Raw genomic sequence first — 230686 nt, 5'->3', positions numbered from 1 at the left:
AAAGCGTATATTTTAGGCGGAACAGGTTATTTAGAAAACAAAAATGAAATAGGCTACAACTACCAAGATGACGGTGTTACCGTTACGATTCCGAAAAAAGAAAAAACACTGACCTGGCATTTTGTAGCACCCAATGTACTTGATTTTACCTGGGCTGCCGATAAAGAATATATTCACGACGTAGTGCCAACTAATTTTGGTACAACCCTTCATTTTTTATACAAAAACAATCCGAAAATAATTGACAACTGGAAAAAAGCCCAACCTAAAACGGTTCAGTTGATGGATTTTTATAATAAAACTATCGGCAAGTATCCATACGACCAATACTCCGTAATACAAGGTGGCGATGGCGGTATGGAATATGCGATGTGTACTTTAGTTTTAGGCGAAGGTACGTTTGATGGTTTAGTAAACGGTATTATTTCACATGAAATGGCGCATTCTTGGTTTCAACATGTACTGGCGTCCAACGAAAGTAAACACCCTTGGATGGATGAAGGCGGTGCCACATTTTTGGAAGATATGGGCGTAAATGAAATTACTGAAAAAAGAGTGGAAAACCCCTTTACAGATAGTTATAAAAGCTACATCAGCATGGCTAATTCGGGCAAAGAGCAACCTTTATCTACGCATGGCGACCACTTTGATTACAATCAGGTGTACAGCACATGCTCTTATTACAAAGGCGAGCTTTTTTGGACGCAATTGATTTATTTGATTGGGAAAGAAAACACTATGAAAACGTTAAAACGTTATTTTGCCGAATTTAAATTCAAACACCCAACACCTAATGACATCAAGCGCACGGCTGAACGGGTTTCGGGTGCCAATTTAGATTGGTATCTAAACCATTGGACAGAAACCACCAGTACCATTGATTATGGAATTAAAAGTGTAGAAAGCGCCACTGATGGTGTACAAAGAACGGGGGTTACTTTGGAAAGAATAGGCAGAATGCCAATGCCAATGGATGTTTTAGTAGAGTATACTGATGGCACCAAAGAGAGTTTTTACATACCGCTGCGGATGATGAGTTTTGAAAAAGAAAACCCAACACCGGCGACAAAAAGAACTACGTTGTCCGATTGGGCTTGGGCCTATCCAACCTATTTCTTTGAAATTCCGAGAGCAAAAGCCTCCATCAAAAAAATAACGCTAGATGCCAGCGGATTAATGGCTGATGTCAAACGAGAGAATAATGTTTTTGAGAAACAATAAATAAAAAAAGCGAACATTTATACGTTCGCTTTTTTTTATAACAGTTTGATACTGGTGATTTCGTTGTAAATCCGGTATTTGTTTTGTTTCGGGTCAAAAAAATCTTGTTGACGGTAGTGAATTTCTAGCTTGTCTCCTTTTACAATTTTGTTTTTAATAAACAGATTGTCTCCTTCAAAAGTAAAAAGCCAAACGAACTCCTGCTTTTCATTTTTTTCATCTAACAAAATAATGGTATTAAACTCCTGCGTCGCCATACTTTCGAAAGTGCCGGTATAGAATAAATCAAGTTCGTCCTCATCGGATATGGCAGTGTCTTCCGCTTTATTTTCGGCAATTTTAGCAAACACATCCGGGCAAATAATAGCCATTTCGATGCCAACACTTTCGGCAATATTTTGAATGGCTTTCATTTTATCATCCTGATTCACATCAATATTTCTGCGTTCTTTGTTACTCAACTGACCAAGGGCTTCAAAAATACAAACCCCTAAATTAACATCGGTGACTTCTTTTTTTCCACCAACACAGTCGCAGGTATAGGTGGCCAGTTTTTTATAAATGGCTTCCTTTTTTTGTGCCCAAAGCAACACCGGGAATAGGAACAATAGTATTGTTTTTCTCATGAAAAGGGTTTAGAGGAATGACGAAATTAGGAGAATCCTTTTGATAAAAAAAGTATTTCAGAATTATTCGTTTGTCAATCAAACCGGAGTTGTTACCCAACGCTGAAATTTGTGGAATAGAATTTGTAGTTTTGCTGCAAATCTTTTATACAATGAAACCTATAAAAATTCTATTTCTTTTGCTTGTTTTGGGCTTGGGTTTACAAAAAAGTTCTGCCCAACCCATCCGTTTCAAAACCAGCAGTGTTAGTTATACCGATAAAAAAAGTGACAATACCTGGAATGAATGGTCTGATTTTGTTGATGCCAATGTTTTAATAACGCTGGACGCCAAAAAAGATTTGATTACCATAAATTCAGCCGAAGTGCAATCCTTTAAAATCAAAGCCTACGGAGAAATTGAAGATACGGATGAAGTGAATATTGTTCCTTTTGAGTGTATGGACAACAAGTTTTCGAAGTGTAAAATATTTATTATTACCAAGAAAAAAGAGAACAACCGAATGCAGATTTATATCAATTATAATGAAGTAAAATTCGTTTACAACGTCTACAACGACAATTAATTCATGGATACTTCTTATCCGGCAGCAGAAAAGCTCAAAAGCAAAAAAATCATCGACTTGCTCTTTACCAAAGGCAAATCGGTAGGCAAATACCCTTTGCGTTTGGTTTACATTCAACACGATTTTGAAGAAAACGTACCGTTGAAGATAGCTGTTTCTGTTTCCAAAAAACATTTTAAACATGCTGTTGACCGTAACTATTTCAAACGGGTTTTACGGGAATGTTACCGACTCAACAAAGCGATTTTGATTGAGCATATCGATACCAAATATTGTCTGATGTTTTTTTACCAAACCAAAGACAAATTGACCTATACGGAAATCAACGAAAAGACGATTCAGCTTTTTGAAAAGTTTATTAAAACCATTAAGGAAGAAGAAAAAAACTAAAGTACGTTACACCCAAAAATTTGTTACATTAGTTGCCTTATTTGTACTAATCAGAAAACGGTTTAAACGAAAAAATAAACAAGATGTTCTCAAAAATTAAAAAAAGATATTTTATACCGATAACACTGAGCGTATTTCTGTTTATTGGTGTAAGTTTTAAAGATGATTTTTTCGAAATTTCGAAACAAATCGAAATCTTCACCACATTATTCAAAACCATCAATCAAAACTATGTGGATGAAACCAATGCCGCTGAATTGATGGACAAAGCCATTAAAAGCATGTTGGCTGATTTAGATCCGTATACCAACTATTTCAATGAGCAGGATGTGATTAAATTTAAAATCAACAACACCGGGGAATATACCGGAATTGGTGCGTTGATTACTCGCAAAGAAGATAAAATCATCATCAAAGAACCGTATAAAGGCTATCCTGCCGACAAAGCCGGACTCAAAGCCGGTGACGAAATCACACAAATTGGCGATGTGCTTTTGGCCGACTTTAAAGACGATGCTTCGCAATTGATGAAAGGAGCTAAGAATACTAAAATCGACATTAAATTTTTACGCCAAGGAAAACCCATGACAGCGCAATTGATTTTGGATGAAGTGGATGTCAAAGCGGTTCCTTTTTATGGAAAAATTGATGATAAAACCGGATACATTGTGTTGTCGCAGTTTAATGCCAAAGCTTTCTCCGATACCAAAGAAGCCCTTGAAAAACTGAAAGCAGATGGTGCTACTCAAATTGTTTTAGACTTGCGAGGGAACCCAGGAGGTTTGTTGAACGAAGCGGTGAATATTTGCGGTTTGTTTGTGCCAAAAGGAGAAACCATAGTAACTACTAAATCTAAAAACACCAAATACAATAACACCAACAAAACGACTCGCGAACCAATTGATACCGAAATTCCTTTAGCCATTATTGTGGACGGAAAAAGTGCTTCGGCTTCTGAAATTGTTTCGGGAGCACTGCAGGATTTAGATCGTGCCGTAATTATAGGCAGTCGTAGCTACGGAAAAGGGTTAGTACAACGCCCGTTTGATATGGTTTATAATACTCAAGTGAAAGTTACCATTGCTAAGTATTATACACCTTCCGGTCGCTGTATTCAGGCTTTAGATTATGCTCATAAAGACAAAAGTGGTAAAGCCATTCGTACCGATGCTAAAAATTACAACGCTTTCCAAACCAAAAAGGGGAGAACGGTTTATGACGGTGGCGGTATTTTGCCGGATATTGTTTTAGAAAGCACTAAGACCAGTGCCATTGCTGATGCGTTGCAAAAAAACGATGGTATCTTTAATTATGCTACATATTACTATTATAAAAATCCAAATCTTGGGGATAAGATTCCAACGATTACTGATGCTGAAATTGCTGATTTTAAAGCCTTCCTGAAACGTGAAAAAATAGCCTTTGATACGGAAACTGAAATAGCTTTGAAAAACACTTTGGAGAAAGCCAAAAAAGAAAATATAGATAATGCAATCACTGCCGAATATCAACAATTGTTAGCTTCGATTGAAAGAAGTGAAGAAACTTTGATTGACAAGAATAAGGCTGAAATCAAGAATTTACTTTTGGATGAGATTATCAAAAGATACCAATACAAAGAAGGATTATATCAATATTACATTAAAAACAATTTCGAAATCAAAAAAGCCGTAGAAGTATTAAATGACAAAGCGGAATACAACAAGATTTTAAAAATATAATATGAAGTTATTTAAATACCTGCCATTGCTGATTTTTGGCTTCCTGCATGCTCAGGAAGAAGTTGTTCACTCTGTTTATTTTGATTTTGACAAATTTGCATTAAATGATAAACAGGCCAATGAAGCTGTTGATTTTATCAAAAAAACCGATTCCACCCGTATTGAATCCATTCAGATTTTTGGGTATACTGATGACATCGGCAAAGAAGCTTATAATTATAAACTCTCTACCAAACGAGCGACTGCTATCCAGAATAAATTCATTCAAAGCGGCATTAAAAACAAAGTAATCATTACCATTGAAGGGAAAGGAAGAATTTTGATTGATGACGACATCGTGGAAAATCTTCCGGAAAAGCGTTCCAAAAACCGTCGTGTGGATGTGGTATTGAACCTAAAACCTTTACCAAAAATTGAAATTCCCGGCTATTACAATACCATCCAAAAGCATCATATTGTTGGCGACCACGTTTATCTTGATAATGTTTTATTTGACAGAGGCAGCAGCAAGTTGACCTTTAAAACTAAAACCGAATTGGATAAAATTGCCAAGTTATTGCTGAAATATAAAAATCTTCAGTTTGAAATTCAAGGGCATGTGTGTTGCACACCGCCTTACCAAAAGGAAGCTATTGATATGGACACCAAGAAACGTCAGCTTTCTATAAACCGTGCCCAAGCCGTCTATAAATATTTGATTTGGAAAAAGATTTCTAAAGACCGTATGACCTTTAAAGGCTATGGCAATACCGTGCCACTGGGCAAAGGCGCCGAATATGACCGAAGAGTGGAGTTAGTGATTTCGAAAGTTTAATTTCCTTTTTTCATTTCAATGTGGGGGATATCATCCTCTAAGTACATTTCGCTGGTTTGAATAAAACCGTGACTTTCGTAGAATTTCTTCAAATACAATTGAGCCGAAATGGTAATTTTAGTGGCATCGAAATGTTTTTTCATAACGATGATGGCTTCGCGCATTAGGACGTGTCCCAGTTTTTTATCGCGATAAGTTTGTTTCACCACAACTCTTCCAATAGAAGCTTGCTCGAAATAATCATTGGGTTTAAATAATCGGGCGTAACAGACCGTTTCACCGTCAACCTCTCCAATGAGGTGTAATGCTTTCCTGTCTTTGCCGTCAATGTCTTGATAAACGCAATCCTGCTCCACTACAAAGACTTCGCTGCGCAATTGTAGTAAATCATAAAGTTCACTTGCTGAAAGTGCCTCAAAACGCTTTATTTTCCATTCTAAATTCATCTGTATTTATTTTTTGATTTGAATAGACTTAATAATTGCTTCCAATTCAAACATCAAATCTCGTTTTTCTTTGGAAGGTGCATAACAAAATCCTTCTAAGACTAGTATCCTGCGGTGGGCTTTATCAAAAATCACATAGTTGATAAACGGTCCCGACATGAAGTCGTTTTTCATTTGCCATGTCCCCCTGGTTTCATAGGCTTTGTTATCAGCCAAAGTGGTTTTTGAAAAATAAGGAGAATAGGCTTCCTCGGTAACCATTTGTGTTTTATAGGCCGAGCCGTGAATGTATAGTTTTCCGATGGAGTCTCTGGTTTTGATAATGTCTTTCACCGCATTATTGCGGCCTATGCTTTGCCAAGGGATTGCATAAATGATAAGGCTGTTGTTGCCGCTGGTGATTTCTTTTTTGAGCCAAATGAAGTTTTTTCGGCGCATCACATATTCGTATTTCTTCGGAATCAACAAATTGATGTTGAACTTTTTCTGAATCTTTTTGGTATCTAACAAAGAATCTTTGAAGGTTTTTTGCTCTTGGGCGATTTCGGTTGCCCGCATTTTTTGAATGATGGCAGGTGTGTTTTTTTCTAATAACTCCAAGATTTCAAAAGCGGTTTTTCCCGAAATATGAATAGCGTTTTGTGGCGAAGCAAATTCGTTTTCTTTGATTTCGAATTTGTTTTCAATGTCCTTCTTAATGATGATGATGTTGCGGCTATCTGTAGAATAGCCTTCAAAAAGTTTTACCGGATATTGGTTGATGGAAAACAAAGGTTCTTCTTGCGGCAAACCCAAAACCGGAGAGGCAAATTTATTACGAATGCTGTCGCCAACCTCACCGTTCCATAGCTGATCGTCAATGATAACCGCAATAGTGTTTATGGCTGCAGCAGATTCGTCGGGCAACCTATCGTTTTTTTTGAACGAACAGGAACTCAGGCAAACTGAACCTAAAAACCATAAAAAAAGGGTTTTATTCATAACTGAAATAAAACCCAAATTTATAGAAGATTTTCGGATTAACCGTTGTTAATTTTTAACTTCATTCCCGGTTTTAAACTTTCGTTTTTAATACCGTTCCATTTTTTGATATCTGCAGTGGTTACGTTGTATCTTTTGGCAATACTGAATAATGAATCGCCTTTTTTAACGTAGTATAATTTTACTTCGTCAAGGTCGTTAGACGCAATATTTTCTTTTTTAGAAGATTTACCCTCGTTAACCGCTACTTCTTTTTTAGAAACAATAAGCGAAGTGCCCAATTTTATATTGTTGTCTTCCAACTCGTTCCATTCTTTGATATCAGCTACGGCCACATTGTATTTGCGGGCAATGCTTCCTAAATTATCGCCTTTTTTAACTTTGTATTCAACGATTTTGGTTTCAGTTTTTGGCTCTTCTTCTTTAGCTGCTTCTTCTGTGTTGGCTAAAGCTAATTTAGAACCTTGTTGTACATTCAAGTCATCCAAATTGTTCCATTTTTTTAGGTCTTCCAAACGAACATTAAATTTTTTGGCAATGCTGAATAAGTTATCGCCTCTTTGTACTTCGTAATAATCTTTAGGGTGTTGAGCGATATCATCATTGGTTTCGTTTGAAGCCACGGCTGTTTCAATTTTAGTCTCCAAAGGTTTGTTACTTTTAACCTCTTTTCTTACCGTAGTGACAACTCTTTCGTTTTTGATGATTTTTAAACTGGCTCCTAAAGAAATATTACTGCCTTTTAAATGGTTCCATTTTTTTACATCCGCAACGGAAACACCGTATTTATCTGAGATTTCACCCAAGTTGTCACCTTTTTTCACTTTGTGATATTTGACAACATCTTTGAACGAAACCACTTTCTCTTCTTTAAAAACTTTTGCTGTTGTTGAAGCTATAGCGGTAGATTCTTTTACCGAAATGGTATCCGGCTTTGCTGATTTCTTATCATTGGAAGCTACTGCCTCATTGGTATAAATCTTTAATTTTTTACCTTTTGGAGCTTTGCTGCTTCTAAGGTTGTTCCATTTTTTTAAATCTGACATGGCGATTCCATACCGATCTGAAATTTCACTTAGGCTTTCTCCGCGTCTTACTCTGTGGTATTTTACTCTTGATGCTGAAGAACTGATAGAGTCTCTGGAAGCCAACATGCTTTCGTATGGTCTTTCTCTTCTGCTTTCTTCGTATTGAACGTATGCGTAGATTTTATCTTCGTTAGAAGTGAACACGGCAATCTTATCTATTGGCAATCTCAAGTAATGATTCTCTCCGGTGATAAAAGGAATTACTTCTCTTTTGTAGGATGGATTTAAAAACTGTAGTTCTGCCACAGGAACATCAAGCAAAGCAGAGATTTGTTTAAAAGTCATTGCGTTTTTAATCATGATGGTATCAGTAGCAAAATGATTCGCAATAGCTTTGTCCGGTTTTATACCGTGTTCTTTGTGGTATTCAAAAATATACATGGTGGCCAAAAATGCCGGTAAGTACCCTTGAGTTTCTTTTGGTAAATTCTTTCTGATATTCCAATAATTTTGTTGTCCGCCTGAACGTCTTATGGCTTTGGCTACGTTACCCGGTCCTGAATTGTATGACGCTAACACTAAATCCCAATCACCAAAGATTTTGTACATATTGGTCATGTATTGGGTGGCGGCGTAGCTTGATTTTAAAGGATCATTTCTATCATCAACATAAGTATTGATGTTTAGATCGTATTGCTTTCCGGTTTGGTACATGAACTGCCATAAACCTGTAGCGCCAACTCTTGAAACGGCTCTTGGATTTAAAGCCGACTCCACAACAGCTAGATATTTAATTTCTAAAGGAATATTTTGGGAGGCTAAGGCTTCTTCAAACATTGGGAAATAAAACTGAGAGATACCCATCAACCGTTCGAAAGCTCTTTTTCTGTTCTTTAAGAACGATTTGATTACATTTTCCAACCCTTGATTGTACTCGATATTGAAGGGTGATTTCTCATCCATTTTCTTTAATCTTTCTTTCAAGAGAGCCGTTGGTAATTCGTAGTCTACTTTTTCATCAACGTTGATGTTTTTGATGTCAAGAGTTAGCTCATTGTACAAGTCTAAACTGGCTAATTCTTTCATCCACAAGCTATCGATGCACGAGGCTATTTTATCGTGAACAAAAGTGGCTTTGATTGAATCTAAGACTTGCTTGTTAGTTAAATCTTTTTTGAACGGTGCGATACTGAGGTCATCCTGAGCAAAGATTACCGTGGAAGCCAAGAGTAGGGCTAAGGTCGTTATTTTTTTTATAATCATAATACTGTGGTATATGTGGTATTTTCAAATTTATGGGTTGTAAATGGCTTGATTTACAACGTAAATAATTGTCTTTTATTGTGTTGCTCTTTTAAATTAATTTAAAATTGCTGCTATGCCCGGTAACGTTCTTCCTTCTAACATTTCTAACATGGCGCCACCGCCGGTTGAAACGTAACTCATTTTTTCTTCGAGACCGAATTGTTTTACTGCTGCCACAGAATCCCCGCCACCTACTAGTGAGAAGGCTCCGTTTGCTGTTGCTTCGGCTATGTAATTTCCTAATGTTATGGTTCCTTGGGCAAAGGTTTCCATTTCAAAGACACCAAGAGGCCCATTCCAAAGGATGGTTTTTGAATTCATGATTACTTCTTTGAAATTTTCTAATGATTGGGGACCGGCATCAAGGCCTTGCCATCCATCAGGGATTTCGCGTACATCAACTATCTGTGTATTGGCATCGTTTGCAAAGGCATCGGCGGCTATGACATCAACCGGGATGTGTATTTGCACGTTTTTTTGTTTGGCCAGCTTCAAAATTTCTAAGGCTAATTCCTGTTTGTCGTCTTCGCAAATGGAATTTCCGATTTTTCCGCCCAGTGCTTTAACAAAAGTAAACGTCATTCCGCCACCTATAATCATGTGGTCTACTTTGTCTAATATGTTTTCGATAACTGTGATTTTTGAGGATACTTTTGAACCTCCTAATACTGCAGTTACTGGTTTTACTGAATTATTAAGTACGCGATTCAAGCTTTCTATTTCTTTGGCCAACAGCATTCCAAAACATTTGTGGTTAGGAAAGAACTTGGCAATGATAGTTGTAGAAGCGTGTGCTCTGTGTGCTGTTCCGAAGGCGTCGTTTACATAAATATCGCCTAATGAAGCGAGTTCTTTTGCAAAGTTTTCATCTCCGGCTTCTTCTTCTGTGTAAAAACGAAGGTTTTCTAACAGTAATACTTCCCCCGGTTTTAAATTGTTGGCGGCATTTTGAGCGATTTCGCCACGACAATCGGAAGCGAACTGCACTTTTACGCCCAATACTTCGTTACATTTCGCCACGATGTGACGTAATGAAAACTGATCTTCTTTTCCTTTAGGTCTGCCTAAGTGTGACATTAGAATTACGCTTCCTCCATCGGCCAGAATCTTGTCGATGGTTGGCTTTGCGGCTTCAATTCGGGTGTCATCGGTTACGTTAAAATTTTCGTCTAAAGGGACGTTGAAATCTACACGAATGATGGCTTTTTTGGCATTGAAGTTAAAATCCTGAAGTGTTTTCATTTGGCTTTTTAAAGGGTTTGAATCCTTGCAAATATAGTAAAATTTAATTTCATCGTTCTTTTTTGTGTTTTAATCGATGATTTTTAAGGAAATTTTAAGGTTTATTATTTTAATTTTCAATTAATTACAAAAGTGACCGTCTTGTTTTGCGGTTTATTCTTTTTGATTATTGAGCTCATCGATGTAGTTATTGATCTGTTGGATTTGGTCGAAGGGGAGTTGTTTTATTTTTGTGTAATGGTTTGGTTTGCTGCTTTTTGTACCAGTTTTTGCAGCGGATGATTGGGTGATATAGTTTTAGTGTCTTCGGGAATCCAGAGGAAGAGGTCGTCAATGGTGCAGTGGAGGTGTAAGCAAATCTTTTCGAGGTACTTAAAGTTGATGCTCTCTACATTGTTGTTCAGCAATCGGCTTGCGGTGTGATAGGGGATTTGACATTGGTTTAAAAACTGATGAGTGTTTTCGATGCCTTTGCTTTTTAGCGCTTGACGGATGTTTAACTTTATCATTTTACTATTGCTTTTAGGATTAGTACTGTTTTGATTTTTGCAAAAACCGTTCCGTTTTTAGTTTAGCTGCTTTTGATTTGTGTTTATTTCATTTCGATTCGGGGTTGGCGGGTTTCGTTTTTGGCTTAGCTGATTGTCTTTTTGGTTTGGATTATTTCGATTTGGAACAATCATATTTCGTCTTTGGCTTAGCTGGTTTTAATTCGCGTTTAGAAGCTTTCGTTATGTGTTTAGAAGGTTTCGATTTGTGTTTAGCCTATTGCGGTTTGTGTAAGGGGATATATTTTCGGATAGCCAAATATTTCTGTTATATTTGCTTTATGCAGTTTTCAGCCATCCTTGGACAGGATTATATTAAGAATCATTTAATTACCAGCGCGTTGTCGGGGAGGATTCCGCATGCGCAATTGTTTGTTGGGCCCGAAGGCAGTGGTACTTTGGCCATGGCTATTGCTTATGCGCAGTTTGTTTTGTGTAATAATACCGGTATTGAAAACAGTGGTGGTAATGAAAGTTGCAATTTAAAATTTCAGTCGTTATCGCATCCTGATTTGCATTTTGTGTATCCGAATGTGGCTAATGAAGACGTGAAGTCGAAGCCCAAGAGTGCTGATTTCCTTATGGATTGGCGGGAGTTTGTGTCGGCTTCTCCTTACGGGAGTTTGTTTGACTGGTATAAACATTTGGGTGTTCAGAACAAGCAAGGGGAGATTCGGGTGGATGATGCTCAGGACATTTTAAAAGCTTTGGCACTGAAATCCTATGAAGGCGGTTATAAAATTATGATTGTTTGGATGGCCGATAAAATGAATATTGCCGCTTCGAATAAACTTTTGAAACTATTGGAAGAACCGCCTGAAAAGACGTTGTTTATTTTGATTTCGGAAAACGAAGAAGATATTATTCAGACGATACGTTCGCGTTGTCAGGTACTCCATTTTGGGCCCTTGCCCGAAGCTGTGATTGCTAAAGCCTTGCGTGAGCAGTATTTTTTGGATGAGCCTTCGGCTACTAAAGTGGCGCACCAGGCACAGGGTAATTATAACAAAGCCATTCATATTATTCATAACGATGCGGATGATTTGCCTTTTGAAAAATGGTTTGTGGATTGGGTTAGGGCGGCTTTCAGGGCTAAGGGTAACGCGGCTGCTATACAGGATTTGATTTTATGGAGTGAGGAGATTGCCGGTTTGGGTCGCGAGGGTCAAAAGCAGTTTTTGAATTATTGCATTACCATGTTTCGACAGGCTTTGTTGTTGAACTATCGGGCGGATAAACTGGTGTACTTGGAGCCTACGGTGGATAAGTTCAGTTTGGAAAAATTTGCTCCTTTTGTTACCGGGACTAATATAAATGCTATATTTAAAGAACTTTCAGATGCTATTTATCACATAGAAAGGAATGGGAATGCCAAAATAATTTTGACTGATTTATCAATAAAACTTACTCGTTTAATCCATAAAAATGACTAGTTATGAATAATACTGCTTCTATATTAGTGTTGCTTTTTTTGGCCGTAACCTTTATACAATCGGCCTATGACAAGGTTTTTGGTTGGCAAAGTAATGTGGATTGGCTCAAAGGCCATTTTGCTCAAACGATTTTAAAAAACTATGTGCCCTTGGCCTTGTTTTTACTTTTGATTTTGGAACTGGTTACCGGCGTTTTTACGTTGGTGGGTTGTGTAGAATTGCTGGTGAACGGCGGTAGGAATTTTGGTTTTTACGGTGCTGTTTTTTCGAGTATTACCTTGATATTAATGCTGTTTGGTCAGCGATTGGCTAAAGATTACGATGGTGCGCGGACTATAGCCATTTATTTTATCCCTTCTATATTGGCTGTTTTTTGGTTGAGTTAAACGGCTAAACTGGCTTTAAACATTTTTAGTTCTTCCCAAGTGAATTTTTCGCCTTGGGTTTCTTTCAATTCGGTCAAGGATTCGCCTTTAAAGTCTTCAAAAACAAGTTTTAATTCCTCAATTTTATCTTGGGGCAGCACTTCTGAAATGTGCATTTTTTTGGCTTCAATTAATTTTACAAAATGCCCGTTTATGGTGGCCGCGGTAACTTTGCGTATCAGGGCAATATCTTCTGTAGAGTTTGATTGCAGCCATAATTCGAGGGTTTTCTCGAGGGTAGATTTCTTGACTTCTTTAGACGATTTTTTCTTGTTAGCATAACGATCTACATCGGCTTCCTCTTCGATTAAAGAATGATTTGCCTTTTTAAACTCACTTTGGATGAGTGTTATTTTTTTGATTTTGTACTGTTTGATTTCATCAGAGGTTAGTTTTTCTTTTGAAAGGGTTTCGCCATTGGCTACTATTTTCATCAATAGTTTGGCTTTCATCAATCGCAAAATGGTTTTGGTTTGCCATTCTTCTAAAACCACTAATTCCTCATAAAAGGCTTTTACTTTTTTGATTCTTTTTACCTCTTCTATCTTCCATAAAACTTCGTAAACGATTGAATCCAAAGGGTTCCAAAAGTAATCATAGGCGGCTTGAATTCGTTCTGAAACGTGGTTTAGTTCTACCGTATCTTCTTTAAATAATTGATTTAATTGAGCTATAAATTTTCGGGCGGGCACCAGGAGATTGTCAATAGTTTCGGTTTGTTTTTTTGCCCACAGTGCGTGTTTTGCTTTTTCTGAAGCATTGGCTTTTTCATTATAACTCAATACATGTTGCTGCCATTCTACCGCCAGTTCGTTCCATTGGAATGTTTCCGTCAGGTAGTTATGAATGAATTCTTTAGTTTCTTGCTGCAGGGTGTTTTCTAAAACTGTCGGTGTTGCTTTATTCAGCGCGTAATTTACCACATCTTGATCGTTAGCAATGCCATTCATTTGTAGTGGTGAAAGCAAAATTAAGCCCTTTAATGACCGTAAACGCGAAAGTGCTACATAAGCCTGCCCGGGAAGGAAAACCTTTGATACATCGAGCGCTGCTTTGTCAAACGTCAAACCTTGACTCTTGTGAACCGTGATGGCCCAAGCCAATTTTATGGGATAGTGTACAAAGGTGCCTAAAACTTCCTCCTCAATTTCTTTGGTGTTTTCATTAACCGAATACCTGATGTGCTGCCATTCGTATTTTTCGACTTCGATGGTTTTGTTTTCTTCCGGAAAATGAACGATGATTTCATTATCAGAAAGCGACTTGATGATGCCCATTTTACCATTGAAATACTGCTTTTCTAAAGATAAATCGTTTTTGATGAACATGATTTGAGCTCCTTTTTTAAGTTCTAGTTGTTCCTCAAGCGGGTATATTTTTTCGGGAAAGTCGCCCGTGATTTCAGCTTTGAAAACGGTGGTTTTACCCTTTAAATCGAGTAGTGATTGTGTATTGATAGTATCCGCCTTGCTATTGTGTGTGGTAAGCACTATAAAGCCTTCATTTGCTTTTAAATCAAAATCGGGTTGTACAAATTGATTTAAAATTTCAATATCATTTGGTGTAATCAGATTGTTTCTCAGGTTATTTAAAATCCCAATAAACCGGTCATCAGTTTGACGAAAAATCTTTGATAATTCGATATATAATGGTGGGTTTTGTTGTATGCTATGGGCGTGGAAAAAGAACTTTCCTTTGTAATATTTTCGTAAAGTTTGCCATTCTTCTTCGCGAATCACCGGAGGAAGTTGTAATAAATCGCCAATAAAAAGCACTTGCACCCCTCCGAATGGGAGATTCTTTTTGCGAACTGATTGCAACATAAAATCGATGGCATCCATTAAATCAGCTCGCAACATACTTACTTCATCAATGATGAGGAGTTCCATGTTTTGGATAACCAATTTTTTCAAACCGCTCATTTTAAAATGTCTACGGAGAGTTGTTTTGGTTTCAAACTTGGTATTTTCAGAGAAGTCAGGGGCTACATTTTCGGGAATGAAACCCCAAAAAGGCAACTGAAACATGGAATGGATGGTGACCCCTCCGGCGTTTAAAGCGGCAATTCCTGTGGGTGCTACTACTACCGTATTTTTGTGTGTAGATTGGATAATTTCTTTAAGAAGTGTAGTTTTTCCGGTACCCGCTTTTCCGGTTAGAAAAATGGATTTATTAGTTTGATTAATAAATTGCAATACATACTGAGCTTCTTGTGATTGCATTTTCATGGGTAATTTTTTTACAAAAACAAATATAAAACATTGTAGGTCAACCGCAAAAAAAAAGACCTTCTATACTGAAGATCTTTTAATTTAACCGTTTTCGGGTTTATTTTTTATCGGCCGGTTTTTCTTCTTTTTTATCAGACGATTTATACTTGTCGTTTACCAATTTTATAACCTCTTTGGTGATATCATAGTTGTCTTTGGCATAAAGGATGGATTGTGCATCACCTGTTCCGTAGATGTAATCATACCCTTTTTCTTTACCAAAATCTTTGATGATTTTTTTATAGGTTTTAACCAAAGAGTCCATTTCTACGCCACTTTCTTGTTGTAATTGCTGTAACATGGCTTGTTGCGCATAATTTAACTGCTGTTCTCTTTGTTGTAATTCAGCTCCTTTTTGTTGGGCCCAAGCCTGACCGTTAGTAGCTGCATTTTGTTTGAAACTTGCCGCTTCTGATTTGAAACGATTAACTTCAGCTTCTAACTGACTTCCCATAACTTTGGATTTGTCTTTGTATTTGGCTTCGATATCTTTGGCTTCTGTTGATTCTTCCATCAATTTGGAGGTATCGATATAGGCGGTTTTGAATTCTTTTGTTTCTGTAGTTTTGTTGCAGGACATAATTGAGATGGCCATTGCAAAAAGGATAACTGTTTTCTTCATTCTATATTTTTTTTTCGGTTTTCAAAAGTATAAAAATAAAATTCAATAATCTAAAGTTAGAAATTGCTGTTTTTGGGTCATTTTTAAAGCGATAATTATTATTTATCTTAAATACTATAATAATTGGCTGAGATTATCGTTTTTGACTTTAAATAAAGCGATTTAAAAGACTTTTGAATTTCTGATAAGTATATTTACATTTTGGTAAATTTGATTTAAATCAATCGTTTTAATGGCTTTTTACTGGTTTTTCAGGATATAAATGTGCGAGGAATACTCTTTTGTTTTGTTTCCGGAGAGATTTGACTTTAGGCCGACAAAAAATGCTCGTATGAAATTCATTTTACCGGTTTTGTATTTTTCAGAAAGTAAGCTCACATAAAAACTGTCAAATTTCATTGGGAGTACTTCCATTAATTTCATTTCTTTTTCTGAAAACAATTTTGCAATGGCGTTTTTGGAGAAATGCCAAAGGTGTCTCGGCACATCAAAAGCAGCCCAATACTTTCCGTAAAAGTTGGCGTCAAACGATTTGAAATTTGGCACCGCGATTACAATGGTTCCTGATGGTTTCAATAATCTTTTTAATTCAGAAATGTATTCTTCGAGATTGGGAACATGTTCTAATACGTGCCACATGGTAATTACATCAAAAGAATTATCTTCCAGCATTGCCAGACTATCTGCAAATGTTACTCCTTTATTAATCGCTATTGTTTTTGCTTTTGGACTTGGTTCGATTCCGGTAATTTGCCAACCATCGTTTTTGGCTACTACTAAAAAGTCACCTGTTCCGGCACCAATATCTAATAATTTCCCTTTAGGAGATTTTGAGTTGATTAATTTCAGTTTGTTTTTGAGTGCTACATTTTTTATTAAATGATACATTCTTTCAAACAATGAGCGCTTTCCATCCGTATGCGAAATATAGTCATCGCTTTCATAATATCCGGGTAATTTTTCTAAACTGGGTTTAGGAAAGGTAAGCAACATATCATATTCCGGATTGTGATGCAATTCGAAAATTTCTTTGGAAACAGAATAATCTCTAACTTTTTGAAAAAAAATATTATTTTGAAAACTCATATAAAGGCTGTATTGGTAAGGCTTAACGAAGTTGGTTTCACGTGGAACGCTCTTTGAATTTGGATTAGGGTTTTAAATTTACTTTAAAGATTATCTTCCCATGTGGATTAATAATACCGAAATGTCGGCCGGGGAAACACCACTTATTCTGGAGGCTTGCGATATGGTTACCGGACGGATTTTGCTTAATTTCTGTTTGGCTTCTATCGACATGGATTTGATTTTTTCGTAATCGAAATTCTCCGGGATTTTAATATCTTCTAAACGAATTAGTTTTTCGGCATTGTTTCTTTCTTTCTCAATGTATCCGGAATACTTAACTTGGATTTCGGCTTGTTCGATTATTTCTTTGTCTAAATCATTTTCTTGGATATAATTTTGAACCTTTTCAAACTTCAAAATATCTTCTAATTCAATTTGAGGTCGGGAAAACACTTTGAACATTTTATCCGATTGAGACATAGGTGCACTTTCTTTTTCGACTAAAATTGGATTGGCTTCTTCGTGCGTAACGCTTGTTTCCTTAAAAAAGTTGACCATTTTTTCGCTTTCATTGAATTTATACTCCATTCTTTTTAAGCGTTTTTCAGAAGCTAATCCTATTTCATAAGACTTTGCTGTTAAACGGAAATCGGCATTGTCCTGACGCAATAGGGTTCTATATTCTGCGCGGGAAGTAAACATTCGATAAGGTTCCTCGGTTCCTTTTGTGATTAAATCGTCAATTAAAACCCCAATATAAGCTTCATCACGACGCAAAATCATTGGCTCTTGCTCTTTCACTTTAAGAGCAGCATTGATTCCTGCCATTAATCCCTGAGAGGCGGCTTCCTCGTATCCGGTAGTACCGTTTATTTGTCCGGCGAAATATAAACCTTCAACTAGTTTAGTTTCTAAGGTATGCTTTAACTGTGTTGGCGGGAAATAATCATATTCGATTGCATAACCCGGGCGGAAAAACTTAACTTTTTCAAATCCTTCCACAGAACGCAAAGCTTTAAACTGAATATCTTCGGGCAGCGAGGTGGAAAAACCATTTACATATACTTCAACCGTGTTCCATCCTTCCGGTTCAACAAAAAGTTGGTGTCTTTCTTTATCAGCAAAACGATTAATTTTATCTTCTATAGACGGACAATATCTTGGGCCAATACTTTTAATTCTACCATTGAACATTGGAGATCTGTCAAAGCCTTCGCGAAGTATGTTGTGCACTTCGTTGGAAGTATAAGTCATGTGACAAAGAATTTGATGTGTTAATGGTTTAGTTTCGTCGGAATAAGAAAACTTATCCGGAACTAAATCACCTGGTTCTTCACGCATTTTAGAATAATCCAAAGAGCGCCCATCCACTCTGGGTGGTGTTCCGGTTTTCATTCTCCCGGCTTCGAAACCCACTTTAATCAAATCTTCCGTTATTCCGTAGGCGGCACTTTCACCGGCTCTGCCTCCACCGAATTGTTTGTCTCCTATGTGGATTAATCCGTTAAGAAAAGTACCATTAGTCAGCACAACCGTTTTGGCTTTAATTTCAATTCCAAGAGAAGTAACAACACCTTCAATTTTATTATCTTTAATCAAAAGCCCTTTTACCATTTCCTGGTAGAAATCAAGATTAGGTGTGCGTTCAAGCATTAACCGCCACTCTTCAGAGAAACGCATACGGTCGCTTTGCACTCTTGGGGACCACATGGCCGGTCCTTTGGATTTGTTGAGCATCTTGAATTGTACGGCAGTTTTATCCGAAACAATTCCGGAATAACCTCCAAGCGCATCTATTTCACGAACAATTTGTCCTTTGGCGATTCCGCCCATAGCAGGATTGCATGACATTTGAGCAATGTTTTGCAAGCTCATTGTAATTAACAATGTTTTGCAACCCATATTGGCTGATGCTGCTGCTGCTTCACAACCAGCGTGCCCAGCCCCTACTACAATTGTATCGTATTTTTCTAAAAACATTTTTATTTAGGATTAAGGAATTGGGAGTTTAGGTATTGGGAAATGATTTATCGAATCCCAAAACTTAAATTCCTCAATCATTATTGTTTCACGTGGAACATTAGTATTTTTTCTTCTTCTTTATCACGCATTACTCGCTCATCTTTCTCAGACTTATCTTTGTATCCGCAATAATGAAGTACACCATGAGCCATGACTCTTTTCAATTCATCATCAAAAGAAACATTAAAATCATTAGCATTGTCACGAACTCTTTCAATAGAAATAAAAATATCGCCATGTAATTCGTTTCCGACAGAATAGTCAAAGCTAATGATGTCTGTTAATGTATCGTGATCGAGGTATTGTTGGTTTATTTCCAATAAATAATCATCGTCACAGAAGATATAATTAATCTCTCCTTCGTTCTTTATTTCGGAGCTTATGACTTTGGAAATCCATTCAGCATAAGCTACCTCATTATCTAAAGCAAAATCTAACTCGTAATTAAAACTAATCATTGGTTTTAAAATATTCTTGAACCTTTTGGTTAAAATTGGAGCGCAAAGGTAAGCTTTGTCTATTTAAAATTTCAATACTATTTAAATATTCTTGAAGTCTGGTAGGTAATGCATTGGCTTGATTGCTAAATTCTTTCTTGTTAGTTTCGGATTGTCGCTTCTTATCTTCGCCTTGTTGTTGCAATGCTTTTTCAAGTTTCAACAATTCATATTTAACGTTAAGTATCTTTTGAAGCGTTTCATTATTGAACCCTTTGTTCAACAACTGTTTTTCAATTTGCTTCATTTGATCTAGGGTGTTTTGACCATTACCTCCCATCCCTTGCTTCTTCAATTCTTTCTCCAAAGCCTCACGCAATTGTTGTTGTTCTTTATAAATCTCCATAATGGCTTTAGCATCACCTTCGCCGTCTTGCCCTTCTTCTCCTCCTTTTTCATTTCCTTTGCCCTGGCCGGAGTTGCCTCCATTTTGTCCCTTTCCTCCTTTATTTCCTTGTTGGCCACCAGGTTTTTCGCCTTGATTGCCTTCTTTGCCATCACCGGGTTTTTCACCGGGTTTTTGCCCTTTCTTCATTCCCTTTTGCATCATTTCCCCAAGACCATCTTGTTTTTTAATGATATCAGGGAGCTGCATTCCTTCTCCTTGCCCAGGCTTTGGTTTACCTTTTCCTTCTCCCGGCATTTGCATCTGCATTTGCATACTATTCAAAATATCACTTAACATGTCGGCTAATTTATTTGCTGAAGAAACAGCATATTGTTGGTGTGAATTCCCTTTAGGAATATTAGCCTCTACTAATGTTTCAATTGCTTTGTCGACATTGTACTGTACGTTTCCGATTTCTTTAGTAATATCTTCAGCGATTTTCGGATTACGCAATGACATGGCAAACAAACTATCATCCACATGTTTGAATTGTTGTTTTAGATCTTGCTGAATCTTTAAATTCTTATTAAATGAAGGTGCGCCTCTTTTTAAGTTCTTGAACTGTTTCAATACATCTTCCTGCGAAAAAGAATAAGCTAAAAGATTATCAAGAATTTGACGCAACATAGCAACATCTTCTTCCATTTGCTCCATTTCACCGGCATCCATTCCCTCCATCATCTGCATACTCATTTGCTTCATTTTTTTGGAAGCACTTTTTTGTTTTGGCTTTGCTTTGGCCTTTTGTTGCTTCTGCAATTGTTCTTTGGCGTCTTTTAAATCTTCGTCAATACTTTTCTCTTTCTCATCTGTTTTTGGAATATCCATTGGCGCTTTTAACTCCTTGTTTTCCTTTTCGAGATCTTTTAATTCTTCCTGTAGCTTGTCGAATTCTTTATTAATTTCGTCTTGCTTGTCGGCACTATTCTCTTCATTTTTTTCAGCAAGCTTGTCTTGTTTCTTAGCGAGCTTTTCCAGTTTATCTGCAATTTGTTCAGCCTTTTTCTCTACATAATAACGTTTAGTCAACTCAACCAATTGCTCCAAACTCTTGGTTTGATTTTTACTGGCTTGCTGGAATTTCTCCATTTTTTCGAACAACTCTTCTTTGCTTATTTTGTCATTCAGTTTTTTAAGTTCTTCAAGAAGTTTTTGATTCTTTTCTAATTCTTCTTTAGTCTTTTCTAAACGATCCTGAAGCAGTTCCTTTTTTTCGTCTTTCTTCTCAGTTTTGAATTGCTCTAAATTGTCTTTCATCTTCTCCGAGAACTCCTTCATTATCTCATCCTGTTGCTTTTGACGCTGAATAAAATCATCAATTTTTTGTTGCTCTTTATATTCTAAATTATCTTTCTCTTTGCCCATTTTTTGCAATTTATCCATTTCGGAAAGTTGCTTGTCTTGTGCTTTTAACGATTTGGCCAAAGAATTAATGTTGTCATTTTGCTGTTGTAGCATTTCATCCTGTTTCTCGGTTTCGGTTGCAATTCGGTTACTAAAAACGGAAGACTTGGTACTTTTATAATTGTGAATAGCATCATTGTCAAAAATCTCAAAATAGTATTCATAAGAAACTCCTTCTTCAACCGGAAGGTTGCTTGGGAAAGAAAACACAAACTGGTCGTAGACGTCTCTCTTAACGTTAATCGGAGCTTTTTTAGCGGCCGTTGGCCTGTCTTTTGGATAATAGATAATTTGAAGCTTAGATAATCCGTAATCGTCTGAAACCTGGCCCAGCACAAAATTCTTGTTTACTTTTAAACTATCCGGAGCATTATTGACTGTAATAGTTGGAAACTGATCTTTAATTACTGAAATCTGATAATTCAGTTTCTCGTAATTCTGAACTTTTGCATTAGAGGTCAAGATTTGATAATCTATATTTTGAAGTATGCTTTTGGACAATAAAAACTGGTTCTCATTTTTGGTAAAAGTAAAATGATTGCTCTCATTCACCCAGTCAACTTTTTGGGTAGCCAAAGTGTTCATACGCCAAGTAACTCTAGTTCCTTCAGGAATGATAGCATTGCCTGTGCCTTTTATTACTTCTGATTTTTTATTCAAATAACCCGGAAAATTTAATACCATTTCAAAATTAGCGATAGAAGGAACTGTCACCACTTTTAACTCATAATCGTGAGAAGAAACATCGTTGGCTTCGATATGAAATTCTAAATCTTCAGATGGCTTCGGAATGACAAATTCAAATTCACCCGCCTTGTTGGTTTCCATAAAATAACTTTCATCACCAATAAAAATTAAGGCATTCTCAGGAACCACATTCCCAACCGTTTTAACTTTCAGCAGAAAATCTTTATTCTGTTCTGTTTGTAAGTTGTTATTCAGCACCACAAATTCAAATGGTGCCGGTGGCAAAAACTGCTGTTTAAAATGCACTACTCGATTCAAACTTTGTGATAAAATTTCTCCTTTTCCCGAAATCAGGAAAAACAAAAAGAACAAAATTGGAATTACAGCAAGAGGCAGATATTTTTTATTTTTAGTCAGATTGATTGCATTACCAAAAGGTACCGGTTGCAATGTCCCGGCCTTTTGATCTATCGATGCCAACAATAATTCTGACTTGTTTTGATCTTGTGTTAATTGTAAAAAGTTAGTTAGCTTGTCGCCTACTTCATTGAAATGATTGCCGATAATGGTAGAAGCTTCTTTGTAATCAATCCCTTTTTGGAGTTTAAAAAGTTTGAAAAGAGGAAACAAAATAAACCGCAACAACAGAAAAAGCTCAACAATAATAAACAACGAAAAGAGAATGGTTCTGGCGGTTGGTTTTAACCAAAGAAAATATTCCACAAAAAGCGTGAAGATAAAATACAGCAATCCCAATCCGACGAAAAAAATAGTGCCTCTTAGTAATTCATTGGTATAAAACTTCTTGATGAAGTCTTCCAGCTTTTGATAAATAAGGTTTGATTTTTCCACTTTGTTGCAATTCTTTTTTATAACCGATAAATGTACAATTTTTACTGAATACCCAAGCGTTAAAAAATTGCCAATGAAAATTCGATTATAAGTGGCTAATTAAATTTTATCTTTGCACCACATTTGAGGAAGCTCAATGTTAATTTGAAAATTATAAAGTATAAAAATGTCAAGACCCGTTAGAGTTCGTTTTGCTCCCAGTCCTACCGGACCGTTACACATTGGTGGTGTTCGTACTGCCCTGTTTAATTATTTATTTGCCCGAAAACATAATGGCGTTTTCTATTTACGCATAGAAGATACCGACCAAAATCGTTTCGTTCCCGGAGCAGAAGCCTACATCTTTGAAGCTTTAGAATGGTTAGGTATATCGCCAAGCGAAACGGTTGGAAAGAACGAAAAATTTGGCCCTTACCGCCAATCGGAAAGAAAACCATTGTACAAACAATATGCGGATCAATTGGTAAATTCGGGTTGGGCTTATTATGCTTTTGACACGGCTGAAGCATTGGATGCGCATAGAAAACAACACGAAGCGGAAGGGAAAACTTTTATTTACAACTGGCACAATCGCGAAAAACTCGATACCTCTTTAGTTATTTCTAAAGAAGAAACCGAGAAAAGAATTGCTGCCGGAGAAGATTATGTCATTCGATTTAAAACACCGGTTAATGAAACATTGCATTTGCATGACATTATTCGTGGCGATATTAAGTTTGAAACCAATTTACTGGACGATAAAGTTTTATTCAAAAGTGATGGAATGCCAACCTATCATTTGGCTAATATAGTTGATGACCATTTGATGGAAACATCACACGTCATTCGTGGTGAAGAATGGTTGCCTTCGATGCCGTTGCATTGTTTGTTGTATAAAGCTTTTGGTTGGGAAGCACCTGCGTTTGCCCATTTACCATTGATATTAAAACCAATAGGCAACGGAAAATTATCGAAACGCGATGGCGATAAAATGGGCTTTCCGGTATTTCCATTGGAATGGAAAAGTGAAGAAGGGATTTCCTCAGGTTACAGAGAAAAAGGATTTTTCCCGGAAGCGGTGGTTAACTTTTTAGCACTATTAGGCTGGAATGACGGCACAGATCAAGAATTATTTTCATTAGAAGAATTGGTTGAAAAATTTGATTTAAACAGAGTTCACAAAGCCGGAGCTAAGTTTGATCCTGATAAAAACAAATGGTTCAATCACCAATATTTACAGAAACAAAGCGATGAAAGTTTGGCAAAAAGCTATGCTTATTATCTTCACGAAAAAGGAATTGAGGTAGATTATACGACCTTAGTAAAGATAGTTTCGTTAATAAAAGAGCGTGCAAATTTCGTTTCTGAGTTCTGGGAAATGAGTAATTTCTTTTTTGAAGCACCAACTACTTATGATGAAAAAGCCACTAAAAACTGGAATGAACATACACCACGTTTAATGCAGGAATTGATTTCGGTAATAGAAAACGTAAGTGATTTCACTTCGGTAAATATAGAAACCATTGTAAAAGACTGGATGACTCAAAATGAAATTGGGATGGGTAAAGTGATGCAGCCTTTCCGTTTGAGTTTGGTAGGTGCGTTAAAAGGCCCTCATCTTTTTGATATTGTAGAACTCATCGGCAAAGAAGAAACGATCAAACGTTTGGAAAAAGCCATTGAAAATTTATAAAAAATAAAAGCCCTGATTACTCGGGGCTTTTTTATTAAAAATAGAAAATCACATTGCCGTTAATCACAGAAGCGTGTCCCGAAAAATCACCTTCAACTTTTCCCAGCATATTAGTCAGTCCATATTGATAAGTTAGATTTAACCTGGCATTTCTAACTCCTGCTGTGATTCCTATAACCGGATAAACACCCACAGTGCCCATCTTAGTAAAATCTTTAGCGGTTACAGCTGTGCCTTTTACGATATTAGCTTCATCCGATTTTTCAATTTGAGCATTACCATTTATCTGCATCATGGGTCCAAATTCTACACTTAAATGATTTTCGATAAATTTATAACTCAACTGAAAAGTGACATTAGCACAAGGTAATTTGTAATTAACATCTCGATCACTTGATACTCCTTTTTTGGTTACTATTTTATAATTGTATTCACTAAACTGTAGGCCATAAATAGCATCCCAATCGTTATAAAAATTTCCTCTCATAGAAAGCCCGATATTCCAACCTGTTCCCGGTTTGGCTTCAATATCAGAAGTATTTAAAGTAAATTGATTTAATCCCAAAGTTATTCCAATCATATTGGAATCGCGATAGCCATATTGAGAAAAGGCAAAGGAAGTAATGGCTAGTAATAGAAGTGAAAATTTCTTTTTCATTGACAGTCTTATTAATTTGTAACAAACATACATATATTTCGTATAAACACTGTATTAACAATTTAATTTAAACATCATGCCATTTATTTTTATCTTTTTGTTTATTGGTCTTGTGCTGCTTTTCTCTTCCTTTTTTACGGTTAAACAACAAACAGCTGTTGTGATTGAGCGCTTTGGGAAATTCCTGAGCATTCGAAATTCGGGTTTACAACTTAAGCTTCCCATCATCGACAGAATTGCCGGTCGTGTGAATTTAAGAATTCAACAATTAGACGTTATCATTGAAACGCAGACCAAAGACAATGTGTTCATTAAAATGAAAGTTTCGGTTCAGTTTAAAGTAATTCAGGAACATGTTTATGAAGCTTTTTACAAACTGGAATATCCTCATGACCAAATTACCGCTTATGTTTTTGACGTAGTGCGTGCCGAAGTACCGAAGTTAATTTTGGATGATGTTTTTGTTCGAAAAGACGATATTGCTATTGCCGTGAAACGCGAATTAAACGAGGCTATGATGGCTTATGGATATGACATCATCAATACTTTGGTTACTGATATTGATCCGGATATTCAGGTGAAAAATGCCATGAACCGTATTAATGCTGCCGAAAGAGAAAAAACAGCCGCGATGTTTGAATCAGATGCTCAACGAATCCGAATTGTAGCCAAAGCTAAAGCAGAAGCGGAAAGTAAAAAATTACAAGGACAAGGTATTGCGGATCAACGTAGAGAAATTGCTAAAGGATTAGTTGAAAGCGTTGAAGTTTTAAACAATGTAGGTATCAATTCACAGGAAGCTTCAGCCCTGATTGTAATTACACAACATTATGATACCCTTCAGGCTATTGGTGCTGATACTAATTCAAACTTGATTTTATTACCTAATTCTCCACAAGCAGCCAGCGATATGTTGAACAATATGGTCACTAGTTTTACTGCTTCAAGTATTATGGGAGAACAAATGAAAAATCAACCCAAAAGAGTAAAAGACAGAGGAAACAAAACCTCAATGGATTATAATCCTTCCGATACTTCAAATCCTGAAGAACCAACTAAATAACAAATCGGAAATTCAAATAAAAAGAGGCTTAATCGCCTCTTTTTTTGTTTAAATACCAATTAATTAATATTGGAATTAATGTCTTTATAATTGTCCCAAGGGTTCCTGAAAATACATTTTCATAAATAGTACCAAGCAGAGAAATAGTTTTTGATGGTACTAAACTTTCTTTGGTTTTGTCAAAACTCAAACGTATTTTTTGGTAATGAATCTCTCTTTCAACTCTGAGGATTTCCAAATCATGTTCAATCTGAGCATAAGAAGAATATTTTTTAGTTTCCATACTTAGTCATTAAAAAATATTTCGGAGAATTTCTCTAAGATAGGACCTTCTACAATTTTGTCTTTTATTAAAAACAAAAGAAAAGCCAAGACCAAATAGATTCCTGCCACAATTAGAAATCCTAATACGTTGCTATTGACCAACTGACCTATAGCTAAAGCTCCTGCTACAGACAAAAACAACAGAACAATTGTTAAACAAATAGCAATCAGAGCAAATTTGAAGAGTAAAGTCGTTGACTTCATAGCCACTTTGAAACCCCAAAGCTTGTAATATGCTAAACTGGTTTCAATATAGGCCTGAGTGTTTTCCTGAATATCTTCCAGATTGTCTTTAATTTCTTCTAGTGCCATTATTTATGAAGTTTGGCATTCTGCTTTTTAAGCTCGGCTAATTTTTCTTCTAAGTAAGTTATAGCTTCTTCCGCTTTGTAACTTGATTTTGAAAGTAGCTCATCCATAGTTTCTTTTAACTCGTCTTTTGAATTAGTAAACTTTTCTTTTGCCCCTTCTTTCAAATCATCTAAACCGTCTTTTATTTTTTCTCTGGTTTTTGATCCTTTATCAGGAGCAAACAAAATTCCTAATCCAACTCCGACAGCTGCCCCCGCCAAAAGAGCTATGAGGCTATTATTTCTTGTTGACATGATTTAAAAAATTTAATTTTAATAAAGTTACAAAAAAAATAGCAGAACGGCACGTTAAATTCAGGTTAAACCATGAAAACTCATTTTAAAGCGAAATAAAAGCAGTTCACAAATCAAGTGATAATTTACCTGTCCTCTTTTTAAAAAATCGCATAAAAATCAATTATGAAAGTTGATTTTAATAGTTTTAAAAAATACATTTTTATATTTCAATAATAAAAATATATAATAGAAAAAGCCCGCTATTAAGCAGGCTTACTATTTATAAAATCTATTTTTTAAAATTTAGTCTTTAGCTTCTACTTTTGCCCAAGTATCTCTTAGACCAACTGTTTTGTTAAAAACCAATTTTTGGTCCGACGAATCTTTATCAACACAAAAATAACCTAATCGTTGGAATTGAAATTGGTCTAAATTTTTGGCGGATTGCAAACTTGGTTCCACATAACCGGTGATTACTTCCAAGGAATTCGGGTTGATAAATTCTTTGAAGTCGATTTCTTTATTGCCATCCGGACTTTCATGCGAGAACAGACGATCATAAATACGAACTTCAGCCGTAATGGCATGAGCAATGGAAACCCAATGAATCGTTCCTTTTACCTTTCTTTGTGAGGCTTCTGTACCGCTTCCACTTCGGGAATCCGTATCATAAGTACAATGTATTTCGATAATATTGCCATCAGCATCTTTTACAACGCTTTCTCCCTTAATAATGTAAGCATTTTTTAAACGTACTTCAGTGCCAAGAGTTAAACGGAAAAATTTCTTATTGGCTTCTTCCTGAAAATCTTCTCTTTCGATATACAATTCTTTGGAAAAAGGTACTTTACGGTAGGTCATCACCTCTTCTTCCGGATTGTTTTCAGCTTCTAACCACTCTTCATTTCCTTCCGGATAATTGGTAATTACCAACTTGACAGGGTTTAAAACAGCCATCACACGGTGGGTTGTTTTATTCAATTCTTCACGAACGCAAAATTCTAACAACGAAACATCAATCAAATTGGTACGTTTAGCAATTCCGATAGTCTTGGCAAAATTTCGAATCGCCATGGGTGGATAACCGCGTCTTCTCATTCCTGAAATAGTGCTCATACGAGGATCATCCCATCCGGTAACATGTTTTTCTTCAACTAATTGCAATAGTTTTCTTTTAGAAACTACGGTATGTGAAAGATTTCTTCGGGCAAATTCTCTTTGCTTTGGTCTAACTTTAGTTTCATCATAAACTTGGTCTAAAAACCAATCGTATAATTCGCGATGCGGTAAGAATTCAAGTGTACAGAATGAGTGAGATATTTGTTCTAAATAATCGCTTTCGCCATGAGCCCAGTCATACATAGGATAAATACACCATTTGTCTCCTGTTCTATGGTGATGTGAATGCAAAATTCGATACATAATCGGATCACGCATCAACATATTGGTGTGAGCCATATCAATTTTGGCACGAAGAATATGGGTTCCGTTAGGAAATTCACCATTTTTCATTCGCTTCAATAAGTCTAAATTCTCTTCAACAGAACGGTTTCTGAAAGGAGAATCGGTACCTACTTGTGTTGGTGTTCCCTTTTGTTTGGCCATATCTTCTGAAGATTGGCTGTCAACATAAGCTTTTCCTTTTTTTACAAACTCAACGGCCCAATCATATAATTGTTGGAAATAATCAGAAGCATAACATTCGCTAGCCCATTGATATCCTAACCATTCAATATCTTTTTTAATGGCATCAACATATTCTTGTTCTTCTTTGGCCGGATTGGTATCATCAAAACGCAAATTTACCGGTGCCTGATAATCAATACCTAAACCAAAATTTAAACAAATAGCACTGGCATGACCTACATGCAAATACCCATTAGGTTCCGGCGGAAAACGAAAACGTAATTTATCATTAGACAAACCGTTTTTCAAATCTTCTTCGATAATTTGTTCAATGAAATTAAGGGACTTCTCTTCTGTTGACATTATTTTTGTAATTTTAGCAAAGATATGTTTAATTAGTCAATTTGAAAATTTACTTCGTCAATTCGCGTTGCTCGGGTGAAGATTTAAAATTGGCAACGAAAGAAAAAAATGGGAACTATTAAATTGCAAAATATCAGAACTTTTTCATTTCACGGCTGCTTGGAAGAGGAAGCCAGAATTGGTTCTGACTATCGGGTTGACTTAGAAATTAAAACCGATTTAAGAAAATCTTCCGTTTCGGATGAGTTAAAAGATACCGTAGATTATGTGCTTTTAAACCAAATTGTAGAAGAAGAAATGGCTATTCGTTCTAAATTACTGGAGCATGTAGCACACAGAATCATTAGCAGAATATTCAGAGAAATACCATCTGTCTCCAGAATTTTATTGGGCGTTTCAAAATTGAATCCACCTATTGGCGGTGATGTTGAAGCGGTTACCATTGAAATGGAAGAATATCGTAATTAAAAAATAATTACAATTTAAAATTACGAATGACAAAAAGAAAACTTTTTGCCTTTTGCCTTTTGCCTTTTAACTTTTTTAGTATATTTGCCGTCCAACGGGCATCGTGGCCGAGCGGCTAGGCACCGGTCTGCAAAACCGACTACTCCGGTTCGAATCCGGACGATGCCTCAAAAACCTTCAAGGAAACTTGGAGGTTTTTTATTTTAAAATAAGACCTAAAAAAACCTCAATAAAATTGAGGCTTTCATACTATTTTTAGAATAATTTAGTTCTTTTCTTCTAGCTTTTCAAACGCTTTGTTAACCATTTTTTGTTCTTTAGGAAACCAAGCTTGAGACAATAAAACAACGCCGCAAATAATTAAAACGATACTTATAAATTTCTTGATTAAAAGGATATTCTTTGGATTGAGTTGGTTACGCAATTGTTTCGCTAACAATATTTTAAAAATGTCAGTAACAAAATAACTTAGGATTAATGTGGTAAAGAATGTCAGCATCCTTGTGGCATTCAACTGCAATTGCGGACCAATCGTAATTAGGATAGCCAACCAAAATCCCAATACTCCAATATTGATAAAGTTCAGGAAAAAACCTTTAATGAATAAAGAGAAGTAGTTGGTTTTAGCTAATTCTTTCGGGTCAATTTCGTCTATGCTTTTTTTGGATTCCTTCTTATTTTTAACAAAGGATATAATGCCATAAGTAAGCATTACCAACCCGCCGAAAATAAACAATGCCGGATCATTTTTGATGCTTTGTATTAAACGATAACTACTAAAAAAAGCTATTAGAATAAAAATAATATCGGCTAAAACAACACCTAAATCAAACATCACTGCTGCTCTGAATCCTTTGACAACACTGGTTTCCAGTAAAACAAAGAAAACAGGTCCAATCATAAAACTAAGAAAGAAACCGAGCGGAATGGCAGATAAAATATCGTTAAGTAAAATCATGCGTTGAATTTTGACACTGCAAGTTAGAATTAAATTTTAACACTTTAAAATATTTCTATTTTGCTTTTTCAACAAAGTTGAAAGTACCACCGGCTATCACTTCTTTAGTAAATTGTTTTGGTTTACTGTATATCGAGATGTTTCCACCGGCTCTGATTTTAGCATTGAGTAAATCAGTAGCGTAAATTAAAGCTACGCCACCGGCATTGGTAGTTATTTTAGTTTCTTTGGTTATGAAAGTTTCCGCTTCATAAATTCCTCCTGAATTCACTAAAACCTCCTGATTTTGAGCAGATCCTTCCAAATAAATTTTAGAACCGTTAGCCACTCTGACATTTAATTTTGAAACCGCTAAAATCAATTTTACTTCCGATCCTTCTTTGGCAATAATGTCAAAATTGTTGGTTTTTATTTTATCACCACAAGCAATTCTGGAACCTTCATTAACTTCTACAGCATTGATAGTTTTAAAATAAACGGTGACCGAAATATTATCGCCACCTAACATTTTGGTCAATGGCATTCTTATTTTTAATTCGCCTTTTTTGTTGATTAGCTCTACATCATCGGCATCACTTCCGTCTATAATTACTTTGTTTTCATTACCTGGAATTAATAAAACATCAATCTGGTCAAAAGAAGTGACTTTGGTAAAATCACCCACATTTTTCTCTACTTGCCCAAAAGCTATAGAACTGATTAATCCTAAACCAAAAACTAACTTTTTCATGCTATTCTTTTCTTCTTATAAAATGAAAATCCAGTTGTTTTTTAACCAAATCGGCATTTTTTACTTTCACATAAACTTCATCACCCAATTGTAATAATCCTTTGGTAACAGCACCTACCAAAGCATATTGCTTTTCGTCAAACGTATAATAATCTTCTTTGATTTCACGGATACGAACCATGCCTTCACATTTATTTTCAATGATTTCTACATAAATTCCCCATTCGGTTACACCTGAAATTACCCCTAAGAATTCCTGATCTTTATGATCTTGCATATATTTTACTTGCATGTATTTCACGGAATCTCTTTCGGCTTGAGCGGCCAAACCTTCCATATCGCTGGAGTGAGCACATTTTTCTTCGTATTCTTCCTGGTTTACACTTTTTCCGCCATCTAAATAATACTGCAACAATCGATGGGCCATGACATCCGGATAACGTCGAATGGGTGACGTAAAATGACTGTAAAAATCAAAAGCTAAACCATAATGGCCAATGTTTTCAGTCGAATATTTGGCTTTACTCATACTTCGAATCGTAAGAGTATCAACCAAATTTTGTTCTTTCTTACCATTGACTTCGTTTAATAAATTATTCAACGATTTTGAGATGTCTTGCTTCGATTTCATGTTAATCGAATACCCAAATTTAGAAATCACCGTTTGCAGGTTAATCAACTTATCTTCATTAGGCTCGTCGTGAATACGATAGACAAAAGTTTTCTTTTGTTTACCTATAAATTCGGCCACTTTGCGATTGGCCAACAACATGAATTCTTCAATTAAATGATTAGCATCTTTTGAAATTTTAAAGAATACACCCACCGGTTCCGATTCTTCATTTAAATTGAATTTTACTTCCACTTTATCAAACGAAATCGCTCCTGCTGCCATTCTTTTTCTGCGAAGAATTTTAGCCAATTCATCCATTTTAAGCGTAGCGTTTACAATTTCTGCCGGGGCTTTGTATGCTGCACCGGTTAACGAAATTTCGGCCGGAATTATATTCGATTTAGTTTCAATAATCTGCTGTGCTTCTTCATAAGCAAAACGTTGGTCTGAATAAATCACAGTTCTTCCAAACCAGGAATCTAAAACTTCCGCTTTTTGATTTAATTCAAAAACTGCAGAAAAAGTATATTTCTCCTCATGAGGTCTTAACGAACAAGCGAAATTAGATAACACTTCCGGTAACATAGGTACCACTCTGTCAACTAAATACACCGAAGTTGCTCTTTTATAAGCTTCATCATCCAGTATAGTTCCTTCTTTTAAATAATGGGAAACATCGGCAATATGCACACCGATTTCGTAATTACCATTCTCTAAAACTTGAAACGACAACGCATCATCAAAGTCTTTAGCATCTTTTGGGTCAATGGTAAAAGTCAATACTTTACGCATATCTCTACGTTTGGCGATTTCCTCCTGCGTTATAGTGGTATCTATTTTATTAGCGAAAGCATCCACTTCAATCGGAAAATCATAAGGCAAACCATATTCGGCAAGGATAGCGTGAATTTCAGTATTGTGTTCTCCCGGTTTTCCTAAAACTTTAATTACCGAACCAAAAGGCGAATCTGCTTTAGCCGGCCAATCTTCTAACTTAACTAAAACTACATCTCCGTGTTCGGCATCGCCTAATTTATTTTTTGGGATAAAAATATCGGTGTACATTTTGGCATTAGCAGTTGTGACGAAACCAAAATTCTTTTGGATATCAACCACACCAACAAATTCTTCTTTATGGCGTTCTAAAATTTCAAGAACTTCCGCTTCGGGTTTTCTGGAGCTTCTTCTATCATACACATAGGCTTTTACTTTATCACCATCGAGGGCATGATTCAAATTGACAAAAGGGACAAAAACATCATTTTCTAATTCGTCACAAACAAAATAAGCCGTCTTGCGCGAAGTCATGTCGATAGTTCCTTCATAATATTTTTGACTGCTGGCTTTAACCAAATACTTACCGGGTTCGGATTCTATAATCAGTTTTTGAGCGGCTAAAATTTTTAAATCTTTGATAATTTCGTTTCTGCTTTTGGTATCATCCAGTTCCAGGATAGCAGCTATTTGTTTGTAGTTGAATGGCTTATTGGCATTCTTGGATAATATTTTAAAAATCTTTTCGGAAAATGTTTTGGTATTCTTTCCGAACTTTTTGGGTTTCTTACTCATTGTATCTTTTCAATTAATGCTGAAAATTACGAAATAGTTATAAGTTATGAGTTATAAGTTATGAGTTTTAATATAAATCTAACATTCACTATCTTTATAAAAACTTCATTAATGACTGAGTTTATAACTGTAGCCACTTTTAATTTTCCTCATGAAATCATGGTTTTAAAAACTATTTTAGAAAGGGAAGGCATTCCTCATTTATTTCAAAACGAAAACTTAGTTTCAACTGATCCGTTGGCAAGTATAGCCTATGGCGGCATCCAATTAAAAATACATCCCAACGATATAGAAACTGTACAACAAATTTTAGATGACTTAAACAACAATTTAAAAATTGTTTAACTCTTCAAAGTTTTCAACACTAATTAAAAACAACAAAAAAGAATTTTAAAAAATTTAAATTTTATGATGGTTATTATAGCGTGTTAATTGTTACAATAACTTTTTCGAAATCATAGTACTTTAAAAGTTATCTAAACTTATACAGAGAAATTAACAATATTATCGCTTTCTAAAAGTCTTAAAATGAGCAAAAATTTAAGCTTTATCAACAGTTGTTAACATGTAAAAAAACAGTGGAATATTTGATAAGTTTAGCTGTTAATTATTGTTGAAAACCTGTTTTTTTATGCTGATAAAATTTCCAAAAAAAGAGCAAACTAAATTTGATTTTCTCATTCCGGTTTTTGATTAGAAAAAAAGACCATACAACCTCAAAAAACTTCTAATTTTCTATCCAAAGTTGTTAACAATTCATGTTAATTTAAAGTTAACTGATTATCAATGATTTGCAAAATGCTATTAACATTACATAATTTTAACATTTATATTGAATAAAAACCAATGATTTTCAACTACTTATAAATATATTCATTTAGGCTAAATCATTAGCTTTTAAAAATCAAGTAGTTACAACAAAGTAAAAATTCAACTGATACTTTCCGTAAATTTGTGCCTTAACTACAAATACAACCCTATGAAAATCTCTATTGGAAACGATCACGCCGGACCCGATTATAAAAAAGCTATAGTAACCTTTTTAGAACAAAAAGGCCATCAAGTATTGAATCACGGAACCGATACTTTTGACAGTGTTGATTATCCCGATTTTGGTCATCCGGTTGCGACTGATGTAGAAACCGGGAAAGCCGATTTTGGTATAGTGATTTGCGGTTCCGGAAACGGCATCAATATGACAGTTAATAAACATCAAGGAATTCGTTCGGCTTTATGCTGGACCAAAGAAATCGCTACTTTGGCACGCCAACACAATGATGCTAATATTATCAGTATCCCGGCACGATTTACTTCTATACAACAAGCCGTAGACATGGTTGATGCATTCCTAACCACTTCCTTCGAAGGCGGAAGACATGCTAACCGTGTCAATAAAATTGCCTGTCAATAAATTATGGGGCATAATCACGTTCACATTCACAAACATGAAGTACAAGGGAAGAATTTAATCTATTCCATTTTACTGAATTTGTTAATCACCATCGCCCAGGTGGTCGGTGGTATTGTCTCAGGCAGTTTAGCCTTGTTATCTGATGCCCTTCACAATTTTTCCGATGTCCTGTCCTTGGTTTTTAGTTTAATTGCCCATAAACTATCCCGAAGAAAAGCCTCTATAAACAATACGTTTGGTTTCAAAAGAGCCGAACTGATTGCCGCTTTTGTCAATGCTGCGACTTTAGTGATTGTAGCTTTTATTTTGATTTATGGCGCAATCGAAAGGTTTTTCAATCCGCATCCTATCCAATCCGGATTGGTGATTTGGTTGGCACTGTTGGGCATAGTGGTCAACGGACTATCGGTTTTGTTATTGCAAAATGATGCCAAACACAGCATCAATATGAAATCGGCTTACCTGCATTTGCTTACCGATATGTTGGCTTCGGTAGCGGTTTTAGTGGGTGGATTGTTAATGAAATTTTATGGCTGGTATTGGGTAGATAGCGTCATGACGATAGCCATAGCCATTTATTTAATAGTAGTAGGCGGTAAATTATTAGTAGAATCCACCAAAATGCTGATGTTGTTTACCCCCGATTTTATTGATATCAAAGAGCTGGTTCGCGAAGTACACAAAATTCCGGGCGTGGGAAAACTGCACCACATTCATGTGTGGCATCTCAATGACGAAGAACTGCATCTGGAAGCCCACCTCGATTGTTCGGAAGATATTAAAATGAGCGAGTTCAACGAATTGCTACATCAAGTAGAAACGGTGCTTTTCGAAAAATTCCATATCAACCACATCAATATTCAACCCGAATACAATAAGGAAGAAGACACTAAAGATTTCATCGTTCAAGATTAACATGATCAGCATCGATTTACATAGCATCCAAAATATTTTCAAAAAACGAGGGCCCGAATCCCATAAAGGCCATCATGGACACGCTTTGATTATAGCCGGAAGCAAATCTAAAATGGGTGCCGCGATTATTGCCGCAAAATCGGCGCTTCGCGCCGGAGCCGGTTTGGTGACTATCAACATCCCGAAAAAAGAACGAACCACAGTTTTCTCCTCAGTGCCGGAAGCAATGATTGAGTTCAGAGAAGAAAAAAACCATTGGGAAAAATACAATGCCATGGCTATCGGACCGGGTTTAGGAACAGATACTCAAGCGGAACGCAAACTGGAAATTTTAATCGATACGGTTAATAAACCGATAGTTTTTGATGCCGATGCCCTGACCATTTTGGCTAACAACTCCAAACTGATGGCTAAACTTTCGGCAAAGGCAATCCTGACACCGCACGCAAAAGAGTTTGACAGATTGTTCGGGAATCATGACTCGGAAGCAGCAAGACGACAAACGGCAATCAGCCAAGCCATCCAACACCAGTGCATTATCGTTTTAAAAGGACACAAAACATTTATTACCGACGGTACCGCTTCTTTTGAAAACACCACCGGCAACTCGGGTTTAGCCAAAGGAGGCTCCGGCGATGCATTGACCGGAATACTTACCGCATTTTTAGCCCAAGGCTATCAGCCAATAAACGCAGCAATACTCGGAGTTTATCTTCACGGCTTGGCCGCTGATATTACCCTTGAAACTCAAAGTCCCGAAAGCATGTTGATTACCGATGTGATTGAAAACCTCGGTAAAGCCTTCTACCAAATTCAAAAATAAATTCTTAAAATGACCAGCATACAATTTATCCAAAGTCAAGTTACGGCTTCGCCCAAAAGCATAGAAGCAACCCTGAAATTGCTTTCTGAAGATTGCACCATCCCTTTTATTTCGCGTTACCGAAAAGACCAAACCGGAAACCTGGATGAGGTGGTGATTGAAAACATTGCCAAACTCTCCAAGCAATACGACGACATTGTAAAGCGAAAAGACAGCGTGTTGAAATCGATAGAAGAGCAAGGGCAGTTGACGGCGGAACTGAAAAGCAAAATCGAAAACAGTTTCGACCTGCAGGAGATTGAGGATTTGTATTTGCCTTATAAAAAGAAGAAAAAAACCCGCGCCGATGTGGCTCGTGAAAACGGTTTAGAGCCCTTGGCCAAAATCATCATGGCACAAAACAGTGATGACATTGAGTTTATAGCTTCTAAATATTTGAATGCCAAAGTACCTAATGAAGATGATGCACTGCAAGGCGCCCGAGATATTATTGCCGAATGGATTAACGAAAATATCTACATCCGTAAAAATTTGAGACGTATGTTTCAGCGCAAAGCCGTAGTGGAAACCAAAGTGGTAAAAACCAAAAAAGACGACGAAGCCGCCCAAAAATTTGCCCAATATTTTGAATGGGCGGAACCCATTTCCAAAGCGCCTTCGCACCGATTGTTAGCCATGTTGCGCGCCGAAGCCGAAGGATTTGTCAAGTTAAATGTGGACATTGAAAACGAAGAAGCCCTCGAATTCATCGAAAACAACACGATTAAAAACAATAGAGAAACGGCCGACCAATTGCGTTTGGCCATTAAGGACAGTTACAAGCGTTTGCTAGAACCGGCCATTTCCAACGAAACCCTGCAAGAGGCTAAAGCCAAAGCCGACGCCAAAGCCATAGAGGTGTTTGCCGGCAATTTGGGACAACTTTTGTTAGCACCGCCGTTGGGAGAGAAAAGAATTTTGGCCATCGACCCGGGCTATCGTAGTGGTTGTAAAATTGTATGCTTGGATGAAAAAGGTGATTTGTTGTATAATGAAACCATCTATCCGCACCAGCCGCAAAACGAAACGGCCATGGCGATGAAGAAAATCAAATCGATGGTGAATGCCTATAACATTGAAGCGATTTCTATTGGTAACGGAACCGCCTCCAGGGAAACCGAATTTTTCATCAAAAAATCGCGTTTGACAAACCGGTACAGGTGTTTGTGGTTTCCGAAGCCGGAGCCTCGGTGTATTCCGCCAGTAAAATTGCCAGAGATGAATTCCCGAATTTTGACGTAACCGTTCGTGGTTCGGTATCCATCGGAAGACGCCTTTCTGACCCGTTGGCGGAGCTGGTAAAAATTGACGCTAAGTCGATAGGAGTGGGGCAATACCAACACGATGTAGACCAAACCAAACTGAAAGAAGAACTCGATACCGTGGTAGTGCGCTGCGTGAACTCGGTAGGCATCAACATCAACACAGCCAGTAAATCGTTGTTGAGTTATGTGTCGGGGATAGGCGAAAAAATGGCCGAAAACATCGTAGCTTTCCGTTCTGAAAATGGGCCTTTTGAAGATAGAAAGCAATTGAAAAAAGTACCGCGTTTGGGTGACAAAGCCTATCAACAAGCCGCGGCATTTATCCGTATTAAAGACGGAAAAAATCCGTTAGACAATTCGGCCGTGCACCCCGAAGCTTATCCGATAGTGGAAAAAATGGCTAAGGATTTGGGCTTAAAAACTGCCGAACTCATAGGTAAAAAAGAAAAAATCAGTTTAATCAAACCCGAGCTTTACATCACTTCTGATGTGGGGATATTAGGAATTAAAGACATCCTGAAAGAACTTGAAAAACCGGGACTCGACCCAAGAAAAGCTGCCAAAATATTTGAATTTGATGCCAATGTCAAATCGATTAAAGACGTGCGCAGCGGCATGATTTTGCCGGGAATTGTGAACAACATTACGGCCTTCGGTTGCTTTGTCGATATTGGTATTAAAGAAAGCGGATTGGTACACATTTCCCAACTCAAAGAAGGTTTTGTGTCCGATGTGAATGAAGTGGTCAAATTACACCAACACGTGCAGGTAAAAGTGGTGGAGGTAGATGAAGACCGCAAACGCATCCAGTTGACGATGGTTTTTTAGCCGAAAAAAGCGTCCATCTTACCATTTTACCCCTCGAAAAGCCCTCCGTTGAGGGTTTCTAGCCTTCCGTCGGTTCATCTTAACCGACCGTAGTTGCTATTGCATGCACAGAAGCTTCAGTTTAATGCTTAGTAAATTAATCTAAACCCTTAGTAGGTTAAACTAAACTCTCCGTAGCCGTAGCTAAGGCGTCAGTAGATTAAACCTAACGCACGGAAGCCTATTCCAAGGCTTTATTCACTTGACTAACAAGGTTTGGCACTTTATTTGAAGAGAATGGAGTAGTACTGTCATTTTAAAACTGTTAGCTATGATACGATTAAACATTACTCGAATTTTGAAGATGAAAGGAATCACCGAACCCAATCAGTTTTTTATTGAACGGGGACATTCGCCAAGTTATACTTATGATTTGTTGCGCAATAACCTGAATTCGCTGTCGATGAAAAAGCTGGAAATGCTTTGCCGGGATTTGAATTGTACGCCCAATGATTTGCTGACCTACATTCCTGAAAAAGGTAAAATGGTCCTTCCCGATCATGCGCTGCACAGCCTAACCAAAACGGAAACCGGTACGGAAGTGAACCAATTGCTCCATAATTTGCCTTTGGAAAAAATTGAAGAATTATACCGTGTACTCAAAGGCACTCCTGAGTCGGAATAACCCAAAAAAAAGCCCCGTATTTTAAGGAATACGGGGCAATTGTTGAATAAATAATATTATTATTTCTCTTCTTCTTTTTTAGTTTCAGGCGTTTTATCCTCTCCTTTGGCAGCTTCCTTGAATTCTCTAACTCCGGTACCAAGACCTTTCATTAATTCCGGAATTTTTTTACCACCAAATAATAATAAAACAACGACCAATATTACTAGCCATTCTGATATTCCCATACTTCCCATGATATATAATTTTGTGCTTTCGCGAATTAGTATTAATCGGCAACAAATGTATAAAGAAATTAGACATAGTTTTTATTTTCAGCACAATATTTATAGTTAAAGTTCGTTATCCTATTGAAAAATCAACCGAACATTATTTTCTATATTTGTGAACTAATCAGTACTCATGTCGGAAAAACGACTCAAGCGTAAAATTCTAAAGAAAAAACTATTCACAAAAAACCGCTTGGTTATTTTGAATGAGGATACTTTTGCCGAAGTTTTTTCATTGCGTTTGACCTTAATGAATGTCTTTGTGGTGGCCACTATTGGCGCCTTACTGATTATTTTTGTCACAACTTACATCATTGCTTTTACGCCTTTGCGCGAATATATTCCGGGCTATGCTTCCTCTAAATTAAAAAGAGACGCCACCGAATTGGCCTTGAAATCAGACTCCTTATCCAATGCCTTGAAGAAAAACGAAGCCTATATTGCTTCTATCAAAAAGATACTGACCGGCGATTTAGATTATGCGAAATTTAGTAAAGATTCGATAACAGCCGCCACGGTCGAACCGGTTTCCGAGGACGACATGAAGCCTTCCAAAGCCGATTTACAATTGCGCGAAGAAGTGGCGCGAGAAGACAAATACAATCTTTTTGAAAAGGCAAAACCAAAGGTAAGTGTAGTGCTTTTTCCACCGGTCAAAGGGATGGTCACCGATAAATTCAACCCGAGGGAAAAACATTATGCTGTTGATATAGCTTTAGCCAAAAATACTCCGATAAAATCTATTTTGAGTGGGACAGTAATTTTTGCCGATTGGACGCCTAACACCGGCAACGTGGTTATCATCAGACACAACAATGGTTTTATTTCGGTGTATAAACATGCGGCCTCGGTAACGGTGGCTCAAGGCGATACCGTCAGAACCGGAGAAGTGATTGCTTTGGCAGGGTCGACCGGGCAAGAATCTACCGGAGTGCATTTGCATTTTGAATTATGGAAAGACGGCTACCCGATTGACCCGAGTATTTTTATTGAATTTGAATAATTATGGAAACCTACGTCATTTATTTTATTGAAAACACACTGTTCATTTCCTTTTTAGTGGGCTTCATTTTTTTGATTACGGCAGCCATCACGTTGAAATTTCCACCCAAGAAAATCAATGATTTATACGGTTACCGAACGACTGCTTCAATGAAAAATCAAGAAGTTTGGGATTTTGCCCAACGATATTCGGGCATAAAGATGATTCAAGTAGCGGTGTTTTTGATGCTGGTTTCTTTTATCAATGTGTTCTTAAAACTGCAAGTAGATTTACAACTGGTCGTTGGGATTGCTTTTATAATAGCGGGTGTCATTTACTTATTTTTTTCGACTGAAAAAGCCATTAAAACCAATTTTCCAAACCAAGAATAATGTCACTAAAATCGATTGCCGCTAAATTATTTGCCCAAAGCATTCATAAAAAGACTCAAAAGTGGGCACAAAATCCTGTGGCAACCCAGCAAAAGGTTTTTAGGGATTTAATTCAGGCGGCAGCCACAACTCAGTTTGGGAAAGACCATCATTTTGCCGAAATCAAGACGTTCGAAGATTTTGCCAAGCAGGTTCCGATAAGAGATTATGAAGCCTTGCGTCCTTATGTTGACCGTGTAGTTAAAGGCGAAGCGGATATTCTTTGGAAAGGCAAACCGCTTTATTTTGCGAAAACCTCGGGGACTACTTCGGGAGCTAAATACATTCCGTTAACTAAGGAATCCATGCCCTTTCATATTGAAGCGGCTCGTAATGCTATTCTGGGCTATATACACGAAACCGGCAAAGCTGATTTTGTAGACGGAAAAATGATTTTTCTGCAAGGGAGTCCTGTTTTAGAAGAAAAAAACGGCATCAAACTGGGAAGACTTTCCGGAATTGTAGCGCATTTTGTTCCGAAATATTTGCAAAAAAATCGCATGCCGAGTTGGGAAACCAATTGCATTGAAGATTGGGAAACCAAAGTAGATGCCATTGTGGAAGAAACGTTCAACGAAAACATGAGCGTCATTTCGGGCATTCCGAGTTGGGTGCAAATGTATTTTGAGAAGTTGCAGCAAAAAGCCAATAAGCCCGTTGGCGATATATTCAAGAATTTTAATTTATTCATTTATGGCGGCGTGAATTATGAACCGTACCGTGCCAAATTTGAAAACCTTATCGGAAGAAAAGTAGATTCGATTGAGCTGTTTCCGGCTTCGGAAGGGTTTTTTGCTTACCAGGATTCTCAAAAAGAAAAGGGGATGTTGTTGCTGTTGAATTCGGGTATTTTTTATGAGTTTATCAAAGCTGACGAATTTTTTACGGAAAATCCGAAACGATATACTATAGGCGAGGTTGAATTGCATACCAATTACGTTTTAATTCTTTCTACCAATGCCGGACTTTGGGGATATAATATTGGCGACACCGTTCAGTTTACCAGCCTGAAACCCTATCGCGTAATCGTTTCAGGAAGGATTAAACATTACATTTCGGCTTTTGGCGAACACGTTATCGGCAAAGAAGTTGAAAGCGCTTTGCAACAAGCTATGGAAGGAACCGCTATCCGCGTAAACGAATTTACAGTGGCACCGCAAATCAATCCTGAAGAAGGCTTACCGTATCACGAATGGTGCATCGAATTTGAAAATGAACCGGACGATTTAGCCGCTTTTGCTTTGAAGATTGACCAAGCCATGCGCCAACAAAATACGTATTACGACGATTTGATTGTGGGCAATGTATTGCGAACGGTGGTGATTACCAAAGTAGTTAAAAACGGTTTCCAAGAGTATATGAAATCAATAGGGAAATTGGGCGGGCAAAACAAGTTACCCCGACTTTCCAATGACCGTAAAATAGCGGATGTATTAAAAAGAGAATAAAAGAAAAGATGAGAGATAAAAGAATGTTTTGGTTGTTGATGTTGCTGGGTTTTTCCTTGTCGGCTCAAATCAAAGGTGTGGTGAAAGACAGTCTTACCGGTAAACCCATTTCGTATGTAAACATTGCGGTTGAAAACGAAAAAACCGGCACCACTTCGGAAGAAAACGGGGAGTTTAGTATCAATACCAAAGAAAACCGCAATTTGATTTTTTCAGCCTTGGGCTATGAAAAACTAAAGAGTAAAGCCAATCATGTCAGTGAAGTGAGAATGGTTCCCAAAACGTTTCAATTGGAAGAAGTGGTTATCATGCCGCACTTTGGTACAAAAACCATAGAAATTGGCAGTACTAAAAACCAAATGGCACAGGCTTTTGACAATGGTCCACGGATAGATGTTAAATATTTTCCTTATTTACCCAAATACAAAAAAACAAAATTCCTCAAGCAGGTTACTATTTATACCGACAGCAGTATAGAGAATGCTACCATTCGACTGCATTTTTACAGTGTAGATGCCTATGGTTTTCCGGGGGAAGAATTACTGGAGAAAGATTACATAGTGACCCTTAAAAAAGGCGTCAAAAAATCGTATTTCAACATTACTGATTTCAATTTACGAATGCCTAAAAACGGCCTCTTTGTTGGGTTTGAAAAGCTAATCATTGAAAAGAATAAAGTGGAAAACACCATTACCGATTATAATTCAAATACAACCCGAGTAGAGAAAACCTACTATCCTTTAGTGCTCTATAATTTTGTGCCAAGTGATTACTATTACACTTTTTATGGCGGAAAATGGAACAGAGAAACCAAGTCGGCCGATGACTCCTCAACCCATAAAATGATGATTAATGAACCGGCCATAAACCTCATTCTAACTAACTAAACTTAAAAACCCTATATTTGCAGGTTAGAAAAAATAATTTAATGAAAGAAATTAAAAACATTTCGCGCTCAAGAGCGCAAGAATCGTCGGCAGCTATCGAACGATTGTACATTACGATGAGACATTTATTTAACAGAGGTTTTTACAAGCCTATGGGTGTTTCAGGAGAAACGTTAAGAGAAGCTTTGCTGTCTCTAAGACCGGAAATTTACGGCAGTATAGCCGAAGAAAAAGTAGAACTCAACGGGCTACTTTATGTAATTGAAAGACTTCCGGTAGGCATTGAAGAGTGTCGTTTTATCAATTTAACTTCAGACGAAGGGTATTCAAAATCGCATTTCCAAGCGATAGTTCCTCCCAAAAGAAGAAGAAACTGTTATCGCATAGATGATGAACAAATGAACGTGGAAATCACGCGCGGCCGTTCGGATATTTATGATATTTTGACCCACCTTACGTTTATTTTTATCGAATCACATAAAATAAAAGACAGAGTTTTATTAGACGATATTGAAGTTGAGGTAACTCGCGATTGGGAAAAGCTGGAAGAAGTAGTAATACAAAACAAAAAGCTTACGCAAATTGAAAAAGAAAGAGCCATTTCACATGCGGCCAACGTATTGGGAAGAAGTTTTTCGGAAGTGATTGACATTTATGATTCGTTTGCTACTAAAGAGAAACCGGATCGTTTTTTACACGTAATCTATTGGTTAGGAAAATTAGCCATCGAAGAAATTGTTGACAACAACAAAAGAACCATAACGTTCAGTCCGATACTAAGAGAAAGATTAGGACACCATATCCACGGAGAAATCTGGGCGAACAACATCAAAGAAACGTTGAAAGCTAATGATTTGTTGGAAAGACCGATTCACATCATTAGTGCCAACATGCACAGTGTAATGAATTCGATTTTTGCCACTACGGTTTTAAAACCAAAATTTAAAGACAAGACAGATTTCTTTATTTATGAAGAATTGAGCAAATCAGGAGCCGACCCGGTTAGAAATAAAGTAGTTGATTTTGCCTTAAAGCACGGTATGATTTCACTGCCTGACCAATCCGGAACCAATATTGATGTACAGGTTTTTGATACGGCCAAAATTGACTGGAACAAATCCAGTTTTCCTAAAGCTAAAGTTGGCAAAGAAAGTCCGGTACTTATCGTAATGGATTATGCTTTTGGCGAACAGGCTTTTGAAACCATTGATGAATTATTGAAACCTTACAAAGACGGAAAACAAAAAACATTGCTTAATGTTGAATCGGTTTCCATCATGGGGAAAGCCGGAATTCTGCAAGGAGGTAAAGGCGATATTATGATTCCTTCAGCACACATCAACGAAGGAACGGCTGATAACTATCCGTTTGAAAATGAATTAACGGCCAAGATGTTTGAAGGCAATGACATTCCTGTTTTTGCCGGACCAATGGTTACCGTATTGGGCACATCGCTTCAGAACAAAGACTTGTTGAAATTTTTCCACGAATCTACTTGGGAAGTTATTGGTTTGGAGATGGAAGGAGCTTATTACCAAAAAGCCATCCAATCCGCTTCAAAAATCAGAAAGAGTATTCACCCGAATGTAAAAGTACGCTATGCTTATTATGCTTCGGATAATCCTTTGGAAACCGGAAGCACCTTAGCTTCGGGAGGATTAGGAACCACAGGAGTGAAACCGACTTATTTGATTACCATTAAAATATTAGAACAAATTTTTAACGTTAAATAAATTTTTTTATGAGCGAAACATCTCAAAGCAATAAAGACAATCAGGAAATAGACTTGTCTGCAATTTCAAGAAAGATAGGTGATTTTTTTGAGGGTATATCCACCAAGATTTTCAAAGGGTTTTTGTTTTTAAAAAGAAATATCATCTGGGTTGGTATTTTGTTTGTCCTTGGAGCAGCGCTTGGGGTTTATGTAGATAAAACCAATAAAATTTATGATAATCAGCTAATTGTTTGTCCTAATTTCAATTCTACCGATTATCTGTATGCCAAAATAGAGCTAATCAATTCAAAAATTGCTGATAATGACACTGTTTTTTTGAAAGAGGTAGTGGGATTAAAAAAGCCTAAAAGTTTTTTAAAAATAGAGGTTGTTCCGATTACAGATGTCTATAAATTTATTGATAACAAAGCTCAAAACTTTGAATTGATTAAATTATTAGCCGAGGATGGTGATATTAAAAAAATTGTTACCGAAACGTTGACCAGTAAAAACTATCCGTATCATTTGATCACGTTCACCACCGAAGACAAGACATCAGATGAAAAAACGGTGCAACCGCTTTTAAATTATTTGAATAATTCAGATTATTACACAGTGATTCAAAAAGCCTATTTGGAAAATATTAAGATCAAAATGGTTCAAAACGATTCAATTATTTCTCAGATAAACGGATTTTTGAATGCTTTTTCAAACACCACAAATGGTTCACAAAAAAGTGATAAACTGGTATACTACAATGAAAACTCTCAATTAGGAGACGTTATCAAAACTAAAGACGCTCTGGTAACAGAACAAGGCGCACGTCGTTTGGAATTGGTTAATCTTGATAGAATTGTTAAAGACAACAGTGTGACGTTAAACATCAAGAATAATAAGTCAACCAACGGAAAAATGAAATTGGTACTGCCATTTTTATTTCTTTTTCTATTTCTCTTAGCCGGATTTTTCAAATCCTATTATAAACACCAGATGGCCAAAATGAATGCTTAATCTATGAAAGGAATTATACTTGCCGGAGGTTCAGGAACGCGTTTGCATCCGTTAACATTAGCGGTCAGTAAACAGTTGATGCCTATTTACGACAAACCCATGATTTACTATCCGCTATCCACGTTAATGTGGTCAGGGATTCGAGAGATATTAATCATTTCAACACCCCATGATTTGCCTTTATTCCGACAGCTGTTGGGCGATGGAAAATCATTAGGATGTCGTTTTGAGTACGCCGTACAAGAAAATCCAAACGGATTGGCAGAAGCCTTTATCATTGGAAAAGAATTTATCGGAGACGATAAAGTAGCCTTGGTTCTTGGAGATAATATTTTTTACGGAACCGGTCTATCTGATTTACTTTTGGCTAATAATAACCCCGACGGCGGTATCATTTATGCTTATCATGTTCATGATCCTGAACGTTATGGCGTAGTAGAATTTGACGAAAACGGGAAGGTACTTTCTATAGAAGAAAAACCTGAAAAACCCAAATCAAACTTTGCTGTTCCGGGTATTTATTTTTACGACAACGATGTGGTAGACATAGCGGCTAATATCAAACCAAGCCATCGTGGTGAATTGGAAATTACCGATATCAATAAAGAATATTTAAAAAGAGGCAAACTCAAAGTAAGCATACTCGACAGAGGAACTGCTTGGCTCGATACAGGAACGTTCAATTCTTTAATGCAGGCCAGTCAGTTTGTACAAGTTATTGAAGAAAGACAAGGATTGAAAATTGGTGCCATTGAAGAAGCTGCCTATAAAATGGGCTTTATCGATTCGGAGCAATTAAAAAAATTAGCCCAACCCTTATTAAAAAGCGGTTACGGTACACATTTAGTAAGCTTGATTTAAACTATGAATTTTATTCCGACAAAACTGGAGGGTTGTTATATTATTGAACCCAAAATCATCAGCGACGAAAGAGGTTATTTCATGGAAAGTTTTAATCAAAAAACATTTCAAAACGGCATCGGAACTGAAGTTCATTTTGTTCAAGACAACCAATCCTATTCTTCCAAAGGGGTTTTACGCGGATTGCACTACCAAACCGGTGAGCATGCGCAGGCCAAATTGGTTAGAGTTTTACAAGGCGAAGTGATAGATGTAGCGGTTGATATCAGACCTGATTCACCCACTTTCGGTCAATACGAATCGGTATTTTTGACCGGTGAAAATCAAAAACAGTTTTTTGTACCAAGAGGTTTTGCTCATGGATTTTTAGTCTTGAGCAACACGGCCACTTTCTTTTATAAATGTGATAATTTTTATAACAAAGAAAGCGAAGGCGGTATCATTTATAATGATAAAACCATCAATATTGATTGGAATTTTCCAGTTGAAAAATTGATTATTTCTGAAAAAGATAAAATGCTGCCTACGTTAGAAAATGCCAAAAAAGCATGGTAGTTTTAGTAACAGGTGCCAACGGACAATTAGGGCAAGCCCTTCAATTGGTTTCGGGGAATTACCCTGAGATTTCGTTTGTTTTTTGTGCTTCAGCCGATTTAGATATTACGGATAAAAATAATTGTGCAACGGTTTTTGCAAAATACCAACCTCACTATTGCATCAATTCAGCAGCGTATACAGCGGTTGACAAAGCCGAAAGTGAACCCGAAAAAGCATATTTAATTAATGTAGTGGGAGCCCAAAATTTGGCCGAAGTCTGCCAAAAACAACAAACGGTTTTACTTCATGTATCTACGGATTTCGTTTTTGACGGAAGTAAAACTATTCCTTATACGGAAGAAGACAGTACCAATCCGATGGGAGTTTACGGACAGACCAAACTCGATGGAGAGCACGCTATTCGGGAAATAATGACTGAATATTACATTATCAGAACTTCTTGGGTGTATTCACAATTTGGCAACAATTTCATGAAAACTATGTTGCGTTTGGCTTCAGAAAGAGACTCACTCTCAGTAGTAAATGATCAAATAGGAACGCCAACCCATGCCGTTGATTTGGCAGAGGCTTTGATAAAAATCATTCAAACCAACAACCAACAACCAACAACCAACAACTTTGGCATTTATAACTTTAGCAATGAAGGGCAATGCAGTTGGTATGATTTTGCAAAAAAAATATTTGAAGTAAACCATATAAACATAAATTTACTTCCAATACCTACTTCCAATTATCCTACTCCGGCTAAAAGACCGGCTTATAGTGTTTTGGATAAAGGGAAAATGAAAAGGGTTTTTGGAATAAGGATTGACAGCTGGGAAGACAGTTTAAAAAACACTAAAATAACAAATTAGTCAACCCTTTTATCTATAAAATAACGGGGTCTCTTTTTGACTTCGAGGTAAATTTTGCCAATATACTCGCCAAGGATTCCGAAACAAAATAATTGAACTCCACCTAAAAAATACATAGGTAAAACGGTAGACAACCATCCTGGAACAACATTATGCCGGTAAAGTGAAAATAAGGCATATCCAGACATTAGAAGGCAAAAGAAAAAAATGACAAAGCCAATAATGGTTACCAATCGCAAAGGATAATTGCTAAAAGAAGTAATACCATTCCAGGCAAATGTGAGCATTTTTCTCAAAGGGTATTTAGATTCTCCAGCAAAACGCTCTAAACGGTCATAATAAACATTTTCTTTAGTAAAGCCAATTGTAGGGATAATTCCTCTTAAGAATAGATTGACTTCGCCAAACTCTGACAAAGAGTTCAAAACCCTTTTGCTGCATAACCTGTAATCAGCGTGGTTGTAAACAATGTTTACTTTCATTATTTTCATTAGGTTGTAGAAAAGCAAAGCTGTGTTTTTCTTAAAAAAAGTATCTGTTGGTCTTTCTTTTCTGACACCATAAACTACATCAACGCCAAGCTTGAATTTAAGGATCATCTCTTCAATTACGCGAACATCATCCTGTAAATCGGCATCTATCGAAATTAAAGCATCGGCTTCATCTTTAAAAGCCATCAATCCGGCAAGAAGCGCATTCTGATGGCCTACGTTCCCGGCTAATTTTAATCCTTTTACATGTAGTAATCCAGCAGCTTTTTCTTCGATAAGCTCCCAGGTTTTATCTTTACTTCCGTCATCAACAAAGACCGCAAAGCTCTTTTCAGAAACAATGTTCCTTGAAATTAAATCAGAAATGATTGTATTGATTTGAACAGTAGTTTCATTTAATACCAATTCCTCGTTATAACAAGGGGAAATGATGCCTATAATGGGTTTTTGCATATTATTAATTATCAATATTGCCTGGTAAAGGAGCGCCTTTTTGAGCTCCTAATTTTACAACAATTACATTACTAATCATTTTTACAGATTCGGGATTAGGCCAAATAGGCATAGTTGCCATTGAATCTTTAATTTTGCTGTAGGTTTCTTTATTATCAATAAATTTATAATAAGCGATATCTGTAAATTTGAAAAAATTAACTATTCGATAATTATTTCCATTATCCCAAGAAAATAAAGATCCTCCAAAGACCTCAGAATTTGGTAATCTATATTTTTCATGGTGTTCATATGGCAGCCCCCCAAAGAAATACACATAATTTACATTAGCATCAAATGTTGGGTATTTTGTTTGAATTGTGTAATCTATCTTCTTGGCAATTTCTTTGTCGTGATTGTAAATTTTATAGTTTGAATAAAACAATTGGGTTATAAAATACAAATGGGTCAAAAAGATAAGTGAACAAGCTATTACAACAATCTTTTCAGCTTTCAATTCTTTCGAAAAATAAGCAAACAAAAAGGCAAAAACGATGCCGCTAGCTACATAAATTCTAGGAGGATTTGTGTTGTTGGTAATAAAAAAAGAAATGAAAAATGGAACTAAAAGAATAAAGAATAACGCAATAAACCTGTAAATGAAAAGTTTTTTCTGAATGCCAAATTTAATCAGTAATGCCATTCCTATAAGAGACGACAGTAAATAGGTTCTTTCGCCGTAATAAAATTTTCCTTTTAAGTTGTTTGTCCAAAGCTGGTAGAAATTTGAAAAACGGTTACTGGAATCTCCTGAGGTATAGGAAGATAAATAGCCTCCTTCAACCGGAGGACATAATAATTTTACAGATATGTAATAAAGCAGAGCCGATAAAATCAACAATGCACTAAACTGAATTCCTTTTAAGAATTCGTTTTTAAATTTGAAATCTTCCAAATCACAACTTTGGAGAAAAAGAATCAAGAAAAGGATAATTGGTAAAAAAATAAGTGCCTGATAGATGGAAATCACAAACATTAAAACCAATGCTGAAGCCAAAAAGAACCCCAATGACTTAACGGAAAAAAAATTATGTGTACTTTGCAAAAATAAATTAACCCCTACAACAGAAAGCAGAAAGCCCAATGGGACAACATCTGCCTGCATGGTAAATATCAATTGATAAGACATTTGAGGAAAAGATAAAAAAATCGCGCAGAAGAGATAGGAATAAATGTGATTTAACTTGAATAGCTTACTCAGCTCAACAGCAGTAACACTCAACAACAATAAACCAAGTAATAGCGTAAAATAAGGCGTGTGACCTTCAAAAAGACGGTAACGAACAAGATTTGTCCCCCATCTGCCTAAATCCATAGAAAAATCGCCATAAACGGGACTTTCACTATCAATACTCAAAGAATAGTTTGTTAGTCCAAACCCATAAGTCACAAATGAGATGGCAATGGAGAAAAACAGTAATTTAAAATTTTTATTGTGCGTCTTAAAGTTCATAATGTTTCGCTAAAAGTTAAAAAGTAAAAATCTTTATGAGCAAAAGTAAACTATATTTAAAAAAATATAAAAATAATTACAATTCAGTCTAAAAAGTCACCGATAACTTTTAATATAAAAAAAAAAATTAGTTTTGTAAACTAAAAAATAACAAACATGAGAACAAAGTTTTTTGCAGCAGTTATATTATTTTCAGTACTGCTTACAAGCTGTAAGGACGATAAGTCTGCTAACGCAACTGCTCAGGATCCTGTGAAAGAACAGGGATTTAAAGTAGTTGTAAATGCAACCGTTAAAAAAGATGATTCATTTAGTATCTTCTACACAGAAGATGGTACCGCTGATTTCACAAAAATTCAACCAATTTGGGTGGATGTGAAGGGCAGTAATACACCTCAAGATGTAGTCTTTAATCTTCCGGCTGATGTTTATCCTTCACAATTGCGTTTAGATTTTGGAGTAAATAAAACTCAGGAAGATATTGTTTTTAATTCGGCTACATTTTCATATTTTGACAAATCTGAAAAAATATCAGGTCCTGATTTAGGGATTTTCTTCAGACAAGATGACAGTAAATGTACTTATGATTACAAAACAGGAGTTATCAAAGCATTGGTTAAAGATAATGTAAGAACCTTCCCTTCTCTCTACCCTCATGAAGAGAATATGTCAAATTTATTAAAAAGATTGTCAACATCTAAGTAGATTGTAACAGTATATAGCTTAACGATTAAATAACCATAAGCAGATAATTACTGTTTATGGTTTTTCATTTTACAGAAGAAAGCCTTTTTATACTTATATTTGCCCGAAATTGAAAAGAGAAAGAAATTGATGGTCTAATTTTTATCGTTAAACCATAAAATTTCCCAAATACCGTAATTTAAATAATACGGTTTGTACAAACCTAAAAATGTTGTAATTAATTTAACGTTTAAGGGTTTTTTATTTTATATCAATATGGAAGATAACCAAAAACAAGCTTGGCTTGATTATTCAAAAGGCATAAGCATTGACCACATAAAACATTCTTTTACTAATCCGACAAATTTTCAAGTAGAATTAAATTCGTTACTCCAAAAAACAGTTAAAGAAAACCATTTTAAAAATGCTATTGAAATTGGCTGTGAAGCCGGAATAAGCCTGATGCTACTTAGCAAAAATTTGGAGCAAGCTACCTTTTTGGATTACGATCACACCATACTTGAAAAAGTGGAAAAAGTTTGTGCGGATTTAAACTTTAACGGAACAAATTGTATTTGTGAAGACATGTTTACCATGAACTCAATTGCAGATAACACCTATGATTTAGCTTATAACTCGGGAGTTATTGAACATTATACAAAAGAAGTAAGAACTAAGGCCATTATTTCGTATGCCCGCATAACTAAAAAAGGAGGATATGTTATTGTGGCATATCCCAATCACCATACACTCCCTTACAGATTATCGTATTTAATTGGAAGAATGCTTGGTAAAAAAGTTTGGCCATGGCCTAAAGAATACAAGTTTTACTCCCTAAAAGACGAAATGGAAGCGGCCGGTTTAGAGTATGTTGAAAGAATCACTATGGATCGCGATTCATTATTTGGACAATGGATAACGAAGTATAAAATTACCAGTAAATTCTTTTTATTTCTGGATAAATTCATGCATTTTGAAGGATATTTAACCGTTTGCATTGCCAAAAAACCTCTTTAAAATGAAAATAGGAAATTCAATAGTTTTTAGGAATTTCTTGTATTTATTTACCAATCAGTTTTTTAATCTAATAATACCTTTACTGGTATTTCCTTTTTTAGTAAAAACACTTGGGTTGGCATGTTTTGGTTTGTATAGCCTTGCTTATGCCAGTGTTATTTTTTGTTTCATGTTCAGTGATTATGGATTCAACTTTTCAGGGTCTAAATATATTGCCATAAACAGAGAGGATATAGAAAAACGGGATGAAGCATTTTCGACTATTTTATCACTAAAAATTGGCATTGCAGTCCTCACATCAATTGTTTGGATTGTTTATATCTTACTAAATCCAAAATTCAACGGATTTACCTCTTTTGGGCTGTTATTTATCGGAATGATATTTGGAAATGCCATAAACCTGCAATGGTTTTTTCAAGGACTCGAAAAGCTGGGGTGGTTTTCAACGGTGAATTCAAGCATAAAATTAGCTTCCAATATTTTAGTTCTTTTATTGGTCAAATCGCCAAAGGATATGTATATCATTCCGCTGGTTTATTCAATATCTTTTCTACTCAGTGGCATCATAACAATATTAATTGCGGTTTACTCGGTTAAAGTAAAAATCAGATTTTTTTCTTTTCAAAATTATACTGATTTCCTAAAAGAAGGATTAGACTATTTTATTACCATCAGTACTACCTCTTTAGTTTTTAACGGTACAATTATCATTTTGAGTTTCTTTGAAAAAGACATTTTGATTATTGGTGCTTTTTCGGCAATTGATAGGGTGCTTAAAATTTTGGTGTCGGTTTATGTCCCTTACTCTACAGCTATTTACCCAAGGAATATGGCTAACTTTCAAATTAGTGTAGAAAAAGGAAAGCAGTCTGTTTTGAAATATGGAGCAATAGCGCTTATTTTTTCTTTAGGATGTATTTTATTTCTTCAGTTGTTTTCGGTTACGGCTATGAACTTTTTGAACCCCAAGCTGGTATCATATGCTTTTTGGCTTCAAGTTTTTTCGGGCTGGTTCTTTTTTATCATTTTAAACAATCTGATAGGGTACCATTATTTGAACGGACTTAACCGTTCTGCCTTATTCAGAAACACCAATATCATCTACACTTTTATAACCTTAATTTTAATGGTAGTAGGATGTGCGTTTTATTCTTTTAAAGGTTGTATTTTAGCTGTACTTTCCGGAGAAATTATTTTAACATTGTTATTGGTTTTTAAAATCAAAAAGAATGAATTATAGAAATTGTATCAAATGAAAATCATTTTACAAAGTAACTTTTTTTATCAATTATTGCTGGCATTATGTTTAGCAGTTCCTTACATGGGGAGCTATGAAATAACATTTGTTTTGTGGGGCTTTACGGTGTTGGTGACTTTACAAAAAAGCTATTCTGTTGCTTTTGTAAAATATCTTTCTTGTTTTATCCTCATTTTACTAATTGCTTTTTTATCCACAAAATTTGAAGGACATAATCTCTTTTTTATAATTCGTGATATAACATATCTTCTGAAACCTATTCTTGGGCTGGTTTTAGGGTATCAAATTTGTAAATATAATTATCAAAAAGCATTTGGAACCATAGCCAATATTGGTTTTTGGATTTCCAGAATTCATCTTGTCTTTTTATTAAGCGCAGTAGTTTTTTTTAAGGCTTACACGGTAAATGATCTGCGTTTGCATGGCGGTTTTTTCAGTGATTTCGAAATCTATGCCTTGATATTGATTTTATTTCACAAAGAATTTAACATTGAACTTTCTCGTAAGAAATTTTATGTAATGGCTTTTACAGTGGGTATATCCAGCTTTTTATACTTGTCTAGAACAAATTTCATACAGTTTTTCATTCTGTTTTTTGCGCTCAAAGGGTATTTCATTTTAAACAAAAGAGCCATTATTGCCATCCTATCGGTAATTGGCATTACGATTATTGGTTATACCGCCATTTTATACATCAATCCAAGGAGAAATGGAGAAGGAATGGAGGCCTTTTTATATAAAATTAAAGTGGCACCAACGGAGCCGTTCAAAAGTAAAATAAATACCGAAGATTATATTGATTTCAATGACAACTATCGTTCAGTTGAAACCATCAATACACTCAAACAAATGAAGAATAAAGGGGCTGAGTCTATAGTATTTGGTGCAGGCTTGGGTTCTAAAGTTGATTTAAAACAAGAGGTATACTTGGGAGATATGAAAATCCGTTTTATTTCAGTTATGCACAATGCCCTTATGACTACTTACTTAAAATCTGGAATAATTGGGATTATAATTCTGCTGTTTTCTATCTATCTGGTCTATAATCAGCCCAAATCATCCATTCCGATTAATCAAAACATCAACTTAATGTTGGTGGGAACAGCTATTTTCCTAGTTGTTTCCAATTGGGTTTTAATGGGATACTATTTCACCGAAGATTCCAAATCTATTTTAGTAGGATTCTTTATGGCTTACAAAGAAATCACTCAAAAAGTAACTGATAGAGTCGTTTAGCAACGAGCAATAATCTCTTTTATCTTTTCGCTGGTAGTTCCGTCTCCGTAAGGATTAGATGCGGTAGCAATTTGAGCATAATAGGATTGGTCCTCTAATAATTTCTTGGTTTCCAAAACAATTTTAGCTTTATCTGAACCAACCAATATAGCGGTTCCGGCCTCAACGCCTTCCATTCTTTCGGTAACTTCTCTCAATACTAAAACAGGCTTGCCAAGGCTTGGCGCTTCTTCCTGAATACCCCTGAATCGGTCACAATAATATTGCTTTTGTTCATCATCCAAATCAATTCCGGATAATCCAACGGGGTAATGAGTTTAATGTTATTGGCAATCAATTTGCGTTGCGCTACTTCTTTCACATTGGGATTTAAATGAACCGGATACACAATTTCCACCGTCTCGTTATAAGTGGATGAAATTTCAAGCAATGCATCACAGATTTCTTCAAAAGGTTTTCCGAAATTCTCTCTTCGATGGCAAGTAACTAAAATCACTTTTTTCGAAAAATCTATAAAATCAAATTTGGAAAGTAATTCCGTTTCTTTGGCAGCATCAATTTTTTTCAACCCCATCAACAAGGCGTCAATCACGGTGTTTCCTACAACGTAAACATTATCTTTTAGATTTTCCCTAATCAAATTTTCCTGAGAAGCTTCGGTAGGGCAAAAATGAAACGAAGCTATTCGTGAGGTCAAAACACGATTCATTTCTTCCGGAAAAGGCGATAACATATCACCACTTCGTAAACCGGCCTCGATATGTACAATTTTAATTTTTTGATAAAAAGCAGCCAAAGCACCGGCCAAAACAGTAGTAGTATCACCTTGTACAAAAACCAAGTCAAAGTGCTCTTTCAGTAAAATATCCGAAGTTATTTTTGAAATCAAATTAGAAGTCAATTCATGCAAGGTCTGATTGGGTTTCATCACATTCAAGTCGTAATCTACGGGTATTTCAAAAAAGGATAAAACTTGATCAAGCATTTCGCGGTGCTGCGCAGTAACGCCCACTTTTACCTCAAAATTTTTATCAGAAGTAAAAGACGCGACAAGAGGTGCCATCTTGATCGCTTCGGGACGAGTTCCAAAAAGAAACAGAACTTTTTTCATTAAAAAGAGCCAATTTAGTAAGCCGTAAAACTAGTAATAAAATCTATATTTGCAATATGTAACCCTAGATAATGAAAGTTTTATTTCAAACCCGTACCAACTTATTTAATGCTCCCGGCGGCGACATGGTTCAAATGCTGAAAACTAAAGAATTCCTTGAAAAATCAGGAGTCACGGTTGACATATCCTTAGAATTGGAACCCGATTTAACCGGATACGATTTGGTTCATTTATTCAATTTAATGGAGCCTCAGGATATTTATATTCAAATGCTCAATGCCAAAAAGCAACACAAAAAGATTGTACTCTCTACCATTTATGGCTTGTATACCGAGTTTGAACGAAAAGCACGCGGGGGTCTTTTTCAAAAACTGGCCAACATACTATCGCCATACCAAATTGGCTACATCAAGATTTTGGTTAAGCATTATAAAGAAAAAAGGATGCATAAAGGCGTTTACAAAATGCTTTTCAAAGGCTACTACGGTCTGATGAAAGAGATTGTAGATAACACCAGTGTTTTTCTTCCGAACTCCGATTCTGAAATGAAAAGAGTGGCCGGTGAGTTTAAACTAAAAAACTATAAGTACGTTAGTGTGCCCAATGCCATTGACAAATCGGTTTTTACCTCGGAATCTGATGCTGAGGTTAATCCATATGAAAAATTCAGAGACTGTATTTTGTGCGCCGCTCGAATTGAAGGAAGGAAATCAACATTGAGTTTGGTCAGAGCCGTGAAAGACACTAAGTATAAATTGGTTTTGGTGGGCAAAGAATCTCAAAATCAAAAAGGATATGTAGAACAAGTGCATCAGGAAGCGGGCGAAAATGTTTTCTTTTTAGGAGCAGTTCCGCATGATGATTTGAAAAATCTGTACAAAGTGGCCAAAGTTCATGCCTTAGTAAGCTGGATGGAAACCCCCGGATTATCAACCTTAGAAGCCGCAGCGATGGATTGCAATGTAGTAGTTACCCGAAAAGGCGATACCTATGATTACTTTGAAGATTATGCTTATTACTGTGAACCCGATGATATTCAATCAATCAAAACAGCAATTGACAGTGCCTATAACAATCCTGTGAATCCGGGACTAAAACATAAAATATTAGACCATTATACTTGGGATAAAACAGCCGAAGCCACACTTAATGCTTATAAGCTTTCAGCTGACTAGTCGTTATATTGTTAAGCAGTTGTTTTTAATGAATGAGTATATCAAGTCAAATCTATTTATTATGTTTGCACTGAAAGAATAAACAGTAGCAAACCGTAATAAAATTTCATGAAAATAGCCATTTTAGGGACACGCGGAGTGCCCAATCATTACGGTGGTTTCGAGCAATTTGCAGAGTTTTTTTCTACCTACCTTGTCAGAAAGGGGCACGAAGTATATGTTTACAATTCCCATAATCATCCTTATAAAGGCATTATCTACGAAGGCGTCCATTTAATTCACCAATTTGATCCTGAGTACAAAATAGGTACTGTAGGTCAGTTTGTTTATGATTTGAATTGTATTTTAGATTCTAGAAAAAGAAATTTTGATATCATACTGCAATTAGGCTATACCAGTAATTCTATTTGGCATTTTCTGTTGCCTAAAACAGCAATTATTATTACCAATATGGATGGGATGGAATGGAAACGTACCAAATATTCCTCAAAGGTTCAGAAAATGTTGCTTTATGCCGAAAAATTAGCGGTTAAAAGCAGCGATGTTTTAATTGCAGATTCCTTAGGTATAAAAAAATACCTTGAAGAAAAGTACAATAAAGAAGCTCAATACATTGCTTATGGAGCTGACTTATTTTTAAATCCAAACGAAGCTATCCTTGCCGAATACAAAGTAGAGAAAGGAAACTACAATATGATTATGGCTCGATTTGAACCTGAAAATAACATTGAAATGGTTCTTGACGGAGTGGCCATGAGCGATGAAACCTCTCCGATTTTAGTTATTGGGAATCATAATAATAAATATGGAGAAGCATTGAAGAAAAAATTTGAAAATAAAGGCACTATTAGATTTTTAGGAGGGATTTACAATTTAGAACACCTAAACAATTTACGTTTTTTTTCAAACTTATATTTTCACGGACATACTGTAGGAGGAACAAATCCATCTTTGTTAGAAGCAATGGCTTCAAAAGCATTGATTATTGCTCATGACAATGAATTTAATAAGGGGGTTTTAAAGGAAAACGGTTATTATTTTTCTTCCTCTAATGATGTTAAAAATATTCTCAAAACAATCAAAAAAAATGATAACTTGCAGTTGGTACAAAACAATGTTGACGCTATTATCAATGAGTTTAATTGGGAAAAAATAAATGGAAAATATTTACGTCTTTTTGAAGAATGTTTTTCACGACATAAAACAAGAAACACAACAAAATAAAACTTTTCTACCACTACTCTTAGTGGTTTGGAGTATCCCCCTTCCTTTTGCTATTAACAATATTGCTCTGGGACTTTTGTTGTTAACCTCAATAATCACTTTCAGAAAAGAGAACATATCTTTCAAGAGATATTTAATCTATCCTATTACATTATACCTTTTAATGTGTATGTCTTTATTCTGGTCAATAGACTATGAAGACACAAAGGCGTCACTTTTAAAGGAAATTCCCTTATTGCTTTTACCTCTAGTGTTTTTAATTTCAAAAGAATTTACAAAAGCGCAACGAGATAAGGTTATAAAGTATTTCAGCTATTCGATGGTGTTGTATTCACTTTATTTCTTGATTCGAGCAGCTATTCGTTTTAGTATTACCGGAGACCAAAGAGTCTTTTTTTATCATGGAGAAGAAAACGACGATTACGGATTAGTACCCAAACTGCTTAATGCAATTCATGTATCGATTTATGTGGCGATTGCCTTTTTTTATTTTTTCAGAAAAACCGGGAAAAAGAGTTTGGATTATGCCATATTGATACTTCTGTTCTTGATGGTTTTTTTACTTTCCTCCAAAAATATTATTGTGGTTTTTACAGGATTATTAATTGTGCATTATTTGTTTTTGGCTAAAGTTTCCCGAAAAATGAGATTGCGGAATTTAATTCTTTTCCTACTGTTTATTTGTTCATTATCATTTATAGGAAAAATAAGAGAAAGATTTCTTATAGAATATGAAACCAATATGGCAGATAGTACAGTTAATGACGTGATTAGTAAAGGAAATGATAAGGTTTATAATGTTAGTATAAAACAAGCCTTGACCAATGAAACCTTCAAACCTAATGATTATTTCCCAGGTACTGCTTTCAGGGTCTATCAGTTCAGAATTTTTATAGAGTTGATAAAGGAAAACAATACTTTTTTTACAGGTTTCGGACAAGATGGATCCTATAAAAAAATAAAAGAAAAAGCAGTCCAATACAATTTATACATGGGTAATGCTTCGAATAATTTTGATGGGTATCAAAATAAAAATTTTCACAACCAATATGTGCAAATTTTTGCTGACTTAGGCGTTTTTGGCTTCTTGCTTTTGTTCATAATGCTTGTTCATAATGTTCGTAAAGCGTTAAAAAATAAAGATTTTGTGCATTTTGCTTTTGCAATTCTAATGATAAGCCTATTTTTGACAGAATCATTTTTATTAAGACAAAGAGGCGTTGTTTTTTTTACAACGATGTATTGCCTTTTTAATTCAGGATTTTTAATGCCAAATTCCCCAAAGGAATAAAAAAATATGAAAAGAATACTTATTACTGGTGCGGCAGGATTTTTAGGATCTCATCTTTGTGATCGTTTTATAGCAGAGGGCTATTTTGTTATTGGAATGGATAACTTAATCACAGGGGATTTAAAAAATATTGAACATCTTTTCAAAAATAAAAATTTTGAATTCTACCACCACGATGTAACAAAATTTGTTCATGTTCCCGGAAAGATAGATTATATACTTCATTTTGCTTCGCCGGCAAGTCCTATTGATTATTTAAAAATTCCAATACAAACATTGAAAGTAGGCTCTTTAGGAACTCACAATCTTTTAGGTTTGGCAAGGGTTAAAAAAGCCCGAATTCTCATTGCGTCTACATCAGAAGTTTACGGAGATCCATTAGTTCATCCACAAACAGAAGATTATTACGGAAATGTAAACACTATTGGGCCAAGAGGAGTGTATGATGAAGCTAAGCGTTTTCAGGAATCTATCACTATGGCATATCATACTTTTCATGGGGTTGAAACCAGAATTGTTAGAATATTCAATACGTATGGACCAAGGATGCGACTGAACGACGGTCGAGTAATTCCCGCTTTTATTGGACAAGCATTACGTGGGGAAGATTTAACCATATTTGGTGATGGAAGCCAAACAAGATCATTCTGTTATGTAACGGATCAAGTAGAGGGTATCTTCAGGTTATTACATTCTGATTATGTATACCCAGTAAATATTGGGAATCCGGATGAAATTACTATTAAAGATTTTGCAGATGAAATCATAAAATTAACCGGAACAAATCAAAAGGTAGTTTACCATCCGTTACCGGTAAACGACCCATTACAGCGCCAACCCGATATAACCAAAGCTAAACAGTTGTTAGGCTGGAGTGCTAAAGTTTCAAGAGAAGAGGGAATGAAATTAACCTATGATTATTTCAAATCACTGACTTCTGAGGAACTTTTAAAAGAAGAACACAAAGATTTTTCCAAATACATTTTTTAATGAGAAAAAAGACAGGAAGATATTCTGGCTACATTAGGCCTTTTTCATATTTATTAGACTTGACAGTAATTATTTTATTATCTGTTGAGCTAATACCTGAAAATTTGCAAATGTTGCCATTTTACCTCTTTTTGGTTGTATCTTGGGTTTCTATAGCCTATAACACGGGCTTTTACGAGATATATCGTTATACTAAAGTAATTGAGATTTTTGGGAAAATTATCAAACAATACTTCATATTTATCATCTTAAATTTTGCTTATGTAGGATACTTTTCGAAATTTTATGATACTAAAATAATTCTGCAGTTTGTATCCTACTCCATTTTGATTATTTCTTTTACTAAGCTTTTTATATACTATTTTTTAAGAAAGTTCAGGGTTGTTTTTGGTGGTAATTTTAGAAAAGTTGTCATCGTCGGAAATGGAAAAACAGTAGGGCAGTTAGCAGAGTTTTTTACTGAAAATCCGGATTACGGATATAAGTTGATTAACATATTTGATTTAGTTGAAAATAAAAAAACACAAATAGAGTCCTGTTTTGATTTTGTTTTAGAGCATAAAATTGATGAAATCTATTGTTCATTGTCAGATTTAACCAATACAGATATAAGCAAGTTTATCGATTTTACAGATAATAACCTCAAAATTTTAAAATTCTTACCAGACAATAAGGAGGTATTATCCAGAAATTTAATTTTCGACTACTATGATTATATACCCATAATTTCATTGCGCAATATTCCGCTTGATGAAACAACCAATAAAATAATAAAACGATTGTTTGATATAGTTTTTGCATTAGTAATAATCTTGGGAGTGTTATCTTGGTTAATACCAATTTTGGCTGTTTTAATTAAAATCGAATCTAGAGGACCGATTTTTTTCAGGCAAAAAAGAAACGGATTGAATTATCATGAGTTCGAATGTTTCAAGTTTCGATCAATGACACTTAATGATATTGCCGACTTATATCAAGTTTCCAAAAATGACCCAAGAATAACAAGGATTGGCAAATTTATCAGAAAAACAAGTATTGATGAATTACCACAGTTTTTTAATGTTTTATTAGGAGATATGTCAGTGGTAGGACCAAGACCGCACATGGTTAGTCATACCGAAATGTATGCTCGAAGAATTGATAAATTTATGGTAAGACATTTTATCAAACCGGGAATTACAGGACTGGCTCAAACAAAAGGGTTCAGAGGAGAAGTAGAAACGGATAAAGACATCATTTATAGGGTTAAATACGATATTTTCTATCTTGAAAATTGGTCACTTTTATTAGACTTAAAAATCATCTTTTTGACAGTCTATAACGCTGTCAAGGGTGAAGAAAAAGCCTATTAGAAAACGTCAAGGGCAATCAATTCTTTCATTTGATTATCCAAATCGAAACGCTGTTGTGCCTCTTTAAAAATGTGCTGTTTCATCAAGTCAACTTCAGCTTTTTTAAGCTTTGAAATCAACGTCAGTTTTTGATTTAAGTCATTGTAATTACCCACTTTTGCTACCCAGCCCAATTGGTGTTCGTTGACAATCGTTTCACCTTCCCCACCTCCGAAATAAAGGATAGGAAAACCTAATGAGCCATATTCAAAAATTTTAGAAGGAACCGAACCATAAATTCTGGTTTTCAACGGTACAATAGCGATATCAAATGTCTGAAGTTTTTCATGCAGTGCTTTGCGTTCCAGCATGCCATGAAAGACTATTTTTTGTTCTTTTTGTGTTGAAATAAAGCGCTCTATTTCGTTTTTTTCAGCACCATCGCCAAACAGATGCAATTCGATAGTAAGACCTTTTAATTCCAAGTTTTGACACAATTCAAAAACCCCTTGAGCAATGCCCAGCAACCCGGCATAAAATAGTTTTATCGGTTGATTTTCGGCAGTTTTCAAAGTCATTTCTTCTACTTTATGGTCAGGGAAATTGCGGTATAAAAAACACTTTTTATTCGGGAAAAGAGAGTGAATGTGTGTAATAATTTCATTGGATTGCCCCAAAATCACAGCGGCTCTTTTGTAAATAAAACGCTCTAGAAATAACGAAAATTTATGGGATAACGAACCCTTTTTCAAAGCTTCCAATTCAATAGCCGCCAAGGGCCATAAATCGGAAACATTTAAAATTATTTTTTTCTTTTTTAACGAAAGTACCAAAACCGAAATAAAAGAAAGCAACAGCGGTGGCGATTGGACCACTACTTTTTGTGGTGTCTTTTTGAATAACAAATAAAAAAACAAACTTGACGAAAAGGATAAAACAGAGAGAATCCGAACAATTAAATTTTTGCTTACACTCGGATAAATCCATATTCTTTTCACCGTAATGTTGTCCAGGTTTTCGGTAACTGAAAATTTGCCTTTATATTCCGGAAATAATACTCCTTTCGGGTAATTTCCGAGAGGACAAACCACAGAAACTCGATAGTTATTTTGATGTAGTTTTAATGCCAATTGCTCAATTCTATTGGCAGCAGCACCTTGTTCAGGCGGATAATAATTGGATATGATGAGAATGTCTTCCATTATTTTTGCAGCAGAATTTCAATAATACGTTCCGAAGCTTTGCCATCCCATAGTTCCGGAATTCCGGCTTTTCTGGGGCCATTTTTTAAGAATTCGCTAAATGTTTTCTCCAAATTATCAATCGAAGTTCCCACTAAAGTATTAGTTCCGATGGTTTGGGTTTCGGGTCTTTCGGTATTGTTTCGCATCGTAAAACAAGGGATTCCCAATACAGTGGTTTCTTCCGAAATACCGCCACTGTCAGTAATCACAGCAAAACTGTTTCTAATCAAAAACATAAAATGCAGATAGCCTTGCGGTTCTACAAAAAAGATGTTTTTGGTGTTTATTTGTTGTTCGCCCAAAATTGCTTTAGTTCGGGGATGTATGGGAAAAATTATTTTTTTCCCTTCGGCTAGTTGATCAATGCCTTCCAAGAGTTGAATTAATGATTTTTCTTCATCTACATTGGCAGGTCGATGTAGGGTTAATACAATATAATTGCCGGTTGCCAATTGAAAATCATCCCAAAAAGAAGGAGCTGAAATTCGATCTAAGTTTTGATATAGCGTATCAATCATGACATTGCCAACGAAATGAACGTTGGTGGGTTCAGCACCATAGCGCAACAAATTTTCCGAAGCTGTTGTTGAGGTAGTAAAAAAATAATCGGTAATACTATCCGTTACCATTCGGTTGATTTCCTCCGGCATGGTCATATCCCCGGAACGGATTCCGGCCTCTACATGAGTGACTTTCGTATTCAGTTTTTTAGCCACAATTGCACACGCCATGGTTGAATTCACATCGCCAACTACTAAAACTACATCACACGGATTTTGAATTAATTCTTGTTCAAAAGCAATCATAATCGCAGCCGTTTGTACCGATTGTGAGCCGCTTTTCACCTCTAAATTAGCGTCCGGTTGCGGAATATTTAGTTCTTTAAAGAATGTATCGCTGAGGTTTTTGTCATAGTGCTGCCCGGTATGCACCAAGCGATAAGAGATGTCGGCTCCTTCGCGTTGCTTTTTTTCAATCGCTTTGATGATGGGGGCAATTTTGATAAAATTTGGTCTTGCCCCTGCAACTATGGTAATTTTCATAGGGTTATTTTAATAGTGAAACAAACTGTTTCAATTTGCCGCTTTTGCTTCGGTCCAGTTTTTCTTTTCGGGTGAATGTTATGGTCAAACCGGTTTCCAAATAAGTGATAATGGCTTTTTCTATCTGTTGAATTTGGGTTGCCGTTAATTCATTTTGACTTACATATTCAATGTCAAAAGTATCAATTTTGGTTTGTTTTATCACAAATTCTTTTACGTTTCCACCATCTTCTATTATGCTTTTGGTGACATAATAAAAGGTTAGTCCCGGTGCTTTTTTCCCGCTGGGCAATTGGGCTACATCATTGGTTCTTCCGATCAGTTTTTTCAGTAACGGTTTTTTAGCGGTACTTTTTTCATCCAAAATACCAATATCTCCAATGTCATAACGAATAAACGGATGAGCTTTGTTGTACAAAGACGTAATTACAATGCGCCCTTCCTGCCCATTGGGGAGCACATTATTTTGATCGTCTAAAATTTCTACAAATAGGGTTTCAGAATTAACTTGCCAGTCACCGTCGGGATTTTGAAACGCAATTAAATCCAATTCGGAAGCGCCATATTCATTCACCACCGGAACGCCAAATTGTTTTTCGAGCAGTGCTTTATCCGCGTCAAAAAGGATTTCCGAAGTAACCACACAGCATTTTAAAGTTGGGCAAACGGTTTTTAGTACTACTTTTTTTTGTTCTAAAAATTTAGCAAATAAAACAATAGAACTGGTATAGCCGTTAATATAATCAAATCGTTTTTGTTTGAATTTCAGCAGCACTTTTTCCAAAAAAATATCCGATAAATCAAAGATGGGAAACCGATACCGATGACCCAAAAAATCTTTCAAACGTTCTTTGGCATTACCGACAAAATCTAACGGAATACCATAAAACCTAGCCTGAAAAGAAGTGTTAAAATTAATAGAAAACCATCCAAACCTATTGAATATGTTAGCCCAAGTAAGTGCATGACAGAATTTATCTTTGGCAAAAATGAACGGGTCACCACTGGAGCCAGATGTTTTATTGACATACACATTTTTTAAAGTATAGCCTGTAGAAAGTCTTTCGATTAATGGTTTTTGAAACTCTTTTTTGGTCATCACAGGAAGTTCATTCCAATGAGAAAAAGTGTCTTTGCCTACTAATTCGCAATAGGATTTGTTGTTTTTTAAATGAAAGGCAACAATTTGATTTTTCTTTTCTGTTATGTAATTTTCGTAGACAGTAGCTGAAACTGCTTGAATTTTTTCAAATTCAGCCACGGCTTCTTCCATCGGGTAACCATTTACCTTCAGCGATAAATCGAAAATATTAAACATACTGTATAAGCAATAAAAAAGGGCCAACATTTGTCAGCCCTTAAAAATACTATTTATTCAGCATTAATTTTTCATAATCTTAGTAGTTTCTGATTTGTTTCCGGATTTAATTTCAAAGAAATAAACGCCAGTCGCAAAACTAGAAATGTCTACCGTGTTTTCAACGCCACTGAAAGCTTTGTTAAGCATTACTTTTCCGGTCATGTCAGTAACTTTAACGTTATAAGAATCCAATTGAGCAGCGATATTTACCACTGAAGTTGCGGGATTTGGATATAATTTAATCGTATTAGCTGCAAATTGCTCAGTGCCTAAATTACCACTAAATTGAAAAATCCCGTCAGTGATTGAATCCGTGCTGAATCCACCGCACCAACCGGTAGTGCTATTAAAAAATGCCGGAGTTAATCGTTGTTCGATATTAGTGTCGATAGTTGTCCATGTTGTACCGTTATCTGTACTGTAAGCAGAACCAACACCACCTGAAGAAGTACCGGCACCACAAGCTACTAAGATAGATGTACCCGGAACATAGGTTAACAATCTGTAACCGGTATAAGTAATTGGCGCTGACCAAGTAGCACCACCATCTGTAGTTTTCCAAATTTTATAAGTTGGAGTAGTAGCAGAACCATTAGTTGTTCCCATTATAATACCATTATTGTTGTCGCTGAAAAGTAATCTACCGTTGATTGCTGTTGCTCCAAAGTCGGTAAAACCTGTAGGACCATTTAATTTTGTCCAATTTACCCCCATATTGGTAGTTCTGTACATTTTTCCTTTGTTGGTAGTAAACCAAAGTGTATTTCCTGCAACGGTTGGAATACTATTGTATCCATATTCGCCTGATATTGGATCCGGAAGACTGGCAGCAGGAACTTGAGTCCAGTTGTCACCACCATCGGTTGTTCTGTATATTTCAAATTCACCTCCCAATGGGTCACCGTAAGCAATACCATTATTGGCGTCAAAAAAGTGCACCCCGTTTAAAAAAGATTCACCAGCTGTTTGAAAACCGGAAGTATTTTGTGCCTCCCATGTCAAACCGGCATCAGAAGTTTTGCAAACCACACCAACACCAATATTAGGATCATCCGTAGTGTTATTAATAGCTGAAACCCATGCGGTTGTGCCACTTACAGGAGAAATATTGTTTAGTTCATAAGTGGTATCTCCAACATCAATAATACCAGGTGTCCAGCTGCTGCCCCCATCCGTCGTTAAAGTAAACTCTTGAATATTAAGAGCGGCAGGATGAGCGGTTGTTATTGGAGCTCCATCAAAAGCCATTGCCCAAACTGTATTGGCATCTACAACATGAATTTCGGATACTCCTCGAGATTCGGCGGTAAATCCTGTGGCTTGTGAAACCCAAGATTGGGAATGAGTTACTAATCCTACTGAAAATAAGGACAATGAAAGTAATAATTTTTTCATAGTATTTGTTTTTTAGATTTTTAGAACACTAAATTAGTGAAAAATACGCGATAAAAAAATAAACATACTATTTTTGCATGCTTAAACACACAACACAACAACAACATGACCATTTTACTACTGGGCTCAGGCGGCAGAGAACACGCTTTAGCTTATAAACTGCTTCAAAGTTCGAAATGCACCCAACTTTTTGTAGCACCCGGGAATGCCGGAACTGATGCTATAGCTACAAATATTTCTCTAAATCCCAATGATTTTAATGCCGTAAAAACTTTCGCGATAAAGGAAAAAGTGGATATGGTAGTGGTGGGCCCGGAAGACCCCTTGGTACTTGGAATTTATGATTTTTTCAAAAGCGACTCCGATATAAACCACATTCCGGTAATTGGCCCTTCTAAAGTGGGAGCACAGCTCGAGGGTAGTAAAGAATTTGCTAAAGAATTTCTAATCAAGCATAAAATTCCAACTGCAGCCTATGACAGTTTTACTGCTGAAACAGTTGAAAAGGGCTGTAACTTTCTGGAGACTTTGCAACCACCTTATGTTTTGAAAGCCGATGGCTTAGCCGCCGGGAAAGGTGTTTTGATTTTGAATGATTTAGAAGTGGCAAAAACTGAATTGCGAAATATGCTGGTGCATGCCAAATTCGGCACTGCCAGTTCTAAGGTTGTTATCGAAGAATTTCTGGACGGCATTGAATTGAGTTGTTTTGTTTTGACGGATGGCAAAAATTATAAAATGCTGCCAACAGCCAAAGATTACAAACGAATCGGAGAAGGCGATACCGGCCTGAATACCGGTGGCATGGGAGCCGTTTCCCCAGTGCCTTTTGCCGATGAAGTACTATTAGAAAAAATAGAAACCCGTATTGTAAAACCAACGATTGCCGGTTTACAAAAAGACGGTATAGAATACAAAGGGTTTGTTTTTATTGGTTTAATCAATGTAAAGGGTGAGCCTATGGTTATTGAGTATAATGTGAGAATGGGCGATCCGGAAACCGAAGTGGTGATGCCGAGAATCAAATCGGATTTAGTAGAATTGTTTCAAGCCGTGGCAGATCAAAAATTAGATGAAGTTACTTTAGAAATTGATGAAAGAAGTGCCACGACAATCATGGTCGTTTCGGGAGGGTATCCTGAGGATTATGAAAAAGGGTTTGAGATTTCAGGCTTCGAAAGTATAGAAGATTCTATTGTTTTTCACGCGGGAACTAAGTTAGAAAACGGAAAAGTAGTCACCAACGGAGGAAGGGTTTTAGCGGTTACCTCTTACGGCGATAACTTTCAGGAGGCCATAAAAAAATCTTACCAAAATATAGACAAGCTACATTTTGATAAGATGTATTTTAGAAAAGATATTGGGTTCGACTTACTTTAAGAAAGAGTGTGCCGTAGTATCTTGGTTTTCTTCGTTGTTATCTTGATGTTTTTTCAATTCTTTACACCAGTATATTACGTATTTGGCACAAATCAACATTAATGCCCAGCTAACAATATTAGCCAACCACCAGTTGCTTAATTCCAAGGTACGCATCCAATCTAAAGGTTTGAATAAAAAATCTACAAATAAGGTTTGAATGCCTTCAAAAAATGCTTTCATTTTATAAAATGTTATATTTACCGTCACAAATGTATAAAATATCCACATGATAACAAGCGTTTTTAAAAAATCTACCATCTTGAATTATTCGTTGATTGTAGTTTTATTGCTATGCTTCTTTTTTATATACCAAACGAGTGATTTATTTATCACGGCAGCTGCCAATGGGCTTTCCAAAAACAGTGTGTTGATTGTCTTGTTGTTAGCTTCTTTTTTTCTGGTAAATTTCATGGTGAAGAAGAACGGATTGACCAAAGACAGCAGTTACACTATTTTATTTTTTCTGTTATTTTTAGTGCTTTTCCCCGGCGTTTTTAATAATTCAAATTTGATGTTTGCCAACTTTTTTCTGCTGTTATCCATGCGGAGAATGATTTCATTGCAAAGTTTAAAGGCGCCAAAAGAGAAAATTTTCGATGCAGCCATGTGGATTTTTATCGCCAGCTTATTCCATTTCTGGTGTATTCTTTTTATTGTTTTGGTTTACATTTCTATTATTTTTCATGCTTCCAGAGATTACAGAAATTGGCTTTTACCTTTTGTAGCCTTTTTTGCCACAGCAACAATTTTTGTATTGGCCGCAATACTCTTTGATAAAACATGGATTGACCATATCTTAAATCAGGCACAGGTCAATTTTGAACTGAATTATTTCACCAACAACTACCAAAATGCAGCACTGTCATTTTATGTAGTAATTGCCGTTTACTTCCTGTTTTCAATGATTTTTTCAATGACCAACCGACCACTTATTTTGCAGGCATCTTACAAGAAAATGATTTTTGCTTTTTTGATTGGTTCCCTAATATTTGTAATGTCGCCCGAAAAAACAACGCTATGTTGCTTTTCACTTTTATGCCCTTATCGGTAATGTGTACCAATAATATAGAGTATTCCCAAAACAAAATGTATCAGGAAATCACATTATTACTACTGATTGTGGGAAGCTTTTTTGCCTTTTTTGCGCAACTATAATTTGTTGCCGTAAGCCAAATCACCGGCATCACCCAATCCGGGAATGATGTAATTTTTCTCGTTAAGCTTTTCGTCTAATGCCGCTACCCAAAGGTGGCAATTGTCGGGCAGGTTTTTTTCCAGGTAAGCAATGCCTTCGGGAGCTGCAATTACAACTGCTATGTGGATCTCTTTTGGTTTTTGTTCCAAATGCAATTTATGTAATACCGCCACTATCGATTGTCCGGTGGCTAACATAGGGTCAATTAAAATCAGATTTTTATTTTCAAAAGACGGCGCGGCTTGGTATTCTACTAAAATATCAAACTTATCATCGTTGTCATAATGATGGCGATAGGCTGATACGAATCCGTTTTCGGCATTGTCAAAAATATTCATGAAGCCCATGTGCAAGGCCAATCCGGCACGAAGAATTGAACACAATACCACCGGTTCGGCAACTGTTGTGGTGTGTTTTATGCCAAGCGGAGTTTGTATATCTACCGCTTTATAGTCTAAAGTTTTGCTCAGTTCATAGGCCATAATTTCCCCAATACGTTCAATATTTTTTCGAAAACGCATGCTGTCTTTTTGAATGGTAACATCGCGAATTTGGGCTAAAAAATGATTGAGAATACTGTTCTGCTCAGAAATATAATGAATATGCATGGACGACTAAAATTTGTATGTTTGGGTAAAAGTATAAAAAACTATCTTTGCACCCGAGACCTTTAGGTCGAATAGTATGAAATAAAATAAAAATCTACGATATGTTTTCACAATTTGCCTTTCCTATTTTTGAACAAAGCATCAAAGATTACCATGTTATTGACGATGTATACCAACCCACTTTAAACCCTTACACCAAAGGGACTATTGAGTATTTACTATATGCCAAAAACTGGGTAGACACGGTGCAATGGCATTATGAAGATATCATCCGTGATCCGAATATCGACCCGGTGGCAGCTTTAGTTTTGAAACGAAAAATCGATGCTTCCAATCAAGTTCGTACCGATATGGTAGAGTATATCGACAGCTATTTTTTACAAAAACACAAAGATGTTCAGGTAAAACCAAATGCCAAAATCAATACCGAAAGTCCGGCTTGGGCTATCGACCGTTTGTCAATTTTGGCGTTGAAAATTTATCACATGAATGAAGAAGCTAACCGTGCAGAAGCAACGGCTGAACATAGAGCCAAATGTCAAGAGAAATTGAATGTGTTGTTAGACCAAAAAAATGACATGTTCATTTCCATCAACGATTTGTTGACCGATATTGAAAACGGCGACAAATTCATGAAAGTGTATAAGCAAATGAAAATGTACAACGACGACGATTTGAATCCGGTGTTGTACCAAAACAAGAAATAATTACCGACAACCTTTTGTCAAACAAAATCCAACATATAGCCGTCATCCGATTGTCAGCCATGGGCGACGTTGCGATTACGGTTCCTGTTATAAGAGCGTTGGTGCAGCAAAATCCTAATGTGAAAATCACGATGGTTTCGCGTCCGTTTTTTCAGCCTTTTTTTGAAGGTATTCCCAATGTGAGTTTTTTTGCTGTAGATGTAAAAGGAAAACACAAAGGATTTCTTGGTTTACTGAAATTGTATTACGATTTAAAGCCATTGAAGATAGACGCCGTTGCCGATTTACACAATGTTTTACGATCCAAAGTGGTGCGTACCTTATTTGCTTTGAGTGGTAAAAAAGTAGCTTTTACTAACAAAGGCAGAGCCGAAAAAAAAGCGCTTACCTGTGCCGAAAACAAAATCTTTGAACCGGTAAAATCGATGACGGATAGGCATGTGGACACTTTCAATCAACTGGGCTTTTCAGTAGATTTATCGAATCCTAAGTTTCCTGAAAAGGCTATTTTATCCAACGAAATTATTTCAGTTTCAGGCGAAAAAGCGAAACAAAATTGGATTGGTATTGCCCCATTTGCTCAATACGACAGCAAAGTATATCCGATGGATTTGATGCAACAAGTCATTGATGAGCTGGCCTTGAATAGCAATACTAAACTTTTCCTTTTTGGTGGTGGCAACAAAGAAATTGAACAACTAAAGTTATTAGCCAAAGACAAAAGCAATTGCATCGTTGTGGCCGGCCAACTTAAATTACCACAAGAATTACACTTGATTTCCAATTTAGATGTAATGCTTTCTATGGATAGCGGGAATGCCCATATTGCTGCTATGCTCGGGGTAAAAGTGATAACACTTTGGGGAGCCACGCATCCTTTCGCCGGATTTAAGCCATTTAACCAACCCATGGAAAATTGTTTGGTATCCGACAGAGAAAAATTTCCATTATTACCAACGTCAGTTTATGGCAACAAAAAAGTAGTTGGTTATGAAGAGGTGATGCGCACCATAGCTCCGGAAACAGTTGTCGGGAAAATAGCTTCTTTGTTAAAATAAAAAAACTTCCGGTTAGGGAAGTTTTTACTATTCTAAAAGGTTATTCTTTATTTACACATCATCATAATCCACATAAATTTCTGCGGAAGTGGGATGAGCTTGACAGGTTAATATTAATCCTTCGGCAATTTCGCTATCGGTTAAAATCGAATTCTTTTTCATTTCGGCTGAACCGGTTGTGATTCGGGCCAAACAGGAACTACAAATCCCGCCTTGACAAGAATAAGGAGCATCAATACCTTGCTTTAAAGCAGCTTCCAAAACGGTTTGTTTTTGCGACATCTCGAAAGTGGTTTCTTCATCGTCAACCAAAACCGTAATTTTAGTATGGCCGGTATGGCTAGCAGCCGTTGTATTATCGGCAGCCGTTGAAGTAGAAAACAATTCAAATTTGATGTTTTTCTCAAGAATGCTGTGCTCTTTCAACACATCGGAAACCAAATTAATCATTTCCTCAGGACCACATAAATAGAACTTGTCGAACTCTTTTTCTTTGTGTTTGTTATTCAAAACAAAATTCACAATTGATTTATCAATACGACCAAAATGCTCTTGCTCTACTCGGGCCTGACTAAACACATAATGCACAAAAAAACGACCCACATATTTCAATTGCAGTTCGTGTAATTCGTTGTGAAAAATGGTTTCTTCCGGAGTTTTATTTCCGTAAACCAAAACAAAAGTGCTCTTAGGTTCGCTTTCCAAAACCGATTTCAAGATAGACATGACCGGTGTGATTCCGCTTCCTGCAGCAAAAGCAGCATAGTTTTTCAAGTTAGCAAAAGACGGTTCAAAAGTAAATCTTCCTTCAGGTTGACTGACTTCTAAAATATCCCCGGCTTTTAAATTTTCATTGGCAAACTTCGAGAAATGACCATTTTTCACTGATTTAATAGCGATACGTAATTCTCCACTATTGGGCGAAGAACAAACCGAATAAGCACGACGCACTTCCTGACCGTCAAGAGTTAATTTTAAATTTACATATTGACCAGCGGTGAATTGGTACACAGTTTTTAATTCGGTTGGAATGGTAAAAGTCACAGAAACGGCATGCGGTGTTTCGTGCTTTACTTCTTTGATATGTAGTTTATAAAAGGCTGACATGAAATTATTTTTTGCAAAGGTAACAAACGAATCACTTTTAAAGAAATATAAAATTTATTACCTAAGAATATTATGTATGTAAAAAACTTATGTATATTTGATTTTATAAAAAGAAAAATGCAATGAAAAATTCGCAATTATATAAAGGGAGTTTGACCACGATAGTGATGAAACTTTTGGAGGAAAATGGCAGGATGTATGGCTACGAAATCACTCAGAAAGTAAAAGAAATTACCAATGGCGAATTAAAAATCACCGAAGGAGCTTTATATCCTGCTTTGCATAAACTTGAAGCCGAAGGGGTGTTGGAAGTAGAAGTACAAAATGTAGACAACCGGTTAAGAAAATATTATAAACTAACTGAAAAGGGCACTACAGAAACCGTAAATCGCTTAGCAGAACTGGAAGATTTTATTCGAAATATGCAAACTTTAGTACAACCAAAACTGGATTATTAGCATGAAACTAACCGCTGACCAAGTAGCACAACTCTACTTATTTACCCGCCAACATTATGTTGAATATTACGATTTACAAACGGAATTGGTTGATCATTTGGCCAATGCCATAGAAGTCCAATGGGAAGAAAACCCAAAGTTGTCTTTTGAGCAAGCCTTGCAATTGGAATTCAAAAAATTCGGAGTCTTTGGTTTTATGGAAGTGGTTGACAAAAGGAAAGGCGTATTGCATAGTAAATACAATAAAATGGTTTTAAAGGAACTCCGGTCTTTTTTCAGTTTGCCCAAAATTATAGGCACTTTTTCAAGTATAGGGATTCTCTATTATTTGCTGATAATTTTTCAGGAAAGTTTAGAAATTATGCAGTGGTTGATAGGGTTTTTGATTGTTAGTTTTATTGTCGGAATGGCCTTTTTGACCAGAAAACAAAAAAAAGAAACCGCTAAAACCGGAAAAAGATGGTTGCTAAAAGACATTATTTTCGGCTACAGTTCAGTTGCCGGAGTGTTGAATATTTTGGTGCAATTAGCTTGCCGATTGACCGATACTAATTATCCGAATTGGTTTTTAGCCTTGTTTAGTTTGCTTTTGGTGGGTTTATTTTTGACCGAATATGTTGTGCTGTTTTTAATTCCTTCTAAAGCAGAATATTATTTACGACAAACCTATCCGGAATATGAAATGTGTCATAAGTTGTAACATTTTCCTATATTTAAAAACTAATTCGAAAACCTAAACCAACAACCATGTTCAAACATTTTATCCGGCTTGAATGGAAATCCTTTTTTCGTTCGGCCTCTTTCACAGCCAATTTGGTTATGAAAATAATAATGGGGCTGGCCGCCTTGTACTTCATTGCTTTATTCACTGTATTGGGTTCTGCTGTTTTTTTTATCCTGAAAGAAGAAGGGATGGAACCACTATCAACTGTAAATACTTATGTTATTTATTATTTGGTGGGCGATTTAGTGCTTCGTTATTTTTTTCAAAAAATGCCGGTGACCAATATAAAACCGTTGCTGACATTGCCCATAAAACGAAACACCATTGTTCATTATTCGTTGGGTAAAACAGGTATTTCTTTTTTTAACATCATCCATGCCTTTTTCTTTGTGCCGTTTACGGTGGTCTTACTGATGCATGGCTACGGATTCCAAGCTATACTCTGGCATTTGGGCATGATGGCACTCATCTATGCCAACAATTTCATCAATGTTTTAATCAATAATAAAAATGTTGTTTTTTATCCTTTATTGGTCATCGTAGCGAGTCTGGGATTAGCACAATATTACCAACTCTTTAATGTTACCGAATACACACAACCATTTTTTCAAGGATTTTACGACACTAATTATTGGTTTATAGTTCCGATACTTTTAGCGATTTTGGTTTATTATTTTTCGTTTGCTTATTTCAAAAATAATCTGAATCTCGACACGGGATTATCCAAAAAAAGCGATGAAGCCAAAACCGAAAATTATACTTGGCTGAACCAATTTGGAACCTTAGGAACGTTTCTTAAAAACGACATTAAACTGTTGAGAAGAAACAAGCGCTCCAGAACCACAGTTTTCATGAGTTTTTTATTCATTTTTTATGGGTTGTTGTTCTTTACCAAATCGATTGAAGCCTATCAAAACCCCATGATGCAGGTCTTTGCCGGAATATTTGTCTCGGGTGGATTTTTATTTACTTTCGGACAGTTTGTACCAAGTTGGGACAGCGCTTACTACCAATTAATGATGAGCCAAAACATCAGTTACCGACAATATTTAACTTCAAAATGGTGGCTAATGGTAATCGGAACATTAATCTCAACCACTATCGCTTCTTTTTATTTGTATTTCGGATGGGAAACGTACATGCTGATTGTTGTGGGAGCCATTTACAATATGGGTGTTAACTCACATTTGGTAATGTTGGGAGGCGCTTATGTAAAAACGCCAATTGATTTGACCATGGCCAATAAAGCTTTTGGCGATAAGCAGGCTTTTAATATAAAAACGATGCTTATTTCTTTGCCTAAATTATTAGTGCCGATGTTATTGTATACCCTTGGTTATTCTCTTTTTTCAGCCAACATCGGATTTCTTTTTGTGGCCTTAGCCGGAGTGTTGGGCTTTGCTTTCCGAGATAAAGTGTTCACCCAAATAGAGAAAATTTACAAAACCGAAAAATACGCTACCATAGCCGCTTACAAACAAAAAAATTAAATCAGAACCACCATGATACAAGTAACCAATTTAACCAAAAGATATAACGCCGGAACTTTAGTTTTAAACTTGCCCGACCTGGAAATTCCAAAAGGACAAAGTTTTGGGTTAGTAGGGAATAACGGTGCCGGGAAAACCACTTTTTTCAGTTTGTTGTTAGACCTGATTCAACCAAGTACCGGACACATAATTAACAATGGCGTACAAGTAAATACCAGCGAAAATTGGAAACCGTTTACCGCTGCTTTTATTGATGAAAGCTTTCTGATAGGCTATTTAACGGCGGAAGAATATTTTTATTTCATAGGGGATTTGCGCGGACAAAACAAAGCCGATGTAGATGCCTTATTGCAAAAACACGAAGAATTTTTCAATGGTGAAATTCTAAATAGCAAAAAATACCTGCGCGATTTATCCAAAGGGAATATGAAAAAAGTGGGCATCATCGCTACACTTATTGGTAATCCGGAAGTCATTATTTTAGATGAACCATTCGCCAATTTGGACCCAACTACGGTTAATCGTTTGAAAAAAATCATCAAAGAATTAGCCGATAATCCTAATGTAACCATCTTGGTTTCCAGTCATGATTTAGTGCACACCGTTGAGGTTTGTAACCGAATTGTAGCTTTACATTTAGGCGAAGTGGTGAAAGACATTCAAACCTCGCCGGAAACTTTAAAAGAGCTTGAGGCATTTTTTGCGGTGTAATTTTTTGCCATATCAAAAAGAAACGTATTTTTACCAGTTAGTTATACTATTCATAACTTTTTCACGTTATAATAAAAAACGTTTTTGCTTTGAAAACCACTACACTTAAATATTTTATCTGTTCCGGATTGCTTGTTTTTTTGATAGCCTGTTCTACCAAAAAAAACACCTTTCTTTCCAGAAATTCTCATGCGCTCAGCACAAAATATAACATACTGTATAATGGAGGAATCGCTTTAGATAAAGGGATTCAGGATGTAGTGTTGCAAAACAAAGACAATTTTTGGGAACGTTTGCCGGTAGAAAGAATGCAGGTTGCAGATGAAAAAATGATGCCCGGTGATACCAAGAATGCCAACTTTGAACGAGCGGAAACCAAAGCGACAAAAGCCATTCAGAAACATTCCATGAACATTCAGGGTTCTGAAAAAAACCCACAAATGGATGAAGCCCATTTAATGCTGGGCAAAGCGCGTTACTACGACCAACGTTTTGTTCCTGCGTTAGAGGCCTTCAATTATGTGTTGTACAAATACCCGAACAGTGATAAGATTTATGAAGTAAAAATTTGGAGAGAAAAAACCAACATGCGTCTGGAAAATGATGCTTTAGCGGTAAACAACCTTCGAAAATTATTGAAAGAAATCAAATTTAAAGATCAGATTTTTGCCGATGCCAATGCTACGTTAGCACAAGCGTTTTTAAACTTAGAAGAAAAAGACAGTGCTGTGGCCAAGATAAAAATCGCTACAGAGTTCACCAAATCCAACGAAGAAAAAGCCCGTTACCGTTTTATCCTAGCTCAGCTTTATGAAGAATTGGGTTATAAAGACAGCGCCTATGCCACTTACCAATCGGTTATAGACATGCACCGAAAAGCGGCCAAACAATATGTTATCCATGCTCATGTCAGACAGTCAAGTCAGTTTGATTTTGAAAAAGGAGATACTATTACTTTTCTAAAAAAATACAATGATTTATTGGAAGACCGAGAAAACAGACCTTATTTGGATGTATTAAATCACCAAATGGGATTGTTTTATGACAAAAAGAAGAACTACACCCAAGCCAAAAAGTATTACAACGTTTCCTTAAAAAAGAAATCACAAGACACTTATCTTATTGCTTCAAATTACAGAAACTTGGCTGATATTTATTTCAATTCGGCTAAATATGTTACCGCAGGGAAGTACTATGACAGTACTTTGGTACAACTAAAACCAAGAACCCGCGAGTTCAATTTGATTAAAAAGAAAAGAGAAAATCTGGAAGATGTAATCAAATATGAAGGCATTGCAGAACGCAACGACAGTATTATTTCGTTGTACCATATGTCAGATAATGACAAAAAAGCGTACTTCGAAAAATATATTGAAAAGCTAAAAGAGCAAGAAAAAGCCGCACAAAAATTAGCCGAAAAAGCCGCTATAATCAAAGAAAACCAAGAAAGAGGAGGAGCTGCAGGGATAGACACCAAAACAGATGACGGAAAAAAAGCGGAAGTGTCACCATCAAAAGGGACAGATTTTGCTTCCGGCGGAAGTAGTTTTTATTTCTATAACCCAACAACGGTTGCTTACGGGAAAAAAGAATTTACAAGAATTTGGGGCAAACGAACGTTGAAAGACAATTGGAGAGTGTCCGCTACGGCAGATAAAGACAACGACAAAGAGGAGGAAACCGATAAAGAAAGCGAAGACAAAACCATCGAAAAGAAAGATGATGTAGCAGGTGTTGAGGCTAAATTTACCTCAGATTTTTACATCAAGCAATTGCCAACTTCAGCCCAGGTTATTGACAGTTTGGCCAAAGAAAGAAATTTTGCTTACTATCAGTTAGGTGTTATTTACAAAGAAAAATTCAAAGAAAATCAATTGGCGGTAAACAAGTTCGAACAGTTGTTGAAAAACAAACCGGAAGAACGATTGGTATTGCCTTCCATGTATAATTTGTATAAGTTGTATCAACTTTTGGATATAACCAAAGCCGAAGCTATGAAGGCGCAAATCATAGCAGAATATCCGGATTCCAGATACGCGCAAATTTTGAATAATCCTTCCAGCGAAATTGAAGAGTCAAGTGATTCGCCAAATGGGGTTTATGAAAGTATATATAAACAATACCAAAACGGGGAATACAAAACGGTCCTAACAGCCACAGAAAAAGCTATTGATCGATTTACAGGTGAAGAAATTATTCCTAAATTCGAATTGTTAAAAGCACAAATAACAGGAAAATTGAGTGGTCTTGCAGAATACAGTAAAGCATTGAATTATGTGGCATTGAATTACCCGAACAGTGAAGAAGGCAAAAGAGCCGAAAAATTATTATCGGTTGATTTGCCAAAATTAGAAGCACTGCAATTGTCGAGTAGCGATTCTAAAAACTGGAAAATCCTTTACAGAACCAAAGATTTTGAGGATAAAAACACTAAAACCTTACTCGAAAAAATCAATAAATTCATAAAAGACAGAGATTTGAAAAAATTGTCTGTGTCGAAAGATATTTACACAATGATAGACAATTTTGTTGTGATTCACGGAGTGACCTCTAAAGATTTGGCCACCGGAATTACTTCGATACTTAAAGAATTTAAAGAATACAAAGTTCCGGACACCCCAATAATTATTTCGGCAGAAAACTATACCATTGTACAAATCAAAAAGAATTTGGACGATTATTTAGACGGGAAACTAGCCGATAATCCAGCGCAACCTAATTGGGACGGAACCCTTGAAAAAGCTCCGGAACCTAAACAGCCAAAACAAGAACCTAAGCAGGAAGTTATTAATGAGCAACCTGATGGTGAGGATAGAATAGAAGATCCAAAAAACAGTAAATCTCCACAATCAATAGAAAACAGAGCGCCAACCAAAGCCCAACAAAAATCTATGGGTTTACCGCCGACACCTCAAATGGAACCAAACAGAAAAGGATAAAATTATGTTTGAAAAAAGTCCAAAATCATACACCGACCTCTTGGGTAAAACCAATAGAATAGTAGAAGGAACAACCATCAATGGAGATATTTTTTCTCCGGCAGATTTCCGTTTAGATGGTCATTTGGTGGGTAACTTTCAGTCCAAAGGCAAAATTGTTATTGGCCCGGCAGCGAGTGTAAAAGGGGATATTGTTTGCAAAAATGCAGATATCGAAGGCACATTTGAAGGTAAAATACAAGTACAGGAAATCCTGAACATAAAGTCGAAATCACACATCAAAGGCGAAGTAATTTGTGGCAAATTAGCGGTAGAACCCGGCGCTGAATTTAGTGCTACTTGTGTCATGAAACCTCACGTAAAAAACTTGCCGGCTAATGGACAATCCTCAGAAAAAACCGCGTAACAAATGGCTGGTCTTGATAAACATTCCAATTCAAATGGGGATTATTATTTTTCTGTTTGCTTATTTTGGACGTTGGCTTGATCAAAAATTCACCAACTCACATGCTGTATATGTAAAGATTTCAACCATGGTTGGCGTTGCGATTGCTTTTTACAACATCAACCGCCAATTGAAAGAAATTAATAAATCTGACGAATAACATAATGTCGTTAAAAAAATACCGTTCCCTTTTCATCGTTTTTATGGCGGCCATTATTGGTTTTGTTATTCATAAAACGATTTTTCATTTTTTTGTTCCCCAAGTTTTTGAAAATGGGTTTTTGTATTCAATTGCGTGGTTATATACTTTTTTTGCTGTTTTTTCGGTTGTCATCATATTCATCCTGATGAAAATAAAGGAAAAAAATATCGATAATGTGGGTTATACGTTCCTACTACTGACAAGTTTTAAAATGGTTGTGGCCTATGTTTTTTTACATCCGATTTTGAGTGTAAATCTCCCGAAAACACCAACAGAAAAAATGAACTTTTTTATCATATTTATTTTCTTTTTGATAATAGAAACTACAGTAACCATCAGAATTTTAAACAATAAACAATAAAACGTCTGTAAATCGACAATTCTGTCAAAAAAATAAAACATATACTTTTTAATATTAATTTAAATTGTACTTTTGCACCAAATTTGAAAAAAGTTAATTTAAGTTAATTATCAGATATGGTGATTTCAAGAAAACCACTCCAATTTATATTAGCTGCTTTAGTAGCTTGTCTTCCTTTATTAAGTTCTGCAAATCCAACTGTTGACAGCACCGCTGTACCAACGGAAACTGCGCATAAAGCAGAAGCAAAATCGCATGACGAGCACGCTGCAACAGCCAACTTAACAGAAGAGGAAAAAGCAGAGTTAGAAAGAAAAGCTTATGTGAAGCACCACTTGTTGGATTCGCATGATTTTACGCTTTTTTCTTATGGTGAAGGCGGAGAAAAACATTTTGGTTTTCCACTACCGGTAATTTTATGGGATAATGGAATTCATTTCTTTTCATCATCTAAATTCCATCACGGAGAAGAAGTAGCTGAGTCAAACGGAAACTACTACAAAATAAACCACCACGACGGTAAAATATACAAGACCGATGCGGAAGGAACGTTTACCGAAGAAAAAGGTCATGTTACCAATGCAAAGCCAATTGACTTTTCAATCACTAAAAATGTATTGATGATTTTGATTGTGGGCTTAATCATGTTCTTATTGTTTGCCGGTTTAGGTAAATCATACAAAAAGAACGGTTCTATCGCTAAAGGCGCCGGAAGATTCTTTGAGCCAATCATTCTTTATGTAAGAGATGATATCGCCATTCCGAACATTGGTGAAAAACACTATAAAAAATACATGAGCTTTTTATTGACCATCTTTTTCTTTATTTGGTTCTTAAACATGTTCGGATTAACACCACTGGGCGTTAACATTACAGGTAACATTGCGGTTACTGCTTCATTAGCAATTTTAACGTATTTGATTACCACATTCACCGCTAAGAAAGATTATTGGAAACACATTTTCTGGATGCCGGGCGTTCCGGTTCCAATGAAATTTATTTTGGCTCCAATCGAATTATTAGGAACAATCATCAAACCGTTTTCGCTAACAATCCGTTTGTACGCAAACATGTTGGCCGGTCACGTTGTATTGATGACATTGATTTCATTGATGTACAAATTCAACAGCCCAATTGGAAGTCCATTGGCGTTCTTGCTTGCTTTTGTATTATCTATGCTTGAAGTTTTGGTAGCGTTGCTACAAGCTTATATTTTCACGATGTTAGCAGCTTTGTACTTTGGTTCGGCTGTAGAAGAACATCACCATGATGAGGCTCATCACTAAAATGCTTATAGCCTGGAGCTTGTTGCTTAAGGGTATGGCCAAAAATTGAATGTTTAATTAAATATATATACATTATGGAAATTCCTAGAATCGTTGGAGCTGGATTAGTAGTAATCGGAGCTGGTATTGGTATCGGAAAAATCGGTGGATCAGCAATGGATGCTATTGCTCGTCAACCAGAAGCAACTGGTAAAATCCAAACGGCTATGCTTATCGCTGCTGCTCTTGTAGAAGGTATTGGTTTTGCTGCAATTTTCGCAACATAATCAACAAAAAACAAACAAAAGCTATAACGGTTGGTTGTAGCTTTTGTTTCACTATTAAACATCATTAAAATTTAAGATATAAAATAATGGAAGAATTATTAGGACAGTTTTCATTAGGTTTGTTTATCATGCAAACCGTTTTGTTTCTTGCACTTGTTTTCCTTTTGAAAAAGTTTGCTTGGAAACCAATTCTTGACGCCGTAAACGAAAGAGAAGAAGGAATCAAAAACGCATTGCAATCAGCAGAAAGCGCTAAAAAAGAAATGCAAAACTTGAAATCAGACAATGAGAAATTGTTAGCTGATGCAAGATTAGAGCGTGACACTATGATGAAAGAAGCTCGTGAAATCAAAGAAAAAATGATTGCCGATGCTAAAACTGAAGCACAAGTGGCCGGTCAAAAAATGATTGAGCAAGCTAAAGCTTCTATCGAAAGTGAGAAAAATGCAGCCTTGGCTGAATTGAAAGCTCAGGTTTCTACTTTGTCATTAGACATTGCTGAAAAATTATTAAAAGACGAATTATCTAACAAAGAAGCTCAAACCAAATTGGTAGAGAAAATGTTAGGTGACGTAAAATTAAATTAATCGTTATGTCAAGAGCTGCGATTAGATACGCCAAAGCCATTTTAGAAACTGCGATTTCAAGCGGAAATACTGTTAAAGTAAACGACGACATGTTGTCGATAGTTGCTACTATGACAGGAAGCGCTGAACTAAGCGAATTTTTATCAAGCCCAATCATCTCTTCTGAAATGAAAATGAATGCGGCCTCAGAAGTATTTGCTTCAGCTCAGGGAGAAACCAAATCGCTTTTCAGATTGCTTCAAGAAAATAAAAGATTTGAAATTTTAGCCGATGTAGCCAAACAATTCAACGCTCAATTCGATGAAATGAACGGTGTTGAAGTGGCCAAAGTAACTACTGCTTTCCCAATCACAGCTGATTTAGAAAGTAAAGTATTAGCTAAGATTGCTACTATTTCGGATAAAAAGATAACTATCGAGAACATGGTGGATCCGTCAATCATTGGTGGATTTATCTTGAGAATCGGAGACAAACAATACAATGCTTCTGTAGCTAACAGATTGCAGGAGTTAAAAAGAGAATTTAGTAATTAATTACCATTAAAGATATATCAAGATGGCGGAAATTAAAGCTGCTGAAATTTCAGCAATATTAAAGAAACAAGTAGAAGGATTTCAATCAGGTGCTACGTTAGAAGAAGTAGGAACTGTTCTTCAGGTGGGTGATGGTATCGCTCGTGTTTACGGTTTGTCAAACGCACAATACGGTGAGTTAGTACAATTCGAAAACGGGTTAGAGGCTATCGTTTTGAACTTAGAAGAAGACAATGTGGGTGTGGTACTTTTAGGACCATCTACCGGAATCCGTGAAGGTTCAACAGTAAAAAGAACACAACGTATCGCTTCTCTAAAAGTTGGTGAGCAAATCGTAGGTCGTGTGGTAAACACACTAGGTGAGCCAATCGACGGTAAAGGACCAATCGGTGGTGATTTATACGAAATGCCATTGGAAAGAAAAGCTCCTGGAGTTATCTTCCGTCAGCCGGTAACTGAACCGCTTCAAACAGGTATCAAGTCAATCGACGCGATGATTCCGGTTGGAAGAGGACAACGTGAGTTGGTAATTGGTGACCGTCAAACAGGTAAAACAACAGTTTGTATCGATACCATTTTGAACCAAAAGGAGTTTTACGATGCTGGGCAACCGGTATACTGTATCTATGTTGCTATTGGACAAAAAGCTTCAACTGTAGCAGGTATTGCAAAAACATTAGAAGAAAAAGGCGCTATGGCTTATACAACAATCGTTGCAGCTAACGCTTCAGATCCTGCACCAATGCAGGTATATGCTCCAATGGCAGGTGCTGCTATCGGAGAGTATTTCAGAGATTCAGGTCGTCCTGCTTTGATTATCTATGATGATTTATCAAAACAAGCGGTGGCTTACCGTGAGGTGTCTTTGTTGTTAAGAAGACCACCAGGTCGTGAGGCTTATCCTGGAGACGTATTCTACTTACACTCTCGTTTATTAGAAAGAGCTTGTAAAGTAATTGCGGATGATGATATTGCGAAAAACATGAACGACTTACCGGATTCATTGAAACCAATCGTAAAAGGTGGCGGTTCATTAACAGCTTTACCAATTATCGAAACCCAAGCGGGTGACGTTTCTGCGTATATCCCAACCAACGTAATTTCGATTACTGACGGACAGATTTTCTTGGATGGTGATTTATTCAACTCTGGGGTTCGTCCGGCGATTAACGTAGGTATTTCGGTATCACGTGTTGGAGGTAACGCTCAAATTAAATCCATGAAAAAAGTATCAGGTACTTTGAAATTAGATCAAGCACAATTCCGTGAATTGGAAGCGTTTGCAAAATTTGGATCTGATTTGGATGCTGTAACCTTAAACGTAATTGAAAAAGGAAAACGAAACGTTGAAATCTTGAAACAAGCCGTAAACGATCCGTTTACTGTAGAAGATCAGGTGGCAATTATCTATGCAGGTTCTAAAAACTTGTTGAGAAACGTTCCTGTAAACAAAGTAAAAGAATTCGAAAAAGATTATATCGAATACTTGAACAACAAACACAGAGATACTTTAAATGCTCTTAAAGCCGGTAAGTTGGATGACAACATTACCGATGTTTTAGAAAAAACAGCTAAAGAAATTTCAGCAAAATATAACTAATCAAACAATTTGAAGATTTGAGAATTTGAGAATAAAAAACCATTTTCAAATTTTCAAATCCGATAATTTTCAAATTAACTATGGCAAACTTAAAGGAAATCCGTAACAGAATCAGTTCCGTTTCATCTACGATGCAAATCACCTCGGCGATGAAAATGGTATCTGCCGCAAAGTTGAAAAAAGCACAAGATGCTATTACAGCGATGCGACCTTATGCCGAAAAATTAACGGAATTACTGCAAAGCGTTAGTGCTACTTTAGATGGAGATGCCGGTGGACAATACACTAAGCAGCGCGAAATCAACAAAGTTTTAGTTGTAGCCATTACATCCAACCGTGGTTTGTGTGGGGCTTTCAACTCTAACGTAATCAAGCAAGCTATAGTGGTTGCTGAAGGGTACGCCGGAAAGCAAGTAGATTTTCTTGCTATTGGTAAAAAAGGAAATGACTTTTTCAGAAAATCAAATACCGTTATTGCAAACAAAAGCGAAGTGTTTGACAATCTTACTTTTGAGAATGTAGCCGAGATTGCCGATTTGTTAACCGAAAAATTTATTGCCGGTGACTACGATAAAATCGAAATTGTTTACAACCAATTCAAAAATGCAGCAACTCAAATCGTTCAAACAGAACAATTTTTGCCATTAGCGCCTATAGCTTCTGATAAGCCGGCTTCAAGTGGTGACTACATTTTTGAACCATCAAAAGAAGAAATTGTATTGACCTTGATTCCAAAATCATTGAAAACACAGTTATACAAATCCATCAGAGATTCTTTTGCTGCTGAGCACGGTGCCCGTATGACGGCTATGCACAAAGCTACAGACAACGCAACGGAGTTAAGAAACCAGTTGAAATTAACTTACAACAAAGCACGTCAAGCTGCTATTACTAACGAAATCCTTGAAATCGTTGGTGGAGCTGAGGCTTTGAAAGGATAATTACAAATTCAAATAATAAAGAATAAGGCGTTTAAGAAATTAAGCGCCTTATTTGTTTAAATGATATAGTAAAAAGTCATAAAACTCCGCCTTGTCTTCTTGATAGCTTTTGTAGTTGCTGATTTTCCCATAATGCCCTGATTCGTATATGGTTTTGAGAAATATGGGGTTTTTTTGTGCTGCTCTGTTTTGCAATCGAGCGGCAAACTTATAAGAGTGAAAGGGAGGTACACGATCATCGTTTTCTGAAGTTATGATTAACGTTGTCGGATAATTTACAGTTTCTTTGATATTGTGATATGGAGAATATGAATATAGGTTTTCAAAATCAGCTTTGGTTTCCGTGTTACCAAATTCATCCTTATGATAAGCCCCTACGGTATATTGGTCAAGCTTTAACATATCAAATACACCTACTTTTGGAATCACTACTTTAAATAAATCGGGACGTTGCGTCATGGCCACGCCTACCACCAAGCCGCCGTAGGAACCGCCACTTATGGCCAGTTTTTGTGAGGACGTATATTTCTCTTTTATTAAATATTCAGCAATATCGATGAAGTCATTAAACGAATTCATCTTCTTTAAACCGATTGCTTCTTTATGCCATTTTAATCCTTTTTCACCACCACCCCGAATTTCTGCAAAACAAAAGACACCTCCTTTTTCCAAAAAATACAGTAAAGCTGAATCATAATTGGGCTCACTGATTAAACCGAATCCACCATAAGCCTGAAGCAATGTTGGGTTGTTTCCGTTTAATTCAATCCCTTTTTTATAGATTATAGTAACCGGTATGTCTTTGTTATCATGACTTTTAACGGTAAGGATTTTGGTAATAAAATGATTTAACGGGAATAGAGTTCCTTTTGGAACAATGTAATCGTTATAAAAATTCCGAACCTCTCCTGTTCCAATGTTTAATTTGAAATTTTGAGGCGCAATGGTATAAGAGTAAACACTTATGTAAAGACTGTTACTTTTTGGATCATAAAACTTCATGTCAAAAGTTGTTCCTTCTGGCGTATCAAATTTTCGAATAAATTTGCCGGTTTCATCATAAGCTACCACATAGTATTTCTCTAGCGCTTTGTATTTGCAAAAAATATAACCCTCCGTAAAAAAAGTATTAACCAGGAGATGGTTATAGATTTGTGGTATGAAAACGGTTTCTTCATTTTGGTTAGAAAGGTCAAAAGCCCGAATTTCCCCCCAATCATACTCTTTTCCTGAGAAATAGACCTTATTGTTGTTATAATTCAGAAACTCAAACTTGGAATCATCCAGTTCTAAGAACTTTTGCAAATGATATTCTTCATCGTTTAAGTAAGTATAGTAATAGTTTTTATTGGGTTTCTTATCGTCAGATTCGATAAGGATAAGCCGATCTTTTTTAACAAAATAAGTAAACTTGTTGCCGGTTTTTGTAGCATCAAACACCAATTTATCATTTTCCTGTATCGTTCCTATTTTGTGGTAGTACAATTGATACGTCGAATCTTTTGCAAAGGTATTTTGATTGCGGTTGCGCATATAAAAATCCCTTCGTCCTTATTCCAAACCATTTTTGAAAACTTAACATCATGTATAATGTCATCTGCAATATTGGCTTTGTCAAAAGGAACAAATCGAATTTCGTGTTTATCACTCCCATTGGTGCTAACCTCACAGGCCACATACTTTGAATTTTTTGATGGGCGGTAATTCATCAAAGTAGCGCTGGTATTTCGGTAAATTTTAAACGGATTGAAAAGTTCAACGGCCTGATCATTCAACTCTTTTCTGTAAAACAACACACTCGGTTTACCCTTATCAACAATGTATTTGGTATAAAAGTATGCTTCTTTTTTATTGGGAAGACTATTGGAGGCATAAGTATCATACTCATTAATTTTTCTAACAATATCATATTCTTTTTTACTTCTTCCAAATGAGTATTGGTGGTTTCATTTTGAGCATTAGCCCAACTTTTAATTTCTTCTGAGTCCATATTTTCCAGCCAGGAATAGTCATCCTGATAAGAAATGTTAAACTTAGTATTCAAGTTTGGAACAATCTTGGTTACGGGATATTTTTGACTAAAAACAGAAGTGAAAACGAAGAGGAACAAAGGAGCAAAAAGGAAATTTTTCATAAAGAAGATATAATGTAGTAAATGTAGTAAAAAGCTTTTGTTTTTATTATTTCCAATGAAATTTTTAGCTAAAAACCACTAAGCATAAACCAAAGAAATGGTTACTTTTGTTTTTATTTCATAAAGCGTAATAATTACTTTGAGTCTATATAAAAACCTATTCAAACAAACTGCCATTTACGGATTAGCCACGGTTTTTCCGCGCATGCTGAGTTTTTTACTCAATCCGTTGTATGTAAAAGTGTTGCCCAAAGGAGAGTTTGGTGAAGTCTCCATTATCTTCGCTTACTTGGTGTTTTTGAATGTGGTTTTGTCTTATGGAATGGAAACGGCATTCTTCCGCTTTTACAATTTGGAAACCGATAAGAAGAAAGTAATTTCTACTGCTACCATTTCTATTTTTTGGTCGTCATTACTCTTTTTGGCTAGCGGTATTTTGTTCCGTAAAACCATCTCATTATATACCGGCATTGACCCGCAATATATAACTTATACAGTTTGGATATTAGTACTCGATGCCTTGGCGGTGATCCCATTTTCCAAACTCAGAGCCAATAAAAGGCCTATGGTGTACGCTGCGATTAAGATTGGCAACGTAATGCTGAATCTATGTCTGAATGTTTTTTTCTTATTGGCTTTACCCAAACTAGCCGAAGGAAACGCCAGTGGTTTTTGGCATACTATTTACTATGACCATTTCCAAATAGGCTATATTTTTATCTCCAATGTAATCGCCAGTCTGATTACATTCTTGGTGCTTTCTCCGGATTATTTTCAACTTAAAGGCAAGTTTGATTATGCGCTTTGGAAGAAAATGATGAACTACGCCTTCCCGATTTTAATTGCCGGAATTGCTTTTGCCATCAACGAACATTTCGATAAAATTCTGTTAGAAAAAATGCATGTCAGTAAAGCCGATATTGGAGCCTATTCGGCTTGTTACAAGTTAGGCTTGTTTATGGTGTTGTTTCGAACAGCGTACACTCTCGGAATCGAACCGTTTTTCTTCAGTCACGCCAGCAACGAAAATGCACAGCAAACCTATGCTACCATTACCAAATACTTTGTCATTTTCGGATCGTTCATTTGTTTGTTTGTCATCGTTTTTGCCGATTTATTGAAAAGAGTTCTAGTGCCTAATGATGAATATTGGGACGCCATGAAAGTAGTACCGCTGATCGTTTTGGCCAATTTCTTCCTCGGCATATATACCAACTTATCGGTTTGGTACAAGCTAATCGACAAAACCAGAGTAGGAGCTTATATTTCTTTGGTAGGGGCAGCAGTAACGTTGGCACTTAATTTCATTTTAATTCCAACCATGAGTTATTACGGTTCGGCCATTGCCACCATAGCTGCTTATGGAAGCATGATGATTATTTCCTATCAAATGGGAAAAAAACAATACCCGATTCCCTATGATTTCCCGAAAATATTTAGTTATTTAGGATTAATCGTAGTACTGTCGGCACTCTCGTTTTACATTCCTTATGTCAGAGAAAATTATCTTTTAAAAATAGTAATACTATCGCTGTTCTTGTATTTCATTTATCATAACGAAAAAGAAACCTTAGTTAGAATAGCCAAACGAAAATAAACCATGCAAATAAAAATCATCAACAAATCGCAACACGAATTGCCCAATTATGAAACCATCGCCTCAGCAGGAATGGATTTGCGCGCCAATTTAGTTGAACCAATCACCCTTAAACCTTTAGAAAGAGCTATTGTAAAAACAGGTTTGTTCATTGAGTTACCTATTGGATACGAAGCTCAAGTAAGACCAAGAAGCGGGTTAGCAGCCAAAAAAGGAATAACTGTACTAAATTCTCCCGGAACAGTTGATGCTGATTATCGTGGGGAAATCGGTGTGATTTTAGTAAATTTATCAAATGAAAATTTCGTGGTAGAAAACGGCGAAAGAATAGCACAATTAATCATTGCTAAACATGAACGCGCCGAATGGATTGCAGTAGAAGAACTGTCCGAAACTTCTAGAGGTGAAGGCGGTTTTGGAAGCACCGGCGTGAAATAAAAAATAAATCAAAGCATAAAAAATGAAAATAATAGTTCCTATGGCAGGACGTGGTTCGCGTCTTCGCCCACATACCTTAACGATTCCAAAACCACTAATTCCCATAGCAGGGAAACCAATTGTACACCGATTAGTAGAAGATATTGCCGGGGTCTTGAATCAAAAAATTGACGAAGTGGCTTTCATCATTCATGAAACTTTTGGCAAAAAAGTAGAAGAAGATTTAATAGCCATAGCCCAAAAATTAGGAGCCAAAGGAACCATTTACTATCAAAATGAAGCACTTGGAACGGGACACGCTATCATGTGTGCTAAAGATTCTTTAAGCGGTCCGGCTGTAATTGCTTATGCTGATACGTTAATTCGTGCCGATTTTGATTTAGATACAACCGCCGACAGCGTTATTTGGGTTAAGCAAGTTGAACATCCAGAAGCGTTTGGAGTAATCAACTTAAATGAAGCGAACGAAATAATTGAATTAGTTGAAAAACCAAAAGAGTTTGTTTCAGATCTTGCGGTCATCGGTATTTATTACTTTAAAGATGTTGCGGTCTTAAAAAATGAACTACAATCGGTTTTAGATAACAACATCATTCACGGCGGCGAATACCAAATTAATGATGGAATTAAACAAATGATGGCAAAAGGCATGAAATTTGTGCCGGGCAAGGTTGACGAATGGATGGACTGTGGTAACAAAGATGTAACCGTGGAGACTAATTCCAGAATGTTGGGCTTTTTGCACAATGATGGGGAGCATTTGATTGATTATGACGTAAAGCAAGAGAACTCAACCATCATCCCACCTTGTTATATTGGAAAAAATGTGATACTAATTAATGCCACTGTTGGTCCCAATGTTTCTTTGGGAGAGGGATGTCACATTCAAAATACAGTAATTAAAAATAGCTTGGTGCAAACCCATGCTCATATTAAAAATGCTCATTTAGACAATGCAATGATAGGAAATCATGCCAGTTTTGATGGTGATTTTACCAGTATCAGTATTGGCGATTATTCAGTTTTAGAATAAAACAAAAATGAAAAAACTTCAAGTTTATGGATTGCTGTTATTAGGAACAATTGCTGTTCCTAATCTGCTTTTGGCTCAAACCGAACCAAACGAAGTGGTGGTCTTAGATCATGGATTTGAAGATAATTTTTATGAAGCGTTAAAACAAAAAGGGATTGAAAACTATGATAAAGCCATAGAATCACTCCGAAAATGTGAAGAAGCCAATCCTGAAGATCCTATCGTTTACTTTGAACTGGGTAAAAATTATTTAGCGCAAAAGAAATACAAAGAGGCTTACGATAATTTCGAAAAAGTCACCAAAATGGATCCCAAAAACCGTTGGGCTTGGGTAGGAATGTACGACGTTTGCTATGAACAGCGCGACTACAACAAAGCCATTCCTATTGTTGAAAAATTAGTAGAATTTAAAGAAGAATACAAAGAAGATTTGACTTCATTGTATATGAATACGCAGCAATTTGACAAGGCTCTTGATCTCATCAATGAGTTGAATGATAAATACGGCAAAACCGACAAACGCGAATTGTATAAAGCCGATATTTTAAAAGACGCCAAATACCAATCCGCAGAAAAGAATAATCTTTTGGACCAAATCAAGAAAAACCCGAAAGATGAATCTAATTATATTGCTCTGATTTACATGTATTCGCAAAGCAATCAGGAAGAAAAGGCTATGGAAATTGCTAAGAAATTAGAAGCGGCCATTCCAACTTCCGATTGGGCTCAAGTGAGTTTGTTTAAATTTCATTTGAATAATAATGATGGTGATAATGCGGTTAAAGCCATGAATATTGTCTTGCCCAGCAAAAAAATTGACCAAAAAATCAAGCACCGAATGCTGAATGAGTTTCTGATTTTTGCCAAAAACAATCCGAAATACGAAACGGATTTAGACAAAGCCATTTCCTATTTTGACAACGATAAAGAAATAAAAGTAGCTAAAGAAATCGGTAAGTTCTATTTTTCAAAAGCCAACTGGGCCAAAGCCGCTAAGTATTTTGAAATGCACTTAAAAAGCAGTCAGGATGATGTTGAAACCCAGCAGTTGTTGCTTCAATCGTATACCGAAACCCAACAGTTTGAAACCGTAGCGAAAAAAGCCGAAGAGTTGATGCAGTTTTTCCCGACACAACCTCAGTTTTATTACTATGCCGGCTTGGCGAATAATCAACTGAAGAGTTTCAAGAAAGCGGCAAATCAATTAGAAACCGGTTTAGATTTTGTTATTGATGATACTGCTTTGGAGATTAATTTCAACATCCAATTAGGTGAAGCTTACAATGGTTTGGGCGACATGAAAAAGAAAGAAAAGTATTTTACCAAAGCCAACGAGCTTATTAATAAACAAAAGAAGTAATGAAAAAATTAGGTTGTGTGTTGTTAGTTCTTTTACTAGTTTCTTGTAAAACAAAAGCGGTTTTAAACGAAGGAAAAGCCAGTGATGTTTTAAGTTCGGAAAAAATAATTCAAAATCATTACAATAATAAAATCGATTTTTCGTCGTTATACATTAGAGCCAGCGCCAAGTACAAAGATGAAAAGCAATCACAGAATGTCTCAGCCGAAATCAAAATTAAGAAAGACGAGAAGATATTGGTAAGCATTCGTTTTTTAGGCATAACTATGGCCAAAGCTTTGATTACCCCCAATGAAGTAAAGTATTATGAAAAAATCAACGGTACTTTTTTTGAAGGCGATTATGCTTCACTAAGCAAATGGTTGGGCACCGATTTAGATTTTCAAAAAGTGCAAAACATGTTATTGGGAAAACCAATAGACGATTTAGCCAAAGGAAATTATACCAGTGCCATCGTTGAAAAGTTTTATAAATTAAATACATTTGAAAACCAGACAGAAAAGTCTTTTTGGTTTGAAGGAGAGCGTTATTTGCTTAAGAAACAAGAGATAAACCAACCGCTAAAAGAGAGAGAGTTTGAAGTGAATTATCCAAATTTTCAGGAAGTTTCATCAACCTATCTTCCGGCAAGTTTGTTGATTAATGCCTTTCAACAAGCAGCAAAAACAGAAATTTCAATTGATTATAATAACATAACATTCAACGAAGATCTTTCTTTCCCTTATAGTGTTCCGGAAGATTATGAAAGAATTTTTATTAAGTAAATTAGCCAAAATAACCAGCACCATGCCGAGATTCTTTTTACTTTTTTTATTTTTTTGTTTAGCTACACCTATGTGGAGTCAACCGCCAACACAAGAACAATTGGAGGAACGAAAAGCTAAAATTCAATTGGAAATCCAGGAAAAAGAGCAATTGCTGCAATCGATGAAGAGCAAAGAGAAATCGGTTGTGTCACAATTAATGATTCAAAAGGAAAAAATTGGTTTAAAAGAAAAACTGATTAAAACCACCGAAAAGCAAACCAAGTTGCTGAGCAATGATATTTATGTTAACCAACTTAAAATAAACCAACTCAACCGCGATTTAGAAGAACTCAGAAAAGATTATGCTGAGATGATTTTAAAGTCCTATAAGAGTCGTTCGGAACAAAGTAGAGCTATGTTCTTATTGTCTTCACAAAATTTTCTTCAAGCGTATAAAAGAGCTCAGTATATGAAGCAATATGCGAGTTACCGAAAAATGCAAGGCGAAGAAATAAAAGGGAAAACCCTTCAGTTAGAAAACTATAACGTGAAGATTGGCGCGCAAAAAACGGACAAAGAAAAACTAATTGCTGAAAATGAAAAGGAAAAACAAGACCTGGAAAAAGAAAAGCAAGAGCAAGAAAAAATAGCCAATCAAATCAAAAAAGACAAAGGAAAAATTGTTGCCGAAATCAAGAAAAAGCAACAGGAAACGAAAAAGATTGATGCTCAAATTCAAAAATTAATTCGAGAAACTATTGCAGCCGCCAATAAAAAAACAGCCGCAGCTAAAGCCAAAGCCAATCCTAAAACAACATCAGCTGCAGACACCAAAGCCGTAGAAAGTTCGGCCAAGATTGTATTAACATCAGAAGGACAGTTAGTGGCCAATAATTTCAGAGCCAACAAAGGAAAACTACCATGGCCGGTAGAAAAAGGGGTGGTGACATTGCCTTACGGAGACCAACCGCATCCGGTATATAAAACCTTGACGGTTCATAATAGTGGTGTTGAAATCACGACCGAAAACGGTGCTTCAGCCAGAGCGGTTTTTGGCGGAGAAGTGACTAAGGTAATTAAATTATCCCCGTTGAATATTGCGGTCTTTATTCAGCATGGAGACTTTTTTACGGTGTATCAAAATTTGAGTAGCGTAAATGTTAGTGTTGGTGATAAAGTGTCAACCAAAGAAACGTTGGGCAAAATCAGAACGAATGGTGATACCGGTAAAACCATTTTGAAATTCTTGATTCTTCAAAATACAACCTATAATAATCCGGCTTCGTGGTTATTTAATATGTAATAAAAAAGCCCTGAGTTATCAGGGCTTTTTTTATTATAAGAATAGTGCTTTTAGTTCAGTCGCGTCATGCGGATTCATTTTTCCGGCTAAAACCAAACTCAACTGTTTTCTTCTTAACGCCGCATCATAGCGTTCTTTTTCCAGTTCTGTTTCGGGAATAATAGGAGGAACACTTACCGGATTTCCGGTTTCATTAACGGCAACAAACGTGTAAATGGCTTCATTCGCTTTGGTTCTGATACCCGATTCTCTGTCTTCAATCCAAACATCTAAGAAAATCTCCATCGAAGAATTAAAGGCGCGTGATACTTTAGCTTCAACAGTAACAACACTTCCCAAAGGAATAGAACGATTAAAGGCTACGTGATTTACCGAAGCGGTAACCGTAATTCGGCGGGAATGTCTTCGGGCGGCAATACTGGCAGCTCTGTCCATTCGGGCCAACAATTCACCACCAAAAAGATTATTCAAAGGGTTGGTTTCACTTGGTAAAACTAAATCGGTTAAAATGGTTAGCGATTCAGAAGGATGTTTTGGAGTCATGTGAAGTTTTTTGCAAAGGTAATTACTGAAAACAAAAAATCCTGATTTCTCAGGATAATTTTATAATTCTTCAATCAGCAACCAGGCATCTTTATTGTCTAATCGTTGAATGCTTTTCATGGCTTCACGAGCTTCAGCATAGGAAGAATAACTTCCGTAAAGCACCGGGAATAAGCCGTGTTTGTTTACCGGTAATCGCTTGGCTTTAAAACCTAATTTCAATAATGATTCATAGGCATTAGCGGCATTTGACTCTAATCGGAAAGCGCCGGCCACTACATGATACGGCATTTTTTCACTAGGAACAGTTAGCGTAACTGCCGGCAGTGGATTTTCGATAAAGAAAGTGGCTTCCTGTATTTTTTGATTTATTTTTTTCTGAACATTGGACTGCACAACAAGGGTTTGTTGCTCAATTTGTGTTAGATAATTGTCATATAATTTATATCCTAAAGCACCTGTCAATCCTAAGGAAACGGTAATAATAGCCGCATATTTCAGTGCTTTATAACTTCTTCTCTTTTCCGGAGTGAAAGCGATAGGGGCTTTTTCTTCCAAAGTTTCTACCGCTTCTTTATATGCCTCACGTTTTACTGAAGGCGATACAAATGAACTCAACCCAAAAGATTCTTTCAAATAATTAATTTGGTCAGCCGGAACGAACACTATGTTTTTTTCAGCATTCAAGGTAAACTCCCCAATGTTTTTGACAGAGAAATGTCCAAATTCCTGAATTTTAGTTTTCCAACTTGACACTTCATTCTGAATGGCATTTACAGCCACTTCATAGGCTATTTTTTCGGCTTGCGCTAAATGATTGGCCAATAATCCGTCGTTGTTTTTAATGAAGGGATTGAAAGAAATCAATTTTTTTGGAGGATAAAATGAATGGGCATTTTCATCCAACTGTGCCGACTGGAATTCGGTCAAAAAAGCACCAAATCCGGGAACGGTAACACATTGATAACGATATAATAATTGGGAAATGTATGGTTCAATCTTCATGTTAACAAATTTAGAGAAACAATAGTAGTATCAAAAAATTATTCACAATTTTTATTAACAATCCTGAAGAAAGATAAATATTTTTGTAGTACTTTAGTGATATGAATAATACTGAACTTTTTCACATTTTAGCGCTGTTGCGAGTAGAAGGCGTTGGCGATATTGTGGCCAAAAAGCTCATAAACCATTGCGGTTCAGCTGAAAATGTATTTAAATCAAAAGCACAGCAACTAAAAGGAATAGATGGTGTTGGGGAAGTATTGCTGAGAAATTTAAAAAGCAAAACCATTTTTGAAAAAGCCGAAGCGGAATTACGTTTTCTGGAAAAGGAAAACATCACCGTGCAGTATTATCAAAATGAGAATTATCCCGATAGGTTAAAACATTGTGTGGATGGTCCGGTGTTGTTGTTTGCTTCGGGTGCTATGAATTTTGACAATCGCAAAATGATAAGCATCGTAGGAACAAGACAAATCACGACTTACGGTACCGAATTTTGTAAAAAATTAATTGAAGATTTGGCTGTTTTCAATCCGATTATCGTCAGCGGATTTGCTTATGGGGTTGACATCGTAGCACACCAAGCAGCTATGGAAAACAATTTGCAAACCATCGGCGTTTTGGCACATGGCTTAACCCAAATTTACCCCAAACCTCATAAAAGATATGTGGCTAAAATGGAGCGAAATGGGGGTTTTTTAACTGAATTTTGGAGTAATGCCAATCCTGATAAGGAAAATTTTGTGCGTCGTAACCGCATTGTTGCCGGCATGAGCGAAGCCACTGTAGTAATAGAAAGCGCTGAAAAAGGAGGTTCTTTAATTACCGCCAATGTGGCCAATGATTACAACAGAGACGTGTTCGCCGTACCGGGCAGAATATCGGATAAATACAGTCAAGGCTGTAATGATTTAATTAAAACGCAACGCGCCAATTTACTGACTTCAGCGGCGGATTTAATTTATGGTTTGAACTGGGAATTGAAAGAAGTGACAACCAAATCGGTTCAAAAACAATTGTTTGTTTCGTTAGATTATGATGAACAAAAAATATACGATTATCTTCAAAAAAGTGGCAAACAATTGCTTGATGTCATGGCGCTGGACTGTGATTTTCCGATTTTTAAAATGTCTTCCATCCTATTGAATATGGAGCTTAAGGGCTTGGTGCGACCTTTACCGGGAAAATTATTTGAGGCCGTTTAACTTTAAATGGATTTATATTTTACATTTGTTTTTATACTACTTTGAAGCATGAGTGATGATTTTTATCAAAATATAGCAGCCAATAAGTTTGATGACATTACTAAACTTATTGAAGCAGAACCCTTTCTCTCGGAAGCGCTACTTTCAGAATTGACTCAGGAAGGATTAAATAAATTGGAAAGTGCCCGAGTGGCCTTATCTCCGCCGTATAGTGATTTCTCCAAAATTTTATATGTTAAAGAAGGTACTTTTTATAAGTTTTTAAATCATATCAAAAACGAAGAAATCGAAGAAAAACTAAAAAGCGTTTTGAATCTTATCGTTAAGATGTATACTCAGGATTCAAGTTCTGAACTGGCCGGAAAAGCCTTCATTGCGGTTAACAATTTTAAAGCTGACGATGCTGAATTAGCCGAATTAATTAATAGAAACAAGTTTTCTTTAGAGATACAACCAACACCTTTTTTATCTAAAAGAAACCGGAATTATTTGATTTTTACTGTAGTGCTGGCTTTTGTGGCTATCAGAGCCGTCATTTTCTTTAATACGATGAAACCGTTTCAAAATAATGAAGCCGATTACAATTACGATATTCCAACAGAAGAATATAAATCAGAGCCTCGTAAAATTGACCGTTACTACACACAAATGAAATTTCGAATCGATAGTTTTTTTGTTTTTTTAGCGGATTATAATAAAGCCGAAATCAAACAGCTGACTAAGATTGATAATATTAAAACCGGAGAAAATCCATTCGAAACGTTTTATCAAAGCTCAGTGGAAGGGGAAAGCAGTAATTTTATTAAAGTTAGGAACAACACCAATTTTGATATGATTTTATTAGAAAATGCAACGCTGTATGATACCATAAAACTACCCAAAGCAGCTTACTACATCCAATCGGGAAAAACGGTAGAAGTAACCAAAAATGACTCGGATGCCAATGGTGTTTTTAATTTTTACTTAGGAAAAAAGCTGGCTACTTTTCAAACCAACAGCCAACATCTTTTTATCAGAAACCATTCGGTGATTGAATACCGTTTCAGTGAATTACTCCCGGAAACCAAAGAAATTTTGGAAACCGATTACAGCCTCAGAGATGATGCTTCCGTCTCTTTAAAAAACGGTATACTTCGAATTAACTAAAATAGAAAAGGCAAAAAACGAATGCGTCTTTTGCCTTTGTGAGTCTCTCAAAAAAGTTGAGATTATTGTTTTTTTGCAATTTTCAACAGGAAGGTTTCTTCGGTTCGGTCTTCGTTTAAGCCATAGGCAATTTTTATTTCATAACCTTCGGGAGCTTCAACTACTTCTAGTACTTCCAGATTTACTAAACTGTCCGTTTTATACAATTTGGTTGTTATTTCTTTGCCCAATTCGCTATCAGAAATATACAAAAACTGTTTGGCTCCTTCGGGTGAATCGTCTTTCGTATAGCCCAAATCATTGTTGACTACATAGGTTTTTACCAAATGATTTTTAAAACCAAACGAATTGATAGCATGCACTTTGGCCAACACTTTGCTTATTTCCGGACTCTTTTCTTCGGTGTATTTTAGGCCTTGGGCAAAAGTGCCAAAAGTGAAAAAAGACAGTATAACCAATAAAATAGAATTTTTCATAAGAAACAGATTTTTATCAAATGTATAAATTTTATTCAAACCCCAATTTTTCTCTAACTTTTTTTAAGACCGTGTTGGCAATATTTCCGGCTTTCACAGCGCCTTGTTTGAGTAAAGCATCTACTTCGGCTTGGTTATTCATGTAGTAATTGTATTTCTCTCTTTCTGTTTTGAACTTTTCAGTGATCAATTCAAATAAGGCTTGTTTGGCATGACCATAACCAAAATCACGGTTGGCATTAGCATATTTAACGCGCATTTCGGCAATTTGTGCTTCATTGGCAATTAATTTGAACAAACCAAATACTTTACATGTTTCTGGGTTTTTAGGCTCTTCAAGGGGTGTGCTGTCGGTTTCTATGCTCATGATTTGCTTGCGCAACGCTTTATCTTCGAGGAAAATATTAATGATATTGCCGCGGGATTTACTCATTTTTAAACCATCAGTTCCCGGAACATACATGGTTTCTTCTTGTACTTTTCCTTCGGGAATAACAAAGGTTTCTCCCATTTGATGATTAAATCGGGAAGCTACATCACGTGTGATTTCGATGTGTTGCATTTGGTCTTTTCCCACCGGAACAAATTGCGCATCATACAGCAATATATCAGCCGCCATCAGCATTGGATAAGAAAACAAACCGGCATTTACGTCTTCTAAACGATCCGCTTTGTCTTTGAAAGAATGCGCCAAGGTCAAGCGTTGAAACGGGAAAAAGCAACTTAAATACCAAGACAATTCAGCTGTTTGCGGTACATCGCTTTGGCGGTAAAAAATAACGTTATTGACATCCAAACCACAAGCCAGCCATACCGAAGCAGTGCTATAAGTGTTTTGACGAAGCTCATCTCCGTTTTTAATTTGGGTTATCGAATGCAAATCGGCGATAAAAAGAAACGATTCGTTAGCTGGATTTTTTGACAGTTCAATAGCAGGCAAAATCGCACCCAATAGATTTCCTAAATGAGGTGTGCCCGTACTCTGAATTCCGGTTAATATTTTTGACATTTTCAAATTTTTTCTAATCGCAAAGTTAAACCTTTGTATTAAAAATTGCATACCTTTCATTACATTTGACAACATGAGAGCACTGAAAATTGTTTTTTGGACACTTTATCGCATTTGGTTCTACATTTTAATGGCGATTCCGATAATCGTAATGTTCCCGTTTCTGTTTATTTCTATTCTTTCCGAAAAATGGTACCCTTACTTTTTTGTAATGGCTCGCATTTGGGCCAAAATCATTTTGTTTGGAATGGGGTTTCGAGTTGCACTAGAAACCGAAGAAGAAATAATAGAAGGCAAAAGTTATATGTTTGTGGCCAATCACACTTCGATGACTGATATTATGCTGATGCTTTCGGTGGTTAAAAATCCCTTTGTTTTTGTCGGAAAAAAAGAATTGGCTAAGATTCCGTTGTTTGGATTTTTTTATAAAAGAACCTGTATTTTGGTAGACCGAAAAAGTTCCAAAAGTCGAATGGCTGTTTTTGAAAGAGCCCAAAAACGATTAAATCAGGGACTGAGTATTTGTATTTTTCCCGAAGGTGGTGTCCCGGATGATGAATCAGTTTTATTAGATGAATTTAAGGACGGTGCTTTTCGCTTGGCGGTTGAACATCAAATTCCCATTGTGCCAATGACTTTTGCCGACAATAAAAAAAGGTTTTCGTATACTTTTTTCAGTGGAAGTCCAGGTTTAATGCGTGTAAAAATTCATCATTTTTTTGACACAAAAAATCAAAAACCCGAATACAAGAAAACCGTAAAAGAGGATGTTCGGCAAGTGATAGAGAAACAACTATTGAAGTATAACACATAAAAAAAGAGTCCCAAACTTCGGGACTCTTTTCTGTTATTACTCTAAAGCAATAACACCACTTAACTAATTTTAAACAATCATAAATTAAAATTTATAGCTGATGCCGCTGTAGATTCCAAAGACGTAAGGTTTGAAATTACCGGCGTTTTCGCTAAAAGTATTCAATTGGTATTTCAGCGTTGGCTCTACATTGAATTCAAACGATTTCAAAAAGCCATACTTTATCCCTAATCCCAAGTTGGTACTGAAGTGTACGTCATTAAGATTGTTGGCTTTTCCTAAGTCGGTGCTCATGTTTTCCGAAACCAAAGAGATTTTATTTTCATTCAAGAAAAAGGTACTGACGCCACCAATTATTTTAACGCCAAATCGCTTGTTTATCAAGGCATATGTCAGCTCTACCGGCACTTCGTAATACCCCATTTTTTGATTCATATACCCTTCGTTTTTTTGTACAAAATTATTTTCAAAGGGCAACAAGCTTTCACTGGGAGCACTGGCATCTTCCACATGAATGGCTTTTCCGCTCAAGGTGGGGCTAATATTCGTGACGCTTGGGTTGTCTATATCAACAAAAAAAGCAATACCATTAGTGTTGTAATCAACACTCATTTTGTTGATACCGGTTCGCACAGACAATTTGGTATTGACAGCATAACTGATACCAACTCCCATGCTAAAACTCGTGTTATACTCTTTTGGATTGTTTTCAAACTCTGAGCCAATTGGCGATCCATTACTAACAGAACCTAAGAAAACAGGGGCAACGTTTGAGGTGATTTGCCATCTGTTTTCTTTGGGTAGCTGTTTTTCTTTGCTTTCTTTTTCATTAAGCAATTCTTCCAACGCATTGGTAGCAACACTGGCCATTTGGGTCGTGTCGTTAACTTTCTTTTCAGTTGTTACAATTTTTGAGTTTGAATTAGGAGCCCCTTTTAGATCATCAAGATTGATAATTTTATTGTCAGTTATAGTATTATTGTTGGTGTTATTTTGAACTGTTTCAGTTTGAACCAATTTGTTTTCCGATAAAGATTTATTGGTATTTTCTTTATTAACAGCAACCTGATTTGTTGATTTTTCTACAACGATTTCAGGTGTTGGAGTTTTAGAATTTCGATTCTTTTTTAAAGAACGATGTCCTGCGGATTGACTTTCAGCAATAGCCTTTTGAGAAGAAGAGGTAATGGTTTTACGGTTGTTTTTTTCTTCGGAAATAGCATTAGCATTGCTGTTGTTGTTTTCAATTGCCGGAGATGTATTTACTATAGCTGTTGAAACCGGAGGAACAGTGGTTTGCTCTTTAGCTGAATTATTTCCGGAAGTTATAGGCGATGCAGATTTGTCTGTAGGTTTTGATTGGGCACCAATAACGATTCGGTTTTCGATTTTAGTACTTGGTGAATAAATCGACTTTGCCACAAAAAAACCAAGTAAGAACAATGCGGCTACTCCTGAAAGTTTCCACCAAAAAGGAATGACTCTTCTTTTTTTCTTTTCATTAAGCCTTGCTTCAATATTCGACCAAGTTTCTTCCGCCGGAAGGGCTTCGAAATCGTTGAATTTTTGCTGAAACAGCCTGTCTATGTTTTTTCTTTCACTCATTTTGCAGAAGGAAAAGTTTTGTTTATTTCGTTTTGTTGTAGTTCAATTTTATCTTTTAAAATCATTCGCGCCCGAGCCAAATTTGATTTTGACGTCCCTATGTTGATGGAAAGCATATCGGCAATTTCCTGATGTGTAAACCCATCCAAAACATAAAGATTAAAGACCAGTCGATACCTGTCGGGCAATTCCTGAATAATTTTTAGCAGGTAATCTAAGGATATGTTTTCGTCATCAAGATCAATTTCACAATCATCTTCCACATCTTCATTTACCAAGCTTAAAAAAGTCTGATTTCTATAGTGTTGTAAAACATTATTAATCATAATTCGTTTTAACCAACCATCAAACGAGCCTTTAAAAGAGAACTGTTCTATTTTATTAAAAATGATTAAAAATCCGTCTTGTAAATTGTCTTGTGCCTCACTATAATTGCGCGAATACTTGAGGCAAACAGCAAACAGTTTTGGAGAATATAATTGGTATAACTGTTCTTGTGCTTTCCTATTGTTGTTTTTGCAATCATTTATGAGTTGTTTTAAATCCAATTTGCAAAAATTGTTTGTTGTTAATTTACGGGCACTTCAATCTCTAAAAAAATATTATTGCCATCGGCGTCTTTACCCTGCCAAAACTTAAAAATATAAGGATTACTGCTGGTTACTTGAAAGTTGAAGGAATAGTCAACCTCGTTGTTGGTTAGCGTTTGACAATTGTTATTTTGTGCTACTGCATTTTCTATGGCTATCGTTCGTATGTTTTTAGAAGTTTCAGCGTCTATTTTTTTGTCATAATAAATACCGTTAAAAACATGGCATGAAGTAGGTCTGTTATAATGCATCGTAATCTGATATGTATCCCCTAAAGTAAATTCCGAAGGAATGTCTACACTGGTAACTGGGACTAATTCAAACAAAAAACTCTCTCCGTTATCTGTTGAACAAGAATTAAAGATGAAAAAAAGCGCAAAGAGGGAAATTATTTTTTTCATAATGGAAAATCAATTTGTTGTTAGATGTTTATTTAATTCAAAGGTTGCGTTAAGGTAATAAAAAAACCCGAAAATTTTCGGGTTTCTGGTATTAAGCATTATTCTCTTTTATAAGATCTTTTATTTTTTGTTCTAGCTCATCAGCCAGTTCCGGATTGTCTTTGATTAAGACTTTCACTGCATCTCGTCCTTGTCCTAGTTTGGTATCACCATAGCTAAACCATGAACCCGCCTTTTTGATGATTTCAAATTCAACGGCTAAGTCAAGAATTTCACCGGTTTTTGAAACACCTTCGCCATACATAATATCAAATTCAGCGGTTTTAAAAGGAGGAGCCACTTTGTTTTTTACCACTTTTACTTTGGTTCGGTTTCCAATCACATTTTCGCCGTCTTTAATTTGTGAGGAACGACGGATATCTAAACGAACTGAAGCATAGAATTTTAAAGCATTTCCCCCGGTAGTCGTTTCAGGATTTCCAAACATAACACCGATTTTTTCTCTCAACTGGTTGATGAAGAAAACCGTACAATTCGTTTTGCTGATGGTTCCCGTTAATTTTCTTAAAGCTTGTGACATCAAACGAGCGTGTAATCCCATTTTTGAATCTCCCATTTCGCCTTCGATTTCGCTTTTTGGCGTCAAGGCCGCAACCGAGTCAATAACCACAATATCAATAGCTCCTGAGCGGATTAGGTTTTCGGCGATTTCTAATGCTTGCTCTCCGTTGTCCGGTTGTGAGATGATAAGGTTTTCAATATCTACACCCAATTTCTCGGCATAGTTTCGGTCAAAAGCATGTTCTGCATCAATAAAAGCAGCTATACCACCGGCTTTTTGGGCTTCGGCAATAGCATGCAATGTTAAAGTGGTTTTACCCGATGATTCCGGACCGTATATTTCGATAACTCTTCCTTTAGGATATCCGTTTACTCCCAAAGCTAAATCTAAACCAAGCGAACCGGAAGGAATAACTTCTACCTCTTCTACCGCTTTGTCCCCCATTTTCATCACGGTTCCTTTGCCGTAAGCTTTGTCTAATTTATCTAGGGTTAATTGTAATGCTTTTAATTTTGCTTCTTTTTCTGAACTCATTTTTAAAAAATTTAGTGGCATAAAAATAATGCTTTTTTTGATGGAATAGGATACAAAACAGATGAGTTTTGAACAAATTATTTCCTCCCTTAGGACAGCAATTATTTTAACTTTAAAGGTAGAGGGATTTAGTGGTGAAGAAGTGTGCGAAAAGTGTATATTATGTTAATTTTTAATGTTTTTTTATCTTGGTTTTATATTTCATCCTTTGATTTTTACCTATTTTTGTCCTCAATTTTCACTTTATGGAAAAACTAATTTCATACCCCATATCAGTAGTTTATTACCTGTGTTTCGGATTATGTTTGGTGATTTTTCATCCCATTCAGTGGGTTTGTTTCAATGTTTTTGGCTATCAGGCACACAAAAAAAGTGTAGATTACCTGAATTTCTTTTTGACCAAATGCACCAATATTTTAGGAACTACTTATACTTTTGAAAACAAAGAACGTATTCCTGAAAACGCACCGATAATTTTTGTGGCCAATCATCAGAGTCTGTATGATATTGTTGGGATTATTTGGCATTTGCGAAGATTCCACGCTAAGTTTGTCAGCAAAAAAGAACTCGGAAAAGGCATCCCCAGTGTTTCCTATAATTTGCGTCACGGCGGTTCTGTGCTGATTGACAGAAAAGATCCTAAGCAAGCCATCCCGGTAATTAAAGGATTGTCGGAATACATTGAAAAATACAAACGCTCCGCTGTGATTTTCCCCGAAGGGACCCGAAGTAAAAACGGAGAACCAAAAGAATTTGCCCAAAGTGGTCTAAAAATCTTATGTAAATATGCACCATCTGCGTATGTTGTCCCAATTACCATTAATAATTCGTGGAAAATGGTTAAATTTGGGGCCTTTCCCATGGGATTAGGTAATCGTTTGCAGTTTATCATTTATGAACCAATGGCAGTGAAGGATTTTTCGTTTGAAGAATTAATGGAAAAAACAGAGCAAGCGGTCAAACAATCAATTAAAACGTAGCAAAAAATGCCTCAAAAGAATATCCGACTTGAAGTCATGCAATTTTTAGAAAAAGACATCGACACTTTTGTGGATGAATTTTTAATTCCGGTAGAAAAAATTTGGCAACCCAGTGATTTGTTGCCTAATTCCGAAGGAGACAATTTTTTCGAGGAAGTAAGAGAACTGCGCGAAATTGCTAAAGAGTTACCCTATGACTTTTGGGTAACATTAGTTGGTGATACCATCACAGAAGAAGCTTTGCCTACTTACGAAACCTGGCTGATGGATGTGGAAGGCGTTACCCAAAAAGGAGAAACCGGAGACAATGGCTGGGCAAAATGGCTGCGACAATGGACCGGAGAAGAGAACCGTCACGGAGATTTACTAAACAAATATTTGTACCTATCCGGTCGTGTGAACATGCGTGAAGTGGAAATCACTACCCAACATTTGATCAATGATGGTTTTGATCCGGGAACAGGTAGAGATCCTTATAAAAACTTTGTGTTCACTAGTTTTCAAGAATTAGCAACTTATGTTTCCCACAATAGAGTAGCCCAATTAGCAAAGAAATATGGTGATAATAAATTGTCTAAAATTTGCAAAATCATAGCCGGTGACGAGATGCGTCATCATTTGGCCTACAGTGAATTTGTAAACCGTATTTTCAGCATCGACCCTAGCGAAATGCTATTGGCGTTTGAGTACATGATGAAGAAAAAAATTACCATGCCGGCCAATTTAATCCGTGAATCAGGAGAAAGTATCGGAGCTGCTTTTGAGAAATTTTCGGAATCCGCACAACGCATAGGAGTTTATACCGCTTTAGATTATGTTGATATTTTGGATAAACTAAACAAAAAATGGGAAATCGATAAATTGGGGAACCTGACTGATGAAGCCGAAAAAGCGAGAGATTATTTATTGAAACTACCAGCCAGAATGACCAGAATTGCTGAGCGAATGGTGGTTCCGGGCGAAGAAAAAATGTTCTCTTGGGTACAACCTCCAATGTTCAAATAAAACAACTATAATCCTTTCCCAAAACGAAAGGATTTTTTATTCAAATTACGATATGTCAATAATTGATGCTACCATACGTTTTGTAAAACAACAACTCGAAAACGCCGAAGGCGGACACGATTGGTTTCACATAGAACGCGTTTATAAAAATGCGCTCTTAATTGCCGAAGGGGAAACTTGCGATATAACGGTTGTAAAATTGGGAGCTTTGCTTCATGATATTGCAGATAGTAAATTTCATAATGGCGACGAAATGGTTGGTCCAAAAACCGCTCGTGCCTTTCTGGAAGGTGAAAATGTTTCAGAAGAAATCATTCTTCACATCATCAACATCATTGAAAACATTTCGTTTAAAGGCGGGAATTTTGAAAAGCAATTCAGTTCAAAAGAACTTCAAATTGTGCAGGATGCCGACCGTCTAGATGCGATTGGTGCGATTGGCATTGCCCGTTGTTTCAATTATGGTGGATTTAAAAACAGAGCATTATACAATCCGAATATTCAGCCAAATCTTAATATGAGTAAGGAAGAATATAAAAAATCCGAATCGCCTACCATTAATCATTTTTATGAAAAGCTATTGCTCTTGAAAGATAAGATGAATACCCAAACAGGTAAAAATATAGCAGCAGAACGCCACCGTTACATGGAAAATTTCTTATCGCAATTTTATGCCGAATGGGATGGAGAAAAATAAAAAAGAAACCAATTGGTTCTCTTTTTTTGTTACAAGGTTATTTTCAGTAGTTGTTTGTTTTTTCCTTTTCTTCCCAAAAAGTAAACGGAATTATTAATGACAGCACCTCTTGAAACCATGAATGGCACTTCATTTTGCTCATCATCCAAAATTTCCTGATAATCAAAATCACCATTAGCATTTATGGTAATCTGATTAAGATTGGATTTGTTTTTACTGGTTTGACCAAACTCAATTCGGTCATTTCGAAGTTTTTTGATCTTGTCTTTGGTGTTGAGGAACAATTGGGTTTTGTCTTTGTTTTGTGCGGCCGTATAGGAAATGAATGAATTATCATCGTCAACGGTAGATTGTTTTTTATTAATATTTCTGGCCCAAAGCAGTTTCCCTTCGGGGTTTAATTTTGCAATTACAATATCGTCATAACAAAAATGAATTGTTCCGCCGCCACCCATTCCGCCACCCGGAGCCATAGCATTAGGTGAAACCATTATATAATTTTCTTCGGCATTGAAAATAATGTCGTTGTTCTCAGTAAAAAACACATTTTTAAAACTAATGTTTTTCAATGTAGAACTGCTCTTGTCTCCATATTTGTCAAAAAGGAATTGCTTTGTAAACGGATTATAATTCGTGTTTTTGAGTTGTAATGTAACCGGATCTAACTTGAAACAGCTAATTCCGGAATATTTAAAATCTTTTACATCCGAATAAAAACCAAGAATAATAAGTTCATTATTATGGTAAACCGTTTTCAGGTTGCCAATAAAATGTTCTTGAGTGTCAATAGTTGCTGAGGTATTTTTGGTATCCGTAATTTTGGTAAACTCAAAGAAGTATTTTCCTCCTTGTGTTTTTTTCTTGGCATCTGCGGTATATTCTTTAGATACAAGATAAACTGCTTCGCCGTGCTCTGCAAGTTGGATGTTTTCGAAGAAACACTTTCGGTCTGGGGCATTGCTGGTATAGAATAAATCCATTTTTTTATTAGAATCAGCATCAAAAACATATAGTTTCAAGCCGTCTTTTTCCTGTTGTACACCATCCAAAGCCAGTAAAAAAGCGTTTTTTTCTTCGTTTATTACCAGAGTAATATCTGAACCGCTGCCTTGGGAACCGCTGCCGTACAGACTGGAGTAATTGTAACGTCCGTCACCCGAAAAGAAAATGCGGTGGAAATCATTTAGTCTTCCTGATTCGTCTTCGGCATATAAATCTCCGTTGTTTTCATTGGTCCAAATTTGTTTGGATCGTTTGTAAAATTTGCTCTGCAAATCGAAATACCCTAGGCTCTTCATCTCTTCTCTTGAAAGGCGAAACAACTCTTTTTTGGAGGTCTTAAAATCTTCGCTCAACATGTTATCGACGCACACAAAATATTTTTCATTCAAGTCATAATAAAACTCTATAAAATGAAGGTTGTTTTTCATACTGAAAACACCCAAAATCAAGTTGTATTTTTGATAATTGGGATGCTTCATTTCATAATCAAATGCCTTTTTGAATTTTAAGTTGGCATCATAATTTTCAATGTAAAAACCTTCGCCCTGAGAAAGCATACTGCCTTTGTAAGAACGCACCATAGTTACATCTCCAACCGAATTTTTCTCAGCCAAAAGGATGACAGAATTTTTATACTCGTCCTGAAAAACATCACTTTTCATCAATGGGGAAGCGGCATTTTGTGCCAAAAGCCCACCAGAAAAGAACAATATTATCAGCGTTAGATGAAAAAATGACTTCATAATTTTATTTCCCGGTAAACTCCGCTTTTCTTTTCTCTAAAAAGGCAGTGGTTCCTTCTTTAAAATCTTCGGTACCAAAACATTTTCCAAAGTTTCTGATTTCAGTTTCGTAACCATTAACGCCTTCTTTAAAATTAGCATTAATCGCTTTGATGGCTTTACTAATGGCTGTCGGCGAATTTTTCATAATGCGTTGTGCCAATGATTTGGTGAAAGTTAAAAGTTCGGCTTGTGGTACAACATGGTTGACCAATCCGGCACGAAAAGCTTCTTCGGCCGAAATCATTCCTGCTGTCATAATCATTTCCATCGCACGTCCTTTTCCTATTAATTGCGGCAAACGTTGCGTTCCGCCATAACCCGGAATTACGCCTAAAGAAACTTCCGGTAATCCCATTTTAGCATTGTCTGAAGCAATTCGGAAATGACAGGCCATGGCCAATTCTAATCCGCCACCAAGCGCAAATCCGTTGACGGCAGCTATAGTTGGTGTTTTCAAATTTTCGACAAAATCGAATAATAACTCCTGTCCTTGAGCCGCCAATTGTGCACCTTCTTCTACCGAAAAATTAGCAAATTCCGAAATATCGGCACCAGCCACAAAAGCCTTTTCGCCTTCGCCAGTTATAATAATGGTTCTGACTTCTTCATTGCCGTCAAGGCTTTCCAAAGCGTTATGCAATTCCTGAATGGTCGCTATATTAAGGGCATTCAATTTTGTCGGACGGTTGATGGTAATTTGTCCAATGCCGTTTTCAACAGCAACGAGTATGTTTTCGAAGTTCATAGTTTGTAGTTTTATTTAACAATAGGAAGCGACACAATAAAAGTAGAGCCTTTTCCGAGTTCGGTTTCAAATGTAATAGTTCCTTTGTAATTTTCGATAATGTTTTTAATAATTCCCAATCCCAATCCCATGCCACTGGTTTTGGTGGTGAATTTGGGTTCAAAGACATGTTCAATATGTTCAGGCTCAATGCCGCTGCCGTTGTCTTTTACTGAAATGATAACGTTGTTTTCCACCTCATTTACCGAAACCAAAACCTGTTTTTCTTCTTGTTCATCAGGTATGGATTGAATAGCATTTTTAACCAAATTGGTAATGATTCGGATTAGTTGCGTTCGGTCAAGTTTAGTAACAATATAGCTGTTGTTGCTTTCAAAAGTGATAAACTCTTCATTGAAAATATCCAAAGCTAATTCAACCACTTGCACTACATTCAAGGTTTCGTTTTGCTGTGCCGGCATCGAAGCAAAGTTAGAAAAAGCCGAAGCCACCGCAGTCATCGTATCAATTTGCTGTATTAAGGTTTTCGAATAATCGTTCAGTTTTTGTTTTAATTCCGGATCATTCGGGTCAAATTTCCGTTGGAAACTCTGTACCGTCAAACGCATTGGGGTTAATGGATTTTTGATTTCGTGAGCCACTTGTTTAGCCATTTCACGCCAAGCCTGTTCTCGCTCGCTTTGCGCCAATTTAGCAGCACTTTCCTCGAGTTTGTCAACCATGCCGTTGTAGGCTTTGATCAGTAAGTTGATTTCTTTACTGTTGGCTTCAATGACGATTTTCTCATTTTTTTGATTCAGGCTCGTTTCGTTGATTTTATCGGAAATCGTTTTTAAAGATTTAGTGATATACGTCGAAAGGAAATAGGCCAAAGCAAAAGCAACAATCAACATAAAAGAATAGACCTGGCTCAAACGCAACAAGAATTGCTGCAACTCATTTTCATAAAAACCGTCATCTTCTACATAAGGAATGTTCAGAATTCCTAGCGGTTTGAACTTATCATCTTTAATCTGACTGTAAGAAGAACGGTTTTTAATACCATTAACATTTTTAATATCAACATACCTTTTTTCAACCGAAGATTCTACTAAATTGATAATGTATTTAGGAATAGGCGGTGCCACTTTATCTACAGAAAAGGTGGCTTTGGAAGACTTCAGCAGTTTCCCGTTCAAGGAATAAATGTTAATATCAAGATTATGAATATCGGCTAGCTCGTGAATTTTATCTTTAAAAATCAAAGGCAAATTTGCTTGGGTCAGCGGATAGGTGGTGGTTGAAAGCACGTAGTTGATGTGCTCTTTAATGGCATTTTCTTTTCGGTCTAAACGCTCTTGATGGTATTCTTTGGCTTCATTTTTAAACTGAATAATCGAAATAGAAGCCATCAAAACGGAAGCAATCACAATCAATATAATCATCGACAGGAATATCCTGATTCGGAGTGACAGCATTGACATTTTGAAGCCGTTGAGCATGGTTTAGGATTTGTTTTTCTCTCGAATTCGTTTGTAAAATTTAAAGCCCAGCATAATCAAAACCGAAAACAAAACGATTCCGACAACGCCATAAATCCAGTTGAAAGCATTTTTTAAAATTACTAAAAAAACAACAGCAAAAAGAATGATGGTTGCGCCTTCATTCCACAAGCGCATAAAGTTGGAGCTGTACTTGAATTCGTCATTTTGCAGTTGTTTATATATCTGATGGCATTTAAAATGATAAGCAAACAGTAAAACTACAAACCCCAACTTGACCTGCATCCACGGCATTTGCAACCAAGCCGGCATTAAATGCAACAAGAATAAGGCAAAAAGAGTAGCTAAAACAGCACTCGGCCAAGTGATGATATACCATAAACGATACGTCATGATTTTGTATTGCTTCAGCAGAATTTCTTTTTCCGGAGAAGGTTTGTCCTTGGCTTCAATTTGGTACACAAACAAACGAACAATGTAAAACAAGCCCGCAAACCAAGTGATGACAAAGATGAGGTGCAGTGATTTTATGTAATTGTAGTATTCCATTTAATTGCAAAGATTTTTATCCGAATCGATTTTTTTAACCGAATACAAAGTGTCCAACAATTGGTATTGCAGTTTTTGAAAATCCTGACTTTTGAATTGGGAAGTAGAAAGCCCAAAAATCTTATCATCCATAATCATGCTGGCAAACAATTGCGAGGTCACTTCTGCATTTTGGCCTTCGGGTAGCTTAAAATACCAAAATATACTGGTCATACTGCCTTTGATTTCAATTTTGAACATTTTTAATTCGAGTTCAGTTTTAAACTGGGTGTTCAAATACTCGTGTTCGCCTTCGACGTAAGCCTTCAGTATTTCGAAATGATCGTCTTTGTTTTCGGCATTAACAAATTTGCTTTTATCAACTAACAAACTTTGCAAAGGCAAATTATTCAACGCAATCAGGTTGACATTGTCCGTTTTTTTCACTTTTCCCAAGAGTTCAATGGCATAGGAATCCTTGTTGTTTTGGATAATCCAATACGATTTTTTCGCATTGCATTCCACAATGTTTTGACTGAAAACAAAGGAACTGCACAGAAGAATGAGTAATGCTAGTTTGGTTTTCATAGATGATTAATTAGCTTTTACTATTCCAATCTTTTACCCAGTTGGCTACCACTTGACACCATTCGTCTTCATCGTTCAAACAAGGAACGGCCAAGAATTCTTGACCACCATGTTCAATAAATTCTTCGTTGGCACGCATGGCAATTTCTTCTAAAGTTTCTAAACAATCAGAAACAAAAGCCGGTGTTACTACGGCCAATTTTTTAATTCCTTTTTCAGGCATATTATTAATTTCAACATCGGTGTAAGGCGTTAACCATTTGTCCCCCGCCAAGCGTGATTGGAAGGTTTGGCTGTATTTGCCTTCCGGAATTCCAAGCAATTCAACTACTTGTCTTGTGGTTTCGTAACATTGGTGGCGGTAACAAAACTCATGTGCAGGTGATGCTGTTACACAACATTTGCCATCAATAGTACAATGGGATTTAGTAACATCAGTCTTGCGAATATGACGTTTAGGGATGCCGTGATAAGAAAACAATAAGTGGTCGTATTCAAAGCCTTCCAAATGTTTTTTGATGGAATTGGCCAAGGTTTTAATAAAGTCGGGTTTGTTATAAAAAGCCGGAACTTTGGTAATGGTCATTTCCGGAAAATGTGTTTTTTGTAATTCGTCTGCCAAGGCCCAAATGGTAGTGGTTGACGCCATCGCATATTGCGGATACAAAGCCAATAACATGACTTCGGTTACACCTTTGTCTTTTAATTCCTGTAATCCTTTTTGAATGGTCATTGAGCCGTAACGCATAGCCAGAGCCACCGGAACATCAACCAGTTTTTCAACTTTTTGATGCATTTTTTTTGAAATTACTACTAAAGGAGAACCTTCCGAAGTCCATATTTTTTCATAGGCTTCTGCCGATTTTTTGGGTCGGGTTTGCAAAATGATACCGCGAACCAATAAGGCACGCAATAAAAATGGTACGTCAATCACGTATTTATCCATTAAAAATTCATCTAAATAAGGCTTTACATCTTTGGCTGTAGGGCTTTCGGGCGACCCGAGATTGACTAATAATACTCCTTTCATTTTGGCAATTTTAATTTTTTAAAAGTAATAAAACTTCTTTTTTAGCTTTGGTTGTACTTACATTTTTTATTGATACCAGCATATACGAAATGGATGCTAGGCTGTATTTTGATTTATGGACATTAGATATTTTTTGGGCGTCGTAGCAAACTTTTTCTTGAAAGCAGCTATAAAATGACTCCCGGTGCTGTACCCAATTTTGAGTCCCACTTCATTCACATTATATGATCCGGAATCTAATAATTGTCGGGCATAATCCATTTTGTAATCGAAAAGAAAACCATAAACGGTGTCGCCATAAATTTGCTTGAAACCCATTTTAAGTTTTTTCAAATTCAACCCAATTTCATCAGCTAGTTCTTGTAAACCGGGTGGTTCCGTCATGTTGGCAATAATAATTTCTTTCGCTTTTTTGATTTTCATTACATTGTCTTCATCGATAAGAAACGGACATTGCTCAGCATCAGGGTCTTCATTTCGGTTGAAATACAAGCTTAATAATTCGTAGCCTTTGCCTTTGTAATATAGGTTTTTGATGGAAGGATTCAAAGTGTAATGAAACATTTGACTCAATACAATAGCCATTGACGGACTGATATTTTCTTCTTTATAATATTTTTTATCGTTGTTTTCCGGACTCAAAAACGGGATATGATCCGATTGATTGGTAAACAAAGAATGAAACTTTTGAATAGAAACAATCACCGAAATCACCCAAGAGTTAGGCGCTAATTCTAAATCCAAAGGCAGTTCTTTTTGCGGATTGTAGAATAATAAGGACTTCTCTTCTTTCAAGTCCAAAGCGTAATTTCCTTGGTTGAAGACAAATTTAGCTTTGCCTTTGATACCAAAGTGAAATTGAATAAGCCCTTGCTGGATGTGCTTTTTCACATGAAAGTTTTCATTTCCGTCGTTTTGAAAACGAATGAGGGTGAAATCATTTTCAATTGTTATTATTTCCTGAGAACCCATAGCGATATTTTTTCGTATATGATTTTGAAGTCAACTAAAAATCTTATTTAGAATGAATCTATATAAAGAATTTGGGAGCACTTGATTTCATTGCAAATTTATGATAAATAACGCTAAAAAGGTATTTCACAAACAAAATATCTCACAGCGATACAAAAAGTCCCTATAGCGTTACTTTTATAAATTGTATAGTAATATTTTTGTTGAACTTTTTAAGGAAAGTAGTCTATGGAAAATTTTAATATGTCGAAACATACCTCTTTTTACGCCGTTGGATTAAGTTATAAAAAAGCTGATGCTGAAATCAGAGGAAAATTCAGTTTGGATGCTAAAGCCAAATCAACGCTATTGATGCAAGCCGAGGCCGAGGGGATTGAAGCGTTAATCGTTACGTCAACTTGTAACCGAACTGAAATTTACGGTTTCGCTAATCATCCATATGAGTTAATCAAATTACTTTGCGAAAACAGCCAAGGGTCGGTTCCTGAGTTTCAGGAAGTGGCTTATATTTATAAAAATCAAGAAGCAATCAACCATATGTTCCGTGTGGGAACAGGTTTAGATAGTCAAATTTTAGGCGATTTTGAAATCATCAGCCAAATTAAAATTGCTTTCAACGAAAGTAAATCCAATGGTTTGGTAAATGCTTTTTTAGAAAGATTGGTAAATTCGGTTATTCAAGCCAGCAAAAAAATCAAAACCGATACGGAGATTTCTACCGGAGCTACTTCGGTTTCTTTTGCTTCGGTGCAATACATCTTCAGAAATGTAGAGGACATTGCCAATAAGAACATCTTGCTTTTCGGAACAGGAAAAATAGGCAGAAATACTTGTGAAAACTTGGTGAAACACACCAAACACGAACAAATTACCTTAATCAATCGTACCAAAGATAAAGCCGAAAAATTAGCTCAAAAACTGGACTTGGTAGTAAAAGATTACGCCGACTTACAGTTAGAATTGCAAAAAGCCGATGTGGTGATTGTGGCTACCGGCGCACAGAATCCAACGATTGACAAAACAATCTTGAATCTTAAAAAACCATTGTTGATTTTAGATTTGTCGATTCCGAAAAACGTTCACGAAAATGTACAACAAATAGAAGGGGTAACTTTGATTCACTTAGATCACCTTTCTCAAATTACTGACGAAACTTTAGAAAATCGCAAACTACATATTCCGGCAGCGGAAGCAATTATCGAAGAAATCAAAGAAGAGTTTATGGCTTGGGCCAAAAACCGAAAATTTGCACCAACCATTCAGGCACTTAAAGAAAAACTAAATTCTATCAAAGAAGGCGAGTTAAATGTACAACGCAAAAAACTGTCAAACTTCGATGAAGAGCAAGCCGAATTAATCAGCAACCGCATCATCCAAAAAATCACCAACCATTTTGTAAATCACCTCAAAGATGGCGATGCAATGGATGAAGGCATTGAATGGATTGAAAAAGTATTTCAATTAGACCAAGAGAAATCATTTTTTTAATTGTCGCTTTTTAAGGCGACTTTCGCATAAATAAACCATCAACAAAGTGACTGAAAAAACCATACGTATAGGAACTCGCGACAGCGAACTCGCACTTTGGCAAGCCTACACCGTTCAAAAAAAACTCAACGATTTAGGGTATAAAACCGAAATAGTTGCCGTTAAATCACAAGGGATATCATTTTAGACAAACCTTTATACGAACTGGGAATCACCGGAATTTTTACCAAAACGTTAGACATTGCCATGATCAATGGTCAAGTGGATATTGCCGTGCATTCGATGAAAGATGTACCTACCGCTTTACCTATTGGAATTGTACAAGCTGCCGTTTTAGAACGCGCGAATGTGTTAGATATTTTGGTACACAAAGGAAGTTTGGATTTTTTAGAAAAAGAAGCAACTATCGCCACCGGAAGTCTTCGTCGTCAAGCGCAATGGCTCAATAAATACCCTAATCATAATGTAGTTGATTTACGCGGAAACGTAAATACGCGCATGCAAAAACTAAACGATAACGATTGGAGCGGAGCTGTTTTCGCGGCAGCAGGATTGGAAAGAATTAATTTAAAACCGGAAACGTTTATCAATTTAGATTGGATGATTCCGGCACCGGCACAAGGAGCTATGGTGATAGTGGCCATGGGGAATGACCCATTTACCATTGATGCCGTTTCGCAACTAAATGATATAGAAACCGAGATTTGTACTTATATCGAAAGACAATTTTTAAGAACCTTAGAAGGGGGTTGTACCGCACCAATCGGAGCTTTGGCAAAATACAATGAAACGAATGATACTATAGATTTTAAAGGAACTTTGCTCTCCTTAGACGGAAAACAAAAATTGGAAATAGATAAAATAGTTCCTATTGAAGAATGGAAAAAGTTAGGATTTCATTCTGCTCAGGAAATCCTTGAAAACGGAGGAAATCAAATCATGACAGAGCTTAGAAAACAACTCAAACCGAATGTAAACTAAGGATGGAAAATCAAATTCGCATAGTGTCAACTAAAAAGCTTTTGGAACCACAGAAGCAAACCTTGTTGAATGCGAATTTTTCAGTAGTTGAAAATGATTTTATTGCCATTCAAAACAAAGATTTTACGATTGAGAATAGCAATGAGTATTTGATTTTTACGAGCAAAAATGCAGTAGAAAGTGTTCTGAGAAATAAAAAAGTTGCCGAAATTAAAACCAAAAAATGTTTCTGTGTGGGAAGCAAAACCAAAGCAATGTTGGAACAAAATGGTTTTCAGATAGAAGCTCATTCCGATTACGCAGCTGAGTTGGCTTCTGTGATTTGCAACAGTTATGTGAAAAACAGTTTCACCTTTTTCAGTGGCAATTTGAGACGCGATATTTTGCCGGATGCCATGACTTTGGCCGAAATCAATTGGCAAGAAGTACAAGTATATGAAACACTTTTGACGCCGCATAAAATTGGTTTTGATGTGAATGGCATTCTTTTTTTCAGTCCGTCAGGAGCCGAAAGTTATATGCAGGAAAACCGAATTGAAGATGAAATTTGCTTTTGCATTGGCAACACCACCGCGGAAGCTTTAAAGTATGCGACACCCAATATTATCATCGCTAACCAACCCACCGTGGAAAGTACCATAATGAAATGTATAGAATATTATAAAAATTAAAATGATAAAAAACGACCTTTTCTTAAGAGCCTTAAATAACGAAACCGTTGAAAGACCACCCGTTTGGATGATGCGTCAAGCAGGAAGATACTTGCCTGAATTCAGAGCATTGCGAGACAAATACGATTTCTTCACCCGTTGTGAAACCCCGGAATTAGCAGCTGAAATCACGGTACAACCAATCCGAATTGTAAAACCGGATGCGGCTATTTTGTTTTCGGATATTTTGGTAGTACCACGCGCCATGGGAATTCATGTGGAATTGAAAGATAATTTGGGACCAATAATTCCAAACCCAATTCGTACCATGGAACAAGTTAACCAAGTGTTCGTTCCTAATATTGAGGAAACCTTGGGGTACGTTATGGATGCGGTTAAATTAACCAAAGAAATGCTGAACGATGAGGTTCCGTTAATTGGTTTCGCCGGTTCACCGTGGACGATTTTTTGCTATACTGTTGAAGGGAAAGGGTCTAAAAGCTTTGACACCGCCAAAGGATTTTGTTTTTCCAATCCGGTAGCGGCTCATACTTTGTTGCAAAAAATCACCGATACCACCATTTTATATTTAAAAGAAAAAGTAAAAGCCGGTTGTAACGCTATTCAGATTTTTGATTCGTGGGGTGGCATGCTTTCTCCTGAGGATTACAAAGAATTCTCTTGGCAATACATCAACCAAATCGTAGAAGCCTTATCCGAAGACACTAAAGTTATTGTGTTCGGAAAAGGATGTTGGTTTGCCCTTGGGGATATGGCCAAATCCAAAGCCTCAGCGCTTGGTGTAGATTGGACTTGTTCAGCAAGAAATGCCCGTTATTTATCCGGAGGGAACATCACATTACAAGGTAATTTTGACCCGTCAAGATTATTGTCGCCTATTCCAACCATCAAGAAAATGGTACACCAAATGATAGACGAATTCGGCAAAGACAATTACATCGTAAACCTTGGCCATGGCATTTTACCTAACATTCCGGTAGATCATGCTAAGGCGTTTATTGAAGCCGTGAAAGAATACAATCAATAATGAAAGACAAGTTCTATCAATACATACTCCAACTCCAAGACCAAATCTGCTCCGGATTAGAAGCCGTTGACGGTTTGGCAAAATTCCGTGAAGACCTTTGGGAACGTCCCGAAGGCGGTGGCGGAAGAACTAGAGTAATTGAAAATGGTGCTGTTTTCGAAAAAGGTGGCGTCAACATCTCGGCCGTGCATGGCAAATTGCCGGATACGATGCAAAAAATGTTCGGCGTAGGAGAAGCTGATTTTTTCGCCTGCGGATTGAGTTTGGTCATTCATCCGAAAAACCCAATGGTGCCTACGGTTCATGCCAACTGGCGCTATTTTGAAATGTATGACGATAACGGCAATGTTATCAATTCTTGGTTCGGAGGCGGGCAGGATTTAACGCCGTATTATTTGTTCGAAGAAGATGCAAGTCATTTTCACCAAACATGCAAAACCGCTTGCGATAAACACAATACCGACTTTTATCCGAAATACAAAAAACAATGTGACAGCTATTTCTGGAATGCCCACCGCAACGAAGCGCGTGGTATTGGTGGTTTGTTCTTTGATTATTGCAAAGCAACCGAACAAATGACTATGGAAGATTGGTACAACTTTGTAACCGAAGTCGGCAACAGTTTCTGTGAAGCCTATATTCCAATTGTCGAAAAGAGAAAAGAAGTATCGTATACAGCCGAACAAAAAAACTGGCAGGAAATCCGTCGCGGTCGTTACGTAGAATTCAATTTAGTACACGACAAAGGCACCTTATTCGGTTTAAAAACCAATGGCCGAATTGAATCCATCTTGATGAGTTTACCACCTCATGTACAATGGGTGTACGACCATCATCCGGAAGTAAATTCGGAAGAAGAAAAATTAATTAAGATACTAACAAATCCGATTGATTGGGTTTAAAAAATAACATTATGTTCCCATTACAAAGAGGCCGAAGATTACGCGTTAACGAAAGCATTCGTTCTTTAGTTCGCGAAACCACATTAAGTCCGGCCGATTTCATGTTCCCCATGTTTATCGCGGAGGGTGAAAATTATAAATTCGAAATCCCATCCATGCCGGGTATTTTCCGTCGTTCTATTGATTTAACAGTCGAAGAAGTAAAAGAATTATTCGCTTTAGGCATTCGCGCGGTAAACATTTATGTAAAAGTAGATGAAAGCCTAAAAGATAACACCGGTAAAGAAGCTTGGAATCCCAACGGACTAATGCAACGCGCCATTCGTGCTATCAAAACGGTCTGCCCGGAAATGATTGTCATGCCTGATGTAGCTTTAGACCCGTACTCCATTTACGGTCACGACGGCATTATTGAAAACGGGGATGTTGCTAACGATGCGACCAACGATGCTTTGGTAAAAATGGCGGTTTCTCACGCCCAAGCCGGAGCCGATTTTGTAGCGCCCAGCGACATGATGGACGGACGTGTTTTACGATTGCGTCAAGGGTTGGACGAAGCCGGATTTGAAAATGTGGGCATCATGAGCTATTCCGCAAAATATGCTTCCGCTTTTTATGGTCCGTTCCGCGATGCCTTAGACAGTGCCCCAAGAGAAGCCGATGTAGTCGTTCCCAAAGATAAAAAGACTTACCAAATGGATTATGCCAACCGCATCGAAGCCATCAAAGAAGCTTTAATGGATGTGGAAGAAGGGGCCGACATGGTCATGGTAAAACCCGGAATTGCGTATCTCGACATCGTTCGCGAAGTTAAAAATGCAGTTAACGTACCGGTGACGGTGTTCCATGTATCGGGCGAATACGCCATGATTAAAGCGGCTTCCGAAAGAGGTTGGCTCGACCACGACAAAATCATGATGGAACAATTGATGTGCATCAAACGCGCCGGCGCCAGCTTAATTTCAACCTATTTTGCCAAAGAAGCGGCCATTTTATTGAACAAATAAAACCCATAAAACTCAAAATCTGCGGTAAAATTTAGGAGCGAATGGCTCGGGCTTTATCAGTAATCCATTTTCCCGCTTTCCACTCTACAAGGTGCCGTTGCAATCGGGGCTAAAGAGTAGTGGTATTGAATTTTTGTAAACATGAAAAAAAATATTTAGCACTAATCCTACTCCTTTGCACACTAGTTTCTTGTAAAAAGGAAACCCAAGAAACCTCTGGAAAACCGGAGAATAAAACAACGGCAAAAGTGTCCGGGCAAGAACTCTTTGAAGGCGCAGGAAACTGCACCGCTTGTCACAAACCAGACCAAAAAATAATTGGCCCAAGCCTACAAGAAATCGCCAAAACCTATAAAGATAAAAAGGCTAGCATTGTAGCTTTTCTGCAGGAACAAAGCGACCCCATTGTTGACCCATCGCAATACGAAGTAATGAAAACCAATTTCGCCATCACCAAAAGCATGAGCGAAGAGGAATTAAAGGCGCTGGAAGATTATATTCTCGGCTTTTCAAATTAAATTCTTTTATGACTTTGTTTTTTCTTTGTGCCTTTTGTGGTTAAATGAACTAACTTTATCAGATGGAAACAGCATTCATCCAAACACCTTTAGGCGTTGCCAAAATTGTTGGCGATCGTAGTGGCATTTCGGTAATTTCAATTTTGGAAGAAGGCGAAATTACAACAGCTATTCCCAAAGTTTTACAAGAGGCGGTGCAACAACTTCAAGATTATTTTCAGGATAAACGAAGTAATTTCAACTTCAAACTCAATCCGCAGGGTACTGAATTTCAGCAAAAAGTTTGGCAAGAATTACTTAACATTCCATTCGGAAAAACTATGTCTTACTTGGATTTGTCTAAAAAATTAGGAGATGTCAAAGCCATTCGTGCCGTAGCTTCAGCCAATGGTAAAAACCCGTTGTGGATAGTAGTTCCCTGTCACCGCGTCATAGGAACAGACGGTTCATTGACCGGTTATGCCGGCGGATTGTGGCGCAAAAAATGGTTGTTAGAACACGAAAGCCCATCCGCACAACAATCACTTTTTTAAAATTTTTCTTTCATATTTAAAATCGATTGCTTACTTTTAAAGTCGGTTAATTCTTAAAATTAGGCAACATGATAGAAAAGATAAATCTCAATAATATCCTTTTTCTCGATATAGAAACTGTTCCGGAAGAAGAGAACTTCAATGCGCTGGATGATGATATGAAGGCGCTTTGGGAACAAAAAACCCAGTACCAAAGACGCGAAGAATATACTCCGGAAGATTTTTATGACCGTGCCGGTATTTGGGCCGAATTTGGAAAAATTGTTTGTATCTCGGTGGGCTATTTTGCCAATAAAGGAGATATTCGAAACTTTCGGGTTACTTCATTTTTCGGAGAAGAAAAAAAGATTCTAAAAGATTTTTCGGCTTTGCTTGACAATCATTTCAATCAAGCTCAGCATGTGTTGTGTGGGCATAATGCAAAGGAATTTGACATTCCATTTATGGCACGACGAATGATTATCAACCAAATTGCCATTCCGAACAAACTGAATTTATTTGGCAAAAAACCCTGGGAGATTCCGCATTTAGATACTCTGGAATTATGGAAATTTGGCGACTATAAACATTTTACTTCCTTAAAATTACTGACCAAAATCTTGGGTATACCCTCTCCAAAAGGCGATATTGACGGCAGCCAAGTAGCCCATGTTTTTTATATAGAAAAAGACATTGATAGGATTATAACCTATTGCGAAAAAGATGTGATTGCGGTAGCTCAAATTTTTCTCCGCCTCCGAAGAGAGGATTTATTGATTGACGATGAAATTAGTCATGTATAAAAAAGGCTACCGTTTTGGAAGCCTTTTTCTTTTTCATAGCAAAGAAATTTATTTGTTTAAAATTACTTTTTTGGTGGTTTTGTTGCCGCCATTTTCAATGGAAAGCAGGTAAACCCCTTCTTGTAAATTTTCGATATCAAAGACTTCGCTCGAAGCTGTTGTTTCTTTGGTAAAAATAGCTCTTCCTTGTATATCGTGTAACGTTAAAATTGTTTTACCGCTAATCTCGGGTAAATTCACATTTATAATGCCTTTCGTTGGATTCGGATATACTGAAACCGTAGCCAAAGTATTGGTTGGTGTTGCCAAATTAACCGACACTAAATTACAGATGTCGATAATAAATGAGTTTATGGTTCCGCCATCTCCATTGTAAGGGTCAACTACATTCAAGGTCCACACGCCATTTGCCGGCAAAGTATTTAACGAACTTAACGAATCATAAGGAGCAATACTACCCGAAATAGAAGGATTTCCGGAACAAGCTGGTGCACTTCCCGAGTCATCCAAAGTACAGTTAATATTATCGTTATCACCACAAGGTTCTTTAAATAGTATGATTGTTGGACTTCCTATAGCTGCCGGACCGACCAATGTTATGGTCATGTCTTCAACATAAGTATGGGTAATGTTAAGTCGAACATTTAAATCCCCAATGGTATAGCCACCGGTAACGGTTACCGGAACACTTGCCGATGAATCGGCTGTGGCTGCAATAGTAGCATTAGAAAAATTAGTGGCGGTAAATGATGCTGAACCACAGGCCAAAATTCCGGTATCAAAAGAAAAAATAGTAGCACTACTTGCCGTAGCGTTTCCACAGCGATTGCTTGGAATTACTCTCCAATAATATCGGGTCTGTTGGTTAAGACCGGTGGCTATATATTCGTTTGTGGTCACTGTTGTATTTACATCAAGTGTACTGAAATCATACAAAGAGGAAACCTGTACAGTATAATTTTCAGCATTAGTCTGACTGTCCCATTTTAAATTAACCGTAGTAGAAAGTCCGTTTTGACTGTTTGCAGGAGAGGTCAAAGCTATGTTTTGAAACGTTGAATTGAATATTCTCAAGGTTTTATATCTTGTTTCGGTTTCAGTGGCGCTGGTTCCTTTTATCCCTATGTAATAGTCGCCCGGAGCTACATTAGTTAAACCTGAAACGGTCATGGTGACAGTTCCGTTAGCACTTAGAGAAGTGGTGTTAAAATTTGCTACGGCACCGGCAGGTAATCCTTCGGCACTGAACGTTGTAGTTCCTGAACCGGTTTGTTTGTAATTAAAACTATAGGCGGCATTTTGATTGGCACAAATCGTTAAATCAGGCGTTGTTGAGGTTAATGAAAAAGTAGAACTGATTCCGGTAATTACCAAAGAATAGTTTTGACTGCCGCTTACCAGAGTTCCTTTGTGTGAAACGGTAATAGTATAAATTCCCGCGTTAGGATTATCAATTTTAACCAATTCTACATTGTCAACAAAATTATCGCCATCACGAAGTGCCGGACTGCTAGGGTCTACGTCTAATCGCCAAGGATAATAGGTGTCTCCGTCTTTAGTTATTCGGATATCTAAATCATTGACCAATCGTGGCGTTGAATCATTATCGGTTAAATCATCTATGATTGGATTTCCGGGAACGTCTGTCCACGTAGCAGAAGCTATTAAAGGTAAGATGCCGTCTGATTTTACCGTCATGCTGTAGGTTTGACCTTGTGCCAGATTTTCTTCCGAAATCCATGAGGTAAGACCGTTTCCGGTAATGGTCTCGGCTGCTTTTTTAGCATTTAATAATCCCCAGCCAAAAACAGGATCAGGACCCACTTCTCCGCTATCATCCGCGGTATGACAAGCTAAGCCCTTTAATGTGGCCGCTCTCATGAAATTATTTGTTAAGTTTTTATAATGTTGTTGCAATAACAGCAAGGTTCCGGCTACGTTGGGTGAAGCCATTGAAGTTCCTGTTAAGGAAGCCGTAGCCGTATTAGTTTGACTACTTGCTGATGTAACCCCGGTTCCGTTTCCGGTAATATCGGGTTTTATTCTCATATCATCTGTTGGCCCTTGACTGCTAGAAGAGTTGATAACAACACTGGTTAAATTACCATTAGTGGCTACGACAGCATCTTCGGCATTGGCAACCACCAAGTTGTTTTTGCAAACTTTATTGGTAGTCAATTTATCATAACCATATGCAATTGGGTTGGTATTGTTGTTGTCTTCTCCGTCATTTCCGGCTGAAGCTACCATCAAATAATAAGGCGAAAGATAAGCCGCTTCATCCCAATCTCTGGCATCAGGTGTATAAGCTCCAATAAACCAGGCCGGTAGAGGCGTAGTGCCATTGGTCACCGGGGTACCATAAGAATGATTGGAAATCAACATCCCCAATTGTACTTCATCCATCACTTCTGAAAGATCATTGGTCCATTCAAAAGTTCTTGCGGAGGCCTGATAAGCCATTCCTTTAGTGGGTGCAGCCGCATTAGAAGCCATTATAGTTCCGGTTACGTGAGTAGAATGCAACACATAAGAAGTGCTCGTTGGCTCATCAATTACACTAACTCTCCCTGAAAACAAATTATGGGAAGCTCTAACCGTTCCTCCGTCCCAAACACGGGCGGTCATTCCTTGTCCGTTTAAGTCTAAACCTAAGGAACCACCGGTATTTAAATGATTGGCTCTGGTAGATCTTGCAGCATTGGCATTATTCGTATTATCAGTAGCATAGTATATTGGAAATCCGTTAGGCGTAATTTTCATTAATTCGCTTATCGAACCGTCTTTGTTTATTTTTTTAACCGGGATATTATTGTTTCTGGCATAAACGATAGCCTTTTGTTTTTCGGCATCTTCTTTCTTTTTGAAAAAAGCTTGTCTTTCTTGAATCTTATTTAGATCATAAGAGGCAACAATCTGCTTAGCGTCTGCTGCGTTTTGAGCAATCAGGAATAAAGGGGTCGTTAAAAACAGGAATAATAGTAGGTGTGTTTTTTTCATCGAAGTTAGGTTAGTTTTAAAGCGCGTAAATATATAAATCATTATTTCTTTGGGTATAAATATTTGCTTAAGATTTGAATTTAGGTTAGTTATTGATTATAAACCGAATAAATAAAACATTTTTTAAGGAATATACCCTAAATATTGATAGTAAACCGAGAACCTTCATAGCGTAAAAAATATTTCATTACAAAAGTGAGAAATGTTACATTTACCAAAAAAAGGGATTATGGTATTAAGTAGATTTTGGTTAGCTATTTTCGTTTCTTCCATTGTTTTCGTTGTATTTAGTTTAGTTACGGCAAACAGTTACTCTGTGGATTTTATTTTGAACGGAAAAAAAGACGACCCGATACTGATTTCCGAAAAATACCTCAATCAAGTCCCCAAGTTTGTCCTGGACAGCATCGAAAAAGCACCTGAGCAGACCATGGTTATCGACCGAGATACCCTGAATGCGGACACCACTTATGTTTACAAAAGCAAAACCGTAAAAATCTACAGCGGGGTGCAAAAATCTGACGGTTTATTGCCAACCTGCAAAAACAGTTTGATGGATTTAATCCTGCCGTTAATTGCTTATTTGGCCTTTTTCTGCGGTTTGATGGAGTTGTTAATCGTTTCCGGCGCTTCCGAAAAATTAGCTAAACTGCTCAGCCCGGTCTTTGCCAAAGTATTCCCTACCATTCCCAAAAATCATGAATCTATATCGTATATGACCTTGAACTTTGCGGCTAACTTTCTGGGTCTTGACTCAGCTGCGACTCCGTTTGGACTAAAAGCCATGCAAAGTTTACAAGAACTCAATCCCGAGAAAGACAAAGCTAGTGATGCTCAAATCATGTTCATGTGCTTGCACGCTGCCGGACTGACATTAATTCCAACCTCAATCATTGGGTACCGTGCCGCCGAAAATGCTGCCAATCCTGCTGATGTAATGTTGCCGTGTATTATTACTTCGTTTATAGGAACTATTGCCGCTTTTTTAATTGTAGGCATCCGCCAAAAAATAAACTTCAAAAGTGCTTCTTTACTGGTGGCACTAATGGCCGTTATAGGCGCGATAGTCGGATTGTTGTTTTATATTAATCAATTGGATTTAATCGGAAAAAATGCCTTCACTTCCAATCTTTCCGGATTGATGCTGGTGGCCATTATTGGTTTTACACTAGTGTTTTCTTTTATTCATGAGAAAAAATTTGTGGCCCAAAACACTACTATTTTTGATTCTTTTGTTACCGGAGCTAACAATGGTTTGCAAACAGGAGTGAAGATTTTCCCCTATGTGTTGGGGATGTTGGTCGCCATTTCGTTCTTTAGAAACAGCGGTTTGTTTGAAATCATCAGTAACGGACTTTCCTTTGTCTTTTCTAACATCGGTGTAAGCAAGCAAATTACGGACTCGTTACCGGTAGCTATGTTGCGACCATTCAGTTCTGGCGGTTCGCGTGGGTTTATGATTGATTCAATGCGTAGTTTCGGTCCCGATTCTTTCACGGGTAGACTAAGTTGTATTTTCCAATGTAGTGCCGAAACCACGTTTTATGTAATTGCGGTTTACTTTGGTTCTATTAATGTAAAAAACACTCGTTATACATTAAGTACCATGCTTTTGGTGGATTTGGTTTGTGTGTTGGCCGCGATTTTTGTAGCTAGTTGGTTCTTTTAAAATGAAAAAACTATTTCTTCTGGCATTGATTCCGTTTCTTTTTTCCTGTAAAGAGGAAACAAAGGAGGTGATTCCTCCAACAAAAAGAAGGGAAATAGTAGCTACAGACCCCAGCTCATCGTATGAAATTAAGAAAACACTAGATTCGGTTCTTCCTTTTGAAAACCTTAAAACCCTTAGGATTCTTGATAAGGTTGTCATAACTACGGTGAAGAAAACAGTGGCAAAAGATAGTAGTGAAACCGCTTTACTTCGATTTGATTTCTATAATAAAATAGGTATTGTGCAAATAGTCTCTGCAAAACTATGGACAGAAGGCGAAGGGGGCGAATGGTATCTTTCAGAAAATGCTCTTGACACAGAGAAAAGCGGTAAAAAAGATAATCGTTTTTTTGAATTGTCTTATGGATTTCCAGCTTGTGGTTATATCCACACTCATTTCCTGTTCTTTATGGATAACAATAAACTTCAATTAGTTACCACTTATGAATCTATGGTGGATGGGGAATACGGTCATTGGACACAATTTGAACCTCAGTTTTCTGATGACAAATTAGTGTCTTTTACTTCGGTTGAAGTGACCGTTGGTGCCGATGATTCCAAACCTGAAAGTGATGAAAACTTAGTGCGAACCTTTTCCGATTCCATCGAATATACGTTCAATGCAGAGCGTTGGACCGCCAAACGTATTACGCCCAAAGGCAAAGAATACCGAACAGAAATTAAAACTTTTAAAGAGCTATATCCACAGGAATAAAGTAACTTTACACCACTTAAAATTTACTCAAAATGGACTTTATATACCATGACCCGTATCCGATTTTGAAAGACGATACGCAATACAAAAAAATCACTTCAGACTACGTAAGAATTGAATTATTAGGAGACCGCGAAATCCTAACCGTTGACCCAAAAGGTTTAGAATTGTTGGCGGAAGAGGCATTAAATGATGTGTCGTTTATGTTGCGTTCTGCCCACTTACAAAAACTAAAAAATATTATTGATGACCCCGAAGCTACGGATAATGACCGTTTCGTGGCCTATAATTTATTACAAAATGCTGCTGTCGCTGCAGAAGGACAATTGCCGTCTTGCCAAGATACCGGAACAGCGATTGTAATGGCCAAAAAAGGGGAAAATGTATACACCGGTGCCGATGATGGTGAATGGTTATCAAGAGGAATTTTCAACACTTACCAAAAGCGCAACTTACGCTATTCGCAAATTGTACCGATTTCGATGTTTGAAGAAAAGAACTCAGGATCTAATTTGCCGGCACAGATTGATATTTATGCCAAAAAAGGAAGTACTTACGAGTTCTTGTTTTTAGCTAAAGGAGGCGGTTCGGCGAATAAAACTTTTTTATATCAAAAGACAAAATCGTTGCTGAATGACAAATCGATGGATGAATTTATTCGGGATAAAATAAAAGATTTAGGAACTTCAGCTTGTCCTCCGTATCACTTGGCCTTAGTCATTGGCGGAACGTCTGCAGAAGCGAATTTAGCCGCCGTTAAAAAAGCATCTGCCGGTTATTTTGACAATTTACCTACGTCAGGTAACATGTCGGGTCAAGCCTTCCGCGATTTAGAATGGGAACAACGGGTATTGAAAATCTGTCAGGAAAGCGCTATTGGAGCTCAGTTTGGCGGAAAATATTTTGCCCATGATGTGCGTGTCATTCGTTTGCCGCGTCATGCTGCTTCTTGCCCGGTTGGACTGGGTGTTTCTTGTTCGGCAGATAGAAATATCAAAGGGAAAATCACCAAAGACGGTATTTTTGTAGAACAATTGGAAACCAATCCGAAACAGTATTTACCTTCAACGCCACCTCATTTAGAAGCTCCAGTTGAGGTTGATTTGAATCGTCCAATGAAAGAAATTCTGGCTGAATTGTCTAAATACCCAATCAAGACCCGCTTGAAATTAAACGGAACTTTAATAGTAGCCCGCGATATTGCTCATGCGAAAATCAAAGAACTACTAGATGCCGGAAAACCAATGCCGGAGTACTTCAAAAATCATCCGGTGTATTATGCCGGGCCAGCTAAAACCCCGGAAGGTATGCCTTCAGGAAGTTTCGGGCCCACTACGGCCGGACGCATGGATGTGTATGTAGAAGAATTTCAAAAACACGGTGGTAGTATGATTATGTTGGCCAAAGGCAACCGTACCAAAGAGGTGATGGAAGCTTGTAAAACTTACGGAGGATTTTATTTAGGTTCAGTAGGAGGTCCTGCAGCTATTTTGGCACAAGACAATATTTTGAAAGTTGAGGTTGTTGATTTTGAAGAATTGGGCATGGAAGCCGTGCGTAAGATTACCGTCAAAGATTTCCCGGCCTTTATTATTACCGATGATAAAGGGAACGATTTTTTTGCCAATTTATAAACTATGCTATTCACAAAAACGTTTACCGAGTTCTACGCCAAAGTCAAAGAAAGTTTAGCCGACGGAACCTTTGCCAAATTAACCTTTGCCAAAACCATTGGGAATACGCAATTGATGAATATTTATGTGCGTCCTGTATTGGAAGAAGGGGCCTTACAATTGGAACTTAAATTCAAATTTCAGCAAGAAGAAATAGTTGAATTTTATTCCGTTGAAGAAGCTTTTGACCGGTTGTTGCCTTTCATCAATAATCCGTTTTCGTCTGTAATTTTATTTACCACTCAATTTGATTTGGTATATAAATTAAACAAGAAAAAAGCCGTAAGTATTACTGACCAATTGCCCACTTTTGGGAATGCTTCACCGGTAATTTTGGAGTATTTAGCCACCAAAAAATAAAGACGCTTATCCATAAAAAAACCACAAAATTCAAATCGAGTTTTGTGGTTTTGTTTTTATATCAAAGGTTTTAAATTACCATTTCCGGAATGTCGCCTTCAATTATCAGTTCGGCTTCCGTAGAAGCAATGATGTGTTCTACTGATACACCCGGAGCGCGTTCCAGGAGTTTGAAGCCTTTCGGAGTGATTTCCATTACGGCCAATTCGGTTACTACTTTTTTTACACAACCTACGCCCGTTAACGGCAAGGTGCATCGTTTTAAAATTTTACTTTCACCGGCTTTGTTTACATGCATCATAGCTACGATGATGTTTTCGGCCGAGGCTACTAAATCCATAGCGCCACCCATACCTTTAACCATTTTACCCGGAATCTTCCAGTTGGCTATATCACCGTTTTCGGCTACTTCCATAGCGCCAAGAATGGTTAAATCTACCTTTTGACTGCGAATCATACCAAAGCTGAACGCCGAGTCAAAGAAACTCGCTCCCGGCAAGGTAGTGATGGTTTGTTTTCCGGCATTAATTAAATCGGCATCTTCTTCTCCTTCAAAAGGAAAAGGTCCCATGCCCAATACACCGTTTTCACTTTGGAATTCTACTGAAATATCGTGACGAACATAGTTGGCCACCAAGGTTGGAATTCCAATGCCGAGGTTTACAAAGTACTTGTCTTTTACTTCTTTCGCAATTCGTTTTGCAATGTCATTTTTATCTAAAGCCATGATTACTCTCTTTTACGGGTGGTACGTTGCTCAATTCGTTTCTCAAACTTTTCTCCTTGGAAGATGCGTTGTACCATAATACCCGGAATGTGAATTTGATTAGGGTCTAAAGTTCCCGCAGGAACAAGCTCTTCTACTTCCGCTATCGTAATTTTTCCGGCTCCTGCCATACAAGGGTTAAAGTTTCGGGCGGTTCCTTTGAAAATCAAGTTACCGGCTTCGTCGCCTTTCCAAGCTTTTACGATAGAGAAATCGGCTTTGTAGGCCAGTTCCATGATGTGCATTTTGCCATTAAATTCACGAACCTCTTTGCCTTCGGCTACTTCTGTGCCATAACCAGCAGGAGTGAAGAAAGCAGGAATTCCGGCTTGTGCAGCGCGGCATTTTTCAGCTAAGGTACCTTGTGGGGTGAGTTCTACTTCCAATTCGCCCGAAAGCATTTGACGTTCAAACTCGGCATTTTCGCCCACATAGGAAGAAATCATTTTTTTGATTTGTCTTTTTTGAAGCAACAAGCCCAATCCGAAATCATCGACACCGGCATTGTTGGAAATACAAGTCAGTCCCGTGGTGCCTTTTTTGACCAGCTCGGCAATGCTGTTTTCGGGAATACCACAAAGACCAAATCCGCCCAACATGATAGTCATATTGTCCTCAATGCCTTGCAGTGCTTCTTGTACAGAGTTTACTTTTTTATTAATCATAACGCGTGTTATCGTTAGTGTGTTTGTGGCGTAAATTTAGGAATTAAATGGTGAAATTGGGAGAGTTTCTTTTGAAGAAAAAAAGAAAATAGAGGCATAAAAAAACCCCACTAATAGCGGGGTTGTATTTTTAAAGTGAATCAAGATGTATTACAACCCAAACTCATCCGGGTTTTGTTCTTCTTCTTCGGTAGGTACGGCATTCGAGTCGACTTCTACTTTTTTACGTTCGTAGCAGTCTACTTTTATCGAAAGATTATCCGGTCGTTGGAACGGGTCTTTAGAAATTTGCAGGTCTTTGTCTTCGTAGCATTTTTTCATCATATAGCCCCAAATAGGTAAGGCTGCCGTAGCTCCTTGTCCGTAGGTAATGCCTTTGAAACGGGCGGAACGGTCTTCACACCCTACCCAAACTCCGGTTACCAAATTAGGTACCATACCAATGAACCAACCGTCTGATTGGTTTTGAGAGGTCCCGGTTTTACCCGCTATGGGGTTGGTAAACATGTATGGATAGCCGGTCCAACGGTTATCGCCGTTACCACCGCCTTGGGTACGCAAACGCACACCCGATCCGGTTTCGGTCACGCCTTCCAGTAATTTGATTACGGCATAAGCAATGTCTTTATTTAACACGTCATGCGTTTCCGGCACAGGTTCGTAAAGAACTACGCCGTTTTTATCTTCAATTCGGCTAATGAATTGCGGTTTGATGTAAACTCCTTGATTGGCAAAGGTACTGTAAGCGGCCACCATATCTTCAACGGTGATTTCAACAGCCCCCAAAGCAATAGAGGGTTGAGCCGGGATTTCGGATTTTACACCTAATTTTTTGGTCAAGGTTACTACGGCTTCCGGTCCGGTTTTGTCAATCAGTTTGGCCGAAACGGTATTGATAGAAAGAGCCAAAGCTTTTTTCAAGGTTACCATGCCACGGTATTGACGGTCAGAGTTTTTCGGCTCCCAATCTTCGGTTACATTGTGGCGTCCTTTGTGAATCATAAACGGACTGTCGATGATAGAATCACAAGGCGACATACCCAATTGTTCAATCGCGGTAGCATATACAAACGGTTTGAAAGTAGATCCCACTTGACGAGCTCCCTGACCTACGTGGTCATATTGGAAATATTTATAATCGATACCGCCCACCCATGCTTTGATGTGTCCGGTTTGGGGTTCCATCGACATTAATCCGGCCTGAAGGAAGTGTTTGTAATACCGAATAGAATCCATTGGCGTCATCGTTGTATCGATTTCACCTTTCCAGGAAAAGATTTTCATTTTGGCTTTTACACTAAAAGACGCAATGATTTCTTCATCGGTTTTGTCTAAATCTTTCATCACGCGCCAACGTTCCGAAGTTTTCATGGCTTTATCCATGATACGTTTAGTTTCGGCATCTGTAATATTGATGAATGGAGCGTTTTTGTTGTCTTTTTGTTGGGCAAAGAATTCTTGTTGTAGATTCTTCATGTGAGCGCCAACGGCTTCTTCGGCATGTTCCTGAATTTTGGAATCGATAGTGGTGTAAATTTTCAGACCACTGCTGTAAATATCCCAATCGCTGCCATCTGGTTTTTTGTTTTCTTTGGCCCAGTTTTTCATGTATTCACGAAGAAATTCTCTGAAATAAGTGGCTGTTCCTTCTTTATGACTTTCCGGGTGGAAGTGCAACACGATAGGTTGGGCAGCCAGTTTATTTTTGGTGGCTTCGTCTAAAATGCCGTTTCTTTCCATTTGGCCTAACACCGTATTTCTTCTCAAACGTACTTTTTCTAAACGACGCAACGGATTGTATAGCGAAGGGTTTTTAAGCATACCCACAAACATGGCACCTTCGTCAACGGTTAAGTCGCGAGGTTCTTTGCCAAAATAGACTTTGGATGCGGAACGAATTCCGACGGCTGTATTCACAAAATCGGCCTTGTTGAGGTACATGGCAATGATTTCGTTTTTGGTATATTGTCTTTCCAATTTAATGGCGATAATCCACTCTTTTACTTTTTGAATGATACGAAAAGGCTTGAAACTCGAACCTTCTCCGTGGAATAAAAGCTTAGCTAATTGTTGGGTCAAAGTACTGGCTCCTCCATTAGCTCCCAGTTTTAAGGCGGCACCAAAAGTTCTTCGGGCATCAATACCTGAATGTTCGTAAAAACGCTCATCTTCGGTAGCAACTAAGGCTTTTACCAAATGTGGAGGAAGATCTTCGTATTTAATCGGGGTTCGGTTTTCGTTGTAAAACTTACCTATAGTTACTCCATCAGAAGAAATGATTTCGGTGGCTAAATTGGATTCCGGATTCTCCAAATCTTCAAAGGACGGCATGCTGCCGAAAAACCCCCAAGAAGCTAAGGTGAAAAACAAGATCATTACTCCAAGTCCATAAAAAAACAACTTCCAAAATTTCTTTTTGTAGTAGTTGATGTCTTTGACTGTTGTATTATTTTTTTGTGCCATATGTTTACTCTGTAGATTCAATTCGGAAACCAACGTCGGTTATGCCGGGAAGAGAAGAAACGCCTTCAATTTTTCCGGTTTGTCTGACCGCTTGTTTGATGTGTATTTTATAATTTCCTTTTTGGGTAAAGCGTTCGTTGTCTTTGTAAAAGAGTTTGTTTTCTTTAATATCGGTAAAGCCGTCACCCAGTAACGAGCCGTCAGGGTTGGTCATTAGATATTCGAGGGTGTCTACTTTTACTTTGTGATTAGGTTGTTCTAACGAAACAATCAGGAACAAATTATTGAACGGATAGTCATCATTATCTCTGACATTCACATACATATTGTAGGCCTTTTTCGGGTCTAATTTGGGCAAGTCAAAAGTTACAATACTGTCTTTGTGCCAAGCCTTTCCCACGGATTTATAGTCGTCAAAAACTCTTTTTTTGTCGCAAGAAATGACTAAAAAAAGAAGTAAAACAAAAAGGATACTATTTTTTATCTTCATTCTTTTTAAGGATTATAGGTCTTTTTCCTTGTGGCTTTTGGTTTTGCCCTTTATTTTGTTCCCCGCCCTGATTTGGGGCTTTGGCCTTATTTTTATTTCTGTTTTTATTTTTGTTTTTTCTGGGTTGGTCAAAACGAGTTAAACTCTCTTGGCCCATAGCGTTATTGAAATCTTTTTCAGGTTCTGCTACCGTTTCAACAGCGTAATCTTCCAGAGAACTAACTTTTTTACCTTGTTTGTTTTGGGCTACTATTTCGCGTACTTGTTCAATATTCAGCACATGCCAATTGGCAAAATTGTCAAAATAAGCAAACCACATTAAGCCTTTGAAGATGTCTTGTTTTTGGCAAACGGCATCGCCTTTTTCGGTTTTCAGTTTGGTTTCAAATTCCGGAAAATCCTTCAATGCATCCATGTAGGTGTCTAACTCATAGTTCAAACAACATTTCAATTTTCCGCACTGACCGGCTAATTTTTGAGGATTAAGCGACAGTTGTTGGTAACGCGCTGCCGAGGTATTTACACTTCTGAAATCGGTTAGCCAAGTAGAGCAACATAATTCTCTACCACAAGAACCAATACCGCCCAAACGCGAAGCCTCCTGACGGAAACCTACTTGTTTCATTTCAATACGGGTGCTGAATTCGCGAGCGTAGTCTTTAATCAAAAGTCGGAAATCGACACGGTCATTAGCCGTATAGTAGAAAGTGACTTTAGAGCCATCACCTTGAAATTCGATATCGGATATTTTCATTTCCAATTTGTGGGCAATCGCCAATTCACGGGCTTTTACCTTCATGGGTTCTTCTTTATCGCGAGCATCACTCCAGATATCGATGTCTTTTTGAGATGCTTTTCTATATACTTTCGGTACATCAGGGCTAGTGTGATTTACCCCTTTTTTCTTCATTTGAATTTTTACCAATTCGCCTGTAAGGGTAACGATACCTACATCGTGGCCGGGTGACGCTTCGGTAGCTACCACATCACCAATGCTTAACGTTAGTTTTTCGGTATTGCGGTAAAATTCTTTTCGGCCGTTTTTGAATCTGACTTCTATGCAGTCAAATGGAGCTTGTCCGTTGGGCAGACTCATATTGGCGAGCCAATCGAAAACGGTTAATTTGTTGCAGCTATCGGTGCCGCAAGTCCCATTATTTTTGCATCCTTTAGGCGCACCGCCATCAGATGTTGAGCAACTTGTACAAGCCATAATTTGAGTATATATTGATCGTGACCACGTCACTACTAGTCATAAACGTTAAAAGTGTAAAGATAGTATTTTGTTGCATTAAATTTCAAAAGAATTTTACCGCCTTTAATTCAGCTCAACAGTGTAGTTTAGCATGTTTCGGTTGGGTTTTTCCAATTCTTTTTTGGAGATAAAAATGTTTTTAAACAACAAGGTGTTCCAACGGTTTCTTTTTTTCCATTGGGTAAAAGTTTCTTCTTTCCAGTTGAAGTCGTCTTTCCAGTAGTATTTTGGCGAAACATAGCAGTAAGTGTAAGGCAGCAGATACGAACTGTTGTTTTCTGTCTTCACGATATAGGATTCGTTCTCTTCTCGGGCAATGGTTTTTGGAAAAAGCAGGGTGATGCCTCTTTGGGCCGATTCATTTTTTAAGAAACCGGAAACTTCGGCATAGTCTTTTTCAATGGCTTTTAGACTGAAATTGTCATAAGTGGTTTCCCCAATTTTGTCAATCGGACGGAGTTGAATGATGTCGATGGCATATTCACCATATACGTTAAAAAAGTCTTTTAGTTGGTGAAAATTATCTTCGTTAAAAGTATAATTGATCCGTAATTTCAGGGTTGGATTTTGCTTCTTTTGCTCGGTAATATTTTTTAAAACCTCGTGAAATTTTTCATAAACCCCTTTGTCCATTAGGTCTTCGTAGGTTTCTTTGGTAACACCGTGCATTGAAATGATGAACTCGTTTAGCCCGGCTTGTGCAAAATCTGCGATGTCTTTTTGATCTAATAAATTCCCATTGGTTACCATACTGATGTAGGGAACTTTATGGTTTTTGGCAATTTCTATAAGTTTGGTGTTGTGCTTGAATAGGGTAGGTTCGGCCCCGCAGCCAATTTGCAATTTCAGCGCATTCTTGAAATTGACTTGAGCCAAAGCTTCCAAATCGGCTTCTTTAATAATGCCTTTCATGTTGGTGCGAACGTATTCGTCATCAGTGAAATAACACATTTTACATCGCAGATTACACGCTAAAACAGGGTCAAATTGTATTGACAAATATCGTTTGTCCAAAACACTCAACAGCCACAACCCGAAGAATTTAATTCGGTGACTTTTGATGTAGTTGTTGAATTTCAGAATTTTATAAATATCCATGCCGGCTTTGTCGTAAATAATTTTTAAAAGTACGGTTTTATAGAAAAAAACAGTAAAAATCAGGTTTCTTTAACACTGATGATTTTTACCGGACAAGCTTTTTCGGCCAGTTCACAGTTTTCAGCTATAGTATGGTCGGCTGATTTGAGCGTGTAAAATCCTTTGGCATTTACGGATTTCAACAACACTGATTTTCCGTCTTTTTTAGACATTTGAAATTGTCCCGGCGCCATTTCTACACAGTAATTGCAGCCAATGCATTTGTCTCGTTGCAGGGTTACAATAACCATTAGTTTTCAACGATTTTATACATTTTGTCGGAAAGGCGAATGCGAAACGGCACTTTCAAAGTACAGCTGTCACCTTTGGTAGCTTTTTCCAATTCTAAATCGTTAACCAGCATGTCTTTGACAACCATTTCTTGAGCGCCCGTGCTGGGTCCGGTGATTAATATCTTGTCGCCTTTTTTTATGTCGTAAGCTTCAATTTTGAATTCGGCTATATTGGATTTCGGGTAATAATGCATGCCTTTGCCAATGTAGACTTTCTTTTGGGTGGCACTTGAACCCGGATTGTCTGACCATTCGCCTAATTTTTGACCCAAATAATACCCACTCCAAAAACCACGATTGTAAACGGTAGAAAGGGCTTCCATCCAAACGGTAATGTTTTCTTTGGTGAAAGTTCCGGTATAATAAGCGTCGATGGCTTCGCGATAGGTTTTGATTACGGTGGCTACATAATCGGCAGCGCGTCCTCGGCCTTCAATTTTCAAGACTTTGATACCCGAATCAATCACTTGGTCCAGAAAATCTAACGTACATAAATCTTTGGGCGACATCATGTATTCGTTATCGATTTCAATTTCGAAACCACTTTCTTGGTCGATAACCGTATATTTTTTTCGGCAGTTTTGTTTGCAAGCGCCACGATTCGCAGACGAGTTATGAGAATGTAAACTCAAATAGCATTTGCCCGAAACCGCCATACAAAGCGCTCCGTGACCAAAGATTTCTATTTCCACTAAATTCCCGCTTGGCCCTTTGATTTGATCTTTTTCGATATCAGCAGTGATTTTCTTTACCTGACGCAGGCTCAATTCACGTGACAACACTATCGTATCGGCAAACATGGCGTAGAATTTTACCGTTTCAATATTGGTCACATTCAGCTGCGTAGAAATATGCACTTCAATGCCCATTGTTCTGGCCGTCATGATTACGGCTTGGTCAGAAGCAATAACGGCGGTTATTCCGGCTTCTTTGGCTTTGGTCAAGAGTGTTTTTACGACAGATAAATCGTGGTCATAAATAATCGTATTCAAAGTCAGATAGGTTCTGACGTTTTTTTCGTTGCAGCGGCGGGCAATTTCCGGTAAATCATCTAAGATGAAATTTACCGTGGCACGAGCACGCATGTTCAATTGTTCAACACCAAAATAAACCGAATCACAACCGTTGTCTAATGCTGCTTGCAGTGATTCGAAATTCCCGGCCGGAGCCATTAATTCAATCCTTCCTGAAGTAGTCATTAGTTGGTGATTTTAAATAATTTATCGGATAATCGGATTCGGAACGGCACTTCAAAAGTTACTTTATCGCCCGGTTTGGCTACCGAACTTTCATTTCCGTTTACCAACATTTTTTCAAGAACCAAGGTTTCGTTACCGGTGGTTGGTCCCGAGATTAGGATTTTATCACCAAGAGTCAGTTCGTGATTTTCAATGATAAAAAGACCTACTTGTGCTTTGACATAATAATGTTCGGCTTTGCCTAAAAGCACTTTTTTAATTTTTATCTTTTGGCGAATGTCTTTGGTTTCTTGGGCTTTCGCCAAAGCGATATCGGAGAGCTCCCCGGAATGTTTGAATTTCAGGTTTTCTGATTTTCCTTTGCGGAAGACTTTGTTACCGACTTGTTTCCCGCTTCTCAGTCTTACTTGTTCCGCCAAAGGTAAATGGGTAATTTCCAGACAGTCTGAAGAACAGCAATTTTCCATAGCGGCCTTACATTCGTCGCATTGAATGAACAACAAATGGCAACCGTCATTGGCACAATTGGTATGATTGTCACACGGTTTACCACACTGGTGGCATTGCGCAACTACATCTTCGGTGATTCTTTCGCCTAAACGATTATCGAACACAAAGTTTTTACCGATAAATTTGCTTTCCAAGCCTTCTTCTTGAATTTGTTTGGCGTAATTGATGATGCCGCCTTCCAATTGGAATACATTTTTAAAACCCTGGTGTTTGAAATAAGCCGAAGCTTTTTCACAACGAATGCCTCCGGTACAATACATGACCAAGTTTTTGTCTTCTTTGTGGTTTTTCAGTTGTTCGTTGATAATGGGTAAACTCTCTCTGAACGTTTCTACATCCGGAGTGATGGCGCCTTTGAAGTGACCGATTTCGCTTTCGTAGTGGTTTCTGAAATCGACTACAATGGTATTCGGATCTTCTAAAATTTGGTTGAATTCTTTGGCTTTTAAATGCACGCCAATGTTTGTAACGTCGAAGGTTTCATCGTTTAAGCCGTCAGCTACAATCTTGTCGCGCACTTTTACGGTCAGTTTCAAAAAGGAATGATCATCGTGTTCAACAGCCACATTCAGGCGGATGTTTTTCATGAAATCATAAGCTTCCAAAGTCTCCCGAAAGGCTTCCAGGTTTTCGGCCGGAACACTCATTTGAGCATTGATTCCTTCTTTGGCTACATAAGTACGGCCAAGGGCATCGAGCTTGTTCCATTCGATAAATAAATTGTCGCGAAATTGTTTCGGATCTTGAATTTTGGCATACGCATAAAAAGACAACGTCAGGCGTTGTTTGCCGGCTTGATCAATCAATTCGGCTCTTTCTTCTGCGCTTAAGGTGTTATACAGTTGCATGCTATAAACGTTTAAGTGAGAATGATGTTGTGAACTCTAAATGGAAGAATTCGGTGCAAATTTACATTTTTTATGGAAACGGCAATAGGTTATTTTCCGTTGAAGGAATTCATGGTGTTGGTTAAACCGGCCAAAGCGAAGGATTCGATAATTTCTTTGGCTACCACAAAACGTTCCATCAATTTTACTTTTTCCGCTTCGTGCCATTCACCTAAAACATAATCTACTTGTTGGCCTTTTTTGAATTCATCGCTGATACCGAAACGGAAGCGGGGATATTCAGTAGTGTTCAACAGTAATTGAATATTCTTTAATCCATTATGCCCACCGTCGCTGCCTTTGGCTTTGATGCGGATGGTTCCGAAGGGTAAATTTAAATCGTCAGTAATTACCAAGATGTTTTCTTTGGCAATGTTTTCTTTTTCCATCCAATATTTTACCGCTTTACCGCTGAGGTTCATGTACGTATTGGGTTTCAACAGGATGAGTTTTCTTCCTTTTACATTGTATTCGGCTACAGCACCTAGTTTGGCCGTTTCAAATGACAAGTTGGCTTCCCGAGCTACATAATCTAAAACCTTGAAACCGATGTTGTGTCGCGTGTTGACATATTCGGCACCGATATTACCAAGACCGACGATGAGGTATTTTTTCATAGGTTCCGTGTTTTCAGCTTTTGCAGTTGTTGTAAAAAGATTTTTAAACCAATTCATGCCGCAAAAGTAGCTAATTTGATTTCATAAAAAAAGCACCGGCGTAAACCGATGCTTTTGTATGTAAAGAATTGAAAATTATTTTTTCTTTCCTTTTGCAGGTGCTTTTGCTGCTTTTGCCGCTTCTTGAGCAGCTTTCATAGCAGCACGTGAAATCTTCACTTGACAAACCACAGTGTTGTCTGGGTGCATCAATTTGAAGTTTTTCGCTTCTAATTTGGTAACGTATAATTTGTTACCCATTTGCAATTCAGAAATGTTAGCTTCAACAAAATCCGGAAGATTTTTTGGTAAAGCTTTCACTTTTAATCTTCTTTGGTTCAAACGTAAATCACCTCCTAATAATACACCTGGTGAGGTACCTGTGATTTTCACCGGAACTTCCATAGTGATTTCTTTGCTTTCGTTTAATTGAAAGAAATCAATGTGTAAAATTTTGTCAGATACCGGGTGAAACTGAATGTCTTGAAGAATAACATTGGTAGTTTTTCCAGCCAAATCAACCACAACGGTGTGTGCGTTTGGAGTGTAAACCAAGCCTTTGAATGCTTTTTCTTCTGCTGCAAAATGCACTGGTGTAGTTCCTCCGTAAATAACGCAAGGGACCATTCCAGCATCGCGTAGGGCTTTAGTAGCTTTCTTTCCTACGGTTTCTCTTTCTTGTCCTTTAATCGTAATCGATTTCATTGTAAAAATATATAGTTAATAAATAAAAAATACTTACTTGAATTACATCAGGAATTTACCGCTGATGGAATTGTTGTGTTGCACCATGTGCATTACTTCGGCAAAAAGCGGAGCACAACTCACCACTTTTATTTTTTTCGATGCTCTCTTTAATGGAATAGAATCGGTTACTATTAATTCGCTTAACTGTGAATTTTCTATTTTGTCATACGCGTCTCCCGAAAGGATGGCGTGGGTACAAATGGCTCTCACACTTAAAGCACCTTTTTCAATCATTAAATCTGCCGCTTTGGCTAATGTGCCTCCGGTGTCGACCATGTCATCTACCAAAATCACGTTTCTGCCTTTCACTTCTCCAATCAACTCCATAGTGCCAATTACGTTGGCGGCTTTTCTTTGTTTGTAACAAATCACTACATCTGATTCTAAAAATTTAGAATAGGCGTAAGCTCTTTTAGAACCTCCCATGTCGGGCGAAGCAATTGTTAAGTTGTCTAATTGCAGACTTTTAACATAAGGCAAAAAGATAGTCGATGCAAACAAGTGGTCTACCGGTTTTTCGAAAAACCCTTGTATTTGATCGGCGTGTAAATCCATCGTCATGATTCTTGTGGCACCAGCTGTTTCCAATAATTTGGCTACTAGCTTGGCTCCAATCGGAACTCTGGGTTTGTCTTTTCGGTCTTGTCTTGCCCATCCAAAATAAGGAATTACGGGAGTAATGTGTCTGGCTGAGGCTCGTTTTGCGGCATCAATCATTAACAATAGCTCCATTAAATTGTCGGCACTGGGAAAAGTGGAGCAGACAATAAAAACGCGTAAACCTCTTATAGACTCTTCAAACGAAGGCTGAAATTCACCATCACTATATTTTGAGAACGTAACTTTACCCAGCGGAACACCATAATGACTGGCAATTTGTTCAGCTAGATAGACGCTTTGCGAACACGCAAAAATCTTTGCTTCTGGTTCTAAATGCGACATTGTAATTTGTTGTTTTTATTCCGTTGCGCTCTATACCATTCGGCTTTGTCATTTGTCAAAACTTGATGCATATAATTGCCTCGGATGTAGTTAGTTAGTTGTGTGTTGCTGTAACGCGGTGCAAATTTAGAAATTAAATCCGAGTGTGAAAGGATATTTTTAACTATTTTTTTGATGGTATGAAGAAAAATTATTTACATTTGCACCCACAAATTGATAAACATCAATGTCCGAATGACAGCTATTTGTCATTTACTCCTTAGCCCGGATGGCGGAATTGGTAGACGCGCACGACTCAAACTCGTGTACTTAGGTGTGTGGGTTCGATTCCCACTCCGGGTACTAAACCTCTCAGAAATGGGAGGTTTTTTTTATGATGTTATGCGGTAGATTCTCGCTCTATAATATTCGTTTCTAATTCAATAGTCTTGGGATGAAATAGTTGCACGTCTTTTTTTGAATTTATTTCTTCTAGCAATAACTTGAACGATTCTACACCCATTTCAAAGCTGGGTTGGTCAACAGTGCTGAGTTTAGGTGTTATTACTTGTGACATAAACCAATTACTGAATCCGATAACTTTTACTTGTTCGGGCACATTGATTCCAACTTCATTAAAATGAGCTAAAACCCCCACGGCTACTAAATCAGTAATCACAAAAACGCCATCAACATTGGGGTGTTCTTTTGCAATTTGTTTGGCAAACATTTTACCTTCTTCAAAGGTTACATTTTTACAAGTATAAACTAATTTTGGATCAAAAGGGATGTTGTTTTTTTCAAGCGCTTTTTTGTAACCCAGAAAGCGGTCAATAGCATTTTGAGGATTTACCGGACCTCGTATGTGAGCAATTTTTTTACAGCCTTTACTAATCAGGTGTTCTACTGCGTTGAAGGCCGCTTTTTGATCGTTTATAATTACTTTAGAGCATGGAATAAGTTTCGAAATTTTATCGAACATTACAAAAGGAATTTCTTTTCTGATGATGTCTTTTATATGTTCGTCATCGTTCGATTGGTTGGATAAAGACATAATAATGCCGTCAACTCTTTTATTCATCAAGAGCTCTACTTGTTTCTTTTCCATTTCCAAAGATTCATTGGATTGTAGAATAATTACCAAATACCCTTTTTTTTCTGCTTCATCAATAATACCATTGATAACATTTGAGAAAAAATGATGCACCACTTCAGGGATAATCAGTCCGATGGTTTTAGATTCTTTAGTTCTAAGATTTACGGCAAAACTGTTTGGAGTATAGCTTAACGAATTTGCTAAGTCTAAAACGGCCTTTCTAGTCTTCGGACTTACATCAGGATAGTTTTTCAAAGCTTTAGAAACAGTAGTAATAGATATTCCTAAGGTTTCTGCAATTTGTTTTAAAGTTATATCTCTCATTTAACAAATATGATAAAAAAATATCAATAAATTACCGAAAACGTTTTCGGTAATTTCGAAAACGTTTTCGATGCTGTTTTCATAAAATTTTGTTAACTAAAAATATAATTTCGGAAAATAAATCAACAATAATTACTAATCAAACAAATTACAAAAAATGAAAAAAAGTACTTTATTTATGAAAAGGTTGCTGTTTTTTATAGCCTTAATGCTATTTAATCTGTCCTTTTCACAAAACAGTAGCTTGTCAGGCAAAGTAGCTGATTCGAAAGGGAATGCTATTGTCGGAGCTAATGTAGTTGTAGAAAAAGCTTCAAAGTCTACGGTTACCGATGCCGATGGGAATTATTCTATTTCGGGTTTGAGCGATGGTTCTGCTTCAGTTAGCGTTTCGTTCATCGGTTTGGCAACTCAAAAAAAATCGGTCAACATCAGTGGTAAAACTACTTTAGACTTCCAAATGCAGGATGACGCCAATTCATTAGAAGAGGTGGTTGTTACCGGAGTTGTAAATCCAAAAGCTAAACTTAAATCAAGCGTTTCAATTACTACTTTAGACGTTAAACAAGTTGAGCAATCGGCTCCCAGATCAACGGCTGAAATTTTTAGAACCATTCCCGGTATTCGTTCAGAGTCTTCAGGAGGTGAAGGGAATGCTAATATTGCAGTTCGTGGAGTGCCTATTTCTTCCGGAGGTTCAAAGTATTTACAAATACAAGAAGACGGGTTACCGGTACTTTTATATGGTGATATTGCTTTCGCTACAGCTGATATTTTTACAAGATTCGACAGAAATATAGCCAAAATCGAAGCAATTAGAGGAGGTTCAGCTTCTACATTATCTTCAAATTCTCCCGGGGAATTATCAATTTTATCAGCAAAACGGGTAAAACGGAAGGCGGAAGTATGGCGACTAGTTTTGGTTTAGATTACAATGATTTCAGAACCGACTTAGAATACGGAGCCAGAATTGGAGATGGGTTATACTTTCATGCCGGTGGTTTTTACAGAACCGGTGAAGGAGTAAGAAGCCCTGGTTTTGTAGCCAATAATGGTGGACAAGTTAAATTTAATGTTACCAAAGAATTCGAAAAAGGTTCAGTAACTGTTTATGCAAAATTTTTGAATGACAGAGCAGCAGCCTTTATGCCTATGCCGATGCAAGTTAGTGGTACAAATGCTAGTCCAAATTGGGGAAGCATCAGCGGATATGATGCAACATCTGGAGCCATGCAATCTGTTTATTTAGATTATAATGTTGGTTTAGGTCCTAATGGTGAATTGAGAAGAGATAAAGTTTCTGATGGAATGCATCCGGTTTCAAAGTCAATTGGAGCCAGTGCTACCTTTGAATTGGCTGACGGTTGGAAAGTAACCGATAATGGTCGTTTTTCATCAAACAGTGGAGCATTTGTTGCCCCATTCCCGGCTGAAGTTGCTACAGCAGGAACTATTGCCAATTCATTTGGTGCCGGTTCAACTTTAGCCTATGCTAATGACGGAACTCCTTTCAACAATCCAAACGGATTGGTTGCCCGAATTCACATGTTTGATACACAATTGAACAACATGGACAACTTTATGAACGACTTAAGAATTACAAAGAAATTCGATAAAGTAGGCGTAACAGCCGGATATTTCAAATCGATTCAAAACATTTCGATGTCATGGTTGTGGAATTCGTATCTTCAAGAAGTGTCAGATAACAATCCAAGATTAATCAATGTTTTTGACGCCGGTGGAAATCCACTTTCAGTAAATGGTTTGTATGCTTATGGTGTTCCGGCTTGGGGCAACTGTTGTACTCGTAACTATGATACACAATACAATGTTTCAGCTCCTTATGCTAACGTTTCTTTTGATGCTACAGATAAACTTTCGTTAGAAGCAGGTGTTCGTTATGACAAAGGACAAGTAAATGGTTCGTTTGCCGGTTCTTCACAAACAGCTTATGATATCAACAATGATGGTGTAATTTCAGCTCCGGAATCTAGTGTATCTGCTATAAACACAGCAAATACTACCGCAGTTGATTATCAATATCACTATGTTTCATATTCTTTTGGTGCCAATTATTTAATTGACGCACAACAATCAGTTTTTGCCAGATACAGTAGAGGTGCTTCAGCAAAAGCAGACAGAATTTTATTCTCAGGGTTAAATTATCTTGACGGTGACAAAATGAATACTTTGGATTATCTAAACCAAGCTGAGATTGGTTATAAAAGAAAATTCACAAAAGGGTATGTATATGCTACTCTATTTAGTTCAAAAACAAATGAGCAAGGCGGATATGAGGCGACTTCTAACAGCATTATTGATAATGACTACAAATCAATGGGATTGGAGTTAGAAACGTCATACAATGCAACAGCTAATTTGAATTTACGTGGAGGATTTACGTATACTAAAGCTGAAATTACTTCAGGTGCTAACGACGGTAACGACCCAAGAAGACAACCTAAAATGATGTACAACTTTATTCCAACGTACAAATTTTCACAAAACAAAAATGCTGTTGGTTTAAGTTTCATTGGTCAAACAAAAGCTTACACACAAGACAGTAACCAATTGGTTATGGACGGTTTCATGATTGTAAACGGATTTGTTGAAGTTACAGTAACCAAAGGATTGTCTTTAAACTTAGCAGGAAACAACCTTTTCAACACTTTAGCCATTACAGAAGCTGAAGAAGGAAACATTACAGAGAATACAGTTAACTACGTTAGAGCAAGACCTCTGCCGGGAAGATCAGTTTCTATGGCATTGTCTTATAAGTTTTAAAATAATTTCATGTTTAATTTGAATAATTCCTATACCAATGAATAATTGGTATGGGAATTATTTTTAAAAAAGAAATAGTCTATTTTTAAGCTATTTTACCAAACTGTTGAAACCATGAAAAAATCAGCCCTACTCATTTTCTTTTTTGCTCTAGTTTTTAATTGTAGTCTGTATGCTCAGGAAAAGAAACAGACAAAATCGGTTATGATAGTCTATGGTAGTGAAGATTGTCATTATTGTATTGACACTAAAAAATATTTAAAAGATAATAATATTGAATTCGTTTTTTTTGACATCGATAAGAATCAAGAAGCTTTACACGAAATGTTATTTAAGTTAAAAAATGCCGGAATAAGCACCTCAAACCTTGGGATACCAGTTATTGATAAGCAAGGAATTATTTTTACTAATAATGGTGTTTTTGAGGAATTTCTCAAAAAGTTAAAATAGCTTATCATGAATAGAAAAATCCACTTGAGTTTTTGGCAAATCATCAATATGAATGTTGGTTTTTTTGGTATTCAATATAGTTTCGGATTGCAACAAAGTGCTGTAAATCCGATATATGATTTTTTAGGAGCTCACCCCGATCAAATACCGTTACTTAATTTGGCCGGACCATTAACAGGACTGTTGATTCAGCCCATAATCGGAGCCTTGAGCGATAAAACTTGGTTGCCAAGATTAGGCGGTAGAAGAAAACCATTTTTCTTAATAGGAGCATTAATTTGCAGCGTGGCATTATTTCTTTTTCCATTTAGTAGCTCATTATGGATGGCTGCCGGTTTGCTTTGGATTTTAGATGCAGGAAATAACACCGCAATGGAACCTTATCGTGCTTTTATTGCAGATAAACTGGATGAATCCCAACAACCAATGGGGTTTCAGGCACAAAGTTTTTTTACCGGTTTTGGGCAAACCTTGGCTAACCTCTCGCTTTTTATTTTTCCATTAATTTTTATAGGCACTACGGGTAAACTTCCCACATGGGTTTTTGCTTCGTTTTTTTTAGGGGCACTTTGTTCCATCGGCTCTGTTTGGTGGAGTTCTTATACCACAAAAGAAATTCCGCCTACTGAAGAAGAATTGCAAAAAATACAATCTGAAAGACTGAGTCTTATAACTCCATTTGCTGATATTATAAAGGCAGTAATCGAAATGCCTAAGGTTATGTGGCAATTAGCTTTGGTTTATTTATTTCAATGGTATGCTTTGTTTTGTTATTGGCAAAATTCATCCAAAAGTATAGCCCTTTCCGTGTGGAATACTACTCCGGAAAAGGATATTAAATTGTATGGAGAAGCAGTCAGTTGGACAGGATTAGTAAATGGATGGTACAATATTGTTACTTTTTTGTGTGCGTTTTCATTGGTGTATTTTGCTAAAAAGTATTCGCCAAAACATGTGCATTTCGGATGTTTGGTTTTGGCAGCTACCGGATTTTTATTATTTCCTCACATTCACAATAAATATTTATTATTTCCTGCTATTACTGGATTTGGCATAGGATGGGCAAGTATGATGGGGATTCCGTATTTGATGATTGTTTCTAATATTCCAAAGGAACGTTACGGTGTTTATATGGGAATCATAAATATGATGATTGTAATACCCATGTTTATCCAAACGATAACCTTCGGATTTATTATGAAGCATTTTTTACATAATGATGCAAGACTAGCCATCACTTTTGCCGGAGTATTGCTGATTATTAGTGCTATTATAACCCTTTTTATTTCAACCAAAAAACAAGCCATCAGTGAATAGTTTAGCCTACGACAAGTCGATTGAGTTATTGCGAAAGGTTGCCACACCCCAAGGTTTTTTGGCTAGTGCCGAAAACACCTCCAATTATAAAAGAGTTTGGGCCCGTGATGGCGTTATTTGCGGGTTGGCTGCATTGGCATCAGGCGATGAAGAGTTAATAAATGCCTTTAAAGAAACTTTGGAAACTTTGGCTAAAAACCAACATCCTGTAGGTACTATTCCCTCAAATGTTTTGATTAATGAGGTAGGAACGGAAGTGAGTTATGGAGGTTTGGCAGGCAGAGTTGATGCAGTAACTTGGTTTATCATAGGAGTTTGTCAATATGCTTTTTATAAATGTGATGTGTCTTTTGTGAGCAGTCACAATAGTCAAATTGAGAAGTGTCTTGCTCTTTTGGATTCTTGGGAATTCAACAATAAACATCTTGTATATGTCCCGCTTTCAGGGAATTGGGCTGATGAATATATAACAGACGGTTATGTGTTATACGACCAACTATTGAGAATATGGGCATTAAAATGCTATAACTACTTTGTTAAAAGTGATGTCATAACCGAAAAAATTATACAAATCACTAAGCAAATTGAAATCAATTTCATGCCTCATACAGAGGGAGAAAAATACCATGAACGGGCCTACAATGAAGTTGATTTCCAAGATTTCATGCCATGTTCTTTTTCACCATCGGGCTATAAAACACAGTTTGATGCCTTTGCCAATTCATTGGTTGCTTTGCTAAATATTGGCTCAACTGTTTTTCAAAAAAAGATTATCAATCATTCGGTTTCATTAGCAAAAGAAACTAGGTTAGGATTACTCCCCGCATTTTGGCCACCTATTTTAGAAACTGATGAGCATTGGAATTTATTGAAGAACAATTGCAAATATGAATTCCGAAATTATCCTTATGAGTTTCATAACGGAGGAAGTTGGCCTATGGTAAACGGATTTTTTGGATTGGCCTTATTGGCAAAAGCGGAAGAAAAAAAGGCAGCATTGATTTTGGAAAATATAAACGAGGCAAATGCTAAGCTGGAATTTTCTTTTTATGAAAATTTCAATTCTAAAACCAATGAGCCTAATGGTGTTTCCAACTGTGCTTGGAGTGCGGCTGCTGCAGTTTTATTGCATCAATCATTATATAATAATTTTAAAATTTTAGTCTAATTTGAAATCAATAGACATCATAAGTATAGGAGAAGTTTTAATAGATTTTATAGGACATGAAATCAATACCTCTATTAATAGAACTAAAGATTATCACCGCTTTTTAGGAGGGTCGCCTACCAACGTTGCAGTTAATGCTTCGCGCTTAGGGTTAAATGCCATATTGGTAGCCTCATGTGGTCAAGACGGATTAGGTGATTATGTTATTCGCAAATTAAAAACCAACAATGTAAACACTAATTATATCAGAAAATCAGAAACGACGCCCACCTCAGTTATTTTTGTTTCCAAATCAACAGAAACCCCTGATTTTATTCCTTACCGTCAAGCCGATTGTGAAATTTTTGAGAGTCAATTACCGGATGACGTTTTGGTTGACGCCAAAATATTTCACACTACTTGTTTTGCATTAAGTAAAAATCCGGCGAGAGATACCATAATAAATCGTGCCAAAAAAGCAAAAGAATTGGGTCTTAAGTTAAGTATTGACATTAATTTTTCAGAACGTATTTGGCCTGATAGAGAAGAAGCAAAAGAGGTGATTAAGGAATATTTAAGCTATGATCCTTTGGTTAAATTAAGTGAAGATGATTGTTATCGTTTGTTTTCATCGGTTAAATCAGAAGAATTTATTTTTGAGTATTTTCATAGCTTAGGGGCTAACACTATTTGCTTAACCAAGGGGAAAAATGGTGTTGTTGTATCAGATGTAACGCAAGGATTGTTTTTTCAAAAAGCTATTCCTATTGAAGATGTTAAAGATACCACTGGCGCCGGAGATGCTTTTTGGACGGGTTTTTTATATGCTCAATTGCATCACAAAACCATTGATCAAAGTATGACCATTGCACAAAAATTAGCCGCTATGAAATTACAGAATGTTGGAAGATTACCTGACGGCATTGACTTCAAAGAGTATTTAAACCAATAGTAATTTTAAATGTATTTCATTTTTATTGAAAAATGTAATTCTAAAAAAGAATAGTTGATAAACTACAAAAAGAGTAAAATTCGTTTGCTAACATTTTATTCTATGAAGAGCTTAGGTCTCGTTTTTAGCTACCTTTTCAAAAATCGCTTGATATTCTCCTCAGTTTCTGACTAGTCATTATACAACACACTCCGAGCTTTAGATAGCTTTCATTAAGTGCTTTTTTTGTAATATTTCCGTAAAATAGTTCTCCATAGTTGTAGAGCCGGTGTCACTATAACGTTCATTTGTAGTTGCTGTAATAATGTTCAATCCTCTTTGTCTGACATCATTTTGTCAAAGCCAAATCTTATCTTTTACTACAAAGCAAGCATTTTCTTAAGACAATTACAGTTGCAAATTGAGCAAAAAAGTGTTCGTGTTATAAAATGTAAATAAGGAGTGATCTTCAAAAAGTTTTCTAACACTAAAATCCAAGAATTAATCTTGCTATGGCAAAATAAAGAATGATACCGAAGACATCATTGGTTGTAGTAATAAATGGTCCGGTAGCAATAGCGGGATCAATTTTGTTTTTGTGCAGAAATAAAGGAACCAAGGTGCCCAACATGGCTGCAAAGAGGATAACCACTATAATAGAGATGGAAATGGCCAAGCCTACTTGGTATTGTTGGTACATCACGGAATGATAAACCAACAGAAAGAGTGAAATTATCGTGCCGGAAAGCATGGCCACTAACAATTCCTTTTTAAAGTAATTTTGACTGAATTCTTTTAACGACCCATTGGCCAACCCTTGCACGACTATAGCCGAGGCCTGAACGCCAATATTTCCGGCTGTTGCAGACAATAAGGGTACAAAAATGATAAGGGTTTCATATTTGTGAAATGCCGATTCATTATTCTTTAAAACAAAAGAAGCGACTATTTCGATTACCATACCAATCAAAAGCCATGGCAGACGCGCTTTGATTAATTCAAATACAGTATCTCCGGCTTCAACGTCTTGGGTGATACCTGCCGCCATTTGGTAATCTTTATCGGCTTCTTCTTTAATCACATCAATGATATCGTCTACCGTGACACGCCCTACCAAACGCCCCATTTCATCAACTACGGGAATGGCTTCCAAGTCGTATTTTTGCATGATACGGGCCACCTCAGTGTTGGGGGTATCTACTTTTACGTAATCTACTTTTTTGATGTATACTTCGCTGACCGGTGTTTTGGTAGATGTAGTCAGTAAATCTTTCAAAGACAATCGGCCTTTTAATCGGTTTTCGTCATCTACTACATAAATGGAATGCACGCGGGTGACATGTTCTGCTTGCAGGCGCATTTCTTTTACGCAGGTCAGTACGTTCCAATTTTCATTGACTTTTACCAACTCTTTTCCCATCAATCCCCCGGCAGTGTCTTCGTTATAGCGCAACAAATCGACAATGTCTTTGGCGTGCTCTACGTCTTCCAACTCGGAGATTACTTCTTCTTTTTTGCTTTGTGATAATTCGGCAATAATATCTGCCGCGTCATCGGTATCTAATTCGTCTAATTCTTCGGCAATTTCTTTAGCAGAAAGGCCTTGAAGTATTTTTTCACGAACGTCATCTTCCAGTTCCGGCAGGATTTCGGCGGTGATTTCACTGTCTAAAATCCTAAAAATATAGGTGGCTTCTTCAATGTCTAATTCATCAAAAATCTCGGCAATATCGGCATGGTGCATGTCATTCAACAAAATTTCCAATTCATGGTCATTTTTGTCGTGAATGAGTTGCTCGATTTGCGCTAAGAGTTCTTTGCTGATTTTAAACTGCATTGGCTTCTATTTTTTGAGTAAGTTCGATGAACTGTTCTACAGATAATTGCTCCGGACGGAGGTCAAAGATACTATCTTCTTTTAAATTATCCGAAAGGTTGAATGATTTTAAGCTGTTTCGTAAGGTTTTGCGGCGTTGCTGAAAGCCCGTTTTTACCACACTGAAAAATAGTTTTTCGTTACAGGGCAGATGAAAATCGGCTTTTCTTCGTAAGCGTAAAACACCCGACTTTACTTTGGGTGGCGGATTGAAAACATGCTCATCTACCGTAAACAAGTATTCGGCATCATAAAACGCCTGTACTAACACCGATAAAATGCCATACACTTTGTTGCCTTTTTTAGAGCAGATTCTTTCGGCCACTTCTTTTTGAAACATGCCCGAAAACTCAGGAACTTGTTCCCGTAAATCCAAGCAACGAAAAACGATTTGCGAAGAAATATTATAGGGGAAGTTACCCGTAATGGCAAACGGTTGGCCTTCAAAAATTTCATTGATGTTGTATTTCAAAAAATCTTTGGAAATGATTTTACCGTGCAATTTAGGGTAATGGGTATTGAGGTATTCTACCGACTCGGTATCGATTTCAATCACATAAGTAGTGGTGGGTTTTTCCAACAGATATTTCGTCAGTACACCCATGCCCGGGCCTATTTCCAATACATTGTCATAGCCTTCTAAACCCAGTGTGTCGGCAATATTTTTGGCAATATTTTCATCGGTTAAGAAGTGTTGCCCTAGGTGTTTTTTGGCTTTTACTTGGTTCATTTTTATTCCAATTGTCATTCCCGCGAAGGCGGGAATCTATATTAATTACTCCATTCTTCAGAAAGATCTTTCCAATCTTTGTTTTCTGCTTCAATCAAATTTATTTTCCATTGTCGATTCCATTTTTTGAGTTGTTTTTCTCTTAGAATAGCATCGTTTATATATTGGAAAATCTCATAGTATACTAACAAATCTATAGCATATTTTGCTGTAAAACAGTTTGGGTTTACTTTGTTTTTATGCTCTTCAATTCTTCTTTCAATATTGTTGGTAACTCCAATGTAGAGCGTCCCATTTTTCTTGCTGGCTAAAATATAAACAAAGTATTGAGGAAATAGTTCCATCTTCTATACTGTTTTATTTGTGGGTTCCCGCCTTCGCGGGAATGACAACGGGTGACTTAATGATCAGAAATTAATTCCAATTCGGTACGGAAAGCCAACATCTTGTCACCAAACAATTGAGCGCTTTCTGCTCTTAGTTTTGGAGCATCTTCATCATAGTATTTTTGCAAGGTTTCTTTGGAATCCGTAGTAAATTGAATAGAATAGGTGGTGCCACCCATTTCTTCTTCCACCAAAACTTTAACCATACGCGCCGAAGAAAATTTTCCGGTAGCCAGCATGTCGTTGATGTGTTTTTCCTGCATCCAGCGCATCCATTGGTCGTGAACGCTTTCTTGTATGTTGATGGTAACGTTGTAAAGTATCATTTTGAATTACGAATTTGAAATTATGAATTACGACTACTAAAGATTAGTATCGCCGCGCAGTTTTCGGTATTTATTCCTCGAGTCGACAAAGTAAATGCTGTCTTCGTGCTTGAAAATCATTTCTTCGTATAGCGGTTTGGCTTTGTCGGGGTCGTGGAGTTGGGTGTTGTAAATTTCTGCTGAAAAATAAAGCGCTTCATCAATGTATATGCTCTCGTTGTGCTTGGTGATGATTTCATTGTAGTTCTCCAATGCTTTGACAAAATCACCCATTTTTTCATAGAGTTTACCAATGCGCAACAACGCCACCGGTTCAATAACATCGCCTTTGTTTTCTTTTAAAATTGCTTGAAAATGGGCTAAGGATTCCGATTTTTTATTTTGATATAACAGAAAATCCGCGCGGGCAAATTTCTTCAAAGCCACTTGGGTAGAATCTTCTACGGTGTTGTCACTGATTAGTAAAAATAAATCTAAAGCATCATTGGCTATCAATTGAGATGGAGCCGATTTGAGTACTTTCAATTGATGTGAGGCCCACTGAAAATCACCTTTAAAATAACTGGTTTTGGCCGTTTTCAAACTGGCTTCCTGGCCAATAGCATCACCGCCCATGTCTTCATCAATCTGTGAATAATAAATCAAAGCCTGGTTGAATTTTTCTTCAAATAAAAAGATATCCGCCAGCGCCATTTTCACTTCTGCCATTTGGTAGCGATTGATAGGCATTTCCATAGCATTTTTTAAAATGGTTTTCGCTTTTTCGGGATTGTTCAAATGAAACGCAGTAAAGTTGGCCTGCAATTCTAATAGCGAAAGAGTGTAAGGACTTACGCCAAATTGTTTTATTAAATTTTCTAATTCCTGAGTGATGGCCGGATAATCTTTTTCCAACGCGTGGTTGATTCTCATTTCAATCAAATAGGAATGAGACTGCACCAATAGTTCTATGTCTTGAGTGTTGTCTAAAACAAACGTCAGGATTTCTTGCGCTGAATCTTCATCATTGTCTTCTATGGCCATTTGTCCCAAATTGACAATGTTGGCAAAAGAATTGGGGTCTCTTTTGTAGATGGCTTTTTGCTGCACAAAGGCTTTGCCGTATTCTTTAAGTTGCACAAAATACCAGCTTAAAAAATCGTTCCAAATCACATCTTGTGTTTTTTGGGCTCTGATTAACAAGGCTTTTTTCAAGGCTTCATTAAAAGTAGTGTCTACTTCTTCGGTCATGAATCGAGACAACTGATTTTGAATTATCGGCAGGTTTTGTGGGTTTTTAACCGATTCATCCAGGAAGGTTTCAATCATTAAATCGGTGTTGCCTTGTTGCCCGTAAAGCGTAGCCATTTGAAAGCTGAAACTCATTTTAGGCTCTTTTTCTAAAGCGGTTTTATAAGCCAGTAACGCATAATCAAACAAGGCCTTCTTTTCAAAAAGGTAGGCGATGCCATATACTTCGGCCGCATTTTTTTTGATTTTATCAATGGCCTGATCGTAGTATTTTTTAGCTTTCTCCTGGTTTTTTTGCAGTTGGTAATTAAAACCCAGTTCCACCAAAAGATTGCTTTGTTTGTATTTGTCAAAACGCTCCTCTAAGGCTTTTTGCGATTTGTCATATTGCTGTAACTGCTGGTAACACTCAATTACCCTTTGGAAATAGTTGAAATTGCCCTCGGCTGTTTTTAATAAATCCTGATAAGTTAGTAACGCTTTCTCAAAATCGCCACGGTCAAAATAGTTATTGGCCAATTGATCACTTTGGGCCTTAGCCAAAAATGACAGGAATAAGAACGCGGTGAGCAGGAGTTTTTTCATACTTTGAAATAAAACGAACAATGTACTAAAGTAACACTTTTTGTGCTCGATTAGTACATTGTTTGCTAAAGATTAACTTTTTTAGTTAATGATATCGAAACCGGTATAAGGGCGCAATACTTCCGGGATTACGATACCTTCCGGAGTTTGATAATTTTCGATGATGCCGGCTAAAACTCTTGGTAAGGCTAATGAACTTCCGTTCAAAGTGTGCGCCAGTTGAGTTTTACCATCTTTGCCTTTGAAACGCAATTTCAAACGGTTGGCTTGGAACGTTTCAAAATTAGAAACCGAACTGATTTCTAACCAACGGTCTTGTGCTGTAGAAAACACTTCGAAATCGTAAGTCAATGCCGAAGCAAAGCTCATATCACCGCCGCAAAGTCTCAAGATACGGAAAGGTAATTTCAATTCGCGCATAATGTCTTTTACATGTTCCACCATGCCGTCAAGGGCAGCATAGGAATTATCAGGATGTTCGATACGAACGATTTCTACTTTGTCAAACTGGTGTAAACGGTTCAATCCTCGAACGTGAGCACCATACGAACCGGCTTCTCTACGGAAACAAGGTGTGTAGCCTGTGCATAAAACCGGCAATTCGTTTTCTTGTAAAATCACATCGCGGAATAAGTTGGTCACCGGTACTTCCGCGGTTGGGATTAGGTATAAATCATCTTCTCCCACGTGGTACATCTGTCCTTCTTTATCCGGTAATTGTCCGGTTCCGAAACCTGACGCTTCGTTAACCAAATGAGGTACCTGATATTCTTGGTATCCTGCGGCTGTATTTTTATCTAAGAAATAAGCAATCAAAGCGCGTTGTAAGCGAGCGCCTTTTCCTTTGTATACCGGGAATCCGGCTCCGGTGATTTTTACACCTAATTCAAAGTCGATGATGTCGTATTTTTTTACCAACTCCCAGTGGGGCTGTGCGCCTTCATGCAATACCGGGATGTCGCCTTCCTGAAAAACGTTTAGGTTTTCTTCCGGTGTTTTTCCTTCCGGAACGATAGCGGCAGGGAGGTTAGGCAGCAAGTACATTTTTTGTTGCAACTCACTGGCATAGGCGTCCAATTTTTCTGAAAGTTCCTTGCTGGTTTCTTTCAGTTGACTGGTTTTTTGTTTTAAAATTTCGGCTTTGGCTTTTTCGCCGCTTTTCATCATTTCGCCGATAGCGGACGAAAGTTTGTTAGCTTCCGCCAAAGTATTGTCAAGAGCCACCTGAGTGCTTCTTCTGTTTTCGTCTAATTGGATTACGTCGGCAACGATAGCCTTGGCATCCATGTGTTTTTTGGCTAAAGCGGCAACCACTTTTTCCTGATTTTCTCTGATGTAACTTATTTGTAACATGACATTTTCTTTATAAGGAGGCAAATTTAATGAAATGTTTGATAAAACCTTTCAGTTGTCTTAAAACTTACTTTTTAGGGTAAAAGATTACGAAGCTGTTTCTAAGACATTATTTTACCCTATTTTTAATAAAGGGTACAGTGGTTTATTATTATATTCGCAAAAATTTCTACCATACCATGAAAAAAAGCTACGTTTTATGGCTCTGCCTTTCGATAAGTGCTGTTTTTGCCCAAAAAAATAGTGTGTCCCGACATGCCATAGCAGAGGCTGAAATGAAATCGGCGGCCAAAACAATGAATCTGCAGGTTAATGCCAATACCCAAAATTACGATATTACCTATCATAAATTAGAGTTTTCGATAAATCCGGGAGCTGCCTCAAAATTTATTTCCGGGAAAGTAACGACTACTTACACCGCTTTGGCCAACATGACGACCATTACTTTTGATTTGGCGAATGAGCTGACAACAAGTGCGGTTAAAATGGGGACTACCGATTTGGCTTTTGTGGAAAACACAAATAATGAGCTAGTCATCACCTTACCGGCTACACAAGCGGCAGGCACTTCGGCCACGATTGAGGTTACTTATTCGGGCACGCCGCCCAATAACGGTATGGGTTCTTTTGAGAAAGCCACTCATAACGGTACCGGAATTATCTGGACCCTTTCGGAGCCTTTTGGTGCTCGCGACTGGTGGCCTTGTAAACAAGACTTGAGTGATAAAATAGACAGTATTGATGTGTACATCACAGCACCCTCACAATATGTTTCGGTTTCTAATGGTATAGAAACCACCGCCCCGGTCATTTCGGGAGGCAATAAAACCACTCATTTTCATCATGGCTATCCTATTCCGGCGTATTTGATTGCTATTGCCTGTACCAATTACAGCGTTTACAATCAAATCGGAGGAGCAACGTCTCAATATCCGATTATCAACTATATCTATCCCGAAAATTTAGCCACCATACAACCCCTGTTGGATGAAACACCGGCTATTTTGGAATTGTATGAAAATTTGTTTGAGATTTATCCGTTTCACAACGAAAAATACGGACATGCTCAGTTTGGCTGGGGCGGCGGTATGGAGCATACTACGGTATCGTTTATGGTTAATTTCAGCCGAGAATTGATTGCTCATGAAATGGGACATCAGTGGTTTGGAGACAAAATCACTTGCGGTTCTTGGAAAGATATTTGGTTAAACGAAGGATTTGCTACCTATTTGGCGGCTATGGTTATCGAGAATTTTGATGGCTTGGATTCTTTTGTCCTGGAGAAACAATCTATGATTGACAATATTACGTCGACTACCGGGGGCGCTGTTTATTTAACCGATACGCAGGCTACGAATGTTGGTCGAATTTTTAGTGGTCAGTTTAGCTATGATAAAGGAGCTATGGTGTTGGAAATGCTGCGTTTTAAACTAGGCGATGCTGCATTTTTTCAGGGGGTTAAGAATTATTTAGCCGATCCGAATTTGGCTTATAAGTATGCGGTGACTACTGATTTAAAAGGGCATTTGGAAGCGGTTTACGGCCAAAGTTTGACCGAGTTTTTTAACGATTGGATTTACAATCAGGGCTATCCTACTTATACTATCACCGCTCAGAACTGGGGTGCCGGGCAGGTAAAATTGGTGGTGAATCAAACCCAGTCGCATCCGTCGGTGACTTATTTTGAAATGCCGGTTCCGATAAGAGTTTATGGTCCCAACGGAGAGCAGCAAGATTTGGTAGTAAACAATACCGTTAATGGCGAATCGTTTATCGTGAGCGTTCCTTTTGTAGTGACCGGTGTTGCTTTTGATCCTGAAAGACATCTTATTTCTAAAAATTCTAACATCACTTTAGGTAATCAGGCTTTTGAAATGGACAAGGCGGTAACGGTTTATCCTAATCCGAGTGTGGAGGTTTTACACATTCAAATGCCGACTACTTTGGCTTTGGAAAAAGCGGTAATTTACAACAGTCTTGGGCAAAAAGTGCTTGAAAGTACTACTTTGGATATCGCGGTAAGCAGCCTGTCATCAGGGGTTCATTACATTGACATTCAAACGGCCGAGGGCATCTATCATAAAAAATTCATAAAAAAGTAATCTTCAACCAATATAGTATGCAGGAGTAAGGTGAAAACCTTACTTTTGTGCGTTTAAAAGAAACTGACAAATAAGAAATGGAAATTGCAATCAAATTATCTCAATTTTTACTGAGTTTATCAATACTAATTATACTGCACGAGCTGGGGCATTTTATTCCGGCCAAATTATTTAAAACCCGCGTAGAGAAATTCTATTTATTTTTTGACATCAAATATTCGTTACTGAAAAAGAAAATCGGAGAAACCGAATACGGTATCGGCTGGTTGCCTTTGGGAGGCTATGTTAAGATATCGGGAATGATTGATGAGAGTATGGACACCGAGCAAATGGCTCAGGAACCACAACCTTGGGAGTTCCGCTCTAAACCGGCCTGGCAACGTTTGATTATTATGTTGGGTGGGGTAACGGTAAATTTCATTTTGGCGTTTATCATTTATATTGGGATGACGTTTTTTTATGGTGAACAATATATTGCTAACAGCGAAGTCAAAGACGGAATTTGGATTACCAATCCGGTGGTAGAAAAAGCAGGATTGAAAACCGGCGATAAGTTGGTTTCTATTGATGGAGAAAAGGTAGAACGCTTTTTTGAATCGAATGAGAAGTTGTTTTTGTCTAAAGAAATCATTGTACTTCGTGACGGTAAAGAAGAAAAGGTCCATTTTCCGGTCAACTTTATTGATCAGTTGATGGCAGGCAAAAAAGGGTCGCTGATTGAATTGCGTGTTCCGTTTGTGATTACCGATGTGCCTGAGGACTCGCACAACAAAGGCGTTTTAAAAAGCAGAGACATTATCAGCAGTTTTAACGGACAACCGGTTAAGTATGCCGATGAAGTAGTAGCCGCTCTTGACACCTTAAAAGGAAAAACGATTCCGGTAGTGGTTAAAAGAGACGGGCAAGAAGTGTCGCTTAGCCTGAAAGTAAACGATAAAGGTAAGCTGGGCGTGGTATACGCTTTCAGAGCCCCTTATAGTGATTTAGAAAAATTAGGCTATTACAAGATAAGCAAACAAGAATACGGATTCTTTGAATCGATTCCGGTGGGTATTGACCGTGGCTTTACGCAATTGGGCAATTACGGCAAACAGTTGAAAGCTATCTTTAACCCTAAAACAGGAGCCTATAAAGGCGTGGGTGGTTTTGCCGCTATCTTTAATATTTTCCCGAATACTTGGAGTTGGGAAGCGTTTTGGAGCATTACGGCTTTGCTGTCTATTATGCTTGGGGTGATGAATTTATTACCGATTCCGGCGCTTGACGGGGTCATGTGATGTTTTTATTATACGAAATGATTTCGGGCAGAAAGCCTAGTGATAAGTTCTTAGAAAGAGCGCAACTGGTTGGCTTTGTATTACTTATTTCGTTATTGCTTTTTGCTAACGGGAATGATATTTACAAGGCGATTTTTCACAAGTAATATTTTATCTAAATAGCTTTAGGTACCGTTTGCCAAGCGTATTAAAATATAAAGCCTGATACATTGCTATCAGGCTTTTTGTTTACTATTCCCGGGTCTTCCTTTAAACTTCTCCTGTCTAATTGAGGTAAAATAAAAAAGCCCGATACTTTCGTATCAGGCTTTCTTTCTGCTCCCCCTCTTGGGCTCGAACCAAGGACCCTCTGATTAACAGTCAGATGCTCTAACCAACTGAGCTAAGGAGGAAGATTTATATCTTTTAAGCGGTTGCAAATATAATGCGATTTTTATTTTTCACAAACAATTTTAAATAAAATTTCAAAAAAAATTCTAAGCCATTGGCAATGGGTATAGTAGTTCACTAAGGTATAGTTTTATATTTGGCTTTTTTCACTTTATAACTTTCAGAATACCATACGAAAGGGCAGACTTTATCAAATCTTCGATTTCGTTCGACAATGAGGAGGAGGAGTTTGTATTGCTATTTTGTTATTTTTGTTTAAACATTTGAAACCCATCTTATGAGAAAACCCATCTTATTATGCCTGCTGTTTGTACTATTTCAATCTTGTTCCTCCGGTGATAGTTCAGTACCAACCGGTTCTATACTGGTTAAGAAAATAGTAGAAACTGACCCGGCTGGTATTTTCACTTTTGAATACACCTACAATGGGAACAAAATGGTTGAATCTGTTCTTTCTACTACCGATTATATCCGGAGGGGTGTTTATACCTATACGGGTGACTTAATTACCAAAGTGGAGTTCTTCGATATTTCCAACACGCTGACAGAAAGAGATATTTACACTTTTGATACTGACAACCGTAAGAAGTCATTCGTGAAATTGGATTATTACAACGGAACCGGGACAAGAGAAATCTTTACTTATAATGCTGACGGGACTATTTCTTCCATAAGCTATAGTGGAGATTTAAACAGTCAGGACATTATGGTCTCCCATAATACCATAACCATGAGCAATGGAGCCATAAGCAGCCGAGAAGAAGATACAGGGACGATTATAAAAACGTTTACTTATGCTTATGATACTAAAAACAACCCATTCAAAAATGTAATCGGGTTAGAACAACCAAGTCACAACCTACTACAATCGACCTACTCTGAAAACGGAGGTACGGTTTATACAACCGATCAGCATTATACTTATAATTCAAATGATTTCCCGGTAACCCATAGTGCAGGGAGCAATACAGATACTGTTTTACAGTACTATTACTAGTATTTCGCCATTAAAATTCAACTATAAAGCCCGAAACTTTTGTATCGGGCTTTTTTTATGGTTTTACGGTATGGAGCAAAAGGAAACTCGGCATGTAAGTTAATAATTAACCCGGTGTGAGGTGCCTCTCGGCACTTTTCCGGTACCGTTGGTGGCGCCGTTGGTTCCGGTTCGGTCAGAGGCGGTGCCGTGATTGGCATAATACCCGGAGGAACAAGAAAGAAAAGCCATTACCATAACCAGCAACAGGCCTTTTCGGAGGTGGTGTACTGTTTTCATAGTCCTGTATTTTAAGTTCCTATAAAGGTACTTCCTTATTGGCCACTACTTCTTACATACTTTTGGCGGAATGTTGTATAATTTTAATGGGTATAGTGGTGGGAGAGCAATATAAGGTTTCGTTTTCGGGTGTAAGAGGGTTACGGGTTTCCAGACATTCTAAGCCTGTTGAAGGAGAATCAATTTCTGCCTGCAATAACTTTTCCTCCTCTTTTAATAACTGTAATTTGATTTGGTAGTGCACGATTTGGGAATGCCCTTTTTTGTCTAGTAGTCTGATTAAACCGTTTTTCAAAGCGCCCAGATACGTCAGATGATGCGGGGCCTTCTCTTTCCAGTCAATCCCCAGTTGGTTCACTAAGTGCAGCGCTATGAGTTTGGACTGGTATTTTTGCGCTAAAGAAGCCAGAAGGCGAGCGATTCGCACTTGATGGTACTGATTGTCTTTGAGCAATTTTTCAAAATAAGTTTTATGCTTAACGACTTGTTCGGCAGCACGCGACTTTAAAAATACCGAAGTAACCGCCGTTTTGGCCACCTGAAGCATATCCGCCAGTCGTTGGGTGGCTGTAAAAGGAATCTGGCGAGCTCCCAACTCATGCAATGCTAACCGACTGTGGCCTACCTCCAACAATAAAGACAGCTCTTCCTGTGTGAGGCCTAATGAATCTCTGATACGTTCTTTTTTTGCTTTCATAAATAAGGCTGTAACAAAACGTATACCAAAATCATTTTTATTACAGTTTTGTAATAATTATTTTTTTAGAATTTGTTTTATTACAAAAGTGTAATAATTTTTTAATTGGCATTTATTTTATTACTCCTTTAAAAGGGGGCAAAAACCGGCTTAGGGTACCCGCTTAATGGTGCAAAGTCAGTAAACATTTGCGCAGCGTTATAACAAAAAGGAAACTTTGTAGGATTGGCTTTTGTTCACACCCTCTTAATCACATACGTCACAATCCCCCAAATAAGAAGTTGGTTGTCTTGGGTGACTTTGATGGGTTGGAAGTCTTTGTTTTCGGGGAGCAGGAAGAGGCCGTCTTTTTGTATTTGGATGCGCTTTACGGTGAATTCGCCGTCAATGCAGCACACGGCTATTTTGCCATCAGTGGGTTCAAGGCTACGGTCAATAACCATAATATCGCCATCGTCTATACCGGCACCTGTCATAGAGGTTCCCGAGGCTTTGGCGTAGAAGGTGGCCTCGTGGTTTTTGACCAGTACGTTATCCAAACTGATTCTGGTTTCGTCAAAGTCGGCCGCAGGGGAGGGAAACCCGGCTTTGATGCCGCCCCCAAACAAAGGCAGCTCCCGAGGGTTTTCGGTATCGGGGATAAAGAACGTGAGGGTTTTATTTAACGACATGGAATCTCCAGTATTTCTTTAAAATCAGTAGTGTATTTTTTGGACAAATGCTCTTGTTTCATTTTCCAGGTGCGTTGCAGGTCTTGGCAGCCCAGGCGTATTTTGCGTTCTCCGGTTTTTTTATAATAGGCATCTATGACTTGCATCAGCTTGAGGTGTTTAGGGTTTTCTTCCTCAAAGAGGTGGAACTGCTTTTGGTTTTCGGGCAGAATATCGGTTACGATAACTCCGGCTTTTTTATAGATTTCGCCTTCTTCAAAAATGGCCTTGAGCATTTTTACCGCCAGGTTGCTAATGGTAATTGAGGAGTTGCTGGCAAACGGCAGTGTTTCCATTCGGTAAAAATTGTACCGCGCTCTTTCGGTTTTATACTTGTCTTTGCGCAGGTACAGGATAACCCCGTGGCAGCAGGATTTTTGTTTGCGGAGCTTTTCGGCACACACCGTTGCGAAGGTAGAAACGCGTTCTTTCATTTCGTCAAGCGTGGTGATGTTGCCGGCAAAACTGCGGGTAATGGCGATGCTCTTTTTGTCTTCCAACGGGTTGTCGAGCGTTAAGACCGACTTCCCTTCGAGCTCGTATTTCAGTCGCATGCCGGTAACGCCCATCGTGGTTTTGATGAAGGCTTCGTGTTGCGGCAGGGTAAACTCATAAGCGGTGTTGATGTTCTTGGCTTTCATTTTTTTAGTGAGGCGAAAACCAATGCCCCAAACGTCTTCGATTTTCGTCCATTTTAAGGCTTTTACGCGTTTTTCTTCGGTATCGATGACGTAGGAACCTTTTGTTTTTTCGGGAAACTTACGGGCGATTTTATTGGCGACTTTGGCCAGGGCTTTGGTGTCGGCAAATCCTACGGAAACCGGAATGCTGAGCCATTTGAGGATGCGACTTTTCATTTGCAGGCCGTAGTCGTGGAAGTCGGTTACGTTTACTCCGTCAAAATGCATAAACGCTTCGTCGATGCTGTAGGGTTCAACATGAGGCGTGAAGCCTTCCAGTATTTTCATCACGCGGCTGCTCAAATCGCCATACAGAGGATAGTTGGAAGAGAAGACTTTGATGTTTTTGGCTTTGAGTTCCTCGCGCACTTTGAATTCGGGTGCCCCCATAGGAATGCCCAAGGCCTTGGCTTCATCACTGCGCGAGATAATACAACCGTCGTTATTGGATAAAATAACAATGGGCTGGCCTACCAGTTTAGGCTGGAAGACCCGTTCGCAGGAAGCGTAAAAGTTATTGCAATCAACTAGGGCGTACATGGTATAAAATTAAACATTTTGCGGTGGAACAAAAGTTAATTTTGCCGATTGTTGATAATAAAAAAACCATCAAATAAGCTCTGATGGTTTACTATTTTTAAGCCGGGGTATCCAAATTCAGGTTGGTTTCCTTTTTGTTTTTGAAGTAATTCCACAAGAGTGTGATTGCCATTAGGAGCGTCCAAAACAATGGTGTGAAAATGGTGTAAATAGGTGTTAAGGTATCGTAACGCAAATACGGGTTGGGATTGGTATAATCTTCGGGGGCAACCTGAAGCCAGTCCTGAATGCCGATATAGAGTTGCATCAGCATGGAAATAATGATGGCTATGCGCAGAATTCTCAGCGTTTTGTCTACCGTGCCTTTGAACGAAAGAAGACAGAGTGGAATGAAAAACAGGATGAAAAAATACCCTCTCCCAAAGCCCCAACCGGTGTAAGGCATTAGGGAGGCTTTTAGTTTTTTATTGATATCCAAATTCAAATAAAAACTGAAGATAGTAATGGCAAAGGCAAATAGAAAGAATAGTATAATATCATAAGGAAGTTTTTTGAGAACTGCCGATACTTTGCTTGGGTTTTCCATGTGAGATTTTATTGGTTACCCAAATATAGAATTTATTTAAAACAAAAAACCATCAAAATCGCTCTTGATGGTTTTTTACTATGTTGAATAAAGTATTGTTTAGCTCAATAAATTGGTCACAAACGACGGATAGATTCCCATCAGGATGTTCAGCAAAATAGCTAATACCGCTACGGCATAATACACAAAAGGCACGGCTTGCTTTTCTTCGGCAGCGTCTTTGGTGTACATGGCCAAAATCAATTTGAAATAGTAGCCAATGCTGATGATAGAGTTAAGCACACCGGCAATTACGACTACTAAGAATCCGGATTTGATCGTTAGACTGAACAACATAAACTTAGCAAAGAACCCGGCAAAGATTGGGATTCCCGCCATAGATAAAAGCGAAGCTGTTAACACTGCAGCCAATAACGGATGGGTTTTGCCTAAACCGTTGAAGTTGGCAATGTCTTCGTTGTCTTTGTTACGCGTTACATAAATGATTACGGCAAAAGAAGCAATACCGGATAAGGCATAAGCAGCAGTATAATATAAAAGCGTGCTGGCTGAGGTAGCCAAACTTAAAACGGCCATCAACATAAAACCGGCATGTGAAATTCCGGAGAAGGCCAACATACGTTTTACATTCTTTTGACGCAAGGCCATGATATTTCCGATTGTCATCGATAGGATAGAAACGACCACGATTACCATTTCAAAGGTGGTGGATAATGAGGAAGTCATACCGCTTAACAATTTGTACAACGCGGCCATAGCTACTACTTTGGCTAAGGTACTCATCGTGGCTGTAGTCATAGACGGAGACCCTTCGTATACATCAGGAGCCCAGAAATGGAAAGGAGCTGCGGCAATTTTGAATAACATTCCGATTACCATTAAGGTGATTCCAATTGGGAACCAGATTGGCAATCCGGCACCGGCAGACAAGTCTTTGATTTCGGCTATGTCAAAATACCCAGTGGCGCCATAGATTAAGCAAATTCCAAACAACAGAATACCTGAAGCAAAAGAACCCAAAAGGAAATATTTCATTCCGGCCTCGTTGCTTTTTACGTCCAAGCGTCGGCTGGCGGCCAAGACATATAATGAGATCGATAAGACTTCAATGCCTAAGAAGAACATCGATAAGTTGCCGAAAGACACCATAGCTACGGCTCCGGCCAAAAGGAAAATCTTTATGGCGATGAAGTCGGATATTTTGGTTTGATGTTCTTTGTAAAAGTCGCCGCTCAGGGCCACCAAGAAAATAGTCAGCACTATAAACAAACTCGAGAAGGCTACCGAGAATTTATCGACTACAATCATATTGTTGTAGTAAGCCTGTGGCGTGTTGAATTCGGAAACGGTAAGTCCTAATATAGCTAGTAAACCAAGGATCGCAACCGGAACTAACAGCTTTCTTAAATTAAAGATTTCAGCGATAAGGCAAAAAACACCTAAACCTGATATGGCAATTAATGTATTCATTGGTAGGACTTAGTTATTAATAGTGGTTAAAATCTCTTTTAAACTTGGGGTCACCAAATCCACGATAGGTTTTGGATACAAGCCAAAGAATAATAAAAAAGCAATGATAACGATGAATGTGATCGCTTCATTGGTGGTTACATCAGCAAATGCTTTGGTATTGGTTTCGCCCAACATTACATTTTGGAACATTTTCAACATATAGTAAGCTCCTAAAATAATGGTGGTTCCACCCAAAACAGCAAACCAGATATTGGCTTGACTTAAACTGTACAATACGGTAAACTCTCCCACAAAGTTGAAGGTACCCGGTAAAGCCACAGAGGCTAAAACCATAATCATAAACATCGAAGTGAATTTAGGCGTTTGGGTTCTGATTCCGCCCATCTCAGCTATCTTATTGGTTTCATATCTTCTGTAAATGATTTCAGCGGCAAAGAACAACCCAACAATAACGAAACCGTGTGCAATCATTTGTGATACCGCACCACTCAATCCGTCAAGCGTTAAGGTATAACAACCGGCAGCTATTAAACCAACGTGTGCTAAGGAAGAATAAGCCAATAGTTTTTTCAAATCTTTTTGACGTAAAGCTACTATCGAACCATAAATCACGCCCGCAATACTCAACCCGATTAGGATGGGCATGTAAGTTTTGGCTGCTTCAGGGGCGATAGGCAATTGCCAACGAATAACGCTGTACAATCCCATTTTCAGCATGATACCTGATAGTAACATGGTTCCAACCGTTGGGGCTTTTTGGTATACTTTGGCCTGCCAAGTGTGGAAAGGTATGATTGGAATTTTAATCGCATAGGCTAAGAAGAAGGCAAAGAATATCCAGCATTGTTCTGTAGCGGTTAAATCTAATTTATATAAATCTTCTAAAAGGAAGCTTCCGGCTTTAGAGTATAAATAAGCAAAAGCGATTAGCATGAATAACGAACCTCCAAGCGTATAGATGAAGAATTTCAATACTGCTTTTTTGCGTTCTTCGGCATCACCGTTACCCCAAATCAAAGCGATGAAGTAAATCGGAATCAACGCCAATTCCCAGAAGATATAGTACAATAAACCGTCAGCGGCTAAGAACGTTCCGGTCATAGCAAAGGCCATGAACAATACTAAGGCATAAAAGTTTTTGCTGTTGTTGAATTGATTTCCAAAAGAAGAAAATACAATCAAAGGCGTCAAGGCTGTGGTTAATAAAACCATGGCCATCGCCAATCCATCCGCTTTGAAGGCTAAGGCTACTTTCGGGTTGTCAATCCAACCGGCCATGAAGCTGATGTTCGTTCCTTGATTCAATAAGTTTAACAAATACAATGACAAACCTAAAGCGCCCAAACTGAAAAGCAGTGCGACTTTGGAAGCTAATTTATCTCCGGCCAAAAAGGTTGCTATTGAACCAACCAGCAGTAATAATAATATAGTAGTTACATCCATTATGTAAAAATTATTGAGCGATATGCGTTATAAATAAATAGGTTATGATGGCACAAACACCAATCACAAACGCGAAAAGGTATAAACCGATATTTCCGTTTTGTAATTTCTTTCCTTGTGTTCCTAAACCGTTGGCGGCTGTTCCTAAACTGTAAACCACTTTGCCCAAAGCCGGCTCTAAAGTGGTACGGAAGAAATTGGCCAAACCGTTGATAGGTTTAACAATCAAGAACGTATAAAATTCATCCACATAATATTTGTTGTAAATGGTTTTGTTGAAGCCAACGATTTCCGAATCTTCTTTAGGGACAAAACCTTGTTTGATGTACTTGGCATTCGCCCAAAGAATCCCTACGATAGCTCCGGCTAAAGCAATTCCCATTAACATGAATTCATGAGTGCCTAAAGCGTGTTCTTCGTGTTTGCCTGCTAAAATAGGGGCTAAGAAATGGTTTAACCAAGTGCTGCCCGGTAAGTTAATCGCCCCACCGATAACCGCTAGAATAGCCAAGATTATTAATGGAATAGTGATTAAACTCGGACTTTCGTGCAAGTGGTGTTTTTGCTCTTCGGTCCCTCTGAATTCTTTAAAGAACGTTAGGTACATCAAACGGAACATATAGAAAGCCGTCATGATAGAAGCAATCGAAGCTATAACCCACAATACTTTGTTGTGTTCAAAAGCTACCATTAAGATTTCGTCTTTTGACCAGAACCCGGCAAACGGGAAGATACCCGCTATAGCAAGAGTTGAAATCATCATCGTCCAGAAAGTGATAGGCATCGCTTTGCGCAAACCGCCCATTTTTCGCATATCCTGTTCGCCATGCAAACCGTGAATTACTGAACCCGAACCCAAGAACAAACACGCTTTGAAGAAGGCATGTGTAATTACGTGGAATACGGCAACGTTATAAGCACCCAAACCTAAGGCCAAGAACATTAAGCCCAATTGGGATACGGTAGAGTAGGCCAAGACCTTTTTAATATCGTTTTGTAATAAACCAATTGAGGCTGCTACTAAAGCGGTAACTGCTCCTACTACGGCTATTATATCTTGTACTTCCGGTGTTAAATCGAATAAGAAATTCATACGGGTCACCATAAAGATACCGGCTGTTACCATCGTCGCCGCGTGGATTAACGCCGAAACCGGTGTTGGTCCGGCCATCGCATCAGGTAACCAAGTGTATAAAGGCATTTGAGCTGATTTACCACAAGCTCCGATGAATAAACATAATGCTGCGATTCCTAATAAACCGGTGTTGGCTGTTCCAACGGTGATTCCGTTGTGCATTCCGGTATAATCTAAAGTAGAGAATACACTGCCCAAGATAAACATCCCGATTAGGAATCCTAAATCACCCACACGGTTCATGATAAACGCTTTTTTGGCGGCATCATTATAATCTTGGTTTTTATACCAAAATCCGATTAATAAGTACGAGCACAATCCAACGCCTTCCCAACCGATGAACATCACCAATAAGTTGCTTCCTATTACTAAGGTAATCATGAAGAATACGAACAGGTTTAAGTAGGCAAAGAACTTGTGCATGTTCTCGTCATCGTGCATGTAGCTGATGGAGTATAAGTGAATTAATGAACCAATTCCGGTAACAAATAACAACCAAAGCAAAGACAATTGGTCTAATAAAATGCCGAAGCTTAATTTGAAATTGCTAACCTGAATCCAATCGAATAAAGCGATTTCAAAAGGTTTTCCGTTTTGGTTTAATTGGGCGAAGAAGCAGATGCTCAATAAAAATGAGACTACTACAGTCAGTGTTCCGATAGCACCGGAAACCGTTCGGCTTACTTTTTTTCCGAAGAAAACATTGAAAAGAAATCCAACAAACGGAGATAAGAGTAATACTAAAGCTAATTTTGTTTCCATCCCGGGTTATCCTTTTAAATTCTTTAAATTATCAATATCAATGGAGCCTAAGTTTCGGTAAACGGAAACCAAGATAGCCAGTCCGACAGCAACTTCAGCAGCAGCAACGGCCATAGAGAAAAACACGAATACCTGTCCTTCGGCATCTTGATGGTAAGTAGAAAAGGCTACAAACAATAAGTTCACCGCGTTCAACATAATTTCAATCGACATGAAAACGATGATGGCATTTCTGCGGTACAACACTCCGAACACCCCGATACAAAAAAGCAGTACCGAAAGGAAGATGTAGTTTTCTATCCCTATTTGATTTAAAATATTGTTCATTATTTTTTCTCTGTTTTTTCTTTTTTAGACAATAAAACCACACCAATCATAGCCACTAACAATAGTATAGAAGCAAATTCGAAAGGCACCATATATTCGTTCAGCAATACATTCCCCAATTTACGAATCGATTGGAAATCTTCGCCCGAAGTATCGTAATCCCCCATGATGGTTTTCGAGTTGATGAAAATGGTTACCAAAACAATACTCATGATAATAAACACTACGATGGCACCCAATCGGGTAATTCTAGGTTTATGCACTTCGTCTTCTTTATTCAAGTTCATTAACATGATCGTAAACAGGAAGAGTACCATAATCGCTCCGGAATACACTATGATATGAACAATTGCCAAGAACTGGGCGTTGAAAAGCAAGTAGTGACCGGCAATCGAGAAAAAGCAAAGCACTAAATAAATGGCGCTGTGAATAGGGTTTTTACTGTAAATGGTTAAAAACGCCGTGGCCAAAGTAATGGCTGCTAAAAAGTAGAAGGTAATTAATATTGGCGACATTAGTTAGCGTTTTTAAGTTGAGCGTTCTTCATAGCCATTTCTAAAGGCATAACCAGTTTATCTTTTCCGAAAATGAAATCTTCACGGTCGTAATTGGCCGGAACCAATTCTTTGGAAATGGTTAAGTAAATAGCGTCTTTAGGACAAGCTTCTTCACACAAACCACAGAAAATACAACGCAACATGTTGATTTCATAGATTTCGGCATATTTTTCTTCACGGTACAAATGCTCTTCGCCTTTTTTGCGTTCGGCGGCTTTCATCGTGATGGCTTCTGCCGGACAAGACAAAGCACACAAACCACAAGCGGTACAGTTTTCACGCCCTTGCTCGTCGCGTTTCAGCATATGTTGCCCACGGTAAACCGGACTGAAAGCACGTACTTGCTCCGGGTAATGAATGGTGGCTTTTTTTCTGAAAAAGTGTTTAATGGTAATCCATAACCCTTTGAAAATAGCCATCAGGTACATTCTTTCCAAAAAGGTCATTTCCTTGTTGGAAACTTGCTTTTTATGGCCTGATAATGATATATTTTGTATAGCTGTTGACATAATTTCTTTTCCTATTTAAATCCAAAAAAGGCAAAAATTTCACTTCTTAAAATCACAATCCCTACGACCATAATATTGACAATGGAGAGTGGAATTAAAATTTTCCAGCCTAAATTCATCAATTGATCGTATCGGAAACGCGGTATCGTCCATCTGATCCACATAAAGAAGAAGATGAAGAAACACAATTTGGCAAATAAAGCGGCAATTCCGATTACGTTAGCGATGTTAACTCCCCAATGTTCCAGTGCCCAGCCCATTCCCGGATAGTTGTACCCTCCAAAGAATAAAACGGCAATGATAGTAGAGGAGATGAACATGTTAGCGTATTCGGCAAACAGATAGAATCCCATTTTCATCGAAGAATATTCGGTGTGGTATCCTCCAATCAACTCTGATTCACATTCCGCTAAATCGAACGGTGTTCGGTTGGTTTCAGCAAACGCACAAATCAAGAAGATTAAGAAAGATAACGGTTGGTAAAATACGTTCCAATGCAATCCGTGTTGTTGTGCAGAGATTTCTTTTAAGCTTAAGGTTCCGGTCATCATCAACAAAGCAATCATCGATAATCCCATGGCTACTTCATAAGAAACCATTTGCGAAGCGGCACGAACCGCTCCCATTAAAGAGAACTTGTTATTCGAAGCCCAACCTCCAATCATGATACCGTAAACACCAATAGAAACTACCGCAAAAATGTACAATAAAGCACTATCCGTGTCGGTAGCTTGCAGTTGCACGGTTCTTCCGAAAATTTCTAATTTGTCGCCCCACGGAATAACGGCGCTGGTCATTAACGCAGCACTCATCGCAATGGCCGGTCCTAAAAAGAAAAGGAATTTATTTTTGGTATCCGGTTCAAATTCTTCTTTGGCAAACAATTTCATTCCATCCGCCAACGGTTGTAATAAGCCACCCCATCCGGCGCGGTTTGGTCCAACACGGTCTTGCAGATAAGCCGCTACTTTACGTTCAGCCCAAGTAGAATACATGGCCATTACCATCGTCACGGCAAAAACCACGACAATCAAAACGCTTTTTTCTATAATAAAGGCACTATCCATTGTTTTTTGAATTTACCGGGTTACCATCTATTTTTTCGTTGTAATCAATCTCGGCCATACTGATTTTTTTACGGTCGATATCTCTACCTTGAAGAATACCTTTTTCGGTTTCGATGATTACTTTATCTGTTTTTCCGTAATGTTTGTTTTGGTTGATAACCGAATCTTTCTCGAATTGACGAGGTCCTTCGATTACCCAATCCGCCACGTCTTTCTTGTCAAAACGACAAGTATTACAGATGAATTCTTCTACTTCGTGGTATTCGTCTTTACGAGCTGTTACTCTTTGAATTTCGTTACCAAACATCCAAACGGTAGTTTTTCCGCAACACTTATCACAATCTCTGTGCGCGTTGAAAGGTTTGTTAAACCAAACTCTCGATTTGAAACGGAACGTCTTATCGGTAAGTGCTCCAACCGGACAAACATCAATCATGTTTCCGGAGAATTCGTTGTCGATGGCTGTTGAAATACAGGTTGAAATTTGTGAATGGTCGCCGCGGTTTAATACTCCGTGAACACGTTTGTCCGTCAATTGATCCGCCACTTCCACGCAACGTTGGCAAACGATGCAACGGTTCATGTGCAGTTGAATTTTATCACCGATATCTTCCGGTTCGAACGTTCTTTTTTCTTCAATGAAACGCTGTTGTAGTTTCCCGTGTTCGAAGCTTAAATTCTGTAAATCACACTCGCCTGCCTGGTCACAAACCGGACAGTCTAACGGGTGGTTGATTAAAAGGAATTCGGTTACGGCTTTACGAGCTTCAAAAACTCTATCCGAACCTTTGCTGGCTACTTCCATACCGTCCTGACAACCGGTTACGCATGACGCAACTAGTTTGGGCATTGGTCTTGGATCGGCTTCGCTGCCTTTGGTCACATCGACCAAACAACAACGACATTTTCCGCCGGTTCCTTCTAGTTTCGAATAATAACACATGGCTGGCGGAACAGATTCTCCACCAATCATACGAGCAGCTTGTAGGATGGTTGTCCCCGGTGCTACTTCAATTTCTTGACCGTCTATGGTTACTTTCATTTATATTAAGTCTTAACGTCTTAATGTCTTAATGTCTTAATGTCGAATAGCTCAACTTTGTGACTTTATGACTTTTGACTGTCATTTAAATATTTTATAAATCCACTTATTAATTTTGAAATATCAGAAACATCATTAAATAGTTCTTCAAATTCAAGTTTTTCAATATAATTCAAATCTAATGCTAAATACAATTGCGACCTTACTTCTGCAGCGGATGCTTTAGCGATATACAAAAACTGTATAAATTCTTTATCCGTATTCCTTTCAAAACCTTCTGCAATATTGGAAGAAATTGAAATGGATGCTCTTCTTATTTGTCTTGCCAAATCAAAATCTTTTTTAAAGTTTTGATTTTCGGTTATCTCATAAATCCTTTTGTTAAAATGTCTGGCTTTCTGCCAAGAATTAATTTCTTCAAAAGATTTAAATTTTCCCATTTTACTTTATGACTTTACGACTTTCGACATTAAGACTTGTGAAAAAGGTTCAGCCACAAAGTGATCTCTATTTTTAACTTTTTCTGGGAAACGAATGTGGTATTCAAACTCGTCTCTGAAGTGACGGATAGCTGCCGCTACCGGCCATGAAGCCGCGTCGCCTAAAGGACAAATCGTATTTCCTTCAATTTTGGATTGGATGCTCCACAACAATTCGATGTCTTCTTCGCGTCCTTGTCCGTTTTCGATTCTCCATAATACTTTTTCTAACCAACCGGTTCCTTCACGACATGGGGTACATTGTCCGCAAGATTCATGGTGATAGAAACGAGAGAAATTCCAAGTGTTGCGAACGATACAAGCGCGGTCATCGTATACGATAAATCCACCCGAACCTAACATTGAACCGGTTGCAAAACCACCATCGGACAAACTTTCGTAAGTCATCAAACGGTCTTCACCGGCTGCAGTTTTGTAGATTAAATGTTCCGGAAGAATTGGCACCGAAGAACCTCCGGGCACTAATGCTTTTAAAGGTCTGTCCTGCATTCCGCCACAATACTCATCCGAATTGATGAATTCGTAAACCGAAACACCTAATTCAATTTCGTAAACCCCTTGGTTTTTGATATTTCCGGAAGCCGAGATTAACTTCGTTCCTGTTGAACGACCGATTCCGATTCCGGCATAATCTGCTCCTGAATTATTAATAATCCATGGCACGGCCGCAATCGTTTCAACATTGTTTACCACGGTTGGATTTTGCCAAAGACCTTTCACCGCCGGGAATGGTGGTTTCAAACGAGGATTACCACGTTTTCCTTCCAAACTTTCAATTAACGCAGTTTCTTCACCGCAGATGTAAGCACCGCCACCAATTTGGACGAATAATTCCAAATCGTAGCCTGAGCCTAATATATTTTTGCCTAACCAACCGGCAGCTTTCGCTTCGGCGATGGCTCTTTCTAAAATTTTGTACACCCACATGTATTCTCCACGGATGTAGATGTAAGATAGGTTGGCGCCCAAAGCGTAACTCGAGGTAATCATTCCTTCAATCAAAAGATGCGGAATGTATTCCATTAAGTAACGGTCTTTGAAAGTCCCCGGTTCCGACTCATCAGCGTTGCACACCAAGTGTCTTGGGTTGCCCGATTTTTTGTCGATAAAACTCCATTTCATTCCGGCCGGGAAACCCGCACCGCCACGACCACGTAATCCGGAAGTTTTTACTTCTTCGACTACTTCATCGGGAGTCATTTTTTTCAGGGCTTTTTCCACCGAAGCATAACCGCCTTCGCGACGATACACTTCATAGGTTTTGATGCCCGGAACATTGATTTTGTCTAATAATATTTTTCTTCCCATGATATTATTTATCGTGTAAAGTGATTTTTCCGTCTTTGCAATCAGCGATTAGCTGGTCAACTTTTTCTTTGGTCAAATGCTCTTGGTAGAAATCACCCAACTGCATCATCGGAGCATAACCGCAAGCGCCTAAACACTCTACGCCGCGTACTTCAAACATCCCGTCAGCCGTTGGTTCTCCAATGCCAACGCCCAATTTGGAACATGTATAATCCATCAAATCTTCTACGCCGTTTTGACAACAGGCAGCCGTTTGACAGAACTCGAACATGTATTTTCCGATGGGTCTTTGATTGAACATGGTATAAAAAGTAACCACTTCGTATACTTCAATAGGTAGTATTTCTAAAATCTCGGCTACTTTGTTTTGCAATTCGATACTCAACCAATTGTCGTGAGCATCCTGAACTTCGTGCAAAACAGGTAATAAAGCGGATTTCTTTTTATCGGCAGGATAATGACTGATTAATTCATTGATGCGAGCCATCAACGGTTCAGTAATGTTTATCTCTTGTTTGATGTGTGATCTTTCCATAATTCTTAAGCGTCTAATTCGCCTGCAATTACATTTAAACTTGATAAAATAACGATAGCGTCTGAAAGCATACCGCCTTTAATCATCTCGGTGTAAGCTTGATAATAAATATAACAAGGTCTTCTGAATTTCAAACGATATGGGGTACGGCTTCCATCGGAAATTAAATAGAAACCTAACTCTCCGTTTCCACCTTCTACCGCGTGGTAAATTTCATCTACCGGCACCGGCACTTCGCCCATCACAATTTTGAAGTGATAGATTAAGCTTTCCATGTTGGTATATACGTCTTCTTTCGGAGGTAAATAATAATCAGGAACGTCAGCGTGAATTGGGCCTTCCGGCATTTTGGCCAAGGCTTGTTTGATGATGTTTAAGCTTTCCCAAACTTCGGCATTACGCACACAAAAACGGTCATAAGTATCTCCTGATTTTCCAACCGGAACATCAAATTCAAAGTCTTCATACGAAGAATACGGAGCAGCTTTACGCACGTCATAATCAATTCCGGCCGCTCTTAAATTAGGACCGGTTAATCCGTATTGCATGGCTTTTTCAGCGGTGATTGGACCAACGTTAACCGTTCTGTCAATAAAGATTCGGTTTCTTTCGAAAAGGTTTTCAAATTCTTTCCAAGCGATTGGAAACTCTTCTAAGAACGTATTTAATTTTTTGAAGGCTTCGTCTGACCATTCTCTTTCGAAACCGCCAATTCTTCCCATGTTGGTGGTTAAACGAGCGCCACAAATTTCTTCGTAAATCTCGTATACTTTTTCACGGAACTGGAACACATAAAGGAAACCGGTATAAGCTCCGGTATCTACTCCAAGGATAGAATTACAGATTAAGTGATCGGTAATACGAGCCAATTCCATCACGATAACTCTTAAATATTGCGCTCTTTTCGGCACTTCAATATTTAACAATTTTTCTACTGTCATCCACCAAGCCATGTTGTTGATAGGCGAAGAACAGTAGTTCATACGGTCGGTCAATACATTGATTTGGTAAAACGGACGGTTTTCAGCAATTTTTTCAAACGCACGGTGAATGTAGCCTACGGTTGGTTCGGCATCTAAGATTCTTTCTCCATCCATTAACAGAATGTTTTGGAAGATTCCGTGTGTAGCCGGGTGTGTTGGTCCTAGGTTTAATATAGAGAGTTCGCTTCCGTCTTCGTTGCGAGTTTGTTCTATGACTTTAGCATAGCGATGCTCTGGTGGTAATAATAAATCTGACATATTGTTCAATTACGAATTACGAATTACGAATTAAAGACAGAAGCGTTTAATTGTAGTGTGTAATTCAATTTCCATTATTATCTTTTAGGTGCTAATTATTATATTTTCAAAAATTCGTAATCCATAATTACTAATTCATAATTATAAATTAGCAGGTGTTCTTCCGAAGAAACGATCATCTTTATCGGTTCTTCCACTGTCTTCCATTGGGAATTCTTTGCGCATCGGATGTGAAACCATTTCATCCATATTCAGAATTCGTTTTAATTGCGGATGGCCTTTGAAATTAATTCCGAAGAAATCCCAAGCTTCTCTTTCCATCCAATTGGCGCATAAAAACAGGTCGGTTACTGTTTCCACTTCCGCCGGGTCGGGCAAAAATGTTTTGACACGAATCCTAACATTTTCAATCCAATTGTGTAGTTGATACACTACGGCAAATTGATGGTTTTCATCATTATCCGGGAAATGGATTCCGGTCAAATCGGTTAAAAAGTGAAAATTTAAGCTTTCGTCTTCTTTCAATGTTTGAATCACTTCATGTATTGTTGAAGCAGTAGCTTCGAAAGAAAAAATATCACGTTTCATTTCAAAATTCAGCACGTTATTGCCGAACTTTTGGGATAATTTTTCTTGTATGAATGTCGTTTCTAAAGCCATGTTATAGGTTGTAAGAAGCTAATAATTCTTTATATTCCGGTGAATTTCTACGGCGAACCGATTCGTTTTTCACTAACTCCTGCAATTGCATTACGCCTTGCACGATTTGTTCCGGTCTAGGCGGACAACCCGGTACGTATACGTCAACCGGAATTACTTTATCGATGCCTTGTAAAACGGAATAAGTGTCGAATACACCGCCTGAAGAGGCGCAAGCACCCACGGCAATAACCCAACGCGGTTCTGACATTTGTTCGTATACCTGACGTAAAATAGGTGCCATTTTTTTGGAAATCGTTCCCATTACCATCAACATATCAGCCTGACGAGGAGAGAAACTTACTCTTTCCGAACCAAACCTTGCTAAATCGTAGTGAGAGGCCATGGTAGCCATAAATTCAATTCCGCAACAAGAAGTGGCGAAAGGCAGAGGCCAAAGCGAATTAGCACGAGCCAATCCGACAACGTCGTTTAATTTTGTAGCGAAGAACCCTTCACCAACTACTCCTTCGGGCGGAGCAACCATATTTGGTTTTGAATCACTCATTTATAATTCGTAATTTATAATTCGTAATTAAATCTATTCCCACTCTAATGCTTTCTTCTTGATAATATAGAAGAAGCCTACTAAAAGCAACAACATAAAAATAACCATCTTAATCATGCCTTCCATGCCTAACGCTTTAAAATTGATAGCCCATGGGTAAAGGAAAATTACTTCGACATCAAAAAGAACGAAAAGAATGGCTACTAAGAAATATTTTACCGAAAACGGAATCCTGGCATTTCCTACCGATTCGATACCGCATTCGAAGTTTTTATCCTTGTTTTTCGAGTGTCTTTTCGGACCTAAAAAACTGGAGCCAATAATGGTCATAACCACAAAGCCAACGGCTAAACCAGCCTGCATCAGTATTGGTAAATAATCTAATTGATTGGACTGCATAATGGATACTATTTAGAAGTAATAAAAAATAGCCACAAATATACATCGCATTATTTAATTCGCAAAAATAGAGCGCTAAACGTTTAGATTTTATGGGGGCAAAACATTTATTTAAACTCATTTTAAATAACAAAGTTACGCCATAAAAAAACGTCCCGAAATTTTTCGGGACGTTAAGTCATTCTAGGTAATCAAAAAATAATATATATTAGTCTTCGATAGCTACTACTTGAGCGGCTACTTTACCTTTTCTACCTTCTTCTTCTTCGTAAGATACTTTGTCTCCTTCGTTTAAACCTTCAGTTTTAACTCCGGTAGCATGTACGAAAATGTCTTTTCCGGTTTCGTCATCTGTGATGAAACCATAACCTTTAGACTCGTTGAAAAATTTAACTGTACCTGTGCGCATTGTGTTGAAATAAAAAATATTAATAATGTCCAAAGATAATTTTTATTGCGACATAACAAGCATTTCAAGTTAAAAAATTACAAAAAAATTACAAATTCAGGCAAAAGACTAAAAACTTGACAAAGAAATAGTTGAGGAATTTTAAATTATTAAATAAAAAAAGCAACTGTTTTTACTTATTTAAACAATTGCTTCTTAAATTTCTGTGAATTTGACAGTATTTAGCTCAAATTCAATTTTATATGTAATTCTTGTAATTGTGCATCATCAATTGCCGATGGAGCATCAATCATCACGTCTCTTCCTGAATTATTTTTAGGGAAAGCGATAAAATCACGGATAGTTTCCTGTCCGCCCAGTATCGCCACCAATCGATCTAATCCAAAAGCAAGTCCACCGTGTGGAGGAGCACCAAATTGGAAGGCATCCATAAGGAAGCCAAACTGATTACGAGCTTCTTCTTCGGTGAATCCTAAATATTTGAACATTAATTGTTGTGTCGCTTTATCGTGAATACGAATGGATCCACCGCCAATTTCGTTACCGTTTAACACCATGTCATAGGCATTGGCACGAACCTTTCCGGGATTTGTCGCCAGTAATTCCATATCTTCCGGTTTGGGTGAGGTAAATGGGTGGTGCATGGCGTGCCATCTTCCGCTTTCTTCGTCTAATTCCAATAACGGGAAATCTACTACCCACAATGGAGCAAATACCTCAGGATTTCTCAATCCTAAACGGGTGGCTAATTCCATACGCAAAGCAGAAAGCTGTGTACGGGTTTTATCGGCTGGACCTGAAAGCACAAAAATCATATCGCCGGCTTTGGCACCGGTCACTTTGGCCCAATTGGCTAAATCAGCTTGGTCGTAAAATTTGTCTACCGATGATTTAAAGGTTCCGTCTTCTTCGCATTTTACATAAACCATTCCGGAAGCACCAACTTGCGGGCGTTTTACCCAGTCAATCAAAGCATCGATTTCTTTTCTGGTATACGCTGCACAACCCGGAGCGGCAATACCGACAACCAATTCAGCGGAATTGAAGACACTAAAATCTTTGTTTTGTGTTACGGCATTTAATTCGCCAAACTCCATTCCGAAACGAATGTCCGGTTTGTCATTTCCGTAGGTTTTCATGGCGTGGTCGTAGGTCATTCTTGGGAATTTCTCTACTTCAATACCTTTTAATTCTTTTAATAAATGACGAGTCAGTCCCTCAAATACATTTAAAATATCTTCTTGCTCTACAAAAGCCATTTCGCAATCAATCTGAGTAAATTCAGGTTGTCTGTCAGCGCGTAAATCTTCGTCACGGAAACACTTCACGATTTGGAAATATTTGTCCATACCGCCCACCATCAATAATTGTTTGAAAGTTTGTGGCGATTGTGGCAAGGCATAAAATTGTCCTTCATTCATGCGGCTTGGCACCACAAAATCACGGGCTCCTTCCGGAGTTGATTTGATTAAATAGGGAGTTTCTACTTCGCAAAAATCTAAATCAGATAAATATTTACGCACTTCCATGGCCACTTTGTGACGGAAAAGCAACGAGTTTTTTACCGGATTTCTACGAATATCCAAGTAACGGTATTTCATACGGATGTCTTCACCGCCGTCGGTTTCATCTTCAATGGTGAAAGGAGGCGTAATCGCCGCATTCAATATATTTAATTCAGCAACCAAAATTTCAATTTCGCCTGTTGGGATGTTTTTGTTTTTAGCTTCACGTTCGATAACGGTTCCTTTAACCTGAATTACAAATTCACGTCCCAGCGTTTTAGCCAATTCAAAAACTGTTTTATCCGTACGGCTTTCGTCAAAAATTAATTGGGTAATTCCGTAACGGTCGCGTAAATCCACCCAATTCATAAACCCTTTATCTCTTGATTTCTGAACCCAACCGGCTAACGTAACTTCTTTATTGATGTGTGAAGCGTTTAACTCTCCACAATTATGACTTCTGTACATTGGAATAAAATTTTTTACTGTGTAACAATTCGACCTAACGGTCTCGGGTGGCAAAAGTAAAAAACTTAAACCAATTAAGCGGGTAAACATAAAATCAAGTTTTTATAATTCTTATGATTAAAGTGGAGAAAGAGGTATATTTGGGTCAAAATAAAATATAAATACCAAAAAAATGAAAAAATTAGCCAGTCTTATTTGCACACTTTTCATAGCCGCCAGTGGAATTTCTCAAGAAAGCATGACTTTTCAGGCCGAGATTGCCAACAAAAACGGCACTACTCTTTTTATAAAAGACGGAAAAAAAATCATTCAGGAAATCTATGCTGACAGCAAAGGGCTTTTCAAAGCTACTTTTCCCATCAAAGAAGGAATGTATGATATGTATGATGGTGTAGAGTATGCCCAATTGTATTTAAAAAATGGGTACGATTTAAAAATGACGATGGATGCACAAGCTTTTGATGAAACTATAAAATTTCAAGGGAAAGGAGCGAATGAAAACAACTATTTGGCCGAAGAAACGAGATTGGAACAAAAGTTTGATTACAATAAACTCTTGGCCTCAGACGAAGCCAGTTTCAAAAAACCATAGCGGAAAAGCAAAAAAGCGATACCGACCGAATGACTAAAGCCAAACTGGATGCTGCTTTTGTGGCATTACATAAAAAGGATTTGGACATGAATATTTCGGGATTAGAAGAATATTATGCTCAGATTTTGGCCAACAAGCAAATGAATAATAAACCGGCTCCCAATTTTGATTACGAAAATCATAAAGGAGGTAAAACGTCATTGGAGAGTTTAAGAGGAAAATATGTTTACATTGATGTGTGGGCTACCTGGTGCGGGCCATGTCGTGCTGAAATTCCTTTTTTGAAAACAATTGAAAAACAATACGAAGGAAAGAATGTTGAGTTTGTGAGTATTTCGGTTGATGTGGAAAAAGACCATGACAAGTGGAAGAATTTTGTAACCGAAAAAAGCCTGGAAGGTACTCAGTTGTATGCCGATAAAAACTTTATGTCTGATTTTATAAGAGCTTTCAAAATTAACTCTATTCCAAGATTTATTCTGATTGATCCGAAAGGCGTAGTGGTTGATGCCGATGCCTTGCGTCCGTCAAACCCTAAATTGACTGAGCAATTAGACGGTTTGCTTAAGTAGCATTCTTAAAAAACGAATCCGAAACCACTTCCTGAAAGTGGTTTTTTTATGCGCGAAATTTTAGTCCCAATGTTAAGTTTTCACTCAATGTTACCAAATTGTTAAGTAAAAGTTTTTTTAATGTAAATTAATGTCTAAATTTGATATCTAATTATTAAGCAATTAAAACCTACGACTATGAAAAAGCTATTAATTTTAGGAGCCTTGATGATCTCAGGATTCACTTTTGCCCAAGCAGCTAAGCCTGTTTTAGAACAAGAAGGCAATTTAGTAAAAGCAACTTACTATTATGATAACGGTCAAATACAACAACAAGGATACTTCAAAGACGGGAAACCGGAAGGCAAATGGGTAGCCTTTGACCAACAAGGAAACAAAAAGTCAATAGGCGAATATGTCAATGGACAAAAAACCGGAAAATGGTTTTTTTGGAATGACAAAGCATTAAGCGAAGTGGATTATTCCAACAGCAGAGTTGCTTCGGTTAAAGCATGGAAACAAGACGCGCTGGTAAACAGAAATTAAAAGTTAATTTCATTATAATAAAAAAGGAACTCTACTGAGTTCCTTTTTTATTGACTATAACTTGTTTTGATTAACAAAATTCAGTGTAAGCGTCTTTTAAGTTTTCTGCAATCAGTTCAGCAGGACGACCTTCGATATGGTGACGCTCTAACATGTGAACCAATTCACCGTTTTTGAACAAAGCCATACTTGGTGATGAAGGCGGAAAAGGGAACATGTGCTGACGGGCAGCATCAACCGCTTCTCTGTCAACTCCGGCAAAAACCGTTACCAAATGATCGGGTTTTTTGGCACCGTCTAAACTCATACGGGCTCCCGGACGGGCATTTCTGGCCGCACAACCGCAAACCGAATTCACAACTACCAATGTAGTTCCTTCAGCTTTGATTGCGTTTTCTACTTCCTCTGCAGTATATAATTCCTGAAAACCAACTTCGGCCAATTCGGCGCGCATCGGTAATACCATTTCTTCTGGATACATAATTTAAAAATATTAGATTTTAGATATGAAATTTTTAGATTTAAAAATCTGATGCAAAGATAAGCAGAATTCTAAAAGTAAGTTTTAACGAAGTCATAAAGATTTGTTATCGTTGAATCAGAAACAACAGCAATTAAAAAAGTCTTCTGAGGAGAGCTTTCACGAAGAGACCTTTCGGGCATTTCCAAATTACTTGCAAATCTTCCCAAAATGAAGTTTCCTCATCCAGAAATTTGAAAATGATTGTAGAATTTCCTTTTTCAAACATAGCCGAAAAGATAGCCGCACCAACCTCATTTTTTTTAGCCAAAATATCTAAAAGCAGTAAATCGTAAAACCAGAATTTGTTGGTTTTATGGAATTTTCTAAAATCGGATTCCTTATTTAAAAATTGTACTAATGCCTTTGATTTTTTGATTGTATTGGTAAAAGTATAGCCCGTACTGGCTTTTGTCCAACCACCTGCGGAGCCAATATGAAGGATGTTTTTCGAGTTGTGTTTCCAAAACGGATAACAAGTCATCGGAATATTTCCTTGTTCTTTTTCTATGATTTCGTAATCGGTACAACCCAGTTTTTGAATGTATTTTTTGATTTCGGTTTCGTATTCTTCTTTTTGAAGCAATTCTTGGGAGAATAAAGTATATTCCAGCAACGCTTCCGTTTCCGATGTAGGCAAGACATACATAAATCGGGTATTACCTTTTTGCGCTACCGAAAAATCCATAAAAGTGGCGCAATCCGGACTGAAAACAGCTTCCTTACTTTTGATAAACCAACCGATAAAATGTTGGTGTAAAAAAGGATATTGGGTTTGATTGGTTACTATTTCCGGATGAAAAATGGAGTTGAAAATTTGATTGCAACTATAACTTTCAGTTTCCGTTTTTACCACACAATGATTTCCTAATTCCTGAAAATCGATTACTTTTTGCGTTGTAAAGTGAATGTTTTTTTGACTGGAAATTAAATCGAAAATCAAAGTGTAAAAATCCAAGCCTTTGACCATTTTGTATTGGTATGGATGTAAAGCTAATTTCTCTTCGAATTTTTTGTTTTTAAACCAGGCGGAGCTCCATTTTTTGGAGACTATTTCGTCAAAGGCTTTATTTTCTGCCCAAAAACACCAAGTTCGGTCATTCGTTTTTTTTGAATTTTCATCCAAAAGTAAAATGGATTTGTCTTCAAATTTTCCGGAAAGTACCATTTCATACACCGTCATCAGTGCCGCTAAGCCCGATCCGGTGAAAATGTAATGGTAATGTTTCATAGTTATTGTCTGAATGAAAAGCCAAAGGCAATATAATGTTCCGGCGCATTATCGGTCAACCCAACGCCCGAAGACAAATCTACCATAAAATTATCGGTAATCAAATAGGTAACACCGCCATCCAAATTATGATTGGCACTGTCGTCCTGAGGAGCAAAACCAAATAATTCTATATATGAACCCAGTTTATTTGTAACTGCATATCCTGTTGTCAAAGTATAAATATAGGTAGTAGCCGGCGTAACACCATCCCATTCACAACCTAGATTATAACCCAGTGATAACTTTTCAGAAAGGGTGTGTTGCATCGTAAATCGGAATTCCGGAGCCGAGTAATCCGTTTTATATTTTGACGAAGCGGCATTGGGTAATGAAACATGGCCAATAAAAGACGTTTTGGGAACAATCCCTTTTTCTTGGCAAAGACTGACTTTAAATCCGATTAATACCGGACTGAAGCCGGATAATTTTTCGTCATCTATTTTTTCGGAAACAAATTCTGTAATCAATCGCACTTCAAAATTGCCATTCACACCATATTTCCATAGTGTTGAGGGAAGGCTCCACGTTTCATTGTGGTTTTCATTTTTTTGAAAAGTAAAACCGGTTTCCACTTGAAACATTCCTTTCGGAACTATGGCCGGTGTTTCGGTTTGGTCAGGTCGGTCCGCTTGTATAGGTTCCGTCTTTTGTGAAAAGCAGGTGTTAGATAGCCATAAGAGCAGCAGTAATATTTTCAGTTTCATAAATTAAATTTTAGACAAAACTAAAAATATATTTTGATTACCAAAAACAATTGTTATTTTTGCTTTTGTAAAAGATAAAGTATGACCTATTCTGAAGAAAATTATTTAAAGATAATTTACCACTTATCAGTAGTTTCTAAAACCGAAATTTCTACCAATGCCATTGCGCAGGAAATGCAAACCAAAGCCTCATCGGTGACAGATATGTTAAAAAAACTGGCCGAAAAAGAATTGGTGAGTTATCAAAAATACCAAGGCGTTTCTTTGACAGAGAAAGGTTTTTTTGCGGCCAAAATGATAGTAAGAAAGCACCGCCTTTGGGAAGTTTTTTTAGTAGAAAAACTTGATTTTACTTGGGATGAGGTACATGAAATTGCCGAAGAATTAGAACACATTCAATCGGATAAACTGATTAACAAACTGGATGCTTTTTTAGATTTTCCGTCCAAAGACCCTCACGGAGACCCGATTCCGGATAAAGACGGCAATATTGCCAAAGTAGAAAAACAGTTGTTATCCGAATTGGGAATTAATAAAACCGGCATTTGCGTGGGCGTCAAAGATTCGTCAACCGGATTTTTGCAATACTTAGACAAACAAAAAATAGCCTTGGGCTCTAAAATAAGAATCCTCGAAAAAGAAAGTTTCGACAATTCTTTAACCATAGAAATTGATGGCAACAAGCTTTTGATTACCCATAAAATTGCCGGTAATCTTTTTATAAAAACGATATAAAATATGAACAAATCAAAATCACTTGAAGAAGTAAATGAATCGGTTGCCACTCAAGGCAATGCTAAAGGGTTCAGAAAAATATTGGCATTTCTCGGGCCGGCTTATTTGATAAGTGTCGGTTATATGGATCCCGGGAATTGGGCGACTGATATTGCCGGCGGAAGTCAGTTTGGGTATGCCTTGATTTGGGTTTTATTGATGAGTAATATCATGGCGCTGTTGCTGCAAAGTTTGAGCGCTCGTCTCGGAATTGTTACGCAACACGATTTGGCGCAAGCTTCCCGCGAAACCTATTCGAAGTTCGTTAATTATGTGCTTTATTTTTTGGCCGAAGTAGCTATTGCCGCTTGTGATTTAGCCGAGGTTTTAGGAATGGCTATCGGAATCAATTTGCTTTTTGGCATTCCGTTGATGGAAGGCGTGCTGATTACGGTTTTAGATACTTTTTTATTGTTGTTTTTAATCAACAAAGGCATCCGAAAAATGGAAGCGTTTATCATTGCTTTAGTAGTGATTATAGGCTTTTCGTTTGTGTTTGAAATGATTTTTGCACAGCCCGAAGTAGGTAAAATATTTGCCGGTTTGGTTCCGAGTCTGCCTAACGCTAATGCACTTTATATTGCTATCGGAATTATTGGAGCCACAGTAATGCCGCACAATTTATACCTTCATTCTTCTTTGGTTCAAACCCGAAAATTTGACCGAAGCGATAAGGGCATTAAACAAGCTTTGAAATACAATTTTATAGACAGTACGATTGCGTTGAATTTAGCTTTTTTTGTCAATGCGGCGATTTTGATTTTGGCAGCAGCGACGTTCTACAAAAATGGGATGTTTCATGTAGCCGAAATTCAAGATGCTCACCAGCTTTTGGCACCTTTATTGGGAACACAATGGGCACCGATTTTATTTGCCGTTGCTTTGATTGCCGCTGGGCAAAGTTCTACTATCACAGGAACCTTGGCCGGACAAATTATAATGGAAGGTTACTTGAATTTGAGAATACAACCTTGGGTGCGTAGAATCATTACGCGATTAATTGCGATTGTTCCTGCCGTTATTGCCATCCTCTATTTTGGCGAAAGCGTGACCGGAAAACTGTTGATTTTAAGTCAGGTGATTTTGAGTTTGCAGTTGGGATTTGCGATTATTCCGTTGATTCATTTTGTCAGCGATAAAACTAAAATGAAAGGATTCCACATTAGTAAAACCACTCAGGTTGCTTCTTGGTTGATTGCTACCATTATCGTTTCCTTAAATGCTAAATTGGTTTTTGATGAAATCAAAGGTTGGCTCGAAACGTCCGAAAACCCTACAGTGCTTTGGTTTACTGTGGTTCCTTTGGCGATTGGATTTTTGATTTTGCTGTTGTATATCATTTTTGAACCTTTTGTAGCGAAAGCCAAAACAGCTATCGATAATCATTCGCCACACACCTTAACTTTACAATTAAACAATCACAAGGATTATCAAAAAAAGAACATTGCTGTTTCAGTTGATTTTTCTTCAGCGGATGAGAAAGCCATTCTTCATGCTATTGATTTCGGTGGGAAAGAAGCAAATTATACTTTGATTCACGTGGTGGAAACCGTTGGAGCCATGTTCTACGGAAACAAAATTAGTGATCACGAAACTTCCATTGATGAGAAATTGCTTTTTGACTATTACAAAATGATAGAAGAAAAAGGCTTTAAAGTGGATACTAAATTAGGATTCGGGAAACCCGGTAAAGTGATTCCGAGAATTGTTAATGAAGGGAATTATGATTTATTGATTATGGGAACGCATGGACACACCGGATTCAAAGATTTAATTTTTGGCACCACCGTTAATACCGTACGACACCGAATCAACATTCCGTTGTTTTTGGTAAAGCATTAATGGCAAGCACAATCATCTTTGTCACAACCTTTTTTGGATTTCTTTTTGCCCAAAAACTTTTGTCCCAAAAAACCAATGGCAATGCCAAGTGCGATGTATACTAATATTTCTTGTACGTTCATTATTTCAAAATTTGAAACGCAATAAGCGCTGTTAGATAAGCAAATCCGCTCATGAATACCAGCTGAATTACAGGCCATTTCCAAGAATTGGTTTCTTTTTTTACGATGGCCAAGGTGCTGATACATTGCATCGCAAAGGCATAAAAAAGTAATAAGGAAACTCCGGTTGCAAAGTTGAATACTTTTTTTCCGTCCGGGTAGACTTCGGCTTCCATTCGGTTTTTGATGGTAGTTTCTTCGCTGTTGTGGCTGCCAACACTGTAAATAGTGGCCAAGGTTCCTACGAAAACTTCGCGGGCGGCAAACGAACTCACCACGGCAATGCCTATTTTCCAGTCATAGCCCAAAGGTTGAATAACCGGCTCGATAGATTTTCCGATGATACCGATGTAAGAATGCTCTAATTTATAAGAACTGATTTCGTCAGCGATGTAATTTTTGTCGGTTTGATTTTCGATTTTGGCTTTTTGCTCTACGACACTTTCTGCTTTGGCAAAGTCTTTCTTCGGGCCATGAGAACCCAAAAACCATAGGATAACCGATAAGGCTAAGATTATTTTCCCGGCACCAAAAACAAAGGCTTTGGTTTTTTCAATTACATTAATGGCTACATTTTTGAAAAGCGGTAATTTGTAATTGGGCATTTCTACCACGAAATAAGATTTGGTCTTTAGTTTTAAAATTTTATTCAAAATAAAAGCCGAAAAAATGGCCATTCCAAAACCTAACAAATATAAAATCATCAATGTTGCTCCTTGCAAACTAAAGATACCAAGCAGTCTTTTTTCCGGAATAATCAGTGCAATGATGATAGCGTAAACCGGCAAACGCGCCGAACAAGTGATGAATGGAGTTACCAAAATAGTAATCAGTCGCTCTTTCCAGTTTTCAATATTTCTGGAACTCATAATCGCCGGAATAGCACAAGCTGTCCCCGAAATTAAAGGCACCACACTTTTGCCTGAAAGGCCGTAACGGCGCATGATTTTGTCCATCAAAAACACTACACGACTCATATAACCGCTTTCTTCGAGTACTGAAATAAACAGAAACAGAAAAGCAATTTGCGGAATAAAAATCACGATACCGCCAATTCCCGGAATGATGCCTTCGCTGATTAAATCAGTAAATTCTCCGGCAGGCAGATGATATTTGGCATAATTCGCTAAGTTGGCAAATGTGCTGTCAATGAATTCCATCGGAACACTCGACCAATCAAAAATAGACTGGAAAATCAACAACAAGATGCCGAAGAAAATAGCGTAACCAAAGATTTTATGAGTTAAAACTTTGTCCAGTTTTGAGCGCAAATCAGAAGCGTTTGCCGTATCAATGGTTTGACCAATTTTCAACGTGTCATTGATAAATTGGTAGCGTTTGATGGTTTCCTTTTGCTGTAAACGTTTTAAATCGCTATGCGATTTGGTAAATGAATTGCGAATTTCATTTCGTTCTAAATTCAAAAAATTGACATCTTGAGTAATTACCAGCCAAAGTTTATAAAGTAATTGGTTTGGAAAAGCTTTTCGAAGTTTGTCAAAATACTCCACATCAATAACGGAAGCGTTTAAACAAGGTTCCGTTGATAGCGATTTGTATTCAACAATTTGATTTTTTAAATCTTCAATCCCAATGCCTTTTCGGGTGCTGACCAAAACGATTTTGGTTTTCAGTTGCTCTTCCAGAAAAGGGATATCCAAAGTAATTCCCTTTGGTTTCATTCGGTCCGTCATATTGATGACCAAGATGGTTGGAATCTCTAAATCTTTGATTTGGGTAAAAAGCAATAAATTTCGTTTCAAATTCTCCACATCGGTCACGACCACCGCAACGTCGGGATAGAGTTTGTCGTTTTTATTCAGCAGCAATTCGATAACCACATTTTCATCAATAGAACTGGCATTCAAACTGTAAGTCCCCGGCAAATCAAGGATATTGGCTTTGATGTTGTTGGGTAATTTAGAAAAACCCAATTTTTTTTCCACCGTAATACCGGGATAGTTTCCAACCTGCTGATTCAATCCGGTAAGTTGATTAAACACCGAAGTTTTTCCCGTATTGGGATTTCCAATTAAAGCTACAGTAATGTTTTGAATGCTCATCTTTGGTTATTTCTCGTGGAGTTCAACTTCAATCTCACGAGCTGTTTCTTTTCGAATAGCCAAATGAGAACCGTTGTTTACATTCAAATAAATAGGATCGCCAAGCGGGGCAATTTGGATAATCTCCAAATCGTTATCGGGCAAACAGCCCATTTCTAAAAGCTTTAGCGGAATTTTATCCAAATCAACATGAATGATAGTGGCTTTGTCTCCAATTTGTAATAAATCAACGGTGGTTTTCAATGCTTATTTAGATTGAATTAAGATTACAAAAGTAGGCATAAAAAAGGAATATAAAATGACAATTATCAGTTTACTACTTTTTATCGTTTTCGCAAAGCCAATTAATATCGTCAATCAGCCTCTTAATTTCTTCTTTTTTGGTACCGTCATAAAAACCGCGGACTCTTTTTTGGGCATCTACCAACACAAAGTTTTCAGTATGTACCATGTCGTATAGTTCGTCTGGTTTACCCAGCTTAACCGCTAAATAAGATTTTCGGGCCAAACTGTAAATGTCTTTTTTGTCACCGGTAACCAAGTTCCATTTGGAGTCGACTACGCCTTTGGCCAAAGCATATTTTTTCAAAACGGGCACGCTGTCAATCTCCGGTGTTACCGTATGAGAGAGCAACATAACTTTAGGATTATTTAAAATCGCTTTCTGCACATCAACCATATTGGCGGTCATTTTCGGACAAATGGAGCCACAAGTAGTAAAGAAAAAATCGGCTACATAAATTTTGCCTTCATAATCTTTTTGTGTGATGATTTTTCCGTTTTGATTGATAAAGGAGAAGTTACCAATGGTATGGTATTTTTCTACATATTGCATGGTACTGTCTACCAATTCCGGGTTGACATCCGCCGGATTATAGATGGGCAAAGCTTTGCTGGGTTTCAGTACATTGTAAAACAGCGTAATGGTGATGATGGAAAAAACAATAAAAGTTCCAATCAAGATTCGGTATTTCTTTATAAAAGGCAGCATGCTTTTTTTTTGCAAAAGTACAAAAGCAACGGCTAGTTTGTAACATTTACAACCCAATAAAGACTTATCTTTTTTATTAAAAAAAGATTCTTCCATCAGAATCAATACATTTGCACTATTAACAAACACTAAATGATTTATGAAAATGAATGCTATTTCAAAAACGTTGTTGGCCACACTGGTTTTTACCGGAGTTTCGCAAGTCAACGCACAAAAAAAGACGCCTGGAATCGACACGTCTTTAATGGATAAAACCGTAAGTCCAACCCAAGATTTTTTTAAATTTGTTAACGGAACTTGGTTAAAAAACACTGAAATTCCGGCTGACAAAACCCGTTGGGGAAGTTTTGATGAACTACGTCAAAACACGGACAAAGATGCATTGGCCATTTTAAAAGATGCAGCCAAAAATCCAAAATACCTTTCCAATACAGACCAAGGCAAAGCCATCAATATGTACAAAGCCGCTATGGATACCGTAGCGAGAAACAAACAAGGCATTGCTCCTTTGAAACCGTATTTGGCCAAAATTAACGCGGTTAAAAACATTCAGGATTTGCAAAAATTGATGATGGATGAAGAAGCTGTTGGTGGAGGCGTTGGTTTTTTCGGAGTTCGTATTGGAGCTGATGAAAAAAACAGTAACCGAAATGTAGTGAGTTTAGGCGTAGGCGGTTTAGGATTACCAGATAGAGATTATTATATTTCTGACGATAAAGATTCTAAAGAAAAACGCGAAAAATACGTTTTGCATGTTGCCAAAATGCTACAGTTTTTAGGCGAAAAACCAGAACAAGCTAAAGCAGATGCCGATAAAATTTTGGCATTAGAAATCCAAATGTCACAACCAAGATTAGACAGAGTAGAAAGAAGAGATGCTCGTAAACAATACAACCCAACAGCGATTGCCGATTTACAAAAAATGCTACCGGTAGTAAAATGGGATACTTATTTAAAAGGTGTTGGATTCACTAAATTGGACACTATCATTGTTTCGCAACCAAGATATATGGCAGCGTTGCAAACCATTTTTACCGAAAATAAAGTGGATTCTTGGAAAGCATACATGCGCTGGATGTTGTTGAGAAGTTCAGCAGGCCAATTATCAACGGATATTGAAACTGCTAACTGGGAGTTTTATGGTAAAACCTTAACCGGAGCTTTAAAACAAAGACCGCGTCACGAAAAAGCTTTGCAAACCGTAAACGGTACCGTTGGAGAAGCATTAGGGAAATTATATGTAGAAAAAATGTTCCCGGCTGAAGCCAAAGAAAAGGCGTCAAAAATGATTCAAAATATCATCAGAGCCTACAAAAAAAGAATCAATAATTTGACATGGATGTCTGCCGCTACCAAAGCAAAAGCCATCGAAAAATTAGACAAACTAACCATTAAAATTGGCTATCCTGACAAATGGGAAGATTATTCTGCTTTAGTAATCAAAAGCCCGGAAGAAGGAGGAACTTATTTTGACAATATCAAAAACGTTTCCCAATGGGGTTGGAAAAAAGATTTGGCTAAATTGGGCAAACCGGTAGATAAAACCGAGTGGGGTATGTCACCGCAAACGGTAAATGCTTACTACAATCCTTCTTATAATGAGATTGTATTCCCGGCGGCCATTTTACAACCTCCTTTCTACAATTATCAAGCTGATGAAGCGGTAAATTATGGTGGAATCGGAGCGGTTATTGGTCACGAAATTTCACACGGATTTGATGATGAAGGTTCACGTTATAATGCCGAAGGAAACTTGGTTGATTGGTGGACAGCTGATGATTTGACACAGTTTACGGCTTTAGGAACAGCTTTGGCCGATCAATATTCAGCTTTGGAGCCACTTCCGGGGATTCATGTAGACGGTAAATTTACTCTAGGAGAAAATATTGGAGACTTGGGCGGAATTAACGCTGCTTACGACGGATTGCAATTATATTTAAGAGAAAACGGTAATCCGGGATTAATTGACGGATACACGCCGGAACAACGTTTGTTCATTTCTTGGGCTACTATCTGGAGAAGCAAAATGCGTGATGAAGCGATTAAAAATCAAGTAAAAACCGATCCGCATTCACCGGGAATGTACAGAGCTTACGTGCCTCTGTTAAACTTGGATACGTTCCAACAAGCCTTTGGCATCAAAGCAGGAGACGGGATGTATTTACCTACTGATAAACAAGTTAAAATCTGGTAAGACCACCACTAAATAAATAAAAACCTCAAGTTATGCTTGAGGTTTTTTTATACTTTTTAATAAGGCTACCACGCTAATAATTGCCCAAGTGCCTTCAAGAATCACAAAGGGCCAAAATTGAATCAGATAAGAAGAAAAACAAGCAATGGCACCGCCAAGAATGTTCAGGATATAAAATAAAATTCCGTCTTTTTTATTAAAGAAAAGATATTCAGAAAATAGGCCATTAGGATAAGGCTGACGCCAATGGTTCCGATGATGTCGGTGGTACTCATAAGAGGTGTTTTTTAAATGAATAGTTCAATACCGTTTCCAGTTTAGTACTTAGAATAGTTTTTCCGAACGACGGTTGGTTGGTTTCAAATTCCGGCAAAGGTAAATTTAATTCAAGTGCTTTTTGAGTGTAATAGTTTTTTCTGGTTGGATGAAATGAGGTGACTGCATTAAAAATTTCCCCAAAAAAATCGTTTTGAATAATGCTTTCCAAAACACCAATACAATCCGTTTGATGAATCAAATTTATAGGAGCTTCCGGGTTTTCAAGATTTTGTTTTCCGGCTAAAAATTTAATCGGATGTCGGTCATCACCAATCAATCCGCCAAAACGAACAGCCGTAGTTTTAAAATTTGTATTGTTCTGAAAAAGGGTTTCTGCTTCCAGCAATTGACGGCCGCTTTCGGAGTCTGGTTGAGGTTTAGTAGCCTCTGTGATTATGGTGTTGTCATCGGAATATACTGCTGTTGAGCTCACAAAAATCACTTTTGTAATCGTAGATTTTTCTATTAGAGATATCAGTGCTTGGATTTTGGCCACAAAATTTTCACCGGCGCTACCTCTTAATTTCGGGGGATATCAATAATCAGGATTTCTGAATCGGCTAAAAAAGAAGCTATCTCTCCTTGGATTGCGGTTTCTTTTACTTCAATTTGAAAGGCTTCAATCCCGGCATTTTCTAAAATCGGAATCTTGGCTGTTGAAGTCGTAGAACCTTTAATAGCAAATCCTTTTGCCAGCAATGATTTCGCCAACGGCAATCCCAGCCAGCCACAACCTAAAATACTGATTTTTTCATGGGCGGAGGCTGTCAATAGCAATGGTTAAACTGTCTTTTTTTATTGGATTTTGATGAAATCTCGGTTTCACTTCTGCCAATTTTGGCGATGGTTTTATTTTTTGTTTGACAATTATAGCATCATTCAAAACAAAGGGGGTTGGCATCATCCAAGGCTTTCTTTTGACGGTATTTATTAAGGGATTGTTCATCAAATCAAACGAACTTTCCAATAATTCCAATTGCAATTGGGCTTTAGCATTGATAGAAAATTCCAATTCCAAAGGAAGATTATCCACCACATAATAAGTCACTATTTTCCCGAAAGTTGTGGCGCCCATATTGCTTTTAAAACTAACCGAGGTAACACCATTAGCTTTCAGATTGTTGATTTGAATTTTATTTCGAACAAAAATATCATAGCGATTCACCTTTCGGTTAGGTGTAATTTTTATGCGATACAAATGCTGATTTCCTTTTAGCGTATCTCGCAAAAATTCAATGGTTGGTTTGGCAATATTTTTTAAAGGAGCTTCCGCCATAAAGGTGAATTCTGAGCCATATTTGCTGTAGAGTTTATTGGCGTTAACGGTTGTGGCTATCTTTGGGTTTTTGCCTAAAAAATGGGTGGTCCATTCGTCCAAATTGGTATCATAGGTTGCCCAGTTAGCTTTATTGGTATCAGCATTCAGGAGGTATACCAAACTGTTGGGTTTTGCTTTTTCATTAGTATAATCCGAACTTTGATAGGCTTTGACAAAGAATCCGAGCGATAGTAAAAAACACAATCCGGCCCAAATTCCCTTTTGCGGAAAGGAGCCAAAAACGGGCAATAACAAGGTAAACGCCAATACGGTTAAAATAGAACTTCCAAACAAAATTTTCAATCCCAAACCAATCGGAAACATTTGAATAAAAGGGATGATAATCAGCACTGTCGGAACCGCCAAGAGGACATTTAAAAACCAATTTGATTTTTGTGTCAATACAAAAAAGCCCAACATCAAAGTACTTGCCATAACCGGAAGAATTAAAAATCCGGCCCCTTGTAGTTTCAAAGCAATTCCTGAATTAATAAGTAACCAAACTAATAATGGCGCCACCAGTTGACTCATTTCGGGATTGCGTTTGCCGTTATTTTGATAAAATAAAAAGCAAATGGCCAGCGTCAAACAGACAAAAGCATAAATGTAATCGTGACCGTTATAAGTAAATCCTTGAAGAATATCATTGTATTGCGGGGAGAAAGTTAACAGTAATTTCCAACCCACATAAGTCACCAAACCGGCTGTTGCCAATGCCCCAAAAAGCGGAATAAAACCTTTGATAATTTCATCTATTCTCATCGCTCTTTTACCCAAACCAATAAAGACAAAGAGTATAAATAACCCAAACGCTATTGCCAACATAGGCCAAATCCAGCCAAAAGGATAACTTATAAAACTAAACGGCACATTAAAATATACTTGATCTTCCGTCGAATTTAAATCGGTCAAATCGGCGTTTGAAAAATAATTCAACAACGGAAATAAATACGTTCCTTGATGGGCTAACGTTCTTCGGTCTAAATTATCATAGGTGTCTTGTGCGGTGTGGTAATTAAAATGACTGTCAATAAAGGCAAAATTAAATCCTTGTATTTTTCCGGCTTCTCTGAAAACCGTCAAGTCGGTGTCGTTGGGTAACATTTTATAAATGCTGTACATCAACGAATTCGAAACCGGATAAGTAGCATTTCCGGCTTTGAAAGCGGCCACCATTTTAGCGTTGCCTTTATTAGTTTCCATCAGCATATAACTCGGCCCCGAAGAACCACGCGCTTCAAAGTTGAGCACCAGTCCTACTTCTTTGGCCCACTGATGTTGTGTTACAAATAAGGCCGCCCCGTTCAATCCCAATTCTTCTGCATCCGTAAAAAGAATAATAATGTCATTTTTATGTGGCGTCTTATTGTGCAAAAAAGCCCGAACACTCTCCAAGATAGTGGCTACTCCGCTGGCATCATCGCTGGCGCCTTTTGAAAACGAATGGGGCGCACTGTCGTAATGCGAAAGCAGTAACAACGCTTTAGTATTTGCCGAACCTTTTATACGCGCCAAAATATTTTTTGATTTGACCAAAGTACCCATCTCGGTCATCGTGAAACCTTCCTGAAGTGAGGTTTCTAATCCTAAATTTCGTAAAGTCGTTTGAAGAGAATTGGCAACTGCCTCGTGCTGTTTAGAACCCACAAAATGGGGTTTTGCCGACATCGTTTTTACCGTTTCCAGCGCCCGTTGTGTAGAAAAATCCGAAAGGGGTGCTTCAGTTTCGTCATAACACTGGGGCATCATAAAGTAAAAAACACCAAAAATGAGTGCCGCCAGCACCAAAACGGAATAGACAGAAGCGTAGTTTTTTCTCATCAGGATACAATTAGTGTTCTTTTTTGACCAGCATATAAAAATCGTTTTCCAAAAGGCGATACCCTTGGTCGTACACAAAATAATAAGTGTTGCCGTTACCGGTATTCAAAATATTGGTAAAAAAATCAAAGTCAAAGCCCTTACTCAACAGTTTCGATTTAGTCGTTTTCGATTTTCCTTCCACATTCAACGCCACCAAAATACGGTAATTTTTGCGCAACTTGTTGTTGATGTTCCGCATATAATTAGTACTGTCCTTGTTGATTTTGTTGTTATACGCATTGCGACAACCATCGCTGCAGAACTTTTTGTCCTCGCGACCCACAATTTTTTCACCACATTCTAAACAAACTTTGGTCATGTTTTTTATTTAGGGTTCACTCTAGTCCAGAGCCTTTCAGAGGTTAGGAGCGAATGGCTTGGGCTTTATCGGTTTTCCATTTTCCTGCTGTCCGTTCTATCTCGTCCCAAAAGACGAGATGCCACTCCCATCAGGGCTAGACAGTATTTGTCAGTTGTATTTGTTGTCTTTCTTTACCCAAATATAAGAAAATATTTCCGTTTACAAACGGTTACAATTAGTTACAACCGAAAGTAAATGAATAACAACCGAATAATTTTTACCCACTGCCGCAACTTTGCCTCGTTGATTTGAAACAACCATCAACAAGAGAAAATAATTTTTAACACTAACATTTAAATTGAAACGCCATGAATGCCATGAGAAACAAAGTACAGTTAATCGGTCACGTAGGACAAGAACCAGAAGTAAAAACCTTCGACGGAGGTAAAAAAGTAGTTAACATCACCATTGCTACTAACGATTATTATACCAACGACAAAGGAGAAAAAGTAGAACAAACCGAATGGCACCGAGTAAGTGCTTGGGGTAAAGTAGCCGACATCATTGAAAAATATGTTACCAAAGGCAAAGAAATTTGCATAGAAGGCAAACTAACTCACAGAAGCTATGAAGACAAAGACGGCACCAAACGATATATTACCGAAGTAGTTGCCAACGATGTCTTGTTGCTTGGGAAATAAGCATTAGCGAGAGTCATGAATATTAAAGTTTTTAATATCCGCTTGGCTAAAGAATTTTGTCAATCAGACCAAGACAAGATGAATCAGTTTTTGGATTCGGTTGAGGTAAAATTAACTTCTACCAATTTTGTTACCACGGGTACTTTAGATTTTTGGTCGGCAGCCGTTTTTTATGCCCCAAAAACCGATAAGAAAGGAACGGAAACAACGAAGTTAGCTGAAGAAGATTTGTCCCCACAAGAGCATAAAATTTTCAATGCTTTGCGTCATTGGAGAAATGATTTAGCCGAAACATTAGATTGGTCTGCTTTCAGGATTTGTCACAATTCGCATTTACTTGCCGTGGCCAAAACGAATCCCCAAACGTTGCACGATTTAGAAATGGTACCGGGATTTGGAAAGGCACGAACAGAAAAATACGGCGACGCTATTTTAGCAGTATTAAATGCGTTGTAACTGACAGCTTCTAAAGCAATGAAAGCGGTAAAAGTGAAATTTTGCCGCTTTTTTTATTTCCAAATTCTTTAAAAATTAACGCTAATACCTTAAAGTTGTCAACACGAAAACGTTTTCGGTAAGGGTTTCCAAATTTGCCATACTTTTTTTTCAATTATTTGGCTACATTTATTTTATGTTAACTGTCAAAAACATTCAAAATCAGAGTATAATGCTGAAATCCGTTGGGTTTTTAGTGTTGTTTTTGTTGTTTGTACCAAGCGGATATGCACAAGTAGGAATCAATACCACCACGCCACTTAGTACTTTGGATGTAAATGGTAATTTATCAGTAAAAACTTTGACATTAAACGGCAGCGGTTCAGTTACTTTAATCAATGATGGCGTTTATGTTTCGGTAAATCCACAAGCAACGGATCAGGAATTTCAACTCCCAAGCCCTATAACCTATCCGGGACGAATTTATTTTTTGAGAAATATTAATAATACCAATACAGCTAAACTTACAACGGCAGCCGGCAACTTCTTTTTTAAAGGATTAACCTCCGGAGGTGTCAATACACTTTACATGTATGACAACCATTACAGAACCTTACTTGTCATTAGTGATGGCTCAAATTGGACGGTTTATGAAAATTATACTCCTTAAAGTTACCTGTCCATCAACTCCTGAAAACAATCTATCAGTTCGCCAATGTGATACCCATCAACCAGTCCGTGATGCACATGAATAGCCATTGCCATGGTTTTTTTGCCATGGTCATCCATCATTTTGCCAAAGGATACTTTAGGGCAACTGTCAGGAAAAGTAAAACTTCGGGCATGTGAATAAGAAGTAAAGTTAATCCAAGGCAATGCCGAAAAGTGAATTAAGTTAATCTCAAAATCGCGTGTAATCAAACCGGGAGTGGCTTTCACACGGGCGATTTCTTTTTTGGTAATTTCAGCAAATTCATCCAGATTTTCAGCGTATTCCATCAATGAAAAGCCAAATGTTTTATCGTCTCGTAAAATCGTAGCCGAAACATCAATGGTGTCATAAATATAAACTTCATCATCAATTATGCGATACCGAAAAGGTTCGATGGCATTCACGGCCTGCAAGGTTTTGTGCAAATAATAGGTGAAAAAAGTAACCCCTAATTCTTTTGACTTTGCATAGGCTTTGGTACAATCTATAGTGGCGGTGATGCCAAAAAAAGGTTCTTCCATTTGTTTAAAAAACAGAAAATGCTCTTTTCGGTTCCAAGTGTCGAGGGGTAATTTTTGCTTCACTTTATTTTAGTAAAATTGGGAGCACATCCGAAATGTTTTCCAAAGTTCTGAAATTAGGGTGCTCTACTTTGTGACTGATTTTTTCATGTTCCCAAGTGGTGTGAAACGGAATATGAACCGCATAACCGCCAATACCCAATACCGGTAATACATCCGATTTCAGCGAATTACCAATCATAAAAAACTCATGAGGCTCAATCTCTAAACGGGTCAATAGTTTTTGGTAATTGAGTTCTTGTTTGTCGGCCATTACTTCTATATGATGAAAATAATGTCCTAAACCGGAACGATGCAACTTGCTTTGTTGGTCTTTTAAATCGCCTTTGGTGGCTACAATCAGTTTGTATTTTCCTTTTAAAGCTTCAAGTGTTTCTTCGACACCATCTAATAATTCAATGGGTTTTTGCAATAACTCTTTCCCGTATTCGATAATCTTTTCGATGATTTCAATAGAAATGGTATTGTTTGAAATTCTCATAGCCGCTTCTATCATCGAAAGAATATAGCCTTTTATACCATAACCATACAAATCTAAATTGGCAATCTCGGTCTTGAACAACTCTTGTGATAATCCTTGATGCGACAAATAATCACTCATCAAGGCACAAAATTTCTCCTCCGTTTCCTGAAAATACGGCTCGTTGACAAACAAAGTGTCATCAGCATCAAAGGCAATTACTTTTAGGTTCATAGTATTTATTAACTAATTAAAGCTCCATTCTCCACACCTTCCGCATCCGGATTGACAAAAACCAATTTACCTTCTGTGTTGTTGGTCATCAAAATCATACCCTGACTTTCTACGCCGCGTAAGGCTCTCGGTGCTAAATTTACCAAAACAGTAACACGCTTTCCGATAACTTCTTCAGGAGAAAAATGTTCTGCAATTCCCGAAACTATGGTACGAGTATCAATTCCTGTATCAACTTTCAACACCAAAAGTTTATTGGCTTTCGGCATTTTTTCAGCTTCTAAAATGGTTCCGACACGCAAATCCAATTTTGAAAAATCTTCAAAGGTTGAAGTAGGTTTTTGCGCTTCAGTGACTTGGTTTTCCATAACGTTGGCTTTTTTGGTGGCTTCCAATTTGTCTATTTGTTTTTGAATTTCGGTATCTTCAATTTGGGCAAATAATATTTCGGCCTCCCCAATTTGGTGACCGGCCGGTAGTAAGTCAGCTGTTTCTGAAACACTATTCCAACCAATAGTTTCGGCTTTTAAAATTGAGGTTAATTTGCTCGCAGTAAAAGGTAAGAAAGGTCCGGATAATACACTCAATGCTGCAGCAATTTGCAAAGCAACATACATTTGTGTTTGAACCCTTTCCGGATTGGTTTTGACCATTTTCCAAGGCTCTTCATCGGCTAAATATTTATTGCCTAAGCGTGCTACATTCATCAATTCGCCTTGTGCTTCTCTGAAACGATAACGCTCAATAGAACTTGAAATTACTGCGGGATAGGCTTTTAATTCGGCCAAAGTTTGTTCGTCAACTGGTGAAAACTCATTCGGCGAAGGCACAATGCCGTTGTAATATTTATTAGTTAAAACAACCACTCGGTTGATAAAATTGCCAAAAACGGCAGCCAGTTCGTTGTTATTTCGTGCCTGAAAATCTTTCCAGGTAAAGTCGTTGTCTTTGGTCTCCGGAGCATTGGCGGTCAACGCATAACGCAATACATCCTGCTTATTCGGGAAGTCTTGTAAATATTCGTGCAACCAAACCGCCCAGTTTTTGGAAGTCGATAGTTTGTTGCCTTCTAAATTCAGAAATTCGTTAGCCGGAACGTTATCCGGTAAAATAAAACTGCCTTCCGCTTTAAGCATCGCTGGGAAAATAATGCAATGAAAAACGATATTGTCTTTTCCGATGAAGTGTACTAGTTTGGTACCGGCATCTTTCCAATAAGGTTCCCATTCTTTTCCTTCACGAGTAGCCCATTCTTTGGTGGAAGAAATATATCCGATTGGCGCATCAAACCAAACATAGAGTTTTTTTCCTGCTGCTCCTTCCACAGGCACATCAATCCCCCAATCTAAATCTCGGGTCACCGCACGAGGTTTTAAACCATCATCCAACCATGATTTTACTTGACCTAATACGTTTACTTTCCAGTCTTTGACATGGTCTTCTAATATCCATTTCTGTAAAAAATCTTGGTATCTGTCTAGTGGTAAAAACCAATGTTTGGTTGACTTTAAAACCGGAGTTTCTCCCGTTATGGTTGATTTTGGGTTGATTAAGTCGGTGGCATTTAACGTTGAACCACAGCGTTCACATTGATCACCATAAGCTTCCGGATTTTCGCATTTTGGGCAAGTTCCGGTTACGAAACGGTCGGCCAAAAATTGATTCGCTTTGGCATCATACAATTGTTCAGTTACCTCTTCAATAAAGTCACCTTTGTCGTATAGTTTTTTGAAAAATTCCGAAGCCGTATCGTGATGAATTTTTGAGGAAGTTCGTGAATAATTGTCGAAAGAAATACCAAAATCAACAAACGACTGACGAATGATTCCGTCGTATTTATCAATGACTTGTTGTGGCGTAATCCCTTCTTTTTGGCTTTCATCGAAATGGCTACCCCGTGTTCATCGCTTCCACAAATGAAGGCCACATCTTTTCCTTGTAATCTTAAATAGCGCGCGTAAATATCTGACGGTACATAAACTCCGGCCAAATGACCAATATGGATTGGACCGTTAGTGTAAGGCAACGCGGCTGTAATGGTATATCGTTTTGGATTTTCTAACATATTCTTCTAAATAGACAGCAAAAATAACTTTTTAGCTACGAATAGCCGAATTAATTTTGGGATTTGTTTACTTTTGAAACATACTATTTTACTAACCATCACGGATTAATGCGGCCGATATTATTTTTAATTTCTTTACTTACCTTTTCCTCTTATTCACAAAAAAAGATGATTACACCACCTTATCTCCAAAAAGGCGACACTGTTGCCATCGTTTCTACAGCGCGAAAAAATATTGAAGACAATTTAAAACCCACTATTGATTTGCTGGAAGGTTGGGGTTTAAACGTAAAAATCGGGAAAACCATTGGATTGGATTATTATCAATTGGCCGGAACAGATGCCCAGCGTGCTGAAGATTTTCAAGAGCAAATGGACAACCCCAATATCAAAGCGATTTGGTGTGTTCGCGGAGGCTATGGAACGGTAAAAATTATTGACAAATTGGATTTTACTAAATTCAAACAAAATCCCAAATGGATTATCGGCTTTAGCGATGTGACCGTTTTGCACAGTCATTTGAACCGAATGGGTATTGAATCTATCCACGGAACGATGCCTGTTGCCATTCCAAGAGCTACTGATGAAGCCAAGAATTCCTTATGTGCCGCTTTGTTTGGCGACCCTTTAGCCTATACTTTAGAGTGTGATGCTTTGAATCATTTAGGCAAAGCCAAAGGAGAATTGGTAGGGGGAAATCTCTCTATTTTGTATAGTTTGTTGGGGTCAGCATCAGCGATTGATTGTCAGGATAAAATCTTGTTTTTAGAAGATTTAGACGAATATTTATACCATGTTGACCGCATGATGATGAACCTGAAACGCAACGGTTGTTTGGCCAGTTTGAAAGGAATCATTGTGGGCGGTATGACTGAAATGAAAGACAATGAAATTCCGTGGGGTAGAAATGCCTTGGAAATCATTGAGGATGCCGTCAAAGGATTGAACATTCCGATTATTTATAATTTCCCGGCAGGGCACATCAGAGACAACCGCAGTTTGATTTTTGGAAGACAAATCTCGATGGAAGTAACAGCCGAAATGAGTAAAGTAGTTTTTGAATAAATGGCAGAACACAACGAACTAGGGAAGCTTGGCGAGGAATTGGCAGCGGGTTATTTGGAACAAAACGGTTATACCATATTGGAAACTAACTGGACTTTTCAAAAAGCCGAAATTGATATTATTGCGCAAAAAGCCGAAGTTTTAGCCATCGTTGAAGTAAAAACCCGCTCGTCATTAGCATTTGGTTTGCCACAAGATTTTGTAAAACCAAAGAAAATCAGCTTGTTGGTCAAAGCGGTAAACGAATATGTTATAACCAATGATTTAGATGTGTCGGTGCGTTTTGATATCATTGCTGTCTCTAAAGAAGAGGGAGATTTTAAAATAGAACATATAGAAGATGCGTTTTATCATTTTTAATTTATGCTATTTTGAAACATATTAAGAATGAAACCTTATGAATTTGAATAACTTTGTAAAAAAAAATATCACAATGAAAAGAATCCTACTCTTAGTTGCCTTTTTTAATTGCGCTTGTTTATTGGCACAAAATAAAATAGCTCAACAAGTTACTGCATTGCAAAATTCAAATACGAATTTCAAGCCAATGACTGTATTGACCCCATCGCCCAATGCTATCAATGCCAATGTTGACAAAGTGGTAGATGGCGCAACACTGGCTACCCTAAACATGACAAAAATTAATGAAATCGTCGCCAATCAGTACGACTACATTGCCTTGGAAATTCCTTATCAAAACCAAACGATTTCAGTGCTTTTATACAAATCAAATCCCTTTGCGGAAGGATTTCATGTTGACACGGATAAAACCAAAAACATCCCTTACCAAAAAGGAGTTTACTATCGCGGAATCATCAACGGAGAAGTAAATTCGGTTTCCTCTTTCAATTTTTTTAATGGAGAGTTTAACGGAATTATTTCGAGTTCAGCATTAGGAAATGTTGTGGTTGGAAAATTAGACAAGCCTAATAATCAAACCGACTACATCGTTTATTCGGATGCTAAAATGAAGATTGTGAATCAATTTGATTGTCATGTTGACGATAGCGCTTTGTTGTCAAAAATTGCTGCTCAAAGTACTCAAAGTCCACAAAACACTTTAAGTACCAGATGGGTTACACTTTATTTCGAAGTAGATTACAATATCTATCAAAATCAAGGGAGTGATACAACTGCAACCACCAACTGGATGACTTCGGTTTACAACAATGTACAAACGCTTTATAATAATGATGGAATATCAACGGCTTTGAAATCCATATTCATTTGGACAGAACAAGATCCGTATGAAGGAGTTGGGGATAATTCAGGGGCTTATTTAAATGCCTTTAATGAACAACGACCAATTTTTGATGGTGATTTAGGCGGATTAGTTGGAGTAGATGAAGGCGGACTTGGCGGAGTTGCAGCAGCAATCGATGGGTTGTGTTCGTTATCAGGGTATTGTTATTCTGATGTTGATTATGGTTTTTCAACGGTACCAACCTACTCTTGGACAGTACAAGTGATTACCCACGAGTTTGGCCATTTATTTGGGTCACCACATACACATGCTTGTTATTGGAATGGTAATAATACCGCTATAGACAACTGTGCCCCTTATGCCTTGGGTTCTGCTTGGGAAGGCGGTTCTTGTATGACCACACCGGCAACTATTCCTTCCAGTTCAGAAAAAGGAACCATAATGAGTTATTGTCATTTAGTGTCAGGCGTTGGTATTAGTTTTAACAATGGTTTCGGACCACAACCTGCCGCATTAATTCTAAATACGGTAAACAACTCAACTTGTTTGAGCTTTGATGGAATCAATACTTGTATTAATACCGTTGACAATGTAGTTATTGAAAGTGTATCACCAACAGCGGTATATTTTAGCTGGAGTGATGATTTTAATACGTCCTGGGAAGTGGCTGTTACACCATTTTCATCAACCAATATAGTATGGAATACTACTACGAATAATAATTATTTTGCCACCGGATTGAATCCTAATACTTATTATAAAATACGGATAAGACCTTTATGTGATGCCAATATTACTCCGGCTAACAGAGAAAAGATTTTTGCAACCAATACAACCAATGTTTGTGCGGGAATGCAATTTACAGATACCGGCGGAACATCTGGAAGCTATACTAATTTAGAAACTTGGGTAAGAACAATAACTCCTTATAATCAAGGATTAAAGTTAAAAGTTACGTTTTCAAGTTTTAATCTGGAAGATACCTTTGATTTTTTATATGTGTACAATGGTCCTGATGAGTTTTATCCTGATTTAACTTCAGGAGGATTAACCGGCGCAACCATACCGGGTCCGTTTAATTCAACTTCAACAGAAGGCTCTTTAACCTTTAAGTTTGTTTCTGACCAATTGGAAACTAAATCAGGATGGAATGCCATCATTTCATGTACAGGAACATTAGGTGAAGAAACCAATGAGTTCCTGGATTACAGCTATTATCCTAATCCAACCAATGGTTTGGTCTCTATTACTTCTAAAGATGCCATTACAGAAGTGGCCGTGTATAATGTAGAAGGCAGGTTATTATTTAACCAAAAAATGAATGACTTGAGTGCCCGTGTTGATATTTCACAATTCGCCACCGGAACCTATTTCTTTAAACTGAAATTCAATGATAAAGAAGCGAATTTCAAAATTTTGAAAATGTAATTTCATCTTTGCATCATATAAAAAAGCCACTCAATTGAGTGGCTTTTTTATTTTTTCATCAATTCCATAAACTCTAGCGCTCTGGAAATTGATTTTACATTTTCGAAAGTGAGCAGCAAACGCAGACCGTTTTTGGTTTCTTTCTCTTTCATTTTACAGAGGTTAGCATGCTGTTGCACAAAAGTCAGCATGTGACGGAAAGACTTTGAATTGTAATAATCGGATTGTTGGTCGGAAACAAAATAGCCAATCAGTTTGCCCTGTTTCATGACGATTTTTTCAATACCCATTTGAGTGGCAATCCATTTAATGCGAATGCTGTTGAGTAGTGCTAAGGCTTCTTTTGGTAACGGACCAAAACGATCTATCAGCTTGGTTTCATAAGCCAACAAACCGGCTTCATCCTTGATGTTTCCTAATTCATTATACAAATTCAAACGCTCCGAAATGTTGTTGATGTATTCATCCGGAAACAGTAATTCGAAATCGGTGTCAATCTGTAAATCTTTTACATATTCCTTATTTTCGTCTTCAACACCATCGTCATATAAGTCTTTGAATTCGTTTTCTTTCAACTCTTCAATGGCTTCGTTCATGATTTTTTGGTAGGTTTCAAAACCAATTTCATTGATAAAACCACTTTGCTCACCGCCCAATAAATCTCCTGCGCCGCGAATTTCCAAATCTTTCATGGCAATATTAAAACCACTTCCTAATTCGCTGAATTGTTCCAACGCTTGAATACGTTTTCGGGCATCATCCGTCATGGCAGAATACGGCGGACAAATAAAATAACAGAAGGCTTTCTTGTTACTTCTTCCAACACGACCTCGCATTTGATGCAAATCAGAAAGTCCGAAATTATTAGCATTGTTGATGAAAATGGTATTGGCATTCGGCACATCTAAACCGCTTTCAATAATGGTGGTGGCCACTAACACATCAAAATCACCGTTCATAAAACCTAGCATCAATTCTTCCAACTTGGTGCCTTCCATTTGGCCGTGACCAATCCCTACGCGGGCATCAGGAACAAGCCGCTGAATCATACCGGCAATTTCCTTGATATTCTCAATTCGGTTATTGATGAAAAAGACTTGGCCGTTTCGCTGAATTTCATACGAAATAGCATCACGAATCAGTTCTTCATTAAAACCAACCACTTGTGACTCGATGGGATAACGATTTGGTGGAGGCGTTGTAATTACGGATAAATCACGAGCTGCCATTAATGAAAACTGCAGGGTTCTCGGGATAGGCGTAGCCGTCAAGGTCAAAGTATCCACATTAGCGGCTATCGTTTTGAGTTTGTCTTTTACATTGACACCAAATTTTTGTTCTTCATCCACAATCAACAATCCTAAATCTTTGAACTGTACATTTTTGTTGACCAATTGGTGGGTGCCAATGATGATGTCCAACTTCCCGGAAGCCAATTCTTCCAAAGTTTGGGCTTTTTGTTTGGCGGTGCGGAATCTGTTTAAATAGCCCACTTTCACCGGCATATCTTTTAAACGTTCCGAAAAAGTTCTGTAATGTTGGTAAGCCAAAATGGTAGTTGGAACCAAAACCGCGACTTGCTTACTGTTGTCAACAGCTTTAAACGCGGCACGAATAGCTACTTCCGTTTTCCCAAAACCTACGTCGCCACAAACCAATCGATCCATCGGACGGTCTTTTTCCATGTCGGCTTTGACGTCTTGAGTGGCTGTAATTTGATCCGGTGTATCTTCATAAATAAAGGAACTTTCCAGCTCTTTTTGCAGATAACTATCCGGTGCAAACTGAAAACCTTTTTCCAATCTTCGCTTGGCATACAACTGAATTAAGTTAAAGGCAATATGCTTAACTCGTGCTTTGGTTTTTTGTTTTAAAACCTTCCAGGCATTGGAACCAAGTTTATAAATCTTGGGTGGAGTGCCGTCTTTGCCGTTGTATTTGGATATTTTATGTAGCGAATGAATGCTCACATACACAATATCATTATCCGCATACACTAGTTTAATGGCTTCTTGTGTTTTGCCTTCGACCTGAATTTTTTGCAAACCGCCAAACTTCCCGATACCATGATCAATATGCGTCACATAATCGCCAACGGATAAGGAATTTAATTCTTTTAAAGTTAGTGTTTGCTTTTTGGAATAACCGTTTTTGATGCTGAATTTATGGTAACGCTCAAAAATTTGATGATCCGTATAACAAGCTATTTGGTTTTCTTCATCGATAAATCCTTGATAAAGAGAAGCTACAATGGTGTGGTATTGTTTGCGAACATTCTCGTGATTGGCTTCGTCTAAACTTTCAAAAATATCATGAAAACGATTCGCCTGTCCTTCATTGGAACAGAACAAATAATTGGTATACCCGTTAAAATGATTGTCGCTCAAATTGTTCAATAGCAAATCAAATTGCTTGTTAAACGAAGGTTGAGGTTGTATATGGTATTCAAAAGTTTTAGTCGTTTTGAACAACGGTTTATTAGATAATTCTATGATAGAAAAATCTAATGCTTTGCGTAAAAAACCTTCTTGATTCAGAAACAAATGTTCCGGCGCGGCGTGTTTAACGTCTTTGGAAAGTTTGTCAAAAGTTTCTATCGCCTTGGCAAAAAGTTTGTCTAATTGCGCCGTTAAAAACTCGGCATTTTCAATACATAAAACCGTTTTGTCACTGATATAATCGAGGAAACTTTCGCGGTTTTCTTTGATGAATTTATTTTCTAGATTGGGGATAATGGTAATCTTGTTTTGCTTCTCGACCGAAAGTTGCGTTTCTACATCAAAGGTCCTGATACTGTCCACCTCATTACCAAAAAACTCGATACGATAGGGGTTATCATTCGAAAACGAAAAGACATCCAAAATCCCTCCACGCACAGAGAACTCACCGGGTTCTGTGATAAAATCCACACGTTTGAATTCGTATTCAAACAACACTTCGTTTATGAAATCGATGGTAACATTATCGCCAACCGAAACTTTCAAGGTGTTTTTATCGAGTTCTTTTCGCGTGACTACTTTTTCAAAAAGTGCCTCGGGATAAGTAACTATAACGGCCGGTTTTTTTCGGGAATTGATTCGGTTCAACACTTCAGAACGCAACAAAACATTGGCATTGTCGGTTTCTTCAATTTGGTACGGACGACGATAGGAACTGGGATAAAATAGCACATCATTGGTGCCAATCATTTGTTCTAAATCGTTCAGGATATAGGCGGCTTCTTCTTTTTCATTCAGAAGTAGAAGAAATGGTTTTTCACTTTTTTTAAAAATAGCCTGAAACACAAACGACATCGATGAACCGGAAAGTCCTTTTAACTGTAATTTGGTTAAAGGATTTTCGAGTGCCTCTGCTATTTGTTTGACTTTCGCCGAATGCAGGTAGGTGTTGTATAACGAGTTTTGACTCAAAACTTATTTAGTTGGCGTTAAGTTGGGATTGTTGGTTGGAATGGCACGCGCAGTATCCAGCATTTGCAGCATATCACTTTCGCCGTCTTCCATTTTAATTTCGCTTTTTCGAACTATTTCATCCAGTTGATTTTGGAAAGCAATCATTTCTACATTGACTTCTTTTACCAATTGAACAATCTTGTTGTCCGGAATTTGATTGAGATGAATATAGAGGTTGATGGAATTCATTTTGGTAGCAATGGCTCCGATTCGGCTTCTGGTTTCCGGTAAATCGTACTTTAATGGGATATTGTTGTTTAGCTCTGTAGCTCTTTTAGAAAGGGTTTTTGCTTTTTGCTGAAAAGCCCCTAAACTGCTTTTGGGTTTTTGAGCCAATTCATTTAAAAAAACACGCCATTCCGCCCAATTACCGGTTAAATTTCGCGATACGGTATTGATGGGTTGTGCGTTAAATGTCCAGCCTTTGTTGATGTTGTTGAAAATAACTTCTCTTTTTTGGGCTGCTTTTTCTTGTTCTAACGCACGGAGTTTTGGATCTTCCTGACAGGAGATACAACACAATAATCCCAGAAGTAAACCGAAAAAAGTGATTTTCATTGATGCAAAATTTAAGTCACAAAGGTACAAAGGTAAATGGAAACTTCAGTATGAGGCCGTTAACAGAATGGTAATTTTTTGCAAAAAGAACGTTGGGTTTTACCAAAAAAACATTTTTGAAAACTGTATCTTTGCTTCACAAACTAACACACTAAATGAGTACAAAAATTTTAATTATTGGGGCTTGCGGACAAATTGGTACTGAGCTTACCAAAAAGCTACGAAGCCTATACGGCGTTGACAATGTAATTGCTTCAGATATCCGAAAACTGAATATTGATGTGGTGAATTCGGGACCTTTTGAAGTGGTAAACGCTTTAGATTTTAACCAAATTGAACACATTGTTGAAGAACATCAGATTGAAGAAGTCTATCTGATGGCGGCCTTACTTTCGGCTACTGCAGAAAAGAATCCGGCTTTTGCTTGGGATTTGAATATGAATTCGCTGTTTCACGTTTTGAATTTGGCGAAAGCTAAAAAAATAAAAAAAATATTTTGGCCTTCGAGCATCGCCGTTTTTGGACCAACCACACCAAGAATAAATACACCACAATATACCATTATGGAACCGACTACTGTATACGGAATCAGTAAACAGACCGGGGAAAGATGGTGTGAATACTACCATAATATTTACGGGGTTGATGTGCGCAGCATTCGCTATCCGGGATTAATCAGTTGGTCAACCGAGCCGGGTGGAGGCACTACCGATTACGCAGTTGATATTTATCACAAAGCATTAAAAAACGGAAAATATGAATGTTTCCTTTCGGAAGAGACCGCTTTGCCGATGATGTATATGGATGATGCCATTACTGCCACGGTTGAAATTATGCAGGCACCGGCAGACAATATTAAAATTCGCTCTTCCTATAATTTGGCCGGAGTCAGCTTTACACCAAAAGAAATTGCAGCTGAAATTAAAAACCATATACCTGATTTTACCATTTCGTATAAGCCCGATTTCCGTCAGAAGATTGCCGACAGTTGGCCGGCTTCGATTGATGACAGTGCGGCACAAAAAGATTGGAATTGGAAGCACAAATTTGATTTAGCATCCATGACTGTTGAAATGCTTGAGAATCTGAAATAAATAGAAAACGCCACCCAAAATTGAGGTGGCATTTTCTTTCTAAAACAAAACAAAACGGTTATTATTGAACAATAGGATCTCTTAACGATTCTAATACGGCAACAATATCAGTGTATAATTGGGTGTTGGCAGCCACTCCGTTTTGAACTGCAGCGGCACCGACGTAGCCTTCAAATTTGGTGTAATTAGCATCGGTAGCTTTTACGCCCATTCTGGTGTTTACAGCAGGATTGTGAGCAGCCACCATATCTAATCCTGAATAGGTGTTTACAGCGTTTGTTCCTCCGGTGTTATACGAAAAGAAATCGGTTAAATTATCTACTAATTCAGCCAGGTTTGTGGTGTTGTTTGCTTGAACTTCGGCTAAAAGTGGCGCAAAATGAGCGCTTAAATTTCCGGAAGCGTTTGATTGCACATCGGCAACAATCAGACCGATGGTAGTGTTGACCACTTTTCGGTAAGCTAAACGTCCGGCTTCAATTTTTATTGCCGGATCTGAATTGTCCGGATCATCAACTAATGTCGTTCCTCCTAATCTCATGTATATAGAAGGTGTTGCCGGTGTTGAGTCATCACTACTACAAGAAGTAAAGCATGATGCTCCGATTACTAATGCACAGAGTGCAATTTTTGAAAACTTTGTCATAACAATATATTTAATAGATTAATTAAAAACGCTTTGTACCAGTTTGGTAAACTTATAGCTGACGCCATCTTTTTTCATCACGGGACATACTTGCTTGCTGGCAAGATTTTCAGGAAGTATAAAACGTTCTGCTTTATAGTTTCCTTTGGTCATTAGTTGATCGTATACTTTTTTGGAATCAGCAATGCGGTTATCGTGAAAATAAACGACAACATTTCTTTTTACGATAATTTCGTCTTTTACGCCGGCAATAGTATGTAGTTTTTGCTTGATATCGATAGTGCTTAAAGAGTCGAACGGTTTGTCAAAATCAATTCGGCTTACTTGTATGGTAGCATTTTCCGGGGGTTTGGCTGTAGCTATATGATAAACCAGTATGACAAACAGTAAAAGAAAAATTCCCAAGAGGCTCAGTAAGGCGGTCTTTATTTTTTTGTTAGTCTTCATAATGCTTTGTTTTTTGTTTATGAAGTCATGTACGGGGAAAGCTCAGGTTTGGTTTTTTTGAAAACAAAAAAAATGCGTTTAGGATTTTTAACTAAATCAAAAAGCACTACTGCTTCATCACAATAGTGCTTTTCTTTCTAAACAAAACTAACCAAACATCAAGTGTTTTTTTAAATGATAAATCATAGTTGGTTAGGGCAAAAGGGTTGTTTACAATGTAAAAAGCATTATATACAATACCAAAGAAATCAATGAAAACAGCACCATAGCCAATATAGTGCTGAATATCGTGTTAATTTTTTTATTGAGGTTCATAGTTCTGTTCTTTCCTTCTACTTACGAAAAAAGAAAAACTATGGTTTTCAGGAAGTTGAAAAAAGAATTACTTTTTTTTATCTTTTAGTTGAGTGATTAAAGCCTCTTCAATAGGAGCTTTAATTTTAATAACCGCATCGGTGTTGTCGTTAGGAATGGTCATCGAAAGAACATAGTGCTTTATTTTCCAATTTCCATTGAGTAAAACCAAAACGCCTGAGCCCCGACAAATTTTCATTTGCGTATTCAGTAATTCATCAAACCAAGCCATTTTTTTATCATTGCTGAAATAAATATGGCGTTCCAATGCAGTAAAATTCCATGCTTTACCTTTGTCAAAATACGGTTTGGCAAAAGCTTGAAAAGCAGTTTTGTTCCAGTTTTCGGTAGCATCAGTACCAATGAAAATGGCGTCTTCAGTCATTAAGTCAAAGTAAGTATTGAAATTAGCTTCTGCCGCCGCTTGATGCCAGGAGTCTAGTAGAATATTGATTTTGTTTTTTGTTTTTTCTTGACAGAATGATGTAGCTGTAACAATTATAAACAGAAAAAGGGAAAAGGACATTTTCATGATAAACTATTTTGTACTAAAATATGAAAAATAATGGTTCTTTCTAAGAATACTTCTTTGTGATATTGAAAATTGATTTTGTACGCATAAACTCAAAAAAATGGTTTTAAAATATTGATTTTCATGTTTTTTTATTTAATAATACTGTCTTTTAGAAGAAGTATTTATATTCGTGGGTTCTGAATTCGTCCAAAACATGAAGAAACATTTTATTGTAAGCCTGATATCAGGAATAATTTACGCCTTAGTATTTTCAATCCCTGCTTTTTCAAATACTGCTTTACGACCGGTATCTAATTATATATCAATAATTAGCAATACTAATTTGTCTCCTTGTGGCAATGATAAGGTAATACAACCACCGACTGCTCTGACTTTCAATGCGCCTCAATTCAATACTATTTCAGGTTCTTTTACTGCCTCAGAAACTGCTAATGGCTATGTATCTCTGATTAGCACTGATTCAACTTTATCAGAGATTCCTGCTGATGGAGTAATGTATCACAGTGGTGATTCAATTGGCAACGCAACAGTAATGCGAGCAGGAACATCCACCACTTTTGTTGCTTCCGGGTTATTGCCAAATACTACATATTACGTCTTTATATTCGAATTCAGAATGTGTTATTATAGTGCAATCTACGATTCTGGTAGTCCTTTAACAGGTGACTCAACTACTTTACCACCTCCTTGTGTTGCTCCATTAGGACAGCCTACAAATATTATCCTTACCACAGCTACAACAACTATAAACGGAACATTTACAGCTACTACTGCTGACGAATATCTTATAGTTTACAGCGTTTCGACACCCTTAAACACAGCTCCAGTAAACGGAACAGTTTATGCCATTGGTGATGCGCTAGGAAACGGAATAGTTCTCGGAAAGTCGAGTGCTGCCAGTTTTTCTGCAACAGGATTGACGCCTTCAACCGTCTATTATTTTACTGTATTTGCTCTAAACAAACTCAATTGTGATAATGGACCTGCCTATAACACAACTTCGCCTTTGGTTGGTAATAGTGCTACCAATTCAAGCAGTTTAAATTTTTATTACGGTAATTTCCATTCACATACAGAATATAGTGATGGCACAGGATTGCCATCGGGTGATTTTGCTTATGCTGATGCCGCTTCATGTATGGATTTTTTGGGAATAAGTGAACATAATCATGTTGCTGCCGGTATGTCGCTTAGCAATTGGATTCAAGGAAGAGCACAAGCAGCTTCTGCTTCTACAGCTACTTTTTTAGCTTTATATGGTATGGAATGGGGCGTTATTTCCGGAGGTGGACATGTTATTGTATATGGAATTCCGGATTTGTTAGGCTGGGATTCCGGAGAATATCAACACTATGTTGCTAAGTCTGATTACATAGGAACAACAGGGTTGTTTAGTACAATTAATGGTTATGGAGGTAATGCTTTTGCTACACTAGCTCACCCTAACAATAGTGATTATAGCAACATAATGACCACTTATAATACTGAAGCAGATAATGCCATAGTTGGAACTGCTGTTGAGAGCGGTCCGGCTTTTTCTACCAGTACTAGTTATAATGATCCTCCAACTTCAATGGCTTATTTGTCATATTACAGGAATATGTTAGCAAGAGGCTATCATTTAGGGCCAACTATGGATCACGATAACCACAATATTACTCATGGTCACACTTCCAATATCAGGACGGTGGTATTGGCTAATTCTTTGACCGAAAACAATATTCTTGGTGCTATGCGTGCTATGCGTTTTTATGCCAGCGAGGATTGTTCTGCCCAAGTAACGTTTAAAATAAACACAAATAATCTAGGGAGTATTGTTACTACCGCCGGAGCTCCTGTAATAACTGTGACGAGTGTTACTTCATCTCCGGTAACCTCATTAAAAATTTATTCTGGAATACCGGGAAGCGGAACAACAGCCACAATTTTGACTAGTACTACTTCAGGATCAATTACCTATACTCATACTGCTTTAGCAAATGGTGGCACTCGTTACTATTATGTAGATATAACCGAATCCGACGGAACTCGTATCGTCACTTCTCCAATTTGGTATACCCGAAATGATACACCATAAAAATTATGGTGATTTACTTAAATTAAAAAAGTGCTGATATTATTTTTATTCATTCAATGGGATGAAAAAATATAAATCCCTGTTATAAAACAACTTAGTACAATCAATCAAAAAGCACTATGCCTTTTTTCTCCATATGATAACGAATTTGCTCTTCACTATAAGGATAGCGATTAGCCAGTTGTTCAATTTCGATATCTTTAAAATAATCGGCTATTATTTTCGACAAATCTTTTTCGTCAATGGGCGGAACGATAATTTCGGGCATCAAAATGACTTCGATGGATGCTGTTTCCGATTTTATTTTTCTGGCTTCCTGTTTTTTGCTGATGGCTCTGAATTTGGCTTTGGCAAGATTAGCCACTTTAGCCATTTGGGTTAAGTCGTCAATAGTAGTTTGAAAACGGGCTTCTCCTTTGTTGCCGTTTTTTTTGACGGTTATGAAAGCGGTGGGGGGTTCGTTTTTTTCATTGATGGTTACAGTGAATTGGTTCAAAGGACCAGCTTCCTTGTAACTAGTTGTTTTTTCTTCCATGATGTTTAGTTGTGTTGTTGTGTCGCAAAAATAAGTTTTTTTACATCGAAGAAACGGTAACACACTATTTTCATTAACATTCAATTGTTACTAAGAAACTTTTGAAAACGCTTTAAAAAGTAAGTTTTACATCATTTCTGAATTCCAACAGTTGAAAATGCTTATTAATTGTCGTGAAAAATACCAAAATGATAATAATTCATTACTAAAATTTGTTTATTATATATTTGTTATTACTTTTATTAAAATATTTGTAAAATAATAATAATTTCAATGAAATATTCAGCAATTCAGAATTACATCAATGGACGGTTCGTTCCATCTTCCACAACACAAACTTTAAATGTTATCTCTCCCTTAGACGGGAGTTTTTTATCTACAGTCCCTTTATCCGCTGCCAAAGATTTAGACGATGCTGTGAAAGCAGCCGAAGCGGCATTTCCGGCTTGGAGCAAAACACCCATTAAGGAACGAGTTCAGGTTTTCTTTCGATATAAAACCTTATTAGAAAAAAACCTAAAAGAACTCGCAGAACTATGCAGTGAAGAAAACGGAAAGACTTACGGCGAATCCGTAGCCGAAATTGAAAAATGTATCGAGCTAACTGAGTTTGCCACCTCATTACCACAATTAATTACAGGAGAATTATTAGAAGTAAGCAAAGGTGTAGAATGCAGAACCGAACATGTGCCGTTGGGCGTTGTGGCTTCAATAGTACCGTTCAATTTCCCTTCAATGGTTCCGAATTGGACTATTCCAAACGCGATTGCTCTAGGCAACTGTATGATTATAAAACCTTCAGAAAAAGTGCCGTTGAGCTGTGGTCGTTTGGCCGAATTATTAAAAGAAGCCGGACTTCCGGATGGAGTGTTCAATGTGGTTCACGGTGGTGTTGATATGGTTAATGCCATTTGTGACCATCCAAAAATTGAAGCAGTTTCTTTTGTAGGTTCTACTAAAGTGGCGAAGATTGTTTACCAACGCTCGACTCAAAATTTAAAAAGATGCTTGGCCTTAGGCGGTGCCAAAAACCACTTAATGGTATTACCGGATGCTATTCCGGATATGACGGCTCAAAACGTGGCAGCGTCAATGTCGGGTTGTGCCGGTCAACGTTGTATGGCCGCTTCGGCTATGGTAGGCGTTGGAGCTATTGACCATATCGTAGCCAAAATTTGTGACGAAGCCCTCAAAATAGTTCCGGGGCAAAACTTAGGAGCAGTTATCGATGCCGCTTCACAAGAGCGTATTGAAAGTTATATTACCCAAGCCGAAAAAGACGGTGCCAAAATATTAGTTGACGGAAGAAACACCAAAGTGGCCGGAAAAGAAAAAGGGACTTATGTAGGGCCAACAGTTATCGACTTTGTAACACCCGATATGAGTGTAGCTCGTGAAGAAATCTTCGGACCGGTAATCTCAATCATCCGAACCAATACGGTGGACGAAGCTTTAGCTATCGAAAACAAAAATCCATACGGAAATGCCGCAAGTGTATTCACTCAAAACGGTGGAATGGCACGTTACATCATTGACAAGGCCAGTGCCGGTATGATTGGCGTAAATGTGGGTGTTCCGGTGCCGAGAGAACCGTTCAGTTTTGGCGGTTGGAACGAAAGTAAATTCGGTGTAGGCGACATCACCGGAAAAAGCTCTATTGAGTTTTGGACCAAATTAAAGAAAAGCACCGTGAAATGGAATGCCGAAGCGGGCGTGAACTGGATGAGTTAATAAAATACAATTGAAATGATTACAAAAGAACAAACCCTGACCAAAGAACAAATTATAAACGACAGCAAAGAATTCAGTTTATTCTCGTGGTCAGCCCAAGCAAGTGTGAATCCTATTGCGATAGAGAGAGCGGAGGGGGTATACTTATACGATTACGACGGCAACCGAATTATTGATTTTTCCTCGGGCTTGATGTCCGTAAATATTGGCCACGGCGACCAAAGAGTTACTGATGCCGTAGTAGAACAAATGCAAAAAGTAAGTTTTGTAACCCCGAGTTGCACGACTGAAATCAGAGCCAAATTATCTAGAAAGTTGGCTGAAATCTGTCCGGGTAATTTAAACAAAGCATTCTACACCTTATGTGGGACTTCGTCTATTGACAATGCTATTAAATTGGCTAGGTTGTATACCGGTAGACATAAAATTATAGGAAGATATAGAGCTTTTCATGGTGGTTCCATAGGAGGGATGACCGTTGGAGGCGATCCAAGAAAACTGGCAAACGATTCCCAACAAATGCCGAATGCCGTGCATTTGGATGATCCTTATTACTTTTTCGGGATGAAAGATTTAGATGATGCTACTAAGTTAGCTTTAAGCTTGGAGTATGTAGAAAGAGTTATTCATTTGGAAGGGAAAACCAATATTGCCGCTTTTATTTTTGAAGGCGAAAGCGGTTCTTCGGGCTGTTTGCATTACCCAAAAGGCTACTTAAAAGGCGTGAAAGCGCTATGTGAAAAATACGGCATTTTATTCGTTGCCGATGAGGTAATGAGTGGATTTGGTCGTACCGGGAAGTGGTTCGGTTTTGAAAACCATGACATCGTTCCTGATATGGTTTGTATGGCCAAAGGATTGACGGCATCTTATCTACCGTTAGGCTGTTTGATGGTTTCCGATACCATAGCTGCCAAATTTGAAAACACACCAATGATGATTGGTTTGACCTATAACGGTCATCCTGTAGCTTTGGCAGCAGCTTTAGCGGTTATCAATATTTACGAAAGCGACAGACTCATAGAAAACACTCGTAAAATGGGATCTTATTTAGAGTCTCGTATCGAGGCCATGAGAGCTAAACATCCTAGTATGGGAACATTCAGAAACACAGGATTGTTAGGTTGTTTAGATGTTTTAAAAAATAAAGATACCGGTGAATTGATATCGCCTTACAATGGTGCTGGCGATGACTTAAAAGTGACTAATGCCATTGCAGGCAAAATCCGTGAATTGGGAATGTACACTTTTGTACGTTGGGGGTATATTTTTATAGCACCGCCTTTATGTGTTACGGAAGCACAAATAGATGAAGGATTAGCCATTATTAGCGAAACCTTGAAAATTTCAGATGCTGCTTTAGTTTAAAATCAAAAAACATGTCCGAAAACCTAAATCATACAAACTCGTCTTTGTATAGTGAAGACTTGGCTCCGGTATCTAACGAAAAAAGAACCTGGACCACTTGGAATTATGCTGCACTTTGGATCAGCATGAGTCTTTGTATTCCGACCTATATGTTGTCGAGTTCGTTGATTGAAGGCGGGATGAATTGGTGGCAGGCTATTTTAACAATATTCTTAGGCAATACAATCGTTTTAATTCCAATGATTTTAAACGGTCATGCGGGAGCTAAATACGGAATCCCGTTTCCGGTATTTGCCAGAGCCAGTTTCGGAACTATAGGAGCCAATATTCCGGCTATGCTGAGAGCTATTGTTGCTTGCGGTTGGTTTGGAATTCAAACCTGGATTGGAGGTTTCGCCATTTATCAAATGGTACGTCTTTGGATACCAAGTATTGAAACATTACCACAAGTCTTTCCGGATTCTTGGGGATTACAAACAGGACCGGCAATTTGCTTTTTCTTGTTTTGGTTGTTGAATATGTATGTAGTGTATTTGGGAGTGGAGAGCATCCGAAAGTTGTTGGTTTTTAAGGCTATCTTTTTACCGGTGGCTGCTTTGGCTCTTTTGTTTTGGGCTATCAGTGCAGCGCATGGTTTAGGACCTATATTAGAAACCCATTCTAAGTTTACCAACTCCGTTGACTTTTTCCATTTCTTCTTTCCGGCACTGACAGGAATGGTAGGGTTTTGGGCAACCTTATCTTTAAACATTCCTGATTTCACCAGATATGCTACGTCACAGAGCGCCCAAATCAAAGGACAGATTTATGGGCTGCCTACCTCGATGACATTATTCGCTTTTGTAGGGGTGGTAGTGACTTCGGCAACCACCATTGTTTTTGGAACAACGATCTGGGATCCGGTTATATTGGCTGGAAAATTTGATAGTAAACTATTGGTAAGCATTGCCATGATTGCCGTAGCCATCTCAACATTGGCCACCAATATTGCCGCTAATATTGTGAGCCCGGCCAATGACTTTGCGAATTTATCTCCCTCTAAAATTGATTTCAGAAAAGGCGGTTATATAACAGGAATTATTGGGATTATGATTTTCCCATGGAAACTAATTGCTGACCCTACAGGGTATATTTTCACGTGGTTGGTAGGCTATTCCAGTTTACTCGGACCCGTTGGAGGTATTATGATAGTCGATTATTATTTCATCCGCAAACAAACACTGATTGTGGATGATTTGTATAATAAAAAAGGAATATACAGTTTTTCAGGTGGATTTAATACTAAAGCCATCTGGGCCTTGTTACTAGGAATTATTCCTAATGTCCCGGGTTTTTTACTAACCATTAAAGTAGTAGATACTACCGTATTTCCGGAATGGATTTCGGGGCTATATCATTACGCTTGGTTCGTAGGATTTGGGATAAGTGGAATAGTGTATTGGATTTTAATGAAGAATAAAGAATAAAAATATGAGTATTTTACTTAAAAACGGAAGAATTATAACTGCTACCGATGATTATGTAGCGGATATTTATATAGAAGGCGAGACGATTTCAGCCATCGGCAAAAACTTGAATGTGCAGGCCGATGAAGTCATTGATGCCTCAGGAAAGTTAGTCATGCCCGGCGGTATTGACCCACACGTGCATTTAGATATGCCGTTTATGGGAACTTACAGTAGCGATAACTACGAAACAGGAACCCGTGCCGCTTTATATGGTGGAACTACAACGGTAATCGATTTCATTCTTCAAACCCAAGGGAAAAGTCTGCAATCCGCCCTACAAGAATGGAAAGGGAGAAGTGATAACAATGCGGTAGGCGATTACAGTTTCCATATGGCGGTAACCGATTTTAACGAGGAAACTAAAAAGGAAATACAGCATTTTATAGAGGTCGAAGGTATCACTTCTTTCAAAACGTTTATGGCTTACAAAGGCGCTTTAATGATAGACGACCGACAAATGGTTGGTTTGATGCAGGAAGTGAAAAAGCATGGAGGCTTAATTAATGTGCATGCTACCAATGGAGACATGATTGATTTCTTAATTGCCAAACATAAATCAGAAGGAAAAACCGCACCGTTGTACCATTATTTATCACAACCGGAAGTTACTGAAGCAGAGGCCAGCAGTCGTTTTGCCGACATGGCCGACTATACGGGATGCCCGGGCTATATAGTGCACCTGACTTGTGAAGGTGCCTTAAATGCGGTTCGTTTCGCTACTCGTAGAAACCAACATGTATTTGTAGAAACCTGTATACAGTATTTGGTTTTGGATGCCAGTTTGTATGAACAAAACTTTGAAGGAGCCAAATGGGTGATGAGCCCACCCTTGCGTGAAAAGAAAGATCAAGAAACACTTTGGGCCGGATTGAATCAAGGACTCGTTAACGTAGTGGCTACTGACCACTGTCCGTTTATGTGGGAACAAAAACTGATGGGCAAAGATGACTTTTCTAAAATACCAAATGGTCACCCGGCAATCGAAAACCGAATGGAATTGCTTTTCAGTGAAGGGGTCAACAAAGGTAAAATCACTTTGAATAAATATGTAGAAGTAGCCAGTACTAATGCGGCTAAAATTTTTGGAATGTTTCCGAAAAAGGGAACCATTGCGATTGGTAGTGATGCTGACATTGTATTATTTGATGCCAATGAAAAACACACGCTGTCTGCCAAAACCCATCACATGAATGTAGATTACAGCGGATATGAAGGCTGGGAACTTACCGGGAAAGTAAAAACGGTTTTACTGAGAGGGAAAGTAGTTATTGACAATAATGAATGTAAAGTGCAAAAGGGCTACGGCCAATTTGTAAAACGAAATAAAGTAGACGGAAAAATATAAGCTATGGCAAGAATTGTAAAATCAGGCTTAATCCAATTGAGTTTAGCCAAAACGGAAGGTGAAGGCACCATTCCAGAAATCATGGAAGCCATGGTGCAAAAGCACATTCCCTATATTGAAGAGGCCGGAAGACAAGGGGTTCAGATTCTGTGTTTTCAGGAGATTTTCAATACGCCCTATTTCTGTCCCGGGCAAGACAGTGCTTGGTATGCTTCTGCTGAATCGGTCCCCGGTCCAACTACTGAGCGAATGGCTGAGTATGCCAAGAAGTACGATATGGTGATTATAGTTCCGGTTTATGAAAAAGACCAAGCCGGGGTGTTGTACAACACCGCAGCAGTAATTGATGCAGACGGAACCTATTTAGGTAAATACCGTAAAAATCACATTCCGCAGACAGGAGGTTTTTGGGAGAAATACTTCTTTAAACCGGGGAATTTAGGATACCCTGTTTTCCAAACCAAGTATGCCAAAGTGGGTGTTTACATTTGCTATGATAGACATTTTCCTGATGGAGCACGTTGCCTTGGATTAAACGGAGCTGAAATTGTTTACAATCCATCGGCCACCACAGTGGGCCAATCTCAAAACTTATGGAAACTCGAACAACCGGCTCATGCCGTAGCGAATGGGTATTTCATGGGCTGCATCAACCGTGTGGGGATAGAAAAACCATGGAACCTGGGGCGCTTTTACGGCACCTCCTATTTTGTAAATCCGTTAGGAGAAATTTTTGCTTGTGCTTCTGAAGATAAAGATGAACTGCTAGTAGCTGAATTCGATTTGGACTTGATTGAACAAATCAGAAGCAAGTGGCAATTTTACCGAGACCGAAGACCGGAAACTTACGGAGAAATAACAGCCCCTTAAATAAATTAATGATATTAAACCAACCAAAATATGAGCATAAAAAATAACCGATTAACCCCTGCTGAGTATCAGGAAAATTTCACCGATATTCATCCGCCATTTGAAACCAGAGATGCCGCTGTGGTGGAAGCCAACCGTTGTTTGTTTTGTTACGATCCGCCCTGTATGAAGTCGTGTCCAACCTCCATCAACGTGCCTAAATTCATCCGACAAATTACAACCGATAACCTTAAAGGTTCAGCGCATACTATATTTTCTTCCAATATTATGGGAGCCGGATGTAGTAAAGTGTGTCCGGTAGAAAAACTATGTGAAGGAGCTTGTGTCTATAATTTGATGCATGAAACGCCAATCAATATCGCCAAATTGCAACGCTACTCTACCGAAAAAGCGATGGAAAACAAGTGGCAATTATTCGATAGAAAACCTTCAAAAGGCAAAAAAGTGGCTGTTATAGGAGCCGGACCTGCCGGATTGAGCTGTGCTCATACACTAAGCCGCGAAGGAATCGATGTAACAATTTATGAAAAAGAAGCTAAAGGAGGCGGACTCATGACTTATGGAATTGCCGCCTATAAGGTAACCCTGAATTCTGTGAAGATGAGGTGAATTATATTACTTCCATTGGAGGTATCGATATCAAATACAATCACGAATTTGGAAAAGATATCACTTTAGAACAATTACAACAAAGCTACGATGCGGTTTATATGGCTTTCGGAGTGGGATTAGCCCGTCAATTAGATATTGAAGGCGAACATTTGGAAGGGGTAGAAGACGCTATCAAATTCATTTATGAGTTACGAAATAATGAGTATTCCAAAATAGCTGTAGGCGATAAAGTTGCTGTAATCGGGATGGGAATGACCGCCATTGATGCTGCAACCCAAGCTAAAAGATTAGGAGCTTCTGATGTAACGTTAGTTTACAGAAGAACTCAAGCTGAAATGCCTTGTACCGAAAAAGAATTGGATATTGCTAAACTCGACGGCTGTAAAGTTATTTGGTTAGCGTCGCCCAAAGAGATTAAAGGTGAAAACGGCAAAGTATCTCAATTGATTTGTGATGTAATGAAATTAGGGGAGCCCGATGCCAGCGGCAGAAGAAGTCCTATAGTTTCAGGAGAAACGTTTACATTAGATGTGGATATGGTCATCAAAGCGGCCGGGCAAATGCCTTTCCAAACTTTGGTTAATGACAATAATATCGACAACAATAACGGAAAAATTGCAGTAAGCGGAAAATCGGCAACCAAATTAGCTAAAGTTTTTGCCGGAGGCGATTGTGTCAACGGAGGAAGAGAAGTAGTTGATGCGGTGCAAGCCGGAAAAGACGGAGCCGCCGCCATTTTAAAATACATCATTAGCCCGGATTATATTATCGAATCCGAATTAAAACCAACCTTCAATAATTAAATCATGGCAGATATATCAACCGATTTTTTAGGCATAAAATCACCAAACCCATTTTGGCTGGCCAGTGCGCCACCAACCGATAAAAAAATAAACGTTGTCCGCGCTTTTGAAGCAGGCTGGGGTGGCGTAGTTTGGAAAACCTTAGGTTCCCAAGTAAAAAATGTTTCCTCCCGATACTCTTCTGTAGAATACGGAAGAAAACGTATTATGGGATTCAATAATATTGAATTAATCAGCGACCGTCCTTTGGATATCAATTTAAAGGAAATTACGGAAGTGGTGAAAATGTTCCCAGACCGAGCCATGATTGTTTCGCTGATGGCGGATAACGATCGTAAATCGTGGCACGAACTCATTATGAAATGTGAAGACGCGGGTGCCATGGGGTTTGAATTAAATTTTGGTTGCCCACACGGAATGACCGAAAGAGGGATGGGAGCTGCCGTTGGTCAAGACCCGGAAATTGCCAAAATGGTAGTGGAATGGGTAATGGAAAAAGCAACCATTCCCGTAATTACAAAACTTACACCCAATGTGCATTCTGTTGTACCAACCGGAAGAGCGGCTGTAGAAGGCGGAACCAATGCCTTGAGTTTAATTAACACCATTCAAAGTGTAACCGGTATCGATTTAGATACTTTAGTGCCTAATCCTTATGTGGCAGGAAAGAGTGTCTTTGGAGGTTATTGTGGTCCGGCAGTGAAACCCATTGCGTTAAAAATGTTGACGACAATTGCACAAGATCCATTGGCTTCCAAGGTGCCGATTTCAGGAATCGGTGGAGTAAGCACATGGAAAGACGCCGTTGAATTCATGCTTTTGGGAGCCACTTCCGTTCAGGTTTGTACGGCTGCTATGACACACGGTTTCCGTATAGTAGAAGATATGTGTGAAGGATTAAGCAACTGGATGGATGAAAAAGGCTATCAAAAGACTACCGATTTCATTGGTAAATCCGTAGAAAAAATCACCCATTGGGAAGATTTAGATATCAATTACCACCATATTGCCAACATTGATCAGGAAAAATGCATCCATTGCGGCTTATGTTATATTGCGTGTGAAGATACTTCGCATCAATCTATCAATATCGAAAGGGGTGTTCCTTATAATAATTACACCATCAAAGAAGAGGAATGTGTGGGTTGTAATTTATGTAAATTAGTTTGTCCGGTGGATAATTGTATTACCATGGAAGTACATCGTGTAGCTCCGGAATACATCAACTGGAAAGACTGGCAAAGAGAGGGAAGACCATTAAATGACCACTAAGATGAAAATTAATTCTTCTCGATTACAACAACACTTCGAAGCCATGAGTCTGATTGGCAAAATTGGAGAAACGGGTACATGCCGTCCTGCACACACCGAATTGGAAAAGCAAGGATTTGAAATCGCCGGTTCATGGATGAAGGAAGCCGGAATGTCGGTTCGCATTGATAATTTCGGGAATCTTATCGGAAGACTGGAAGGAAAAAATCCCGATTTACCGGTTTTAATGATGGGCTCACATCTCGATTCTCAGCCTTATGGAGGAAGATTTGATGGAGTAGCGGGCGTATTGTGTGCTATTGAAGTGGTGAAAACATTACATGACAATGGCATTGTTCCGGAGCGACCAATCGAAGTGATTTCGTTTGCCGATGAAGAAGGGTGGCGCTTTAATAAAGGCTTATTTGGTTCACGAGGTATTCTTGGAAAACTGGAAGAAGGTGAATTAGAACGTACCGATGCAGCCGGAATCACTCGAGCAAAAGCATTAAAAGACTTTGGTTGCGACATCACTAAATTTAAGGAATCAGAATATAAACAAGGAAGCATTTTTTGCTTTTTGGAACTGCATATTGAACAAGGGCCAATTTTAGATTTGGCACATAAACCAATAGGAGTAGTTTCCGGAATTTCGGGACCGCTTTGGTGGACGGTTAAGTTAAAAGGAATGGCAGGACATACCGGTTCTGTTCCTATGCCGATTCGTAAAGATGCTTTAGTAGGTGCTGCAGAAATTATTGTGGCCGTTAATGAAATTGCTACACAAGTTCCCGGAAATCCAACCGTGGGAACGGTGGGAACGTTGAACATTTTCCCGGCATCGAGAAATATCATTCCGGAAGAAGTGACCTTTACCGTTGATTTACGTGACATCGATTTAGACAGAAGAAACCGTTATGAGAAACAATTGCGTGACAAAATTGATTCGATTTGTGCCAAACATAAACTGACTTACGAAATATCAGAAGACACTAAAAGTGACCCAAGATACTGTGCTGATTGGATTAAAGAAATCATTCATGCCGAATGTCAAAAACTGCAATTGGATGAAATCGAACTGATGAGCGGCCCTTTCCATGATGCGCTGGCGTTATCCTATGCTTGTGATTACGGGATGATATTCGTGCGTTGTAAAGATGGGATTAGTCACAATCCGCTAGAGTATTCCTCCTATGAAGATTTAGCTATTGGTGCCAATGTAATGTTGGGAACCGTTATCAAAATCTTAGAAAAATAAAAAAGTTTAGTTAAGTTGATTAAGAGTCGCCACGAGAAATTGGGCGGCTTTTTTTATGGTCTTTTAATAAATAGTATCTTTACCCTTTCAACACCAAACTATGTCCATACCAGACACCAAAATACTCCACATCGACAGCAATCATCCTTTGTTGTGGGAACAATTGGAACAAGCCGGTTTTCAAAATGAAGCCGATTTTACTTCCACTAAAACGGAAGTCGAAGCCAAAATCCACAACTATCACGGCGTGGTTATTCGAAGCCGCTTTAAAATTGATAAAGATTTTTTAGACAAAGCGGTTAACTTAAAATTCATTGCTCGCGTAGGGGCAGGATTGGAAAGTATTGACATTGACTATGCCCAAGCCAAAGGGATTCACCTTATTGCAGCACCCGAAGGCAACAGGAATGCGGTGGGCGAACATGCTTTGGGAATGTTGCTTTCCTTAATGAATAAACTCAATCGTGCCGATAGATTAGTGAGACAAGGCCAATGGATACGCGAAGGCAATCGTGGTTACGAGCTGGAAGGAAAGACCGTGGGGATTATCGGTTATGGCAATATGGGAAAAGCCTTTGCCAAAAAACTCAGAGGATTTGATGTAGAAGTGTTGTGTTATGATATTCTTCCGAATGTAGGTGATGACAATGCCAAGCAGGTTTCACTTTCAGCATTACAAGCGAAGGCGGATGTCCTTAGTCTGCACATTCCTTGGACTCCGGAAACCGATAAAATGGTCAATACTAATTTCATTAACGCTTTTGCAAAATCATTTTGGTTTATCAACACGTCAAGAGGGAAAAATGTAGTAACCGATGATTTAGTTACGGCTTTAACATCAGGAAAAATTTTAGGCGCCGGATTGGACGTGTTGGAATATGAGAAATTATCTTTTGAAAATTTATTCATTGACACCGAAAAACCCAAAGCTTTCGAGTATTTACTTCAGGCTGAAAATGTTTTATTAACGCCGCACATAGCCGGTTGGACCTATGAAAGTCATCAAAAATTGGCACAGACTATAGTTGACAAAATTTTACAACTACAATTGTAAAAACCTATTTCAAACTCAAATATAAATCCCTGTTTTACCAATAGGGATTTTTTTATGCCGTCAAAAAACCTTTCCCATAAAAAAGAGACTCGTTGACGGCAGTTAATCGGCAAAAATACATTTCGTCTATAGCAAAGGTCTTTTCGTCTTTTCAAAATGACGGTTTAACTAATAGTAAAACCTCACGGTTATATGTTTCGGATATTTGAGTAGTATTTTAACCCCAATACTATCTAAATTACTTCTATAAGTCTAATCCTTAATAACCTACGTCATGAAAAAATTATTACTACCTTATATTTTACTATTACTGTTCTTCCTGGGAACTATTGGAGGGCAGGCACAAACTAAAAAGGTTGTTACCCAAGGGTTGACTTCCGGAGGAACCACTTCTGCAAAATCAACTAATACGGTCAATTTGGTTACGACCACGTGGAGCAATGGTGCTTGGAGCAATGGTACCCCAGATTTTACCATGGATGCTGTGATTTCCGACGCTTTTACTTCGGCCGGAACCAGTATTGATGCCAATTCATTAACCGTAAACAACAGTGCTAACGTGGTGATTTCTTCAGGCGATACTGTTAGTTTAACCGAAGGACTGACGGTTGAAACAGGAAGTTTGGTTGTCTTTAATAATGATGCCAATTTGATTCAGGATGGCACTACCAATACCAACACAGGAGCCATTATCATCAAACGCAACAGTTCGCTGTTGAAACGATTAGATTATACTTTGTGGGCTTCACCGGTTGCCGGTACCCAAACCTTATTAGGCTTTTCCCCGCAAACCTCCAATGTTGGACCAACCAATATCCGTTTCTATACTTACAATACGGATACTAATGTTTATGATATAACCGATCCTACTACTACCACTTTTGCTAATGCTACCGGTTATATGATCCGAATGCCAAACAATCATCCGGCTACTACCCCAACACTTTGGACGGGTCAGTTTGTGGGCGTTCCTAATAACGGCGACTATACTTATACTATGGTAGACAGTGGAGAAGGGAACCGCTTTAATTTGGTTGGAAACCCTTATCCGTCACCCATAGATGCGACTACTTTTGTAACCGCCAACAGCGATAACATTACCGGGACACTTTATTTTTGGAGAAAAACGAATGGTACAGCCAATGCTGCTTATTGCACCTGGTCTACCTTAGGCTTTGTAACCAATGAAGACCCTCAGGCAGTTGACCCGAATGGAGTTATACAAACCGGACAAGGGTTTTTAGTAGAAGCCACCGGAAACGGAACGGATTTAAATTTTGATAATACCATGCGAATCTTCAATCACGACAACCAGTTTTTTAAAACCACGGCTATCGTTGAAAAAAACCGTATCTGGTTGAATGCTTCGAATGCTAACGGTGCTTTTTCACAAACATTAGTGGGGTATATTTCAAATGCCACCCAAGGAGTGGATGCCTCAATAGACGGGAAATCAATGAACGATGGTGCCGTCTCTTTAACTTCTTTAATAGGGACCACCCCTTATACTATTCAGGGAAGAGCATTGCCGTTTGATGCAGCCGATACGGTTCCGTTAAATTTTAAAGTGACTACTGCCGGCGAGTATACCATTGCGATTGACCATGTTGACGGCTTGTTTTTAGAAAACCAACCTATCTATTTAAAAGACAATACTACCGGAACGGTTCATGATTTGCAGACCGGAGGTTACACTTTTTCTTCTGCTGCAGGAACTTTTGATTCCCGTTTTCAAATGATTTACCAAACTCCCTTGGCAGTAACCAACCCTGCTTTTAATGCCAATCAGGTGATGATTTATAAAATGGCTAACGAGTTAGTCATCAATGCCGGAAATGTGAAACTGGCTTCGGTTACCATTTTTGATATACAAGGAAGAGTACTGTTGGAGAAAAAAGCTATTAATGCCACCCAAACGACTATTACTAGTGATTCTACCAATCAAGTACTTTTAGTGCAGTTAACTTCCGAAGACGGAACAAAGGTTACCAAAAAAGTAATCCGATAATTGCCTAGTATTCACTAGCTTTGTTCATCACTCTTTCTAAATGTAAGCTGTATGAACAAAGTTAGTTACTACTTAGTTGTAGTTGTAGGACTATTGACCGTGCTACAATTCATTCCTCATGCTTTCATGGGGTTCCCCGCTGTTTTAGAACACATTCAAAAAGGAGAAATCAACGGCACTGCCATTCAAGGTATGCAAATGATTTGGCTTTATTCTTCTGTTATGATGTTGCTTTCCGGTATTTGGATGTTCTTTTTGGCCAAGCCTATTTTAGAAGGAAAACATGTGGCCCGAATTCAGGTTTTATACTTGAGTATCGGACTGATTGCTTTTGGATTGGGCTGTAGCTATATTGCTCAGGATGTTTTTAACGCTATGTTTTTCTTTACCGTGGAAGGAGTTTTACTTTTACTGGCTGTAACCTTATTTTATAAAAGCGATAAATCATGAGCAATAAAGACCTCAAAAGAGTAACCGGTTTGGGCGGTTTTTTCTTCAAATGCGAAGACCCTAACGCCATTAGCGAATGGTATAAAAATCATCTCGGCATTCCGGCCGGCCCTTACGGCTGGTCATTTGAATGGAAAGATAAAGACGGTAACGACGGAACCACCCAATGGTCGCCTTTTGCCGCAAACACCAAGTATTTTTCGCCAAGCGATAAACCTTTTATGATGAACTACAGAGTGCACGACTTAGAAGCCTTGTTGAACGTTCTAAAAGAAGAAGGCGTAACCATAGTCGGAGAAATGGAATCGTACGCCTATGGAAAATTTGGCTGGATACTTGACCCTGAGGGTAATAAAATTGAACTTTGGGAACCTGTTGACAGTGAACTCTAGTAAGGTTTAGAATTGTTTATGTTGAGATGTTGTTTTTTTATAAGAATTTTATATATTAGAGCCATCAATTAACATAACCAATTAAAACAAAACGTATGGAATCACAAAAAGTTGACATGTTCATGATGTCGAATGCCAAATACTTTGAAGGACATCATCTGAATGCCATCAGAGAAAAATTATTAAGCTTGGACGACTCCAAATGGGGAATGGTACAAACACTCCAATTTAAAGACCCAACCACGAGCATTATCGTTTCTTTATTAGGAGGCGGTTTAGGAATCGACCGTTTTATGATTGGCGATACCGGAATGGGAATCGGGAAACTATTAACCTGTGGAGGTTTAGGAATTTGGACTATCATCGACTGGTTCCTGATTATGGGTGCTACGCGTGAAAAAAACATGGAGCTTTTCCAAAATTCACTATACTAAAAAATGACCCGAAATAAGTTATATTCCTTGTTGCTTATAGCTTGTTTTGTCGGATTTAGTTATCTTTTTACCAAATTCATGCGGTACAAAATGAAACAGTTCGAGTGTGTATCATCAAAAATGTGACGGGGTATCCTTGTCCATCTTGTGGTACTACCCGAGCTGTTTTATTACTTACGGAAGGTAAAATCAAAGAATCAATACTACTGAATCCTTTTGGCTTACTGGTGGCAGGCATCATGACCGTTTTTCCGGTTTGGATTTTAATCGATATCGTTTTAAAAAAGGAAACCTTTTATACGGCTTATAAAAAAACAGAAACAGTACTCAGAAAACCATGGCTCGCCACGCTGTTAATAGCGTTGGTGCTACTCAATTGGATTTGGAATTTATACAAACAGTTATGATACAAGAAACCACTTTTACTTATAAACCCAGCGAACACGAAAGCGAAAAAGCCTCCAACAGCTATTTGATGTCTTTGGTGGCGCTTATTGCCGGTTTGCCTTTGCCGATTATTAATTTATTGGCAACTTTTTTCTTTTATTTAGCCAACCGCAAAGGCACTTACTATGTGCGGTGGCATTGTACACAAGCGTTGTTTTCGCAGTTAGCATTGTTGGGCATTAACAGTGCCAGCTTCTGGTGGACCGTTTCCATACTGTTTACCGAGGAAAGAGTAAGCAATCAATATTTTGCTTACATATTTACGGTAATCGTTTTCAATTTATTGGAGATTATCTCAACCGTTTATGCTGCGGTGCAAACCCGAAAAGGAAAGCACATACAGTTCTTGTTTTTTGGCAATATTACTAACTTAATCTGTAGACCCTGATGATGAAGAAAACACTTTTACAAGGATTGATTATCGTAGCGGGATTTTTCCTGATTTGGTTTGGGTTTTCCCAATTGGATTTCATGAAGTTCTTCAAAGTTAATGAAAGAACCCAACACATGGAAAGCAAATTGGGCGATATGATTTGGTCACAACTGGAAGATAATGAAGAAATCATTCGGAATGATACCATTCTGAAAACATTGGATAAATTGATAAATCCTATCTGTGAAGCCAATA

General features: G+C 37.6%; 220 protein-coding genes, 3 tRNA genes and 6 pseudogenes (2 of these 229 only partly in view). 118 read left to right on the top strand and 111 right to left on the bottom strand.

The features are described from left to right. A protein-coding gene (locus tag GUU89_RS04770; protein WP_162126853.1) for a M1 family metallopeptidase crosses the window boundary here: on the top strand, positions 1 to 1221 show its 3' portion. It extends 669 nt beyond the left edge of the window; only the last 1221 of its 1890 coding nucleotides appear in the window; its start codon lies beyond the left edge, outside the window; it ends in the stop codon at positions 1219 to 1221. 35 nt (positions 1222 to 1256) lie between these two features. On the opposite strand, the gene GUU89_RS04765 is transcribed toward GUU89_RS04770, so the two are convergent. Then, complete coding sequence (locus GUU89_RS04765) at positions 1257 to 1847, bottom strand: hypothetical protein (RefSeq protein ID WP_162126852.1); 591 nt, start codon at positions 1845 to 1847, stop codon at positions 1257 to 1259. A 152-nt stretch (positions 1848 to 1999) separates the two neighbouring features. Here GUU89_RS04765 and GUU89_RS04760 point away from each other — a divergent pair, with 152 nt between their 5' ends. The 4 genes from GUU89_RS04760 to GUU89_RS04745 all read left to right on the top strand — a co-directional run bounded on the left by GUU89_RS04760 (position 2000) and on the right by GUU89_RS04745 (position 5338). Beyond that, on the top strand, positions 2000 to 2413 hold the full coding sequence (locus tag GUU89_RS04760) for a hypothetical protein (protein WP_162126851.1): 414 nt from the start codon (positions 2000 to 2002) through the stop codon (positions 2411 to 2413). Positions 2414 to 2416: 3 nt separating this feature from the next. Then, positions 2417 to 2803 (top strand): ribonuclease P protein component, encoded by a 387-nt coding sequence (rnpA, locus tag GUU89_RS04755; RefSeq protein ID WP_162126850.1) that lies wholly within the window; start codon positions 2417 to 2419, stop codon positions 2801 to 2803. 83 nt (positions 2804 to 2886) lie between these two features. Continuing rightward, entirely contained in the window at positions 2887 to 4524 is a 1638-nt protein-coding gene (locus GUU89_RS04750) for a S41 family peptidase (RefSeq protein WP_162126849.1), read from the top strand. A gap of 1 nt (position 4525) precedes the next feature. Then, a complete protein-coding gene (locus GUU89_RS04745; protein ID WP_162126848.1) occupies positions 4526 to 5338 on the top strand; it encodes an OmpA family protein in 813 nt (270 codons plus the stop codon). Here GUU89_RS04745 and GUU89_RS04740 read toward each other — a convergent pair. From GUU89_RS04740 to GUU89_RS04720, 5 genes are all read right to left on the bottom strand, one after another. After that, on the bottom strand, positions 5335 to 5784 hold the full coding sequence (locus GUU89_RS04740; protein WP_162126847.1) for a GNAT family N-acetyltransferase: 450 nt from the start codon (positions 5782 to 5784) through the stop codon (positions 5335 to 5337). The genes GUU89_RS04745 and GUU89_RS04740 overlap by 4 nt on opposite strands. Positions 5785 to 5790: 6 nt before the next feature. Next, positions 5791 to 6690: a DUF4837 family protein gene (locus GUU89_RS04735; protein WP_317163855.1), complete on the bottom strand. Its 900-nt coding sequence runs from the start codon at positions 6688 to 6690 to the stop codon at positions 5791 to 5793. Positions 6691 to 6803: 113 nt separating this feature from the next. After that, entirely contained in the window at positions 6804 to 9056 is a 2253-nt protein-coding gene (locus tag GUU89_RS04730; RefSeq protein WP_162126845.1) for a LysM peptidoglycan-binding domain-containing protein, read from the bottom strand. A gap of 96 nt (positions 9057 to 9152) precedes the next feature. Beyond that, positions 9153 to 10340, bottom strand: coding sequence for a phosphoglycerate kinase (locus GUU89_RS04725; RefSeq protein WP_162126844.1), 1188 nt, complete (start codon positions 10338 to 10340; stop codon positions 9153 to 9155). Between the two features lie 224 nt (positions 10341 to 10564). Next, positions 10565 to 10849, bottom strand: coding sequence for a helix-turn-helix domain-containing protein (locus tag GUU89_RS04720; protein WP_162126843.1), 285 nt, complete (start codon positions 10847 to 10849; stop codon positions 10565 to 10567). 320 nt (positions 10850 to 11169) lie between these two features. Between GUU89_RS04720 and GUU89_RS04715 the strand changes: the two genes are divergently transcribed. Then, positions 11170 to 12321, top strand: a complete 1152-nt coding sequence (locus GUU89_RS04715) for a DNA polymerase III subunit (protein ID WP_162126842.1) — start codon at positions 11170 to 11172, stop codon at positions 12319 to 12321. A gap of 2 nt (positions 12322 to 12323) precedes the next feature. Beyond that, positions 12324 to 12707, top strand: a complete 384-nt coding sequence (locus tag GUU89_RS04710) for a DoxX family membrane protein (protein WP_162126841.1) — start codon at positions 12324 to 12326, stop codon at positions 12705 to 12707. On the opposite strand, the gene GUU89_RS04705 is transcribed toward GUU89_RS04710, so the two are convergent. The 6 genes from GUU89_RS04705 to GUU89_RS04680 form a co-directional block, all read right to left on the bottom strand. Beyond that, on the bottom strand, positions 12704 to 14974 hold the full coding sequence (locus GUU89_RS04705; protein WP_162126840.1) for a helix-turn-helix domain-containing protein: 2271 nt from the start codon (positions 14972 to 14974) through the stop codon (positions 12704 to 12706). The two genes, GUU89_RS04710 and GUU89_RS04705, sit on opposite strands and share 4 nt — an antisense overlap. 100 nt (positions 14975 to 15074) lie before the next feature. After that, complete coding sequence (locus GUU89_RS04700) at positions 15075 to 15638, bottom strand: OmpH family outer membrane protein (RefSeq protein ID WP_162126839.1); 564 nt, start codon at positions 15636 to 15638, stop codon at positions 15075 to 15077. Positions 15639 to 15878: 240 nt separating this feature from the next. Then, positions 15879 to 16724 carry a class I SAM-dependent methyltransferase gene (locus tag GUU89_RS04695; RefSeq protein ID WP_162126838.1) on the bottom strand — a complete coding sequence of 282 codons (846 nt, stop codon included), beginning with the start codon at positions 16722 to 16724 and terminating at the stop codon, positions 15879 to 15881. Positions 16725 to 16814: 90 nt separating this feature from the next. Then, complete coding sequence (gene mnmG / locus GUU89_RS04690) at positions 16815 to 18686, bottom strand: tRNA uridine-5-carboxymethylaminomethyl(34) synthesis enzyme MnmG (RefSeq protein ID WP_162126837.1); 1872 nt, start codon at positions 18684 to 18686, stop codon at positions 16815 to 16817. A gap of 80 nt (positions 18687 to 18766) precedes the next feature. Next, a complete protein-coding gene (ybeY, locus tag GUU89_RS04685; RefSeq protein ID WP_162126836.1) occupies positions 18767 to 19186 on the bottom strand; it encodes an rRNA maturation RNase YbeY in 420 nt (139 codons plus the stop codon). Beyond that, entirely contained in the window at positions 19179 to 22556 is a 3378-nt protein-coding gene (locus tag GUU89_RS04680; RefSeq protein ID WP_162126835.1) for a DUF4175 family protein, read from the bottom strand. The genes ybeY and GUU89_RS04680 overlap by 8 nt, the downstream gene beginning before the upstream one ends. A 166-nt stretch (positions 22557 to 22722) precedes the next feature. On the opposite strand from GUU89_RS04680, the gene gltX reads away from it, so the two are divergent. Further along, a complete protein-coding gene (gene gltX, locus GUU89_RS04675) occupies positions 22723 to 24228 on the top strand; it encodes a glutamate--tRNA ligase (protein ID WP_162126834.1) in 1506 nt (501 codons plus the stop codon). 34 nt (positions 24229 to 24262) lie between these two features. Here the strand turns inward: gltX and GUU89_RS04670 are convergent, their stop codons facing one another. Continuing rightward, entirely contained in the window at positions 24263 to 24886 is a 624-nt protein-coding gene (locus tag GUU89_RS04670) for an outer membrane beta-barrel protein (RefSeq protein ID WP_162126833.1), read from the bottom strand. Between the two features lie 76 nt (positions 24887 to 24962). Between GUU89_RS04670 and GUU89_RS04665 the strand changes: the two genes are divergently transcribed. Beyond that, positions 24963 to 25949 (top strand): SPFH domain-containing protein, encoded by a 987-nt coding sequence (locus GUU89_RS04665; protein WP_162126832.1) that lies wholly within the window; start codon positions 24963 to 24965, stop codon positions 25947 to 25949. A 28-nt stretch (positions 25950 to 25977) separates the two neighbouring features. Here the strand turns inward: GUU89_RS04665 and GUU89_RS04660 are convergent, their stop codons facing one another. The 4 genes from GUU89_RS04660 to GUU89_RS04645 all read right to left on the bottom strand — a co-directional run bounded on the left by GUU89_RS04660 (position 25978) and on the right by GUU89_RS04645 (position 28849). Then, positions 25978 to 26232 (bottom strand): DUF6327 family protein, encoded by a 255-nt coding sequence (locus tag GUU89_RS04660; RefSeq protein WP_162126831.1) that lies wholly within the window; start codon positions 26230 to 26232, stop codon positions 25978 to 25980. 2 nt (positions 26233 to 26234) lie between these two features. Further along, positions 26235 to 26585, bottom strand: coding sequence for a phage holin family protein (locus tag GUU89_RS04655; protein ID WP_162126830.1), 351 nt, complete (start codon positions 26583 to 26585; stop codon positions 26235 to 26237). Beyond that, positions 26585 to 26878, bottom strand: coding sequence for a YtxH domain-containing protein (locus GUU89_RS04650; protein WP_162126829.1), 294 nt, complete (start codon positions 26876 to 26878; stop codon positions 26585 to 26587). Before GUU89_RS04650 ends, GUU89_RS04655 begins: the two co-directional genes overlap by 1 nt. 285 nt (positions 26879 to 27163) lie before the next feature. Continuing rightward, on the bottom strand, positions 27164 to 28849 hold the full coding sequence (locus tag GUU89_RS04645; RefSeq protein WP_162126828.1) for a glutamine--tRNA ligase/YqeY domain fusion protein: 1686 nt from the start codon (positions 28847 to 28849) through the stop codon (positions 27164 to 27166). 108 nt (positions 28850 to 28957) lie between these two features. Between GUU89_RS04645 and folB the strand changes: the two genes are divergently transcribed. Further along, complete coding sequence (gene folB, locus GUU89_RS04640; protein WP_162126827.1) at positions 28958 to 29317, top strand: dihydroneopterin aldolase; 360 nt, start codon at positions 28958 to 28960, stop codon at positions 29315 to 29317. Positions 29318 to 29414: 97 nt separating this feature from the next. After that, positions 29415 to 29485, top strand: a tRNA-Cys gene (locus GUU89_RS04635). Between the two features lie 97 nt (positions 29486 to 29582). Here the strand turns inward: GUU89_RS04635 and GUU89_RS04630 are convergent. Genes GUU89_RS04630 through rnr form a run of 3 tightly spaced genes read right to left on the bottom strand, consistent with a single transcriptional unit; the run spans position 29583 to position 33187 of the window. Beyond that, positions 29583 to 30275, bottom strand: a complete 693-nt coding sequence (locus GUU89_RS04630) for a LysE family translocator (protein ID WP_162126826.1) — start codon at positions 30273 to 30275, stop codon at positions 29583 to 29585. Positions 30276 to 30330: 55 nt separating this feature from the next. Next, positions 30331 to 31005 (bottom strand): head GIN domain-containing protein, encoded by a 675-nt coding sequence (locus GUU89_RS04625; RefSeq protein WP_162126825.1) that lies wholly within the window; start codon positions 31003 to 31005, stop codon positions 30331 to 30333. Between the two features lies 1 nt (position 31006). Beyond that, positions 31007 to 33187 (bottom strand): ribonuclease R, encoded by a 2181-nt coding sequence (gene rnr, locus GUU89_RS04620; protein ID WP_162126824.1) that lies wholly within the window; start codon positions 33185 to 33187, stop codon positions 31007 to 31009. Between the two features lie 111 nt (positions 33188 to 33298). Between rnr and GUU89_RS04615 the strand changes: the two genes are divergently transcribed. The 6 genes and pseudogenes from GUU89_RS04615 to GUU89_RS04590 all read left to right on the top strand — a co-directional run bounded on the left by GUU89_RS04615 (position 33299) and on the right by GUU89_RS04590 (position 39132). Continuing rightward, positions 33299 to 33532 carry a DUF2007 domain-containing protein gene (locus tag GUU89_RS04615; RefSeq protein WP_162126823.1) on the top strand — a complete coding sequence of 78 codons (234 nt, stop codon included), beginning with the start codon at positions 33299 to 33301 and terminating at the stop codon, positions 33530 to 33532. Between the two features lie 634 nt (positions 33533 to 34166). After that, positions 34167 to 34598 carry a ribose 5-phosphate isomerase B gene (rpiB, locus tag GUU89_RS04610; RefSeq protein WP_162126822.1) on the top strand — a complete coding sequence of 144 codons (432 nt, stop codon included), beginning with the start codon at positions 34167 to 34169 and terminating at the stop codon, positions 34596 to 34598. A 3-nt stretch (positions 34599 to 34601) separates the two neighbouring features. Continuing rightward, complete coding sequence (locus GUU89_RS04605) at positions 34602 to 35513, top strand: cation diffusion facilitator family transporter (RefSeq protein ID WP_162126821.1); 912 nt, start codon at positions 34602 to 34604, stop codon at positions 35511 to 35513. Between the two features lies 1 nt (position 35514). Beyond that, the gene (locus tag GUU89_RS04600) at positions 35515 to 36336 is read left to right on the top strand and encodes an NAD(P)H-hydrate dehydratase (RefSeq protein WP_162126820.1); all 822 of its coding nucleotides are present in this window, start codon (positions 35515 to 35517) and stop codon (positions 36334 to 36336) included. A 9-nt stretch (positions 36337 to 36345) separates the two neighbouring features. Further along, positions 36346 to 38468, top strand: a pseudogene (locus GUU89_RS04595) (Tex family protein). A 310-nt stretch (positions 38469 to 38778) separates the two neighbouring features. Then, positions 38779 to 39132 carry a helix-turn-helix domain-containing protein gene (locus tag GUU89_RS04590; RefSeq protein ID WP_162126819.1) on the top strand — a complete coding sequence of 118 codons (354 nt, stop codon included), beginning with the start codon at positions 38779 to 38781 and terminating at the stop codon, positions 39130 to 39132. Between the two features lie 59 nt (positions 39133 to 39191). Here GUU89_RS04590 and tatA read toward each other — a convergent pair whose 3' ends face one another. Next, a complete protein-coding gene (gene tatA, locus GUU89_RS04585; protein WP_162126818.1) occupies positions 39192 to 39368 on the bottom strand; it encodes a twin-arginine translocase TatA/TatE family subunit in 177 nt (58 codons plus the stop codon). Positions 39369 to 39534: 166 nt separating this feature from the next. Here tatA and GUU89_RS04580 point away from each other — a divergent pair, with 166 nt between their 5' ends. Genes GUU89_RS04580 through rfbD form a run of 9 tightly spaced genes read left to right on the top strand, consistent with a single transcriptional unit; the run spans position 39535 to position 48147 of the window. After that, complete coding sequence (locus GUU89_RS04580) at positions 39535 to 40404, top strand: M23 family metallopeptidase (RefSeq protein ID WP_162126817.1); 870 nt, start codon at positions 39535 to 39537, stop codon at positions 40402 to 40404. 2 nt (positions 40405 to 40406) lie between these two features. After that, a complete protein-coding gene (locus GUU89_RS04575) occupies positions 40407 to 40775 on the top strand; it encodes an SdpI family protein (protein WP_162126816.1) in 369 nt (122 codons plus the stop codon). Continuing rightward, a complete protein-coding gene (locus tag GUU89_RS04570) occupies positions 40775 to 42262 on the top strand; it encodes a GH3 family domain-containing protein (protein WP_162126815.1) in 1488 nt (495 codons plus the stop codon). The genes GUU89_RS04575 and GUU89_RS04570 overlap by 1 nt, the downstream gene beginning before the upstream one ends. Positions 42263 to 42270: 8 nt before the next feature. After that, positions 42271 to 43149 (top strand): carboxypeptidase-like regulatory domain-containing protein, encoded by an 879-nt coding sequence (locus GUU89_RS04565; protein ID WP_235921980.1) that lies wholly within the window; start codon positions 42271 to 42273, stop codon positions 43147 to 43149. A 41-nt stretch (positions 43150 to 43190) separates the two neighbouring features. After that, positions 43191 to 44882 (top strand): DUF6909 family protein, encoded by a 1692-nt coding sequence (locus GUU89_RS04560; RefSeq protein WP_162126814.1) that lies wholly within the window; start codon positions 43191 to 43193, stop codon positions 44880 to 44882. An 8-nt stretch (positions 44883 to 44890) separates the two neighbouring features. After that, a complete protein-coding gene (locus tag GUU89_RS04555; protein WP_162126813.1) occupies positions 44891 to 45874 on the top strand; it encodes a hypothetical protein in 984 nt (327 codons plus the stop codon). Between the two features lie 3 nt (positions 45875 to 45877). Further along, on the top strand, positions 45878 to 46735 hold the full coding sequence (gene rfbA / locus GUU89_RS04550; RefSeq protein WP_162126812.1) for a glucose-1-phosphate thymidylyltransferase RfbA: 858 nt from the start codon (positions 45878 to 45880) through the stop codon (positions 46733 to 46735). A gap of 3 nt (positions 46736 to 46738) precedes the next feature. Beyond that, a complete protein-coding gene (gene rfbC / locus GUU89_RS04545; protein ID WP_162126811.1) occupies positions 46739 to 47290 on the top strand; it encodes a dTDP-4-dehydrorhamnose 3,5-epimerase in 552 nt (183 codons plus the stop codon). Further along, the gene (rfbD, locus tag GUU89_RS04540; RefSeq protein ID WP_162126810.1) at positions 47284 to 48147 is read left to right on the top strand and encodes a dTDP-4-dehydrorhamnose reductase; all 864 of its coding nucleotides are present in this window, start codon (positions 47284 to 47286) and stop codon (positions 48145 to 48147) included. The genes rfbC and rfbD overlap by 7 nt, the downstream gene beginning before the upstream one ends. Here the strand turns inward: rfbD and GUU89_RS04535 are convergent. Beyond that, positions 48144 to 49091, bottom strand: a complete 948-nt coding sequence (locus GUU89_RS04535) for a glycosyltransferase family 2 protein (RefSeq protein ID WP_235921979.1) — start codon at positions 49089 to 49091, stop codon at positions 48144 to 48146. The genes rfbD and GUU89_RS04535 overlap by 4 nt on opposite strands. Before the next feature lie 4 nt (positions 49092 to 49095). Beyond that, positions 49096 to 50583: a glucosyltransferase domain-containing protein gene (locus GUU89_RS04530; protein WP_162126809.1), complete on the bottom strand. Its 1488-nt coding sequence runs from the start codon at positions 50581 to 50583 to the stop codon at positions 49096 to 49098. Positions 50584 to 50739: 156 nt separating this feature from the next. Here GUU89_RS04530 and GUU89_RS04525 point away from each other — a divergent pair, with 156 nt between their 5' ends. The 4 genes from GUU89_RS04525 to GUU89_RS04510 all read left to right on the top strand — a co-directional run bounded on the left by GUU89_RS04525 (position 50740) and on the right by GUU89_RS04510 (position 54778). Continuing rightward, a complete protein-coding gene (locus tag GUU89_RS04525; RefSeq protein ID WP_162126808.1) occupies positions 50740 to 51288 on the top strand; it encodes a hypothetical protein in 549 nt (182 codons plus the stop codon). A 255-nt stretch (positions 51289 to 51543) separates the two neighbouring features. Further along, positions 51544 to 52284, top strand: coding sequence for a class I SAM-dependent methyltransferase (locus GUU89_RS04520; protein WP_162126807.1), 741 nt, complete (start codon positions 51544 to 51546; stop codon positions 52282 to 52284). A gap of 1 nt (position 52285) precedes the next feature. Next, complete coding sequence (locus GUU89_RS04515; protein WP_162126806.1) at positions 52286 to 53524, top strand: oligosaccharide flippase family protein; 1239 nt, start codon at positions 52286 to 52288, stop codon at positions 53522 to 53524. Between the two features lie 12 nt (positions 53525 to 53536). Then, complete coding sequence (locus tag GUU89_RS04510) at positions 53537 to 54778, top strand: hypothetical protein (RefSeq protein ID WP_162126805.1); 1242 nt, start codon at positions 53537 to 53539, stop codon at positions 54776 to 54778. On the opposite strand, the pseudogene wecB (GUU89_RS04505) reads toward GUU89_RS04510, so the two are convergent. Further along, a pseudogene (gene wecB, locus GUU89_RS04505) lies at positions 54775 to 55889 on the bottom strand (non-hydrolyzing UDP-N-acetylglucosamine 2-epimerase). The gene GUU89_RS04510 and the pseudogene wecB (GUU89_RS04505) overlap by 4 nt on opposite strands. Positions 55890 to 55960: 71 nt before the next feature. Between wecB (GUU89_RS04505) and GUU89_RS04500 the strand changes: the two are divergent. The 5 genes from GUU89_RS04500 to GUU89_RS04480 all read left to right on the top strand — a co-directional run bounded on the left by GUU89_RS04500 (position 55961) and on the right by GUU89_RS04480 (position 61921). Further along, positions 55961 to 57064 carry a glycosyltransferase family 4 protein gene (locus GUU89_RS04500; RefSeq protein ID WP_162126804.1) on the top strand — a complete coding sequence of 368 codons (1104 nt, stop codon included), beginning with the start codon at positions 55961 to 55963 and terminating at the stop codon, positions 57062 to 57064. 108 nt (positions 57065 to 57172) lie between these two features. Further along, the gene (locus GUU89_RS04495; RefSeq protein WP_162126803.1) at positions 57173 to 58288 is read left to right on the top strand and encodes a DUF1972 domain-containing protein; all 1116 of its coding nucleotides are present in this window, start codon (positions 57173 to 57175) and stop codon (positions 58286 to 58288) included. Continuing rightward, positions 58221 to 59579, top strand: coding sequence for an O-antigen ligase family protein (locus GUU89_RS04490; RefSeq protein WP_162126802.1), 1359 nt, complete (start codon positions 58221 to 58223; stop codon positions 59577 to 59579). The genes GUU89_RS04495 and GUU89_RS04490 overlap by 68 nt, the downstream gene beginning before the upstream one ends. Before the next feature lie 6 nt (positions 59580 to 59585). Next, the gene (locus tag GUU89_RS04485) at positions 59586 to 60569 is read left to right on the top strand and encodes a UDP-glucuronic acid decarboxylase family protein (RefSeq protein WP_162126801.1); all 984 of its coding nucleotides are present in this window, start codon (positions 59586 to 59588) and stop codon (positions 60567 to 60569) included. Then, positions 60569 to 61921, top strand: coding sequence for an undecaprenyl-phosphate glucose phosphotransferase (locus tag GUU89_RS04480; protein WP_162126800.1), 1353 nt, complete (start codon positions 60569 to 60571; stop codon positions 61919 to 61921). Before GUU89_RS04485 ends, GUU89_RS04480 begins: the two co-directional genes overlap by 1 nt. Here the strand turns inward: GUU89_RS04480 and GUU89_RS04475 are convergent. The 4 genes from GUU89_RS04475 to GUU89_RS04460 form a co-directional block, all read right to left on the bottom strand. Further along, entirely contained in the window at positions 61918 to 63102 is a 1185-nt protein-coding gene (locus GUU89_RS04475; protein ID WP_162126799.1) for a glycosyltransferase family 4 protein, read from the bottom strand. The two genes, GUU89_RS04480 and GUU89_RS04475, sit on opposite strands and share 4 nt — an antisense overlap. Next, positions 63102 to 64187: a non-hydrolyzing UDP-N-acetylglucosamine 2-epimerase gene (wecB, locus tag GUU89_RS04470; protein ID WP_162126798.1), complete on the bottom strand. Its 1086-nt coding sequence runs from the start codon at positions 64185 to 64187 to the stop codon at positions 63102 to 63104. The genes GUU89_RS04475 and wecB (GUU89_RS04470) overlap by 1 nt, the downstream gene beginning before the upstream one ends. 4 nt (positions 64188 to 64191) lie before the next feature. Then, positions 64192 to 65505, bottom strand: a complete 1314-nt coding sequence (locus tag GUU89_RS04465; RefSeq protein WP_162126797.1) for a phenylacetate--CoA ligase family protein — start codon at positions 65503 to 65505, stop codon at positions 64192 to 64194. A gap of 63 nt (positions 65506 to 65568) precedes the next feature. After that, entirely contained in the window at positions 65569 to 66942 is a 1374-nt protein-coding gene (locus GUU89_RS04460; protein WP_162126796.1) for a T9SS type A sorting domain-containing protein, read from the bottom strand. A 105-nt stretch (positions 66943 to 67047) separates the two neighbouring features. Here GUU89_RS04460 and purD point away from each other — a divergent pair, with 105 nt between their 5' ends. After that, a complete protein-coding gene (gene purD, locus GUU89_RS04455) occupies positions 67048 to 68322 on the top strand; it encodes a phosphoribosylamine--glycine ligase (protein WP_162126795.1) in 1275 nt (424 codons plus the stop codon). On the opposite strand, the gene GUU89_RS04450 is transcribed toward purD, so the two are convergent. Beyond that, positions 68314 to 68544, bottom strand: a complete 231-nt coding sequence (locus tag GUU89_RS04450) for a DUF6341 family protein (protein ID WP_162126794.1) — start codon at positions 68542 to 68544, stop codon at positions 68314 to 68316. The two genes, purD and GUU89_RS04450, sit on opposite strands and share 9 nt — an antisense overlap. A 46-nt stretch (positions 68545 to 68590) precedes the next feature. Here GUU89_RS04450 and GUU89_RS04445 point away from each other — a divergent pair, with 46 nt between their 5' ends. After that, positions 68591 to 69415, top strand: a complete 825-nt coding sequence (locus tag GUU89_RS04445) for a DUF6427 family protein (RefSeq protein WP_235921978.1) — start codon at positions 68591 to 68593, stop codon at positions 69413 to 69415. Positions 69416 to 69513: 98 nt separating this feature from the next. Here GUU89_RS04445 and upp read toward each other — a convergent pair whose 3' ends face one another. Next, positions 69514 to 70167 (bottom strand): uracil phosphoribosyltransferase, encoded by a 654-nt coding sequence (upp, locus tag GUU89_RS04440; protein ID WP_162126793.1) that lies wholly within the window; start codon positions 70165 to 70167, stop codon positions 69514 to 69516. Between the two features lie 101 nt (positions 70168 to 70268). Between upp and GUU89_RS04435 the strand changes: the two genes are divergently transcribed. Continuing rightward, positions 70269 to 70874 carry a DUF4254 domain-containing protein gene (locus tag GUU89_RS04435; protein ID WP_162126792.1) on the top strand — a complete coding sequence of 202 codons (606 nt, stop codon included), beginning with the start codon at positions 70269 to 70271 and terminating at the stop codon, positions 70872 to 70874. Between the two features lie 59 nt (positions 70875 to 70933). Further along, positions 70934 to 71932, top strand: coding sequence for a glycosyltransferase family 9 protein (locus GUU89_RS04430; protein WP_162128622.1), 999 nt, complete (start codon positions 70934 to 70936; stop codon positions 71930 to 71932). A gap of 51 nt (positions 71933 to 71983) precedes the next feature. On the opposite strand, the gene GUU89_RS04425 is transcribed toward GUU89_RS04430, so the two are convergent. Beyond that, on the bottom strand, positions 71984 to 73039 hold the full coding sequence (locus tag GUU89_RS04425) for a ferredoxin--NADP reductase (RefSeq protein ID WP_162126791.1): 1056 nt from the start codon (positions 73037 to 73039) through the stop codon (positions 71984 to 71986). A gap of 122 nt (positions 73040 to 73161) precedes the next feature. Between GUU89_RS04425 and GUU89_RS04420 the strand changes: the two genes are divergently transcribed. The 13 genes from GUU89_RS04420 (at position 73162) to atpG (ending at position 85582) form a co-directional block, all read left to right on the top strand. Further along, positions 73162 to 73497 carry a PadR family transcriptional regulator gene (locus GUU89_RS04420; protein WP_162126790.1) on the top strand — a complete coding sequence of 112 codons (336 nt, stop codon included), beginning with the start codon at positions 73162 to 73164 and terminating at the stop codon, positions 73495 to 73497. 1 nt (position 73498) lies between these two features. After that, positions 73499 to 74197 (top strand): hypothetical protein, encoded by a 699-nt coding sequence (locus tag GUU89_RS04415; RefSeq protein ID WP_162126789.1) that lies wholly within the window; start codon positions 73499 to 73501, stop codon positions 74195 to 74197. 47 nt (positions 74198 to 74244) lie between these two features. Beyond that, positions 74245 to 75711 (top strand): DUF5687 family protein, encoded by a 1467-nt coding sequence (locus tag GUU89_RS04410; protein WP_162126788.1) that lies wholly within the window; start codon positions 74245 to 74247, stop codon positions 75709 to 75711. A gap of 12 nt (positions 75712 to 75723) precedes the next feature. Next, entirely contained in the window at positions 75724 to 76422 is a 699-nt protein-coding gene (locus tag GUU89_RS04405) for an ABC transporter ATP-binding protein (protein WP_162126787.1), read from the top strand. Between the two features lie 89 nt (positions 76423 to 76511). Then, the gene (porW, locus tag GUU89_RS04400) at positions 76512 to 79361 is read left to right on the top strand and encodes a type IX secretion system periplasmic lipoprotein PorW/SprE (RefSeq protein ID WP_235921976.1); all 2850 of its coding nucleotides are present in this window, start codon (positions 76512 to 76514) and stop codon (positions 79359 to 79361) included. Between the two features lie 4 nt (positions 79362 to 79365). Next, positions 79366 to 79767, top strand: coding sequence for a bactofilin family protein (locus GUU89_RS04395; protein ID WP_162126786.1), 402 nt, complete (start codon positions 79366 to 79368; stop codon positions 79765 to 79767). A gap of 13 nt (positions 79768 to 79780) precedes the next feature. Next, positions 79781 to 79966, top strand: coding sequence for an AtpZ/AtpI family protein (locus tag GUU89_RS04390; protein WP_235921974.1), 186 nt, complete (start codon positions 79781 to 79783; stop codon positions 79964 to 79966). 519 nt (positions 79967 to 80485) lie between these two features. Next, positions 80486 to 81655 (top strand): F0F1 ATP synthase subunit A, encoded by a 1170-nt coding sequence (gene atpB / locus GUU89_RS04385; protein ID WP_162126784.1) that lies wholly within the window; start codon positions 80486 to 80488, stop codon positions 81653 to 81655. 74 nt (positions 81656 to 81729) lie between these two features. Further along, positions 81730 to 81921: an ATP synthase F0 subunit C gene (gene atpE, locus GUU89_RS04380; protein WP_162126783.1), complete on the top strand. Its 192-nt coding sequence runs from the start codon at positions 81730 to 81732 to the stop codon at positions 81919 to 81921. Positions 81922 to 82007: 86 nt separating this feature from the next. Continuing rightward, positions 82008 to 82508 (top strand): F0F1 ATP synthase subunit B, encoded by a 501-nt coding sequence (locus GUU89_RS04375; protein ID WP_162126782.1) that lies wholly within the window; start codon positions 82008 to 82010, stop codon positions 82506 to 82508. Then, a complete protein-coding gene (atpH, locus tag GUU89_RS04370) occupies positions 82508 to 83041 on the top strand; it encodes an ATP synthase F1 subunit delta (protein WP_162128621.1) in 534 nt (177 codons plus the stop codon). The genes GUU89_RS04375 and atpH overlap by 1 nt, the downstream gene beginning before the upstream one ends. 22 nt (positions 83042 to 83063) lie before the next feature. Then, positions 83064 to 84641 (top strand): F0F1 ATP synthase subunit alpha, encoded by a 1578-nt coding sequence (gene atpA, locus GUU89_RS04365; RefSeq protein WP_162126781.1) that lies wholly within the window; start codon positions 83064 to 83066, stop codon positions 84639 to 84641. A gap of 80 nt (positions 84642 to 84721) precedes the next feature. Next, positions 84722 to 85582: an ATP synthase F1 subunit gamma gene (atpG, locus tag GUU89_RS04360; protein WP_162126780.1), complete on the top strand. Its 861-nt coding sequence runs from the start codon at positions 84722 to 84724 to the stop codon at positions 85580 to 85582. A 48-nt stretch (positions 85583 to 85630) separates the two neighbouring features. On the opposite strand, the gene GUU89_RS14960 is transcribed toward atpG, so the two are convergent. Then, entirely contained in the window at positions 85631 to 86323 is a 693-nt protein-coding gene (locus GUU89_RS14960; RefSeq protein WP_262886120.1) for a prolyl oligopeptidase family serine peptidase, read from the bottom strand. A 216-nt stretch (positions 86324 to 86539) separates the two neighbouring features. Then, positions 86540 to 87716 (bottom strand): annotated as a pseudogene (locus GUU89_RS14955) (hypothetical protein); the annotation flags it as partial. 139 nt (positions 87717 to 87855) lie between these two features. Here GUU89_RS14955 and GUU89_RS04340 point away from each other — a divergent pair. From GUU89_RS04340 to GUU89_RS04315, 6 genes are read left to right on the top strand one after another with little or no spacing between them, the layout of a single operon-like run. Beyond that, a complete protein-coding gene (locus GUU89_RS04340) occupies positions 87856 to 89313 on the top strand; it encodes a lipopolysaccharide biosynthesis protein (protein ID WP_162126777.1) in 1458 nt (485 codons plus the stop codon). Between the two features lie 3 nt (positions 89314 to 89316). Then, a complete protein-coding gene (gene dut, locus GUU89_RS04335) occupies positions 89317 to 89751 on the top strand; it encodes a dUTP diphosphatase (protein WP_162126776.1) in 435 nt (144 codons plus the stop codon). A 22-nt stretch (positions 89752 to 89773) separates the two neighbouring features. Continuing rightward, positions 89774 to 90784, top strand: a complete 1011-nt coding sequence (locus GUU89_RS04330; protein WP_162126775.1) for a sugar phosphate nucleotidyltransferase — start codon at positions 89774 to 89776, stop codon at positions 90782 to 90784. Positions 90785 to 90791: 7 nt separating this feature from the next. Next, the gene (locus GUU89_RS04325) at positions 90792 to 92144 is read left to right on the top strand and encodes a tetratricopeptide repeat protein (protein WP_162126774.1); all 1353 of its coding nucleotides are present in this window, start codon (positions 90792 to 90794) and stop codon (positions 92142 to 92144) included. Continuing rightward, positions 92144 to 92908, top strand: a complete 765-nt coding sequence (locus tag GUU89_RS04320) for a DUF4292 domain-containing protein (protein WP_162126773.1) — start codon at positions 92144 to 92146, stop codon at positions 92906 to 92908. The genes GUU89_RS04325 and GUU89_RS04320 overlap by 1 nt, the downstream gene beginning before the upstream one ends. Before the next feature lie 22 nt (positions 92909 to 92930). Then, positions 92931 to 94193 carry a murein hydrolase activator EnvC family protein gene (locus GUU89_RS04315; RefSeq protein ID WP_162128619.1) on the top strand — a complete coding sequence of 421 codons (1263 nt, stop codon included), beginning with the start codon at positions 92931 to 92933 and terminating at the stop codon, positions 94191 to 94193. 33 nt (positions 94194 to 94226) lie between these two features. Here the strand turns inward: GUU89_RS04315 and GUU89_RS04310 are convergent, their stop codons facing one another. Both GUU89_RS04310 and GUU89_RS04305 read right to left on the bottom strand, forming a co-directional pair. Next, entirely contained in the window at positions 94227 to 94736 is a 510-nt protein-coding gene (locus GUU89_RS04310) for an acyl-CoA thioesterase (protein WP_162126772.1), read from the bottom strand. A gap of 60 nt (positions 94737 to 94796) precedes the next feature. After that, entirely contained in the window at positions 94797 to 95741 is a 945-nt protein-coding gene (locus GUU89_RS04305; RefSeq protein WP_162126771.1) for an HU domain-containing protein, read from the bottom strand. Positions 95742 to 95842: 101 nt separating this feature from the next. On the opposite strand from GUU89_RS04305, the gene dprA reads away from it, so the two are divergent. Continuing rightward, complete coding sequence (gene dprA, locus GUU89_RS04300) at positions 95843 to 96946, top strand: DNA-processing protein DprA (RefSeq protein ID WP_162126770.1); 1104 nt, start codon at positions 95843 to 95845, stop codon at positions 96944 to 96946. Between the two features lie 48 nt (positions 96947 to 96994). Next, positions 96995 to 98092 (top strand): hypothetical protein, encoded by a 1098-nt coding sequence (locus tag GUU89_RS04295; protein WP_162126769.1) that lies wholly within the window; start codon positions 96995 to 96997, stop codon positions 98090 to 98092. Positions 98093 to 98154: 62 nt separating this feature from the next. On the opposite strand, the gene GUU89_RS04290 is transcribed toward GUU89_RS04295, so the two are convergent. After that, positions 98155 to 98568 (bottom strand): hypothetical protein, encoded by a 414-nt coding sequence (locus GUU89_RS04290; RefSeq protein ID WP_162126768.1) that lies wholly within the window; start codon positions 98566 to 98568, stop codon positions 98155 to 98157. A 31-nt stretch (positions 98569 to 98599) separates the two neighbouring features. Beyond that, positions 98600 to 99577, bottom strand: a complete 978-nt coding sequence (trpS, locus tag GUU89_RS04285; protein ID WP_162126767.1) for a tryptophan--tRNA ligase — start codon at positions 99575 to 99577, stop codon at positions 98600 to 98602. A gap of 73 nt (positions 99578 to 99650) precedes the next feature. Between trpS and GUU89_RS04280 the strand changes: the two genes are divergently transcribed. Further along, positions 99651 to 100391 (top strand): lysophospholipid acyltransferase family protein, encoded by a 741-nt coding sequence (locus tag GUU89_RS04280; protein ID WP_162126766.1) that lies wholly within the window; start codon positions 99651 to 99653, stop codon positions 100389 to 100391. 84 nt (positions 100392 to 100475) lie between these two features. Here GUU89_RS04280 and GUU89_RS04275 read toward each other — a convergent pair whose 3' ends face one another. The 4 genes from GUU89_RS04275 to recA all read right to left on the bottom strand — a co-directional run bounded on the left by GUU89_RS04275 (position 100476) and on the right by recA (position 104083). Then, positions 100476 to 101996: a porin family protein gene (locus GUU89_RS04275; protein ID WP_162126765.1), complete on the bottom strand. Its 1521-nt coding sequence runs from the start codon at positions 101994 to 101996 to the stop codon at positions 100476 to 100478. Continuing rightward, a complete protein-coding gene (locus GUU89_RS04270; RefSeq protein ID WP_162126764.1) occupies positions 101993 to 102544 on the bottom strand; it encodes an RNA polymerase sigma factor in 552 nt (183 codons plus the stop codon). The genes GUU89_RS04275 and GUU89_RS04270 overlap by 4 nt, the downstream gene beginning before the upstream one ends. A gap of 20 nt (positions 102545 to 102564) precedes the next feature. Continuing rightward, positions 102565 to 102987 (bottom strand): hypothetical protein, encoded by a 423-nt coding sequence (locus tag GUU89_RS04265; RefSeq protein ID WP_162126763.1) that lies wholly within the window; start codon positions 102985 to 102987, stop codon positions 102565 to 102567. A gap of 91 nt (positions 102988 to 103078) precedes the next feature. Beyond that, positions 103079 to 104083, bottom strand: a complete 1005-nt coding sequence (gene recA / locus GUU89_RS04260; protein WP_162126762.1) for a recombinase RecA — start codon at positions 104081 to 104083, stop codon at positions 103079 to 103081. Positions 104084 to 104328: 245 nt separating this feature from the next. Here recA and GUU89_RS04255 point away from each other — a divergent pair, with 245 nt between their 5' ends. From GUU89_RS04255 to GUU89_RS04245, 3 genes are read left to right on the top strand one after another with little or no spacing between them, the layout of a single operon-like run. Continuing rightward, entirely contained in the window at positions 104329 to 105063 is a 735-nt protein-coding gene (locus GUU89_RS04255) for a lysophospholipid acyltransferase family protein (RefSeq protein ID WP_162126761.1), read from the top strand. A 6-nt stretch (positions 105064 to 105069) separates the two neighbouring features. After that, positions 105070 to 106068: an acyl-ACP desaturase gene (locus GUU89_RS04250; protein WP_162126760.1), complete on the top strand. Its 999-nt coding sequence runs from the start codon at positions 105070 to 105072 to the stop codon at positions 106066 to 106068. Between the two features lie 52 nt (positions 106069 to 106120). After that, a complete protein-coding gene (locus tag GUU89_RS04245) occupies positions 106121 to 106765 on the top strand; it encodes an HD domain-containing protein (RefSeq protein WP_162126759.1) in 645 nt (214 codons plus the stop codon). A 29-nt stretch (positions 106766 to 106794) separates the two neighbouring features. Here GUU89_RS04245 and GUU89_RS04240 read toward each other — a convergent pair whose 3' ends face one another. The 7 genes from GUU89_RS04240 to GUU89_RS04210 form a co-directional block, all read right to left on the bottom strand. Further along, the gene (locus GUU89_RS04240; RefSeq protein WP_162126758.1) at positions 106795 to 108510 is read right to left on the bottom strand and encodes a hypothetical protein; all 1716 of its coding nucleotides are present in this window, start codon (positions 108508 to 108510) and stop codon (positions 106795 to 106797) included. Between the two features lie 4 nt (positions 108511 to 108514). Beyond that, complete coding sequence (locus tag GUU89_RS04235) at positions 108515 to 109297, bottom strand: enoyl-CoA hydratase/isomerase family protein (protein WP_162126757.1); 783 nt, start codon at positions 109295 to 109297, stop codon at positions 108515 to 108517. Between the two features lie 11 nt (positions 109298 to 109308). Further along, a complete protein-coding gene (locus GUU89_RS04230; protein WP_394350906.1) occupies positions 109309 to 110778 on the bottom strand; it encodes a sensor histidine kinase in 1470 nt (489 codons plus the stop codon). 3 nt (positions 110779 to 110781) lie between these two features. Next, a complete protein-coding gene (locus GUU89_RS04225) occupies positions 110782 to 111327 on the bottom strand; it encodes a CopD family protein (protein ID WP_162126756.1) in 546 nt (181 codons plus the stop codon). Further along, positions 111328 to 111894 carry a hypothetical protein gene (locus GUU89_RS04220; protein ID WP_162126755.1) on the bottom strand — a complete coding sequence of 189 codons (567 nt, stop codon included), beginning with the start codon at positions 111892 to 111894 and terminating at the stop codon, positions 111328 to 111330. A gap of 10 nt (positions 111895 to 111904) precedes the next feature. Beyond that, on the bottom strand, positions 111905 to 112924 hold the full coding sequence (hemH, locus tag GUU89_RS04215; RefSeq protein WP_162126754.1) for a ferrochelatase: 1020 nt from the start codon (positions 112922 to 112924) through the stop codon (positions 111905 to 111907). A gap of 96 nt (positions 112925 to 113020) precedes the next feature. Continuing rightward, the gene (locus GUU89_RS04210) at positions 113021 to 113896 is read right to left on the bottom strand and encodes a helix-turn-helix domain-containing protein (protein WP_162126753.1); all 876 of its coding nucleotides are present in this window, start codon (positions 113894 to 113896) and stop codon (positions 113021 to 113023) included. A gap of 228 nt (positions 113897 to 114124) precedes the next feature. Between GUU89_RS04210 and hemA the strand changes: the two genes are divergently transcribed. The 9 genes and pseudogenes from hemA to GUU89_RS04165 all read left to right on the top strand — a co-directional run bounded on the left by hemA (position 114125) and on the right by GUU89_RS04165 (position 121805). Further along, positions 114125 to 115384 (top strand): glutamyl-tRNA reductase, encoded by a 1260-nt coding sequence (gene hemA / locus GUU89_RS04205; RefSeq protein ID WP_162126752.1) that lies wholly within the window; start codon positions 114125 to 114127, stop codon positions 115382 to 115384. A 46-nt stretch (positions 115385 to 115430) separates the two neighbouring features. Then, positions 115431 to 116365, top strand: a pseudogene (gene hemC, locus GUU89_RS04200) (hydroxymethylbilane synthase). Between the two features lie 2 nt (positions 116366 to 116367). Further along, positions 116368 to 117036, top strand: coding sequence for a uroporphyrinogen-III synthase (locus GUU89_RS04195; protein WP_162126751.1), 669 nt, complete (start codon positions 116368 to 116370; stop codon positions 117034 to 117036). A 1-nt stretch (position 117037) separates the two neighbouring features. Further along, positions 117038 to 118063 carry a uroporphyrinogen decarboxylase gene (gene hemE / locus GUU89_RS04190; protein ID WP_162126750.1) on the top strand — a complete coding sequence of 342 codons (1026 nt, stop codon included), beginning with the start codon at positions 117038 to 117040 and terminating at the stop codon, positions 118061 to 118063. Beyond that, complete coding sequence (gene hemF, locus GUU89_RS04185) at positions 118063 to 118965, top strand: oxygen-dependent coproporphyrinogen oxidase (RefSeq protein WP_162126749.1); 903 nt, start codon at positions 118063 to 118065, stop codon at positions 118963 to 118965. The genes hemE and hemF overlap by 1 nt, the downstream gene beginning before the upstream one ends. 11 nt (positions 118966 to 118976) lie before the next feature. Further along, a complete protein-coding gene (gene hemB / locus GUU89_RS04180; RefSeq protein WP_162126748.1) occupies positions 118977 to 119972 on the top strand; it encodes a porphobilinogen synthase in 996 nt (331 codons plus the stop codon). Positions 119973 to 120097: 125 nt separating this feature from the next. Then, a complete protein-coding gene (locus GUU89_RS04175) occupies positions 120098 to 120490 on the top strand; it encodes a c-type cytochrome (protein WP_235921972.1) in 393 nt (130 codons plus the stop codon). Between the two features lie 62 nt (positions 120491 to 120552). Next, complete coding sequence (locus GUU89_RS04170) at positions 120553 to 121023, top strand: methylated-DNA--[protein]-cysteine S-methyltransferase (protein WP_162126746.1); 471 nt, start codon at positions 120553 to 120555, stop codon at positions 121021 to 121023. Between the two features lie 68 nt (positions 121024 to 121091). Further along, positions 121092 to 121805, top strand: coding sequence for a 3'-5' exonuclease (locus GUU89_RS04165; protein ID WP_162126745.1), 714 nt, complete (start codon positions 121092 to 121094; stop codon positions 121803 to 121805). A 48-nt stretch (positions 121806 to 121853) separates the two neighbouring features. Here the strand turns inward: GUU89_RS04165 and GUU89_RS04160 are convergent, their stop codons facing one another. Then, positions 121854 to 124805 carry a S8 family serine peptidase gene (locus tag GUU89_RS04160; RefSeq protein WP_162126744.1) on the bottom strand — a complete coding sequence of 984 codons (2952 nt, stop codon included), beginning with the start codon at positions 124803 to 124805 and terminating at the stop codon, positions 121854 to 121856. Positions 124806 to 125034: 229 nt separating this feature from the next. On the opposite strand from GUU89_RS04160, the gene GUU89_RS04155 reads away from it, so the two are divergent. Genes GUU89_RS04155 through GUU89_RS04140 form a run of 4 tightly spaced genes read left to right on the top strand, consistent with a single transcriptional unit; the run spans position 125035 to position 129264 of the window. Then, entirely contained in the window at positions 125035 to 126474 is a 1440-nt protein-coding gene (locus tag GUU89_RS04155) for a nucleoside recognition domain-containing protein (RefSeq protein WP_162126743.1), read from the top strand. Between the two features lies 1 nt (position 126475). Beyond that, a complete protein-coding gene (locus GUU89_RS04150; protein WP_162126742.1) occupies positions 126476 to 127231 on the top strand; it encodes a hypothetical protein in 756 nt (251 codons plus the stop codon). Positions 127232 to 127263: 32 nt separating this feature from the next. Continuing rightward, entirely contained in the window at positions 127264 to 128865 is a 1602-nt protein-coding gene (locus tag GUU89_RS04145) for a fumarate hydratase (protein ID WP_162126741.1), read from the top strand. 3 nt (positions 128866 to 128868) lie between these two features. Beyond that, positions 128869 to 129264, top strand: a complete 396-nt coding sequence (locus GUU89_RS04140; RefSeq protein ID WP_162126740.1) for a hypothetical protein — start codon at positions 128869 to 128871, stop codon at positions 129262 to 129264. Positions 129265 to 129334: 70 nt separating this feature from the next. Here the strand turns inward: GUU89_RS04140 and GUU89_RS04135 are convergent, their stop codons facing one another. The 12 genes from GUU89_RS04135 to GUU89_RS04080 form a co-directional block, all read right to left on the bottom strand. Continuing rightward, positions 129335 to 129991 (bottom strand): 3-oxoacid CoA-transferase subunit B, encoded by a 657-nt coding sequence (locus tag GUU89_RS04135; protein ID WP_162126739.1) that lies wholly within the window; start codon positions 129989 to 129991, stop codon positions 129335 to 129337. Positions 129992 to 129993: 2 nt separating this feature from the next. Then, a complete protein-coding gene (locus tag GUU89_RS04130; RefSeq protein ID WP_162126738.1) occupies positions 129994 to 130695 on the bottom strand; it encodes a CoA transferase subunit A in 702 nt (233 codons plus the stop codon). A gap of 150 nt (positions 130696 to 130845) precedes the next feature. Next, a complete protein-coding gene (locus GUU89_RS04125; protein WP_162126737.1) occupies positions 130846 to 133158 on the bottom strand; it encodes a penicillin-binding protein 1A in 2313 nt (770 codons plus the stop codon). A 4-nt stretch (positions 133159 to 133162) separates the two neighbouring features. Continuing rightward, positions 133163 to 133648: a gliding motility lipoprotein GldH gene (locus GUU89_RS04120; RefSeq protein ID WP_162126736.1), complete on the bottom strand. Its 486-nt coding sequence runs from the start codon at positions 133646 to 133648 to the stop codon at positions 133163 to 133165. Beyond that, positions 133632 to 134861 carry a regulatory iron-sulfur-containing complex subunit RicT gene (ricT, locus tag GUU89_RS04115; RefSeq protein ID WP_162126735.1) on the bottom strand — a complete coding sequence of 410 codons (1230 nt, stop codon included), beginning with the start codon at positions 134859 to 134861 and terminating at the stop codon, positions 133632 to 133634. Before ricT ends, GUU89_RS04120 begins: the two co-directional genes overlap by 17 nt. A 105-nt stretch (positions 134862 to 134966) precedes the next feature. Beyond that, entirely contained in the window at positions 134967 to 136001 is a 1035-nt protein-coding gene (locus GUU89_RS04110; RefSeq protein WP_162126734.1) for a radical SAM protein, read from the bottom strand. Between the two features lie 59 nt (positions 136002 to 136060). Continuing rightward, entirely contained in the window at positions 136061 to 136291 is a 231-nt protein-coding gene (locus tag GUU89_RS04105) for a ferredoxin (RefSeq protein ID WP_162126733.1), read from the bottom strand. After that, a complete protein-coding gene (locus GUU89_RS04100; RefSeq protein ID WP_162126732.1) occupies positions 136291 to 137532 on the bottom strand; it encodes a peptidase U32 family protein in 1242 nt (413 codons plus the stop codon). Before GUU89_RS04100 ends, GUU89_RS04105 begins: the two co-directional genes overlap by 1 nt. Beyond that, positions 137532 to 138890: an oxygen-dependent tRNA uridine(34) hydroxylase TrhO gene (gene trhO / locus GUU89_RS04095; RefSeq protein WP_162126731.1), complete on the bottom strand. Its 1359-nt coding sequence runs from the start codon at positions 138888 to 138890 to the stop codon at positions 137532 to 137534. The genes GUU89_RS04100 and trhO overlap by 1 nt, the downstream gene beginning before the upstream one ends. Positions 138891 to 138979: 89 nt before the next feature. Beyond that, positions 138980 to 139603 (bottom strand): aminoacyl-tRNA hydrolase, encoded by a 624-nt coding sequence (gene pth / locus GUU89_RS04090; protein ID WP_162126730.1) that lies wholly within the window; start codon positions 139601 to 139603, stop codon positions 138980 to 138982. Positions 139604 to 139681: 78 nt separating this feature from the next. Continuing rightward, entirely contained in the window at positions 139682 to 140290 is a 609-nt protein-coding gene (locus tag GUU89_RS04085; protein ID WP_162126729.1) for a 50S ribosomal protein L25/general stress protein Ctc, read from the bottom strand. A 42-nt stretch (positions 140291 to 140332) separates the two neighbouring features. Beyond that, positions 140333 to 141274, bottom strand: coding sequence for a ribose-phosphate pyrophosphokinase (locus GUU89_RS04080; protein WP_162126728.1), 942 nt, complete (start codon positions 141272 to 141274; stop codon positions 140333 to 140335). Between the two features lie 262 nt (positions 141275 to 141536). Here GUU89_RS04080 and GUU89_RS04075 point away from each other — a divergent pair. Next, a tRNA-Leu gene (locus GUU89_RS04075) sits at positions 141537 to 141616 on the top strand. A 37-nt stretch (positions 141617 to 141653) separates the two neighbouring features. On the opposite strand, the gene GUU89_RS04070 is transcribed toward GUU89_RS04075, so the two are convergent. Further along, positions 141654 to 142673: a LacI family DNA-binding transcriptional regulator gene (locus GUU89_RS04070; RefSeq protein WP_162126727.1), complete on the bottom strand. Its 1020-nt coding sequence runs from the start codon at positions 142671 to 142673 to the stop codon at positions 141654 to 141656. A 157-nt stretch (positions 142674 to 142830) separates the two neighbouring features. On the opposite strand from GUU89_RS04070, the gene GUU89_RS14950 reads away from it, so the two are divergent. From GUU89_RS14950 to GUU89_RS04045, 6 genes are all read left to right on the top strand, one after another. Further along, entirely contained in the window at positions 142831 to 143601 is a 771-nt protein-coding gene (locus GUU89_RS14950) for a Plug domain-containing protein (protein WP_235921968.1), read from the top strand. Further along, positions 143580 to 145457 carry a TonB-dependent receptor domain-containing protein gene (locus GUU89_RS04065; protein ID WP_235921967.1) on the top strand — a complete coding sequence of 626 codons (1878 nt, stop codon included), beginning with the start codon at positions 143580 to 143582 and terminating at the stop codon, positions 145455 to 145457. Before GUU89_RS14950 ends, GUU89_RS04065 begins: the two co-directional genes overlap by 22 nt. A 114-nt stretch (positions 145458 to 145571) precedes the next feature. Next, complete coding sequence (locus GUU89_RS04060) at positions 145572 to 145907, top strand: glutaredoxin family protein (protein WP_162126726.1); 336 nt, start codon at positions 145572 to 145574, stop codon at positions 145905 to 145907. A 6-nt stretch (positions 145908 to 145913) separates the two neighbouring features. Continuing rightward, positions 145914 to 147224, top strand: coding sequence for an MFS transporter (locus GUU89_RS04055; RefSeq protein ID WP_162126725.1), 1311 nt, complete (start codon positions 145914 to 145916; stop codon positions 147222 to 147224). Next, positions 147217 to 148392, top strand: a complete 1176-nt coding sequence (locus tag GUU89_RS04050; protein WP_162126724.1) for a glycoside hydrolase 100 family protein — start codon at positions 147217 to 147219, stop codon at positions 148390 to 148392. The genes GUU89_RS04055 and GUU89_RS04050 overlap by 8 nt, the downstream gene beginning before the upstream one ends. 1 nt (position 148393) lies before the next feature. Beyond that, positions 148394 to 149323 (top strand): carbohydrate kinase family protein, encoded by a 930-nt coding sequence (locus GUU89_RS04045; protein WP_162126723.1) that lies wholly within the window; start codon positions 148394 to 148396, stop codon positions 149321 to 149323. Positions 149324 to 149789: 466 nt separating this feature from the next. Here the strand turns inward: GUU89_RS04045 and mgtE are convergent, their stop codons facing one another. From mgtE to serS, 6 genes are all read right to left on the bottom strand, one after another. Next, positions 149790 to 151139: a magnesium transporter gene (gene mgtE / locus GUU89_RS04040; RefSeq protein WP_162126722.1), complete on the bottom strand. Its 1350-nt coding sequence runs from the start codon at positions 151137 to 151139 to the stop codon at positions 149790 to 149792. Beyond that, complete coding sequence (gene rsmA, locus GUU89_RS04035; protein ID WP_162126721.1) at positions 151129 to 151908, bottom strand: 16S rRNA (adenine(1518)-N(6)/adenine(1519)-N(6))-dimethyltransferase RsmA; 780 nt, start codon at positions 151906 to 151908, stop codon at positions 151129 to 151131. The genes mgtE and rsmA overlap by 11 nt, the downstream gene beginning before the upstream one ends. 41 nt (positions 151909 to 151949) lie before the next feature. Continuing rightward, positions 151950 to 152252, bottom strand: coding sequence for a GIY-YIG nuclease family protein (locus GUU89_RS04030; protein ID WP_162126720.1), 303 nt, complete (start codon positions 152250 to 152252; stop codon positions 151950 to 151952). A gap of 56 nt (positions 152253 to 152308) precedes the next feature. Beyond that, positions 152309 to 152620, bottom strand: coding sequence for a DUF4286 family protein (locus GUU89_RS04025; protein ID WP_162126719.1), 312 nt, complete (start codon positions 152618 to 152620; stop codon positions 152309 to 152311). A 36-nt stretch (positions 152621 to 152656) separates the two neighbouring features. After that, on the bottom strand, positions 152657 to 154435 hold the full coding sequence (locus tag GUU89_RS04020; RefSeq protein WP_162126718.1) for a tetratricopeptide repeat protein: 1779 nt from the start codon (positions 154433 to 154435) through the stop codon (positions 152657 to 152659). 81 nt (positions 154436 to 154516) lie between these two features. Beyond that, complete coding sequence (gene serS, locus GUU89_RS04015) at positions 154517 to 155788, bottom strand: serine--tRNA ligase (RefSeq protein ID WP_162126717.1); 1272 nt, start codon at positions 155786 to 155788, stop codon at positions 154517 to 154519. A gap of 179 nt (positions 155789 to 155967) precedes the next feature. Between serS and GUU89_RS04010 the strand changes: the two genes are divergently transcribed. Continuing rightward, on the top strand, positions 155968 to 157890 hold the full coding sequence (locus tag GUU89_RS04010) for a M1 family aminopeptidase (RefSeq protein ID WP_162126716.1): 1923 nt from the start codon (positions 155968 to 155970) through the stop codon (positions 157888 to 157890). A gap of 77 nt (positions 157891 to 157967) precedes the next feature. After that, positions 157968 to 159313, top strand: a pseudogene (gene rseP / locus GUU89_RS04005) (RIP metalloprotease RseP). A gap of 172 nt (positions 159314 to 159485) precedes the next feature. Here the strand turns inward: rseP and GUU89_RS04000 are convergent. After that, positions 159486 to 159559 (bottom strand) — tRNA-Asn (locus GUU89_RS04000). A gap of 275 nt (positions 159560 to 159834) precedes the next feature. Between GUU89_RS04000 and GUU89_RS03995 the strand changes: the two genes are divergently transcribed. Continuing rightward, complete coding sequence (locus GUU89_RS03995) at positions 159835 to 160554, top strand: hypothetical protein (protein ID WP_162126715.1); 720 nt, start codon at positions 159835 to 159837, stop codon at positions 160552 to 160554. A 99-nt stretch (positions 160555 to 160653) separates the two neighbouring features. Here the strand turns inward: GUU89_RS03995 and GUU89_RS03990 are convergent, their stop codons facing one another. From GUU89_RS03990 to aspS, 22 genes are all read right to left on the bottom strand, one after another. Continuing rightward, positions 160654 to 160833, bottom strand: coding sequence for a hypothetical protein (locus GUU89_RS03990; RefSeq protein WP_162126714.1), 180 nt, complete (start codon positions 160831 to 160833; stop codon positions 160654 to 160656). A 52-nt stretch (positions 160834 to 160885) separates the two neighbouring features. Beyond that, positions 160886 to 161530: a helix-turn-helix domain-containing protein gene (locus GUU89_RS03985; RefSeq protein WP_162126713.1), complete on the bottom strand. Its 645-nt coding sequence runs from the start codon at positions 161528 to 161530 to the stop codon at positions 160886 to 160888. Between the two features lie 236 nt (positions 161531 to 161766). Then, the gene (locus tag GUU89_RS03980) at positions 161767 to 162138 is read right to left on the bottom strand and encodes a LexA family protein (protein WP_394350905.1); all 372 of its coding nucleotides are present in this window, start codon (positions 162136 to 162138) and stop codon (positions 161767 to 161769) included. Positions 162139 to 162191: 53 nt separating this feature from the next. Then, positions 162192 to 163460 (bottom strand): Y-family DNA polymerase, encoded by a 1269-nt coding sequence (locus tag GUU89_RS03975; protein ID WP_162126711.1) that lies wholly within the window; start codon positions 163458 to 163460, stop codon positions 162192 to 162194. A 97-nt stretch (positions 163461 to 163557) separates the two neighbouring features. After that, positions 163558 to 164046, bottom strand: coding sequence for a hypothetical protein (locus tag GUU89_RS03970; RefSeq protein WP_162126710.1), 489 nt, complete (start codon positions 164044 to 164046; stop codon positions 163558 to 163560). 99 nt (positions 164047 to 164145) lie between these two features. Next, entirely contained in the window at positions 164146 to 165516 is a 1371-nt protein-coding gene (locus tag GUU89_RS03965; protein ID WP_162126709.1) for an NADH-quinone oxidoreductase subunit N, read from the bottom strand. 9 nt (positions 165517 to 165525) lie between these two features. Continuing rightward, complete coding sequence (locus GUU89_RS03960; RefSeq protein ID WP_162126708.1) at positions 165526 to 166962, bottom strand: complex I subunit 4 family protein; 1437 nt, start codon at positions 166960 to 166962, stop codon at positions 165526 to 165528. A gap of 10 nt (positions 166963 to 166972) precedes the next feature. Then, positions 166973 to 168859, bottom strand: a complete 1887-nt coding sequence (gene nuoL / locus GUU89_RS03955; protein WP_162126707.1) for an NADH-quinone oxidoreductase subunit L — start codon at positions 168857 to 168859, stop codon at positions 166973 to 166975. A 6-nt stretch (positions 168860 to 168865) separates the two neighbouring features. Beyond that, positions 168866 to 169186, bottom strand: coding sequence for an NADH-quinone oxidoreductase subunit NuoK (nuoK, locus tag GUU89_RS03950; RefSeq protein ID WP_162126706.1), 321 nt, complete (start codon positions 169184 to 169186; stop codon positions 168866 to 168868). Beyond that, on the bottom strand, positions 169186 to 169701 hold the full coding sequence (locus GUU89_RS03945) for an NADH-quinone oxidoreductase subunit J family protein (protein WP_162126705.1): 516 nt from the start codon (positions 169699 to 169701) through the stop codon (positions 169186 to 169188). The genes nuoK and GUU89_RS03945 overlap by 1 nt, the downstream gene beginning before the upstream one ends. Further along, on the bottom strand, positions 169701 to 170252 hold the full coding sequence (locus GUU89_RS03940) for a NuoI/complex I 23 kDa subunit family protein (protein ID WP_162126704.1): 552 nt from the start codon (positions 170250 to 170252) through the stop codon (positions 169701 to 169703). The genes GUU89_RS03945 and GUU89_RS03940 overlap by 1 nt, the downstream gene beginning before the upstream one ends. A gap of 11 nt (positions 170253 to 170263) precedes the next feature. Beyond that, positions 170264 to 171319, bottom strand: coding sequence for an NADH-quinone oxidoreductase subunit NuoH (gene nuoH / locus GUU89_RS03935; RefSeq protein WP_162126703.1), 1056 nt, complete (start codon positions 171317 to 171319; stop codon positions 170264 to 170266). Next, complete coding sequence (locus GUU89_RS03930) at positions 171312 to 172361, bottom strand: 2Fe-2S iron-sulfur cluster-binding protein (protein WP_162126702.1); 1050 nt, start codon at positions 172359 to 172361, stop codon at positions 171312 to 171314. The genes nuoH and GUU89_RS03930 overlap by 8 nt, the downstream gene beginning before the upstream one ends. A gap of 65 nt (positions 172362 to 172426) precedes the next feature. Continuing rightward, positions 172427 to 172801 carry a four helix bundle protein gene (locus GUU89_RS03925; protein WP_162126701.1) on the bottom strand — a complete coding sequence of 125 codons (375 nt, stop codon included), beginning with the start codon at positions 172799 to 172801 and terminating at the stop codon, positions 172427 to 172429. 6 nt (positions 172802 to 172807) lie between these two features. Beyond that, positions 172808 to 174169, bottom strand: a complete 1362-nt coding sequence (gene nuoF / locus GUU89_RS03920) for an NADH-quinone oxidoreductase subunit NuoF (protein WP_162126700.1) — start codon at positions 174167 to 174169, stop codon at positions 172808 to 172810. A gap of 4 nt (positions 174170 to 174173) precedes the next feature. Next, positions 174174 to 174704 carry a complex I 24 kDa subunit family protein gene (locus GUU89_RS03915; protein ID WP_162126699.1) on the bottom strand — a complete coding sequence of 177 codons (531 nt, stop codon included), beginning with the start codon at positions 174702 to 174704 and terminating at the stop codon, positions 174174 to 174176. Positions 174705 to 174709: 5 nt separating this feature from the next. Continuing rightward, positions 174710 to 175945, bottom strand: a complete 1236-nt coding sequence (gene nuoD / locus GUU89_RS03910; RefSeq protein WP_162126698.1) for an NADH dehydrogenase (quinone) subunit D — start codon at positions 175943 to 175945, stop codon at positions 174710 to 174712. A gap of 141 nt (positions 175946 to 176086) precedes the next feature. Next, positions 176087 to 176605 carry an NADH-quinone oxidoreductase subunit C gene (locus GUU89_RS03905; RefSeq protein ID WP_162126697.1) on the bottom strand — a complete coding sequence of 173 codons (519 nt, stop codon included), beginning with the start codon at positions 176603 to 176605 and terminating at the stop codon, positions 176087 to 176089. A gap of 1 nt (position 176606) precedes the next feature. After that, the gene (locus tag GUU89_RS03900) at positions 176607 to 177152 is read right to left on the bottom strand and encodes an NADH-quinone oxidoreductase subunit B (RefSeq protein ID WP_131474946.1); all 546 of its coding nucleotides are present in this window, start codon (positions 177150 to 177152) and stop codon (positions 176607 to 176609) included. A 33-nt stretch (positions 177153 to 177185) separates the two neighbouring features. After that, positions 177186 to 177551, bottom strand: a complete 366-nt coding sequence (locus GUU89_RS03895; RefSeq protein ID WP_162126696.1) for an NADH-quinone oxidoreductase subunit A — start codon at positions 177549 to 177551, stop codon at positions 177186 to 177188. Positions 177552 to 177759: 208 nt separating this feature from the next. Further along, the gene (locus tag GUU89_RS03890; RefSeq protein ID WP_162126695.1) at positions 177760 to 177960 is read right to left on the bottom strand and encodes a cold-shock protein; all 201 of its coding nucleotides are present in this window, start codon (positions 177958 to 177960) and stop codon (positions 177760 to 177762) included. 221 nt (positions 177961 to 178181) lie between these two features. Then, positions 178182 to 179933, bottom strand: coding sequence for an aspartate--tRNA ligase (gene aspS, locus GUU89_RS03885; RefSeq protein WP_162126694.1), 1752 nt, complete (start codon positions 179931 to 179933; stop codon positions 178182 to 178184). Positions 179934 to 180105: 172 nt separating this feature from the next. Between aspS and GUU89_RS03880 the strand changes: the two genes are divergently transcribed. The 3 genes from GUU89_RS03880 to GUU89_RS03870 all read left to right on the top strand — a co-directional run bounded on the left by GUU89_RS03880 (position 180106) and on the right by GUU89_RS03870 (position 181622). Beyond that, on the top strand, positions 180106 to 180525 hold the full coding sequence (locus GUU89_RS03880; protein ID WP_162126693.1) for a hypothetical protein: 420 nt from the start codon (positions 180106 to 180108) through the stop codon (positions 180523 to 180525). 29 nt (positions 180526 to 180554) lie between these two features. Beyond that, a complete protein-coding gene (locus tag GUU89_RS03875) occupies positions 180555 to 181097 on the top strand; it encodes a TlpA family protein disulfide reductase (protein ID WP_162126692.1) in 543 nt (180 codons plus the stop codon). A 177-nt stretch (positions 181098 to 181274) separates the two neighbouring features. Next, positions 181275 to 181622, top strand: coding sequence for a toxin-antitoxin system YwqK family antitoxin (locus GUU89_RS03870; RefSeq protein WP_162126691.1), 348 nt, complete (start codon positions 181275 to 181277; stop codon positions 181620 to 181622). Between the two features lie 70 nt (positions 181623 to 181692). Here the strand turns inward: GUU89_RS03870 and GUU89_RS03865 are convergent, their stop codons facing one another. The 3 genes from GUU89_RS03865 to GUU89_RS03855 form a co-directional block, all read right to left on the bottom strand. Beyond that, positions 181693 to 182103 (bottom strand): BrxA/BrxB family bacilliredoxin, encoded by a 411-nt coding sequence (locus GUU89_RS03865; protein WP_162126690.1) that lies wholly within the window; start codon positions 182101 to 182103, stop codon positions 181693 to 181695. Between the two features lie 133 nt (positions 182104 to 182236). Continuing rightward, positions 182237 to 183373, bottom strand: a complete 1137-nt coding sequence (locus tag GUU89_RS03860) for a lycopene cyclase family protein (protein WP_162126689.1) — start codon at positions 183371 to 183373, stop codon at positions 182237 to 182239. 2 nt (positions 183374 to 183375) lie between these two features. Next, positions 183376 to 184119, bottom strand: coding sequence for a transporter (locus GUU89_RS03855; protein ID WP_162126688.1), 744 nt, complete (start codon positions 184117 to 184119; stop codon positions 183376 to 183378). Between the two features lie 81 nt (positions 184120 to 184200). Between GUU89_RS03855 and GUU89_RS03850 the strand changes: the two genes are divergently transcribed. Both GUU89_RS03850 and GUU89_RS03845 read left to right on the top strand, forming a co-directional pair. Further along, positions 184201 to 184854: a metal-dependent transcriptional regulator gene (locus tag GUU89_RS03850; RefSeq protein ID WP_162126687.1), complete on the top strand. Its 654-nt coding sequence runs from the start codon at positions 184201 to 184203 to the stop codon at positions 184852 to 184854. A 3-nt stretch (positions 184855 to 184857) separates the two neighbouring features. Continuing rightward, positions 184858 to 186735 (top strand): Nramp family divalent metal transporter, encoded by a 1878-nt coding sequence (locus tag GUU89_RS03845; RefSeq protein WP_162126686.1) that lies wholly within the window; start codon positions 184858 to 184860, stop codon positions 186733 to 186735. Here the strand turns inward: GUU89_RS03845 and GUU89_RS03840 are convergent. From GUU89_RS03840 to GUU89_RS03825, 4 genes are all read right to left on the bottom strand, one after another. Continuing rightward, positions 186732 to 186857: a FeoB-associated Cys-rich membrane protein gene (locus GUU89_RS03840; RefSeq protein ID WP_162126685.1), complete on the bottom strand. Its 126-nt coding sequence runs from the start codon at positions 186855 to 186857 to the stop codon at positions 186732 to 186734. The two genes, GUU89_RS03845 and GUU89_RS03840, sit on opposite strands and share 4 nt — an antisense overlap. Further along, complete coding sequence (feoB, locus tag GUU89_RS03835) at positions 186857 to 188959, bottom strand: ferrous iron transport protein B (RefSeq protein ID WP_162126684.1); 2103 nt, start codon at positions 188957 to 188959, stop codon at positions 186857 to 186859. The genes GUU89_RS03840 and feoB overlap by 1 nt, the downstream gene beginning before the upstream one ends. Before the next feature lie 6 nt (positions 188960 to 188965). Next, complete coding sequence (locus GUU89_RS03830) at positions 188966 to 189202, bottom strand: FeoA family protein (protein WP_162126683.1); 237 nt, start codon at positions 189200 to 189202, stop codon at positions 188966 to 188968. Between the two features lie 73 nt (positions 189203 to 189275). Next, the gene (locus tag GUU89_RS03825) at positions 189276 to 189950 is read right to left on the bottom strand and encodes an SCO family protein (RefSeq protein ID WP_162126682.1); all 675 of its coding nucleotides are present in this window, start codon (positions 189948 to 189950) and stop codon (positions 189276 to 189278) included. Between the two features lie 139 nt (positions 189951 to 190089). On the opposite strand from GUU89_RS03825, the gene GUU89_RS03820 reads away from it, so the two are divergent. Next, on the top strand, positions 190090 to 192144 hold the full coding sequence (locus tag GUU89_RS03820) for a M13 family metallopeptidase (protein ID WP_162126681.1): 2055 nt from the start codon (positions 190090 to 190092) through the stop codon (positions 192142 to 192144). Between the two features lie 271 nt (positions 192145 to 192415). On the opposite strand, the gene GUU89_RS15255 is transcribed toward GUU89_RS03820, so the two are convergent. The 4 genes from GUU89_RS15255 to GUU89_RS03805 form a co-directional block, all read right to left on the bottom strand. Next, the gene (locus GUU89_RS15255) at positions 192416 to 192895 is read right to left on the bottom strand and encodes a Rossmann-fold NAD(P)-binding domain-containing protein (RefSeq protein ID WP_317163854.1); all 480 of its coding nucleotides are present in this window, start codon (positions 192893 to 192895) and stop codon (positions 192416 to 192418) included. An 86-nt stretch (positions 192896 to 192981) separates the two neighbouring features. Next, positions 192982 to 193233, bottom strand: a complete 252-nt coding sequence (locus GUU89_RS15250; protein WP_317163853.1) for a Rossmann-fold NAD(P)-binding domain-containing protein — start codon at positions 193231 to 193233, stop codon at positions 192982 to 192984. Further along, the gene (locus tag GUU89_RS03810) at positions 193214 to 195601 is read right to left on the bottom strand and encodes a M20/M25/M40 family metallo-hydrolase (protein WP_235921964.1); all 2388 of its coding nucleotides are present in this window, start codon (positions 195599 to 195601) and stop codon (positions 193214 to 193216) included. The genes GUU89_RS15250 and GUU89_RS03810 overlap by 20 nt, the downstream gene beginning before the upstream one ends. Positions 195602 to 195611: 10 nt before the next feature. Then, positions 195612 to 195962 (bottom strand): hypothetical protein, encoded by a 351-nt coding sequence (locus GUU89_RS03805; RefSeq protein ID WP_162126680.1) that lies wholly within the window; start codon positions 195960 to 195962, stop codon positions 195612 to 195614. 350 nt (positions 195963 to 196312) lie between these two features. Between GUU89_RS03805 and GUU89_RS03800 the strand changes: the two genes are divergently transcribed. The 3 genes from GUU89_RS03800 (at position 196313) to GUU89_RS03790 (ending at position 197750) form a co-directional block, all read left to right on the top strand. Beyond that, the gene (locus GUU89_RS03800) at positions 196313 to 196645 is read left to right on the top strand and encodes a single-stranded DNA-binding protein (protein WP_162126679.1); all 333 of its coding nucleotides are present in this window, start codon (positions 196313 to 196315) and stop codon (positions 196643 to 196645) included. A 15-nt stretch (positions 196646 to 196660) separates the two neighbouring features. Then, complete coding sequence (locus GUU89_RS03795) at positions 196661 to 197101, top strand: HRDC domain-containing protein (protein WP_162126678.1); 441 nt, start codon at positions 196661 to 196663, stop codon at positions 197099 to 197101. Between the two features lie 211 nt (positions 197102 to 197312). Beyond that, positions 197313 to 197750 carry a hypothetical protein gene (locus GUU89_RS03790; RefSeq protein WP_162126677.1) on the top strand — a complete coding sequence of 146 codons (438 nt, stop codon included), beginning with the start codon at positions 197313 to 197315 and terminating at the stop codon, positions 197748 to 197750. A 2-nt stretch (positions 197751 to 197752) separates the two neighbouring features. On the opposite strand, the gene GUU89_RS03785 is transcribed toward GUU89_RS03790, so the two are convergent. The 3 genes and pseudogenes from GUU89_RS03785 to metG all read right to left on the bottom strand — a co-directional run bounded on the left by GUU89_RS03785 (position 197753) and on the right by metG (position 201132). After that, complete coding sequence (locus tag GUU89_RS03785; RefSeq protein ID WP_162126676.1) at positions 197753 to 198376, bottom strand: chloramphenicol acetyltransferase; 624 nt, start codon at positions 198374 to 198376, stop codon at positions 197753 to 197755. A gap of 1 nt (position 198377) precedes the next feature. After that, complete coding sequence (locus GUU89_RS03780) at positions 198378 to 199067, bottom strand: HAD family hydrolase (protein WP_162126675.1); 690 nt, start codon at positions 199065 to 199067, stop codon at positions 198378 to 198380. Between the two features lie 8 nt (positions 199068 to 199075). After that, positions 199076 to 201132 (bottom strand): annotated as a pseudogene (gene metG, locus GUU89_RS03775) (methionine--tRNA ligase). A gap of 168 nt (positions 201133 to 201300) precedes the next feature. On the opposite strand from metG, the gene GUU89_RS03770 reads away from it, so the two are divergent. The 3 genes from GUU89_RS03770 (at position 201301) to GUU89_RS03760 (ending at position 204829) form a co-directional block, all read left to right on the top strand. Continuing rightward, on the top strand, positions 201301 to 202197 hold the full coding sequence (locus GUU89_RS03770; RefSeq protein ID WP_162126674.1) for a S66 peptidase family protein: 897 nt from the start codon (positions 201301 to 201303) through the stop codon (positions 202195 to 202197). Then, a complete protein-coding gene (locus GUU89_RS03765; protein ID WP_162126673.1) occupies positions 202198 to 202557 on the top strand; it encodes a YraN family protein in 360 nt (119 codons plus the stop codon). It begins immediately after the preceding gene. A gap of 73 nt (positions 202558 to 202630) precedes the next feature. After that, positions 202631 to 204829 carry a M12 family metallo-peptidase gene (locus tag GUU89_RS03760; protein WP_162126672.1) on the top strand — a complete coding sequence of 733 codons (2199 nt, stop codon included), beginning with the start codon at positions 202631 to 202633 and terminating at the stop codon, positions 204827 to 204829. Positions 204830 to 204876: 47 nt separating this feature from the next. Here the strand turns inward: GUU89_RS03760 and mfd are convergent, their stop codons facing one another. Together mfd and GUU89_RS03750 are read right to left on the bottom strand one after the other, a co-directional pair. Further along, on the bottom strand, positions 204877 to 208239 hold the full coding sequence (gene mfd / locus GUU89_RS03755) for a transcription-repair coupling factor (protein WP_162126671.1): 3363 nt from the start codon (positions 208237 to 208239) through the stop codon (positions 204877 to 204879). A 3-nt stretch (positions 208240 to 208242) separates the two neighbouring features. Further along, positions 208243 to 208839, bottom strand: coding sequence for a hypothetical protein (locus tag GUU89_RS03750; protein ID WP_162126670.1), 597 nt, complete (start codon positions 208837 to 208839; stop codon positions 208243 to 208245). 155 nt (positions 208840 to 208994) lie between these two features. Between GUU89_RS03750 and GUU89_RS03745 the strand changes: the two genes are divergently transcribed. Further along, on the top strand, positions 208995 to 209933 hold the full coding sequence (locus tag GUU89_RS03745) for an L-threonine 3-dehydrogenase (RefSeq protein WP_162126669.1): 939 nt from the start codon (positions 208995 to 208997) through the stop codon (positions 209931 to 209933). Positions 209934 to 209994: 61 nt separating this feature from the next. Here the strand turns inward: GUU89_RS03745 and GUU89_RS03740 are convergent, their stop codons facing one another. The 3 genes from GUU89_RS03740 to GUU89_RS03730 all read right to left on the bottom strand — a co-directional run bounded on the left by GUU89_RS03740 (position 209995) and on the right by GUU89_RS03730 (position 211906). Next, a complete protein-coding gene (locus tag GUU89_RS03740; RefSeq protein ID WP_162126668.1) occupies positions 209995 to 210579 on the bottom strand; it encodes a globin family protein in 585 nt (194 codons plus the stop codon). Between the two features lie 18 nt (positions 210580 to 210597). Further along, positions 210598 to 211026 carry a hypothetical protein gene (locus GUU89_RS03735; protein ID WP_162126667.1) on the bottom strand — a complete coding sequence of 143 codons (429 nt, stop codon included), beginning with the start codon at positions 211024 to 211026 and terminating at the stop codon, positions 210598 to 210600. Positions 211027 to 211408: 382 nt separating this feature from the next. Beyond that, the gene (locus GUU89_RS03730; protein ID WP_235922068.1) at positions 211409 to 211906 is read right to left on the bottom strand and encodes a nuclear transport factor 2 family protein; all 498 of its coding nucleotides are present in this window, start codon (positions 211904 to 211906) and stop codon (positions 211409 to 211411) included. 202 nt (positions 211907 to 212108) lie between these two features. Here GUU89_RS03730 and GUU89_RS03725 point away from each other — a divergent pair, with 202 nt between their 5' ends. Continuing rightward, positions 212109 to 213992 (top strand): CehA/McbA family metallohydrolase, encoded by a 1884-nt coding sequence (locus tag GUU89_RS03725; protein WP_162126665.1) that lies wholly within the window; start codon positions 212109 to 212111, stop codon positions 213990 to 213992. Between the two features lie 103 nt (positions 213993 to 214095). On the opposite strand, the gene GUU89_RS03720 is transcribed toward GUU89_RS03725, so the two are convergent. After that, the gene (locus GUU89_RS03720; protein ID WP_162126664.1) at positions 214096 to 214527 is read right to left on the bottom strand and encodes a hypothetical protein; all 432 of its coding nucleotides are present in this window, start codon (positions 214525 to 214527) and stop codon (positions 214096 to 214098) included. Between the two features lie 273 nt (positions 214528 to 214800). On the opposite strand from GUU89_RS03720, the gene GUU89_RS03715 reads away from it, so the two are divergent. The 17 genes from GUU89_RS03715 to GUU89_RS03640 form a co-directional block, all read left to right on the top strand. Beyond that, positions 214801 to 216258: a CoA-acylating methylmalonate-semialdehyde dehydrogenase gene (locus GUU89_RS03715; RefSeq protein ID WP_162126663.1), complete on the top strand. Its 1458-nt coding sequence runs from the start codon at positions 214801 to 214803 to the stop codon at positions 216256 to 216258. A gap of 15 nt (positions 216259 to 216273) precedes the next feature. Continuing rightward, the gene (locus GUU89_RS03710) at positions 216274 to 217626 is read left to right on the top strand and encodes an aminotransferase class III-fold pyridoxal phosphate-dependent enzyme (protein WP_162126662.1); all 1353 of its coding nucleotides are present in this window, start codon (positions 216274 to 216276) and stop codon (positions 217624 to 217626) included. Positions 217627 to 217637: 11 nt separating this feature from the next. Then, entirely contained in the window at positions 217638 to 219092 is a 1455-nt protein-coding gene (locus GUU89_RS03705; RefSeq protein ID WP_162126661.1) for an NCS1 family nucleobase:cation symporter-1, read from the top strand. A gap of 4 nt (positions 219093 to 219096) precedes the next feature. Continuing rightward, complete coding sequence (gene hydA / locus GUU89_RS03700; protein ID WP_162126660.1) at positions 219097 to 220479, top strand: dihydropyrimidinase; 1383 nt, start codon at positions 219097 to 219099, stop codon at positions 220477 to 220479. Between the two features lie 3 nt (positions 220480 to 220482). Further along, positions 220483 to 221349, top strand: a complete 867-nt coding sequence (locus GUU89_RS03695; RefSeq protein ID WP_202924434.1) for a nitrilase-related carbon-nitrogen hydrolase — start codon at positions 220483 to 220485, stop codon at positions 221347 to 221349. Between the two features lie 30 nt (positions 221350 to 221379). Beyond that, a complete protein-coding gene (locus GUU89_RS15245) occupies positions 221380 to 221958 on the top strand; it encodes an FAD-dependent oxidoreductase (RefSeq protein WP_202924433.1) in 579 nt (192 codons plus the stop codon). Continuing rightward, complete coding sequence (locus GUU89_RS14775) at positions 221955 to 222764, top strand: FAD-dependent oxidoreductase (RefSeq protein WP_202924432.1); 810 nt, start codon at positions 221955 to 221957, stop codon at positions 222762 to 222764. The genes GUU89_RS15245 and GUU89_RS14775 overlap by 4 nt, the downstream gene beginning before the upstream one ends. 3 nt (positions 222765 to 222767) lie before the next feature. Beyond that, positions 222768 to 224036, top strand: a complete 1269-nt coding sequence (gene preA / locus GUU89_RS03685; RefSeq protein WP_162126659.1) for an NAD-dependent dihydropyrimidine dehydrogenase subunit PreA — start codon at positions 222768 to 222770, stop codon at positions 224034 to 224036. A 1-nt stretch (position 224037) separates the two neighbouring features. Then, a complete protein-coding gene (locus GUU89_RS03680) occupies positions 224038 to 225273 on the top strand; it encodes a M20 family metallo-hydrolase (RefSeq protein ID WP_162126658.1) in 1236 nt (411 codons plus the stop codon). A gap of 100 nt (positions 225274 to 225373) precedes the next feature. Beyond that, positions 225374 to 226327 (top strand): 2-hydroxyacid dehydrogenase, encoded by a 954-nt coding sequence (locus GUU89_RS03675; protein ID WP_162126657.1) that lies wholly within the window; start codon positions 225374 to 225376, stop codon positions 226325 to 226327. A 274-nt stretch (positions 226328 to 226601) separates the two neighbouring features. Beyond that, positions 226602 to 228335: a T9SS sorting signal type C domain-containing protein gene (locus tag GUU89_RS03670; RefSeq protein WP_162126656.1), complete on the top strand. Its 1734-nt coding sequence runs from the start codon at positions 226602 to 226604 to the stop codon at positions 228333 to 228335. A 51-nt stretch (positions 228336 to 228386) separates the two neighbouring features. After that, positions 228387 to 228785, top strand: a complete 399-nt coding sequence (locus tag GUU89_RS03665) for a hypothetical protein (protein WP_162126655.1) — start codon at positions 228387 to 228389, stop codon at positions 228783 to 228785. Then, complete coding sequence (locus GUU89_RS03660; protein ID WP_162126654.1) at positions 228782 to 229177, top strand: VOC family protein; 396 nt, start codon at positions 228782 to 228784, stop codon at positions 229175 to 229177. The genes GUU89_RS03665 and GUU89_RS03660 overlap by 4 nt, the downstream gene beginning before the upstream one ends. 95 nt (positions 229178 to 229272) lie before the next feature. Next, a complete protein-coding gene (locus tag GUU89_RS03655) occupies positions 229273 to 229611 on the top strand; it encodes a TM2 domain-containing protein (protein ID WP_162126653.1) in 339 nt (112 codons plus the stop codon). 104 nt (positions 229612 to 229715) lie between these two features. Beyond that, entirely contained in the window at positions 229716 to 230018 is a 303-nt protein-coding gene (locus tag GUU89_RS03650; RefSeq protein ID WP_162126652.1) for a DUF2752 domain-containing protein, read from the top strand. Further along, positions 230015 to 230446 carry a DUF4870 domain-containing protein gene (locus tag GUU89_RS03645; protein ID WP_162126651.1) on the top strand — a complete coding sequence of 144 codons (432 nt, stop codon included), beginning with the start codon at positions 230015 to 230017 and terminating at the stop codon, positions 230444 to 230446. Before GUU89_RS03650 ends, GUU89_RS03645 begins: the two co-directional genes overlap by 4 nt. Next, a protein-coding gene (locus GUU89_RS03640; protein WP_162126650.1) for a M48 family metallopeptidase crosses the window boundary here: on the top strand, positions 230446 to 230686 show its beginning. Its footprint extends 560 nt past the window's final position; 241 of the gene's 801 nt are visible here — the first part of the coding sequence; it begins with the start codon at positions 230446 to 230448; its stop codon lies off the right edge, out of view. Before GUU89_RS03645 ends, GUU89_RS03640 begins: the two co-directional genes overlap by 1 nt.

It is taken from the genome of Flavobacterium phycosphaerae, assembly GCF_010119235.1.
Lineage (GTDB): Bacteria > Bacteroidota > Bacteroidia > Flavobacteriales > Flavobacteriaceae > Flavobacterium > Flavobacterium phycosphaerae.
Note: the sequence above shows the minus strand (reverse complement) of the source record. Positions and strands in the feature narration are given on the sequence as shown.

Excerpts from the sequence above, each read along its gene's own strand:
- GUU89_RS04265 (WP_162126763.1), bottom strand. The coding sequence starts at position 102,987 with ATGAAAAAAATAATTTCCCTCTTTGCGCTTTTTTTCATCTTTAATTCT.
- GUU89_RS03645 (WP_162126651.1), top strand. The coding sequence starts at position 230,015 with ATGATACAAGAAACCACTTTTACTTATAAACCCAGCGAACACGAAAGC.
- GUU89_RS03890 (WP_162126695.1), bottom strand. The coding sequence starts at position 177,960 with ATGCGCACAGGTACAGTTAAATTTTTCAACGAGTCTAAAGGTTATGGT.
- GUU89_RS04420 (WP_162126790.1), top strand. The coding sequence starts at position 73,162 with ATGAAAAATTCGCAATTATATAAAGGGAGTTTGACCACGATAGTGATG.
- trhO (WP_162126731.1), bottom strand. The coding sequence starts at position 138,890 with ATGCAACTGTATAACACCTTAAGCGCAGAAGAAAGAGCCGAATTGATT.
- GUU89_RS04320 (WP_162126773.1), top strand. The coding sequence starts at position 92,144 with ATGAAAAAATTAGGTTGTGTGTTGTTAGTTCTTTTACTAGTTTCTTGT.
- GUU89_RS14950 (WP_235921968.1), top strand. The coding sequence starts at position 142,831 with ATGAAAAAAAGTACTTTATTTATGAAAAGGTTGCTGTTTTTTATAGCC.
- GUU89_RS04725 (WP_162126844.1), bottom strand. The coding sequence starts at position 10,340 with ATGAAAACACTTCAGGATTTTAACTTCAATGCCAAAAAAGCCATCATT.
- mnmG (WP_162126837.1), bottom strand. The coding sequence starts at position 18,686 with ATGTTTTTAGAAAAATACGATACAATTGTAGTAGGGGCTGGGCACGCT.
- GUU89_RS03745 (WP_162126669.1), top strand. The coding sequence starts at position 208,995 with ATGAGTACAAAAATTTTAATTATTGGGGCTTGCGGACAAATTGGTACT.
- hydA (WP_162126660.1), top strand. The coding sequence starts at position 219,097 with ATGAGTATTTTACTTAAAAACGGAAGAATTATAACTGCTACCGATGAT.
- GUU89_RS04425 (WP_162126791.1), bottom strand. The coding sequence starts at position 73,039 with ATGTCAGCCTTTTATAAACTACATATCAAAGAAGTAAAGCACGAAACA.
- GUU89_RS03880 (WP_162126693.1), top strand. The coding sequence starts at position 180,106 with ATGAAAAAATTAGCCAGTCTTATTTGCACACTTTTCATAGCCGCCAGT.
- GUU89_RS03965 (WP_162126709.1), bottom strand. The coding sequence starts at position 165,516 with ATGAATACATTAATTGCCATATCAGGTTTAGGTGTTTTTTGCCTTATC.
- wecB (WP_162126798.1), bottom strand. The coding sequence starts at position 64,187 with ATGAAAATTACCATAGTTGCAGGGGCAAGACCAAATTTTATCAAAATT.
- GUU89_RS03695 (WP_202924434.1), top strand. The coding sequence starts at position 220,483 with ATGGCAAGAATTGTAAAATCAGGCTTAATCCAATTGAGTTTAGCCAAA.
- hemH (WP_162126754.1), bottom strand. The coding sequence starts at position 112,924 with ATGAAAGGAGTATTATTAGTCAATCTCGGGTCGCCCGAAAGCCCTACA.
- rfbD (WP_162126810.1), top strand. The coding sequence starts at position 47,284 with ATGGTAGTTTTAGTAACAGGTGCCAACGGACAATTAGGGCAAGCCCTT.
- GUU89_RS03985 (WP_162126713.1), bottom strand. The coding sequence starts at position 161,530 with ATGAAAGCAAAAAAAGAACGTATCAGAGATTCATTAGGCCTCACACAG.
- GUU89_RS04305 (WP_162126771.1), bottom strand. The coding sequence starts at position 95,741 with ATGAAGATTGAACCATACATTTCCCAATTATTATATCGTTATCAATGT.
- hemE (WP_162126750.1), top strand. The coding sequence starts at position 117,038 with ATGATAAAAAACGACCTTTTCTTAAGAGCCTTAAATAACGAAACCGTT.
- GUU89_RS04450 (WP_162126794.1), bottom strand. The coding sequence starts at position 68,544 with ATGAAAGCATTTTTTGAAGGCATTCAAACCTTATTTGTAGATTTTTTA.
- GUU89_RS03945 (WP_162126705.1), bottom strand. The coding sequence starts at position 169,701 with ATGTCGCCAATATTAATTACCTTCTACTTTTTAGCAGCCATTACTTTG.
- GUU89_RS04695 (WP_162126838.1), bottom strand. The coding sequence starts at position 16,724 with ATGAGTTTTCAAAATAATATTTTTTTTCAAAAAGTTAGAGATTATTCT.
- GUU89_RS03875 (WP_162126692.1), top strand. The coding sequence starts at position 180,555 with ATGACTAAAGCCAAACTGGATGCTGCTTTTGTGGCATTACATAAAAAG.
- GUU89_RS04330 (WP_162126775.1), top strand. The coding sequence starts at position 89,774 with ATGAAAATAATAGTTCCTATGGCAGGACGTGGTTCGCGTCTTCGCCCA.
- GUU89_RS03970 (WP_162126710.1), bottom strand. The coding sequence starts at position 164,046 with ATGGAAAACCCAAGCAAAGTATCGGCAGTTCTCAAAAAACTTCCTTAT.
- atpE (WP_162126783.1), top strand. The coding sequence starts at position 81,730 with ATGGAAATTCCTAGAATCGTTGGAGCTGGATTAGTAGTAATCGGAGCT.
- GUU89_RS03870 (WP_162126691.1), top strand. The coding sequence starts at position 181,275 with ATGAAAAAGCTATTAATTTTAGGAGCCTTGATGATCTCAGGATTCACT.
- GUU89_RS03800 (WP_162126679.1), top strand. The coding sequence starts at position 196,313 with ATGAATGCCATGAGAAACAAAGTACAGTTAATCGGTCACGTAGGACAA.
- GUU89_RS03855 (WP_162126688.1), bottom strand. The coding sequence starts at position 184,119 with ATGAAACTGAAAATATTACTGCTGCTCTTATGGCTATCTAACACCTGC.
- GUU89_RS04010 (WP_162126716.1), top strand. The coding sequence starts at position 155,968 with ATGAAAAAAAGCTACGTTTTATGGCTCTGCCTTTCGATAAGTGCTGTT.
- mgtE (WP_162126722.1), bottom strand. The coding sequence starts at position 151,139 with ATGCAGTTTAAAATCAGCAAAGAACTCTTAGCGCAAATCGAGCAACTC.
- GUU89_RS04465 (WP_162126797.1), bottom strand. The coding sequence starts at position 65,505 with ATGTTTAATATTTTCGATTTATCGCTGAAGGTAAATGGTTACCCGATG.
- GUU89_RS04705 (WP_162126840.1), bottom strand. The coding sequence starts at position 14,974 with ATGAAAATGCAATCACAAGAAGCTCAGTATGTATTGCAATTTATTAAT.
- GUU89_RS04475 (WP_162126799.1), bottom strand. The coding sequence starts at position 63,102 with ATGGAAGACATTCTCATCATATCCAATTATTATCCGCCTGAACAAGGT.
- GUU89_RS03895 (WP_162126696.1), bottom strand. The coding sequence starts at position 177,551 with ATGCAGTCCAATCAATTAGATTATTTACCAATACTGATGCAGGCTGGT.
- GUU89_RS03865 (WP_162126690.1), bottom strand. The coding sequence starts at position 182,103 with ATGTATCCAGAAGAAATGGTATTACCGATGCGCGCCGAATTGGCCGAA.
- GUU89_RS04615 (WP_162126823.1), top strand. The coding sequence starts at position 33,299 with ATGACTGAGTTTATAACTGTAGCCACTTTTAATTTTCCTCATGAAATC.
- atpA (WP_162126781.1), top strand. The coding sequence starts at position 83,064 with ATGGCGGAAATTAAAGCTGCTGAAATTTCAGCAATATTAAAGAAACAA.
- GUU89_RS04220 (WP_162126755.1), bottom strand. The coding sequence starts at position 111,894 with ATGAAAACCAAACTAGCATTACTCATTCTTCTGTGCAGTTCCTTTGTT.
- recA (WP_162126762.1), bottom strand. The coding sequence starts at position 104,083 with ATGAGTTCAGAAAAAGAAGCAAAATTAAAAGCATTACAATTAACCCTA.
- GUU89_RS04235 (WP_162126757.1), bottom strand. The coding sequence starts at position 109,297 with ATGAACTTCGAAAACATACTCGTTGCTGTTGAAAACGGCATTGGACAA.
- upp (WP_162126793.1), bottom strand. The coding sequence starts at position 70,167 with ATGCATATTCATTATATTTCTGAGCAGAACAGTATTCTCAATCATTTT.
- tatA (WP_162126818.1), bottom strand. The coding sequence starts at position 39,368 with ATGGGAAGTATGGGAATATCAGAATGGCTAGTAATATTGGTCGTTGTT.
- GUU89_RS03960 (WP_162126708.1), bottom strand. The coding sequence starts at position 166,962 with ATGGATGTAACTACTATATTATTATTACTGCTGGTTGGTTCAATAGCA.
- GUU89_RS04745 (WP_162126848.1), top strand. The coding sequence starts at position 4,526 with ATGAAGTTATTTAAATACCTGCCATTGCTGATTTTTGGCTTCCTGCAT.
- GUU89_RS04165 (WP_162126745.1), top strand. The coding sequence starts at position 121,092 with ATGATAGAAAAGATAAATCTCAATAATATCCTTTTTCTCGATATAGAA.
- dprA (WP_162126770.1), top strand. The coding sequence starts at position 95,843 with ATGAATAATACTGAACTTTTTCACATTTTAGCGCTGTTGCGAGTAGAA.
- GUU89_RS03975 (WP_162126711.1), bottom strand. The coding sequence starts at position 163,460 with ATGTACGCCCTAGTTGATTGCAATAACTTTTACGCTTCCTGCGAACGG.
- GUU89_RS03655 (WP_162126653.1), top strand. The coding sequence starts at position 229,273 with ATGGAATCACAAAAAGTTGACATGTTCATGATGTCGAATGCCAAATAC.
- hemB (WP_162126748.1), top strand. The coding sequence starts at position 118,977 with ATGTTCCCATTACAAAGAGGCCGAAGATTACGCGTTAACGAAAGCATT.
- GUU89_RS03790 (WP_162126677.1), top strand. The coding sequence starts at position 197,313 with ATGCTGAAATCCGTTGGGTTTTTAGTGTTGTTTTTGTTGTTTGTACCA.
- GUU89_RS04155 (WP_162126743.1), top strand. The coding sequence starts at position 125,035 with ATGGTATTAAGTAGATTTTGGTTAGCTATTTTCGTTTCTTCCATTGTT.
- GUU89_RS04590 (WP_162126819.1), top strand. The coding sequence starts at position 38,779 with ATGATACGATTAAACATTACTCGAATTTTGAAGATGAAAGGAATCACC.
- GUU89_RS04295 (WP_162126769.1), top strand. The coding sequence starts at position 96,995 with ATGAGTGATGATTTTTATCAAAATATAGCAGCCAATAAGTTTGATGAC.
- GUU89_RS03905 (WP_162126697.1), bottom strand. The coding sequence starts at position 176,605 with ATGGCTTTAGAAACGACATTCATACAAGAAAAATTATCCCAAAAGTTC.
- GUU89_RS03710 (WP_162126662.1), top strand. The coding sequence starts at position 216,274 with ATGATTACAAAAGAACAAACCCTGACCAAAGAACAAATTATAAACGAC.
- GUU89_RS03750 (WP_162126670.1), bottom strand. The coding sequence starts at position 208,839 with ATGAAAATCACTTTTTTCGGTTTACTTCTGGGATTATTGTGTTGTATC.
- GUU89_RS04410 (WP_162126788.1), top strand. The coding sequence starts at position 74,245 with ATGTTCAAACATTTTATCCGGCTTGAATGGAAATCCTTTTTTCGTTCG.
- dut (WP_162126776.1), top strand. The coding sequence starts at position 89,317 with ATGCAAATAAAAATCATCAACAAATCGCAACACGAATTGCCCAATTAT.
- GUU89_RS03735 (WP_162126667.1), bottom strand. The coding sequence starts at position 211,026 with ATGAAGACTAACAAAAAAATAAAGACCGCCTTACTGAGCCTCTTGGGA.
- GUU89_RS04375 (WP_162126782.1), top strand. The coding sequence starts at position 82,008 with ATGGAAGAATTATTAGGACAGTTTTCATTAGGTTTGTTTATCATGCAA.
- GUU89_RS04500 (WP_162126804.1), top strand. The coding sequence starts at position 55,961 with ATGAAAGTTTTATTTCAAACCCGTACCAACTTATTTAATGCTCCCGGC.
- GUU89_RS03715 (WP_162126663.1), top strand. The coding sequence starts at position 214,801 with ATGAAATATTCAGCAATTCAGAATTACATCAATGGACGGTTCGTTCCA.
- GUU89_RS04480 (WP_162126800.1), top strand. The coding sequence starts at position 60,569 with ATGAGAAAAAAGACAGGAAGATATTCTGGCTACATTAGGCCTTTTTCA.
- GUU89_RS04125 (WP_162126737.1), bottom strand. The coding sequence starts at position 133,158 with ATGGCACAAAAAAATAATACAACAGTCAAAGACATCAACTACTACAAA.
- GUU89_RS04065 (WP_235921967.1), top strand. The coding sequence starts at position 143,580 with ATGGCGACTAGTTTTGGTTTAGATTACAATGATTTCAGAACCGACTTA.
- GUU89_RS04085 (WP_162126729.1), bottom strand. The coding sequence starts at position 140,290 with ATGAAATCGATTACGATTAAAGGACAAGAAAGAGAAACCGTAGGAAAG.
- GUU89_RS03805 (WP_162126680.1), bottom strand. The coding sequence starts at position 195,962 with ATGACCAAAGTTTGTTTAGAATGTGGTGAAAAAATTGTGGGTCGCGAG.
- preA (WP_162126659.1), top strand. The coding sequence starts at position 222,768 with ATGGCAGATATATCAACCGATTTTTTAGGCATAAAATCACCAAACCCA.
- GUU89_RS04760 (WP_162126851.1), top strand. The coding sequence starts at position 2,000 with ATGAAACCTATAAAAATTCTATTTCTTTTGCTTGTTTTGGGCTTGGGT.
- GUU89_RS15245 (WP_202924433.1), top strand. The coding sequence starts at position 221,380 with ATGAGCATAAAAAATAACCGATTAACCCCTGCTGAGTATCAGGAAAAT.
- GUU89_RS04325 (WP_162126774.1), top strand. The coding sequence starts at position 90,792 with ATGAAAAAACTTCAAGTTTATGGATTGCTGTTATTAGGAACAATTGCT.
- GUU89_RS04195 (WP_162126751.1), top strand. The coding sequence starts at position 116,368 with ATGGAAAATCAAATTCGCATAGTGTCAACTAAAAAGCTTTTGGAACCA.
- GUU89_RS04405 (WP_162126787.1), top strand. The coding sequence starts at position 75,724 with ATGATACAAGTAACCAATTTAACCAAAAGATATAACGCCGGAACTTTA.
- rfbC (WP_162126811.1), top strand. The coding sequence starts at position 46,739 with ATGAATTTTATTCCGACAAAACTGGAGGGTTGTTATATTATTGAACCC.
- GUU89_RS03680 (WP_162126658.1), top strand. The coding sequence starts at position 224,038 with ATGAAAATTAATTCTTCTCGATTACAACAACACTTCGAAGCCATGAGT.
- GUU89_RS03810 (WP_235921964.1), bottom strand. The coding sequence starts at position 195,601 with ATGAGAAAAAACTACGCTTCTGTCTATTCCGTTTTGGTGCTGGCGGCA.
- GUU89_RS04515 (WP_162126806.1), top strand. The coding sequence starts at position 52,286 with ATGAAAATAGGAAATTCAATAGTTTTTAGGAATTTCTTGTATTTATTT.
- GUU89_RS04135 (WP_162126739.1), bottom strand. The coding sequence starts at position 129,991 with ATGGCTTTAGATAAAAATGACATTGCAAAACGAATTGCGAAAGAAGTA.
- GUU89_RS04655 (WP_162126830.1), bottom strand. The coding sequence starts at position 26,585 with ATGGCACTAGAAGAAATTAAAGACAATCTGGAAGATATTCAGGAAAAC.
- GUU89_RS04315 (WP_162128619.1), top strand. The coding sequence starts at position 92,931 with ATGCCGAGATTCTTTTTACTTTTTTTATTTTTTTGTTTAGCTACACCT.
- GUU89_RS03660 (WP_162126654.1), top strand. The coding sequence starts at position 228,782 with ATGAGCAATAAAGACCTCAAAAGAGTAACCGGTTTGGGCGGTTTTTTC.
- GUU89_RS03820 (WP_162126681.1), top strand. The coding sequence starts at position 190,090 with ATGAAAATGAATGCTATTTCAAAAACGTTGTTGGCCACACTGGTTTTT.
- GUU89_RS04535 (WP_235921979.1), bottom strand. The coding sequence starts at position 49,091 with ATGCAAAAACCCATTATAGGCATCATTTCCCCTTGTTATAACGAGGAA.
- GUU89_RS04485 (WP_162126801.1), top strand. The coding sequence starts at position 59,586 with ATGAAAAGAATACTTATTACTGGTGCGGCAGGATTTTTAGGATCTCAT.
- GUU89_RS03990 (WP_162126714.1), bottom strand. The coding sequence starts at position 160,833 with ATGAAAACAGTACACCACCTCCGAAAAGGCCTGTTGCTGGTTATGGTA.
- GUU89_RS03925 (WP_162126701.1), bottom strand. The coding sequence starts at position 172,801 with ATGGGAAAATTTAAATCTTTTGAAGAAATTAATTCTTGGCAGAAAGCC.
- rfbA (WP_162126812.1), top strand. The coding sequence starts at position 45,878 with ATGAAAGGAATTATACTTGCCGGAGGTTCAGGAACGCGTTTGCATCCG.
- GUU89_RS03740 (WP_162126668.1), bottom strand. The coding sequence starts at position 210,579 with ATGACAAAGTTTTCAAAAATTGCACTCTGTGCATTAGTAATCGGAGCA.
- GUU89_RS04565 (WP_235921980.1), top strand. The coding sequence starts at position 42,271 with ATGAGAGATAAAAGAATGTTTTGGTTGTTGATGTTGCTGGGTTTTTCC.
- purD (WP_162126795.1), top strand. The coding sequence starts at position 67,048 with ATGACCATTTTACTACTGGGCTCAGGCGGCAGAGAACACGCTTTAGCT.
- GUU89_RS03850 (WP_162126687.1), top strand. The coding sequence starts at position 184,201 with ATGACCTATTCTGAAGAAAATTATTTAAAGATAATTTACCACTTATCA.
- GUU89_RS04665 (WP_162126832.1), top strand. The coding sequence starts at position 24,963 with ATGCCATTTATTTTTATCTTTTTGTTTATTGGTCTTGTGCTGCTTTTC.
- trpS (WP_162126767.1), bottom strand. The coding sequence starts at position 99,577 with ATGTCAAAAATATTAACCGGAATTCAGAGTACGGGCACACCTCATTTA.
- GUU89_RS04670 (WP_162126833.1), bottom strand. The coding sequence starts at position 24,886 with ATGAAAAAGAAATTTTCACTTCTATTACTAGCCATTACTTCCTTTGCC.
- GUU89_RS03675 (WP_162126657.1), top strand. The coding sequence starts at position 225,374 with ATGTCCATACCAGACACCAAAATACTCCACATCGACAGCAATCATCCT.
- GUU89_RS04240 (WP_162126758.1), bottom strand. The coding sequence starts at position 108,510 with ATGAAGTCATTTTTTCATCTAACGCTGATAATATTGTTCTTTTCTGGT.
- GUU89_RS04250 (WP_162126760.1), top strand. The coding sequence starts at position 105,070 with ATGCCTCAAAAGAATATCCGACTTGAAGTCATGCAATTTTTAGAAAAA.
- GUU89_RS03765 (WP_162126673.1), top strand. The coding sequence starts at position 202,198 with ATGGCAGAACACAACGAACTAGGGAAGCTTGGCGAGGAATTGGCAGCG.
- GUU89_RS04645 (WP_162126828.1), bottom strand. The coding sequence starts at position 28,849 with ATGTCAACAGAAGAGAAGTCCCTTAATTTCATTGAACAAATTATCGAA.
- GUU89_RS03665 (WP_162126655.1), top strand. The coding sequence starts at position 228,387 with ATGAACAAAGTTAGTTACTACTTAGTTGTAGTTGTAGGACTATTGACC.
- GUU89_RS04210 (WP_162126753.1), bottom strand. The coding sequence starts at position 113,896 with ATGGGTTCTCAGGAAATAATAACAATTGAAAATGATTTCACCCTCATT.
- GUU89_RS03770 (WP_162126674.1), top strand. The coding sequence starts at position 201,301 with ATGATTACACCACCTTATCTCCAAAAAGGCGACACTGTTGCCATCGTT.
- GUU89_RS04280 (WP_162126766.1), top strand. The coding sequence starts at position 99,651 with ATGAGAGCACTGAAAATTGTTTTTTGGACACTTTATCGCATTTGGTTC.
- GUU89_RS03825 (WP_162126682.1), bottom strand. The coding sequence starts at position 189,950 with ATGCTGCCTTTTATAAAGAAATACCGAATCTTGATTGGAACTTTTATT.
- GUU89_RS03845 (WP_162126686.1), top strand. The coding sequence starts at position 184,858 with ATGAACAAATCAAAATCACTTGAAGAAGTAAATGAATCGGTTGCCACT.
- GUU89_RS04710 (WP_162126841.1), top strand. The coding sequence starts at position 12,324 with ATGAATAATACTGCTTCTATATTAGTGTTGCTTTTTTTGGCCGTAACC.
- GUU89_RS04700 (WP_162126839.1), bottom strand. The coding sequence starts at position 15,638 with ATGAAGAAAACAGTTATCCTTTTTGCAATGGCCATCTCAATTATGTCC.
- rpiB (WP_162126822.1), top strand. The coding sequence starts at position 34,167 with ATGAAAATCTCTATTGGAAACGATCACGCCGGACCCGATTATAAAAAA.
- GUU89_RS04560 (WP_162126814.1), top strand. The coding sequence starts at position 43,191 with ATGAAAGAAATTAAAAACATTTCGCGCTCAAGAGCGCAAGAATCGTCG.
- GUU89_RS03780 (WP_162126675.1), bottom strand. The coding sequence starts at position 199,067 with ATGAACCTAAAAGTAATTGCCTTTGATGCTGATGACACTTTGTTTGTC.
- GUU89_RS03930 (WP_162126702.1), bottom strand. The coding sequence starts at position 172,361 with ATGAAAGTAACCATAGACGGTCAAGAAATTGAAGTAGCACCGGGGACA.
- nuoH (WP_162126703.1), bottom strand. The coding sequence starts at position 171,319 with ATGGATAGTGCCTTTATTATAGAAAAAAGCGTTTTGATTGTCGTGGTT.
- GUU89_RS03725 (WP_162126665.1), top strand. The coding sequence starts at position 212,109 with ATGAAGAAACATTTTATTGTAAGCCTGATATCAGGAATAATTTACGCC.
- atpG (WP_162126780.1), top strand. The coding sequence starts at position 84,722 with ATGGCAAACTTAAAGGAAATCCGTAACAGAATCAGTTCCGTTTCATCT.
- rnr (WP_162126824.1), bottom strand. The coding sequence starts at position 33,187 with ATGAGTAAGAAACCCAAAAAGTTCGGAAAGAATACCAAAACATTTTCC.
- GUU89_RS04160 (WP_162126744.1), bottom strand. The coding sequence starts at position 124,805 with ATGAAAAAAACACACCTACTATTATTCCTGTTTTTAACGACCCCTTTA.
- GUU89_RS04510 (WP_162126805.1), top strand. The coding sequence starts at position 53,537 with ATGAAAATCATTTTACAAAGTAACTTTTTTTATCAATTATTGCTGGCA.
- serS (WP_162126717.1), bottom strand. The coding sequence starts at position 155,788 with ATGTTACAAATAAGTTACATCAGAGAAAATCAGGAAAAAGTGGTTGCC.
- GUU89_RS03995 (WP_162126715.1), top strand. The coding sequence starts at position 159,835 with ATGAGAAAACCCATCTTATTATGCCTGCTGTTTGTACTATTTCAATCT.
- GUU89_RS04310 (WP_162126772.1), bottom strand. The coding sequence starts at position 94,736 with ATGACTCCAAAACATCCTTCTGAATCGCTAACCATTTTAACCGATTTA.
- ricT (WP_162126735.1), bottom strand. The coding sequence starts at position 134,861 with ATGGCTTGTACAAGTTGCTCAACATCTGATGGCGGTGCGCCTAAAGGA.
- GUU89_RS04715 (WP_162126842.1), top strand. The coding sequence starts at position 11,170 with ATGCAGTTTTCAGCCATCCTTGGACAGGATTATATTAAGAATCATTTA.
- nuoL (WP_162126707.1), bottom strand. The coding sequence starts at position 168,859 with ATGGAAACAAAATTAGCTTTAGTATTACTCTTATCTCCGTTTGTTGGA.
- aspS (WP_162126694.1), bottom strand. The coding sequence starts at position 179,933 with ATGTACAGAAGTCATAATTGTGGAGAGTTAAACGCTTCACACATCAAT.
- gltX (WP_162126834.1), top strand. The coding sequence starts at position 22,723 with ATGTCAAGACCCGTTAGAGTTCGTTTTGCTCCCAGTCCTACCGGACCG.
- GUU89_RS03705 (WP_162126661.1), top strand. The coding sequence starts at position 217,638 with ATGTCCGAAAACCTAAATCATACAAACTCGTCTTTGTATAGTGAAGAC.
- GUU89_RS04170 (WP_162126746.1), top strand. The coding sequence starts at position 120,553 with ATGGAAACAGCATTCATCCAAACACCTTTAGGCGTTGCCAAAATTGTT.
- GUU89_RS04650 (WP_162126829.1), bottom strand. The coding sequence starts at position 26,878 with ATGTCAACAAGAAATAATAGCCTCATAGCTCTTTTGGCGGGGGCAGCT.
- GUU89_RS04605 (WP_162126821.1), top strand. The coding sequence starts at position 34,602 with ATGGGGCATAATCACGTTCACATTCACAAACATGAAGTACAAGGGAAG.
- GUU89_RS04055 (WP_162126725.1), top strand. The coding sequence starts at position 145,914 with ATGAATAGAAAAATCCACTTGAGTTTTTGGCAAATCATCAATATGAAT.
- GUU89_RS04130 (WP_162126738.1), bottom strand. The coding sequence starts at position 130,695 with ATGATTAATAAAAAAGTAAACTCTGTACAAGAAGCACTGCAAGGCATT.
- GUU89_RS04570 (WP_162126815.1), top strand. The coding sequence starts at position 40,775 with ATGTCACTAAAATCGATTGCCGCTAAATTATTTGCCCAAAGCATTCAT.
- GUU89_RS04765 (WP_162126852.1), bottom strand. The coding sequence starts at position 1,847 with ATGAGAAAAACAATACTATTGTTCCTATTCCCGGTGTTGCTTTGGGCA.
- GUU89_RS04430 (WP_162128622.1), top strand. The coding sequence starts at position 70,934 with ATGGGCGACGTTGCGATTACGGTTCCTGTTATAAGAGCGTTGGTGCAG.
- GUU89_RS04555 (WP_162126813.1), top strand. The coding sequence starts at position 44,891 with ATGAGCGAAACATCTCAAAGCAATAAAGACAATCAGGAAATAGACTTG.
- GUU89_RS03860 (WP_162126689.1), bottom strand. The coding sequence starts at position 183,373 with ATGAAACATTACCATTACATTTTCACCGGATCGGGCTTAGCGGCACTG.
- GUU89_RS03840 (WP_162126685.1), bottom strand. The coding sequence starts at position 186,857 with ATGAACGTACAAGAAATATTAGTATACATCGCACTTGGCATTGCCATT.
- GUU89_RS04415 (WP_162126789.1), top strand. The coding sequence starts at position 73,499 with ATGAAACTAACCGCTGACCAAGTAGCACAACTCTACTTATTTACCCGC.
- GUU89_RS04290 (WP_162126768.1), bottom strand. The coding sequence starts at position 98,568 with ATGAAAAATTCTATTTTATTGGTTATACTGTCTTTTTTCACTTTTGGC.
- GUU89_RS04025 (WP_162126719.1), bottom strand. The coding sequence starts at position 152,620 with ATGATACTTTACAACGTTACCATCAACATACAAGAAAGCGTTCACGAC.
- GUU89_RS03795 (WP_162126678.1), top strand. The coding sequence starts at position 196,661 with ATGAATATTAAAGTTTTTAATATCCGCTTGGCTAAAGAATTTTGTCAA.
- GUU89_RS04395 (WP_162126786.1), top strand. The coding sequence starts at position 79,366 with ATGTTTGAAAAAAGTCCAAAATCATACACCGACCTCTTGGGTAAAACC.
- GUU89_RS04660 (WP_162126831.1), bottom strand. The coding sequence starts at position 26,232 with ATGGAAACTAAAAAATATTCTTCTTATGCTCAGATTGAACATGATTTG.
- GUU89_RS04625 (WP_162126825.1), bottom strand. The coding sequence starts at position 31,005 with ATGAAAAAGTTAGTTTTTGGTTTAGGATTAATCAGTTCTATAGCTTTT.
- hemF (WP_162126749.1), top strand. The coding sequence starts at position 118,063 with ATGAAAGACAAGTTCTATCAATACATACTCCAACTCCAAGACCAAATC.
- GUU89_RS04140 (WP_162126740.1), top strand. The coding sequence starts at position 128,869 with ATGCTATTCACAAAAACGTTTACCGAGTTCTACGCCAAAGTCAAAGAA.
- hemA (WP_162126752.1), top strand. The coding sequence starts at position 114,125 with ATGGAAAATTTTAATATGTCGAAACATACCTCTTTTTACGCCGTTGGA.
- GUU89_RS04020 (WP_162126718.1), bottom strand. The coding sequence starts at position 154,435 with ATGAAAAAACTCCTGCTCACCGCGTTCTTATTCCTGTCATTTTTGGCT.
- pth (WP_162126730.1), bottom strand. The coding sequence starts at position 139,603 with ATGAATTGGTTTAAAAATCTTTTTACAACAACTGCAAAAGCTGAAAAC.
- GUU89_RS04225 (WP_162126756.1), bottom strand. The coding sequence starts at position 111,327 with ATGGAATACTACAATTACATAAAATCACTGCACCTCATCTTTGTCATC.
- GUU89_RS04245 (WP_162126759.1), top strand. The coding sequence starts at position 106,121 with ATGTCAATAATTGATGCTACCATACGTTTTGTAAAACAACAACTCGAA.
- GUU89_RS04730 (WP_162126845.1), bottom strand. The coding sequence starts at position 9,056 with ATGATTATAAAAAAAATAACGACCTTAGCCCTACTCTTGGCTTCCACG.
- GUU89_RS04740 (WP_162126847.1), bottom strand. The coding sequence starts at position 5,784 with ATGAATTTAGAATGGAAAATAAAGCGTTTTGAGGCACTTTCAGCAAGT.
- GUU89_RS03720 (WP_162126664.1), bottom strand. The coding sequence starts at position 214,527 with ATGGAAGAAAAAACAACTAGTTACAAGGAAGCTGGTCCTTTGAACCAA.
- GUU89_RS04575 (WP_162126816.1), top strand. The coding sequence starts at position 40,407 with ATGGAAACCTACGTCATTTATTTTATTGAAAACACACTGTTCATTTCC.
- GUU89_RS04275 (WP_162126765.1), bottom strand. The coding sequence starts at position 101,996 with ATGAGTGAAAGAAAAAACATAGACAGGCTGTTTCAGCAAAAATTCAAC.
- GUU89_RS04105 (WP_162126733.1), bottom strand. The coding sequence starts at position 136,291 with ATGGTTATTGTAACCCTGCAACGAGACAAATGCATTGGCTGCAATTAC.
- GUU89_RS04120 (WP_162126736.1), bottom strand. The coding sequence starts at position 133,648 with ATGAAGATAAAAAATAGTATCCTTTTTGTTTTACTTCTTTTTTTAGTC.
- GUU89_RS04435 (WP_162126792.1), top strand. The coding sequence starts at position 70,269 with ATGTTTTCACAATTTGCCTTTCCTATTTTTGAACAAAGCATCAAAGAT.
- GUU89_RS03670 (WP_162126656.1), top strand. The coding sequence starts at position 226,602 with ATGAAAAAATTATTACTACCTTATATTTTACTATTACTGTTCTTCCTG.
- GUU89_RS04070 (WP_162126727.1), bottom strand. The coding sequence starts at position 142,673 with ATGAGAGATATAACTTTAAAACAAATTGCAGAAACCTTAGGAATATCT.
- atpB (WP_162126784.1), top strand. The coding sequence starts at position 80,486 with ATGGTGATTTCAAGAAAACCACTCCAATTTATATTAGCTGCTTTAGTA.
- GUU89_RS03940 (WP_162126704.1), bottom strand. The coding sequence starts at position 170,252 with ATGTCAACAGCTATACAAAATATATCATTATCAGGCCATAAAAAGCAA.
- GUU89_RS04060 (WP_162126726.1), top strand. The coding sequence starts at position 145,572 with ATGAAAAAATCAGCCCTACTCATTTTCTTTTTTGCTCTAGTTTTTAAT.
- GUU89_RS04630 (WP_162126826.1), bottom strand. The coding sequence starts at position 30,275 with ATGATTTTACTTAACGATATTTTATCTGCCATTCCGCTCGGTTTCTTT.
- GUU89_RS04150 (WP_162126742.1), top strand. The coding sequence starts at position 126,476 with ATGAAAAAACTATTTCTTCTGGCATTGATTCCGTTTCTTTTTTCCTGT.
- GUU89_RS04110 (WP_162126734.1), bottom strand. The coding sequence starts at position 136,001 with ATGGATATTTATAAAATTCTGAAATTCAACAACTACATCAAAAGTCAC.
- GUU89_RS04750 (WP_162126849.1), top strand. The coding sequence starts at position 2,887 with ATGTTCTCAAAAATTAAAAAAAGATATTTTATACCGATAACACTGAGC.
- GUU89_RS04530 (WP_162126809.1), bottom strand. The coding sequence starts at position 50,583 with ATGAACTTTAAGACGCACAATAAAAATTTTAAATTACTGTTTTTCTCC.
- GUU89_RS04080 (WP_162126728.1), bottom strand. The coding sequence starts at position 141,274 with ATGTCGCATTTAGAACCAGAAGCAAAGATTTTTGCGTGTTCGCAAAGC.
- GUU89_RS04460 (WP_162126796.1), bottom strand. The coding sequence starts at position 66,942 with ATGAAAAAATTATTACTTTCATTGTCCTTATTTTCAGTAGGATTAGTA.
- GUU89_RS03730 (WP_235922068.1), bottom strand. The coding sequence starts at position 211,906 with ATGTCCTTTTCCCTTTTTCTGTTTATAATTGTTACAGCTACATCATTC.
- GUU89_RS03915 (WP_162126699.1), bottom strand. The coding sequence starts at position 174,704 with ATGGAAAGATCACACATCAAACAAGAGATAAACATTACTGAACCGTTG.
- GUU89_RS04255 (WP_162126761.1), top strand. The coding sequence starts at position 104,329 with ATGGAAAAACTAATTTCATACCCCATATCAGTAGTTTATTACCTGTGT.
- GUU89_RS03900 (WP_131474946.1), bottom strand. The coding sequence starts at position 177,152 with ATGAGTGATTCAAAACCAAATATGGTTGCTCCGCCCGAAGGAGTAGTT.
- GUU89_RS04580 (WP_162126817.1), top strand. The coding sequence starts at position 39,535 with ATGTCGGAAAAACGACTCAAGCGTAAAATTCTAAAGAAAAAACTATTC.
- nuoD (WP_162126698.1), bottom strand. The coding sequence starts at position 175,945 with ATGTCAGATTTATTATTACCACCAGAGCATCGCTATGCTAAAGTCATA.
- GUU89_RS04230 (WP_394350906.1), bottom strand. The coding sequence starts at position 110,778 with ATGCTCAACGGCTTCAAAATGTCAATGCTGTCACTCCGAATCAGGATA.
- folB (WP_162126827.1), top strand. The coding sequence starts at position 28,958 with ATGGGAACTATTAAATTGCAAAATATCAGAACTTTTTCATTTCACGGC.
- GUU89_RS04600 (WP_162126820.1), top strand. The coding sequence starts at position 35,515 with ATGATCAGCATCGATTTACATAGCATCCAAAATATTTTCAAAAAACGA.
- GUU89_RS04100 (WP_162126732.1), bottom strand. The coding sequence starts at position 137,532 with ATGACTACTTCAGGAAGGATTGAATTAATGGCTCCGGCCGGGAATTTC.
- GUU89_RS04145 (WP_162126741.1), top strand. The coding sequence starts at position 127,264 with ATGGACTTTATATACCATGACCCGTATCCGATTTTGAAAGACGATACG.
- feoB (WP_162126684.1), bottom strand. The coding sequence starts at position 188,959 with ATGAGCATTCAAAACATTACTGTAGCTTTAATTGGAAATCCCAATACG.
- GUU89_RS04490 (WP_162126802.1), top strand. The coding sequence starts at position 58,221 with ATGGAAAATATTTACGTCTTTTTGAAGAATGTTTTTCACGACATAAAA.
- GUU89_RS03760 (WP_162126672.1), top strand. The coding sequence starts at position 202,631 with ATGAAAAGAATCCTACTCTTAGTTGCCTTTTTTAATTGCGCTTGTTTA.
- rsmA (WP_162126721.1), bottom strand. The coding sequence starts at position 151,908 with ATGAACCAAGTAAAAGCCAAAAAACACCTAGGGCAACACTTCTTAACC.
- GUU89_RS04495 (WP_162126803.1), top strand. The coding sequence starts at position 57,173 with ATGAAAATAGCCATTTTAGGGACACGCGGAGTGCCCAATCATTACGGT.
- GUU89_RS04030 (WP_162126720.1), bottom strand. The coding sequence starts at position 152,252 with ATGGAACTATTTCCTCAATACTTTGTTTATATTTTAGCCAGCAAGAAA.
- nuoF (WP_162126700.1), bottom strand. The coding sequence starts at position 174,169 with ATGGGAAGAAAAATATTATTAGACAAAATCAATGTTCCGGGCATCAAA.
- GUU89_RS04520 (WP_162126807.1), top strand. The coding sequence starts at position 51,544 with ATGGAAGATAACCAAAAACAAGCTTGGCTTGATTATTCAAAAGGCATA.
- GUU89_RS04445 (WP_235921978.1), top strand. The coding sequence starts at position 68,591 with ATGATAACAAGCGTTTTTAAAAAATCTACCATCTTGAATTATTCGTTG.
- ybeY (WP_162126836.1), bottom strand. The coding sequence starts at position 19,186 with ATGATTAGTTTTAATTACGAGTTAGATTTTGCTTTAGATAATGAGGTA.
- nuoK (WP_162126706.1), bottom strand. The coding sequence starts at position 169,186 with ATGAACAATATTTTAAATCAAATAGGGATAGAAAACTACATCTTCCTT.
- GUU89_RS04525 (WP_162126808.1), top strand. The coding sequence starts at position 50,740 with ATGAGAACAAAGTTTTTTGCAGCAGTTATATTATTTTCAGTACTGCTT.
- GUU89_RS04720 (WP_162126843.1), bottom strand. The coding sequence starts at position 10,849 with ATGATAAAGTTAAACATCCGTCAAGCGCTAAAAAGCAAAGGCATCGAA.
- rnpA (WP_162126850.1), top strand. The coding sequence starts at position 2,417 with ATGGATACTTCTTATCCGGCAGCAGAAAAGCTCAAAAGCAAAAAAATC.